Origin of the sequence: Rhizobium sp. Rhizsp82, assembly GCF_047325115.1 — a bacterium.
Lineage (GTDB): Bacteria > Pseudomonadota > Alphaproteobacteria > Rhizobiales > Rhizobiaceae > Rhizobium.
The window spans coordinates 771,750-1,002,435 of sequence record NZ_CP168571.1 but is presented as its reverse complement, the minus strand read 5'-3'; the positions used below and the strand labels follow the sequence as shown (position 1 = coordinate 1,002,435).

Genomic DNA, 230,686 nt, shown 5'->3' with positions numbered 1-230,686 from the left:
ATACAATTCAAACGCAACATAAATCCGGCAGTGCAAAAGCCGGGCAAATAGGGAGGGGCCGGCAGTTTGCGTCCGGCCTTGAGGAAGCATTGTTGTCTAAAATGTCGAACTTCATCACGCCCGATTCCAGTGATCCGCGTCTGCACATTAAATCCCGCTATCAGATGCTTGTCGATGGCAAGTCTGTCGACGCATCGTCGGGCAAGACGATCGATCGCGTCAGCCCCGGGCATGCGGGTGTCGTGGTCGGCACATGGCCGGATGCTTCGGCGGATGACGTGAGACAGGCGATCGCGGCTGCACGCCGCGCCTTCGATACCGGCCCCTGGCCGCGGATGTCGGGCGCCGAGCGCTCCCGGCTGATGTTCAAGGTCGCCGATCTCATCCTGCAGAAGCAGGAAGAGCTGGCATTGGTCGAAAGCCTGGAGGTCGGCAAGCCGATCGCGCAGGCCCGTGGCGAAATCGGCTTCTGCGCCGATCTCTGGTCTTATGCCGCGGGTCAGGCTCGTGCGCTCGAAGGGCAGTCCCACAATAATATCGGCGATGACCGCCTCGGCCTCGTGCTTCGCGAACCGGTCGGCGTCGTCGGCATCATCACGCCGTGGAATTTCCCCTTCATCATCGCCTCCGAGCGCGTTCCCTGGGCGATCGGTGCCGGTTGCACCGTCGTCCTGAAGCCCTCGGAATTCACCTCGGGCACCTCGATCCGCATGGCGGAGCTGGCCCGCGAAGCCGGTATTCCCGACGGCGTCTTCAACGTCGTCACCGGCTACGGCGATCCGGCCGGGCAGGTGCTCGCCGAAAATCCCGGCACCGATATGGTCGCATTCACCGGCTCGGTGCGCGTCGGCACCAAGCTCGGCGAGATCGCAGCGCGCAGCGTCAAGCGTGTCGGCCTGGAGCTTGGCGGCAAGGGTCCGCAGATCGTCTTTGCCGATGCCGATCTGGACGCCGCCGCCGATGGCATCGCCTATGGCGTCTATCACAATGCCGGGCAGTGCTGCATTTCCGGCAGCCGTCTTCTCGTCCAGGAAGGCATTCGCGATGCGCTGATGGAGCGGCTGCTCGATATCTCGCGCAAGGTCACCTTCGGCGATCCGCTGAACGAGCGCACCAAGATCGGTGCAATGATCTCGGAGGCCCACGCCGCCAAGGTCCACTCCTATGTCGAAGCGGGCGTCAGAGAAGGCGCCGAACTGCTGCTCGGCGGCGCGCGGGCAGGCGAGGGGGCCGGTCTCTATTATGCGCCCACGGTCTTTGCAGGCGTCACGCCCGAAATGTCGATCGCCCGCGAAGAAATCTTCGGGCCTGTGCTCTCGACGCTGACCTTCAAGACCGCGGACGAGGCCGTGGCGATGGCGAATGCCAGCGATTACGGGCTCTCGGCCTCCGTCTGGACCAAGGATCTCGAAACCGCGCTGCAGAGCATCCGCCGCATCAGGGCCGGACGCTGCTGGATCAACAGCGTCATCGACGGCACGCCGGAACTTCCGATCGGCGGATACAAGAAAAGCGGCCTCGGCCGCGAGCTCGGCCGCTACGGCTTCGACGAATATTCGCAGTTCAAGGGCATCCACGTGACGCTCGGGCGTCCGGCGCCCTGGTTCGCCTGACGATTAAGCAGGTCCTTTCGCCAAGGCAGGAGAGCGGAAGGGCTTGATGGGGGAAATCTCGGCTGGCGCGATCTTTGGTCGGAGCTCGCCAGCCGAGAATTGGGTCTTTCGACCCGTATTGCACATCCAAAGGGAGGATACGCAAATGAAACTGACCAATCTTAAAGCCGCGGTGCTTGCCGCGGGCTTTGCCGCCATGGCCTCGTCGACGGCGCTTGCCGCAGACGTCAAGGCGACGATGATCATCTATCTTGATCCGAGTGTGCAGTTCTTTAACCCCGTGGTGAAGGGCGCACAAGATGCAGCGGCACAGTTCGGCGTCGATCTCGACGTGCAATATGCCAACAACGATCCGGTTCGCCAGAACGACCTGATCGAGAGCGCAACGGCAAGCGGCGTCGACGGCATCGCCGTGGCGATCTCCTCTTCGGATGCGTTCGACAGCAGCATCTGCGCGGCCGTCAAGGCTGGCATCATCGTCATCGGCTTCAACAATGACGACCTCGAAGGCGCCAAGGGCAATTGCCGCCAGGCCTATGTCGGCATGGATGAGTTCGCATCGGGCTATGAACTCGGAAATCGCATGATCAAGGAGTTCGGCCTGAAGTCCGGCGACGTCGTCTTCAATCCGCGCGAAATTCCCGAGGCGAGCTTCGCGGTCGCCCGCGGCGGCGGTATCGAAAAGTCGATGAAGGAAGCCGGCATCAAGGTCGAGACCGTACGCGCCGGCCTGGACCCGGCCGAGGCGCAGAACATCATCGCCCAGTTCCTGGTCGCCAATCCTAACGTCAAGGCGCTGTTCGGCACCGGCTCGGTTACCTCGACCGTCGGGGCAGGCGCAATCAAGGATGCCGGCGCCAAGATCCCGTTCGGCGGTTTCGACCTGGCGGTCGAGATCGTCAACGCGGTCGAATCGGGTGCGATGTTCGCCACCATGGACCAGCAGCCTTACCTGCAGGGTTACTATCCGATCGCCCAGATCGCGCTCGCCAAGAAATACGGCCTGACGCCGACCGACGTCGACACCGGCCAGGGCGCCTTCCTAGACAAGTCGCGCATCAGCTCGGTCAAACCGCTGATCGGCAGCTACCGCTAAGCGACAGACAAGGGGAACCGCCTTTATGGCCGGTTCCCCGCTCTCCCAAAAATCGAGTACCAGACCGTGACACCTATTCTTGCAGAGAGTGCCGCGCCCCGGTCGCGGACCCAGAAACAATCGATCCTCAAACAGATCATGGGCAAGCCGGCAGGCGCAATATTCCTCGTCTTCATGACGCTGCAGATCGTCTGCATCGTCGGAGCGCTCCTCTATCCCGATGACTTTCGCTACCTGTCGCCGCAGAACCTGACGATCCTGATGAAGGCGATCCCGGTGCTCGGCTGCCTGGCGCTCGGCGCCGGCGTGCTGATGATATCCGGCGAGTTCGATCTGTCGATCGGCTCCGTCTACACCTTTACCGCCATCCTGATGGCAAGCCTCGTCAATCTCGGCATCAGCGCCTTCATCGCCGCGCCGATTGGCATTCTGGCGGGCGTGATGATCGGGCTTCTGAACGGCCAGATCACGCTGCGCTTCGGGCTGCCATCATTCATCGTGACGCTTGGCGGCCTGCTGTTCTGGCGGGGCGCCGTGCTGCTCTATAACGGCGCTGTTCAGGTCCGCTTCGATCCGGAAGCCGCCTTCACGAGCCTTTTCTCGGGCAGCCTTTTCGGCATCAATGCGGCCTTCATCTGGATCATCCTGCTGGTCGCAGCCTTCCATCTGCTGCTGCACAGCCACCGCTTCGGCAACCACGTGTTTGCGACCGGTGGCAATCGCGGCGCAGCGGAAGCGATCGGCATCAATACCGGCCGCGTCAAGCTGATCGGATTTGCGATCGCCGGTGGCATGGCGGCCGTTGCCGGGATCCTGGCAACGACGCGCGTCGGCAGCGTTCAGCCGGGACAGGGCGCCGGTCTTGAACTGCAGGCGATCGCAGCCTGCGTCATCGGCGGCCTGTCGCTGCGCGGCGGCCGGGGATCGATCATCGGAATCTTCCTCGGCGTGCTCCTCATCCACACCATCACCGATGTGCTGCTGCTCCTGAGAGCGCCGGGCTTCTATCTCGACATGTTCATCGCGACGCTCATCGTGCTGGCGGCAATATTCAACCATCTCATCGAGCGGCGGGGGCTTGCGTGATGTCGAAACCCAATCTTCTCGAACTCCACAATATCTCCAAGAGTTTTGGCGCGCTGACGGCGCTCAGCAACCTGAGCTTCCATATCGGCGAAGGCGAAGTGGTGGGCCTGCTCGGCGACAACGGCGCAGGGAAATCGACGACGGTCAACCTGATCTCCGGCATCCACAAGCCGACCGATGGATATCTGACAGTCGACGGCAAGCGGACGCTCTTCACTTGCCGTTCGGATTCCGCCGACGCCGGCATCGAGACGATCTACCAGCATACGGCGCTGGTCGATTCCCTCTCGATCACGCGCAACATCTTCATGGGCCGCGAATTGACCGATCGTTTCGGTTTTCTCAAGCAGGCAGAGATGCGCGAGATTGCCATGGAAGTGCTGAAGAACGCCGTCCATATCGCCGGCATCGACTCGCCCGATACGCTCGTCGGCAATCTTTCCGGCGGCCAGAAGCAGGCGGTGGCAATCGCCCGCGCCGTCTATTTCAAGAAGCGCGTCCTGCTGCTCGACGAGCCGACCTCGGCTCTCTCGGTTCGCGAAACGGAAGCGCTGCTCAACCAGGTGCTGAAGCTGAAGGCCGAGAATGTCTCCAGCGTGCTCGTCACTCACAATCTCTACCATGCCTACCAGGTCTGCGATCGCTTCGTGATCATGAGCCACGGAACGAAGGTATTCGACGTCGAAAAGGCCGACACGACCGTCGGGCAATTGACCGAATATGTCGTGCTGAGCTGACGCAGATGTTCAAGACAAGAGGCAAATGAATGACCCTATCTGTCAAAACCCGCCAGGTCGTCGGGCCTGAGGATGCCGCGCGCCGCAATACGCAGGGGCTGCGTGAAGGCTTCGTCATCGAAAACCTGTTCCGCCCAGGCGAGATCAACCTGACCTACAGCCATCTCGACCGGATGATCGTCGGCGGTGTCTCGCCGACCCGGGAGTCCCTCGAAATCTCCCGCGTTCCCGAGACCGGGACGGATGCCTTTCTCGAACGCCGCGAGGCGGCAATCGTCAATATCGGCGGTGCCGGTAGTGTCACGATTGGCGACAAGACTTATGAACTCGGTTTCCAGGAGGCGCTCTATATCGGCATGGGGGCGTCAGCCCTTCGCTTCGAGAGCCGCGATGCTGACGAGCCGGCGCTCTTCTATCTGCTGAGCGCGCCGGCGCATCGCGCCTGCCCGACGGTCCTCATCACCCGCGATATGGCGCGCAAGGTGGCGCTTGGTTCGGCCGAGGAATCCAATGCGCGCACCATCAACCAGTATGTGCATCCCGATGTCTGCGACAGCTGCCAGCTTCTCGTCGGGCTGACGATGTTCGAGCCGGGTTCGGTCTGGAACACGATGCCGGCGCATGTCCATGACAGGCGGATGGAGGTCTATCTCTATTTCGGCATGCAGGAGCAGACGCGCATCTTCCACTTCATGGGAGAGCCGAGCGAAACCCGGCACGTCGTCCTGAAGAACCACGACGCGGTCCTCTCGCCGGGATGGTCGATCCATTCGGGCGCCGGCACCGGCCGCTACGCCTTCATCTGGGCGATGGCCGGTGACAACATGAGCTTTACCGATATGGACAAGGTTCCGATGGACGCGCTGCGGTGACCGGTTTCGATCTGAGGGGCCGCTGCGCCATCGTCACCGGTGCCAATACCGGCATAGGCCAGGCGATCGCAGCGGGCCTTGCAAGCGTCGGCGCCGACATCATCGGCGTCGGGCGCTCGGCAATGACGCAAACGGAGGCGCTGGTGCGCGGCCACCGCCGCAGCTTTCACGCCATCACTGCCGATCTTTCAAAGACAGAGGCCGCACGCGCCGTTGTCGATCAGGCCGTCGCTGCCGGAGCCTCTCCTGATATCCTCGTCAACAATGCCGGCATCATCCGCCGTGCCGACGCGCTGGATTTCACCGAAGAGGATTGGGATGCCGTCATTGACACCAATCTGAAATCGGCCTTCTTCCTCAGCCAATCCTTTGCGAAGAATGCGATCGCGTCCGGACGCCGCGCCAAGATCATCAACATCGCCTCTCTCCTGTCTTTTCAAGGCGGTATCCGCGTTCCCTCATACACGGCCGCAAAGAGCGGCCTTGCGGGTCTGACGCGACTGATGGCGAATGAATGGGCGAGCCGGGGTATCAACGTCAATGCGATTGCGCCCGGCTATGTCGAGACCAATAATACCGAAGCGCTACGCGCGGATGCCGAGCGCAGCGCCGATATCCTGAAGCGAATTCCGGCGGGCCGCTGGGCGCGGCCGGACGATATGGTGGGTGCGGCGATCTTCCTTTCCGCTCCCGCTTCCGATTATGTGCATGGCGCCATCCTTCCCGTCGACGGCGGATGGCTAGCCCGATGAAAGGATCATGATGTCATTCTTCTCCCTTCCCGAAGACACGGTCTGGACCGAGGTCGCCCCCGGCAATCGCCGCGCCGTTCTGAGCCAGAGACCCGAAATGATGCTGGTCGCCTTCCGCTTCGAGGAAGGTGCAGTCGGCGCGCCGCATTCCCATCCGCATACGCAGGTGAGCTATGTCGCGGAGGGCGCGTTCGACGTCACCGTCGATGGCGAGACGACCCGGCTGGAGCAGGGCAGCAGCTTCATCGTCGCCCCGAACCTCGTCCACGGCGTCGTGGCGCTAGCGCCCGGCCTGTTGATCGACACGTTCACGCCGCGCCGCGACGATTTCTTATAAGCGGTCAGAGACCCCATCAAACACCGACGCGCGTAAGCGCGCCGGCGTCTGCCGATGGTCTCTGCCCTTTTGTCCTGAGTAGCTCGGTTGCCGTGTCGAAGTCGACGGCGCGAGAGAATAGGAAGCCCTGGCCGAGCACGCATCCCATCGCAACGAGATCCGAGACCTGGCTTTCGGTCTCGATGCCTTCGGCAACGACGCGGATGCCGAGCTTGCCGGCGATGCCGACAAGGCCTTCGACGATAGCGGCGCCCGGCTCCTCGTGGATCAGCCGATCGACGAAGGATTTGTCTATCTTGATGATATCGACGGGAACGGTGAGCAGGTGGGTGAGGGAGGCATAGCCCGTGCCGAAGTCGTCGAGCGCGACGCGCAGCCCCTGTTCCCGGAAGGCGCTGATCTCCTCGCCGATCATGTGGTCGCGGGGGTCGAGATAGACGGACTCGGTCACCTCCAGGATCACATGTTCCAGCGGCACGCCCTTTGCGGTGAAATGCTCCTGCAGCTTTGCCTGGAGATTGCCGGTGTGGAAATCCGCGGCTGACAGGTTCAGGCCGACGTGTTGCAGCGGCAGGCCGAGATCGAGCCAGCGGCGCATGTCGGCGGCGACGGTGACGAGCATGAGCTCGGTGATCTGCAATGCGATATCGCCATCCAGCATCGCCTCGTGGAAATGCGCTGCGGCCACGACGTCGCCCGAGGCCGTCCGCATCCGGCAAAGCGCTTCGAAGCCGACGATCTCCTTCGTGTTGAGGCGAACGATCGGCTGGTAATGCGCCTCGATCCGTCCTTCGGCGAGCGCAATGCCGACATCGCGAATTGCGCGGAACCTGCGTGTCAGCGCCGTGCCCATGCCGGGATAATAGGCGGTGAACTGGCCGCGATAGCGCGACTTGCCGTGATAGAGCGCGATATCGGCGTTCTGGCGCGCGTCGCCGTTGCCGGAGATAGCGCCGCCTGCGGTCACCGACGGGAAGACGACGTGCCTGTCGCATTGCGCCGGGCGCTTGATTTCACGGAGTATGGCGTTGCAGTGCTCGGTCAGCTCATCGATGCCGATGCCGTCGAAGATCACGGCAAATTCGTCGCCACCGAGCCGGAAGGTCCGATCCCTGGGGACGGCGGCAGCAATACGCCGCGCCACCGTCTGGATCAGGGCGTCGCCCGCGCCATGGCCGAACGTGTCGTTGACCAGTTTGAGGTTGTCGATATCGGCAAGCAGCAGGCCGAAGTCGCTGTTTGCGGCCTGCAGGCCGTGCAGCACTTCGTTGAAGCGCGCCCGATTGGCCTGTCCCGTCAGCGCATCCGTATAGGTGAGGCGCTCCCTTTCCCGGGTGCGCTCGTCGCGCTCGATCGCAATTGCGCAAAGATGCGTACAGGTCTCGATGACTTCCTTGTCGTGGCTCTCCGGATGGCGGCCGTTGCCGAAATAGAGGGCGAAGGTGGCGATGACCTTGCCGCCGCTGATAACAGGCGTCGACCAGCAGCCTAGGAGCCCGAGCGGCAGGGCAAGCGCCCTGTATTTGGCCCAGCGCGCGTCGCTCGCGATATCCGTGACGATGACGGGGACGCCATAATAGGCGGCGGTGCCACAGGAACCGGCAAGCGGGCCGATCTCCAGATTGTCGAGTGCATCGCTGTAATGCTTCGGCAGGGAAGGGGCTGCGAGCGGGTGCAGCACGCCGTTTTCAACGCGAAGGACCGAACATTGAATGCCCGGCAGGCGGGCTTCCACCAGACGGCACAATGTTTCCAATGTTTCGGTGAGCGGCTCGCCCTTGGCGATCCGTTCGAGAACTTTGTTTTGCAGTTCGAGCATATCGGCGCCAATGAGGTTGGAATACTCAGGGTAGGCGCAGAGACCACAAATCTCGTTTCCGGAACTGCTAAAATACGATCTATCGTTGTTTTTTAATGTAAGCCGACTGTCGGGAGATGCCGATCTTCGCAACCGGCACCTCCCAGTCTCGCAGGTTAGCGCTTCCCGTCGACGAGATGCGGAAGGGCTTCAAGCGTGCCGGGCTGCAACTCGGCGGGAAGGAGCGCCTGCGGCATATCCTGGTAGCAGACCGGCCGCAGGAAGCGGCGGATCGCGAGCGTGCCGACCGAGGTCGTGCTGCTGTCCGACGTCGCCGGGAAGGGGCCGCCGTGAACCATGGCGTGAGAGACTTCGACGCCCGTCGGCCAGCCGTTGGCGAGGATGCGCCCGGCGCGCCGCTCAAGAACCGGAATGAGCGGTCCGGCTGCGGCGACGTCCTCGGGCTCGAGATGCAGCGTTGCCGTCAGCTGTCCCTCGAGCTGTTCGGCGGCATCCCGCATTTCATCGACGCTGTCGCAGACAATCAGCAGCGAGGCCGATCCGAAGATTTCCTGGCTTAGCTCCGGGTTGGCGAGGAAGCTCCTCACATCGGTCTTGAACACCGCCGCGCGGCCGCGGTTCGGCCCTGCGGGCGGCTGGCTTTCGGCAGCCGCCGACACGCCGTCGTGAGCGGCAAGCGCATCACGCCCGGCTTCGTAGGCTGCGTGAATGCCGCTCGTCAGCATCGGTGCGGGCTGGTGGGCGCCGAGCTCGGCCTCAAGCGTCTGAAGGAAAGCCGAAAGCCCGGCACTCTGCTGCACGAACATCAGGCCCGGGCTGGTGCAATATTGGCCGGCGCCGAGCGTCAGCGATGCGGCATAGCCCTTGGCGATCGCTGCAGCGCGCTTCTCGATCGCCTGCGGCATGACGAAGACGGGATTGACGCTGCTCATTTCGGCATAGACGGGGATTGGCTCGGGGCGGGCCGAAGCCAGCGCCACCAGAGCAAGGCCGCCGCGGCGCGAACCGGTGAAACCGACCGCCTTGATCTTCGGGTTCTTGACCAGTGCCGTGCCGCTGGCGATTTCGCCGGGGAGATAGGAGAACACACCTTCCGACATTCCCATCCGTTCTGCGGCGCTGCGGATGGCGCGGGCGACAAGTTCGCCGGTGCCGAGATGTGCGGGATGGCCCTTGACGACGACAGGGCATCCGGCAGCCAGCGCCGACGCGGTGTCTCCGCCCGCAACCGAGAAGGCGAGCGGAAAGTTGCTCGATCCGAAAACCGCCACGGGGCCAAGCGGGATCTGGCGCATGCGCAGATCCGGGCGTGCCAGCGGCTGGCGATCCGGCAGGGCGCTATCGATGCGCAGATCGAGCCATTCGCCATCGCGCACAGTCTGAGCAAAGAGGCGCAACTGGTTCAGTGTGCGTGCAAATTCGCCCTTGAGCCGCCCCTCCGGCAGGCCGCTTTCCGCACCTGCGCGTTCGATGATGGCCGCCTGCGAGGCGTCGATCTCTTCGGCGATTGCGTCCAGGAAAGCGGCGCGTGTTGCGATCGGTAGCTGGCGGTAGCGGTCGAACGCATTCCAGGCGAGGTCGCAGGCGCGGGCGATGTCTTCCTCGGAGGAATTGCGGAATTCGGGTGTAAGGGTTGCCGATGTCGCGGGATTATACGCGATCAGCGTCTTTTGGCCGGGAGCCACGTCGCTATTGCCGATCAAGGCGGCCCCGGTGATGCGATCTGACATGAAATTGTCTCCGTCGATATTCTTCATTCTTGCCGGTAATGCGATCAGGGCTTTTGCGCAATCGCCTGAATGAGGCCGGCCCTGCCTTCGCGCAGATTGCGCCCGAGATTGCGGCCGGCAATGCCGAACTCGCTGCCCATGACGACGTGAAGGCCGAGTGCCGGAGGTTTCGCCGCTGCTGCCAGCGCGCGCTGGCGCGCCTCGAACCAGTCCGCACCCGCTTCCGTGCAATCCGTCCACGACGTGACTCTGAAGCCCTGCGAAACCAGCGCGTCTCGCATCTCATCGGCGGTCACGACAAAACTCATCGCCGGTTGCTCGGCCCATGGTACCGGGAAATGCATGGGAGTGACTTCGCCGGCGACGACGTCATAGATCGCCAGCTTCCCGCCGGGCCGCAGGACACGGAACGCCTCGCGGTAGAAGCCGGCGCGATCCGCGATGTTCATCGCGACATGCTGCGTCCAGGCGAGATCGAACATGCCGTCGTCGAACGGCAGGGCAAGCGCATTTGCCTGCTTGTAGACAACCTTTCCGGAAAGGCCGGTCCGCTCCGCCAGGAAGGTCGCCGCATCGACGAAGGACGGGCTGAGATCGATGCCCTTGACCTTGCAGCCGAACCGCGCCGCGAGATAGCGCGACGGCCCGCCGAGACCCGAACCGATATCGAGTACCGCTGTCGAGCCATCGATATCGAGAGCATCGGCAAGCTCGACCGTTGCCGCTAGGCCGCGCGAATGAAACTGGTCGAGCGGCGCGAGATCCTCCGGCGCCAGCACGCGGCCATCAAGGCCATCGGCCGCGAGCGCTGCTTCCAGACGCTCCCTGAGGCTGCCACGATCGTAATATTGCTGAATGGATTGGTTTTCGGCCATCGCCTGATCTTCCTGTCGCCATCATGCGGCCGTGCTGGCGAGGAGCCAAACATCGGCCAGGATGCCGATTTATAGCCGGGCGTGAGGCCGAGGCCTATCGGCATAAATGCCAATCTTGAGGTCATTTACGCCAGATAAAAGAGCTGCATCCGAAGCGCCGTTGGCGGCAATTGCGGGGAGCGGCCAACGATGGCGCCGGCCGCTCCCTGTCTCCGAGCGACCCGCCGCCTGGCGCTCAAGGAGGAGGACATGATACGCCTCCAAGGCACATGACGGTATCAATCCGATGAAAGTCTGACGGCGCGTGGCCGAAGAGCCGCAGCAAAACGTTCCTGCGGCAACAGAGAATAGCGCTATTTCAAGAGCTTGGCCTGTGGACAAGTGGTGGAAAACCTGTGCAGCCATCAGGCCGGTAAAGCCGAAATGTTCTTCTCTTGTTCCGTTGCGGCTTGCGCTCGGCCTGCGACTCGGGTCACATTGTCCTCAACCAAGCTTCGGCCTCCGCCGCAACTGACGCCGAAGATTTGGTACGGGCGCTCCCTTCTGGTCGAGCGCCCTCTTTTTTTCGAAGAGGCTATTCTCTGCGAGTGATCGCGCTTCGGATCAGTTCGTCGTGCTGTCGCACATCGGCACGGGGCGCGACGGCTGCGGCGGATGATCGGCCTTGTACTGGGCGATGATCGGCTCGAGCTTTTCCTTCGGCCAGAACTTCGGAGAGCCGATGGCTTTCAGGCAGGAGGCGTTCCAGTAGCTGCCGTTGGTGACCGGCGATTGGCCGGCTGCGACGGCTTGCGCGACGGCTTTGATGTCGCTGGAATCCGGGTAGATGTAGAGCGTCGTCGGGTTGCCATCGACCATGGACAGAACCTTTGGCGCATCGGATGGCGACCAGCTGGTGCAGCCGTCGCTGCGACCGCCCGCATAGGTCACGAGTTTGCCGAGCGGCGTATAACCCTGGCTATTGGCATAGGGGCTGTCGGGCTTCTTCTGCATGCAGATGCCGGATACGAGGGCAGCCGCATGGCCACCGATCGCCCGCTGTCTGGCATTGGCGGTCTCACCGATCCCGTCGAACTGCACGAAGGAGCGGATGAAGGCCGCCTGGCGGTCGGCACTGGTGCGGTAATAGCCTTTGAAGGAGGTCTTGATCTCGCTCGTCAGATAGGCGCCGCCGGCGGTCAGGTTGGAATCCAGCGCGTTGCCGAAATTCTTGGCGCATTCCCGGCCATTGGAGAAATTCGCCACACCTTGAAGATTGCGCCCGCCACCGTGACCGGAAGAGATCACGCTGAACGACATGTCGCCCTCGCAGATCACATAGAACCGGCCGCTCGACTGGTCGCCCGGGTCGTTCGGCCGCGTAGCGTCCATCGCGAAATAGCAGCCGTTCCGGACTTTGCCTTCGGCCACCTTCGAGAAATAGAGACTGCGCGCGCGCTGGAGGACGGGCAGGGCGATCTGCCCGTCGTCGACGCCGACATGTTCCATCAGCCAGTTCGGGATCGGCATCGTGGAGCCGGACGGCGCCGCCTGTGCGGAAGCCGCGATCGAGAGAAGCGCCAGACCGGAAAACCCAAGGAGTGAAAACCTTCTGGACACGGCGCATTCTCCTGGCAGTTTCGCGGCACTATTCGTTCGGCGCGGGTTGGTCGATCCCACCTAGCTTATAGATGATGGTTTAATAAGTTTTAACAGCCGGGCAACGATCTGCTGGTTGATTGTTACCGCCCGAGCTTCATGTGCCGGTTCACATCCTTGTAGAGGAGGTAGCGGAACTTACCGGGTCCGCCGGCATAGCAGGCCTGCGGGCAGAAGGCGCGCAGCCACATGAAGTCTCCGGCTTCGACCTCTACCCAGTCCTGATTGAGCCGGTAGACCGCCTTGCCTTCAAGCACATAAAGGCCGTGCTCCATGACATGGGTTTCCATGAAGGGAATGATCGCACCCGGCTCGAATGTGACGATCGTCACGTGCATGTCGTGGCGCAGATCGAGCGGATCGACGAAACGCGTGGTCGCCCACCGTCCCTCGGTGCCCGCCATCGGAGAGGGCGCGATGTCCTGTTCGTTGGTGAAGATGGGTTCGGGAGTGCCGAGACCTTCCACCTTCTCATAGGTTTTGCGGATCCAGTGGAAGCGTGCGGTCTCCTCGCCACGGTTTCGCAGCCGCCAGCCGCAGGAGGGCGGCAGGAAGGCATATCCGCCGGGACGGAGCACATGAGTCGCTCCCGCAAGCTCTACGCTGATCTCCCCCTCGACGACGAACAGCACGCCTTCAGCCATCGGATCGGCCTCCGGCTGGTCGCTGCCGCCGCCGGGGGCGACTTCCATGATATATTGCGAGAAAGTTTCAGCAAAACCGGAAAGCGGGCGCGCAATCACCCAGAGGCGCGTCTTTTCCCAGAAGGGCAGGTAGCTGGTGACGATATCCATCATCACGCCCTTGGGGATGACCGCATAGGCTTCCGTGAAGACGGCGCGGCCGGACAAGAGCTCTGTCTGGGCAGGGTTGCCGCCGCGCGGCGAGAAGTAGGTAGGGTTGGTCACTTTGCACTCCGCGAACTATTGTGCATATATCGATGGGTGCCCGACGATATCGGGGCAGAAACGGGCCGAGCAGCGTTGCAGACGGCCGTTTCAGGCGGTCTGGCCGGCCGCTCTGCGATCTTGAAGAGCAGAATAAAGCGCGCCGAAACAGTTGCTAAAATTTGAAAGTCTTTTGCATTTTTTCGGGGAAATCCTGATCTAGCGCCGCGCTTTCAGGCAAAGCACAATCCCTCTCAGCAGGAAAATTCCGGATTTCGGGTTTCTTGCGCCTGTATCCGGAGGAGATGCAGGCGGCCCCATGACATAGGGCAGCGCCGGGAGCGCTCGCCTCGGGAGGAATTATGTTCGAACGGCTTTTCAAATTGCAGGAGCACGGTACGACCGTGCGCACCGAACTCATCGCGGGCGTCACGACGTTCCTGACGATGTCCTATATCATCTTCGTCAACCCCGACATTCTGTCGAGCACCGGCATGGATCGCGATGCGATCTTCGTCGCCACCTGTCTGGCAGCAGCACTCGGCTCGATCGTCATGGCGCTGGTCGCCAACTGGCCGATCGGCATGGCGCCGGGCATGGGGCTCAACGCCTTCTTCGCCTTCACCGTGGTCGCCGCCCTCGGCTTTACCTGGCAGCAGGCGCTCGGCGCGGTCTTCATCTCGGGCATGATCTTTGTGCTCCTGACCGTCACAGGCGTGCGGCGGTGGCTGATCGATGGCATTCCGCATTCGCTGAGAAGCGCGATCGCCGCCGGTATCGGTCTGTTTCTGGCGATCATCGCGCTGAAGAGCGCCAATATCGTCGTTGACAATCCCGCGACACTCGTTGGTCTCGGCAATCTGCGCGAAACCGGTCCGCTGCTGGCGATCTTCGGCTTCTTCGTGATTGCCGTGCTCGATGCGCTGAAGGTGCGCGGCGCAATCTTGATCGGCATTCTCGCCGTTACCGTGCTCTCCTGGATCTTCGGCGTCAGCGAGTTCAAGGGCATCGTCTCGATGCCGCCGTCGATGCTGCCGACATTCATGCAGCTCGATATCGTCGGTGCGCTGCATGGCGGTCTGGTGCACGTCATCCTCGTCTTCGTGCTCGTAGAGGTGTTCGATGCCACCGGCACGCTGATCGGCGTTGCCAAGCGCGCGAAGCTGATCGAAGAGGGCAGGCCGAACCGCCTGAGCCGGGCGCTGCTCGCCGACAGTGCCGCGATCGTCGCAGGCTCGCTGATGGGCACCAGCAGCACGACCGCCTATGTCGAAAGCGCCTCCGGCGTGCAGGCTGGCGGCCGCACCGGCCTCACGGCGCTGGCTATCGCCGTGTTGTTCCTGGCAGCGCTCTTCATCTCGCCGCTCGCCGCTTCGGTGCCGAGCTACGCCACGGCCCCGGCTCTGCTCTATGTCGCCGGCCTGATGATGCGCGAGCTCACCGAGATCGATTGGGACGACCTGACGGAAGCCGCACCGGCAGCCCTGACGGCGCTCGCCATGCCCTTCACCTACTCGATCGCCAATGGTCTTGCTTTCGGCTTCATCAGCTACGTCGTGCTGAAGATCGGCACCGGCCGCTGGTCGGTTCTGCATCCAGCGACGCAGATCGTCGCGGCGCTCTTCGTGGTGCGCTTCGCCTTCTTCGCTTAGCCGCGAAAGCTACATAAAACCGGGCCGTTCGAGGGGACGGCCCGGCTTTTTGCGTTCCGGTTTACGTGATGGCGGCTTTGTAAAGCCCAATCCTGCCCCCAATTCCCCCTCTAAAACTTGAAAGTCTCGAAGGATCTCGCTGCTTTTCAGGGGAATGGCCCTGTCCGATATTGGAGACAGGAGTGCTACGCTTGGGAGAAATCATGCAGTCTCATGCAACAGGAGCCGGTCGGCTCACGACCCATGTTCTGGATACGGTGCGCGGAAAGCCCGCCGACAGGCTGCGCATCGACCTCTACCGCATCGAGGACGAAACGGCGCATCGCGTAAAATCGGTCAATACCAACGACGATGGGCGCTGCGATCAGCCGCTGCTGTCGGCCGAGGCGATGCGGGCTGGCACCTATGAGCTAAGGTTTCACGCCGGCGATTATTTCCGGAGCACTGCGGGCACAGCCGAATTCCTCGACATCATACCGATCCGCTTTGCCATCGCCGACGAACGCGCCCACTACCACGTGCCGCTGCTTGTCTCGCCCTTCAGCTATTCCACCTACCGCGGGAGCTAGTGATGACTGTCGCCATCCGCCAAGAGTTGCGCTTCATTCTTAATGGGCAGGACATCGCTCTCTCCGATGTCGCGCCGGATCAGACGCTGCTCGACTGGCTGCGCCTTTCGCGCTCGCTGAAGGGCACCAAGGAAGGCTGTGCCGAGGGCGATTGCGGTGCTTGCACCGTGCTCGTCGGGCGGCTGACGCCGGCGGGCGGGCTTGTCTATGAGAGCGTCAATGCCTGCATCCGCTTCCTGGGATCGCTGGATGGTTGCCATGTGGTGACGGTCGAGCATCTCTCCGGCCGCGACGGGCGATTGCATCCGGTGCAGCAGGCGATGGTCGATTATCACGGCTCGCAATGCGGCTTCTGCACGCCGGGCTTCGTCATGTCGCTCTACGGGCTCTGGATGCAGACGCCGGAGCCATCCGACCGGCAGATCGAAATCGCCCTTCAGGGCAATCTCTGTCGCTGCACCGGTTATGAGCCGATCCTCCGCGCCGCCCGCGCCGTCTCCAGCTATGGCCGGACGGCCAGGGATCCGCTGCTCGTCGAGCGCGCAACGATGATCGCGCGATTGCAGGCGCTGCGGGACGGTGCGCGCGTCGAAATCGAGAATGGCGGCGGAAAGCTGATCGTCCCTGCCGATCTCGACGACTTCGCCGCGATTTTCGAAACGTCGCCGGCCGCTACCGTCGCAGCCGGTTCCACCGATGTCGGGCTCTGGGTCACCAAGCATATGCGCCGGATTTCTCCGGTCATCTTCATTGCGGGGCTTCGGGAACTGAAGACGGTCGCGGTGAAGGACGGTCTGATCTCGATCGGCGCCGGGGTCACCTATTCCGAGGCGATCGAGACGCTGTTGCAGCACATTCCGGCGCTTGGTGAATTGGTGAACCGCATCGGCGGCCAGCAGGTGCGCAACATGGGCACGATCGGTGGGAACATCGCCAACGGCTCGCCGATCGGCGACACGCCGCCGCCGCTGATTGCGCTGGGTGCGACGCTCACCCTGCGCAAGGGCGCTGAGCGCCGCACGATCTTGCTGCAGGATTTCTTCATCGCCTACGGCAAGCAGGATCGCCAGCCCGGCGAATTCGTCGAGGCCGTGCATGTGCCGGTGCCTGCGGCCGATGAGACATTCGCGGTCTACAAAGTGACGAAGCGCCGCGACGAGGATATCACGGCGACGCTCGCGGCCTTCTCTCTCAAGCTTTCGAACGATGGCACGGTCGCGGGCATCCGGATCGCCTATGGCGGCATGGCCGCGACGCCGAAACGGGCCTTTGCCGTAGAGGAGGCGCTGCTCGGGCAGCCCTGGACCGAGGCAACCGTTGAACGCGCGATGGAGCGTTATGCGGAGGATTATGCGCCGCTGAGCGACATGCGCGCCACCGCCGAATACCGGGCGTTGGTCGCGAAAAACCTTCTTCTCAGATTCTACCTGGAAACGACATCGGGCGCCGAGCAGGCGCAGGTGTCCAGATACGAGGCTGCGTGAGCCATGAACAAGCACACTGCCGACATCAAGGCCGAAACGATCACCGGCGGCGTCCATACCAGCCCGCGTCATGATTCCGCACACAAGCACGTTGCCGGTACGGCGATCTATATCGACGATATCGCCGAACCCGCGGGTACACTGCATGCCGGGCTCGGCCTGTCGAACGTCGCACACGGCATCCTGAAGGAGCTCGATCTCTCCGCTGTTGTGGCTGCCCCCGGCGTCGTCTCGGTGCTGACCCATGAGGATGTGCCGGGGATCAACGACATCTCGCCGTCCTATATGAACGACGATCCGGTGCTTGCCGTCGGCAAAGTGGAGTTTCACGGCCAGCCGATCTTCTGCGTCATTGCCGAGACGCGCGAGCAGGCGCGCCGCGCAGCACGCCTGGCAAAGATCACCTATGAGGAACTGCCGGCCGAGATCGACATATGGGACCTCGACGTTTCGACCCATCGCCAGGTCGTGACGCCGCTGACGCTGAAACGCGGCGATGCTGCGGCCGGGCTCGAAAGCGCGCCGCGCCGTGTGAAGGGCCGCATGCGCCTTGGCGGCCAGGACCATTTCTATCTCGAGGGACAGGTGTCGCTGGCGCTTCCCGGCGAGGATGACGAGATCATCGTCTATTGCTCCACCCAAGGGCCGAGCGAGACGCAGCACATGGTTGCCCATGCGCTCGGCGTGCCAAGCAATGCCGTGACGATCGAGGTGCGCCGCATGGGCGGCGGCTTCGGCGGCAAGGAAACGCAGGCAAACCAATGTGCGGCGCTTGCCGCGATCGCGGCCAAGAAGCTCGGCCGTCCGGTCAAGCTCCGCCTAGACCGCGACGAGGACATGACCGCGACGGGAAAGCGGCACGACTTCGCGATCGACTACGATGTCGGCTTCGACGACGAAGGCCGGATCCTGGCGATCGATTATACGTTCGCGCTGCGTGCCGGTTTCTCCGCCGATCTCTCCGGCCCCGTCGGCGACCGCGCATTGTTCCACTGCGACAACGCCTATTTCTTTCCGGCGGTGCATGCGAAATCGGCGCCACTCTATACGAATACGGTTTCCAACACCGCCTTCCGCGGCTTCGGCGGACCGCAGGGCATGGTCGGCGCAGAACGCGTTATCGACGAGGTGGCCTTTGCCATCGGCAAGGATCCGCTCGAAATCCGCAAGCTGAATTTCTACGACGCCATGGGCGTCGAGGGGGAGCGCAATCTCACGCCCTATCACCAGAAGGTCGAGGATTGCATCATCCAGCGGATCGTCGCCGAGTTGGAGGAGAGCGCCGACTATGCCGGCCGCCGCCGGGCGATCCAGGAGTTCAATGCCCGGAACCGCGTCGTCAAGCGCGGCATCGCGCTGACGCCCGTCAAGTTCGGCATCTCCTTCACCAAGACGGAATCGAACCAGGCCGGTGCGCTGGTGCACGTCTATACCGATGGCTCCGTGCACATGAATCACGGCGGCACGGAGATGGGGCAGGGGCTTCATCTGAAGGTCGCGCAGGTCGTGGCCGAGGAATTCCAGATCGATCTCGACCGGGTGAAGATCACCGCGACGACGACGGCCAAGGTGCCGAACACCTCGCCGACGGCTGCTTCCTCCGGCGCCGACCTGAACGGCATGGCGGCGCAGAATGCCGCCCGGCAGATCAAGGACCGGCTGATCGCCTTTGCCGCCGAGACCTATCAGGTGCCTGCCGAGCAGGTGATCTTCCTGCCCAACCGTGTCAGGATCGGCGCGAACGAGATCGCCTTCAACGATTTGGTCAAGAAGGCCTATATGGCCCGCGTCCAGCTCTCCGCCGCAGGCTTCTACAAGACCCCGAAAATCCATTGGGACCGCGCCAAGGGCCGCGGCCATGCCTTCTATTACTATGCCTATGGCGCTGCCTGCTCGGAGGTTTCGATCGACACGCTGACCGGCGAATATGTCGTCGAGCGCACCGATGTCCTCCACGATACCGGCCGCTCGCTGAACCCGATCATCGATATCGGCCAGATCGAGGGCGGTTTTGTTCAGGGCATGGGCTGGCTGACGACCGAGGAACTGTGGTGGGACGGCAAGGGGCGGCTTCGCACCCACGCGCCGTCGACCTACAAGATTCCGCTCGCCTCCGACCGGCCAAAGATTTTCAACGTCGCGCTGACGGACTGGTCGCAGGCCTACGAGCCGACCGTCCATCGCTCGAAGGCCGTCGGCGAGCCGCCCCTTCCGCTTGGCCTCTCGGTGCTGCATGCTCTTTCGGACGCGGTTGCCAGCGTTGCGGATCACAGGATCTGCCCGCGCCTCGACGCGCCGGCAACGCCCGAGCGGGTGCTGATGGCGATCGAGCGCCTCAAAGCGGCGAACAAGGAGTGAGCTCATGCCTGCCGCGCGTGAAGACATCCGGGATTTCCTGCGCCGCGAACCGGCATCGATCCTGATCGAGGTCGTGGGTGCGGCCGGTTCGACGCCGCGCGATACCGATGCCTGGATGCTGGTCTCAGAGCGGGCGATCTTCTCGACGATCGGCGGTGGCCAGCTTGAGCATATGGCGATCGATCAGGCGCGCCGGGCGCTAAGGCTGCGGACGGCTGCAGGCACGATGAACGTGCCGCTCGGCCCGGAGATCGGCCAGTGCTGCGGCGGCCGGGTCAACCTTGCGCTGACGGCGGTCGATGCCCGCCTTGCACGGGATCTCGTTGCGCGCAGCGATCGGGAGATTGCTGCGCGCCCGCACGTCTATGTGTTCGGAGCGGGCCATGTCGGTGATGCGCTGGCTATGGCGCTATCGCTCGCGCCCCTGCGCGTCATTCTCGTGGATACACGCGAAGATGAGCTGGCAGCTTCGACCGTGCCCAGGATCGAGACCTGCCTGACGGCGATACCGGAAGCGGTCGTCCACGATGCCCCGGCCGGCAGCAGCTTCGTGATCCTGACCCATGACCATGCGCTGGATTTCCTGATCACTGCCGACGCGCTCAGCCGCCCCGATGCCGCCTATGTCGGCATGATCGGCTCATCGACCAAGCGGGCGACCTTCCGCAACTGGCTGTCGCGCGAGGTCGGTCATCCAGAGCTGTTCGACAAGCTCGTCTGCCCGATCGGCGGAACCGTCGTGAAGGACAAGCGACCGGCCGTCATTGCAACGCTCGCCGCCGCCGAGATTATGACGGCGGCGCTGAGCTGGTCGGCAAGGCGTGCTCAGGCGCCTTCGGTCTCGGCGGGTTCGTCATCCAGCAGCTTGCCGATCAGCCGCTGACAACGGTCGGCCATGAAATCGATCATCAGCCGGACCTTCGGATCCTGGAAGCGCTTGTGCGGATAGAGGGCGGCAAGCTGCACGGAGGCGGGCGGGCTGTCCTTCAGAATCTCCACCAGCCGTCCTTCTTTCAGATAGGCCTTCACCTCGAAGAGCGGCTTGTTGATGATGCCGCGTCCCTCGAGCGCCCATTGCGTAAGCACGTCGCCATCATCGCTGTCATAAGGGCCGCCGACTTCGAACTTGCGCAGGCCTTCGGCCGTCAGGAGCGTCCAGAAGTATTCCTTGGAGCCCGGATAGCGCAGTAGCAGACAGTCGTGCTTGTCCGAGATCAGCGCATCCGCATTCTCCGGCATGCCGCGCCGTTCGATATAGTCCGGCGAGGCACAGAGCACGCGCTGGCAATTGAGGATGCCGCGCATGCGCAGGTTCGAATCCTCGAGCACGCCGAGCTTGAAGGCGACATCGACGCCTTCGGCGAGGATGTCGACATTATGGTCCGAGAGGCGCACCCGCACCTCGATATCGGGATATTTGTCGTGGAACTCGGGGATGCCCGAGGCGATCAGCCGGCGGCCGATGCCGAGCGGCGCGGTGATGCGCAGCGACCCCTTGGGATTGCGCGACAGGTCGGCAATGGCGCCTTCTGCCTCGTTGACGGCTTCGATGATCTTCACCGCCCCGTCATAGAAGACGCGGCCATGCTCCGTCGGCGACAGCTTTCGTGTCGTCCGGTTGAAGAGCCGGACGCCGAGATGGCTTTCCAGCTCCTTGATGCGGTTGCTGGCGACAGCCGGCGTCACGCGCTGGTCGCGCCCCGCGGCGGAAAGCGTACCGAGTTCGATCACGCGAACGAAGACGCGGATGTTGTCGAGATAGGACATAGCGCCTTCTACCACATCATTTCATGGGACAGCGGCCGCGATCTTATAGATTTTTTTGAAAGTGTTCGAGGATTTCACGGGATTTCCGGGGAAGTCGCGCGATGGCAGAACCGTTCCCGATAACTGGGAGGTCTCCATGTACGAATATGCCATCGCCTGGGATTGGGTGACATTCGCCGTCCGCTGGCTGCATGTGATAACGGCAATCGCCTGGATCGGCTCTTCCTTCTATTTCGTGGCGCTCGATCTTGGTCTGAAGAAACGCCCCGACCTGCCGCCCGGCGCCTTCGGCGAGGAATGGCAGGTCCACGGCGGCGGCTTCTACCATATCCAGAAATATCTGGTGGCACCGGCCAACATGCCCGACCACCTCGTCTGGTTCAAATGGGAGAGCTACGTTACCTGGCTTTCCGGCTTCGGCATGCTCTGTCTCGTCTATTATGCCGGGGCGGATCTCTACATGATCGATCCTCACGTGCTCGACGTGTCCAAGCCGGTGGCTATTGCCATCTCGCTCGGAACGATCGCTGGCGGCTGGATCATCTACGACCTGATCTGCAAGTCGCCATTCGGCAACGACAATACGCGGCTGATGGTGGCGCTCTATTTCATCCTGGTTTTCGTCGCCTGGGGCTATACGCATCTCTTCACAGGCCGCGCCGCCTTCCTGCATCTCGGCGCTTTCACGGCGACGATCATGTCGGCCAACGTCTTCTTCATCATCATTCCGAACCAGAAGATCGTCGTCGCCGACCTGCTGGCCGGGCGCACGCCGGATCCCAAATACGGCAAGATCGCCAAGCAGCGCTCGACGCATAACAACTATCTGACGCTACCCGTCTTGTTCCTGATGCTGTCGAACCACTATCCGCTGGCCTTCGGCACCGAGTTCAACTGGATCATCGCCTCGCTGGTGTTCCTGATGGGCGTCACCATCCGCCACTACTTCAACACCCGCCACGCCGATGCCGGCAATCCGACATGGACCTGGATCGTCACCGTCATCATCTTCATCTGCATCATGTGGCTGTCGACGGTGCCGAAAATCCTGACCGGCGATGCGGCGGAGGCGAAGATTTCGGCAGCCCAGCAGCCCTTCGTCACCGCCGAGACCTTTCCGAAGGTGCGCGATACGGTGCTCGGGCGCTGTTCCATGTGCCATGCGCAGGAGCCGGGGTGGGAGGGGATCATTAAGCCGCCAAAGGGCGTGACCCTGGAAACTGACCGCGACATCGCCGCCCATGCCCGCGAGATCTACCTGCAGGCGGGCCGCTCGCATGCCATGCCGCCCGCGAATGTCACCCAGATCACCGACGACGAACGGCGCCTGCTTGTGTCCTGGTACGAGAGCGCCATCAACGGAGAGAAGACCCAATGACCGATATCCTGATCCGCGGCCGCGTGCTGACTTTCATCTCCGAGCCGCAGGGCATCGATGACGATGCCTCCTATCGCTATTTCGAAGATGGTGCGGTTCTGGTGCGCGGCGGCAAGATCGTCACTTCGGGCGTCTATGGCGATGTCAGGAAACTCGCCGCCGCCGATATCAAGGTCGAGGATCACCGCCCGAACCTGATCCTGCCGGGCTTCATCGACACGCATCTGCATTTCCCGCAGACGCAGGCGATCGCCTCCTATGGCGCGCAGCTGCTGGAATGGCTGAACACCTATATTTTCGTGGAGGAGCAGAAGTTTGCCCGCTCCGCGCATGCGGCAGAGGTCGCCGGGCGTTTCATGGACGAGCTGCTTTCGAACGGCACGACGACCGCCGTCGCCTATTGCTCGGTCCATCCGGAGAGCGTCGATGCCTATTTCTCCGCCGCCGAACAGCGCGGCATGGGCGTCATCGGCGGCAAGGTGATGATGGACCGCAATGCGCCGGAAGCGCTGCGCGATACGCCTGAGCGTGGATATGCCGAAACCAAGCGGCTGATCGAGAAATGGCATGGCCGGGGCCGCGCCCGCTACGCGATCAGCCCGCGCTTCGCCATCACCTCGACGCCGGAACAGATGGAGATGAGCAAGGCGCTGGTTTCCGAGCATCCGGATTGCTATGTCCAGACTCATCTCTCCGAGAACCTCGATGAGATCGCCTTCGCCACCTCGCTCTATCCGGCGGCAAAGGACTATACGGATATCTATGCGCGCTACGGCCTGCTCAACGAGCGCACGCTGCTCGGCCACTGCATCCACATGAGCGACAGGGAAATCTCGGTTCTCGCGGAGACCGGTGCGGTCGGCGTCTTCTGCCCGACATCGAACCTCTTCCTCGGATCCGGCCTGTTCGACAGCGCCCGTTTCGACAAGCTCGGCTCCCGCTGGTCGGTCGCGACCGATGTCGGCGCCGGCACCAGCTTCTCGATGCTGGAGACGATGGACGAGGCCTATAAGGTGCTGCATCTGCAGGGCCAGCGGCTGACGCCGCTCAACTCCTTTTACCGGATGACGCGCGGCAATGCCGTGGCGCTTGGTCTCGAGCAGGAGATCGGTTCGCTGGAACCGGGTGTGACGGCCGATATCGTCATCCTCGATTCCCGCGCCAAGTCTGCGATGGAATACCGGATGCGGACAGCGCGGTCGCTGGTCGAGGAACTCTTTATCCTGCAGACGATGGGCGACGACCGCTGCATCGCCGAGGTCTATGTTGCAGGCAAGGCGATGAAGAAGCCCCGGCGCGCGACGGCCGACAGACAGCTCGAAACCGCCTGATCTCTCGATCAGATCAAATCCTGCCGCCGGCCCTCACGAAGGCCGGCGCTTTGCATTTAAGCTCAGGGCCGTTTCGAGCGTCCGCCCATCGCCTTGGTCAGGGTTTCGGCCACGGTCTGTACCAACGGGCCGATGGCCGCGATCTTCTCATCGGGCAGCCGCACGGCCGGACCCGAGATGGATATGCCGGCAACCGCTTCGCCATATTCGTCGAAGATCGGCGCGGCGACGCAGCGCATGCCGAGCGTGTGCTCCTCATCGTCGATGGACCAGCCGCGGGCGCGGATCTCCGCGATATCGCCAAGCAGCTTCGGCAGGCTGTCGCGCGTCTTGCCGGTGAAGTGCTGCAGCGGCCGGCCGGCCAACAGCGTCCCGATCCGCTCATCCGTCCATGTCGAGAGGATGGCCTTGCCTATCCCTGAGGCATGGATCGGCCCGCGCCGTCCCGGCCGGAAGAAGGCGCGCATCGGCGCGTGGCTTTCCACTTGCGAGATGAAGACCACGTCGCCGTCATCCTCGATCGCGATATTGGCGGTCTCGCCGCATTCATCCATCAGCTGCTTGAGGAACGGACGGCTGATCGTGCCGAGCTTGCGGAAGCGGAGATAGGCCGTGCCGATCTCGAAAGCCTTGACGCCGATCGTCCACGCACCGGTCTCGCCATCATGCGTGACCATGCCGTGCTGCGCGAGTGACGTCAGCAGCCGGTGTACGGTAGAGGGCGCCATGCCGGATTGCTCTGCAAGATCGGTGAGGACAGCACCTTCAGCCTCTGCCACCAGTTCCAGAAGCTTAAGGCTTCGGTCGAGCACCTGGACCGAGGAGGGAGCCGCGTTCTCGGACGGCTTTCGCCCCGGCCGGCCTCTCCCTTTTTCCTGATGCTCCGCCATGCCGTCATCTCCTGTCCCTCGGTGGTCATGACATAGCCGGACACGAGCGATTGTTCCAGATTCATTGAAAATGTTTATTTCCACATGATGGTATTGATTTCCACTTTTGAATTGCGCCGTGTGCAGGATGCGTTAGCCTCATCTTCCAGATACGGAGGATTATCCAATGGCAAGAATGCGAGCTGTCGATGCAGCGGTACTGGTTCTGGAGAAGGAAGGCGTCGATTGCGCCTTCGGTGTTCCGGGCGCTGCGATCAACCCATTCTATTCGGCGCTGAAGGCGCGCGGCTCGGTCCGCCACATCCTGGCGCGGCATGTCGAGGGCGCAAGCCATATGGCGGAAGGTTACACCCGCGCCAGCGCCGGCAATATCGGCGTCTGCATCGGCACGTCGGGTCCGGCAGGAACCGACATGATCACCGGCCTCTACTCGGCCTCGGCCGACTCGATCCCGATCCTCTGCATCACCGGTCAGGCGCCGCGCGCCCGCCTCGACAAGGAGGATTTCCAGGCGGTCGATATTTCCAAGATCGCGGCCCCCGTCACCAAATGGGCAGTTACGGTCATGGAACCGGCGCTGGTTCCCTTCGTCTTCCAGAAGGCGTTTCACATCATGCGCTCCGGCCGCCCCGGGCCTGTTCTGATCGATCTGCCGGTTGACGTTCAGTTGGCCGAGATCGAGTTCGACATCGACACCTATGCCTCGCTCGGCGCCTACAAGCCGCAGGCCACCCGCGCCCAGGCCGAGAAGGCCCTGACGATGCTGAACGAGGCCCACCGCCCGCTGATCGTCGCTGGCGGCGGCATCATCAACGCCGATGCCTCCGATCTGCTGATCGAATTCGCCGAAATCACCGGTGTCCCCGTCATCCCGACACTGATGGGCTGGGGCACGATCCCCGACGATCATCCGCTGATGGCCGGCATGTGCGGGCTGCAGACATCGCATCGCTACGGCAATGCCTCGCTGCTCGCCTCCGACTTCGTGCTCGGCATCGGCAACCGCTGGGCCAACCGCCACACCGGCAATGTCGCGACCTATACGAAGGACCGTACCTTCGTGCATGTCGATATCGAGCCGACGCAGATCGGCCGCGTCTTCGCTCCCGATTTCGGTATTGTTTCGGATGCCGGTGCAGCGCTGAAGCTGCTGCTCGATGTTGCCACCGAATGGAAGGCCGCCGGCAAGCTCGCCGATTGGTCGGCATGGGCTGACGAGTGCCGCGACCGGAAGCGCACGATGCTGCGCAAGACGCATTTCGACCAGACGCCGCTGAAGCCGCAGCGCGTCTACGAAGAGATGAACAAGGCTTTCGGCCGCGATACCTGCTATGTCTCGACGATCGGGCTCAGCCAGATCGCCGGCGCCCAGTTCCTGCATGTCTACAAGCCGCGCAACTGGATCAATTGCGGCCAGGCCGGCCCGCTCGGCTGGACGCTGCCGGCAGCGCTTGGCGTACGTGCCGCAGATCCTGACAGGCCGATCGTCGCGCTCTCCGGCGACTACGATTTCCAGTTCATGATCGAGGAACTCGCCGTCGGCGCGCAGCACAAGTTGCCGTATCTGCATGTGGTCGTGAACAATTCTTATCTCGGCCTCATCCGCCAAGCGCAGCGCGGCTTCAACATGGATTTCGAGGTCAGCCTCGCCTTCGAGAATATCAATGCCTCCGGCACGGCCGAACCCGGCTACGGCGTCGACCACGTCGCGGTTGCCGAAGGCCTCGGCTGCAAGGCGATCCGCGTTCGCAGCCCCAACGAATTCCAGGAGGCATTCGCGAACGCCAAGCGGCTGATGGACGAGCATCAGGTGCCTGTCGTCATCGAGTTCATCCTCGAACGCGTCACCAATATTGCCATGGGCGTCGATATCGATGCAGTCATTGAGTTCGAGGACCTTGCCGAGCGCGGCGAGGACGCCCCGACCGCGACGCTGGCGCTGCTGGACTAGGAGGAGAACACAATGCCGAAATTTGCCGCCAATCTGACCATGCTCTTCAACGAGGTGCCCTTCATGGAGCGCTTCGCGCTTGCCGCGAAAGCCGGCTTCCAGGGCGTCGAATACCTCTTCCCCTACGAGTTCGACAAGGCAGCGCTGCGCGCCGCGCTAGACCTTCACGGCCTGACGCAGGTGCTGCACAATCTGCCGGCTGGCAACTGGGCGGGCGGCGAACGTGGCATCGCCATTCTGCCTGACAGGATCGACGAGTTCCGCCGCGGCGTTGCCGAAGCCATCGAATATGCCACGACGCTCGGCTGCCCGCAGGTCAATTGCCTCTCCGGCATCGCGCCCGTCGGCCTGCCGCACGAGGTGCTGCGGACGACCTTCGTCGCCAACCTGAAATACGCCGCCGCAGAACTCGGCAAGCACGGGATCCGGCTGCTCATCGAGCCGATCAACCGCTTCGATATCCCGGGCTTCTATCTCAATACGCCGGATCAGGCTGCGTCGTTGATCGCCGAAGTCGGCAACGACAACCTGTTCATCCAGTACGACCTCTATCACCAGCAGCGGACCCAGGGGGAGCTGATCGGCACCTTCACGAAGCATCAGCCGAAGATCGCCCATATCCAGCTCGCCGATAATCCCGGCCGGCACGAACCGGGCACCGGCGAGATCGCCTATCCCTTCGTTTTCGAACAACTCGACGCCCTCGGCTATGGCGGCTGGATCGGCTGCGAATACAAGCCGCGCACGACGACCGAGGCCGGGCTCGGCTGGTTCGCCGCCGCCTTGCGAGCGCCAGTCAGCGCAGACATTCTCAAGATCAGGAGCTAACACCATGGCAACAATCGGATTTATCGGCCTCGGCATCATGGGCACGCCCATGGCCCGCCACCTGCAGAATGCCGGCCACACCATCGTCACCTCGAAATTCGCCATTCCGCCGCGCCAGGAACTGCTCGACAGCGGCCTGCAATTCGTCGAGACGCCGAAGGCGCTCGCTGAAAGCGTCGACATCATCATCCTGATGCTGCCCGATACGCCTGAGGTGAAGGACGTTCTCTTCGGCGAGAACGGCGTTTCCTACGGCCTATCTGCCGGCAAGCTCGTCATCGACATGAGCTCGATCTCGCCGATCGAGACCAAGGACTTCGCCGCCAGGGTGCGCAAAACAGGTGCCGAATATATCGATGCTCCGGTGTCCGGCGGCGAGGTCGGCGCCAGGAATGCGACGCTGTCGATTATGGCCGGTGGCTCGCAGGAAAGCTTCGACCGCGCGCTGCCGCTCCTGCAGCTGATGGGCAAGAACATCACGCTGGTCGGCGATTGCGGCGACGGCCAGGTCACTAAGGTCGCCAACCAGATCATTGTCGCGCTGACGATCGAGGCGGTCTCCGAAGCGCTGGTCTTCGCGTCGAAGGCCGGTGCCGATCCGGCTCGGGTACGCTCGGCGCTGATGGGCGGCTTTGCCTCCTCGCGCATCCTCGAGGTTCACGGCGAGCGCATGATCAACCGCACCTTCGAGCCGGGTTTCCGCATCTCGCTGCACCAGAAGGACCTGAACCTCGCGCTGCAGGGCGCCAAGACGCTCGGCATCTCGCTGCCCAACACCGCGGCGACGCAGGAACTCTTCAACCAGTGCGCCGCCAATGGCGACAGTGGCCTCGATCATTCCGGTCTGGTCACCGCGCTGGAGCGGATGGCCAACCACGCCGTTGCATGAGAATGGGGCCGGCCGGACGACAATTCCGGCCAGCCCTCCCAACATCAGGAGAGCCCCACATGCCGCCGATCGCTGATCCCCGCGCTTTTCTGGAAGGCCTCTTCCAGGCCGCCGTCGCAGCGGCCGATCCAGACAAGGCGCTGACCGGTTGCCTGCCTGACAAGCCGAAAGGCCGCACTGTGGTCATCGGCGCCGGCAAGGGCGCAGCACAGATGGCCCGCGCCTTCGAACGGCTTTGGGATGGCCCGCTCTCCGGCGTCGTCGTCACCCGCTACGGCTACGCCGCGCCCTGCGAACGCATCGAAATCCTCGAAGCCGCCCATCCAGTACCGGACGAGAACGGCCTTGCCGCTTCCGCCAGACTGATGGCGGCGGTCAGCGGCCTGACCAGGGACGATCTCGTCGTCGCCCTCATCTGCGGCGGCGGCTCGGCGCTGCTTCCGGCGCCTGCCGGAGACCTGACGCTCGCCGACGAGATCGCCGTCAACAAGGCGCTCCTTGCCTCAGGCGCACCCATCGATGCGATGAACGCCGTCCGCAAGCAGGTCTCGCGCATCAAGGGCGGCAGGCTGGCGGCACTTGCCCATCCGGCCCGCGTCGTCTCTCTCGTCGTTTCCGACATTCCAGGCGACAACCTCGCCCTCGTCGCCTCCGGGCCGACCATCCCGGATACGAGCACCGCCGCCGACGCCCTGCGGCTGATCGATCGCTACCGCCTCGATCTCCCCGAAGCGGTGGTGCGCCATATCCGCGCGAGCAGGGACCCGGCGCCACAGCCGGACAGCGCCTGCTTCGCAGGAAACGAAGTGCATCTAGTAGCGTCCGCCTGCGTTTCCCTGGAAGCGGCAGCAAAGGCTGCCCGCAACGCCGGTATCGAAGCGGTGATCCTTTCCGATGCAATCGAGGGAGAGGCGTCCGAAATCGGCCGCATGCATGCGGCCATTGCTGCCGAAATCGCCCGCCGCGACCGGCCGTTTTCGAAGCCCGTCGTGCTGCTCTCGGGCGGCGAGACGACGGTGACGATCAAGGGGACGGGGAGGGGCGGGCGCAATGGGGAATTCCTGCTCTCTTTCGCCCGCGGCATTGCCGGATTGAACGGCATCGCGGCGCTGGCCGCCGATACCGACGGCATCGACGGCTCGGAAGACAATGCGGGTGCCTTCGCCGATGGAACCACCGTCGACCGTCTTCTCAGCCGCCGGATGGATGCCGCCGATCTTTTGGCCAATAACGACAGCTGGTCCGCCTTCAATGCGCTCGGCGATCTCTTCGTCCCCGGACCAACCGGCACCAACGTCAACGACTTCAGGGCGATCCTGATCCAGCCATCCGAATGATCAATATGCGGGAAGGGGAGTGCCATGGCGACCGCTCAAAACTCGGCCCGCCTGATCATCGAAATGCGATCGCTGGCGAAGGACCTCTTCGTCACCGGCATCAACGCATTGAGCCTTGCCGGATCGGGCAACGTCCACTTCCACCCCAGAATGGCGCAGCTCGCCTGCCTCGACGCCGTCCGCAGCGCCGCCTTCCAGTATTTCCAGACCGTGCTGGTAACGCATTCGGCCATAGCTGACGATGCATCATTTTCGGCATCGAAACTGCTCGAACTTGCCGAAGGCGCAGGCACCATCGACGGAGCCGTGGCGATCGTCAACGGGCGCATCCAGAAAGGCCCATGCAACAACCGCCTCGCGCTGAGCTTCGCGCTCGCCGCCGCAAAAGCGCGCCTCCACCGCCCCTGGATTTTTCTCAGCGGCACGACAGGCCACCGCGAACACCGCTATCACTCCGCAGGTGCCCTCGTCGACGCCGGCACATGCCCCTGGATCTGGCCGCTCGGAAAGCAGGCCGATGACCTACCGGTCGATCTTCTGCCACTGCTCGCCGACGCCGGCGGTCTGCTGATGGCGGATGCAGCGGCGTCCTATGCGATGAATATTGATTTGATTCTGCTGGCTTGATGTTTGGCCGACCTATCGGCCTCGCGGCGCCGATCGCTGCTGCCTGAATTTCCGCCATAAAAATGCGATGATAGAGGGCGCTCTTGCATCAACTTTGCAAGGGTTTCACTCCAGCGTTGACTTTTGTCAGCGATGATGACTAATGTCAGGTATCGTTTCCTGAGATGAAAAATGCCAGTTCGATCTACCGATCCAATAATCCATAAGGCCGCTTGGCTCTACTATACGCATGGCCTGCGTCAGGACGAGGTTGCCCAGCGCCTGGAAATCTCCCGCGCATCGATCGCCACCTACCTGAGGCGGGCGCGCGAGATGGGGATTGTCACGATCACCACCTCCTCCGAACTCTTTACAGACGACGTGCTTGCGCGGGAACTGGAAGATGCGGTCGGCCTGAATACGGTCTGGATCGTGCCGGAGGACCGGCAGGCCATGAATGCGGAGGCCGAGATGCCGGTCGTCGCGGCATCCGTATTTCTCGAACTGATCAACAAGGGTGACCGCATCGGCGTTGCCTGGGGCCGCACGGTGTATCATATCGCCGACGTCATGCCGTTTGCCGATCTGCGCGGCGTGACCGTCGTTCAACTCTGCGGCAATCTCGGTGCGCCCTATTCCTACCGGCCCGACCAGTGCACGACGGAAATCGCCCGCAGGCTCAATGCCGAAGGGATCAATCTCTATGCGCCGCTCGTGCTTTCCTCGGAACGGCTTGCCGAGGAGCTTCGTGCTGAGCCGGTCATTCGTGAGCAGCTCGCGACGATTTCCGATTGCGATCTGGCGCTCTATTCGGTGGGTGGCATCGAGAAGGACAGCCATCTCGTCAAATGCGGCGCGCTTTCGGCTGGCGAAATGGATGAGATGGGCGCCAAGGGTGCGGCCGGGGTCATTGCCGGGCAGCTCATCGATCGGGACGGCCGCTGGATGGATTGCTCCCATAACCGGCGCTGCATGTCTGCCGATCTGACATCCATCCGCTCGATCAAGAAGCGCATGCTCGTCGTTCAGGAAGACAACAAGTTTGAATCGCTGGTCGCGGCCCTGAAGGGCGGCTTCGCCTCGCACCTCATCGTCACGACGTCGATGGCGCGGCGCGTGCTGGAGCATTGGAGCCGCGAGGGGCTTGGCAAGGGTGGTTCGGGCACGCCTTGACGCCCACAGGTTCGGGTCCGCCGATGCCGGCTGGGCCGGTTTATCGGGAGGATGACATAATGGAAAATCTCTGGCGCGACGATGACGCCGAAAAGGTCGTTGCAGACTATGCCGCGAAAGGCGTGAACCGCGACCTGGCGCTGCGCACCTATACGACACGGCTGCTCGGCGGCGAGCCGCGGCTGGTTCTGCATGGCGGCGGCAACACCTCCGTGAAAACGGAAATGACCGATCTCGTCGGCGACACCCATGCGGTGCTTTGCGTCAAGGGTAGCGGCTGGGACATGGGTACAATCGAGCCCGCTGGCCTGCCGGCCGTCAAGATCGGCGCGCTGCTGAAGAGCCGCAAGCTCGCCAGTCTCGGCGACGAGGACATGGTGACGCTGCTGCGTGCCAATCTCATCGATCCCGGAGCGCCCAACCCGTCGGTGGAAGCGCTGCTTCATGCCTTCCTGCCGCACAAGTTCGTCGATCACACCCATTCGACTGCCATCCTCGCCATTGCCGACCAGGCAAGGAGCCGGGAGATGAGCGCTGAGCTCTTCGGCAAGAAGATGGGCTTCGTGCCCTATATCATGCCCGGTTTCGCGCTCGCCAAGGCGGCCGTCGAAGTGTTCGAGCGGGACCCGACGGTCGAAGGCCTGATCCTCGACAAGCACGGCATCTTCACCTTCGGCGAGAGCGCGAAGGAAGCCTATGACCGGATGATCCATTACGTCACGGTCGCCGAGGATTACGTGAAGGACAACGGCCGCAACGTCTTCACGCCGGCCGCCCTGCCGTCGTCTCTCGCAAGCCCTGACGACATCGCCCCCATGCTGCGCGGCGCCGTTGCCGTCGACAAAGGCGAGGGGCGTTATGACCGGATGGTGAGCGTCTTCCGCACATCGCCGGCCATTCTCGCTTTCGTGAATGCCGCTGAACTATCGGATATGGCGGCGCGCGGTGTCTCGACCCCCGATCTCTCGATCCGCATCAAGACCGGTCCGATGGTACTGCCGGCGCCTGCCAGGGACGACCTCGCAAGCTATCGCGATGTCATCGACAGCCACGTCGCCGCTTTTGCTGCCGGCTATACGGAATATTTCCGCAGCAACGATGCGCGCGACGACGTCAAGCGCATCATGCTCGACCCGATGCCACGTCTGACGCTGGTGCCAGGCCTAGGCATGTTCGGTCATGGGCGGACCTTCAAGGACGCGACGATCGCTGTTGATGTCGGCGAGATGTGGATCGAGGCTGCGCGCGATGCCGAATCCGTGGGACGCTTCGAACCGGTAAGCCGCCCGGATCTCTTCGATCTCGAATACTGGTCGCTCGAGCAGGCCAAGCTTGCCGGCGCCAAGCCGAAGCCGTTCACGGGACAGGTCGCCATCGTCACCGGCGGGGCGGGAGCTATCGGTGCGGCTGTCGTCAAGGCGTTCGCGGCTGAGGGCGCCCATGTCGTGGCGCTTGATCTCGATGGCGAAAAGGCCGCGGCGGTCGCCAAAGCCGCCGGCAATAATTCGATCGGCATCGCCTGCGATATCACCGATTCCAGTTCCGTGCGGGCAGCCTTCGACAAGGCCGTCGCCACCTTCGGCGGCGTCGATATCGTCGTCTCCAACGCCGGTGCCGCCTGGGAAAGCCCGATTGCCACGATGGACGACGCCGTCCTGCGCAAGAGCTTCGAATTGAACTTCTTCGCCCACCAGACCGTGGCGCAGAATGCGGTGCGGATCATGAAGGAGCAGGGGACAGGAGGCGTGCTGTTGTTCAATGCCTCCAAGCAGGCCGTCAACCCCGGTGCCAAGTTCGGCGCGTACGGACTGCCGAAGGCTGCGACGCTGTTCCTCTCCCGGCAATATGCACTGGAGCACGGCGCCGACAACATCCGCGTCAACGCCGTCAATGCCGACCGTATCCGCTCCGGCCTGCTCAACGATGAGATGATCGCCAACCGGGCTGCAGCACGCGGCGTCTCCGTCAAGGACTACATGGGTGGCAACCTGCTCGGCCTCGAAGTGACGGCGGAAGACGTCGCCCGTGCTTTTGTCCATCAGGCACTCGCCGAGCGCACGACCGCCGATGTGACGACGGTCGACGGTGGCAATATCGCTGCGGCGATGCGCTGATCTTTGATACAAACGGCGGCCCCGCTTTCTCTGCGGGGCAAGAAAAAAGGGGCGGCTCAGCGAGCCGCCCCTTTTCATTCCACCCTTCAAAAAATCAGGGCTTCGGCATCCAGGCCGGCATGGCGACATCGGCATGGGCGAACTGCGGCAGTTTCGTGCCGAGCTCTTCCATGTTCTTAATGTCCTGGTCGTTGAGATCCTTCTGGGTGATCAGCGTCGGCGGCACGATGACCTGCTTGCCCGGATCTTCGCCGGCCAGCAGCATGGCGAGCGAGCGCACCGAGACCTGGCCGACCACGGCCGGGTTGGTTGCGGCTGTCGCCGCCCAGGCGGAGCCCGGCTCGCGCATGGCGGCGATGTCGGAGGTTGAGATGTCGGCCGAATAGATCTTCACGTTGGAAGAGAGGCCGGCTTCATCGACGGCGATCTTCACGCCCTTGGCGAATTCGTCGTAGGGGGCGAACATCACGGTGATGTCAGGATTGGCCGAAATCACCGAGCGTGCCTGGTTGGCGACCGAGTTTGCGATCGGGTTGTCCATCGTGCCGAACTGGGCAGCTTCGTTGATGCCCGAATACTTGCCCTTGAATTCCTTCCAAGTCTCGTCGCGACGGTCGAGCGGCGCGATGCCGGCGACATAGACGTAACCCGCCTTGAAGCTCTCGCCGTTATCCTTGATCGCCTGTTCGAGCGCGAGGCGGGCGAGGTCACGGTCGGACTGTTCGACCTGCGGGATCTTCGGGTTCTCGACGTTGACGTCAAAGGCGACGACCTTGATGCCGGCATCGACGGCACGCTGGGCGGCTTCCTTCATGGATTCCGTCAGGCCGTGCTGAATGATGATGCCCTGCACGCCGAGTGCAATCGCCTGGTCGACCATATCGGCCTGGAGGGCAGCATCCTGGCGGCTGTCGAAGACCTGAAGCTGGACGCCGAGTGCCTTGGCCTGCGCTTCTACGCCGGCGAGATAGGACTGGAAGAAGTCGCCGGTCGAAAGATAGCGCACGAGCGCGATCTTCACGTCGCCCGGCTTGTCGAACGGCTTCGGCATGTCAGCTGCAAAGGACGGCGCGGCAAACGAGGCCGCGGCCATCAGCCCGAGCGTCAGCTTGCCCAGGGTTCTGCGTGTAAAACTCATGTCAGTCTCCTCCACTGGTGAACTTTGGTTATCCGCTGAGGCCTCCCGCCTCAGCGTTTGCCTCTTTTCGAGAGCGCAAAGGTGAAAATCAGGGCGACGACGAGGACGGCGCCCTTGACGAAATCCTGGGTATAATAGGGGGCGTTCATCATCGTCAGGCCCTGCAGCAAGATGCCGACGAAGAGCGCGCCGACGGCAGTGCCGAAGGCATTCGGTTTGGCCGCGCCAAGTACAGCAAAGCCGATCAGGGCTGCAGCGACGGCATCCAGGAGCAGATTGTTGCCCGAGGCGATGTCGCCACGGCCAAGGCGGGCTGCAAGCAAGATGCCGCCGATCGAAGCGAAGACGCCGGAGATGATGTAGGCCCAAATCTTGTAGGCATTGACCGGCGCACCGGCGAGGCTTGCGGCGCGCTCGTTGGAACCGACCGCGTACATCATGCGGCCGAAGCGCGTGTATTGAAGAAAGAACCAGATCACGATCGCGAGTACGATCAGCACCACCACGGAGACCGGCACGAGATTGGGCAGGATCACATCGAAACGGTGGCGGCCGAGCGCCAGGAAGCCGGGGCTGAAAGCGCCGGTCGCCGTCGAGCCGTCCGGCAGCGTCATGCCTGTCGCGATCGAGCGTCCCTCGGTCGGGATTCGCTGGAGGCCGAGCAGCAGGAACATCATGCCGAGCGTCGCGAGAAGATCGGGAACGCGCATGTAGACGATGATGATACCATTGATCAGGCCGACGAGAACGCCGACGGCAAGGCACGCGAGTGTCGCGGTCACAGCATCGCCACCCATGACGACCATCACGTAGGACGACGCCATCATTGCTGTAGTGGCGACCGAGCCGATCGAGAGGTCGAAGCCGCCGACGACAAGCGTCGCGGTAACGCCGAGCGCCAGGATGCCCGTGATCGACACGGATTGCAGGATGAAGACCGCGCTTTGCGGTGAAGCGAAACCGCCGGTCACCAGCGAGAAATAGAGAACCATGCCGGCGAGCAGCACGAGGAAGCCGTATTTGATTGCGGCCTCACGGATGTTCAGGGCTGGCGGAGCAACGGCGCCGGTGGATTTGCTCTCTTCACTCATCATCATGCGCTGACCTGTTGATAGAATTGCCCGGCGAACTCGGAGAGCAGCCGATCGACATCGATGTCGGCATTGCGATGCTCGCCGACGATGGTTTGTTCCGACATCACGAAAATGCGGTCGGCGACTTCGAAGGCTTCGTCGAGCTCTGTCAGAAAAAGAATGGTGGCCCGTCCGGCCGCCGACGCCCTGAGCTTTTCGCCGATATCGCGGCGAGCTGCGATATCGACGCCCTGGAAAGGTTCGTCGAGAATGAGCAGGCGGGAGGCCTCGGAGAGCCAGCGCCCGACCATCACCTTCTGCTGGTTTCCGCCCGACAGGGTGTGCATCTCGTCGCGTTCGCTGCGGCAGACGACACCGAGCGATGAAATCTGCTGGCGTGCCTTCGCCCTTTCCGCCCGCCGGCTGGCGATGCCGAGGAATGAGAGACGGCGCAGGAAGGGCAGGCTGATATTTTCGTAGATGTTGAAATCCGGCACGATACCGCTCATCGCGCGGTCCTTGGCGACGAGGAAGACGCCCCGGGCGATCGCCTGTCCCGTCGTCTTCGGCGCATAGCGCACCCCGTCCAGCGTCATTTCACCGGCTGACGGCGCACGCTCGCCAAACAGCGTTTCGGCGAGCGCCGTCTTGCCGACGCCGACAAGGCCGGTGACCGCGACGATCTCGCCATCACCCAGATCGAAGTCGAACGGCCGCGTCTGGTCTGAAAGCTTGAGGCCGCGAGCGCTGAACACCGGCGCGCCGGCATCGCGCACGGCGACGGCGCCGGCGGAAACCTTGCGGCCAAGCATGGCGTTGACCGCGCTTTCATAATCAAGCTCCGGCCCCTCGAAGCGGCCGGTGATGCGGCCATCGCGCAGCGTCACGATGCTGTCTGCTAGGCGGCGGATATCCGACATGCGATGCGAGATGTAGAGAATAGCGACGCCGCGCGCCTTCAGGCGATCGACGAGATCAAACAGCCGGTTCGCCTCAGCGCTGGAGAGTGACGACGTCGGCTCGTCAAGGATCAGCACTTTTGGCTCGTGCGCCATGGCGCGTGCGATTGCCACCATCTGCCGGTCGGCAAGCGTCAGGTCGTTGATATTGGCGCCCAGATCGATCGCGAGCCCCATGCGGGACGCGACCACGGCAGCCTCGCGCCGCACCCTGCGCGGATTGAAGAACAGCCGCGCCCCGCGTCCGTTCAGCCGGTCGAGCGTGAGGTTGGTCGCCACGTCGAGATCGGCAACGACGCCGTCATTGATGTTCTGGTGAACGGTGACGACACCAGCCCGGATCGCTTCAGCCGGCGTCGCCGGATCGAAAGCGGTCGCAGCCAGCGTGATCGTGCCCGCGTCTCGCATGTAGACCCCGGAGAGGATGCGGACGAGCGTGGATTTGCCGGCGCCATTGGCGCCCATCAATACCGTCACTGCGCCTGCCTTGAGGTCGAAGTCCACACCCTGCAGGACCGGTACCGGACCGAAGGATTTGCGCACGCCCTCAATGCGAAACAATGCCTGTTCGCTCATTTTCTCCTCCCATTGATCCCAAGTTAGGACAGCATCTCGTCAAATGTCAAGACGGTTGACATTTGACAGAATGATGCCTTAGCTGTGGGCAAAGAGGGCATGGCGGCAGGCAGAGGAGGCGGCCCCATGTTCAGGAGGAGAACATATGGATAGCCACGTCTTTGAGGCGTTGAGTATAGAGTCATTGCCGGTACGGCTCGGCGGCAACGCTGCGATCACGCAAAGAATCGGTGACGATTGCGGCCGTTGGCAGGTCCATGAGGTCGGCGACGGCAACCTCAACCTGGTGTTCATCGTCACCGGCGAGAAAGGCACGCTAATCGTCAAGCAGGCGTTGCCCTATGTGCGCCTGGTCGGCGAGAGTTGGCCGCTGCCGCTCAAGCGCTCGTTCTTCGAATATCATGCGCTGAAGCGCCAGGGCGCGCGCGACCCGGGCATGGTCCCGGAAATTCTTCACTTCGACGAGGCGCAGGCCATCATCGTCATGGAGTTCCTGACGCCCCACGTCATCCTGCGCCGCGCGCTGATCGATGGGCGCGAGCTGCCGAAAATCGGCCGCGATCTCGGGCTGTTCGTCGCCCGCACGCTCTTCCGCGGCTCGGATCTTCATATGCCGACGCGTGACAAGAAGGCTGATGTCGCGCTGTTCAGTGACAATGTCGAGCTTTGCGACATCACGGAAAATCTCGTGTTCTCCGATCCTTACTTCGAGGCGGCGCTCAACCGTCACACGACGCCACAGCTCGATCCCCTTGTTGCGGAGCTTCGCGCCGACCGCGACCTGAAGGTGGAGGCGCAACGCCTGAAGCACATCTTCTCGGCCAAGGCGGAAACGCTCTGCCACGGCGACCTGCACACCGGTTCCGTGATGGTGACCGATGACGAGACGCGCGTCATCGATCCGGAATTCGCTTTCTACGGACCGATCAGCTTCGATGTCGGCATGCTGATCGCCAATTTCTGGATGAGCTACTTTTCACAGTCCGGTCACGAGACCGCGCCGGGCGCGCGCGACAGCATGCGCGCCTACCTGCTCGATACGATCGACACGCTCTGGGAAACATTCCGCGCCGAGTTTTCGAACCTGTGGCGCACCGAGCGCAAGGGCATCCTCTATCAGGCGAGCGTCTTCGAGAACCGCAATGATGTACTCGCTGCCGAGCAGGCGTTGAACCTCGTCATCAGCGAAATATGGGGTGAAATGCTGGGCTTCGCCGGCATCGAAATCCACCGCCGCATCCTCGGCCTTGCTCACAACGCCGATTTTGAAACCATCGCCGACCTCGACCGCCGCGCGAATTGCGAAAGCAAGGCACTGACGTTCGGGCGCCACATCGCCGTCAACCGGCAACGTATCCACAGTCTCCGCGACATTCGCGAGACGGTGGAGCGGCTAGAAAAGGAGACTATCGCGTGAAAGTCGGAGAACGCCATTACCACACTATATGGCTCAACGACGACAGCCGCGCTGTCGACATCATCGACCAGCGCTGGCTGCCGCACGAGTTTCGTGTCGTTACGCTGAAGACCGTCGCCGAGGTCGCGGTCGCCATACGCGACATGTGGGTTCGCGGTGCGCCGTTGATCGGCGTGACGGCGGCCTACGGCGTTGCGATCGCCATGGCAGCTGATCCCTCGGACAAGCATCTCGATTCTGTCTGGGAAGATCTCAACGAAACCCGCCCGACCGCCATCAATCTGCGCTGGGCGCTGAATGCGATGCGCGATCACCTGCGGCCATTGCCGGAAAGCGAACGGGCCGAGGCCGCCTACAAGCGCGCTGCCGAAATTGCGGAAGAGGATGTTCAGCTCAACCGCGCGATCGGCGCCAATGGCCTGGATATCATTCGGAAGATCGCTGCCGGCAAGAAGCCCGGCGAGCCGGTGCGCGTCCTCACCCACTGTAATGCTGGCTGGCTTGCGACCGTCGACTACGGTACCGCGACCGCGCCGATCTATATGGCCGTCGAGGAAGGCATTCCGGTTCACGTCTATGTCGACGAAACCCGGCCGCGTAACCAGGGCGCCTATCTCACGGCCTGGGAAATGAATGGCCATGGAGTGCCGCATACGCTGATCGTCGACAATGCCGGCGGCCATCTGATGCAGCACGGCGATATCGACATGGTCATCGTCGGCACCGACCGCACGACGGCGAACGGAGATGTCTGCAACAAGGTCGGAACCTACCTCAAGGCGCTTGCGGCGCGCGACAACGGCGTGCCCTTCTATGTCGCCCTGCCGTCGCCGACGATCGATTGGACGGTGCATGACGGCATCAAGGAAATCCCGATCGAGGAGCGCTCTGCCGACGAAGTCAGCTTCGTTCAGGGAAAGGCGGCAGATGGCTCGATCTCGAGCGTGCGCATTTCACCCGAAGGAAGCCCCGCCGCCAACCCGGCCTTCGACGTTACGCCTGCTCGTCTGATCACCGGCCTGATAACCGAGCGCGGCATCGCAACGCCTTCGCCAGAAGGTCTGAAAGCACTTTTCCCCGAACGGAACTGAGACGATGACCCTATCCAACCATAAATCCACGGAAGACATCGCGCTCGGAATCCGGCGCCGGGTCTTCTTCCATACGATGGCAAACAATGGCGGCTATCTGAGCCAGGCCTGCTCTGCCGCAGAGAGCCTTGCGCTGCTCTATAACGAATTTCTGACGCTCGGCGCGCCCACGCTTCCCAAGGTGCCACTGCCATTCGCAGGCGTACCATCGGCACATAATCCCGACGCGTTCACCGGTGCTGGCTACCACGGCCCGTTCGCGCCCGAGTTCGATCGGCTTTTCATTTCGCCGGCGCATTATGCGCTGGTCATCTACTCGGCCCTGATCGAGACCGGACGCATGGACGAGCATGCGCTCGACCACTTCAACAAGGACGGTGGGTCGGTGGAGATGATCGGCGCCGAACATAGCCCCGGGATGGAAGTAACGACGGGCTCGCTGGCACAGGGGCTTTCGATGGCCTCGGGTGTCGCTTGGGCGCGATCGAAAAAGGGCGAACCCGGTAAGGTCTGGGTCTATATGTCGGACGGGGAATTTCAGGAGGGACAGACCTGGGAGTGCCTCGCGGCCATGTCTTATCACCAGATCGACAATATCCGGGTGATCGTCGACGTGAACCGGCAGCAATGCGACGGTGCGATGTCCTCCGTGCTGGATCTCGGCGATCTTGCCACACGAGTGAGCTCCTTCGGCGTCACATGCCGTTCGGTCGATGGTCACGACCTCAATGCGCTCCGGGAAGCGGCGGCCAGCGCCGAAGCCGGGAAGCCGCTGGTGATCCTCGCCAACACGTCACCCTATCAGGGCATGAACTTCCTGAAAAAGCGCTTCCCGCGCCTGCATTACGTGCGGTTCAAGAGTGCGGACGAGCGGTTGGAAATGCAGACAGCCCTTGCCGCCGAACTCGGCATCGACATGAACGCAGCAGAGAGGGCCTGACCATGGTCGAGATTGTCAATCGTCCCTATGCTAAGGCGTTCGAGGCCTTCGCCGTCACGCGTCCTGAGGTGCTATGCCTTTCGGCGGATCTGACCTCTTCCTGTGAGGTCGATGGTTTCAGAGACCGGCATCCCGAGCAGTTTCTCTCGCTTGGCATGGCCGAGCAGAACATGCTGTCGTTCGCCGCCGGCCTCGCCATGCAGGGTTATCGCCCGTTTCTTCATACGTTTTCGGTGTTTCTCTACCGCCGTCCCTACGACCAGCTGATCAATTCCATCGCCTATTCCAATCGCAAGGTGCGCCTCATGGGCTTCCTTCCGGGGATCACTACGCCCGGCGGTATTACCCACCAAGCGATCGAAGACATTTCGGTGATGCGCGCAGTACCGAATATGACCGTGCTGGAAACTGGCGACGCGACCGAAGTCGAAACCGTCCTCGACGTCGCTGACGCCATCGACGGCCCGGTCTACGTGCGCGTGCTGCGCGGGGAAGTGCCGAGGCTCTTCTCCACGCCGTTCGAATTCAACAAGCTGCGAACGCTTTCCGAGGGAGATGACATTCTCGTGGTGAGCTCCGGTGTCTGCACCGAAGAAGCACTTCGCGCGATTGGACCGCTGACCGATCGCAAGATCGGCGTTCATCATCTGCATGTCTCGACGTTGAAACCTTTCGACAGGGCAGGGCTGCTCAAGGCCGCGCGCGGCAAGAAGGGCATCGTCACGCTGGAAAATCACCTGGTGACAGGCGGCCTCGGCTCACTGGTGGCCGAAATCCTCGCCGAGGAAGGACTTGGCATCCGGCTGAAGCGGCTCGGTCTGAACGACACCTTTGCACATGGCGCCTCCAAGCCATATCTGATGAAGAAATATGGTCTCGACGCCGGCGCCCTCGTCTCCGCCATTGAGGCGCTTCTCGGCAAGACGCTCGATATCGGCGAGGAAGAACTGATGGAGGTGCGCCTCGATCACGTTCATTCGGCGCAGAAGGCCGAGGCGCTTTGATGGCTGAGCGCTTTACCGTCACCTATTTCATCCGCGAGGCAGACGCTGCGGAGGCGAAAGCCCGGGCGCTCGACATCGCGCTTGAGCAAACCGTCGAGATCCCTCGTGCTGCTGTCCCGAAGGGCTACGTAGAGGATGTGATCCTCGGCCGCCTGGAGGGCCTCGAACAGGTGAGAGACGGCCGGTCGGGCTTTCTGGCGACCATCTCCTATTCCGAGGATGATGTCGGCGGCGATTTCCTGCAGTTCCTCAACATCGTCTTCGGCAACAGCTCCATCAAGCCGGGTCTCAAGGTGGAAGATATCGGTCTCTCATCCGGCATTCTCGATCTCTGCAAGGGGCGGCCGCGCCATGGCATTGCCGGTTTACGGGCGCGCGCCGGAATAGGCCAGGCGCCTCTGCTCATGTCGGCGATCAAGCCGGTCGGTTTGTCGACAAAGGAGCTGGCCAGTCTGGCCCACGACTTCGCGATTGGCGGTGTGCATTTCGTCAAGGACGATCACGGTCTTGTCGATCAACGGACCTCTCCATTCAGTGAACGCCTGAGGGCCTGTGTCGCGGCTGTCGGCGAGGCCAACGCCAAAACCGGCGGCAGGACGAGCTTCGTTCCGAATATCACGGGACCCGCGACGGCAATCGTCGAGCGAGCCAAAGAGGCGCAGGAAGCGGGGGCAGGCGGCGTCATGATCGCACCTGCTCTTGCCGGCTACGATATCATCCGCACGCTCGCGGCCGATCAGGATTTCACGCTGCCGATCGTCTCTCATCCGGCTTTCTCGGGCGCCAACGTCGTGTCACCCGATTGCGGCTTCACGCATCGTACCTTCTTCGGAACCCTGCACAGGCTGATGGGGGCAGATGCCGTCATCTATCCGAATTTCGGTGGCCGTTTCGGCTTCAGCCGTGAGGAGTGCCTGTCGATCTCGGGTGCCTGCTCGGCAGAACTGGGTGGCTTGAAAACCATCGCGCCGGCTCCGGGCGGCGGCATGACGCTCGATCGGGTAGGCGAGATGCGCGCAGCCTATGGCAACGACATCATGTATCTTGTCGGCGGTGCGCTGCTTATGGATCCGGACGGTGTCGTTGCTGCGTGCCAACGCCTCGTCAGCAAGATTTATGACTGAACTTGGATCCGTGCGGCGGCTCAGCTGAGCCGCACGTTTTTTGTCTGGCCCGGTAGGCTCCCGCGACCAGAAGAATTTCGGCCGCCACGCTGATGTCGTTGGGGCAGGGGAGCTAGTGCTGCCATCGCCCTAGCCGATGCCACTCCCCGCAATCCCGCAAATTTCTCCAATCTTTCCAATTACCTACGGTGAATCGTTTGATTATCGACAAAAAACACTTGCGACCATCGATTTAGATGATAACGTTTCAACTAAATTGAATGCCGAATGCGACAGTCAACGTTTGGGAGGACGTGACATGACCAGCAGCAGTAGATTTATGCCTGAAATCAGCCGCCGCACCCTGCTCGCAGGGGCAGGGAGTGCGGCCCTAGTAGCGATGACGGGCGGTGCCCGGGCACAGGAGGCCGTCAGCGGGGAGCTTGTCGTGCTCAACTGGCTCGGTGGTTCCGAAGCCGACATGATGAAGACGGTTCAGGCCGGGTTCCTGAAGAAATATCCCGATGTGAAGATCCGCGAAGTGCTGATCACCGGCCAGGGCGATATGCGCGGCGGTATCCGCACGGCGCTGATGGGCGGCGAGGTGGTCGATGTGCTGATCAACACCTGGCCTGCCTTCCGAAAGGAGCTGCTGGATGCCGGCATGCTTCGGCCTGTCGACGACCAGTGGAAGAGCTTCGGCTGGGACAAGGTCATCAGCCAGTCTTGGAAGGATCTCGGCGCCATCGATGGCAAGACCTACGGCTTGACCTACACGTTCGGCGACCGTTCCGGCATCTGGTACAAGAAGGAACATCTCGCCAAGGCCGGCATCGCCGCGCCGCCGAAGACCTGGGACGAATTCGTCGCAACCTTCGCGAAGCTAACGGCCGCCGGCTTCTCGGCACCGGTCGCAATTCCCGGCAAATACTGGGCGCATGCCGAGTGGTTCGAAACACTGCTCCTGAGGACGGCCGGCGTCGAGACGGCGGCGAAGCTTGCCGCGCATCAGATCCCCTGGACCGATCCGGTGGTGAAGACCGCGCTGACGAAATACAGCCAGATGCTGCAGGCAGGCTGCTGCGGCGCCACCAACGGCATGCTCGCCAATGACTGGGATGGTGAAGCCGACCAGATCTTCCAGGCCAATGCCAAGAACTACCTGCTGATCGGCATGTGGATGAACAACCGCGCCAAGAACGACTACAAGCTCGTCGAAGGCAAGGATTACAGTCTCTTCCAGTTCCCGGCACTCGGCATGGGCCATGACGACACCTCGAGTGTCGATGCCAAGGAACTCTTGGTCACGGCAAATGGCACCAACCCGAAGGCTGCGGACGCATTCCTCGACTATTGGACCAGCGCCGAAGCCGCCAATATTCTCGCCAAGGCAGGTTACGCCTCGCCGAGCAGCAATGTCGACAAGTCGCTCTATGGCGAAGCCCAGAAGGTGGCGACGGAAGCGGTCGCGAGCTCGAAGCTGCAATTCGTGCTCGGCGATCTGCTGCCCGGCGACCTCGTCGACGAGTATCGTGTCCAGCTGCAGAAGTTCCTGCAGGATCCGTCGGAAGCGAATATCGACACGGTGCTCGCCGCCATCGAGGCCAAGGCCCAAGGGTCTTACTGATGCTGGGCTCCTCCGCTTCCCCTGTCCGGGGAGCGGCGGGCGTGATGCAGGGTTCTCCGCTGGCTGGCATCCAGGGCCGCCGGCGTCTGCTCAGGGACACGCCCGCCGCACTCATCCTGATCGCACCGGTGATCGTGCTTTTTGCGATCGCCGTCGTCTATCCGCTGGCGGAAACGATCCGGCTGAGCTTCTGGGATATCCAGGGGCTCAGAAAACCGGCTTTCATCGGCTTCGGGAACTACGCCAAGCTGTTCGCTGACGCGGCTTTCCGCCATACGCTGCTGACGACGCTGATCTTCACGATCGGGACGACGGTGATCTCGGTCGGGATCGGCTGGGTGCTGGCGATGATGTGCGCCTTCGCACCGCGCGAAACACTGCCGTTCCGGGTGATGATCTTTGCAGCTTTCGGTATATCGGAGGCGGTTTCAGGCTATATGTGGCTCGGCATCTACCGGCCGGATGCCGGGGGGCTGCTCAATTCGCTGATCCAGCTTCTTGGCTTTCAGGGTTTTGCGCACGCCTGGCTCGGTGACGCCAACACGGCGCTCTGGGCGCTGATCATCGCCGCCTCCTGGAGCGGTGTCGGCCTGCCGCTGATGCTGATCTTTGCCGCCATCCAGGCGATCCCGAAATCGGTTCTGGAGGCGGCCTATATGGATGGCGCCAAGCCGGTCTCGACCATGCGCCACATCATGATGCCGCTGTCGATGCCGGGCGTCCGCGTCGCCATCTTCATCAACCTGCTCGGCGCGCTGCGCGCTTTCGATATCATCTACATCCTGACCGGCGGCGGGCCGGTGCGTTCCACGGAGACGGTCGGCTATTTCATGTACCGCGAGTCCATGACCCAGTTCAAATTGGGCTACGGGGCGGCCGCCACCGTCATCCTGCTGCTCGCCGTTCTCATCGTCTCCATTCCCGCGATCATCCAGCGGACGGCAGGTGCACGATGATTGGCAAAGCACCCCGCTGGATCATTATCGCCGTCGGCATCGTCGCCTGTATCTGGGTGATCCCGATCCTCGGCATCGTCGTCACCTCGCTGCGCCCGCCGCAAGGCGTGTCGCTTGGATGGTGGCATTTCGAGAGCTTCGATTTCACGCTCGATGCCTGGCGCAAGGTCTGGGACAAGTATCCGCTGGCACCCTCTATGTGGGTGACGATGAAGACCGCGGCGATCGCAACGGCGCTGACGATGCTTCTGACGCCGGCCGCCGCCTACGCCTTCCACTTCCTGAATTTCCCGTTCAGGCGCCTGCTGCTGATCCTGATCATCAATGCCTTCGTACTGCCGCAGCAGGTGGTGATCATCCCGCTCTTCACGCTCTGGCGCGATCTCGGGCTGATCGACAGCATCTTCTCGGTGCTGATCCCCTATGTTGGCCTGTCCTTTGCCTGGTCGATCTTCCTCGTCAAAAACTTCTTCGAGGACTTTCCGCGGGAGCTCGTCGAGGCCGCCCGGATCGACGGCTGCGGACCGCTCGCGACCTTCCGCCATGTGGTGCTGCCGAACAGCCTGTCGCCGATCTTTGCGGTCGGCATCCTGCAGTTCCTCTGGACATGGAATGCGCTGCTTTTGCCGATGCTCTTCCTGCGCAGCGATGTTCCACTTCCGGTGCTGCTCGCCCGCATTTCGGGCAGCTACGAAATCAACTGGGACCAGAGATCAGTGGCCGCCATCATCACCACCATCGTCCCGCTTGTCGTCTTCCTCGTCTTCCAACGTCAGTTCGCCGCCGGCTCGCAGACCCGCACCGGCGCAAAGGAATAGAACCATGCCGAAACTCACCAACAAGCCGCTCCGCTACCGCCAGATCCATCTCGATTTCCACACCTCGGAGCATATTCCGGGCATCGGCTCGGATTTCGATCCGGAGGCTTTCGTCTCGACGCTGAAGGCGGCGCATGTGGATTCCATCACGATCTTCGCCAAGTGCCATCACGGCTGGTCTTATTATCCGACCAAGGTCGGCAAGCCGCATCCGCATCTGGCGCGGCCGGATCTGCTCGGCGATATGGTCAAGGCTCTCTCGGCCGCCGATATCGAAAGCCCGATCTATATCTCGGTGCAGTGGGATGAGCTAACGGCGCGCGAGCATCCGGAATGGCGGGCGATGAGCGCCTCCAACCGCTACCAGCACGCTCTGCCCGGCGATCCCTCCGCCGGCAAGCAGCTGAGCCCGGCCTGGCATACCCTCTGCCTCAACCACGAGGGCCTGAGGAAATACATTCTCGATCAGGCACGCGAAGTCGCCCAAATCTATCCGACGCAGGGCCTGTTCTTTGACATCATCCTGACGCCCGATTGCGTCTGCGCCGCCTGTGTCGAGCGCATGCAATGCGAGGGCCTCGATCCCGAAAATCCTGCCGATCGGCTGAAGAATGATGAGGCCGTCAACGAGCAGTTCCGCCGCGAGACCAGCAAGGCGCTGTTCGAAGAATTCCCGGGCCTGCGGGTGTTCTACAATTGCGGCCACATTCACAAGCAGGGGCCGGAGCGCTTCGGAACCTATTCGCATCTCGAGCTCGAAAGCCTGCCGACCGGCGGATGGGGTTACGACCACTTCCCCTCAAGCGCGCGCTATGCCGCGACGCTCGGCATGGACTTTCTCGCCCATACCGGAAAGTTCCACACATCTTGGGGCGAGTTCGGTGGCTTCAAGCATCCAGACGCCCTGGAATATGAATGCGCCCAGATGATCGCGCTCGGTTCCAAATGCCTGGTCGGCGATCAGCTGCATCCGAACGGTGCGATCAATCCCGATACCTATGCCTCGATCGCGCCCGCCTACCGGCGCGTCGAGAAGATGGAGCCTTTCCTGGAAGGCGCCAGGCAGATCTCCGAAATCGCGATCCTTTCGGCCGAGCATATGAACCCTGAGGGCGCTCGTAACCATCCGAGCGACGATGGCACCGCGCAGATGCTGCAGGAGTTGAAGCGCCCCTTCGATGTTATTGATATCTCAGCCCGTTTTGAACAATATCGGCTGCTGATCCTGCCCGACGAAATTACTGTCGATGCCGCCCTCGCGGCCCGGCTCAAAACCTACCTCTCCAACGGCGGCAAGCTCATCGCCTCCTGGCGTTCTGGTCTGGGCGAAGATGGCCGCTTTGCCGTCGATTTCGGCATCGAGCGCCAGCCCGAACCGGTGTCTTTCAAGCCCAGCTACGTAAAGGCCGACAAGGTGCTCGACGCGTCGATGCCCGAGACTGCCTTCGTCTTCTACGACGAGGCGGAGACCGTTCGCTCTACCGGCGCAACGGTGCTTGCCGGCATCTACCCGTCCTATTTCAATCGCTCCTACAAGCACTTCTGCTCGCATCAGCACGCGCCCGACAATCCGGATGCCGATATGCTGGGTGCCGCGGTTACCGAGCATCGCGGTGCGGCCTATATCGCCTATCCGATCTTCCGGCTCTACCGGGCCATGGGTCAGCCGCTCTACAAATATGTCGTGCGCGGTCTTCTTGACCGCCTCGTTCCGAACCCGGCGATGGTCACCGACCTGCCGTCTTCCGGTCGCGCAACGTTGACACGCCAGGTCGAGCACAACCGCCATGTCCTGCACCTTCTCTACGGGCCGCCGCAGATCCGCGGCAAGGCTGTTCGCGGTGACGACGGTTCGACGCGGGTGATGGAGATGATCGAGGACATTCCGGCGATCGGCCCAGTCAATGCGACGGTGCGATTGCCTGAGAAGCCGAAGCGGGTATTCGACGCGATGACCGGCGAGGAACTCGCGTGGCATGCTGGCGCCGATGGCGCCGTCAGCATCACCGTGCCGCGCCTCCACATCCACAGCGCCGTGGTCTTCGAAGGCGCGTGATGGAGGCGGCCGTCGCCGGACGGCCGCTCGGCGCCTCTGCTGCTTGCGCTGGTGGGCGGCAAGGCGCTGGGTTATATGACGAAATGGCGTTATTGGGGCGCCGTTTTGGCGGTAGACGTGCAGGGGTTGGCTTGAAATGGATGAGACGGATCACACAGCTGGGAGAAAGCGCGGAGCGACGATCATCGACGTTGCCAAGGTGGCAGATGTCGCGGTCGGCACCGTGTCGCGTTATCTCAACGGCCAGACGATCCGCCGCTCGAACCGCGAACAGATCGAACGGGCGATCCAGGATCTCGGTTACAAGCGCAATGCCGCCGCTGCGTCGATCCGCACCGACCTGACGCACATGATCGGCTTCCTGGTGCCGACCTTCGACGAGTTCCACGCGCGCATGCTGGAGCATCTGGCAAATTCCGTGCGCCGGACGGGGCGGGCGCTCCTGACCTATTGCCACGGCGGCGATCCGCGCGTCGTGGCCGAAGCGCTCGATTTCTTTGCCGCCCAACGCGTCGATGCGCTCATCATGGACGGCACGGCCGAGGTTTATGACCGCGTCGACGATCTCATCAATCATGATATCCCGATCATCTTTTACAACAACGACGTCCGGGGCCTCGGGGCAGACCGGGTGATGGTCGAGAACCACAAGGCGAGCTACCGGCTGGTCAGCCACCTGATCGACCTCGGCCACCGCCGCATCGGCATCCTGACCGGCGATCCGCGTAATTCATCCGGCATCGAGCGCCTGGCAGGCTACGAGCAGGCGCTGCGCGAACGGGGGATCGCGCCCGATCCGGCGCTTGCCGTACGCGGCAACTGGCGGATGGACGGCGGCTATGAGGCGACCAAGCGGCTGATGTCGGTGGAGACCCCTCCGACCGCGATCTTTTCCGCCAACTACGGCATGGCCGTCGGCGCGCTCAGCTGGCTGAAGGAAAACGGCCGCCATGTGCCGGAGGACGTGTCGCTGGCGAGCTTCGACGACGTCGCCGTTTTCCGGCTCTACGAGGCGGGCATCACCGCCGTGGCGCAGCCGGTCGCCAGCATCGCCGAAACGATTACCGACATTCTCGTCGAGCGCCTGGCGGAGCCGGCGGGCGGGGCGACGCGTAGCGTCGTTCTGGAATGCGACATCATCCTGCGAGGCTCGACGCGCAGGGTGACCTGACGCGCGCTGCCCGCCAAGCGGTTAAAGGGAGGAAGCTTTGGCCAGCGTTGAACTGCAGAATATCGACAAGTCCTATGGCAGTTTCGAAGCCATCGGCGGCCTGAACCTGAGCATCGATGACGGCTCGTTCACCGTTTTCGTCGGCCCGTCCGGATGCGGAAAATCGACGCTGCTGCGGATGATCGCCGGTCTGGAAAAAATCACCGGCGGCGACCTCAAGATCAATGGGCGGCGGATGAACGAGGCCGACCCGATCGAGCGCGGAGTGGCCATGGTCTTCCAGAATTACGCGCTCTATCCGCATATGACCGTTGAGCAGAATATCGGCTTTTCGCTCCGCATGGCCGGCATGGCGAAGGACGAGATTGCGCGCAGCGTCGCCGCCGCGGCCGCAACGCTGCAGATCGAGCCGCTGATGAAACGCAAGCCTGCCCAGCTTTCCGGCGGCCAGCGCCAGCGCGTCGCAATCGGCCGGGCGATCGTCCGCAATCCCGAAGTCTTCCTGTTCGACGAGCCGCTCTCCAACCTCGACGCGGAACTCAGGGTCTCGATGCGCGTCGAGATCGCCAAGCTGCATCGCCGCATCGGCGCAACGATGATCTATGTCACCCACGACCAGACGGAAGCGATGACGCTTGCCGACAAGATCGTCGTCATGCGCTCCGGCAAGATCGAGCAGATGGGGACGCCCGACATGCTCTATGCCGATCCGGACAACCTCTTCGTCGCCGGTTTCATCGGCTCGCCGCGCATGAACTTCCTGGAGGGAACGCTTGGCGCGGACGGGCTCGTCAGGCTCGATTGCGGCGCGAGCTTCCGCCCGGATCTGATGCATGCTGGCGGCCGCGACGTTCCCGTCAAGGTCGGCATCCGGCCGGAACATTTCACAGGGCAGGAGGGTGCCGGCGGGGCGATCGAGGTGAAGGTCGACGTCGTCGAAAATCTCGGCGGGACGCGCTTCATCTACGGCACGCTGTCCTCCGGGCAATCCGTCATCGTCGAGGATCGCTCCGAGACATCGCGCCGTCCCGGCGAGACGGTGACCGCGGCCTTCCCGGCGCGCAAGGCGCTGCTCTTCTGCGCCGACGGACAGCGCATCCGTGACACCCAACCTGCAAACGCCATTCCGGCGGAGTGATCATGAACGACGATATTCTCTGGTACGACAGGCCGGCCAGCCTCTGGACGGACGCCCTGCCGCTCGGCAACGGCAGGCTCGGCGCCATGGTCTTCGGCGATCCGCATCACGAGCGGCTGCAGATCAATGAATCGACCTTCTGGGCCGGCGGTCCCTATCAGCCGGTCAATCCTGGCGCCTACGCATATCTGCAGCAGGTGAGGGAGCTGATCTTTGCAGGGCGCTATGCCGAGGCCGAGGCCATGGCCGAGGCGCATCTGATGGCGCGGCCCATCAAGCAGATGTCCTATCAGCCGGTCGGCGATCTCCGGATCGAGCTTTCCCATGGGCAGGGTGTGTCCGGGTACCGCCGAAGCCTCGATCTCGCAATTGCGACCGCGGTCGCCTCCTACACGGTCGATGGTGTCAGCTTCCGCCACGAGACCTTTGTTTCGCCCATCGATGATATCCTGGTCATGCGGCTTTCCGCCGACAGGAAGGGGGCGATCAACGGAAGGATCTCGATCGACAGCCCGCAGCGCAGCGATCTGAGCAAGATCGAACCGCAGCAGCTGATACTGTCCGGCACCGGCAAGTCGGAGTCCGGCATAGCCTCTGCCTTGCGCTTCATCTTCGGCATCAGGGTGATCAATAGCGGCGGCGAGCTTAAAGCAGCGCCTGGAGGTATCGATGTCGAGGCCGCGGACGAGCTCATTATCCTGCTCGACGCCGCCACCAATTTCAGGCGTTATGACGACGTCTCCGGCAACCCCGATCAGGATCTCGAAGAGAGGCTCGATCGTGCATCCCGCCGCGCCTTCACCGATCTTCATCGCGACCATGTCGCCGAGCATCAACGGCTTTATGGCGACTTCTCCATCGATCTCGGCTCGTCGCCTGCCGCAGGCCTGCCGACCGATCGGCGCGTCGCCGAATTCGCCAATGGGCATGATCCGGCTCTGGCGGCGCTCTATGTCCAGTTCGGCCGTTACCTGATGATCGCGTCGTCGCGGCCGGGCACCCAGCCCGCCAACCTTCAGGGCATCTGGAACGACCAGACCGATCCGCCCTGGGGCAGCAAATACACCGCCAACATCAATCTGCAGATGAATTACTGGCTGGCGGCGCCCGCCAATCTGACCGAATGCATCGAGCCCCTCATTGCGATGGCAGAAGATCTCGCCGAAACCGGGCAGGAGATGGCGAAGGTGCATTACCGCGCCCGCGGCTGGGTGATGCATCACAACACCGATCTCTGGCGTGCCACGGGCCCGATCGACGGCGCGCAATGGGGTCTCTGGCCGACCGGCGGCATCTGGCTGATGGCGCAGCTTCTCGATGCCTGTGATTACCTCGATGATCCCGAGACCACGCGAAAGCGCCTGTTCGCCGCAGCGAAAGGGGCCGCGCAGTTCATTTTCGACGTGCTCGTGCCGCTGCCCGGCACGGACTATCTCGTCACCAACCCATCGCTTTCGCCGGAGAATATCCACCCGCACGGTGCTTCGATCTGCGCCGGTCCGGCAATGGACAACCAGCTGATCCGCGACTTCCTGACGCTCCTGCGTCCGCTCGCCGTCTCTACCGGCGGCGAGGCGGCTCTCGTATCGGAGATCGACGATATCCTGCCGCGCCTGGCACCCGACAGAATCGGCGCCGCCGGCCAGCTGCAGGAATGGCTTGAGGACTGGGATATGGACGTGCCGGAAATCCACCACCGCCATGTCTCGCATCTCTACGGCCTCTATCCGAGCTGGCAGATCGACATGGACAACACACCGGACCTCGCTGCCGCCGCCCGCCGCTCGCTGGAAACCCGCGGCGACGACGCCACCGGCTGGGGCATCGGCTGGCGCATCAATCTCTGGGCGCGGCTGCGCGACGGCAACCACGCCCTCGACGTCGTCAAGCTGCTTTTGAGCCCCGAGCGAACCTACACCAACCTCTTCGACGCCCACCCGCCGTTCCAGATCGACGGCAATTTCGGCGGCGCGGCGGGCATCCTTGAGATGTTGGTTCAATCAAAACCGGGGCAGCTGAAGCTGCTGCCGGCATTGCCCAGCGATTGGCAGAGCGGATCGGTCTCCGGTCTCAGAATCCGCGATGGTATCGTCATCGACTTGTCTTGGGAGAATGGGCAGCCCACGCATGTCAGGCTGGTTGGCAAGCGTGATGCCGAAGTGAGTGTTATCGCAGATGATCGCAGCATCGAGGTATCGCTGTCTGCCTTGGAGCCAAGGGATGTCGATCTCAGGCACTCGCTCGGTGGCTAGGCTGGTGATGCGGCGTCTAGTTGACGCGATCAAATTTCCCGTTGCTATTGCCCCCAGATGACAGCCTCCTCGTGCCGCTTGATCAGGTGGCGAAGCGTCTGGAAGCCGGAGCGGATATAGGTGGCGAATTGTTCGACGGCCGGTGTGCGCGGGGCATCGACGCGCTTGAGGATGGCAAGTGCGCGTTCCGGATGCGGGATGTTGATCGGCAGCGCGGTGATCGATCTTTCCTTGCGCTGGGCGAAGACGACACTGTGCGGCATGACAGTCAGCGCATCCGAGGCTTTGAGATAGTTGATGACGCCCATCAAGGAGCCACCGGAGTAGCGCACCTTGATTTCGGTGCCGCCGAAGGACAGGAGCAGGGCGCGGAGGTCGGCAAGCAGCGGGCTGCCCGGAGGCGGCGCGACCCAAGGATAGCTCAGAAGCTGGCTCGGCTGCAGTTTTCTCTTCAGAAGCAGGGGATGCGTGAGACCGCAGGCGATGACGTTGCGGCCGGGCAGAATCTGCTGGAATTCCAGCCCTGAACCTTCATCGAGAATATCGATCGGGCAGATGGCGATGTCGATCTGGTCGGCCTTCAATCCGGCGCGCAAATCCGGGAAATAGCCGTAGCTCTGATCGATGCGGACATCGGGATGGGTGGCCTGGAACTCGGCGCAAAGCCCGGCGATCAGAGAGTCCATGAAGAAGGGCGTGCCGCCAACCCGAACGACGCCGCTATTGCCGATCCGGAAGCTTTCCACGAGGTCTGAGGCCTTGCGGGATGCGGCAAGCATGACGAAGCCGTGCTCGGCCAGCGCCAGGCCAAAGGCCGTTGGCTGCAACGGGCGCCGGCCCTTGATGAACAGGGGCTCGCCGACGCGCTTTTCGAGCATCGAGAGCGTTCTCGATACCGCCGACTGCGCCAGGCCCAGCAGCGCTGCCCCCTCCGTAACGCCTCCGGTTTTCACGACTGCCGCAAGCTGGATCAGGTGTCTTTCATCTATCTTCATAACGATCTGTTATAATGATCGGCAACAAAATCATCAACCGGCCCAGGAAGCGCTGTTAATGTTCTCTTCACCCACAGGCGATGAGGAGGAAAAGCATGGCGGGCCATATTCCGACGCTGACCTTCAGCGAGGCGACATCGTCAGAGGTGTTTGCCGAGCGGCTGGCCGGTCAGAAAGATGCTGACATCGCGCAGCTGCTCGCCGCCGCCGTTGCCCATGTCCACGACCTCATCAAGCAATTCAGGCCGACGCAGGAAGACTGGCGCAAGGTCATCGCGTTCCTGACGGATGTCGGACACGCCTCCGACGAGCGCCGCCAGGAGTGGGTGCTGCTGTCGGATCTGACGGGCGCTTCGGCGCTTGTCGAAGCAATCAATTCCCGCAGGCCGAAAGGGGCGACGCCCAATACAATTCGCGGCCCCTTTTTCCGCGACGATGCGCCGGAGCGCCGGGCCGGAGCCTCGATATCGCTTGACGGCATCGGCGAGCCCTTGGCCGTCTCGGTTCGTGTCGAGGATCTCGATGGCTTGCCGATCCCAGGCGCGGCGGTCGTCACCTGGCAGGCGAATGACCAAGGTTTTTACGAAAACCAGCAGCCGGACCTGCAGCCCGAACATAACCTTCGCGGACTGTTTCGCACCGGCAGCGACGGACGGGTTGCCTATCGCTCCGTCGTGCCCTCGGGTTACGGCGTGCCGGGAGATGGCCCTGTCGGCCGCTTGCTGTCGGCGGCGGGGTTTCCACTGCATCGGCCTGCCAACCTCCACTTCGTGATCCGCGCCGAAGGCTTCGAGACGATCACGACGCATGTTTATGACGCGAGCGATCCGTTGCTGGCGGAAGATGCGCTTTTCGGTGTTCGTCCCGAGCTCGTTCATAGTTTCGATCCGGCCGATATCGATGGCCGGAGGGGAAAGGCCGTCGCGCTGACATTCGTGATGGTGCGTTCCAAGCCGGGGAGAGCGGCATGAGCACGAGGTTTTCCTATGCAGGCAGCCCCGCCCGCATCGTCTTCGGAGACGGAAGCCGGGACAGCGTGCGGCATTGGATCATGAAGTGGGGCGCGACGCGTGCGCTGGTTCTCTCCACTCCGCATCAGAAGCCGGATGCCGAGGCGCTCGCCCATGATATCGGTGATCTCGCCTGCGGTGTCTTCGCCGGCGCCGTCATGCATACGCCGATCGAGGTGACCGAGGCGGCGATGAAAGTTGTGGCGGAGACGCGCGCTGACTGCGTCGTCTCGCTCGGCGGTGGTTCGACCACCGGTCTCGGCAAGGCAATCGCATATCGGAGCGACCTTCTGCAGATCGTCGTCCCCACGACCTATGCCGGGTCCGAGGTCACATCCATTCTCGGCCAGACCGAAGGCGGCCGGAAGACCACGGTGAAGGACGCGAAAATCCTGCCGGAAGTGGTGATCTACGATCCGCTGCTGACGCATGGATTGCCGGTTGCGATGAGTGTCACGAGCGGCCTGAACGCGATGGCACATGCTGTCGAGGGCCTCTATGCGCAGGATCGCAACCCGATCTCCAGTCTGATGGCGGTCGAGGGATTGCGAGCCTTTGCGCGCAGTCTCCCTGAAATCGTCAAGGCGCCCGGAAATGCGCAGGCGCGCAGCGACGCTCTCTATGGCGCATGGTTGTGCGGAACCGTGCTCGGGGCAGTCGGGATGGCGCTGCATCACAAGATCTGCCACACGCTCGGTGGCTCCTTCGATACGCCGCATGCCGAGACGCATGCGATCATGCTGCCGCATACCGCGGGCTTCAATGCGAAGGCGGCGGCCAATGAGCTTGCCCCCGTTGCCGAGATTTTCGGCGGGTCCGTCGGCGGCGGGCTCTGGGATTTCGCCAAATCCATCGGTGCGCCGCTCTCGCTGCGGGATTTAGGTCTGACGGAGGCCGATCTCGACAAGGCGGCGGGGATCGCGGTCGAGAACCCCTATTGGAACCCGCAGCCAATCGATCGCGGTTCCATCAGACAGCTTTTGCAGAATGCCTGGGAGGGCCGCCGGCCAGCCGAGTGAATTTTATCGCGCAGTGGAGCGCGCTCTTTGGGAGGAGAGGGGACTATGGGAGGTCACATGTTTACGAGACGCGATTTTCTGAAGACGACGGCAGCCGGCGGTGCGATCATCGCGACGTCGGGGCTAGCAGCACCGGCCATCGCTCAGGACAAGGCGATCAAGCTCGGCTATGTCAGCCCACAGACAGGGCCGCTTGCGGCCTTCGGCGAAGCAGACAAGTTCGTCATCGACGCCTTTCTGGCGACGACGAAGAAGCAGGGGCTGAACTACGAGGTCGTCGTCAAGGACAGCCAGTCCAACCCGAACCGTGCAGCCGAGGTTGCCAAGGAGCTGATCGTCAACGACGAGATCAACCTGATGCTGGTCTCGTCGACGCCGGAGACCACCAACCCGGTTTCGACAACCTGCGAAGGCGAGCAGATGCCCTGCATCTCGACCGTCGCGCCCTGGCAGCCATGGTTCATCGGCCAGCAAGGCAATCCAGGCGACCCGGCATCATGGAAGCCGTTCGACTATGCCTATCACTTCTTCTGGGGCCTCGAGGATATCATTGCCGTCTTTACCGGCATGTGGGGACAGATCGAGACAAACAAGAAGATCGGCGGCCTCTTCCCCAATGATGGAGACGGCAACGCCTGGGGCGACAAGGTTGTAGGCTTCCCGCCGGTTCTCGAAAAACTGGGCTACGGCCTGACGGATACCGGCCGCTACCAGAACCTGACCGACGACTTCTCGGCGCAGATCAACGCCTTCAAGCAGGCGAATACCGATATCCTGACCGGCGTCATGATCCCGCCGGATCTGACGACATTCTGGAACCAGGCAAAGCAGCAGGGCCTCAAGCCGAAGATCGCCTCGATCGGCAAGGCGCTGCTTTTCCCGCAGACCGTGGAAGCGCTGGGTGACGCGGGTCACAACCTGTCGACCGAAGTCTGGTGGACGCCGAGCCATCCGTTCAAGTCATCGCTGACGGGCGATAGCGCTGCTGCCGTTGCAGACACCTTTACCAAGGCGACCGGCCGGCCGTGGACGCAGCCGATCGGCTTCGCACATGCGCTGTTCGAGCTCGCAGTCGACGTCATGAAGCGGGCTGAAGATACCGCTGACGGCGATGCCGTTGCCAAGGCGATCGGCGAAACCAAGCTCGATACGATTGTCGGTCCAGTCGCTTGGGGCAGCGACAAGCTTCCGCCCTTTGCGCAGAAGAACGTCGCGAAGACACCGCTTGTCGGCGGCCAGTGGCGTCTCAAATCCGGTGGCGGCTACGAACTGGTCGTCGTCGAGAACAGCCTTTCGCCCAACGTGCCGCTCGGCGGCAAGCTCGAAGCGCTGGCGTAACTGGCTCGACCCACCTGGCCGATCTGCCGGCTGGGGGCGAGTGGAGGTGATCGATGTCCATACTGGAACTCAAAGATGTCTCGAAGTCCTTCGGCGCGCTCGTCGTTGCCGAAGACATCGGATTCTCGGTGAAAGAGGGCGAGGCGCTCGGCGTCATCGGGCCGAACGGCGCCGGGAAATCGACGCTGTTCAACCTGATCAACGGCAACCTTCCGGTAGCCTCAGGGTCGATCGTCTTTGACGGAAAGGATGTGACAACCGTTCCGCCCATGCAGCGTTGCCTTGCAGGCATGGGCCGCACCTTCCAGATCCCGCAGCCTTTCGAGAGGCTCACCGTCTATGAAAATCTGCTCGTCGCTGGCGCCTTCGGCTCGCGGGCCAGCGAGGGCGACGTGGCGGCATTTTGCGCCGATATTCTCGTGGAAACAGGCTTGATCGGAAAGGCCAACGCGCTTGCGGCGTCGCTGACGCTTCTGGAGCGTAAACGTCTTGAGCTTGCCCGGGCGCTTGCCACCAAGCCGAAGCTTCTGTTGCTCGACGAGATTGCCGGTGGCCTGACGGAGGGTGAGTGCCAGCAGCTGGTCGCAACGATCAAGCGGGTCCATGGCCGCGGCGTGACGATCATCTGGATCGAACATGTTCTGCACGCGCTGACGGCAGTCGCCGAGCGTCTGCTGGTCCTCAATTTCGGCCGGGTGATCGGTATCGGTGAACCCGACGCGATTATGGCGTCCCGCGAAGTGCGCGAGATCTATCTCGGAATGGAGGTGTGATGGCGAACCTTCTTGAAACCCGAGGCCTTACCGCTTTCTACGGCGATTTCCAGGCGATCTTCGGCGTCGATCTCGAACTCCAGGCCGGCGAGACCATTGCGGTGATCGGCGCCAATGGTGCCGGAAAATCGACTTTGATGCGCTCGATTGCAGGCGTGATTTCCAATGCGCCGGCGATGATCCATCATCGCGGGCAGCCGATCGGTGCACTCGATGCCGCCGATGTCGTCCGCCGCGGGATCGCCTTGGTGCCCGAGGGCCGCAAGTTGTTTTCATCCCTGAGCGTTGAGGAAAATCTGCAGATCGGCAGCTATTGCAAAAGGGCGCCCGGCTATTGGTCGCTGGAAACGATCTATGCGCTTTTCCCGATCCTGAAGGAGAGAAGGCGTAATCCGGCAACTGCGCTTTCCGGTGGGCAGCAGCAGATGGTGGCGATCGGCCGTGCCTTGATGTCAAATCCGGAAGTGCTGCTTTGCGACGAGCTCAGCCTCGGTCTTGCGCCTGTCGTCATCAAGGACATCTACGGCGCCTTCTCGAAGATCCGCGCATCGGGCGCGGCGATCGTCATCGTCGAGCAGGATATCGCGCAGGCGCTGAAGGTCGCCGACCGTGTCTACTGCATGATGGAGGGCCGCATCACTCTCACCGGACGCCCCGCGGAACTCGACCGGGCCGCTATCCACGCCGCCTATTTTGGAGCTGGTATCCATGAACTGGCTTGATACGCTCCTGCAAGGCGTGCTGCTCGGCGGCCTCTATGCGCTGTTTGCCGCCGGCCTCAGCCTGGTCTTCGGCATTATGCGCCTCGTCAATCTCGCCCATGGCGATCTGATCGTGCTGGCCGCCTTTCTGATCCTGCTGATCGTCTCGACGCTGGGGCTCGATCCGTTCCTGGCGGCGGTCATTGCCGCTCCGCTGATGTTCGGGCTCGGCTGGCTGCTGCAATATCATCTGCTGAACCGTACGCTGGGCAAGGATATCCTGCCGCCGCTGCTCGTCACTTTCGGTCTCTCGATCGTTATCCAAAACGGGCTTCTGGAAACATTCACTGCCGACAGCAAGCGTGTTTCGGCCGGCGCGCTCGAAACCGCGTCGATCCAGCTTGCCGGAATAAACGCCGGCCTCATGCCGCTGCTGACCTTCGCCTCGGCCGTCGCCGTCATCGTGGCGCTCAATCAGCTGATCTACCGCACGGCTCTCGGACGGGCCTTCCGGGCGACCTCCGATGACGTCGTCACCGCACGCCTGATGGGGATCCGGCCGAACTCGATCTTCGCGATCGCCACCGGTCTCGCGATGATGATCGTCACCGTCGCTGCGCTCTATCTCGGCACACGCGCCAATTTCGACCCGACCTCCGGCCCGTCCCGGCTCATCTACGCGTTCGAAGCGGTGATCATCGGCGGTCTCGGATCGCTTTGGGGAACGCTGGCGGGCGGCGTCATCCTCGGCGTGGCGCAGACGGTCGGCGCCTCTATCAATCCCGAATGGCAGATCCTTTCCGGCCATATCGCCTTCCTTCTCGTGCTTCTCTTCCGGCCACGCGGCCTCTTCCCGAGAGCCGTGGATTGAGGCGCGTCATGACGACAGGTTTCAATACGATGACGGATGACATCAACGCAAAGGGTGCATGGAGGATCGAGACGCGGACGAAGCTGTCCGGCCTCTTTTCCATCGCAGCCATCGCCGTGGTCGTGCTAATGGCGGCTGCGCCTTTTGCCGTATCGCGCGGTGTTGTCCAGGACCTCTTCTTCATCCTGACGATGCTGGCGCTTGCGCAGAGCTGGAATTTGCTGGCCGGCTATGCGGGTCTCATTTCGGTCGGGCAACAGCTCTTCGTCGGATGCGGCGCCTACGCCCTGTTCGGCCTAGTCATCCTGGCGGACGTCGATCCCCTGATCGCCATCCCGCTTGCCGGCCTGCTGGCAGCACTCGTTGCCATTCCGACCGCCTTCTTCTCCTTCCGCCTCTACGGTCCCTATTTTGCGATCGGAACCTGGGTGATTGCCGAAGTCGGGCGGTTGCTGCTTGCGCAGTGGAAAGCGCTTGGCGGTGGAACCGGCACCTCGCTGCCGCGCGATGCCACACGCGATATGCTGGGACTTTCCGCCCTCGGCGACTGGTTCGGCATGCGGCCCGCCGCGGCCGCAGATGCGCTCGCCTATTGGCTGGCACTGGCGCTCGCCGTCGCCACCATCACGCTGATCTACAAGCTGTTGCGCAGCAAGCACGGGCTTGGCCTTGCCGCAGTCCGCGACAACGAAACTGCTGCCCGTGCGCTCGGTGTCGATGCGCTCCGGTTGAAGTCGGCGATCTATCTGCTGACCGCATTCGTCACAGGCATGGTCGGCGCTCTGATCTATCTTCAGAAAGCACGGATATCCCCGGACGCGGCCTTCTCGCTGACCGACTGGACGGCCTACGTCGTCTTCATCGTCGTGATCGGCGGCATCGGCACGATCGAGGGGCCGCTTCTCGGCGTTGTCGTCTTCTTTACACTGCAGAATGCCTTCTCGAGCTACGGCTCCTGGTATCTGCTGGCGCTCGGAGCACTGGCGATTGTCACCATGCTTTTCGCACCCCAGGGGCTCTGGGGGCTCATTTCCCGGCGTACCGGCTGGGAGCTATTTCCGGTCCGCCGCCTGCTGAAGGGCGGACCTGCATCATTCGACACAATGGGAGGGCCGAATGGCTGATATAACCACCGACGTCTTGATCATCGGAACCGGGCCTGCGGGTTCTGCAACGGCCGCTTTGCTTGCGACCTACGGTGTCGAGCCGCTCGTCATCAACCGCTATCGCTGGCTGGCGACCACGCCGCGCGCGCATATCACCAACCAGCGGACAATGGAGGTCCTGCGCGATCTCGGCCGTGACTTGGAGGACGAGGCCTATCTCTTTGCGACCGAGCAGGAGCTGATGGGCCAGAACGTCTTCTGTACGGCGGTCGCGGGCGAGGAGATCGGCCGCATGCAGAGCTGGGGCAACCACCCGCTGTCACAGGCCGAGCACATCCTGACCTCGCCAGGGCGCATGAACGACCTGCCGCAGACCTATATGGAGCCGCTGCTCTTCAAGACGGCATGTTCGCGCGGTGCCCAGTCGCGCATGTCGACGGAATATCTGAGCCATGTTCAGGACGGGGAGGGCGTCACGACCACCTGCCTCGACCGCCTGACCGGCAAGGAACTGACGATCCGTTCCAAATTTCTGATCGGCGCCGATGGCGGCAATTCCAAGGTTGCGGAGCATGCCGGCTTGACCTTCGAGGGCAAGATGGGTGTTGCCGGTTCGATGAACATCCTCTTCGAGGCCGACCTTTCGCGCTATGTCGCGCATCGTCCGTCGGTTCTCTACTGGGTGCTGCAGCCGGGCGCCGATGTCGGCGGCATCGGCATGGGCCTCGTGCGCATGGTTCGGCCCTGGAACGAATGGCTGATCGTCTGGGGCTACGACATCAACCAGCCGGCGCCACAGGTCGATGACGCATTCGCAACCAAGGTGGTGCGCGAACTCGTCGGCGTTCCCGATCTCGCCCCGAAGATCAAATCGGTCTCGACCTGGACGGTCAACAACATGTACGCGACGACGCTGTCGAAGGGCAGGGTCTTCTGCATGGGCGATGCCGTGCACCGCCATCCGCCGTCGAACGGGCTAGGGTCCAACACCTCGATCCAGGACGGTTTCAACCTTGCCTGGAAGCTTGCGATGGTGCTCAAGGGGCAGGCGGGAGCAGGGCTGCTCGACAGCTATCAGGCCGAGCGGGCGCCTGTTGCCAAGCAGATCGTCACGCGCGCCAACAAGTCGATCGAGGAATTCGGCCCGATCTTCAAATCCCTCGGCCTTCTGGATTCCGTCGATCCGGTCAAGATGCAGCAGAATATGGACGCACGCTGCAACGACACTGACGACGCCGAGCGCCAGCGCGCCGCCATCCGCGAAGCGATCGCCTCCAAGGTCTATGAATTTGATGCGCATGGCGTCGAAATGAACCACCGCTATGCATCGAATGCCGTCGTCAAGGACGATCAGCCCGAACCGAAATTCGAGAAGGACGCCGAGCTTCATTTCCAGCCGACATCCTGGCCGGGCGCCCGCCTGCCGCATGTCTGGCTGTTCGGCCAGAACGGCGAGAAGATATCGAGCCTCGACCTGACGGGGCATGGGGTGTTTACCATCCTGACCGGCATCGGCGGGGACGGATGGCAGGCTGCGGCAAAGGCCGTTGCCAAAGAATTCGGTATCCAGATCAACCTACACAAGATCGGACCGCGGCAGGTCTGGCAAGATCTGACCGGCGATTGGGCGCGGGCCCGGGAAATCCGTGATGCCGGCGCGCTTCTGGTTCGCCCCGATCACCATGTCGCGTGGCGCGCCGAGGCAGCGGTACCCGATGCCGAAGGCGAATTGCGCCGCGTTCTCAAGACCGTTCTGGACCGGTGAGGCAGAAATGAGCAGCGACGAAAAGGGATATTTCACCGAGGCAAGCTCGGTCGAGGTGGTCACCAGCCGGAACGTCAACGCCAAGAGCGAGCGGCTGAAGCAGGTGATGGAGGTCGTGACGCGCAAGCTGCACGAGGCGGTCAAGGAACTGGAGCCGACGCAGGACGAGTGGATGGAGGCGATCATGTTCCTCACCCGCACTGGCCACACCTGCACCGACTGGCGCCAGGAGTTCATCCTGCTGTCGGACGTGCTCGGCGTTTCGATGCTGGTGGACGCCATCAACAACCGCAAGCCTTCAGGCGCTTCGGAAAGCACCGTGCTCGGGCCTTTCCATGTCGCTGACGCACCGGAACTACCGATGGGCGCCAATATCTGCCTCGATCAGAAGGGCGAGGACATGGTCATCAGCGGCCGTATCCTCGACACCGATGGAAAGCCGATCGAGAATGCCGTGATCGACGTCTGGCAGGCGAATGACGAGGGTTTCTACGACGTCCAGCAGAAGGGCATCCAGCCGGACTTCAATCTCCGGGGCATCTTCCGCACGGGCGCTGATGGTCACTACTGGTTCCGCGCCGTGAAGCCGAAATTCTACCCGATTCCGGATGACGGACCCGTGGGACAGCTGCTCGCTCAACTCGGCCGCCATCCCTACCGTCCGGCGCATCTGCACTACATCATCAAAGCCGATGGCTTCGAAACTCTTACCACTCACATCTTCGACCCTGACGATCCCTACATCCACTCGGACGCAGTGTTCGGAGTCAAGGAAAGCCTGCTGGCGGAGTTTCGGTTGAGGGAGGACGCCGGCAGGGCCAGGGTACTCGAGTTCGCCGACAAATTCTGGGATGTCGAGCACGATTTCGTCTTGGCGCGAGATGCCGGCCGCTAGTGGCTGGGTGGTTGAGGCTGTTCATCTGGCGCAAATTTCAACCATTTGGCCAACAAGTTGCCTCCGGCGATCCTGGTTGACCTTTCTGCGGCCGTGGGTTGATTGCCATCCCTTCACGCATCCGATCAGGACAATCTCCTGCCGCTGCTCGCATCGAAGAGATGAATGTTCCCGCTTGTGCAGCGGAAATGCATCGTGTCGCCGACAGTCAGGTCGCTGTTTCTCGGAAATTCGACGCTCAACATTTTCGAGTGGCCAATTTCGACGTAGCCGTAAGTCTGGCTGCCCAGTCGCTCGGCAACCATAAGCTCGCCGCTGAACCAAGCGGCATCCGCGGAACATTGGGTGAGATCTTCGGGCCGAACGCCGAGCACGATGTCCCGGGTCGAGGCGCCCGACGCAATGGGAGTCTGAAGCGGCAGATGCCGGCCGAGGATCTGGATGCCGGCGCTGTCGGCTGTGAGCGTCGCAGGTATCGTATTCATGGTCGGGCTGCCGATGAAGCGGGCGACGAACAGGCTGGAGGGCTTGTGGTAGAGATCGAGCGGCCGGCCGATCTGCTCGACGACCCCGCCGTTCATGACGACGATGCGATCCGCCAGTGTCATCGCCTCGACCTGGTCATGCGTGACATAGACGGTCGTTGCTTTCATGCGGTTGTGCAGCTTTGCGATTTCGAGCCGCATTTCGACACGAAGCGCTGCGTCGAGGTTGGATAGCGGCTCGTCGAACAGAAACGCGGCGGGCTCCCTGACGATCGCCCGGCCCATGGCAACGCGCTGGCGCTGCCCTCCGGAGAGTTGGCCAGGACGCCGCTCGAGATAATCGGCGATCTTCAGCACATCGGCTGCCTGTCCTACCCGACCCGATATCTGATCGTCCTTTTCGCCCCGCATTTTCAGGCCGAAGGACATGTTTTCGCGGACCGTCATATGCGGATAGAGCGCGTAGTCCTGGAACACCATGGCGATATTCCGCTCGGCCGGCGCCAGCGCGTTCACGCGTGCGCCATCGATGATCAGGTCGCCTCCGGATATCTCCTCCAAGCCGGCGATCATCCGCAGTAGCGTGGATTTCCCGCAGCCGGATGGCCCGACCAGCACAAGGAATTCTCCGCTTCTGATGTCCACGTCGATGTCGTGAATGACCTTCAGTGAGCCGTACGACTTCTGGATTCTTTTCAGTTCGATTCCGGCCACATGTTCCTCCCAGATCGAAATTTCTGACTTGACGCTCATTATCGAGATCAATATCGATAATGATACTTGATTGGATTGGCAACCGTTCGGACCGGCACATGGCATATTTTCCTCCCAGGCAGACAGCGAGCAGGCCCGCAAAGGCGGGGGCGGCCTTCGATGCTCTGAAGCGCGACATCATGCTCGGCGTGCTGGAGCCCGGCACAGGGCTCACCGAACTGGATCTGGCCGCGCACTTCCAATGCAGCCAGGGCACCGTTCGCGAAGCGCTGCTGCAGCTTCAGGAAGAAGGTCTCGTGTTGCGAAAGGGGCGGCGGGGCACGCAGGTCTCGGAATGCACCGAAGACGAGGCGATCGAAATGTTTCGCCTTCGCCAGCAGATCGAAGGAAACGGCATGGCGCGCGTGATGCGGGCGCCAAGCCGGACGTTGATCCGGGATCTGAATGAGCTGTTCGACAAGATGATGTCGGCCGCAAAGGCCGGTGATGAACTGGAGCTTGCCGCCTTCGACAGAGATTTCCATCGCCGTATTTTCGAAGATGCAAACCTTCCGGCCCTCGACCCGATCTTGCATCGCTGCCTCGTTCACAATCACCGCTTCAAGATTTCCCGCAGCCCGGCAGCCAGAGATCTCGAGGCAACGGCAGGGCGCCATCGCAGCATCATCGACTGCATCGAAAGCGGCGATGCGCTTCGCGCCACCAAGGCGATGCAGCATCACATCGCGACGATCGTCGATCTTGGTCCCGAGGTGTTTCCGGAGGCGACGCAGTGAGCGCGTCCGTGGATATGTCGGGAGAACTGTCCGAGGAATCGATCGCCTTGATCGAAGCGGTCTATCGCGAACTCGGTGCTCTGCCCGATCCGACGACGCTGCCGCCCGCTGAAGGGCGCGCTCAATCGCTCGCCGCCAACGCGCGATGCAACACCGAGATGCCTGCAATGGATTTCGCTGGCGATGTCTGGGTGGACGAAGACGCCGCCCTAGGCGCGGCGCGGACCCGTCTCAAGGTGCTGGTGCCGCAAGACGCTCGCCCCGGTGTCATTCTTTTCATCCACGGTGGCGGCTTTGCCTTCTGTTCACCCGAGACGCACGAGCGTTGCGCACGGGTGCTTGCTGTCGAGAGCGGAATGCCTGTTGTTCTGCCGGATTACCGGCTGGCGCCGGAAGATCCGTTTCCTGCCGGGCTCAAGGATGTCGTCTCGGCGCTGCGAAGCGTCTTTGCCGCGACGAAGGAGGCAGGCGTCAGGAGCGGGCCAGTTCTGATCTCGGGTGACTCGGCCGGGGCGAACCTCGCATTGGCCGCGATGCTTCACGAGCAGGCAGCCGGCGGAGCCAAGGCCGATGGCGCCCTGTTGTTCTATGGAAACTACGCCCGGTCGTTCGAGACCCCATCCTATATCCGGTTCGAGAATGGTCCAGGCCTGACGCGGCCGAAAATGCAGCGCTACTGGAGCTTTTATGCCGGCGAGCAGGCGATTGACGGCAATCCCCTGGCTTGCCCGCTGATGGCTGACGATGCCGCCTTGGCGTCTTTGCCTCCGCTTTATCTCATGGCGGCGGCCGTCGATCCGCTGCTCTCCGACACACTTGAGCTTGGCCGGCGCCTTCGGGCGCTCGGCCGTGACGACGAACTGCAAGTCGTCCCGGGCGTCATGCACGGGTTCTTGCAGAACACTCGTGAACTTGCCGCGGCGCGGGAGGCGCTTCATGCGGCGGGCAATGCAGCAAGGCGGCTGACCGGCCGCCTTTAGCGTTAAAATAAGAGGAGGAAGGCATGAAAATTCTGAAGACTTTGGCGCTCGGCGCCGCCCTGGCAGCTTCGGCCGCCTTTAGTCAGGCCATGGCGGCGGAGACCGTCCGCTTCTGGTACCATTTCGACAATCCCGCCAACCCGATGTCGGACCTGGTGAAGAAGTTCGAAACGGCAAACCCGGATATCAAGATCGAAGCGGAAAACGTTCCGTGGAACAGCTATTACGACAATCTCTACACCTCTATCGTGGGCGGCAACGCGCCTGACGCCGCGATGGTGAAGCTGTTCGCACAGCCGCGGCTCGTCGAAATGGGCGCGCTGGAGCCGCTCGGCGATCGGATCGACGCCTGGAAGGGCAAGGCCGATCTGCTCGACAACCTGCTCGAGCTGAACAAGGGACCTGACGGCCAGCAGTATTACCTGCCGATCCAGTATGTCGTTCTCTATCTCTATTATCGCACGGATCTCTTTCAGGCCGCAGGCCTGAAGCCGCCGACCACCTGCGAGGAGTTCAGGGACGACGCGATCAAGCTGACGAAGGCACCGGATACCTACGGCTTCGGGCTGCGTGGCGGTAAGGGTGGATGGGACCAGTGGGGCTCGTTCGTCATGTCGCAGGGCGCCGAGCTGAAGCCGGGCGGTCTGACGACCCCGGAAGCGATCGCTGCCAACCAGTGGCTTGTCGATCTCTTCCAGAAGGACAAGGTCATTCCGCCCTCGGCACCGAACGACGGCTTCCAGGAAATCATCGCCGCCTTCAAATCCGGGAAGACGGCAATGACCATCCATCACATCGGCTCCTCCAAGGATCTCGTGGCGGCGCTGGGTGACAAGGTATCGGCCGTGCCGGTGCCGAAGTGCGGCAAGGGGCAGTGGACATCCTATGGCGACGAATCCCTGGCGATCTTCTCGTCATCGGCCGTGAAGGATGCGGCATGGAAGTGGATCTCCTTCCTCGCCGAGGGCGAAAACAATGTGGCGTTCAACAGTGCGACCGGCCAGATGACCGTGACCAAGAGTGGTTCGGCGAACTGGAAACTGCATGAGCGCCGCTTTGTCGATGCAACGGTGCAGTCGCTGCCCTTCGCCAAGGTACTGCCGCAGACGTCGGCCGTGACCGAGTTCGTCAACACGGCGTGGCAGACGAACATGCAGCAGGCTCTCACCGGACAGATCACTGCAAAGCAGATGATGGAACAGTTGCAGACGCTTTTTGCCGAGTAGTCCATGGGCGACGGCTCCGGTTTATTCCGGGGCCGTCCACCGCAGTTCGTCCCCGGAGCCGATCATGTCTTTATCGACGACCTCTACCCCGATGCGCCGAAGCCGAATTCAATGGCGTTCGGAACGCATCCTTCCCTACATGCTCCTGGCGCCGGCCGTCTTCGTCACGATCGTCATCGTCTTCATGCCGATGATCCAGGCGGTGTGGACGAGCTTCTACGATCTCGTGCTCTTCAGGCCGAATGCCAGCAACTTCGTCGGCTTCGGAAACTATGTGAAGCTGTTCAACGACGCGGTCTTCTGGGCGGCGCTCTGGAACACGATCATCTGGATCGGTCTGACGGTGCCGCTGCAGATGGGGCTCGGCCTGTTGACGGCGCTGCTGCTCAATCGCGAATTTCCGTGGCGTGGTCTCGCGCGCGCTTTGATCATCATTCCCTGGGCTCTGCCGAGTGTCGTCATCGCGCTCATGTGGCGCTGGATCTACGATCCGAATACCGGCGTTCTCAACGACATCCTGATCTATCTCTCGATCGTCAAGGCAGCGGTTCCGTGGCTTGCCGACCCCAATGTTGCGATCTACGCGATCATCGCCACTCTGACCTGGCAGGGATTTCCATTCTTCGCGGTGATGATCCTCGCCGGCCTGCAGGGCATTCCGAAAAGCCAATACGAGGCGGCGTCAATAGACGGTGCGTCGCCCTGGCGTCAGTTCCTGCACATCACCTTGCCCGGTATCGCGCCGGTTCTGGCGACTGCCGGGCTGCTCCGGGTGATCTGGGTTGCCAATTCGATGGACGTGATCTTCGTCATGACCGGCGGCGGCCCGGGCTACGCGACGTATACGCTGCCTCTCTATGCCTTCATCAAGGCGCGCCAGAATCTTGATTTCGGCTACGGAACGTCGATCGCCGTGACCTTCACCATTTTCCTCGGGGCGTTCGTCGCCGTCTATCTGGCCCGGACGATGCGGGAGGTGCAGAAGTGAAAAAGCCCGGAACCCTTCGGCGTATCCTGACGACCGACCTGCCGGTCGCGTTGCTGGTGATCTTCGCGATGGCACCCTTCGCCTGGATGATCCTGACGTCCCTGACACCTACCGCGGCGCTCAACGCCAGCGGAGTGTCGCTTTCGCCGGCCGGATGGAGTGCCGACAACTACGTCAGGCTTTTCGAGCAGACGTCGTTTCTGAAGAACATGATGGACAGCCTGATCATCGCCGGCGGGACCGTCGTCGTCGGCCTGATCGTCTCGGTTACCGCAGCCTATGCCTTTTCGCGGTTTCGCTTTCCGGGCCGGAAACTGTTGATGCTCCAGTTCCTGCTGATCAACATGTTCCCGATCGTGCTCCTCATTCTTCCGCTATTCGTGCTGATGAGAAAGTTCGGAATCCTGGACACGCATCTTGGCCTGATCCTCGCCAACGCGACCGTCGCCATTCCTTTTGCCGTCTGGATGCTGACGAGCTACATCGGGGCGATCCCGAAGAGCCTCGACGAAGCGGCGATGACGGATGGCGCCTCGCGGCTGACCGCGTTGCGGAAGGTGGTGTTGCCGCTGACCATGCCGGGGATCATCTCGACCGGTATCTATATCTTCATCACCGCCTGGAACGAATATCTCTACGCCCTGACGCTCGGCGGCCGCAACGTGCGCCCCGTCACCGTGGCGATCCAGACCCTGATCGGAGAATACCAGATCGAATGGGGTCTGCTCGCGGCGGGTGCCGTCGTCGGCGCCATGCCGGCGACCATCCTCTTCCTTCTCGTGCAACGGCGCCTCATCGGCGGGCTGACCCAGGGGGCGGTCAAAGGCTGACGTCTATCGATTTTCAATCGGGTTCGGCAGTTCGAACCTCGCTCTTAAAAAGGAATGGCAGATGAACCCGATCGGGTTGATTTCGATGCAATATGCGCGGCCCTTTACAGCCGAGCACTTTCCGCTGTTTGCGAAGATGCGGGAACACGGGTTTGATTTCGTTGAGCTTCTCGTTCCTGAGGTCGGTGAGCTCGACATCAAGGAGACACGCAAGGCTCTTGATGATGCCGGGCTCGGCGTGGTGCTCGCAGCCCGCGTCAACCTTCAGCGCAATCTCGCATCGGCCGAGATCCAGGCTCATCGGTCCGGTGTCGAATATCTCAAATACACGGTCGATTGCGCCGCGGGGCTGGGAGCCAAGATCGTCGGCGGCCCGCTGACCGGCAACCCGCTGGTCTTCGCCGGCCGGCCGCCGCAGCCTGTCGACGAAACCGAGCGGCTGGCGCGCAAGGATCGCTGCGTCAGAGGTTTGAAGGAAGCAGGGGAGTATGCCCGAAATGCCGGCGTTACCCTGGCGGTCGAGCCGCTCAACCGGTTCGAAAGCGACGTCCTTTGCACGACGCAGCAGGCGATGGAACTGCTCGACGCTGTCGATCATCCTGCCGTGAAGCTGATGCTGGACACGTTCCACATGCACATGGAGGAGAGCTCTCTGGCCGAGGCTATCCGGCTCGGTGGCGATCGTATCGTGCATTTCCAGGCGAACGAAAATCATCGCGGCTTCCCCGGCACCGGCATGACCGACTGGGTCGAAGTCTGCCGGGCGCTGCACGAGGTTGGCTATACCGGCCCGATATCGCTCGAGCCTTTCCGGCGCACCGACGACCGCTTCGGCGTGCCCTTTGCCCAGTGGCGCGCGCCGCACGAGGACGAGAGCGATCGCCTCTCGGCATCGAGCGCCTTCATGAAATCCCATCTCCTGCTTACGGAATATCGTCGATGACTATGAAAATCGGTTGGATCGGTTGCGGCATCCACGCAACCCAAATGCTTCTCCCGCAGCTCGTCCGTCATGACGTCCAGCTGATCGGACTGTGCGATATCGATGGCGCGCGCCTGAAGAGCGCTGGCCGCCAGTTCGGCGTCACCAATCTCGTGACTGATGTCGAAGATCTGCTGCGCACGCCTGGCCTCGACGCCATCGGCATGGCGGTCGGCCCGGACCAGCATCTGGCCTTCGGCAAGGCGGCGCTTGAGCGGGGCCTGCCGGTCTTCATGGAGAAGCCGCCATCCGGAAGTGCTGCGGGCGCACGCGAACTGCTGGCCGCCTCCGAGAAGGCGAAGAAGCCGCTGCTGCTGGGGTTCATGAAGCGATACTCGATCGGCAACCGGATGGCCGCGAACATCGTCAGGTCCGGCCGTTTCGGCGAGGTTATGGGGCTGACCGGCTATTATATGACGGCGCCCGGATATTTTGCCGGGAACGTCGATTACACCGGCTTCTTCCTGCACCACTGCGTCCACTATATGGACCTCGTGTCATTCCTGGTGTCGCCCGTACGGACGATCTCGGCCCGCAAGGTCGAGAAGACGCCTGGCCGCGTACTCTTCCATGTCGGCTTCGAATTCGAATGCGGCGCGATCGGCAACATCGCGATGGGAACCATTCAGTCCCGCGGAACGCCGGTGGAGCGTATCGAGCTGATGAGCGATCACCAGCGCATCGAGGTCGACGACGTGATCGAGATCAAATGGCACAGAAATCCTCCATTCAAGATCGACGATCTGGCTGCGACGCTCAAGGACGATAGCGACACGCTGACATGGAAGCCGAATTTTACGGCCGCCGCAAATGAGGACCCGAAAGGCTACCACTCACTGCTGGCAGACGTCGTTCCTGCACTCGCCGGTGCATCAACTCCGGCACCCAGCATTACGGACGGAGTGGTCGCGATGGAGCGGCTGGAGACGCTGCGCAGAGAGCTCGATTTGTGAGTTCAGGCCCTCAAAGGAGGATCGAGTTTGCCGGCGTCGGCGTTTGCTGAGGGATCAAACTGATCGGCTGGAGACAAACAGCGCCCGTCGCGGCGCTCATTGCGAGCGCGTTCAGGTGATCGTCAGCCTTCGTGAATAGGTGCGCTGTAGCGCGCATCGGCAGCGCCGAAGTGCAGACGCCGGTCTTCGAGATTACACCAGGCAGAAGTTGAAATGACATCCCTCACAAGCATTGCCTCAACGATCAGTGCTGCATTCCTCGGCTCGCTGGTCGAGGTGGTCGAAGCATTCACGATAATTCTGGCCGTCGGTGTGACGCAGAGTTGGAAACCGGCGTTCATCGGGAGCGGTGCTGCCCTTGTCGTCCTCGGCCTTTTGACGATAACTCTGGGGCCGTTACTCGGCCTCATCCCGATCGAGGCGCTGCAGTTTACCATTGGCACGCTTCTGATCCTTTTCGGCCTGCGCTGGCTCCGCAAAGCTATTCTTCGAGCCTCCGGCTACATTGCGCGTCATGACGAGGAAAAGGCCTTTGCAAAGGAGAGCGAGAGCCTTCGCCGGCACTCGGCCGACCAGCGAGCCAATCTGCTTGCAGGTATTGCCGCCTTCAAGGCTGTCCTGCTTGAAGGCATCGAGGTCGTCTTCATCGTGATCGCCACCGGAGCAGGGCAGGGAATGATGGGGTATGCCAGCATCGGCGCTGCCGCAGCCTGTATTCTGGTCCTGATCGTCGGGCTGTTCGTCCATAAGCCGTTGTCGTCGGTTCCGGAAAACAGCCTGAAGTTTGTCGTTGGCCTGCTTATCAGCGCCTTCGGCATCTTCTGGACCGGAGAGGGGATCGGCGCTCGGTGGCCCGGTGCCGATCTGTCGCTGATCCCGATCTTTGCTGCGCTTGCTGCTTTCTCCTGGCTCGCCGTGAAAGGCCTTCGCCAGCATCGCATCGCGGACGAAAGGGCTGTGCGATGAAGCACCTTTTCAAGATCGCCTTCGAGGAAGTCGCCGGCATGTTCGTCGACGACGGCGCCCTTGCCATCTTGGCGCTCGGTCTCATCCTCATCATCACCGCGGCCGTCAAGTATGCTCATCTCGATGCTCTAGCAGGTGGGGTCATCCTCCTGATCGGCTGCATCCTGATCTTGTTGGAAAGCCTTTGGCGCGCTGCGCGCAAAGCCGGCATGCGATAGGTCTCGAAAGGCAAGTCGGACGAATGGCGCCTCTGCATGCTGAGCGCCGCACGCCTCAAGGGCAATAGCGTCAGCCTCCAAGCTTGTCAGATCGCGCAAAGAGACGACGTGCCAGCTGGCGCAGGAGACCGGTTTGAACAGCTGGCTTCGGAAGACCAAATTGCCTTCTGGCCCGCTCGGTGAGGGATAGCCGGTAGTAATCGGCGACATCGGTCTTGGTATCGCACGCGATGAAACCTTGTTCGATGCCGGTCTGCAGAAGCTCCAACTCAGCCTCGGCGAACGCCGCGTCCAGAACGATCCACTGGTTGTCGGGGCTATCGGCGCATCGATAGTGGATTTCGAGGAGTAGCGGAAACATGGGAAGTGTCATTGCGGGGTCCGGGCAAGCTGATGAGCGGCCACGGTGCCATCGCCCCGCAGCCGCAAGGAGGGGAGTTATTCGACGTCTTCGCCGCCGTTGTCCTGCTGGTCGGGCGCGGCGGTCGCCGCGCCGCTGATGCCATCGACTGCAACGGTCTGAGAGCCGTTGGCCGTCATGAGTTCGACCTCGAAGGCAGCGTTCGCCTGCTCGTTGTCGAGCGCGGCGTTGACGGCCTTACCGCCGAACTTCTTTTCCGCAGCATCAATGGCCTGGGAGAGGCTGATCTTCGCCGTCGACAGTTTGGAATATTCGGCGCGATCGTCCTTGCCGTTCTGCTGGTCGGCTGCCTGGCCGGGCGTCGGGACGGCAAACCCGATGGCGCCAGCAGCAATCATCGCCGCCATGGCGGTTTTGAATGAGCGATAACGGTTCATTTTCTTCTCCTTCTAGTGCCCGTTATTGGGCCGGTGAGGAGGCTGCAACGTTAAGTTTGGGGTTTCCTGTCCCGAACTTTACGGATCGGTAAGACCGAGTGCCCTGACCTTACAAATCCGTATGGCTGCGGTCAGCAGCCGGTGAAATTCGAAGCGCAACGTTCGGGCCTGATCATTGCACTTCGAGGCTTCCCATGAACATGCACACCGCCGCCACGGCAGACCGCGGCGACCTGAGCGCCACACTTAACGCTAGGCTTTCAGTCTATCTGATCAACCTGGATCGCTCGCCGGAGCGGCGTCTGCGGATGGAAGCGCGGATCCACACCAAGGGACTGGAGTTCGAACGCGTCTCTGCAATCGACGGCCGCGACCTTGCGTTTCCGGTGCCAGGTTTCGACGAGGCGGGATATCGCCTGCGTCACGGGCGCATGCCGAATCCCTACGAGATCGGCTGCTTTCTCAGCCACGCCGAATGTGCGCGGCGAATGCTCCAGTCGGACGCCGGACACGCACTGATCCTCGAGGACGACCTGATATTCGAGGAGGATATCGTGGAGGTGCTCGGTGCCGCGCTCGACGAACAGCGGAAATGGGACATCCTCCGGCTGTCGACCGTCAATCAAGGAAAGAAGTTCAAACTTCAGCGCCTCACCCGCTGCCGTAGGCTTGCCGTGTCTTTGACGAGGGAAAAGGGATCCGGTGCCTATCTCATCAATCGCAAGGCGGCGAGATGGATCGTCGACGAACTCGTTCCGATGCGGCTGCCCTATGATCTGGCCTTCGATCTCGAGCATCTTTCTGGCCTGCGGGGCCTGTTCGTCGATCCGCAGCCGATACGCCAGAGCGCGGAACGCGGCTCACTGATCCAGAACGGTCTCAAGCGCTTCAAGCTGCCCGCTCGCCACTACCTGACCGTCTTGCCGTGGCGGGCGTTTTATGAGGTGTCGCGTTTTATCGCGCGCTCGAGCCTTCTTTTCCGCAATCTTTGGCCGGGACGCTGAAAGGGCCGCGCTTTGCTGGCGCTTTCATCCGGAAAGCGATCCGCTGGTCAGCCCTTGCGCTCGAAATGCGCTTCGAGATCTTCCCAGCTTGCATCCATCGGCCAGGCAGCCGAAATCAAGGGGAGCGCGACGTGGCCATAGTAGAAGGATAGTTGCCTCTCGGCTCTGTCCTCACCTTCACCAGCGATCCTGTCGGTATAGATCGCCGAGACGAGCCCGGTGCGGTCGGATCCCGACTGGCAGTGGACAAGGATCGGCTTGGGCGCTGCCGCCATGATCGCCACGATCTCGTCGGCGCGGTCCGGTGTCAGCTTCCGGGAGGCCGACATTGCAAAATCGATATGCTCGACGCCGAGTTCGGCGGCGGTTCTGATTTCCGCCTGGTACCAGGTGGCATTCTGCTTTTCACCACGCAGATTGATGATCGTTTTGATGCCGTGATCTTTGACATAGGCGTCGAGCTGCGCCGGGGTCGGCTGCGCAGAACGGTAAAGCTGCCCCTGGATGACAGTATGGAAATTTCCAACGGCCTGCAGGTATGCAGCATAGCCGCCGAGAGCTCCCCCGATGGAGAGAACGGTTCCGACGGCAATGGATAGCTTGGCGTGGTTCTTCATCGTGTCTCGCAGCATGGCGTGTTGCGAAGCAGATGATGTGATTTCCTGACGGCCACCTGAATGTCAGATTTGTGACTGCCGAGGGGCCAGCAACCTTCTATCCGGCCGATGGCGGCGGATCTGGAAACGACACGGCAACGGCCAGTCCCGGGCGATTGTCGTCAAGCTCGATATGCGCAAAATGTAGATCCGCAATGGCCCTTACGAGGGTGAGGCCAAGTCCGCTTCCTGATGTCGTTCGGCTCTTGTCCATGCGGTAGAGGCGCCTGAACACATTGTCTCGTTCGTCCGAAGGGATACCCGCTCCGTTATCGACCACGCGAAGAACCGTCTCACCGTCGGCTCGGAGCAAAGCCATGCCGATCCGTGTCCCTTCGGGACAATGGGTGATGGCATTCTCGACGAGATTGACCACCATCTGGGTGAGGAGTTCTCTGTCACCCATAATCTCGGCCGAAGGCGAGGGGAGCAACTCGAGCACCTGGCCATTGTCTTCGGCCACGCTGGCATAGACCTCCTCGACGAAGGTCAGGATCCCGGCAAGGTCGACTTTCTGGAAGCGCTGCCGGCGCGCGCCGGCTTCGATCTGCGAGATGCGCAGCAGGGCCTCGAAAGTCGCGTTGATCTGGTCGCTTTCGGCGCGCGCATCGGCCAAAAGCGAGCCGACATCGCGACCGCTGGCGGCACCCTCAATCGCATCGCCGAGCGTCATCTTCAGGCGATTGAGCGGCGTCTTGAGTTCATGGGCGATATCGGCACTGACCTGGCGCATCCCCTCGACCAAGCCCGAAAGGCGGTCGAGAGCGCTGTTGATCTGCATCGCCACGAGATCGAGGTCATCGCTTTTTCCCTTGAGCGGAATCCGGCTCTCGAGCCGTCCGTTGGAAACGTCGAGCATCGTGCGGGCGACCGCATCAAGGCGGTGTTGGGCTCTGGCTGCCAGAAAGATGCCGCCGCCCAGCGCCGCGACGACAACCAGCAGGGCCGCCCAGCCAAGGCTCACCAGCACGATCTTCAAGAGGTCGTCCATGTCGGAGAAACTCTCTCCGACCACCAGGCGGTTCGGTCCAAGTTCGGTGACTTGGATCCTGAACCTGCCGGAACCGGGCAGGCCGATGTCTTCCGGATTGATGGTGTAGACGCCCGGCGGCATCCTGATCGCTGTGAAGTTGCCCGCGAGCCTGTTCCCCCTCGCATCGACAAGCGAATAGAGCCCGTCCTTGGTCGTCTGCAGATTGACGTAGCTGTTCAGCGTCGCGATCAGATCTTCCATGTCATCGGGCGCATAGGTCGACGCAATGACAGAGTTCATCTCCTGAAGAGACGCATCCATCTCATGCGCGAGGCCTGTGCGCAGCATGTGATACATGACAGCGCCGCTGACGACGAACGTCAGGATGAACAGCACCCCAAAGGTCATGGCCAGTCTGAAGGGCGTGCTACGGCGCAGGCTAGCGAGGCGCATGCAGGCTGTATCCGGTGTTCCTCACCGTATGGAGGAGCTGCGTCTGGAACGGCTTGTCGATCTTGGCGCGCAGCCGGCTGACATGGGTCTCGACCACGCTGGTCTTGGGATCGAAATGAAAATCCCAGACGCGTTCGAGCAGCATGGTCTTGGTCAGCACCCGTCCTTCGCCGCGCATCAACACTTCCAGGAGGGTGAATTCCCGCGGCTGAAGCTCAATCGCCTGACCGGCGCGGCGGGCCTCGCGGCGGATCAGATCCAGTTCGAGATCTGCGACCCTCAGAACTGTCTTCTGCTCCTGAACCGGCGGGCGCCGGGCGAGCGCGTTTACCCGCGCAAGCAGCTCGGAGAATGCAAATGGCTTGACCAGATAGTCATCGCCGCCTGCCTCTAGTCCCTCGACGCGATCGTCGACGCCGCCGATGGAGGTCAGGAACAGGGCAGGGGTGCCGACGCGGGCTGCGCGCAGAGACCGGACGAGCGACAGGCCGTCGAGGCCGGGCAGCATCCGGTCGACGACGATCACGTCATAGGCTTCGCGCTGAGCCTGGAAGAGCCCGTCGCGTCCATCGGCGAGGACATCGCAGACATGCCCTGCCTCTGCGAAGCCCTTGGCCACGTATTCCGACGTCTTGCGATCGTCCTCGACCAGGAGAAGGCGCATTTGAGGTTTTCACCAGATTGATGTTCGAGCGAAAATGTAACCGCGATGATGCGCATCCTACAACATACGGTTTCGTAAAGTCGCGGCCTTACCAAATGGTATGGTTCCGGCAAGGCGCTTGTATGTCCCGGTCAATATCGTCCCCCTCGCTGCAATCCTGCTGCATCAAAACCGCTCCAGCGAGAGGACCAAAATCATGAAGACAATTGTAGCCGCCGTCGCTTTGAACTCCGTCGTGGCTCTCGGGCTCATCGCAATCGCCGTGCCCGTTCAGGCTGCCGTACCTTGCGAAGACATGCTGAAGGACATGCGTGCTGCGAAAGCGTCCGCAAAGCTTTCAGGCGCCGACATGAAAAAGGTCGAGGAACTCGAGACCAAGGCGGTCGAAAGGTGCAATACCGACGACGACGCGCGCGCGGACAAGTTCCTCAACGAAGCCATGCAGATCATCGGCAAGTGAGCGGAGGATAGACCATGACCATGGCAAACCAGCAACTTGCCGGGCCGGAAAATCGCGTGCCCGAGGTGACCGTCGATTTCTGGCTCATCAAACTCATGGCGGTCACCATGGGAGAGACCGCAGCCGACTATCTGGCCGTCAATCTCGGCCTCGGCCTGACGCTGACGTCCATCATCATGACCATCGTGCTCGTCGTCGTAGTCGGAGCACAATTTGCACAGAAGCGCTATGTGCCTGCCGCCTACTGGGCCGCCGTGGTTCTTATCAGCGTCGTCGGGACGCTGGTGACCGACAACCTCACGGACAATTTCGGCGTTTCGCTGGAGGCATCGACGATCTTCTTCACGGTCGCGCTCGGCGCTACGTTCCTCGGATGGTATCTGGCGGAGCGAACGCTTTCGATCCACACGATCTTCACCAACCGCCGCGAAGGCTTCTATTGGCTGGCAATCCTGTTCACATTCGCGCTCGGAACGGCCGCGGGCGATCTGGTGGCCGAGAAGTTCGACTTCGGGTATCTGGCGACCGCATTGATCTTTCTGGCACTGATCGTGGCGATTGCTGCGGCGTACTTCATCGTCAAGGTGAACGGCATCGCGGCGTTCTGGCTGGCATATATCTTCACCCGCCCGCTCGGCGCTTCGTTCGGCGATCTGCTATCGCAGCCGAGTGAATATGGTGGCCTTGGTTTCGGGACGATCTACACAAGCTTCGCTTTTCTTGGAGCGATAATCCTGATCGTCATCTACATGACGGCCAACCAGGATCAGCGTGAAACAACCGGGCTTTCCCGCTGAACGAGAGGCAGCCTTCGTACCGGGCGCGATCTCGGCTCCAGGCCGATCCGCTCGGCTTCGAGGAAGTCTTGGCGCAAATGGGAGGTTGGAGCCTGGAAGTGCTTCGGTCCGCGGCATCAACATTGCTACGCTCGGAGCAGGTCCCGCTCGCAGGGTTTGGATTTTTTACGGATCCGTAAAGAATTCAGCGGGATCCGTTCAGGTTCCTGTCAGGCGCAACCGGAATATGGCGGCGACGTCTCATTTCCATGAAGAGCGCCGCGATGACCACCCTACATGCTGTCTCCCGCCAACGGACCTATCTCGATTCCTTCCTCGTTCTGACGGCGTTCTGGTTTCTGTTGCTGGCGATATTCCATGCATGGCCGATGATCGATGTCAGGATTTCGCTGAGTTTCTTCAGTTCTGCGCTCTGTATGGACCGAGCCACGGTGCCGCAATGCGGACATTTCACACTCAGCAAGGTTGCGTGGATCACGACCCTTCGGTGGCTTCTCTATGCGCTGCCCTATCTGGCTGCCGCGGCGGTCGTGATTGCGTTGCTGGTTGCGGGATACTCGCCGAGGCTTCGCTATCGGATGCCGGTACAGCGGCTTTGGATGTCGCTCCTCAGCCTCGGCATCGGAACCGGGTTGATCACCAATCTGTTCCTCAAGGCGCATTCCGGCCGGCCGCGTCCGTTTGATACTGATCTCTTCGGCGGCAAGCTCCAATTCATGCCGGCGGGATCGTTCAATGGAGCCTGCGAACGAAACTGCTCGTTCGTATCGGGAGAAGCATCCGGCGCAGGCTGGCTGATATGCGTTCTCTTCGTGTTGCCACCCCGCTACCGCATCTGGATAGCACCTCCCGTCATCCTGGCGTCGGTTGCCACAGCAGGACTTCGGGTGGCCGTCGGCGCGCATTACGCGTCCGACGCAACGCTTGGCCTGCTGCTTTCGATCACCGTCTTTCTAGGCCTGCTCGCGCTTGAGGAGCGCATCGCGGAGCGTTGAATCAAGTCTCATCTTCCGGAGTAGCCGTATATCGGACTTGGCAGCCGTAGCCGAAGCGCGGCTGCGCCCGGCGGCGCACGCCAATGGCCTGTTCAGGGTTGTGAAGCAGGTCGGAATTGCTACACTCAGCAGGCGAATAATTCCAAAAAGGGAACAGCAATGAAAAAGACCATCCTCCTGGCTGCCGCAGCCTTGCTGGCGGCAACACATCTTGCCTGCGCCGACGACACGATCCGCATTGCAACCGAGGGCGCCTATCCTCCGTTCAACTATGTCAAATCGGATGGCAGCCTCGAAGGTCTCGATGTCGACATGGCGAATGCGCTTTGCCAGGAGATGAAAGCCAAGTGCAAGGTTGTCGCCCAGGACTGGGACGGCATCATCCCGGGGCTGCTCGCGAAAAAATACGACGCCATCATCGCATCGATGAGCATCACCGACGAACGTAAGAAGCAGATCGACTTCACCAACAAATACTATACGACGCCGCTTGCCGTTGCGGTGCCGAAGGATAGCGACCTCAAGGGCGTTTCGATCGAGGACATGAAGGGCAAGATCGTCGGCGCCCAGGCATCGACGACGCAGGCTGATTATCTCAACGACCACTATGCCAAGGGTGGAGCCGAAGCGAAGATGTATCCGACCCAGGACGAAGCGGTCGCCGATCTGCAGAATGGCCGCATGGATGCTTTGATTTCCGACAAATTCGTGGTCGTGGACTGGCTGAACAAGGCCGGCAAGGATTGCTGCAAGCTGCTTGGCGACGTTCCCGGTACCGAAACGCAAGCCGGCATCGGCATTCGCCAGGGCGACACCGAGCTGAAGGAGCGCTTCAACAAGGCGATCGATGCGCTCGTCGCCAACGGCAAGTACCAGGAAATCACCAGAAAGTATTTCCCCTTCGACATCTACTGATCGCCTGGCGATCCAGTCGCGCAGAGGTCCAAAAGCCTCTGCGCCAACCCTGTCAGCTATCCGATGAAAACAGACATCCTCGTTCTCGGTGCCGGCATCGTCGGCGTGAGTGCGGCCATACATCTCCAGGATCGCGGCCGCTCGGTCGTGCTTGCCGACCGCGGTGAGCCGGGGGGCGGGACCAGCTACGGCAATGCGGGGCTGATCGAGCGCTCCTCGGTCATCCCTTACGCCTTTCCGCGGCAATTTACGACGATCGCAAAATACGCGCTGAACCGCGCGTCCGACGTCCGCTACGACCCTTTCTATCTGCCCCGGATCGCGCCCTGGCTGGCACGTTACTGGTGGCATTCCTCACCTGCCAATCTGGAGATATCGACCCGCGCGCTTCTGCCTCTGGTCGAGGCCAGTATCAGCGAACATGACAAGCTGATCGAGCGGGCAGGGGCGTCTCGCCTGATCCGCTCTGACGGCTGGATCTCTTTTTACAAGGACACCCGGCGGTTTGATGCCGCCCGGGCGGAGGCCGCAAGTCTATCGAAATATGGACTGGCGATCAGGATCCTCGATGGTCCGGCGTTTCAGGCGCTCGAACCGGCTTTCGCGGCAACAGACACGGAAATCGCCGGCGCCATTCACTGGCTCGATCCGAAAACCGTGACCGATCCGCAAGCGCTCACGACCGCCTATGCGGGAGCCTTCACTGCCTCGGGCGGCAGGATTGTCCGCGCTGACGCAGCGATGCTGCGCGAGGAAAAGAACGGTTGGTCACTGGTGGCAGAAGACGGCTCGATCCTGGAGGCGAGGGAGGTCGTCGTTGCCCTCGGCCCGCAATCCGGCCTGATCTTTCGAAAGTTCGGCTACGCTCTGCCGATGGCCGTCAAGCGGGGCTATCACCGGCACTACGCCCAGAGCGGCGGCCAGCCACTCGGCCATTCGGTCGTTGACGAAGAAGCCGGCTACGTTCTGGCACCGATGGCCCGGGGCATTCGCTTAACGACCGGTATCGAGTTCGCTGCACCCGATGCGCCGGTCAATACCATACAGCTCGGCCGGGCCGAGACGACGGCACGCGCACTCTTTCCGCTTGGTGATCAGGTGGAGGCAACACCCTGGCTCGGCCTTCGTCCGTGCCTCCCGGACATGCGCCCGGTCATCGGCCCGGCGCCGCGCCATGCGGGCCTCTGGTTCAATTTCGGCCATGCGCATCACGGCCTCACGCTCGGGCCTGCCGGCGGGCGGCTCCTGGCGGAGCGGATGGTTGGTGAAGAAACCTTTGCGGACCCCAAACCATTCCATCCGCAACGCTTCCTTTAGCCGCCGGCAAGTAGCCGAGATTGTCGCATCTTAACCGGCTCAGATGTCCCATCCTTGAACCCACCTGCGGCTACAATATGTGGCGGGAGAGTTGGAATGTCCGGCGGTTTGCAAGGTAGAAATGTCCGCGTGGTCATCACACGGCACAACGGTCAGCCCCGATCTGAGCGGCTGATCCCGGTTGCAAGATCAGATCGGGGCGGGTGGTAAATACACCTCTTCGGCTTTAGCTTTGACACGCCTCACTCCGCAGCCTGCTGTCGCGACAGTGCTTTCTGGCGCCGTGCGATCACTGCCGGATCGTTCATGAAATCCTTCCGCCGGCCAGGTCCGCGAGCCCGTTTGACGTAGCCATTCTTGTCACTGCTGCTCTTCACCTTCGGCTTGTCCTGCTGCTCCTGGCGCTCCTTGATATAGGCCAGAACATCACCCAACCGCTTGTTCTCGGTGATCGCGGCATGCGTCACCCGCTGGTCCTTGTCGAACACCGTGTAGGGCAGGGAGTAGCCTTTCCACCGCACATCCAGACGACCGTCGGCATAGGCATAGGTCTCGACATAGCGCCCCACCAGCCCACGCGTCACATCGGTCTCCTCCAGCATGATCCGCTGGCGCTCGAACGAAAACGTCAGCTGCGATCCAACATAGCGCTGCTCGCGTTTGCACAGGATCTCCGTCAACCGATCTGGCGCCAGATTCAGCGGCCGATGCAGATCATCAGACCGGGCAGGGGTAACCGCAAAACGCGCATTGTAGTCCTCCATGAAGTCCGGCAAAAACGCGTTGCCGGCCTCCATGCTGTCGATGCCGCAAAGCCTGAGCTCCTTGACCAGGCGGTCCTGCAGCGTCCGGTTCATGCGTTCGACACGACCCTTGGCCTGGCTCGAATTTGCGCATAGAATCTCGATGTTTAACTCGCAAAGTGCACGCCCGAACTGGGTCATGCCCTGGCCACCTTTGGCATCCTTCTTCGCCACCCGGAACACCGAATGCTTGTCCGAATAAAAGGCAATCGGCGCGCCGTGACGGTGGAGATAGAGTTCCAGCGCCTCGAAGTAGGTGAAGGCACTTTCCGAGCGCACGAAACGCAGCTGCATCAGCCTGCCGGTCGCATCGTCGACAAACACCAGCAGCGAGCAAGGCGGCCCGCGATCCTCGAACCAGCGATGCTCCGATCCGTCGATCTGCACCAACTCGCCATAAGCCTCGCGTCGAAGCCGCGGCTGGTGAAACGTCCGGCGCTGCTTGCGCGACAGCCACAGTCCGGCCCCGGACATCCAACCGCGCACCGTCTCGCGTGACACCCGCAAGCCATCGCGCTCAGCCAACTTCTCCGTCGCCAACGTCGGGCCGAAATCCGCATAACGTTCGCGAATCAGCGTCACCGCATAATCGCGAACCCCGTCGCTGATCCGATTGTTCGATGGTCGGCCGATCGCCTTGTGTCGGATCGACGCCGCGCCGCCAGTTCGCATCCGCTCCAAAAGCCGACGCACCTGGCGCTCACTCACGGCAAGAACGTGTGCCGCTGACACCGTAGTCATCCGGCCAGCGGCCACCTTCGATAAAATCTCAATCCGCTGCAGATCGCGCTCGCTCATCGCTATCAATCCCATCTGCAATCTCCCACGCATCCTTCAGACCCGGGGAGTGTGACATTCCAACTTTGCAGAAACAGGACATTCTAACTTTGCGGCTACACAATAAGATCGCATAACGTATGTTATGGAACTGCCTGGCGTGCTGGCCGATGTTTAAAAACATCAACTGTAGTATGTGCTTAGAGGCCCACATTCACCTCACTCATCAAATGGCCTTAAACCCTTGAAGCTTCGCTTCTACCAAAGCGGCGCATGCCGGTTGACGTCCTTGTAGAGCAAGTACCTGAACTTGCCCGGGCCGCCGGCGTAGCAGGCTTGCGGGCAGAAGGCGCGCAGCCACATGAAGTCGCCGGCTTCGACTTCGACCCAGTCCTGATTGAGGCGGTAGACGGCGCGGCCTTCGAGGACGTAGAGGCCGTGTTCCATGACGTGGGTTTCCATGAAGGGTATAACGGCGCCCGGCTCGAAGGTCACGATGGTGACATGCATGTCGTAGCGGATGTCGGCGGGGTCGATGAAGCGGGTTGTTGCCCACTTGCCTTCGGTGCCCGGCATCGCCCCCGGCGGGTGTTCGTCTTCGTGGGTGAAGATCGCGGGCGGCGGCTCCAGTCCCTCGACGGGCTGGAAGGCCTTGCGGATCCAGTGGAAGGTCGCGGCATCGGCGCCGTCGTTCTGCAGCGTCCAGGCGCTTCCGGCAGGAAGGAAGGCGAAGGAGCCGGCGTTCAGGTGATGGACGCGTCCTTCATGGCCGATCGCCAGCGTGCCCGCCACGACGAAGATTGCCGTTTCGGCGCGGGGCTCGGATTCCGGCTTTGCGCTGCCGCCGCCGGGTTCCACTTCCATGATATATTGCGAGAAGGTCTCGGAGAAACCGGTCATCGGGCGGGCGATGATCCAGGCGCGGGTCTTCGTCCAGTGCGGCAGATAGCTGGTGACGATATCGGTCATCACGCCCTTCGGGATAACCGCATATGCCGTCGTGAACACGGCCTTGCCGGAGAGCAGATCGGTCTGCGGCGGAAGTCCGCCTTGTGGGGAATAGTAGGAGCGGTTTTCCATGGGAGATTCTCTCTGCGTCTTGAAGGTCTCGAACGGTAGCCTTTGGTTTCCACCTTCTCAAGAAGCGCCGGCACGAAAAGAGAGATCGTCTATGCGGCGCCACTATTTTAGACCAAAAATTTGCGGCTCAGGTGCCAAGCTCTTGTGATCGGGTATGGTGCGCGAGGCAGCGCAACGGCAGGCATAGAGAGGGGCAAGAATGATCCAGCTACCGTTCGAACGGCAGGAATACCAGGAGCGGCTCACAAAGATCCGCGCCGAGATGCGCAGGCGCGAGCTTGAGCTTCTCGTGATCAACGACGTCGCAAACCAGCATTACATAACCGGTTACGACGGCTGGTCTTTTTATACGCCGCAGACGGTGCTGGTGCCGGTCGAAGATGGCGCCGAGCCGGTCTGGCTCGGGCGCGCCATGGATGCGGCGGGCGGCTTGCTGACGGCCTGGATGAAACCGGAGAACGTCGTCGGCTTCCCGGAGCCTTATGTGCAGCGGGCCGATCGTCATCCGATGGACTGGATCGCGCAATGGATCGTCTCGAAAGGCTGGGGTGGACGCCGGATCGGCATCGAGCTGGAGGCCTATTACTATTCGCCGAAGGCGCATGCGCGCCTTGTCGCCGGGTTGCCGAACGCGACGTTCGTCGATGCCGATCTCCTCGTCAACTGGATACGCTCGGTGAAGAGCCCGGCCGAAATTGGCTATCTCAGGAAGGCATCGCGTCTGGCGGAAGCGGCTGTGACGGCGGCCTATGATGCGATTGCGCCGGGTGTGCGTGAATGCGATGCAATCGCCAAGATCCAGGCCGCGCAGGTGGCCGGAAGTGCCGACTATGCAGGCGATATCACTGCCCTGCCCCCGACCATCCTCGGCGGCGAGAATGCCTCGGCGCCGCACATCATGTGGAGCGACCGCCGCTTCGGCAAGGACGAGACGATTGCGCTCGAGCTCGCTGGTGTCTGCCGCCGCTATACGGCGGGTCTGGCGCGCACCGTGCAGCTCGGCAGGGCGTCTCCTCAGGTTACCGAGACGGCAAAGGCAGTGCTCGAGGGCATGGAGGCGGTTCTGTCGTCGATCCGGCCGGGTGTGCTTGCCGAAGATGTCGAGCTCGCCTGGCGCGGGGTCATCGAGCGCTATGGTCTGAAGAAGGAGTCCCGCATCGGCTATTCGATCGGCGTCGCCTACCCGCCTGATTGGGGCGAGCACACGATCAGCCTTCGCCCCGGCGACAAGAGCGTGCTGCAGCCCGGCAATGTCATCCACTCTATTCTGGGCATGTGGATGGACGGATGGGGCATCGAGGTCAGCGAGACCATTCTGGTGACCGCGACCGGCGCCGAGACGCTGACCAACCTGCCGAGAGAAATCCATGCCAAGGCCTGATCAGCTGCCTGCCGAGCTTGTCGCGCGGATGATTGCCGTGCGCCGGCATCTCCACGTCAATCCCGAGCTTTCCAACGAGGAAGCCGAGACGCAGGCCTATCTTCGTGCGCAGCTGGAGGCCGAAGGACTGGCTGATATCCGTGATGTCGCGGGTTACGGCCTTTCGGTCGACATTACAGGTACGGGCGGCTTCTCCAACCGCAAGGTCGCGGTGCGCGCCGATATCGATGCGCTGCCGATCGAGGAGCGCTCGGGCGTTGCGTTCTCTTCGGCGAAACCCGGTGTCATGCATGCCTGCGGGCACGATGCGCATGCGGCGATGGTCTTTGCCGCGGCCACTCACTTGCACCGGCATCGCGAGAGCTTTGCCGGGACGGTCCGTTTCATCCTCCAGCCGGCCGAAGAGGCAGAGCCGCTCGGCGGGCGGCGTGTCGTCGAGGAAGGCCTGCTTGACGATATCGACGCGGCGATCGGCATCCATGTCGACCCCTATACCGAGACCGGCAAAATCTCGGTCTCCGGCGGACCCTACACGCTGGCGAGCGATATTTTCGATGTCATCGTCAAGGGCACCTCCGCCCATGCCGCGAAACCGGCGGAAGGAGTCGACGCGATTGCCGCGGCCTGCGCTATGGTCTCGGAATTGCAGAAGATCGTCGCTCGCGAGACCGATGCCTATGATCCCCTGGTGGTGTCGATCACCGGTATTGAGGGCGGCGGCGCCTATAACGTCATTGCCGATACCGTGCGGCTGAAGGGAACGATCCGCAGCGGCAGCCCGGCTACCCGGCTTCGCGCCCGCGAGCGGGTTCATGAAATCCTGCAGGGGCTTGCCGCAGCCCACCGCGCAACGGTCGAGTTCAAGCTGATCGAGGGAGAGCCGCCTGTCGTCAATGCCGCGGCGCTGGCGCAGCTCGTCTCGTCGGCGGCTGATCAGCTTTTCGGGGCGGGCACGTCGATTGCGGCGCCCGGGTGGACTGCGGCTGATGATTTCGGCTTCTACAGCGAGAAGCGGCCATCGGTCTATTTCAGGCTCGGTATTCGCAACGAGGCCGAGGGCTCGATATACCCGCTGCACCATCCGCAATTCCGGGTCGATGAAGCCGCGCTGAAAATCGGCGCCGAGACGATTGCCAAGGTGGCATGCGAGGCGCTCGGCGTCTGAGTTGGAAGCGGCGCCGGTGGCTTTCCACCGGCGCCATTTCATTTACTTCTGAGCGGCCTTCGGCGACGCCTGCAGCAGATCCGCTTCGTCGGAGACGATGGCGGCAGCTTCGGTCAAGAGCACGTCCTTTGCCTTCTTGCGGGCATTTTCGATCGCGAGATCGGCGCTCAGGCTGCGTTCGTTCGACTGCAGGCCGTCGTCTGCATCGGGATCGTCGCCACCGGTCACCGCTGCGCGGGACTTCAGCCGGGCCTCACGCGCTGCCAGCTCCTTGCGGCGCTCGGCCTCGTTCAGCGAAATGGTGCCCTTCTCGCGCTGCGCCTTCAGGTCGGCAATGTCTTCCAGCAGGCTCTTGTAATCAGGATCGTTCTTCACCCGCGCGTCGTGGCGGCTCAGCAATTCCGGCAGCATCGCCGTGACGTCACCTTCCGGCGAATATTTCGCGGCCTTGATCTGCGTCCAGGGCAGCGCGTTGTCGTAGCTCGTCTCGCCGAATGTCGACGGGTCCGAAAGACCAGGCAGGCTGATATCGGGGGTTACGCCACGCAGCTGCGTTGTGCCGCCATTGATGCGGAAGAACTGCGCGATGGTGACCTTCAGTTCGCCGAATTTCGGCTTGCTGTTATTGGCCATCTCGTCGAGGTCGACGACGGTCTGCACCGTGCCCTTGCCGAAGCTCTGCTCGCCGATGATCACGCCACGGCCGTAATCCTGGATGGCCGCTGCAAAGATTTCGGAAGCCGAAGCCGAGCCGCGATTGATCAGCACGCCAAGCGGACCGCTCCAGACCGGAGCCTTGAAGTCAGCCTTCTGTACGGCCACCTTGCCGTCGCTGCCGCGCTGCTGCACGACCGGGCCGTTGCCGATGAAGAGGCCCGTCAGGTCGATCGCTTCGCTGAGCGAGCCGCCGCCATTGTTGCGGATGTCGAGCAGGACGCTATCGACGCCCTCCTGCTTCAGCTCAAGCAGAAGCTTCGCGACATCGCGGCTGGCGCTCTTGTAATCCTTGTCGCCCTTCCGGCGCGCTTCGAAATCCTCGTAGAAGGCCGGCAGCGTGATTACGCCAACCTTGCGGGTAGCATCGCCGTCCTTGACTGTGAGAATGTCCTTGCGGGCAGCCTGCTTTTCGAGACTGATCTTGTCGCGCACCAGGCTGATGATGTGATGGCTGCCCTCCGCGCCGGCCTCAGCCGGGAGGATATCGAGCCGCACGACGGAATCCTTCTCGCCGCGGATCATCTGCACGACCTCGTCGAGGCGCGTGCCCATCACGTCCTTGATCGGACCCTTTTCCCCCTGCCCTACGCCGACGATACGGTCGCCCACGGCAAGCTTGCCGGACAGTTGCGCCGGACCGCCCGGAACGAGCTCGCGGATCGTCGTATAGTCGTCGCGCTCCTGCAGCACGGCGCCGATGCCGACCAGGGAAAGCTTCATTGAAATATCGAAATCGGCGGAAGCCGCTGCGCCGAAATAATCGGTGTGCGGATCGACCGAGGTCGCATAGGCGTCCATGAACGTCTGGAAGACGTCTTCGCTCTTGTATTTGTAAGCGCGCTCCAGCGTATTCTCGTAGCGCTTGTCGAGCGTATCGCGGATCGCCGCGTCATCCTTGCCGCCGAGCTTCAGGCGCAGCCAGTCGCTCTTGACGCGCTTGCGCCAGAGATCATCGGCCTCCGCCTCGGATTTCGGCCACGGCGCCTTGTCGCGCAGCACGGCGAAATCCTCGTGCGCGTTGAAATCGAAATTCTGCTTGAGGAGGCCGCGCGCATAATTCATGCGGTCGACGACCCGCTTCTCATAGGTATTGAAGATCGAGAACGGGATCTGCAGGTTCTGCTGGGCGATCGCATCATCGATCTTGCCCTTGTCGGCCATGAATTTATCGATGTCCGTCTGCAGGAAAATCGTCCGGTCGGGATCGAGCGCCTTGATGTAGCTATCCATGATCTTGGCCGAGAGATCATCGTCGAGCGGAACCGGACGGTAGCTGTAGCGCGTCAGAAATTGCGCGCTCATCTGGGCTGCCTGGCCCTGCTGCTTCAGCGGCTCAAGGACAGGCGGGGCAGCTTCCAGGGCATACGCGGACGGCGCAACTGCAAGGAAAAGACCGAATAATCCGTAGTGTATGCGCATTCCGCTCTGATCCAACTCTGGGTGCCGCGTTTCGAAACAATGATGTAGGTGGAACAATTATGGCTTTTTCGCAACCGGGCGGGCGCATCTTTGCCGATAAGCATTTCATGATTGTTGAGCTGGGCCCGGCTAATCGTTGCCTTTTCCGGCTCTAATTGCGAACCGCAAACTCAGCGCAGATCGGCCCGGAGTTCACGGACCCCTCGCCCCAACCGGTCTCGCAGCAGTGTACGCAACGTAGCGCCGTCGACATAGCCGACCTCGGTGGCGATGGCTTCCACATCCATACCGCTGCCATGAAGGAGCGCCTGCGCCCGCTCGACCCGGAGATCCTGGAAATAGGCGAGCGGCGACTTGCCGAGCACCGCCTGGCAGCGCCGCTGAAGCGAACGGGTGCTGGTGCCGAGCGCCTTGGCGGCCTCCTGCAGCGAGAAGCCTTCCTGCAGGTGATCGCGCGACCATCGTTCGAAATGCGAAATCAGCGGGTCGGCCTGCGCCAGATGATTGGGAATGATGTAGAAGGCCTGTGACGAGCGGATATCTGCGAGAAGATAACGCGATACCAGCGACGCCAATTCCGGGCTGGCCTTGCGGATCAGCCAAAGGGCGAGATCGAGGTGCCCCATGGCGGCACCGGCCGTGACGCCGATTGCCGAGGGAACGAGCATACGGGTCTCATCGAGCAGAACCTTCGGATAGCGCTGGCGGAAGAACGGCGCGAGCGACCATGATGTCGTCGCTTCCCGCCCGTCGAGAAGACCGGCATCCGCAATCAGGAACGTTCCGATGCAGGACGAGCCGACCTGCGCACCTTGCTGATGCCATTGCAGAAGTTGGGCCTTGGCCTGGCGAACGTCCGGCCGTTGCAGCGATGGCAGCAATGTCTCGGGCGTTGTTGCCCTGAGGGCGGGCACGATGATCCAGTCGGGTTTCAGATCCGGTGTGATCGGCTTCACCGGAATGATCAGCCCCTGCGCCGACGTGACCTTCTTGCGTACGCCGACGACGGTGACATCGAAACGCGGCGTCCCGCCGAGCAGCTTTCCCGACAGCGAGTTTGCGGTGGCAAAGGCGTCGAGCGTAACCGTGAGCCCGGAATCGAACAGCCCTTCCAGGGCGAGGACGGCAATGCGCATGGCGTGAATGACCTCGATATTATCTTTTACGACACTATGCGCTTTCGCGAGAAATGGCTAGAGGCCCCGCAACCCTCCCCTGCCCGTCTCGAGCTGATTTGGCGTGAATCATATCAAAGTTGGCATTTACGCCCATAGCGACGTATTCGCCAGGAGCTAGGTTGGTGCGCAGGCAGACGAGCCGGCATCATTTCACTTACGGAGATCAATTTCATGCAACCCACCATCCTGATCGGCGGCGCTACCGGCGCGACGGGCAGCGCCGCCGCGAAAATCCTCCTGGAGAAAGGCTTCGGCGTCAGGGCCTTGGCGCACAAGGAAGATGGCCGATCTGGGCAGCTCAAGGCTCTTGGCGCTGAGGTCTTCGTCGCTGATCTTCTGGATTTCCGTGCCGTCCGCCGGGCTTTCGACGGGATCAAGCGTGCCTATTTCGTCTATCCGATGCGGCCGGGCCTGGTGCAGGCCACGGCGCATTTCGCACAGGCGGCCTTGGAAGCCAGCGCGGAATTCATCGTCAACATGTCACAGAAGACTGCGCGCTCCGACGCGCCGAGCGACTCGGCGCAGCAGCATTGGCTGGCGGAACGCATCTTCGACCGGGCGGGAACGCCGGTCGCCCATCTGCATCCGACCGCCTTCTGCGAATGGCTGCTCTACATGCGCAAGATGATCCGCGAGGGCCGCTACGCCGTAGCCTTCGAGCCGACTGGCCGCTTCGCACCGATCGCCGCCGAAGATCAGGGCGCCGTCATCGCCGCCATTCTTGCCGATCCCACCGGTCACGCTGGCAAGACCTATCCGCTGACCGGTCCTGTTGAGCTGACGCCGCCCGAGATCGCCGAGACCGTCGGCAATACGCTCGGCAAGACGGTGCGCTACGAGACGATTACCGGCGAGCAATGGGTCCTCGAAGTCGCCGGCCAGGACATCCCGTTCCTGACGCAGCATATCAAGGCGATTGCCGAAATGCATCGTGACGGGCTGATGGCGGGCACCAGCGATTTTGTCGAGCGGATAACCGGCCGGGCGCCGATGACGCTCGCAGAATTCGTCGACAAGCACCGCGCCGTCTGGCTCTGATAGGGGCGCGGCGACTGGAAGTTTCATTAGAAAATGCGCGATAGCGGATGGATAAAATCGGTCCGCACGCTCCAGTCGCCCGCCAGTTGCGTCCGATGGCAAAGTCCGGCCTACGCTAAGCTTTTGCAGAAATTGACGAATCACCTATAGTTGCGTCATCCAAGTGCGTGGATTCATCGCCAGCCGTTGGTAATGCGTGGGCCGGTTGCAATTTTGATCTCCAGTTGATGGAGCTCCCGGAATGCATTCAGGTCGCCGGCCGCTGGCCCTCAGCCTCCTCGCTGCGATTGCCCTTACCCAAGCCTCCTGCGCGCAGAAGCCGCCGGCAACGGACCCGCGTACGACCGGGTCGATCTCGACTGGCAACAGCGCGGCGTCGTTGCCGCCGCCAGCCACGACCGGCCGTTCGCTGGAGCCGGTGACGGATGTGGAATCGGCCGTTCGGCGCGCAATCAACTGGCATCCGGCAATTCGCGAGGCTGCGGGCAAGATCAAGGAACAGGGCGAGCTGATCGCCGATGCGAAGTCCGGCTATCTGCCTTCGGTCGGCGGCGGCGTGAATCTCGGAGCCGAGAACAACGATCGTGGAGACTGGGCGCCGCGCTTCAATCTGACGGCGACGCAGATGATCTACGATTTCGGCAAGGTCTCCGGGCGTGTCGAAGCGGAATCGGCGCTGGAGGATGCGCGCAAGGCCGAGTTCCTGGCGAGCGTCGACGATGTCATCCGGGAGACGGCGCTGGCATCCGTCGAGGTGCTGCGGGCTGAGAAGCTCGCTGTCGTCGCCAACGATCAGATCGGCGACGTCCAGGCGATCGGGAAGCGTGTGGCCGCACGCACCGATCAGGGCGCAAGCACGCGCTCCGACAAGCTGCAGGCCGAGGCCCGTGTGCAATCGGCTGAATCGCGGGCGATCGAGATCGGCGCGCAGAAGCAGCGCTGGACAAGCGCCCTGAATGCACTAGTGGGCGCCACGTCGCCCGTGCAGCTCGGCGCATCGATGCCCGCGAAGCTGCAGACGGCCTGCGCCGGGGCGGCGCCGATCTTCGAGATCGTGCCGGCTGTCGTCGCTGCCAAATCCCGCAAGCGCGAGGCCGATGCCCGCGTCAAGGTCGCCCGTGTCGAGATGCTGCCGACGCTGGCGCTCGAGGCATCCGGCGAATTCAACATGTGGGACAGCAACGAGGATCCCGATTATGTCGTCGGCCTGAAGATCAAGGGCGACCTCTATAACGGCGGCTCGTTCCAGGCCCGCCAGAACGCCGCGAAATATGCGGCGCAGTCATCGGAAGCGGCAGTCGCCGCCGCGCTCTTCGACGTGCAGAAGAGCTGGAATGAATCGAGCGCCCAGGTCATCAGCCTCGAGGCGCTGCAGAAATCGCTGGCGTCGCGCCAGCCGATGATGCGCGAAACACGCGATCTCTATCAGAAGCAGTTTCTCGATCTCGGCACCCGTACCCTACTCGATGTGTTGAATGCCGATCAGGAGCTTCACTCGGCGCGCTTCGATGAAATCAACACGCGTTTCGACCTCTATAAGTTGAATGTAGAATGTGCTTATGCATCAGGCCGACTAAGAGAGGTCTTTGGGCTCACGCCACCGGGAGTGAGTGATGAAAGCGCTAACATTAAGAAAGTCGCTTCCGCCAAGCCGATCTGAGCTGACGTATTGAAATTCCCTGCGAATTTTTTTGAAACAATCCGGCTCCGGACGGCCGATCGCCTTGATATCAAGGGCGAAAGTGGCTCAAAGCGGGTCTTTGCGGCAAGACAGTCGCCGCAGACACGGCTGCAGATTGTACCATTTCGGTACGGAATGCTCTCAAACTGAGCAGCAACTTTCACCGATCCTAAATTTTAAGTGAAATCCGGCACCGACTGGCGGTTGAAGCTTCCGCTGGTTGTGGCAGTTTTTGACCATACGTGGACATCAAAGCGGCGATGGAGCAGCAGGTGTCCGTCGCTGTGGGAGGCGGCTGCAAAACGCTCAAGGGCAACATGTTTGAACGCCATCATCCGCCAAGGCGGTGGTGGACCGGGGCCGCATGACGCGGCGCCAAGCTGTTGAGGAGCCTATCGATGGTCGCAATCGTCTCGGACAAGGTGAGCGGTAAGACAGAAACCGTGGCGGAGGACAAGATCGTCCTCGAAAGGCCGAGCACAGTAAAGCTTGCCCTGTCGCCCAGTGACATCGCCTCCACCGCGCGCGTCGGCGACGACCTGATCATCCATCTGCAGAACGGCCAGGAAGTCGATGTCCAGGGCTTCTATCACAGCCAGGGTGGCGAGCAGAGCGAACTCGTTCTCGAGGATTCCTCCGGAAACGTCTGGATGGGCGACTATGCCGATGCAGCCGGCGATATCACCTTTACGCCAGCAGGCGCGGTCGACCAGCTCGTCGGCGCCGGGGCGGCGGCTGGTGGTGCAGGCGCGGGATCCCTCCTCGGCATCGCGCTGCCTCTTGCTCTTGCCGCGGGCGGTGTCGCGCTCGCCGCCGGCGGGGGTGGTGGCGGCAGCTCGGATGACGACACCGATTCCGACGCGGATTCTGATGCAGATGCAGATGCGGATGCCGACGCGGATGCTGACGCCGATGCTGACGCTGATGCCGATGCGGACGCGGATGCAGATTCCGACTCCGATGCGGATACCGATCCGCCTTCAGCCGCAACCAATCTGACGGTCAACGCATCCGGATTGCTGCTGAGCGGGCTGGGTGAAGCCGGTGCCACCGTCACGGTGAAGGATGCGAATGGCGATGTGGTCGGGACGGGCATAGTCGGCCCGAACGGCGCCTTCTCCATCGCTCTCGATCCGGCGCAGACAGATGGCAGCGCACTCTCCGTCACCCTGGAGGATGCGGCGCATAACGTCTCGGTGGCGGCAAACGTCACGACGCCCGATCTCGCGGCGCCGGAAGCCGCGACCGAGCTTGCCGTCAGCAATGGCGGCGCAACGCTTACCGGCCGCGGCGAAGCCGGCGCTACCGTCACGGTCACCGATGCGAATGGCGTCACGATCGGTACGGCAACGGTCGGAAACAATGGGACATTCACGGTGTCGCTGGCGCCGCCGCAGGCAAATGGTGGCGAGATCGACGTCGTGCTGAAGGATGCGGCCGGCAATTCCTCCACACCGCAGGGCCTGACGATCACCGACACCGAGGCGCCGGGTACGCCGACCAGTCTGCTCGTCAACGATGCCGGAACGGTCGTGACTGGCCACGGCGAGGCTGGGACGACCGTCACGGTCAGCAACGCCGCCGGCACGGTCCTCGGCACCAATACGGTCAATCCCGACGGCACCTTCAGCGTGACCATCGACCCGGCGCAGAGCGACGGCGTGCCCCTGAGCGTCGTGCTGAAGGATGCCGCGGGCAACACCTCCGATCCGGGCTCGGTCCTCGCGCCGGATGCCGATGCCCCGGCAGCTCCGACCGGTCTCGTCATCAACGCGCAAGGGACGGGTTTGACCGGCGAAGGCACTGGAGGCGCTCAGGTCAAGGTGACCAATGCGGCCGGTGATACGGTCGGTACCGGTACCGTTCTTGGAGACGGCACTTTCTCGGTGACGCTCAATCCCGCGCAGACGAATGGCGGGGAGCTGCATGTCGTGCTGACCGATGCCAATGGCACGTCGCAGCCCGGCATCGTGTTCTCCCCCGATCTGATCGCGCCCGATGCTCCGACCAATCTGCATGTCGATGACACCGGCGTCTCCCTGACCGGCCGTGGCGAGCCCGGCGCGACTGTCAGCGTCAAGAATGCTGCCGGTGATGTCGTCGGCACCGGCACTGTGGCGCCGGATGGGTCCTTCAACATAGCGCTGGCACCCGCCCAGGCGGATGGCGGCAATCTGCAGGTCACTCTCTCGGATGCTGCCGGCCATACGTCGGAAGCCGCCTCGACGCCGACGCAGGATCACCTCGCCCCCGATGCGCCGATCGATCTCGTTGTCAATCCCGCCGGCTCCGTGCTCACCGGCCGCGGCGAGGCCGGAACGACGGTCAAGGTCACGACCGCTGACGGCGTCCTCGTCGGCACCGCGCTCGTTGGCGCGGGCGGCACTTTCACCGTTCCGCTGAGCCCGCAGCAGGCCGACGGGCGGCCACTGGAGGTCACCCTTCAGGATACGGCCGGCAACACGTCAGAGCCTGGCACTGCCGCGACGGTGGATGCGACGCCGCCTGCAGCCGTCGCCGGACTTGATGTTAATGATGCCGGCACGGTGCTCACCGGCCAGGGCGAACCCGGAGCAACGGCGACTGTGACCAATGCCGCGGGTGCCGTAATCGGCACCGCGACGGTTGGGCCTGATGGATCCTTCACGATCGGCCTCTCCCCGGCGCAGACCGATGGCGGCGACCTGGAAGTCCGTTTGACGGATACTCAGGGCAATCAATCCGCCGCAGCCACCGTCGCATCGCCCGATCTCCTCGCTCCTGACGCACCGACCGATCTAGCCGTCGCGGCCGATGGCGGCAGTCTCACCGGCAAGGGGGAGCCCGGCTCGACCGTTACGGTCACCAACGCCGGTGGCGATCCCATCGGTACGGCAACGGTTGGCACCGACGGCAATTTCACCGTCGCACTAGCGCCGCCGCAGACGGATGGCGGCAATCTCAATGTCACTCTGACCGACTCCAATGGCAATGCCTCGGCGCCCGAACAGGTGCCGTCGACCGACCTGCTGGAGCCCGACGCGCCGACCAATCTCTCGCTCAATCCCGCCGGCACCGTGCTCACCGGCCGCGGCGAAGCTGGGGCGACGGTGATCGTCACCAATGAAGCCGGCACTCAGGTGGCGACCGGTACGGTCGGTACTGACGGTACCTTCACAATCCCGCTCAATCCGGCTCAGGCCAATGGCGATGACCTCACCGTCAGGCTCGACGACCCCGCCGGCAACCAGTCCGAGACAGCCTCGATAACGACACCTGATCTCGCGGCTCCCGATGCTCCTCTCGACGTCGCGATCAACGGCGCCCGGACGGTGCTGACCGGCGACGGCGAGGCCGGCGCGACCATCACCGTCAAGGATGCCGATGGGGTCACTGTCGGCACCGGCCTTGTCGGTCCCGACGGAAGCTTTTCGATCAATCTCAGCCCGGCGCAAACCGCGGGCGGCATCCTGCAGATCGTCCAGGCGGATGCGGCGGGCAATGCCTCGCAGGCAACGGCCTTGCCCTTGACGGATATTCAGCCGCCGGAGCCGCCGACCAGTCTGCTGGTCAGCGCCAGTGGGCTGCAGCTCACCGGTGTCGGCGAGGTTGGTGCCACGGTCACAGTGACCAATAGTTCCGGCACCGTGCTTGGCACTGCCCTCGTCGGTGCCAACGGCGCCTTCAGCGTCGCGCTCTCGCAGGCACAGCTCGACGGGCAGACGCTCAGCGTCACGCAGGAGGATGCCGCAGGGAATGATTCCACGGCGGCTACGGTGCTCGCGCCCGATCCTGATGCCCCGCCCGCACCGGACAATCTGATCGTCAATGCCGAGGGAACGGCCTTGATCGGCGACGGCCTCGCCGGCAGCACGGTCACGGTTTCGCGCGCCGACGGGACGGTCATCGCCACGGGCACGGTCGGCGGCAATGGCACCTTCACTATCCCGCTTGATCCGGCACAGGTCGATGGCAGCGACCTGAAGGTGGTGCTGACCGGAGCCGGCGGAACATCGCAGCCGGGCTTCGCCGAGACGCCCGACCTGACGCCGCCCGATGCGGCGACCAATCTCTCCGTTGACGATGGCGGGGCAACGCTGATGGGCAGAGGCGAGCCCGGCGCGCTCGTCACCGTCACCAATGCTGCCGGTATCGAAGTCGGCACCGGCACGGTCGGCGCCAACGGCGTCTTTAATGTGGCGCTCTCGCCCGCGCAGGCCGATGGCGGCAACCTTTCCGTCGTGCTTTCTGATGCGGCTGGAAACGACTCCGATCCGGCAAGCACAGCCACCACTGATACCACTGCCCCGGACGCGCCGACTGAGCTCGGCGTCAACGGAACCGGGACGTCGCTGACCGGCGAAGGCGAAGTCGGTGCAACGGTTACCGTGACCAATGCCGCCGGCACTGTCGTTGGCACCGGCGTTGTCGGCGCCAATGGCGCCTTCACGATCGGCCTCTCCCCGGCGCAGATCGATGGCGGTGACCTGCAGGTGGTGCAGAAGGATATCGCTGGAAACATCTCCGATCCCGGCACCGCGGCTACCCCCGATCTCGTCGATCCGGCCGCGCCCACCGGGCTTACGGTCAACGCTACCGGCACCCTGCTCACCGGCCAGGGTGAGGCAGGCGCGACGGCGACGGTCTATAACGCCCTCGGCGTCGCCGTCGGCACGGCGATCGTGGCCGCAGGCGGTGCCTTCAGCGTCACTCTGTTCCCGGCACAAGCCAATGGCGGCGCGCTGACGGTGGTGCTCGAAGATGCCGCACACAATATCTCCGATCCCGGATCGATCCTGACACCGGACCTGCTGCCACCGGATGCGCCGACAGGTCTTTCCGTCAATGCATCGGGCACGGAGCTGACGGGCACGGGCGAGGCTGGAACCACGGTCACCGTCGTTGATACCGATGGCAATGTCGTCGGTACCGGCGTGGTTCACGCCGACGGCACCTTTAGCATCGGCCTGTCGCCGGCGCAGGTCGATGGCGGCGCTCTGGAGATCGAGCTCAGGGATACCGCCGGCAACATCTCGCTTCCCGGCAGCATTCTCGCGCCAGGGCTCGACTTCCAGCTCACCGATGCCAGCGCCACAGCGACGCTCGATCGCACCGTGACGGATATCCCGGAAGCGAAGCCCTCCACCGCATCGGATACGCAGTTCGATCTGCTCGGGCTCAACATCGGAAATCTTGCAAGCGTCAACCTCGGCTCTGCAAACCAGCCGGTGGTGAACTTCAATCTCGGTGGGGCAAACAACCACGTCGCCCTCGATCTCGGGATATCGGGCGCGCTGCAGATCGGCCTGCTGAGCAGCTACACAGTCATCATCGAGCGCTTCCAGAATGGCGCTTGGGTGCGTCCGGGCGATCTCGGCAATCAGGTGCACAACGGCATCCTCGATCTCGATCTGCTCGGTCTGGGCAGCACCCATGCCGGGATCAGCCTCGACGACATACCGGCCGGCACCTACCGCGCAACGCTGGTTCCCGACGCCGGGGTCAATATCGGCGTTGCCCTGACACGCGACATATCCGTGGTGGCAACGGATCTCACGGAACAGGTCAATGTCAGCGTCGGAGAAAAGGCGACCGGCAATTTCATCGCCAGTTCAGCGACCGGCAGCGTCGATGACCTCCAGGTCGGCTCGGTCAATTTCGACGGCCATGCGCACGCGATGGTCAATGGCAGCGTCAGCGTCACCGGTGATTTCGGCACGCTGCTGATCCATGCCGACGGCAGCTACACCTACACGCCGGATACCGGCATCACGGCGGGCGGTACGGATCATTTCGCGGTGACGGTCTTCGACCCCGATACCGGCAATGCGCTGACCGCCGATCTGAGCATCGATGTCGATATCCATGACGCCTCGTCCGCCACGGCTGCGGCATCCAGCATCTCGACCCTTGCTTTTGCCGAGACCGATGCGGTGGACGCAAGCAGCGCGACGACGCATGCGACGGCCGAACGCACCGACAGCTCCACCCATGATACCGGCGATTCAGCCAATCACGCCACCGGCGACGAGACGGCGGGGCTGGTGCCGGATCAGGGTGGTCAGGAGATCGACCTCAGCGGCCTCTCGGCGATCTCGCACGATGCCGCGGCAACAGACACGGGATCGGCGGCCCCGGTAGCTGTGGAGACGCACGAGGTCGCGGCCCCCGTCGAGACCGCGGCGACTGTCACGATCGATCCGTTCGAGCCGATCAAGCCGGATGACGATCTGACCACGCATAAGCTTCCTGTCGTGTGACGGTTAGGAGATTGCCGATGGCTCTTGCAGACGACACTCCCGCAGCATTCGAACAGCGAAGCGGGGCCACGGCCGCAGTCGCATCGAACACTGCAGATGATCCGCGTGGCCTGCGCTGGATCGAGATCGTCGGCAGGCTTGCGCAGCATTACGGCATCACGCATTCCCGGTCTGCCAACAGCTACTTGCCGATCATGCAGGAGACGGCGTCGCCGTTGCGCCGCATCGAGAAGCTCGCTCGCCGCTTCGGCCTGGATGTGAAGCCGGTTGAACCGGTGGTCAGCGGCATCACCGGCCGGCGCCTGCCGCTGCTTTTGGAATTGAAGGACGGCGCGGTTGGCCTGATCACCGAGATCAGGGATGGCGAAGCCAAGATCACCTTTGCCGAGGATAACGGCCAGTGGACTTGGATCGAGACATCCTATCTGAAGGATGGCATTGCCCATCTGCTGATCGCGCGCGACGCCCGTACACGGACCGACGAACGGGTGGATGCCTATATCGCGCCCGATACGCACGGCTGGTTCCGCAAGCTGGCGCTCAATGATCTTCGCCCCTACGGCTATGTGCTGCTTGCCTCGCTGATCGCCAACGCCTTGTCGGTGACCGGCGTGATCTTCTCGATGCAGGTCTATGACCGCGTCGTGCCCGCCAATTCGATGAGCACGCTGGTCGTGCTGTTCATCGGCGTCATGCTCGCCGTGGTCTTCGATTTCATCATGCGGAAGATCAGGACGCTGATCATCGACGTGCTCGGAAAACGCGCCGATATCAAGATTTCGGACGTGGTCTTCGGTCATGCCTTGCGGGTGCGCAACCAGAACCGGCCGAAGGCGACCGGAACCTTCATCGCGCAGCTGCGCGATCTCGAGCAGGTCCGTGATCTCTTCACCTCGACGACCGTCGCGGCGATCGCCGATCTCCCCTTCTTCTTCCTCTTCCTGGCGCTGATGGCGCTGATCGGCGGATGGCTTGCGGTCATCCCCGCGGTGGCGCTGCTGCTGATGATCGCTCCCGGATTGCTCGCCCAGCGCCGCCTGCGGGCATGCGCAGGCCAGGCGATGCGCGAGGCGTCGCTGCGCAATGCCATGCTGGTCGAGGCTGTTCAGGGCATCGAGGATATCAAGGCCCTGCAGGCCGAAAGCGTGTTTCAGGAAAAGTGGAACACGTTCAATACGGCGAGTGCCGATGCCCAGGTCCGGCTGCGCTACATCACCAGCATCCTCACGGGCTGGGGGCACAGCATTCAGACCAGCGTCTTTGCCGTTATCGTCTTCTGCGGGGCGCCGATCGTTATGAAGGGCGACATGAGCACCGGTTCTCTGGTCGCCTGCTCGATCCTCGGCTCGCGGATGATGGCGCCGATGGCGCAGCTGACGCAGGTCTTGAGCCGGTTTCAGCATGCCAAGCTCGGTCTGCAGAGCCTCAATACGATCATGAAGATGCCGGTCGATCATCCGCCGGCGGAAACGCGGCTCTCGGTCGGCTCGCTGCTCGGGCAGTACCAGCTCAGCAATACGCTCTATTATTACGGCCAGCCCGTCGGCAAGCCGGCGCTTTCGGTGGCGGAACTGAAGATCGATGCCGGCGAGACGATTGCCCTGCTCGGCAAGAATGGCGCGGGAAAATCGACCCTGCTTCAGGCCTTGTCAGGGCAGATCGAACCTGCCTCCGGCGAGGTGCTGATAGACAATCTCGCCATGGAGCAGATCGATCCCAACGATCTCCGCCGCGAAGTCGGTTTGCTGACGCAGAACTCGCGGCTGTTTCACGGCACCATACGCGAAAACATCCTGCTCGGTGCGCAGAGCGCCTCCCAGCAGGCGCTGCTCGACGCCCTGCAGATGACCGGCGCCGACGACTTCATCCGCATGATGCCGAAAGGCCTTGATCACTTGATCGATGAAGGCGGGCGAGGTCTTTCCGGCGGCCAGCAACAGGCGCTGCTCCTGTCACGGCTGCTGATCCGCAACCCATCCGTCGTTCTCCTCGACGAGCCGACGGCCTCGATGGACGAGGCAACCGAGCGGCTCTTTATCCGGCGGTTTTCCGCCTGGTGCCGCGGCAAGACGGTGGTGATCGCCACGCACCGGATGCGGGTTCTCGACCTGATCGAGCGTGTCGTGGCGCTCGATCAGGGCCGGATCGTGCTCGACGCGCCGAAGGAGCACGCGTTGCGGGCTCTCAGAGGCGAACCGGCGCCGCAGACACCGGAGACGGCGATCGCCCAGCGCGAGCGCCTCGAGCGAGCCTTCGAGCAACGTCCTGTTCAGGAGCGGAGCAGCCCATGAGCACCTCTTTTTCCCGCGCCATCGACGATAGCTGGCATTTCGGCGGCGAAGATGCCGTCCGCCTCTCCAAGGCAACGCGCGTCGTCAAGCTCTTCCTGCTGCTCCTCATCGTGGCGATCGGCTGGGCGAATTTCGCTGTTCTCGACGAGGTCTCGACCGGGGACGGCAAGGTTGTACCGATCCGCCGCGAACAGGTCATCCAATCGCTGGAGGGCGGTATCGTCTCGACGTTGAAGGTTCAGGAGAACCAGATCGTCGAGGCCGGACAGCTGCTGGCGCAGCTCGACCCGACGCTCACCGAATCCGATGTCGGTGAATCGACGGCCAAATATCGTGCAGCGCTGGCAAGCTCGGCGCGGCTGACGGCAGAGGTCAATCAGACCCCGCTTGTCTTTCCCGATGAGCTGAAAAGCGATCCCGATCTGATTGCCACCGAAACCAAGCTCTACGATGCGCGGCTTGGAAACCTGAAACAGACGCTGAAATGGCTGGACGAGTCCCTGGCGCTCAGCCGCCAGGAGCTCAGCGTCAACGAAGGCCTGAGCCAGATGGGGGCGGCAAGCAGCGTCGAGATCATCCGGCTGAAGCGCGAACAAGCGGAACTCGAGCTCAAGAAGGTCGAGGCGACGACGCAATATGTCGTCGAGGCCCGCGAGCAGCTTTCAAAGGCCAATGCCGACGTCGCCTCGCTGCGCTCGGTGATCAAGGGCCGTTCCGACAGCCTTGCGCGCCTGACGCTGCGCTCGCCGGTGCGTGGCATCGTCAAGAATATCGAGGTCTCGACAATCGGCGGCGTCGTGCCGCCAAACGGCAAGCTGATGGATATCATACCGCTGGGCGATCAGTTGATGATCGAAGCGCGCATGTCACCGCGCGATATCGCCTTCGTCCATCCGGATCAGCGGGCGACGGTGAAGATTACCGCCTATGACTACGCGATCTATGGCGGCCTGGAGGGCAAGGTCGTGACGATCTCGCCGGATACGATCCAGGACGAGGTGGATCCCGAGATTTATTATTACCGCGTCTTCGTTAAGACCGAGAAGGATGCGCTGAGCAACGCGGCCGGCAAGCAATTCCCGATTTCGCCGGGCATGATCGCAACCGTCGACATCCATACAGGCGAGAAGAGCGTGCTCGACTATCTGATCAAGCCCTTCAACAAGGCGCGTGAAGCGATGAGAGAGCGTTGAGGCATGATAGGGTTTATCTCCGACGCCGATCTCGCGGCGCTACGCGAGCAGGTGCGGCGAGGCTGCCAAGAGCTTCAACACCCCTACCCTGCCTTCGTGCTGTTCATCTCCTTCTCCTCCGGCAAGCAGCGCGCGGCGGTCCGGATTGTGCGTGGCGCAACGTTCGACGCCGTTTGGAAGGCCGGGGACGCGGCGATACGCGACCTTGCGGAGCAGCAAACGGGTGAGAACTTCTGGCTCCGCATCGATTGGCCGATGGCCGTCGACGCGACGACTTTCGCTGAGCTTCGGCGCATGCTCGCGGGCACCAAGCGGAACTACTTCCGGCTCGGCATCAGTTTCGATGAGAATTTCGAGCGTGCCCTCCTTGAGCAGGAGCTGAACGCCAATGCGATGCTCTATGGCGGCAATCATAATCCGACGGCCGAATTCAACGAGGGCAACGTCCGCAACTACTTTCAACGTCGCTTTCCCCGCACTCCCCTGCCAGCCTTTGGTGATGACACACCAGTGCATCTCTTCGCCAGCAAGGGCGCGTTCTTCGATGGCGATACCTTGCACGATCTCTATACGACTGGCCGCAATGCCGGCCGGCGTGTTGTAGATGCGCTGAGCATCCCGTTGCTCAATTCGCTGATTGCGGCCGGATCTGATTTTCTCGCCGATCAGGTCGGTGCGGACGGGCGTTTCGTCTACGGCCTGTATCCATGCTTCGACCGGACCATCGATAGCTACAATACGCTCAGACACGCCAGCGCGACCTACGCGATGATCGAGGCCTACGAAGTCACGCGCAGCCAGTCGTTGCGCAACGCGATCGAGCGTTCATTGACCCGCATGAGGGACGACTACATCGTGCACACGGATATGCCGGATGGGCGCCCTGCCGCGTTTCTGGTCGAGGCGAATTCCGAGATCAAGCTTGGTGGCAATGCGCTGGCGATCCTTGCGCTCGCCAAGATGGCTGAGGTGGAAGGCGGCGGTGCTGATCTCGCGCTGATGTCGCGGCTCGCAGCTGGGATATCGTTCATGCAGGACGCGGAGAGCGGCGCATTCCGTCACGTTCTAGATTTCCCATCGCTCGCTACCAAGGATGCGTTCCGGACGATCTATTACGAGGGCGAGGCCGCCTTTGCGCTGATGCGCCTTTATGATCTCACCGGAGACAGGGCGTTGCTGAAAGCGGCCCAGCGGGCTTTCTCGCATTTCATCGCGGACGGCTATGAGAGGCATCACGATCACTGGCTGGCCTATGCCGCCAACGAACTCACCCGCCATTGCCCGCGGGAGGATTATTACCGCTTCGCGATTGCCAATGTCGCCAGTCACTTGGATTTCGTCGCCAACCGGATCACCACGTTCCCCACCCTGCTGGAGCTGATGATGGCGTCTCGGCAGGTGCTGACCCGGCTGGAAGGTGACCGAGAACATGCGCATCTGCTCGGAGACATCGACCGGAGGCGTTTCGGCGCGGCCCTTGAACGCCGGGCCCTCTATCTGCTGAACGGTCACTTCTGGCCGGAGCTCGCAATGTTCACGAAGAACCCTGCACGGATCGCAGGCTCATTCTTCATCCGCCATCACGCCTTCCGGGTGCGCATCGACGATGTCGAGCATTACCTGTCCGGACTGATCGCCTATCGCCGGCAGGCCTTGGAAGCCGCGGCAATCGTGGGCCTCGGCCAGCGCAATCTGGCAGGAGATCACGACGCTCCCGAAGATTGCCCGCAGGCACAGCCTGCCGGGTAAGTGCGTACGCCGTTGCTGATGCGTAAATCATTTCAAAAACAGCTGCTTAACGGCCGTTTCCGATAAAATGATTTAAGGTTTTTCGCTTTGGGCTGGCCAGTTTTGTTGAAATATATTCAATGGCTTAGGCGGGTATATTGAACTTATTTTCTAGAAATCTTCCGGCCGCCGCATCGATCTGCGGCGGCCGAGCCTTGGGAGGCTAGTCTTTCTTAGATAATGCCGCCACCACCTGCGGCCGAAGCCGGGCGCTCAGCGGCGACCTTCTTGCGGTAGCCGCTGGCGCGGTAGGTTGCGACCGGGTCGATAGCGCCGCCGGCGCGGCGGCGGGCTTCGGCGAGGATCGGCTCGACATCGGCGCGATAGGCGCGCTTCAGCGTTTCGGTCGCCATCAGCGCGTCGTTTTCGTCTTGATAACCGGCGAGCGCCTTGCGGTCGACGAGCAGCGCCTGCGCATAGGCGCGGCGGATTTCGTTGGCGCTGTTGATCAGGCTCTCGATCGGATCGGTGACGTTATGCGACTGGTCGATCATATGGGCCGGATTGAAGTCGTTGACGCCGCGCTGTTCGGCATCGACAAGCTCGTTGAAGACTAGGAACAGGCGGTAGGGCTCGATCGAACCGGCATCCAGGTCGTCGTCGCCGTACTTCGAGTCGTTGAAATGGAAGCCGCCGAGCTTGCCGAACTGGATCAGCCGGGCGACGATCATCTCGATATTGGTGTTCGGCGCGTGGTGGCCGAGGTCGACGAGGCACTGCGCCTTGGGGCCGAGCGTCTGGGCGATCAGGTAGTTGGTGCCCCAATCCTGCACGATGGTCGAGTAGAAGGCCGGCTCGTACATCTTGTGCTCGGAGAACAGCTTCCAGTCGTCGGGCAGCGCCTTGTAGATGTCGCCCATCGAAGCGAGATAGCGCTCGAAAGCCTTGGTGAAATTGCTCTGGCCCGGGAAGTTCGAGCCGTCGCCGATCCAGACGGTCAGCGCCTTGGAGCCGATCGACTTGCCGATCTCGATGCATTCGAGATTGTGGTCGACGGCCTGGGCGCGGGTTGCCGCGTCCGTATGGCTGAGCGAGCCGTATTTGTAGGAATGCTTCTGGCCGGGCGCATCCGAGAAGGTGTTGGAGTTCATGGCATCGAAACCGAGGCCGAGCGCATCCCCCTTGGCGCGCAGCTCCTTGGCATCGGCCTTGTCCCACGGAATATGCAGCGAGACATTCGGCGTCGCCCGCGTTAGCTCGTTGATGACGGAGCAATCGTCGAGCTTGTCGAAGATGCCGCGCGGCTCACCGGTTCCCGGGAAGCGCGCAAAGCGCGTGCCGCCGGTGCCGACGCCCCAGGAGGGAACGGCGACGAAGAATTCGGACACCTTGCGGGTGACGTTTTCGATATCGATGCCGCGGCGCGAAAGCGTGGCGCCGAGCGCGTCGTAGTCTTCTTTGAGCGCTTTTGCGCGCTTTTCATTTTCCTGCGCAATGACATCCTGCGCGATTTTCTGTTCGGTCATGATTTCCTCCCGGCTTCGCTGCGGTTTTGGACGCGCGCTATAACATTCCTCATTCCTGTGCTTGTCACAGGAATCCAGCCACGGCGCGTCCGCGCCGTGAATGACTCAATTCTTGCCGGGGCCTCAGTCTCCCGCGCCCAAGGACTTGGGCGCACTGGATTCCTGTGACAAGCACAGGAATGAGGGAGGAGAGAAAGGCCCCCGCGTTATTCCGAAACGACCCTTATCGCGGGAAGCTCTGTGCGTTGCCTGCGTCGACGTTGATGATGTTGCCCGTAGACTTGGCCGACAGATCGGACGCCAGGAAGTAGATAGCTTCGGCGATATCTTCCGGGAAGACGTTGAGCTTCAGCATCGAACGCTTGCGGTAATGTTCCTCAAGATCGTCCACCTCGATCTTCGAGGAGGCCGCGCGCTGTTCGCGCCACTCGCCGTTCCAGATCTTCGAGCCGCGCAGAACGGCATCCGGGTTGACCGTGTTGACGCGAATGCCGGCTTCCGCGCCTTCGAGCGCAAGGCAGCGTGCGAGATGGATCTCGGCGGCCTTGGCGGTGCAATAGGCAGCCGCGTTCGGCGACGAGGCAAGGCCGTTCTTCGAAGCGACGAAGACAACGTTGCCGCCGAGATTCTGCTTGCGGAACAGGCGGAAGGCCTCGCGCGAAACGAGGAAGTAGCCGGTCGCGAGAATATCGATATTCTTGTTCCACATCGACAGCTCGGTGCTTTCGATCGGCGCCGAGGATGCGATACCGGCGTTGGAGACGAGGATATCGACGCCGCCGAACTCGACGCAGGATTCGGCGAAGGCTGAGATGACCGCATCTTCCCGGGTGACATCGAGCTTGACGCTGCGAACCGCATCGGCGCTGTACTTCTTGGCGAAATCGGCTTCGGCGGCAGAGAGCGCTTCGGCATCGATATCGGCGAGCACCACGCAGGCGCCCTCGCCCATCAGGCGGGCGGCCGTAGCGCGGCCGATACCACCGGCGCCGCCGGTGACGAAGGCAACCTTGCCGGCGAGGCTCTTCGGCTTCGGCATGCGCTGCAGCTTGGCTTCTTCAAGCAGCCAGTATTCGATATCGAAGGCTTCCTGCTCCGGCAGGCCCTGATATTCGGAAACCGTCGAAGCGCCGCGCATGACGTTGATGGCGTTGACGTAGAACTCGCTGGCGATGCGGGCCGTTGCCTTGTCGCGGGCAAAGGAGAGCATGCCGACGCCGGGCACCAGGAAGATGACCGGGTTCGCATCGCGCATGGCGGGCGAATTGTCGTGCTTGCAGTCATTGTAATAGCGGGCGTAGTCGGCGCGGTAGGCTTCCAGCGCCGCATCGAGACCGGCGATGATGGCATCAACATCTGGCTTGGCCGGATCAAGTTCGACGATCAGCGGGCGGATCTTGGTGCGCAGGAAATGGTCGGGGCAGCTGGTGCCGAGCGCGCCGAGCGGGCGCAGGTTCTTCGAATTGACGAACTCGAGCACGGCGTCCTGATCGTCGAAATGGCCGAGCTTGCGCTCCTGCTTGCCGATGCGGCCGCGGATTTCCGGCATCAGTCGGGCGGCAATGGCGCGGCGCTCGGCAACCGGCAGGCTCTCGGTCGCAGCACCGCCGAAGATTGTCTTGCCTTCGGTCTGCTGCGCGAACCACTCGATCGCCTTGTTGATGATATCGAGCGTCAGTTCGTAGCAGGCCTTGGCATCGTTCGCCCAGGTGAACAGGCCGTGGCTTTCGAGCACGACGCCCTTGGCATTCGGGTTGGCCTTGACGAAGGCTTCGAGATCGAGGCCGAGCTGGAAGCCCGGGCGGCGCCAGGGCAGCCAGCCGATGTCGGCACCGAAGATCTGCTGCGTCAATTCCTTGGAATTCTTGGAAGCGGCAATGGCGATGATCGCGTCCGGATGCATATGGTCGACATGCGTGAACGGCACGAAGCCGTGCAGCGGCGTATCGATCGAGGCAGCGCGGGAGTTCAGGTTGAAGGTGCAATGCGGCAGGAAGCCGACCATGCGGTCTTCGTCTTCGACACCCTTGTAGATACTCTTCAGCGAGTCGAGCTTGTCCTGATAGAGCGTCGCGAAGCCATCGAGCTTGATGGTGCCGACGTCGCCGCCGGAGCCCTTCACCCAGAGAACCTTGACCTTTTCGCCATTCAGCGGATCGGTTTCCATCACCTTCGCAGAGGTGTTGCCGCCGCCGTAATTGGTGATGCGCTTGTCGGCGCCGAGGAGGTTCGAGCGGTATAGCAGCTTGCCGGGCTCGTCGAGTTTTGCCGCGTAGCTGTCATCCCAACGGTTATCAAGAAGCCGGACGTTGGCCGCCATGTCATCCTCCCATATGAGTTCTTCTGCGCGGAGAAATCCACGCTGTTGTCGTGACCGATATCGCTCATGAAAATGCGCGTTGTCAATCGAAAACGATCAAAAACAATTATTGTGCAGCGCAATATGAAAATTCTTGATCGTTTTTGATTGACAGCTTTTAACCGATACGAAATAAATATGACACGGAGGACCCAATGCACGAACGCGAACGCCATCGCATCATCATGAGCGCGGTACAGGAAAAGTCTGTCGTCACGATACAGGATATCGCTGAACTGACCGAGGCTTCCGAGGCCACGATCCGTCGTGACATTGCGGCCCTTCATGTGCAGGGCAAGATCCGCCGCGTGCGCGGTGGCGCCGAGGCCGTTCACCCGCCGCAGCTGGGCAATCTGGCAGGCCGCCCGTTCCGCGTGTCAGAATCAGTCAATATCGATAAGAAGCGCGCAATTGCCCGCGCAGCCGTCGATCTCTGCGATCCCGGCGATGCCATCATCATCAATGGTGGCACCACGACATTCCAGATGGTTCACTTCATGTCCGGTCACCGGATGCAGGTGATGACCAATTCCTTCGCGATCGCTGAGCATCTGGTGAAGCACTCGAAGAATACGGTGACGGTCCCGGGCGGCGTGATCTATCGCGAGCAGAGCCTGATCCTGTCGCCCTTCGACAATGACGCGATCCGTCATTTCTATGCGCGCCGCTTTTTCTTCGGTGCCCAGGGTGTCGGCCCGCACGGCATCATGGAAGCCGATGCGCAGATCATTCAAAGCGAACAGAAGCTGATGCATCAGGCAGACGAGCTCGTCGTCATGGTCGACTCAAGCAAGTTCCGCCGCCGCTCGAGCCTCATTCTGTGCCCGCTCGAGCGCGTTTCGACGATCATCACGGACGATGGCATCCCGGAGGAGGCCGTCCGCATGATCGAGGATGCAGGTATCAAGCTCGTGATCGCGAGCGCAGCCGCACAGGCGGCAAGGGAGGATTCCTCGTCGGTCGCCTGAGGGGCGCCGGCCGGATGTCGTTAGACTTAATCAACGTGGGAGGATGAAAGCATGAAATTCGCAAAGAAACTTGCAATCGGCGTGGCATTTGCCGTCGCTGTGATGGCCGGCTCGGCCAGCGCCAAGGACATCAAGATCGGTCTCGTCGTGAAGTCGCTGGGCAACGGCTTCTTCGACGCCGCCAACAAGGGCGCGCAGGAAGCAGCCAAGGAACTCGGCGGCGTGGAAGTGATCTACACCGGCCCGACCTCGACGACGGCAGAAGGCCAGATCGAAGTCATCAACTCGCTGATCGCCCAGGGCGTCGATGCGATCGCCATCTCGGCAAACGATCCGGACGCTGTCGTTCCGGCCCTCAAGAAGGCCGCACAGCGCGGCATCAAGGTCATCTCCTGGGACTCCGGCGTTGCACCTGAAGGCCGTATCCTCCAGCTGAACCCGTCGTCCAACGAGCTGATCGGCAAGATGTGCCTGACGCTCGTCAAGGATCACCTCGAAGGCGGCAAGGGCGATTTCGCCATCCTGTCGGCAACGACGACCTCGACGAACCAGAACATCTGGATCGACCAGATGAAGAAGCAGCTGAAGGACTTCGCTGGCCTGAACCTTGTCACCACGGTGTACGGCGATGACCTCTCGGACAAGTCCTACCGCGAAGCTGAAGGCCTCCTGAAGTCCAACCCGAACGTCAAGGTCATCGTCGCTCCGACGACGGTCGGCGTTCTCGCCGCTTCCAAGGTTGTCGAAGACAAGGGCCTCGTCGGCAAGGTTTACGTGACGGGTCTCGGCCTGCCGTCCGAAATGGCCGGCGCGATCAAGTCTGGCGCGACGAAGGAATTCGCAATCTGGAACCCGATCGACCTCGGCTATTCCGCAACGCAGATCGCCTATCACCTCGTCAAGGGTGATGCCGACGGCAAGCCGGGCACGGAAATCGAAGCCGGCCGCATGGGCAAGATCAAGATCGACGACAAGGGCGAAGCCGCCATGTCCGATCCGTTCGTCTACAACGCTTCGAACATCGACCAGTTCTCCAAGGTCTTCTGATCCTACGAAAACATCCGGACACCCGGCGGCTCCAAGCCGCCGGGCTTCTCTTTCTTCATGGTTTTGCTGATGACGACTGCCCTTCAAGAACCAGTCCAGGCCACACGGCCCGATGACGCGCCCGCCATTCTCGAAATGCGCGGCATTTCGCAGATATTTCCGGGCGTGAAGGCGCTCGATAATGTCAGCATTGCGCTCTATCCGGGCAAGGTTACCGCGCTGATCGGCGAAAACGGCGCCGGCAAGTCGACGCTCGTCAAGATCCTCACCGGCATCTACCGCCCGAACGAAGGCGAGATCATCGTCGATGGGCAGACTGTCAGCTTTACGAGCGCGCAGGCCGCGATCGATGCAGGCGTCACCGCCATCCATCAGGAAACCGTGCTCTTCGACGAGCTGACGGTTGCAGAAAACATCTTTCTCGGCCATGCGCCGAAAACCCGCTTCCGCACCATCGACTGGAAGGCGATGAACGAGCGCTCGAAGGAGCTGCTGATCTCGCTGGAAAGCAATATCGATCCGACGATCCGCCTGAAGGATCTCTCGATTGCGCAGCGCCATCTGGTGGCGATCGCCCGCGCGCTGTCGATCGAGGCCCGGATCGTCATCATGGACGAGCCGACGGCTGCCCTTTCGCGCAAGGAGATCGACGATCTCTTCCGCATCGTCCAGGGCCTGAAGGCCAAGGGCAAGGCGATCCTCTTCATCAGCCACAAATTCGACGAGCTCTACGAGATCGCCGACAATTTCGCCGTCTTCCGCGACGGCAAGGCGGTCGGTGCCGGGCGTCTCAAGGAGACGCCGCAGGATACGATCGTCAAGATGATGGTCGGCCGCGATGTCGAGAACGCCTTCCCGAAGATCGACGTGGCGATCGGCGCTCCGGTGATGAGCGTCGAGAAATACTGTCACCGCACCGAATTCCGCGACATTTCCTTCACGCTCCGCAAGGGCGAAATCCTCGGAGTCTACGGCCTGATCGGCGCCGGCCGCTCCGAGCTCAGCCAGTCGCTGTTCGGTATCACCAAGCCACTCTCCGGCCGCCTGACGCTCGAAGGCAGGGAGCTTTCGATCAATTCGCCGCTCGATGCGATCCGCGCCGGTATCGTCTATGTGCCCGAAGAGCGCGGCCGCCATGGCCTGGCGCTGCCGATGCCGATCTACCAGAACATGACCCTGCCGTCGCTGACGCGCACCTCGCGCAAGGGCTTCCTGAAGGCTGCGGAAGAATTCGCCCTCGCCCGCAAATATGCCGAGCGGCTGGATCTGCGCGCTGCAGCGCTCTCCGTGCCCGTCGGGACGCTTTCAGGCGGCAACCAGCAGAAGGTCGTCATCGGCAAGTGGCTCGCCACCATGCCGAAAGTCATCATTCTCGACGAGCCGACCAAGGGCATCGATATCGGCTCCAAGGCCGCCGTCCACGGCTTCATCAGCGAGCTCGCGGCCGAGGGCCTGTCGATCATCATGATTTCTTCGGAACTGCCTGAAATCATCGGCATGTCGGACCGCGTGCTGGTGATGAAGGAAGGCCTTTCGGCCGGTCTCTACGACCGCGACAAACTCTCGCCGGAAGTGCTGGTGCGCGCGGCGACCGGAAATGCGTGAGGTAAAAGCATGGCAAGACTGATCAAAAAACGCGAAACCCTGCTTTTCCTCATCATCGTCGTGATGATCGGCATCTTCTCGACGCGCGCGTCCGATTTCGCGACGCCGTCGAACCTCGCCGGCATCTTCAACGATACTTCGATCCTGATCATCCTGGCGCTGGCGCAGATGACCGTCATCCTGACGAAATCCATCGACCTGTCGGTCGCCGCCAACCTTGCCTTTACCGGCATGGCGATCGCCATGCTGAACGCCGCCTATCCCGGTATCCCCTTGATCGTGCTGATCGTCGCGGCGATCGCGATCGGCGCCGCACTTGGCGCCATCAATGGCTTTCTTGTCTGGGCACTGGAAATACCGCCGATCGTCGTGACCTTGGGCACGCTGACGATCTACCGCGGCATGGCCTTCGTTCTCTCCGGCGGCGCCTGGGTCAACGCCCATCAGATGACGCCGACTTTCCTCTCCGTACCGCGCGAGCCGATCCTCGGCCTGCCGGTCTTGAGCTGGGTCGGCATCATCATCGTGCTTCTGATGTACATGCTTCTGAAATACACGCAGTTCGGCCGCTCGGCCTATGCGGCCGGCGGCAATCCGACCGCCGCCGTCTATGCCGGGATCGATACCGGCTGGACGAAGTTCCTCGCCTTCGTGCTCTCGGGCGCACTCGCTGGCCTTTCCAGCTATCTCTGGGTCTCGCGCTATGCCGTAGCCTATGTCGATATCGCCAACGGCTTCGAGCTCGACAGCGTCGCGGCCTGCGTCATCGGCGGCATCTCGATTGCCGGCGGCGTCGGCTCGGTCATCGGCACCGTGCTCGGCGCGCTGTTCCTCGGCGTCATCAAGAACGCGCTTCCCGTCATCGGCATTTCGCCCTTCACGCAGATGGCGATTTCAGGAACCGTGATCATCCTCGCCGTCGTCTTCAACGCCCGGCGTGAACGCAATCGCGGCCGCATCATCCTGCGGGACAAGGCAGCAGCAGAGGTGGCAGCATGAGCACCGTTTCGTCAGCCGCGCCTGAAAAGCGCGTCATTCCCGATCGGCTCGGCACGCCTTTCCGCCGCGTCATGTCGAGCTGGGAAGTCCTGCTCTTCGGCGTCGCCGTGCTGATCTTCATCTTCAATTCCGTGGCGTCGCCCTACTTCCTCGACGCCTGGAACCTCTCGGACGCGACCTTCAACTTCACCGAAAAGGCGATGATCGCCTTTGCCATGGCGCTGCTCGTCATAGCCGGTGAAATCGACCTCTCGGTCGCCGCCATCATCGCGCTTGCCTCGACGGCGATGGGTGCTGCCGTTCAGGCAGGCTTCGGGACGCCTGTCATCGTCCTGATCGGCATCGGAACCGGCCTCCTCTGTGGCATCTTCAATGGCTTCCTGGTTTCGGTAATGAAACTGCCGTCGATCGTCGTGACCATCGGCACGATGAGCCTGTTCCGCGGCATTTCCTATATCGTGCTCGGCGACCAGGCCTACGGCAAGTATCCGGCCGATTTCGCCTATTTCGGCCAGGGCTATGTCTTCTGGGTGTTCTCCTTCGAATTCGTGCTGTTCATCGTGCTGGCGATTGCCTTCGCGATCCTGCTTCATGCCACGAATTTCGGCCGCCAGATCTACACGATCGGCAATAACGAATTCGCCGCCCGCTTCTCCGGCATTCCGGTCGAGCGCATCAAGTTCATCCTTTTCGTGCTGACAGGCGTGATGAGCGGCATCGCAGCCGTCTGCCTGACCTCGCGTCTCGGCTCGACGCGCCCGTCGATTGCCCAGGGCTGGGAGCTTGAAGTGGTGACCATGGTCGTGCTCGGCGGCGTATCGATCCTCGGCGGCTCCGGCACGATCGGCGGCGTCGTCATCGCTGCCTTCGTCATGGGTCTGGTGACCTTCGGCCTCGGCCTGCTCAACGTGCCCGGCATCGTCATGTCGATCTTCATCGGCCTGCTCCTGATCGTCACCATCGCCATCCCGATCATCGCCCGCCGCATCAAGCTGATGAGTTCCAAATGACCTTGCAGAAACACGCCTTCAAGATGAAGCTTAATCCGGGCATGGAAGCCGAATACATCAACCGGCATGACGAGATCTGGCCGGAACTGATTGATCTTCTTCACAAATCCGGCGCCAGCGATTACTCGATCCATCTCGACCGTGAGACCAACACGCTGTTCGGCGTGCTGACGCGCCCGGCCGATCACACGATGGCCAGCCTGCCGGAGCATCCGGTGATGAAGAAGTGGTGGGCGCATATGGCCGACATCATGGCGACGAACCCCGACAATTCGCCCGTCCAAAGCGATCTCGTCACCGTCTTCCATATGCCATGAACCGCTACCGCCGCATCGCCGTTCTCGATATCGGCAAGACCAATGCCAAGGTCGTCGTGCTCGACGCCGAAACCGGCGCCGAGATCGCTGCCGCCAAGATGGCGAATACCGTTCTCAAAGACGGCATCTATCCGCATTACGATGTCGAAGCGCTCTGGTCCTTCATGCTCGACGCCTTCCGGCGCTTTGCGAAGGAGCCGGGTTTCGAGGCAATCTCGATCACCACCCATGGTGCATCGGCCGCTCTGCTTGGGGCCGGTGGCACGCTCGCCATGCCTGTCATCGATTACGAGCACGAGTACCCGCAGGCGATCCGCGATGCCTATACCGCGCTTCGCCCGCCCTTCGCCGAGACCTATTCGCCGCGTCAGACGATGGGCCTGAATATCGGCGCCCAGCTGCATTATCAGAAGACGGCTTTTCCGGACAACTTCGCGAAGGTCGCCGCGATCGTCACCTACCCGCAATATTGGTCGGCGCGGCTGACCGGCGTTGCTGCCAACGAGGCGACGTCGCTTGGCTGCCATACCGATCTGTGGAACCCGAAGACCGGGCAATATTCGACGCTTGTCGATACACTCGGTATTCGCGGCCTAATGGCACCGATCCGCTCGGCCTTCGATGCGCTCGGCCCACTGCTGCCTGATATTGCCGAGAAGATCGGCATATCCGTCCCGGTCTATTGCGGCATCCACGATTCAAACGCCTCGCTGCTGCCGCATCTGGTTGCCCGTGCAGCGCCCTTCGCCGTCGTCTCGACCGGCACCTGGGTCGTCAATTTCGGCGTCGGCGGTGATCTGGAACATCTCGATGCGAAGCGCGATGCGCTCGCCAATGTCGATGCCTATGGCCGCGCTGTCCCCTCCTCGCGCTTCATGGGCGGGCGTGAGTTCGAGATACTTTCGGCCGAGATCGGCAAGGTTTCCGAGGAGGATGCGATCGCTGCCCTGCCATCCGTCATTTCCGAAAAGATCATGCTGCTGCCCAATGTGGCGCCGGGTTCCGGACCCTTCCCCGGACGGGAAAGACAATGGATCAATGCCGATGCGGCGAGCCCTGCCGAGTGCTATGCGGCCGCATGCGTCTATCTCGCGCTGATGAGCCAAGCCTGCTTCGATCTGATTGGTGCCAAGGGGCCTGTGATCGTCGAGGGCCCCTTCTCGACGAACGGTCTTTACCTCCGGCTCGTGGCGGCCCTGACGCAGCGCGAAGTCATCGCGCTTCCCGGCTCGACCGGCACCAGTCAGGGCGCTTCGCTGCTGACCGGCGTCAAGCCGGCGCCGACCAAGGAGACGCGTTTCGCGCCGTCCGATATCGCCGGGCTCGTGGCCTATCGCGCCGCTTGGTATGCGCTGACGGAATAACAGTCTTTCCAAGGCCGCGCTTTACCCCATCTATCTCAGGCGTTTAGTTTGCGCGCACACATCAGGTGGAGGAAATACCATGACAGATTCAGCCTTCGATCCGCGCGCCCTTGCGGCCAAGCTTCGCAGCCTTCGCAACGCCGGCAAGCAGGCCTCCACCGCGGAGTTCCCGCTGCCCGGCGACCATCGCCAGGCCATGGATGCGCAGAATTTCCTTTCGGCCGAGGAAGGCATTCGCAGCAATGCCTGGAAGGTCGCGATGCCGGCGGACAATCAGCCGGTAACGGCGCCGCTGCATCCCTATGTCGAAGCCGTATCGGGCGCGAAGCTCCCCTGGGTCGCGGGCATGAAGTACGAAGCGGAGATCGCGGTGCGCCTCGGCAAGGATCTGCCGATCCGCAGCGGCGGCAAATACACCCGCGCCGAGATCGCGGATGCCGTTGCTGATGCCTATCTCGGCGTCGAGCTGTCGTGGACCGCGGTCGCCGAGGGCAACAAGATTTCTCCGCTGCTCTTCCTCGCAGACCGCCTTGCCAATCTCGGCTATGTGCTCGGTCCGGCGCTGCCGCGGTCGATCCTCGATACCTGCACCGGCACGCCGCTGAAGGTGACGCTGAACGGCCAGCCGATCTATGATGCGACGGCCCAGCATGTGAAGGTTGATGTGCTCACCTGGCTGGTCGACTATGCCAACGACTCGTTCCGGCCGGACAGCTCGTTGCGCTCCGGCGCAGTCATCACCACCGGCTCGCTCTGCGGCGCGATCGAGCTTGCCTCGGGCGGCGAGCTCGACACGACGCTCGGCGATGCCAGGATGCACCTGTCGCTGACGCAGTAATCAGTCCCTGTTGCGGAACATCTCGATGATGGCGGAAAAGTCCTTTCCGCCATTGCCGAGTTTTTCGAACAACGCATAGAGCTGCGCCGCCTCGGCGCCGAGCGGTGTTGATGCGCCGCTCGACAGTGCCGCTTCCTGCGACAGCCGCAAGTCTTTCAGCATCAAGGCCGCAGCAAAGCCCGGCTTATAGTCATTGTTGGCGGGCGACGTCGGGACCGGCCCGGGAACCGGGCAATAGGTATTGATCGACCAGCATTGGCCCGACGAGGTCGAGGCGACATCGAACAGCGCCTGATGCGAGAGACCGAGCTTTTCGGCGAGCACGAAGGCCTCGCAGACGCCGATCATCGAAATACCCAGGATCATGTTGTTGCAGATCTTGGCGGCCTGCCCGGCTCCCGCCTCGCCGCAATGGACGATCTTCTTGCCCATCGCCTCGAGGATCGGCTTCGCCTTGGCGAAGCTCTCCTCCGATCCGCCGGCCATGAACGTCAGCGTGCCCGCCGCCGCCCCGCCGGTGCCGCCGGAGACCGGCGCATCGAGCGACAGGCAGCCGGCTGCCTTGGCGAGATCATGCGCCTTGCGCGAACTCTCTACATCGATGGTCGAGCAGTCGATGACCAGCGAACCCTCCGCCGCCGATTGCAGGATATCGGCCCAGGCGGTCAGCACATGCTTGCCCTGCGGCAGCATGGTGACGATGATCTCGGCATCCTTGAAAGCCTGGCTGGCATGGCTGGCGGGCTTCACGCCGCTCTCTTCCGCCGCCTTTAATACCGTTGCGGCGAGGTCGAAGCCGGTCACCTGATGGCCCGCCTTGACGAGATTGGCAGCCATCGGGCCGCCCATATTGCCGAGGCCGATGAACGCGATCCGTGCCATTGGTGTCTCCTATCTGTTGTCTTCGAGGATCATGGCCGCCGCCTTTTCGGCGATCATGATCACAGGCGAATTGGTGTTTCCCGACGTGATCGACGGCATGATCGAGGCATCGGCGATCCGGAGCCGTCCGAGCGCCCGCATCTTCAGCCGCGGATCGACGACGCTCTCGCGATCGCCGCCCATCCGGCAGGTGCCGACCGGATGGAAGATCGTCGTGCCGATATCACCCGCCGCCTGTGCCAGTTCCTCATCGCTCCGGTAGGACGGGCCGGGCTTGAACTCCTCCGGGCTGAAGCGGGAGAAGGAGGGCTGCGCCACGATCCGCCGCGTCAGCTTTATTGATCTGACAGCTATGTCGCGATCGCGTTCCGTCGAGAGGTATCTTGGCGCGATCGTCGGCTGCATGGCGAAATCCGGGCTCGACAGATGCACCGAACCGCGGCTTTCAGGCCGCAAATTGCAGACGCTCGCCGTAATCGCCGGGAAGGCGTGTACGGGGTCGCCGAACTTGTCGAGTGAGACCGGCTGCACGTGATATTGCAGGTCGGGCGTCTCCTTGTCCGGTCCCGAGCGGGTGAAGATGCCGAGCTGGCTCGGCGCCATCGCCATCGGGCCGGAGCGGCGCACCAGATATTCGAGCCCGATCGCCGCCTTGCCGATCAGCTTCGTCGCTTTCTCGTTCAGCGTCGGAACGCCGGTTACCTTGTAGGCCAGCCGCAGCTGCAGGTGATCCTGCAGGTTCTCGCCGACGCCTCGCACCTCGCTCACGACATCGATGCCTGCATTCTGCAGCACGTCGCCCCGGCCGATACCCGACAGCTCGAGGATATGCGGGGTGCCGATCGATCCGGCCGAAAGGATCGTCTCCTTCGACGCATAGGCCTGCTTTGCCGTGCCACCATGCTGGAACTCGACGCCGGTGACCACACCCTCCTCGATCAGCAATCGGCGCACCTGCGCCTTGGTCATCACCTTGAGATTGCCGCGCTTCATCGCCGGGCGGAGGAACGCCTTGGTGGCATTCCAGCGGATACCCGAGCGCTGATTGACGTCGAAGTAACCGGAGCCCTCGTTGGTTCCGCGATTGAAATCCTCGGTGACGGGAATGCCCGCTTCCTTCGCCGCCTGCTGGAAGGCGTCGAGCACCGCCCATTTGACGCGCGCCTTCTCCACCCGCCATTCACCACCGGCGCCGTGCATCTCGTCCTTGCCGCGATAGTGATCCTCCGACTTGCGGAAGAAGGGCAGCACGTCGTCCCAGCTCCAGCCGGGGCATCCCATCTGCCGCCAGAGATCGTAGTCGCGGGCCTGGCCGCGCATATAGATCATGCCGTTGATCGACGAGCAGCCGCCGAGCACCTTGCCGCGCGGGTAGTTGAGCGCGCGGCCGTTGAGCCCGTCCTCGGGCGCCGTCGTGAAGCACCAGTCGGTGCGCGGGTTGTTGATGCAGTAGAGATAGCCGACTGGAATGTGGATCCAGTGATAGTTGTCGTTGCCACCGGCTTCCAACAGCAGGACGCGGTTGTTCCGGTCCTCAGACAGGCGGTTGGCCAGCACGCAGCCCGCGCTGCCGGCGCCGATGATGATATAGTCGTAGCGATCCATCTTCAGCACCGGCCGCTCAGCGGCGATAGACAAAGCCCAGCTTGCGGCCGATCCGCGACGCGTAGAACTCGCCGATGATACCACGGCGGAAAATCAGCACGCAGACCATGAAGACGACGCCGGTGATGATCGTGACAGGAAATTCCGAGGTCGCGAGATAGTTCTGCAGCGTCACCACGAGCCCGGCGCCGAAGATCGGCCCGATCAGCGTGCCGATGCCGCCGAGCAGCGTCATCAGGATCACCTCGCCCGACATCTGCCAGGCAACATCGGTCAGCGTCGCGAACTGGAAGACCAGCGATTTGACCGCGCCCGCAAGTCCGGCAAGGGCCGCCGACATCACGAAGGCACCGAGCTTGTATCGCGCCACGGAATAGCCGAGCGATATGGCGCGCTGCTCGTTCTCGCGGATCGATTTCAGGATCATGCCGAAGGGCGAGTTGATGAAGCGCCAGATGATGAGGAGACCGATGATGAAGACGGCGAGGACGAAGAAATACATGTTCGTGGAGTCGTTCAGGTCGATGAAGCCGAGAAGATGGCCGCGCGGCACGGACTGGATGCCGTCCTCGCCCTCGGTGAACTCCGCCTGCAGGCAGAAGAAGAAGAACATCTGCGACAGCGCCAGCGTGATCATTGCGAAATAGATGCCCTGCCGGCGGATCGCGATATAGCCCATGATCAGCCCGAGGAACGCCGCGCCCGCGACGCCGACGAGAATGCCGAGCTCCGGCGGCAGGCCCCACTCCTTCACCGTATAGGCGGTGAAATAGGCCGCGCCGCCGAAGAAGGTCGCGTGGCCGAAGGAGAGCAGCCCGGTATAGCCGAGCAGCAGGTTGAAGGCGCAGGCAAAGAGCGCGAAGCACAGCAGCTTCATCAGGAAGATCGGGTAGAAAAAGAACGGCGCGAGCAGCAGAAGCAGCAGGCCGATGACCAGGAACCCGGCCTGCACCGACAGCGCGGTCCGGCTCTTTTCCGTGCGGATGGTTTCGGTGATGTCAGTCATGTCACGCATCCCGGCCGAAGAGGCCCGCAGGCCGGATGAGAAGGACGATCGCCATGATCACGAAGATCACGATGTTCGACGCCTCAGGATAGAAAACCTTGGTCAGGCCCTCGGCAATGCCGAGCACGTAGCCTGTGACGATTGCCCCCATGATCGAGCCCATGCCGCCGACGACCACGACGGCGAAGACGACGATGATGATGTTCGATCCCATCAGCGGCGAGACCTGATAGATCGGCGCCGCCAAGACGCCCGCGAAAGCCGCCAGACCTGCGCCGAGCGCGTAGGTCAGCGTCAGGAGCAGCGGAACGTTGACGCCGAAGACCTGCACAAGCGTCGTGTTCTCAGTGGCGGCGCGCAGATAGGCGCCGAGCTTGGTCTTCTCGATCAAGAGCCATGTGCCGATGCAGATGACCAGCGAGACGATGACCACCCAGCCGCGATAGATCGGCAGGAACATGAAGCCGAGATTGGTGCCGCCGGCGAGTGCCGAGGGCGTCGCATAGGGCTGTCCGGAGGAGCCGTAGAGATAGCGGAACGTCCCCTCGATCGCCAGCGCCATGCCGAAGGTGAAGAGCAGGCCATAGAGCGGATCGAGATCATAGAGCCGCCGCAGGAACAACCGCTCGATAACGGCCCCGAACAGGCCGACGACGACGGGCGCCAGGATCAGCGCCGGCCAATAGCCGATCCCGCCATAGGCAAGCATCAGATAGGCAACGAAAGCGCCGAGCATATATTGCGCGCCATGAGCGAAGTTGATGACCCGCAACAGGCCGAAGATGATGGCGAGGCCGAGGCTCAGCAGAGCGTAGAAGGAGCCGTTGATCAGGCCGATCAGCAGCTGGCCGAGGAATGCCTGGAGGGGGATGCCGAAGATCATGGTCATGGGGCGATCTCCTCATTTCTGTGGGATGAAATGCCCTCTCTGGCCTGCCGGCCATCTCCCCCACGAGGGGGGAGAAGACTCGCGGCGCACGCTCGCGTCAATCGGATGTCGGCGGTGCGGCGAAGTAAGCCCCTCCCCCTTGTGGGGAGGGGTTGGGGAGGGGTCTTGATCAGGAACGCAACCATAACCTAAACCCCCAAAACCTTGTGCAGCGTATCCATCCGCTGCGGCAGTTCGCCGACCGGGAATTCCGACACCACCTGCCCATGATCCATCAGATAGAAGCGGTCGGCGATGCGGCTGGCGAAGCGGAAGTTCTGCTCGACGAGCAGGATCGTCATGCCGCGCTGTTTCAGCGTCTTCAGCACCTCGCCGATGCGCTGGACGATGACGGGCGCCAATCCTTCCGTCGGTTCATCGAGCAGAAGCATCTTCACGCCGGTGCGCAACACGCGGGCGATCGCCAGCATCTGCTGTTCGCCGCCCGAAAGCTTGGTGCCGGAGCTTGCCCGCCGCTCGTAGAGGTTCGGGAAGAGCTCGTAGATCTCGTCAACAGTCATCCCGCCTTCGGCGACGACGGGCGGCAGCAGCAGGTTTTCGGAGACGGTCAACGTCGAGAAGATGCCACGCTCCTCGGGAACGAAGCCGATGCCCTTATGCGTTGTCTTGTGCAGCGGCACCTGCATCATGTCGGTTCCGGCAAAGCTGATCTTTCCCTTTCGGGCGCGCACGATGCCGGTGATGGTGCGCAGCGTCGTCGTCTTGCCGACGCCGTTGCGGCCGAGGATGGTGATCGTCTCGCCCTCACCGACCGTCATGTCGATGCCATGCAGGATGTGGCTTTCGCCGTACCAGGCGTTCAGCCCCTGAATTTCGAGCAGCGCCGCCATCAGCCCTCCTCCGAGCCCATATAGGCCTGGCGCACACGCGGATCCTGGCTGACCGTCGCGTAATCGCCCTCGGCCAGGATTTCGCCCCGCTGCAGCACGGTGACATGCTGGCAGATATTGGCGACCACGGAGAGATTGTGCTCGACCATCAGCACGGCCCGGTCACGGGCGACATCGCGGATGATGGCGGAAACGACGCTGACATCCTCCTGCCCCATGCCGGCCATCGGCTCGTCGAGCAGCAGCACCTTGGGATCGAGCGCCAGCGTCGTGGCGATCTCCAGCACGCGCTTGCGGCCATAGGAAAGATCGGCGGCGATCGCATCGCGCTCCTTGGAGAGGCCGACGCTCGCCAAGAGCTGCTCGGCCCGTCCGGTCAGCTGATCGAGGGCCGAGAGCGGCCGCCAGAACTGCGTCGACAGATTGTTCGGCCGCTGCAGCGCGACCCGCACATTGTCGAGCACGGAAAGATGCGGAAAGACCGCTGAAATCTGGAAGGACCGCACGAGCCCCATGCGCGCCACCCGGTCGGGCGGCGTCTTGGTGATATCGGTGCCCATCAGCGTGATCGTACCCGCCGTCGGCTGCAGGAACTTGGTGAGCAGGTTGAAGACGGTCGTCTTGCCCGCCCCGTTCGGGCCGATCAGCGCATGGACGCTGGCATCATGGATATCGAGATCGACATTCTTCACCGCAGTGAAGCCGCCGAAATCACGTCTCAGGCCGCGGGCGGAAAGAACCACCCGCGGCTTCGTGTCAGTCACTGGTGCGGAAACCGCCATGGATCACTTCACCAGATCACAGCCGCTCTTGGCGGGATCGATATAGGCTTCCTTGCCGGGAATGGTGGCGAGCACGTTGAAGTAGTCCCACGGCTCCTTGCTCTCGTCAGGCTTCTTGACCTGCAGGAGATACATGTCGTGGATCATGCGGCCGTTGGCGCCGACTGTGCCGCCGCGGCCGAAGACGTCGTCAACGGGCATTTCATGCAGCTGCTTGGCGACCGCTTCCGTCTCGTCGGTGCCGGCCTTCTGCACGGCCTTCAGATATTGCAGCACGGCCGAATAGGTGCCGGCATGGATCATGTTCGGCATCTTGCCGGTGCGGTCGAAGAACTTCTTGCCGAATTCGCGGCTCTTGTCGTCGAGGTTCCAGTAATAGCCTTCGGTCAGCGTCAGGCCCTGCGCTGCTTCGAGGCCAAGGCCGTGGACTTCGGCGAGGGTGAAGAGCAGAGCCGCAAGGCGCTGGCCGCCCTGGACGATGCCGAACTCGGCCGCCTGTTTGATGGCGTTTGCGGTATCGAGGCCGGCATTGGCAAGGCCGATGACCTTGGCGCCCGAAGACTGCGCCTGCAGCAGGAAGGACGAGAAATCCTGGCTCGAAAGCGGGTGGCGCACCGAACCGACGATCGTGCCGCCATTCGCCTTGACGAAATCGCCGGTCTGCTGCTCCAGCGAATAGCCGAAGGCATAGTCGGCCGTCAGGAAGAACCAGCTGTCGCCGCCCTGCTTGACGAGCGCGCCGCCGGTGCCGACTGCGAGAGCATGCGTGTCATAGGCCCAATGGAAACCATAGGGGCTGCAGGCCTTGCCGGTGAGGTCGGTGGTCGCCGCGCCGGTGACGATATCGATCTTCTTCTTTTCCTTGGCGACGGCCTGGACGGCGAGTGCCACCGAAGATGTCGTCAGCTCCATGATCGCATCCACCTGCTCGGTGTCATACCACTGGCGGGCAATATTCGAGGCGACGTCGGGCTTGTTCTGGTGGTCGGCATCGACGATCTCGATCGGCATGTCGAGAACCTTGCCGCCGAAATCCTCGACCGCCATCTTGGCCGCCTCGACCGAAGACTTGCCGCCGAAATCCGCATAGACGCCGGACTGATCGTTCAGGATGCCGATCTTGACTTTGCCGTCGGAAACCGTCGCGCTCTGCGCGAAGACGGCCGTGCTGCTTGCCAGCAGAAATGCAACGGATGCAATGAAGCTCTTTCGCATATGTCTCTCCTCCCAGAGATTGGCAGATTGCGAGTCTGTTCAAATTTGACGAGCCGTCCTCCTCAAGACAGCCACTCAACGCCCACGATCACGGAATTTTTCCGATGAGGCAACCAAGCGTTTACAAATAATTCCAAACAGTATCTGTTCATTTTTGCACAGAACCGTACCAAAAGCGCTGAATCCGGCCTCGCGGTGGCACGCCGCAGCAACCGGCATTAGACCAAAGGCTAAGACCGACACGGAGCCGAATGACCAATTCCTCGCAGTTTACTTGGGACGACCTGCAGTTTTTTCTAGCGGTGGCCAGAACCGGGCAGCTGTCGACGGCGGCGCGGCAGTTGCGGACCAGCCATGCGACGGTGTCGCGGCGGATCGACCGGCTGGAATTTGCGCTGAAGGTGAAGCTCTTCGAGCGTAATCCGCGCGGCTATGTGCTGACGGCGATGGGTAACCGGTTCGTCGAGACCGCCGAGAAGATGGAGCAGGAGACGGAGCGGCTGCGCGCCGATCTCGCCACCGGCGCGATGGCGCAGCGCGGCGTCGTGCGGCTCAGCGCACCGGAGGGGTTTGCGAATTTCTTCTTTGCGACCGTGCTGCCGCAATTTGCCGAGCGGCATCCGCATCTGTCGCTCGAGCTGGTGACGATCCAGCAGATCATGTCACTGTCTCGCAAGGAGGCGGATATCAGCGTCGTTCTCGATGAACCGAAGGGCGGCCCCTACTATGCCGAGAAGCTCACCGACTATCATCTGCAGGTCTATGGGTCGCGCGATTATCTCGCCGCGAGCGCCCCGGTCTTGAGCCGCGAGGATCTGCTGTCGCATCCGTTCATCAGCTATATCGAGGAGATGATCTTTGCCCCGGGGCTCGATTATCTCGGCGACGTCCATCCGCGCATCCGGCCGCAATTCCAGAGCTCCAGCATTTTCGCGCAGCTGACGGCGACGCGTAACGGGCTGGGGCTGTGCGTGCTGCCCTATTTCTTCGCCAGCCGCTATCCGGAGCTCGAGCGCGTGTTGCCCGAGGAGGTGGATCTGACCCGCAGTTACTGGATCACCTGCCATCAGGACCTGAAGCAGGCGCCGCGCGTGCGCGCCGTGATCGATTTCCTGCGCGAAGCCGTCACCTGGCCGGATGCCCGGTTCATTCCGCCCTTTGCCGTGCAGGCCGGGCGCAAGAGCGGCTGATAGTATGGCGTACCGGCGAGGCCGTCAGACGGCTTGCCTGCTGCCTGACAGAAGGCGCATGATGCGACATCGTTCGAGTCTATTTGCCCCATGAATTCAGAACCGGATATTGCCATCATCGGAGCGGGCGCCGCGGGCGTCGGCGCAGCAAGAAGGCTTGTGGCAAGCGGCCTCTCGGTTTCCGTCTTCGAAGCCCTGCCCCGCATCGGCGGCCGTGCCTGGACGTTGCAGACGCCTGTCGGAGCGCTCGATCTCGGCTGCGGCTGGCTGCATTCCGGCGACCGCAATCCCTGGACGCGGATTGCCGAAGACGCCGGGATTTCAGTCGATCGCAAGCCAAGCGCCTGGCAGCGCCAGGATCGCGACCTCGGCTTTCCGCAGGCCGAACGTGAGGCTGCCCGCGCCGCCTTTGCCCGCTGGAGCGAGCGCGTCGCCGATGCGCCGCCGCCAAGCGATTGCGCCATCGACGCTGTGGAGCCCGGCGAACCCTGGCTCGCCTATCTGCAGGCGCTGAGCGGCTATATCAGTGGCGACGAGCTGGAGCGCATCTCCGCGAAAGACTATGCCGCCTATGACGAGGCCTCGACGGAATATAACTGGCGGGTCGAGACCGGCTACGGCGCGCTTGTCGCAGCGACCATGCCGGTTTCGGTGCAGCTGCATGTCGGAACGCCGGTGCAATCGATCTCCCTTGAAGGAAGCCGAGTGACACTGCAGACAGCGCAGGGCACTGTGAGGCCGAAGGCTGTCATCATCGCGGTATCGACCAATGTGCTTGCGGGCGGGTTTATTCGGATGCCCTCGCCGCTCGATCGCTGGTGCGAAGCCGCGGCCAGGCTGCCGCTCGGCAATAACGAGAAGCTCTATTTCGAGATAACCGGGGGCAAAAGCTTCGAAGCCGAGAGCCATGTCCTAGGCAATCCGCGCGATCCGAAGACCGGCACCTATTATATCCGCCCCTTCGGCAAGCCTGTGATCGAGGTCTTTCTCGGCGGAGCCGGAGCCCGCGCCGTCGCAACCGATCCGGACGGTGCCTTCCCGCATGCGATGGATGAACTGGCGGCGATCTTCGGCTCCGGTATCCGCAACGAGCTGCGCCCGCTTGCCGCTTCGGAATGGACGAACACGCCCTCGATCCGAGGCGGCTATAGCCACGCCCTGCCCGGCCAGGCCGATGCCCGCCTTGAGCTGGCAAAGCCCTATGACGGCAGGGTATTCTTCGCCGGCGAAGCGACGCACCAGACGGATTTTTCGACGGCCCACGGCGCCTATCAAAGCGGGCTTCGCGCCGCCGAAGAGGCGCTGCAGGCACTCGGCCGATAGAGCCGTCTACCCCCAATTGCAACCCGTAGAGCTTTGTGCCACGCTGACTTTGCCGTTTCGGCAGTCGCAGAGGAAGGGGACCCTCGCATGCTTCTATTTCTTGCATTTTTGATTGGGATCATTGCCGGCCTTCGGGCCATGACTGCACCCGCCGCCGTTGCCTGGGGCGCGGCTCTCGGCTGGTTTGACGTATCGCAGACCCCGCTTGCCTTCATGGGCTACAAGTGGACGCCGTGGATCTTCACGGTGCTCGCCGCCGTCGAGCTGATCACCGACCAGCTGCCGACGACGCCGAGCCGCAAGGTGCCGATGCAGTTCGGCGCCCGTATCATCATGGGTGCGCTGACCGGCGCCACGATCGGCGCTTCCGGCGGTTCGCTCGTAGGCGGCCTGATTGCCGGTGTGGTCGGCGCGGTCGTTGGAACGCTGGGCGGTGCCGCTGCCCGCGGCAAGCTCGCGGCCATTTTCGGCAGGGATACACCGGCGGCCCTCATCGAAGACGCAGTCGCCATCGTCGGCGCCGTCCTCATCGTATCGGCCGTCGCATGAAGACCTACGACGCCATCTTCATCGGGGCCGGCCAGGCCGGCCCCTTCCTCGCTGCCCGCATGGCCGAGAAGGGCATGAAGGTGGCGCTGATCGAGCGCAAATATCTCGGCGGCACCTGCGTCAATGCGGGCTGCATGCCGACGAAGACGCTGGTTGCCAGCGCCCGCGCCGCACATGTGGCGCGCACCGGCGGCGACTATGGCGTCAAGATTTCGGGTCCGATCGGGATCGACATGAAGGTGGTGCGCAAGCGCGCCGAAACCGTGACGATGAACGCCCGCAACGGGCTGACCGGCTGGTTCTCCGGCATGAAGAGCATGGAGGTGATCTATGGCCACGCGACATTCACCGGCGCCAGGACCGTCGAGGTCAATGGCGAGGTGCTGACTGCGCCGCAGATCTTCCTGAATGTCGGCGCCCGGCCGACCATTCCGGATTTTCCGGGCCTCGCCGATGTCGACTATCTGACAAGCACCTCGATCATCCAGCTCGATACCCTGCCCCGCCATCTCGTGGTGATCGGCGGCAGCTATATCGGCCTCGAATTCGCACAGATGTATCGCCGCTTCGGGGCCGAGGTGACGGTCATCGAGCGCGGCCCGAAACTCGCCTCGCGCGAGGACGAGGATGTCTCCGATGCGATCGAGGAGATCATCGCTTCCGAAGGCATCGCCGTTCATACCGGAGCGGAGAACATCGCTTTCGCCAAGGCGGGTGACGGCATCACCGTCTCGATTTCCGGCAAGCCGGATATCAAGGCAAGCCATGTGCTCGTCGCCACCGGCCGCACGCCGAATACCGGTGATCTCGGTCTCGACAAGGCAGGTGTCGCGACCGACAAACGCGGCTTCATCACTGTCGATGAGCGGCTGATGACCAATGTCGAGGGCATCTATGCGCTCGGCGACTGCAACGGCCACGGCGCCTTCACGCATACGTCCTATAACGACTTCGAGATCGCAGCCGCCAATCTGCTTGATGGCGGCGACCGCAAGGTGTCGAGCCGCATTCCCGCCTACGCGCTCTATATCGATCCGCCGCTCGGCCGCGCCGGGATGACGGAGAAGCAGGCGCGCGCGTCCGGCCGCGAGGTCGCCGTCTCGAAACGGCCGATGAGCCGTGTCGGCCGCGCCAATGAACGCGGCGAGACCAAGGGCTTCATGAAGATCGTTGCGGATGCGGAAACCCAGGAAATCCTCGGCGCCGCCTTCCTCGGCATCGAGGGCGACGAGGCGATCCACGGGATCATCGACGCCATGAATGCCGGGACCACCTATCCGGTCCTGCAATGGTCGGTGCCGATTCATCCGACCGTATCGGAGCTCATTCCGACGATCATCGGCGATCTCAAGCCTGTTTGACCAAACAGGTCATCTGACGCCGTTTCCGGACTTGCATCCTTGCTGAAATTGGATTTATCTCGCGCTGTTCTCAGGGCGGGGTGCAATTCCCCACCGGCGGTATCGGGGCAACCCGGAGCCCGCGAGCGCTTCCGCAAATGGAAGGTCAGCAGATCCGGTGAGAGGCCGGAGCCGACGGTATAGTCCGGATGGAAGAGAGCATGCAGGCAGCACCTTTCCGCGCGAGAGGTGTGCAGTGCTGTTCGCCCAAGGGAGAATTGGGCCGCTTCGCGGCTCGACGCAACCGCCAGAAATGGCACCCTTGAAAGGCAGAGACATGACTATCGCAACCAAACCCCAGGGCATCAAGATCGCCGTCGTGCGCGCCCGCTGGCATGCCGGTATCGTCGACCAGTGCGTGAATTCCTTCGTTTCGACGTGGCAGGCCCAGGGCGGCAATGCCGCCGATGTCGAGATATTCGACGTTCCCGGCGCCCTTGAAATCCCGCTTCACGCACAGACACTCGCCCGCACCGGCAAATATGCCGCGGTCCTCGGCTGCGCCTTCGTGGTCGATGGCGGCATCTACCGGCACGATTTCGTGGCGGGCACCGTTCTCGACGGCCTGATGCGCGTGCAGCTGGATACCAGCATCCCGGTTCTCTCCGCAGTTCTGACGCCGCATCACTTCCAGGAGAGCGAGGCCCATATCGAGTTCTTCATGAACCACTTCGTGATCAAGGGCCAGGAGGCTGCCAATGCCTGCCGGGCAATCCTCGAGGCACGTAGCAACCTGGCGGTCGCCGCTCTCTGATTGGACGAAACAAGCGCGCGCCGGAAATGGCGCGTCTGCCATTAGGCGGCTTCAGCCCGAAGCCGGGCGCGGGGTTTTCTCGCGGCCGGCAGCCGGCGCGGTGCTCGTCAGCGTCTGGCCGTGGAAACGGCTCAGCTGACCGGTGACGTCGGCGATCTCGCTTTCCGTCCGCGCCGCATCCCAGCCGAGAGCCGCGGCGGCAATACCGGCGATTTCTCTCAGTCCCTCGATCGTCAGCCGCCCCTCGATCGCCAGCGTCGTGCGGCGAAGCACGATATCGGCGAGGTGGACGACAAGCTCGTTTCTGGCAATCCAGTCGATCTCTCTGAAACTGTGGCGCGGCGCGCCCGTCAGTCTCGTCTCGTCAGACTGAACCGAAGCGAATGTGAGGATCGGCGCAGCCGTCGTGCCGTAGCGGCTCAGCAATTCGTCGGCGCGTTCGATCGTCACGCCGCCCATCGCTGCCAGATCCTTGATCCAGTGCCCGCGCTTCTCGCCATCGGCAGGAAAGCCCTTGCCGCCGCCGATCGCCAGATAGCGCGTCGATTCCCGGCGGTCGCGCTGCAGGCGGGAGAGAACGGTATCGGCGACTTCTTCGGCAAAGCCGCGGAACGTCGTCCACTTGCCGCCGACCAGCGAGACGATCGGGAACGGGCGGTTGCCTTCCGGCTCCTTCACCGGCGCGGAATGATCGCGGCTGATCAGGCCCGGTGCCGTCGCATCGGAGGCGGGCAGCGGGCGGATGCCGCTATAGCTGTAAACGATCTGGTCGCGGTCGAAGCGCAGCGTCGGCAGCAGCGAGCGGACGCTTTCGAGGAAATAATCCGTCTCCGGCTCCTCGCAGAGGACATTGTCAGGGTCATCGGCCGGGATATCGGTCGAGCCGACCAGCGCCAGACCGAGATAGCTGTAGACGAGGCAGATGCGGCCGTCGTCGGCCTCGAAATAGATCATGTGGCCGTTCAGGCTGCGTACCAGTTCGGGGTGATCGAGCAGGATATGCGAGCCCTTGGTGCCGCCGATCAGGTGTGACGGCGCCCCGAGCGCGGTATTGACGTGATCGATCCAGGGGCCAGCCGCATTGACCACAAGCTTCGTCTCCACGGCGAAGCTCGACCCGTCAGCCTGCCGGAATGTCAGCCGGCCCTCCTCGACGGAGGTAAGCGCCGCGAAATTGGCGGCCAGGCTCTTCGGATTGGCATCGCAGCCATCCTTGACCAGCTCATAGACAAGCCGCTCCGGGCGGCTGATCTTGGCGTCGTAATAGATGCCGCCGGCGACGATCGCTGGCGTGACATGTGGCATTTCCTTGCGCGCCTGCCGTTTCAGGATCAGCCGGTGCCTGGGCATGACGCGGTCACGCGAGCCGAAGAAATCGTAGAGCCCGAGGCCGATCTTGATCAGCACGGCCCCGCGGCTGCGCGGTGCCGTCTTCGAGCCGAACAGTGTGCGCAAGGCCGCCCAGATGCCGCGCGTCCAGGAGAAGACCGGGATGAAGGTCGGCAGCGGCTCGACGCAATGCGGCGCGTTCTTGAGAAGCAGATTGCGCTCCAGCGTCGATTGCGCCACGAGGCCGAATTCGCCGGTCTCGAGATATTTCAGGCCGCCGTGGATAAGGCGCGAGGGCGCGGCGCTGGTGCCGGATCCGAAATCGCCCTTGTCGACGATGAGGCAGTTGATGCCCTGCGCCGAGAGATCGCGGAAAAGTCCGGCGCCATTGATACCCGCCCCGATGATCAGGACGTCGATATCGCCCTCTCCAAGATTCGAGAAGCGCTGCTGCATGTCGGCTGTCATGGTCGTATCCTAAATCGCCGGTTGGGAGCACCGGCATTCGTCTTGTCAGTTTGCCGCGTTGACGGGTGCGAGGCCGGCAATCTTCGGCCAGAGCGGTGTCATCGCCTCGGCGATTTCGCGGAACACCTGGTAGCGCTTCTCGTAATCGGCGCTGCGCGCGGCATCGGGTTCGCAGGTCCTGGCGATGCTTGCTATGTCACGGGGATCGGCTTGCGGATCGGCATAGATTCCAGCGCCTGATCCGGCGCAGAGGGCGGCTCCCCAGGCCGCCGCCTCATCCGTCTCGGTCACCGTTACGGGCATGCCGAGCACATCGGCAAACATCTGCACCACCGTCGGATTGCGCGACACGCCGCCTGCAAGCCGCGCCCGATCGAAGGAAAAGCCATCGCGCAGCGCATCGACATGAATGCGGTGATTGAAGGCGATACCTTCGAGGACGGCGCGCAGCATGTCGCCGCGATCGTGCCAGCCGCCGAGACCGAAGAAGCTGGCGCTAGCAGCCGCGCCATAGGGCGAACCGAAGAGATAGGGGTGGAAGAGTGCGGTCGACGGGCGCTCGAAGGCCGCGTCGATCTCCGGCGCCAGCAGCGCATGGATGGCGCCGCCCTGTGCCCGTTCGCTGGCGCAGAGCGTATCGAGGAACCAGTCGTAATTTGCGGTCGAGGCCGGCGAGATCGACATGCTGTTCCAGATGCCGGGTGCAATGCCGTTGCGGCAGAACCAGCGCCGGTCGACGCGCGGCTCGGAAGACAGCGTCTCGTTGATCGAATAGGTCCCGGCGATGACGGCGACGACGCCCGGCCCGTATCCCCCAGCGCCCAACGCCGAGGCGGTGACATCATGCAATCCGGCGACGACGGGCGTGCATTCGGCAAGGCCGGTCCGTAGCGCCGCCTCGCGCGTCACCCGTCCGACGATCTGGTCGGAGCGCGAGGCCGGCGGCAAGGCGTGAACGAGCGCTTCGAGACCGAACAGCTTGAGCGCGTCCTGGCTATAGTCCTGCGTGCGCACATTGGTGAAGGAAGTGCTGGCCTCGGTGCGGTCCGTGCCGATGATCTCGGTGAGGCAGAAGCGCAGCCAGTCCTTGCAGCTGATGAAATGGCCGATTTGCTGAAAACGCTCCGGCTCGTTCTCGCGGATCCAGGCCAGCAGCGCCGAGGGTGCCGAGACATGCGGGATCTGGCCGGTGAGCTCGATCGAGGCATCCGCCACCTCGCCCTCCCAGCGGTCGACGATCTCCCCTGCCCGGCTGTCGAGCGAGAGGATGGCGCGGCCGAGCGGCTTCTGGTCGTGATCGAGGAGATAGATCCCGTCGCCATGCGCGGTGGCGGAAATCGCCTGGATGTCGTTCGCCGGCCGGCCGCTCAGCGCGATCGCCTCGCGGATGGCATCGGCGGTCGCTGTCCAGAGCTCGTCCATATCGCGCTCGATATGGCGCGGCTTCGGCATGAACTGCGTGACGCGGCGCCTGCTGACTGCGAGCGGCGTGCCGTCGATATCGAAAATGACGGCCTTGGTGACCGTCAGGCCACTATCGATCCCGAGCAGACTCGGCATTCGCCCTTACCTCGTTTGTGCAACGGGCAAGCCACCTTACGAGCGCCCCTGGGCACCCCGGGCAACCACCACGTTGATATCCTTGGACCGCATGCGGTCGATATGCACCGGGTTGGTCTTGTCGTCGACAATGACGACATCGAACTCGTCCAGTGCTGCGAAACTGTGAAGTGCCCGCCGTTCGAACTTGGTGTGATCGGCAAGCAGGATGCGTTTGACGGAACAGTCGAACATGGCGCGCTTGGTATCGACGGTCTCGGGCGACTGATGCAGCACCGTGCCGTCGCTGATCGCCGACATCGAAATGAAGGCAACGTCCGCACGCAAGCCTTTGATTTCGCTTATCGTCATCCGGCCCATGAAGGCGTTGCACCAGTTGTAATATTGCCCGCCTAGCGCCAGCAGCGTCACGTCGTGCATGCCGGTCAGCGCATTCATCAGCGTCAGCGAATTGGTGATCGCGGTGACGGGAACCCTGGACGGCAGATGCGTTGCCATCTGAAGGACGGTCGTGGAATCGTCGAAAAAGATCGCCTGGCCGGGCTCGACGAACTGCATCGCCGCCTCGGCGATCAGCTTCTTCTCGCTCGCCTGGCGGTTGGAGCGATAGACGTCGCTGGATTCGATAAGATTGGTGGCGGCGGCCGTCACGATGCCGCGCGTCTTGCGGAACAGCCCGCGGCTGACCAGCTCATCGACATCGCGATGCGCCGTCATCAGGCTGATGCCGAAACGGTCGGTCAGGTCTTCAATCCGCATCGAGCCTTCACTCATCACGGCCTCTGCGATCATGCGGCGGCGCGCGATCTGGCGCGTCTGCCGGCTGTCGCTCGTAAGCTGCTCCAACAGATCTTCGCCCTGGCTGGTCTTCTGTGTCACGGGTCACCCCTGTCGCTGAATTCTGGATACCAGCTTCGTACAGTGATTGCCGTGCCAAGGCAAAATGGCGAAACGGAACGGGCGGCTCATGCCGCGGGCAACCGTTTCAGGCATGCAGGGAGCCGGGCGGGTGGATGCCGCCCGGCCTGGAGAGCGCCCTTGCGGGCGCCTCGACCGATTACTGCTCGAGAACGAACGGACCGGTGTACTTGTCGACATTGTCCTTGGTGATCAGCAGGCAATCGAAGAGCTGCTTTTCGCTCTTGGCGCCAGTGCTGCCATTCTTGATGACGTTGTCGGCCTGCTTGACGGCTTCTTCGGAGAAGATCGCCACCGGCTGGAGGACGGTGTACTGCAGTTCGCCCGCCTTGATCGCGGCAACAGCATCCGGCGAACCGTCGAAGCCGCCGACCTTGATGTTGGCGAGCTTGCCGGCTTCCTTCAGCGCTGCGATGGCGCCGAGGGCCATTTCGTCGTTGCCGGAGATGACGCCGACGATGTCAGGATTTGCCTGCAGCATGGACTGCATCTTGTTGTGGCCCTTGGTGCGGTCCCAATCGGCAACTTCCTTGGCAACCTTCTTCAGGTCCGGGTACTGCGACAGCACGGTTTCGTAACCGTTCGAGCGCGTTGCGGCGTTGTTGTCGGAGGGAGCGCCGAACAGTTCGGCATAGTTGCCCTTGTCGCCGACAGCTTCGACCCACTGCTGCGCACCGAGGGCGGCACCCTGGGCGTTGTTGGAAACGAGCTGCGCCTTCGCCAGGCCTTCCTGGTTGATTTCAGCGTTGACGAGGATGACCGGGATACCGGCGGCAACGGCCTTCTTCACCGCGCCAACGGAGCCGTCAGCGTTTGCCGGGTCGAGAATGATCGCGACCGACTTGTTGGTGATGGCCGTGTCGATCAGGTTGCTCTCGGTGTTGGTGTCACCCTTGTGGGCGCTGACCGAAGCCGTGTAGCCGAGCTTCTCAGCGGTTGCCTTGGCAACGTTGCCTTCCGTCAGCCAGTAGGGGTTGGACGGGTCGTTGACGATGATCGTCATCTGGCCTGCTGCCCAGGCGCTGCTGACGAGGATCGGTGCGACAGCCGCGGCGGCCAGAAGAATGCGCATGCCTTTCTTAAACATAGTCTCTCTCCCATTAGTGAGCTCAGTTGTTGCCGATGATCCGGCGGTGCTTTCCCCAATCGGCCTTTGCGCCAGAGGCCTGCCGTCGTGGATAAGTTCGGTTTCAGCCGTCAGGACGATTTGACCCGGCGGCCGTATTGGATGCTGTTCATCAGGACGGCGAGAACGATCACCGCGCCGGTAAAGACGGTCTGCCAGTATGCGGAGACGCCGATGATCACGAGGCCGTCCGACAGGAAGCCGATGACGAAGGCGCCGAGCATGGTGCCGCGCACGGTGCCGCGGCCACCCGTCAGCGCCGCGCCGCCGATGACGACGGCTGCGATCGCCGTCAGTTCGTAGGTCGTGCCCGCCGTCGGACCGGCGGAGGTGAGCTGCGAGGACAGTACGAGACCGGCAATCGCTGCGCAGACGCCCGAGAGCACATAGACGATGATCTTCACACGCTTGACCGGAACGCCCGAAAGGTCGGCGGCTCGCTCGTTGCCACCCGATGCATAGAGCCAGCGGCCAAAGGCAGTGCGGCTGAGCACGATGCCGCAGACGATGGCGAGGACCGCAAGAACGATGACGCCGATCGGCACGCCGCCGAGGCGGTTGAAGCCGAGCCAGTCGAAGCCGGTATTGCCGAGTTCCGGACGGCCGCCGAGGTTGTTGTAGGTCAGGCCGTTGGTCATCAGGAGCGCGATACCGCGGGCGACATAGAGGACGCCGAGCGAGGCAACGAAGGCAGGCACCTTGAGATAGGCGACAAGCACGCCGTTGACCGCGCCGACCACGGCGCCGAGCGCGCAGGTCAGCACCACGACGGCCCAGACCGGCGGATAGAGGATGATGCCGAAATAGCTGAGCGTAACGCCCTGCATCAGGAAGCCGGCGATACAGCCTGCAAGGCCGAGCGTCGAGCCGACCGAAAGGTCGATGCCGCCGTTGAGGATGACCAGCAGCATGCCGATCGCCAGGATCCCGAAGATTGCCACATGCGAGGCCATGATCAGGAAGTTGTTGAGGCTGAAATAGTAGGGCGACAGGAAGGAGAAGACCGCGATGATGACGATCAGCGCGAAGAACGCGCGTCCTTCCAGGATCAGGCGCACGATATTGGTGTTCCGCTTCTGCCCGTTCGAAACTGACTTCTTCTCGGTGACGTTTGTGACTGACATAATCAGCGCTCCATAATTCCGGGCTAGTGCGCGACCATGGATTCGCCGGAGGCGGCCATGATCTTTTCCTTGGTGACGTCAGAGCCGAACTCTGCCGAAATGCGGCCGCGGTGCATGACGATGATGCGATGCGCGATGCTCAGGCATTCGTTGACTTCCGACGTCGAGTAGATGACCGCGAGGCCCTGCTTGGCGCGCTCGGCGAGCAGCTTGAAGACTTCGGCCTTGGCGCCGATATCGATGCCGCGGCTCGGTTCGTCGAGCAGGATGACCTTCGGTTCCGTCGCCAGCATCTTGCCGATGACGACCTTCTGCTGGTTACCGCCTGAGAGCGAGCCGATTGCCGCTTCGCCGCCATCGGTCTTAACGTGGACGCGGCGGATCGACTCGGTGACGAGATCGCGTTCGCGGCGGCCGGATGTGAAAAGGCCCTTGGTGAAGGCGCCGATGCTGGCAAGCGACAGATTGGAGCCGACGGTCATCGTCTGCACCAGGCCGTCACGCTGTCGGTCTTCGGGAACGAGGACGAGGCCGCTTTCGATGCGCCCGGCAATGCTGAGAGCACCGACATCCTGTCCTTCGAGCAGAACCCGTCCGCCGCTGGAGCGTAGCCGGCCGGCGACGCATTCCAGAAGCTCGGTGCGCCCCGCCCCCATCAGTCCGTAGATGCAGACGACCTCGCCGGCCCGCACTTTCAGCGACATGCGGTCGACGGCGTTATAGGCGGCGCCCGAAGGACCGGGAACGGTCAGACCTTCGATCGACAGCGCCACTTCGCCGAACTGGTGTCCTTCAGGCGGGCTGCCGAGATCGAAGTTCTCGCCGACCATGTTGCGGACGATCCATTCGAGGTCGATATCCTTGCGCTCGGCATAGGCAGTCATCGTGCCGTCGCGCAGGACGACGGCGTGATTGGTGATCTGCAGCGCCTCTTCGAGGTGGTGCGAGATATAGACGATCGAGACGCCACGGCCTGTCAGGTCGTGGATGACCTTGAAGAGAACTTCGACTTCGGTGGCGCTCAGCGCCGAGGTCGGCTCGTCCATGATCAGGATGCGGGAATTGACCGAGAGAGCGCGGGCGATCTCGACGATCTGCTGTTGGCCGAGGCGAAGGTCCTCCACGCGCGTCAGCGGATCGATGTCCTCTTCGAGCTCTTCCATCAGCGCCCGGGTCTGGCGCTCTTCCTCGGCGAAATCGACGACACCGCCCTTGATGATCTCGCGGCCCATGAAGATATTGTCGCGAACGCTGAGATTGGGGGCGAGACTCAGTTCCTGGTGGATGATCGAGATGCCGCATTCGCGGGCATGGGTCGAGGACGCGAAGCTGATCGGCGAACCGTCGAGAACGATCTCGCCGGAGGTCGGCTGTACCACGCCCGAGAGGATCTTCATCAGCGTCGACTTGCCGGCGCCGTTCTCACCGAACAGCGTCGTCACCTGGCCGCGATGGATATCGAAGTTCACGCCCTTGAGCGCGTGAACATTGCCATAGGACTTGGCGATGTTTCGGGCGGCGAGCACGACCTCGCCCTGGGTTCCGGGATTGCGCAGCGGCTGGCTCATTTGACCTCGACCTTCACCGGCGTGATCAGCCAGTTCTTCGGGTTGATGAGCTTGAAGACGCCGACGACGGTCGCGGTTTTACCGTCCAGCTGATCCGGATCGAGACCGGAAAGCACGGTCTTCTTCATCTCGTTGTTGATGGCCGATCCGGCATCCTGATACTGGATCTGGTTGGTGAACTGGCCGAATTCGATCTCGCCGGTGGCATCGCGGAGGTCCGTGCCGTTGACCGCGGGACCGGTCTGGACACGGACCACCGTCTCGGGAGGCAATCCGTCGATCTTCATTTCATTGGTGTTCGACTTGCGGGCACCGAAGGTGCCGCTCAGCGTCACCGGAATGACCGGACCTGTGCTCGTCGCCGTGCCGTATTTCTCGCTCGCGGCCTTCTTGTCCGCGGCGATCGCGGTTGCCAGTTCGGCGGCTGCGACGGCGCGCTGCTCGACATTGGCCTGAATCTTCGGGAACTGCTCGGCGCCGAAGGTCTCAGGCGAAAAGGCCTGCTGCCGGACATCGTTTGCCGACCCGATCTTCACGACCGTGGTGTCGAGTGCCATGGCACCGATGACGACGACAGCGAATGCGGCGCTGACGATGAGCTTCAGATTGCCGCTGCCGGGCTTGGGGGCTGCATAATCGGGCTGTGTACTCATGTCGTGACGGCCTTTGTCCAGGAGATGGTGAAGCGGAGGGGCTGGGTGCGATTACGATCGGAGCCGTGCCGTGGCAGGACGGCTGGCCGGCTGAAGAACCGGCGGGCAGTCCGCGACGACGCAGGGCGCGATGAAAATCAGCATTGGAAGCCTCCTCAACAGAGAGCCGGCGCCTGTCTCCTCCAACCGCCGGAACCTGCAATCTCCATCCGGAAGTGAGCTTCCGTGATAGAACTGTGTTATTTATGCCGGAAACAATGTTATGAATTTTAACAGATGTCAACGGCCCTTTTATCAGTACATGCTTGCCTAATCAGACTCTCACATGGTTTTTATCGCGCTGCATCGCAGCAAACTGATGTGGCAGGCGCACAAAAAGCCCAAAGTCGTGACGGTCAGTAAGTATCTGTATATAAATGAAAAATAAGAATTTCCATCAGCTGTATGCTGGCTGATCGTGCGCTCATCGAGACTTGGCCGGAGCCGACGCTCTAAATTCCTATGCCATCCATTTTATCTGAAAAATTTTTCATGACCAGAAAAATCTTGCTGGCAATGTGATATCTTTATGTTATGTTTTGCGATGAGGCCTATGGGAGGTTTCGGCAAATATTCGATCCGGCATTTGCAGAGGCCGCGGCTTGCCGCTGGCGGCATGCGGATCAAATGATGCGGCTGGGGGATTGTTCCCTCGTGAAAGGCCGATCGGGAGGACTTGAGATGAATTGGACGCGCGTATTGCCCGTCGCGGCGTTCGCAGCATTGGCGAGATAGTCTGCAATGACATCGACCCAGAACATCATCATCGGGATCGACGCCGGAACATCCGTCATCAAGGCGGTGGCGTTCGATCTCGCAGGCCAGCAGATCGCAACCGCTTCCGTGCGCAACAAATACGCGACCGGCGACGATGGTTCGGCGACGCAATCCCTCGCCCAGACCTGGACGGACTGCGCCAGCGCATTGCGCGGCCTCGGCGAAAAGGTCGCCGATCTTGCCGCGCGCACTGCCGCGATCGCAGTAACCGGACAGGGCGACGGCACGTGGCTCGTCGGCCGCGGCAATGCGCCCGTCACAGACGCGTGGCTGTGGCTCGATGCCCGTGCCGCCTCGACGGTCACCAGACTGGCGGGAGGGACAAGCAACCGCGCCCGCTTCGAGGCGACCGGCACCGGTCTCAATACCTGCCAGCAGGGCGCGCAGCTCGCCCATATGGACAAGGTCGCGCCTGACTTGCTCGACCGAGCCGAGACCGCCCTGCATTGCAAGGACTGGCTCTATCTCAATCTCACCGGCATCCGCGCGACCGATCCCTCCGAGGCAAGCTTCACCTTCGGCAATTTCCGCACGCGCCAATACGACAGCGTCGTCATCGACGCGCTCGGCCTTGAGCGGCGCCGCAATCTTCTGCCCGAGATCATCGACGGTACCGAAGTGAGCCATCCCCTGACGGCGGAAGCCGCCAAGGCCTGCGGTCTGCTTGCGGGAACGCCCGTCTGCCTCGGCTATGTCGACATGGTGATGACGGCGCTCGGCGCCGGCGTGCGCAGCAGCGGCCGAAATGCCGCCTGCTCAACGATCGGCTCCACCGGCGTCCACATGCGCGCCAAGGCGGTCGCCGACGTTCATCTCAACAGCGAAGGCACCGGCTATGTCATCGCCCTGCCGATTCCCGGCATCGTCACGCAGGTCCAGACCAACATGGGATCGACGATCAACATCGACTGGATCCTGGAAATTGCCTCCTACCTGATGGCGGACGCCGGGAAGACCGTTTCGCATGCCGATCTGATCGCCCGGATCGACGGCTGGTTTGCCGAGAGCAAGCCGGGATCGGTGCTCTATCACCCCTATATTTCGGAGGCCGGCGAGCGCGGGCCTTTCGTCAACGCCAATGCCCGGGCCGGCTTCACAGGCCTCTCCACCCGTCACGGCTTTCCGGATCTCGTCCGCTCCGTCGTCGAGGGCCTCGGCCTTGCGACCCGCGATTGCTACGCGGCGATGGGGGCGATGCCTGAAGAGTTGCGCATCACCGGCGGGGCGACTCGCTCGCTCGGTCTGCGCCGCTCGCTGTCATCAGCCGTCAACGCGCCGATCCGTCAGTCCCGGCGCGAAGAGACCGGCGCTGCCGGTGTGGCGATGATGGCTGCGGTCGCCGTCGGCGTCTATGCCACGATGGACGACTGCATTGCCGACTGGGTGACGCCGCTGCTCGGCGAGCCCGAAGTGCCCGACACCGCCGAAGCCGCGCGCTTCGATCGCCTTTTCTCCGCCTACACGGACGTGCGCCAGGCCATGGCGCCCGCCTGGGACAAGCTCGCCACTGCTGCGACGCCAGGCGCGTAACTCAAGTTCTGATGCAGAAGCATCGAAGGAGCATGACATGACCGAACCGGAAACCCTCGACCTCTTCGTCATCGGCGGCGGCATCAATGGCGCGGGTATCGCCCGCGATGCGGCCGGCCGCGGACTGAAGGTGGCGCTCTGCGAAAAGGACGACCTGGCGCAGGGCACGTCGTCGCGTTCCGGCAAGCTCGTGCATGGCGGCCTTCGCTATCTCGAATATTACGAGTTCCGCCTGGTGCGTGAAGCGCTGATCGAGCGCGAAGTGCTCTTGAACGCCGCTCCCCACATCATCTGGCCGATGCGTTTCGTCCTGCCCCACAGCCCGCAGGATCGCCCCGCCTGGCTCGTGCGGCTCGGCCTCTTTCTCTACGACCACCTCGGTGGCCGCAAGAAGCTGCCGGGCACGCGCACCCTCAATCTGCTGCGCGACCCCGAAGGCACGCCGATCCTCGACCAATATACCCGCGGTTTCGAATATTCCGATTGCTGGGTGGATGACGCCCGCCTCGTCGTGCTCAACGCCGTCAGCGCCGCCGAAAAGGGCGCGCTCGTGCTGACCCGCTCGCCCGCCGTCTCGGCCCGGCGAGAAAACGGCGCCTGGACCATCACCACGAAGAACAGCACCAGCGGCGAGACGCGCACCTTCCGCGCCAAATGTCTCGTCAACTGCGCCGGCCCCTGGGTTAGCGACATCATCAACCGTGTCGCCGGCTCCAACTCCTCGCGCAACGTCCGCCTCGTCAAGGGCAGCCACATCATCGTTCCGAAATTCTGGGCGGGCTCGAATGCCTATCTCGTGCAGAACCACGACAAGCGCGTCATCTTCATCAACCCCTACGAGGGCGACAAGGCGCTGATCGGCACGACCGATATCGCCTATGAGGGCCGCGCCGAGGACGTCTCCGCCGACGAAGCCGAGATCGATTACCTGCTGAAGGCCGTGAACCGCTACTTCAAGGAGAAGCTCCGCCGCCAGGATGTATTGCACAGCTTCTCCGGCGTGCGCCCGCTTTTCGACGACGGCAAGGGCAACCCGTCCGCCGTCACCCGCGATTACGTCTTCGATCTCGACGAGACGGGCGGCGCACCGCTGCTCAATGTCTTCGGCGGCAAGATCACCACCTTCCGCGAGCTGGCCGAGCGCGGCCTGCATCGCCTCAAGCACATTTTCCCGGCGATGGGCGGCGACTGGACGCAGTCGGCGCCGCTCCCAGGCGGGGAAATCCCCAATGCCGACTACGAAACCTTCGCCAACAGCCTGCGCGATGCCTATCCCTGGATGCCGCGCAAGCTCGTCCATCACTACGGCCGCCTGTACGGCGCCCGTACGAAGAATGTCGTCGCAGGCGCCACCGGTCTCGAAGGCCTGGGCCGCCATTTCGGCGGGCAGTTCTACGAGGCGGAAGCCCGTTATCTCGTGGCGACGGAATGGGCGGAGACGGCCGAGGACATCCTCTATCGCCGCACCAAGCACTACCTGCACATGAGCGAAGCCGAACGCGCCGCCTTTGCCGACTGGTTCGCTTCCTCCCGCCTCGCTGCCGCCTGAGGGAGAAACCGATGCCGCTGACGCTTTCGCTGAACACCAATCCGCTGGTCAACCGCTTTGCCGATCCCGACGACCTGATCGATACGGTGGCGCGCGACCTGAAGATCCGCGACCTGCAGCTGACCCATGAGTTCATCAATCCGAGCTGGCAAGCGCCCGTGATCCGCCGCCTCACCCGCAGCATGAATTCGGCGCTGCGGCGCACGGGCGTTCGCGTTACCTCCGGCATGACCGGCCCCTACGGCCGCCTCAACCATTTCGGCCATCCGGACGCCGATGTGCGCCGCTACTATATCGACTGGTTCAAGACCTTCGCCGATATTACCGCCGATCTCGGCGGCGATTCCGTCGGCACGCAGTTCGCGATCTTCACCTACCGGGACTTCGACGATCCGGCGAAGCGCGAGGAACTGATCAAGATCGCAATCGATTGCTGGGCCGAAGTGGCGGAGCATGGCCGCGCCGCTGGTCTTTCCTATGTGTTCTGGGAGCCGATGAGCATCGGCCGCGAATTCGGCGAGACGATTGCCGCCTGCCTGTCGCTGCAGGAGCGGCTGACGGCCGCCAATATGGCGATCCCGATGTGGATGATGGCCGATATCGACCACGGCGACGTCACCTCCGCCAACCCTGACGATTTTGACCCCTTTGCCTGGGCGCGCGCCGTTCCCCCGGTATCGCCGATCATCCACATCAAGCAGAGCTTGATGGACAAGGGCGGCCACCGGCCGTTCACCGCCGAATTCAACGCCAAGGGCCGAATCCAGCCGGCGCCGCTTCTCAAGGCGTTGGCCGAAGGCGGGGCTGTCAATAACGAGATCTGCCTCGAGCTTTCCTTCAAGGAGCGCGAGCCGAACGACCGCGAGGTGATCCCGCAGATCGCCGAGAGCGTCGCCTTCTGGGCGCCCTATATCGACACCGGCATCGACGACTTGAACATCTGAGGCGGAGATCCTTAAAAGGCTGCAGATATCGCAACGGAATCGTTGCAGGACTTATTTTGAAAGGGAGCGGCGATGACGGACGCCGATGATACGCTTGCGGTACGCGCTGCCTGGCTTCACTACGCCGGAGGCCTGACGCAATCCGATGTCGCCCGCCGTCTCGGCGTGCCCTCGGTCAAGGCGCACCGGCTGATTGCCCGCGCCGTCGCCGATGGCGTCGTCAAAGTGACGATCGACGGCGATATCGTCGAATGCGTCGAGCTCGAGTCCCGCCTTTCCGAGCGCTACGGCCTGCAATATTGCGAGGTCGCCCCCGATCTCGGCGAGGAAGGCCTGCCGCTTCGCGCCCTCGGCCATGCCGGCGCCGGCTACCTGAAGCGTGAGATCGAGCGCGGCGACAACAAGGTCATCGGCCTTGGCCATGGCCGGACGCTGTCAGCCGCCGTCCAGTACATGCCGCGCGTCGGCGCCAAGAACCTGCGCTTCGTCTCGCTGCTCGGCGGCCTGACGCGCAACTATGGCGCCAACCCCTATGACGTGATGCATCGCATCGCCGAAAAGACGGGAACGCAGGCCTATGTGATGCCCGTCCCGTTCTTCGCCAACACAGGCGACGACCGCGAGGTGCTGAAAGCGCAGCGCGCCGTCAAGGAGGTCTTCGACCTCGCCAACAATGCCGACCTGAAGCTCGTTGGCCTCGGCACTGTCGATGCCGATGCACAGCTGGTGCTCTCGGGTATGGTCGAACCGAGCGAGATCGACGATATCGCGACTGCCGGCGGCGTCGGCGAAATCCTCGGGCATTTCTTCAATGCAGATGGCGACATGCTGGATACGGCGCTGACGGCGCGGACACTCTCGGCCTCCTTCCCGAAAACGAAGAATGAGCGGCTCGTGGCGCTTGCCGGCGGGCAGTCGAAGGTTCCGGCCATCCGCGCCATTCTGAAAAGCCACCGCCTCTACGGCCTGATCACCGATGAACGCACGGCGCAGACACTGTTGAAATGATGTGATCGGCAACAAGAGTTGATCGCAAAATAACACGAATAATGTTGATTATCACGATTTATCCGTTATCTTAACATCAGGAGATGGGTGGAGACCGGAATGAAGCGCGAGGAACGGCAGCAGCTGATTGTCAATCTGCTCGTCGAGAACAAGACCGTCGATCTCGACGATCTTGCCGATCGCTTCACCGTGTCGAAGATGACCGTCCACCGCGATCTCGACGATCTCGAGCAGGCGGGCGTGCTTCGAAAGGTGCGAGGCGGCGCGACGATCGATGCCGGAACGCAGTTCGAAAGCGATTTCCGCATCCGCGAGCGCCAGGGTCACGAGGCCAAGGTTGCGATGGCCAGGAGCGCGCTGGAGCTCGTCGAGCCCGGCATGACCGTGATGGTCAATGACGGATCGATGGCTGCGGTGCTCGGCGAAATGCTGCTGCAGAAGCGGCCTTTGACCGTGATCACCAACAATGCGGCGATCATGGAGCGCCTGAAGACAGAAACAGGCATCGCGCTGATCGCGCTCGGCGGCATCTATTCGGCGAAGTTCAACGCCTATCTCGGCGTCGTCACCGAAGAGGCGCTGTCGAAGCTCAGCGCGGATATCGCCTTCATCTCGACGCCCGCCGTCAGCGGCAGGCGCGCCTATCACATGGACGACAACGTGGTCCGCACCAAGCGGGCGATGATGACGTCCTCGGCAAGATCCTGCCTGCTGGTCAACCACCAGCGCATCGGCCACACGGCGCTGCATGTCATGGCCGATCTGGCCGATTTCGACGCCGTGATCACCGACAGCGCGCCGGACACTGCTGTCATCGACGAATTCGCACAGGCGGGCATCACGCTCACCATTGCATCGGAACAGGACCCGACATGACCGACAAGCCGCGTTTCTGGATTGGCACCAGCTGGAAGATGAACAAGACGCTCGCCGAGGCGCAGCAGTTTGCCCGCGGCCTGGAAGCTGCCGATGCCGCCCGCGATCCGCGCATTCAGCGCTTCGTCATTCCGCCCTTCACCGCCGTTCGCGAGGTCAAGGCGATGCTTGCCAAGACCTCCGTCAAGGTCGGCGCCCAGAACATGCATTGGGCCGATCAGGGTGCATGGACCGGCGAGGTCTCGCCGGTGATGCTGAAGGATTGCAACCTCGATATCGTCGAACTCGGCCATTCCGAGCGCCGCGAGCATTTCGGCGAGACCGACGAAACCGTCGGTCTGAAGACCGAAGCCGCCGTCCGCCACGGCCTGATCCCGCTGATCTGCATCGGCGAGACGCTGGCCGACCGCGAAAGCGGCAAGGCCGCCGACATTCTCGCCACCCAGGTGCGCGGCGCGCTTTCGAAGCTCTCGGGCGACCAGAAATCCGCCGAAATCCTGCTCGCCTACGAGCCCGTCTGGGCGATCGGCGAAAAGGGCATCCCGGCATCAGCCGACTATGCCGACGCCCGTCAGGCCGAGATCATCGCGGTCGCCGAAGAGGCCCTCGGCCGCAAGATCCCCTGCCTCTATGGCGGATCGGTTAATCCTGGAAACTGCGAAGAACTGATTTCGAGCCCGCATATCGACGGGCTCTTCATCGGCCGTTCGGCCTGGAATGTCGAAGGCTACCTCGACATTCTCGCAAAATGCGCCGCCAAACTCTAAGGAGAACGACAATGAAGCTTGCCATTGCAGGAGACAGCGCCGGCGAGGGTCTCGCCAAGGTTCTGGCCGATCATCTGAAGGACCGTTTCGAGGTGCACGAAGTATCGCGCACCAACGGCGGCGCCGATCCCTTCTACGCCAATCTCTCCGACCGCGTTGCATCGGGCGTGCTCGACGGCACCTACGACAAGGCGATTCTCGTCTGCGGCACCGGCATCGGCGTCTGCATCTCGGCCAACAAGGTGCCGGGCATCCGCGCCGCGCTGACCCACGACACCTATTCCGCCGAACGCGCCGCGCTTTCCAACAACGCCCAGATCATCACCATGGGCGCCCGCGTTATCGGTACGGAACTGGCGAAGTCGATCGCCGATGCGTTTCTGGCGCAGACGTTCGATGAGAACGGCCGGTCTGCCGGGAATGTGAAGGCGATGGACGAGCTGGACGCAAAGTATAACGCTCGGTGAGTTTTTGGGTGGGCGGGCAGGCTAAGGTTCTTGGCCTGATCCGATGGAACTGTTGTACCCGTAGCCCCCTCACCCTGCCCACCCGGCGTGGCGCGAGCCGCCCCCTCGTCTTCCCTTCTCCCCAGCGGGGAGAGGTGCCCGAAGAGCGGATGAGGGGGCTCCGGGCGCAGTTCTTTCTTCATCCCTGTGGCAAGCACAGTAAGTGAGGAGATGTGGGCTTGGTGCATAAAGCGGCCGGAACGCCGTGTAGTGCATGGCGCCTTTACGGTCCCTACCCCAAACTCTCCGCCATCGTCGCAACAACCAGCGCCGCCGAAACCGCGCCCGGGTCGGCATGCCCAAGCACCCGCTCGCCCAGTCGCGAAGCACGGCCCTTGGTCGCCAGCATCGACTTCGTCGCCTCCGCTCCGGCAGTCGCCGCATCCGCTGCAGCCTTGAGGCAAACCGCCAGCGCCGCTCCCTTCGCAAACTCGGCTTCCGCCGCATCTGCCGCAGGCCGCCAGGCGTCGACCATGGTTTTCTCGCCCGGCACCGCCTTGCCGCGGTCCTCGATGCCCTTGGCCATCGCCGCGAAGGCCTTGACCATGTCCTCGTCGCCAGCCGCCGTCTTGCCCTTCAGCACGGCTCCCGCGCGCATGAAGGCGGTCGCGTAGAGTGGGCCGGAGGAGGCGCCGACGGCGTTGAGGAAGGATTTGGCGGCGAGGTTGAAGATGGCGCCGAGATCGGCTTCGGCCTCGTTGGCGGCGAGGGCCGTCTCCACGGTGGAGAAGCCGAGTTCCATGGTGATGCCGTGGTCGGCATCGCCGATGACGCCGTCGAGTTCGCTGAGGCGGTCGCGGTTTTCGGCAATGGTCGCGGCGATCGCCGAGAACATGGCGCGCAGGTCCTGTGCGGTGATTTCAGCCATCAGCGGCCGCTCCGGAACATGGCGCAATCGCAGGGATGGTCGAGAAGGGTCTGCAGCTCGTCGTCGAGATGCATCAGCGTCACCGAGGCACCCATCATGTCGAGCGAGCTGCAATAGTTGCCGACAAGCGTCGAGTGGATCACCAGACCTTCGCCATCCAGCCGCTCCTTGACGCGCGCCATCATGATGTAAAGCTCCATCAGCGGCGTTGCGCCGAGACCGTTGACCAGCACGGCAACGCGATCGCCACGCGCGGCATTCATTTCCGGCAGGATCTTGTCGAGCAGCTGGTCGGTGATCTCGTTGGCGCTTTTCAGCGGACCGCGCTCGACGCCGGGTTCGCCATGGATGCCCATGCCGATTTCCATCTCGTTTTCGCCGAGTTCGAAATTCGGCTTACGCGTCTGCGGCAGGGAGCAAGGGCCGAGCGCCACGCCCATGGTGAAAGTGCGGTCGTTCGCCTTGCGGGCCGCAGCCTCGCAGGCATCGATATCCATCATCCGGTCGGCGGCAGCGCCGGCGATCTTGAAGACGAAGACATTGCCGGCAACGCCACGGCGATCGGCTCTCCGGTCGCGCGGAGCAGAGGCAACGTCGTCGGTCGTCAGGATGGTGCGGACTTCGATGTCTTCCATCGCCGCCATTTCGGCCGCCATGTCGAAATTCATCACGTCGCCGGCATAGTTGCCGTACATGAAGAGCACACCGGCGCCGCCATTGACGGCCTTGGCGCATTCGAGGACCGGATCCGGCGGCGGCGAGGCAAATACATTGCCGATCGCCGCACCATCGGCGAGACCGCGGCCGACAAAGCCGACGAAGCTCGGCTCGTGGCCCGAGCCGCCGCCGATCACCAGGCCGACCTTGCCCTGGCGCGGGCCATCGACGGCGACGACCGAACGGGCCGTGCCTTCGACGCGCTTCAGGTGATTGGGATGGGCGGCGAGAATGCCCGCCAGCATTTCGTCAACGGCATCGGCGCCGTTGTTGATGATCTTCTTGACCGTCATCGATCCTCCTTCGATGCATGCCGCCGCCCCTCTTCCCAGGCGGACGGCCTGCCTATTTCGTGTAGAGCGCCCGTGAGCGTTCGAGATGTTTCAGCACCGCCGATTCTGCACCGTCGGCATCGTGGGCCGCAAGCCGTTCGACGATCTCTTCGTGCTCGACCAGCGTGAATTTCTCCTTGCCGGTCCAGATCAGCATTTCCGTGTGATATTCGCGCAGCCACGCAAGCATCGCCTCGCTGACGGCGGCGAAGATCGGGTTGCCCGATATCTGCGCGATGCGGGTGTGGAACTGCATGTCGGCGGAGATGAAATCCTCCGCATTTCCAAGCGATTCGCGCTGGCGCTCGATAATCCGCTTCAATTCGGCGATATCAGCCTCGGTCGCCCGCTGCGCCGCCTCTCGCGCCATGCCGCGCTCGAAGAAAATGCGGGCGCTCTTCAGGTTCTCGAGGCTGTCTGCCGATTGCGACAGCATGATCTTCGCCGTCAGATCGACCTGCTGGAAGATCGATTTCGCCGTCAGTTTCAGAACCTTGGCGCGCTCGCCGTGGGAAATGTTGACGAGGCCCATGCCCGCCAGCGACTGCATGGCCTCGCGGATCGCCGGACGGCCGACGCCGAAACGCTCCATCAGCACGCGCTCGGAGGGCATTTCGTCACCGGGCTTCAGTTCGCCCGAGGTGATCATGCGCTCGAGCCTGTCGAAAACCTCGTCGGAAAGCTTCCGGCGAACGATCTGCTCGATTGGTTGGGTCATGATGTCTCGCTGGCTCAAACTCCCCTCCCTTTAGCATTTTGCGCCGCCGCGACAAAGGCCGCGATGGGCTCATTTGCGCTCGGATCGAAACTTTCCGATTGCGCAAATTGGAATACTCATTATACCAGTTAATGAGTGGCGCCAAGATGCTGGTCTTGGCCGGAGGAGCATTACTGACGTGAGCATGATCACCCTGACCTACCGTATCGAAACCCCTGGCAGCATCGAGGCCATGGCGGAGAAGATCGCCAGCGACCAGTCGACGGGCACCTTCGTTCCGGTTCCCGGCGAGACCGAGGAGCTGAAGGCGCGGGTCGCGGCCCGGGTGCTGGCGATTCGCCCGCTTGAGGATGCGAAGGCGCCGGGCTGGCCCGAGGTTGCCGAAGGCCACGGGCCGCTCAAGCGCGCCGATGTCGATATCGCCTTCCCGCTCGATGCGATCGGCACCGATCTCTCGGCGCTGATGACGATCGCGATCGGCGGCGTCTATTCGATCAAGGGCATGACCGGCATCCGCATCGTCGATCTGAAGCTTCCCCCAGAATTCAAGGGCGCGCATCCCGGCCCGCAATTCGGCATTCCCGGCAGCCGCAGGCTGACCGGCGTCGAGGGCCGGCCGATCATCGGCACGATCGTCAAGCCGGCGCTCGGGCTGCGGCCGCATGAAACGGCGGAACTCGTCGGCGAACTGATCCAGTCGGGCGTCGATTTCATCAAGGACGACGAGAAGCTGATGAGCCCGGCCTATTCGCCGCTCAAGGATCGCGTCGAGGCGATCATGCCGCTGATCCTCGATCATGAGCAGAAGACCGGCAAGAAGGTCATGTATGCCTTCGGCATCTCGCATGCCGATCCAGACGAGATGATGCGCAACCACGACCTCGTGCTGAAGGCCGGCGGCAATTGCGCCGTCGTCAACATCAACTCGATCGGCTTTGGCGGCATGAGCTTCCTGCGCAAGCGCTCCGGCCTGGTGCTGCATGCGCATCGCAACGGCTGGGATATCCTGACCCGCAACCCGGCGACCGGCATGGATTTCAGGGTTTACCAGCAGTTCTGGCGCCTACTCGGCGTCGACCAGTTCCAGATCAACGGCATCCGCGTGAAATATTGGGAGCCGGACGAGAGCTTCGTCGCCTCCTTCAAAGCCGTCAGCACGCCACTTTTCGACGCCGCCGATTGCCCGCTTCCTGTCGCCGGTTCCGGCCAGTGGGGCGGCCAGGCACCGGAAACCTACCAGCGGACGGGCCGCACGACCGACCTTCTCTATCTCTGCGGCGGCGGCATCGTCAGCCACCCGGGCGGACCGGCAGCCGGCGTGCGCGCCGTGCAGCAGGCCTGGCAGGCGGCGGTCGCCGATATCCCGCTCGATGTCTACGCCAAGGACCATCCGGAACTCGCCGCATCGATTGCCAAATTCGCCGATGGCAAGGGCGCGTGAGAGCCATGAGCAAGCTGCTCCTCAGCTATTACGGCGACGATTTCACCGGCTCCACCGATGTCATGGAGGCGCTGGCCTCGAACGGGGTGAAGACGGCCCTGTTCCTGGGTATTCCGAGTGCGGAAGCGCTTGCCAAGTTTTCCGATTGCCGCGCAATCGGCATCGCCGGGACCAGCCGCAGCCAGACACCGCAATGGATGTCCGATAATCTCGGCCCCGCCTTTGCCTGGCTGAAAAGCCTCGACGCCGCGATCTGCCACTACAAGGTCTGCTCGACCTTCGATTCCAGCCCTGCAATCGGCAATATCGGCAAGGCGATCGAGATCGGCCGTGAGACTTTTGCGCAGGACTGCGTGCCCGTCATCGTCGGCGCGCCGCAGCTGAAGCGCTATACAGCCTTCGGGCATCTCTTCGCCGCCTATCAGGGCAAGGTCTACCGCATCGACCGCCACCCGGTGATGAGCCGTCACCCGGTCACGCCGATGGCCGAGGCGGATCTGACGATCCATCTTGCGGCGCAGACCGGTTTGCCGATCCGGCTCGCCGATCTGGCCATGACGGCCGGGGACGCCGCCGCCGGTATCGATGCGCTGCTCGCCGACAAACCCGGCATCCTGCTTGTCGATGTCGATGGGCCGGCTTCGCAGGCGATTGCCGGAGAGCAGGTCTGGCGCCTGCGCGGCGATCGCGGCCTCTTCGTTGCGGGATCGTCGGGCATTCAATACGCCCTGCTCCATGCCTGGGAACGCGAAGGGCTGACATCGGGCAAGGTCGAGTTTCCCCTCCCCGGTGCGGTGAAGCGTCTTGCCGTCGTCTCCGGCAGTGTCTCGCCGACGACGGAACGGCAGATCCGCAACGCGACGGAGAACGGCTTCGACGCCATTCCCGTCGACCCGCTGGCTCTGGTTGGCGAAAGCGGCGATGCGGCGATCGAAAGTGCTGTTGCTTCCGGCCTATCGGCGCTGAAATCCGGCCACAGCGTCATCCTGCACACCGCTCTTGGCCCCTCGGCCGATCGCGGCACCGAGATCGACCGTATCCCCGAAGCGCGCCATCGCCTGGGCATCCGCCTCGGCATCATCCTGCGCCGTCTCGTGGAGGCCGAAAAGCTGACGCGCGCCGTCATCGCCGGTGGCGATACGTCGAGCCATGCGCTGAGCGAACTACGCGTCGAGGCGCTGACGACGCTGCTGCCCTTGCCGCAGACGCCGGGCTCGCCACTCTGCACGGCGCACGGTTCCTATGCCCCGACCAACGGCCTGCAGATCGCCCTCAAGGGCGGCCAGGTCGGCTCGGACGGTTATTTCGCACAGATTCGCGATGGACGCAGGGCCTGACGGCCAGGGAAATATTGATATCAACTGCTATAGTGATTGACTCATCATACCAGTTGCGTTAGCTGATAGAAAAATCGAAAGGCGAGGAAACATGACTGCAATTGCCCTCTTCGGCGCTGGTGGCAAAATGGGCTACCGGCTCGCCAAAAATCTCAAAGGTTCCCGCTTCGATGTCCGCCATGTGGAGGTCAGCGACGCCGGCAAGGCACGCCTCAAGAACGATCTCGGTATCGATTGCGTCGGTGCCGATGAAGGTCTTGCCGGTGCCGAGGTCGTCATCCTCGCGGTTCCCGATACGGCGATCGGCAAGGTCGCAGCCGGTATCGTCGACAAGCTGAAGCCGGGCACGATGGTCATCGCTCTCGACGCCGCCGCCCCCTTCGCCGGACATCTGCCGGAGCGCGCCGATCTCACCTATTTCGTCACCCATCCCTGCCATCCGCCGATCTTCAACGACGAGACGGATATGCAGGCGAAGAAGGACCACTTCGGCGGCCTGTTCGCCAAGCAGCACATCGTCTCGGCGCTGATGCAGGGGCCGGAAAGCGCCTATGCGCTCGGCGAAGAAATCGCCAAGGTCATCTGGGCGCCGGTCATGCGCTCGCACCGCGTCACCGTCGATCAGATGGCGATGCTGGAGCCGGGCCTTTCGGAAACCGTCTGCGCCTCGCTGCTCGTCGTCATGCGCCAGGCCATGGATGAGTGCGTTGCCCGCGGCGTACCGGCGGAAGCCGCCCGCGACTTCCTGCTCGGCCACATGAACGTGCTCGGCGCCGTCATCTTCAAGGAAGTCGACGGCGTGTTCTCGGATGCCTGCAACAAGGCGATCGAGTTCGGCATCCCCGCGCTGATGCGCGACGACTGGAAGAAGGTCTTCGAACCTCAGGAGATCGCCGAAAGCATCCGGCGCATCACCTGACAATGCTGTGGCAAGGCGCAGGTCTTGCCGCATCGCCGGCCCGGTGGGGAGTCCAAGAGACGGTCCGGCAATGGAATATCGCATGAATTCTGGTCGGGCCGGGGTGGTCCGGCCCATGCGTCAAACTCGGGAGGAGAAACCATGACTTTTACACGTAGACTGACCCTTGCTGCCTTCGCCGGCGCCCTTTCGCTCGGCGTTGCCATGCCGGCATTTTCGGCAGACCTGATCGCCATCATCACGCCGGCCCATGACAACCCGTTCTTCAAGGCTGAAGCAGTCGGCGCCGAAGCCAAGGCCAAGGAACTCGGCTACGAAGCCCTCGTCATGACCCATGACGACGATGCCAACAAGCAGTCGGAAATGATCGACACGGCGATCGGCCGCGGCGCGAAGGCCATCATCCTCGACAACGCCGGTGCCGACGCGTCCGTTGCTGCCGTCAAGAAGGCCAAGGACGCCGGTATCCCGTCCTTCCTCATCGACCGCGAAATCAACGCCACCGGCGTTGCCGTCGCCCAGATCGTGTCAAACAACTACCAGGGCGCCCAGCTCGGCGCGCAGGAATTCGTCAAGCTGATGGGCGAGAAGGGCAACTATGTCGAGCTCGTCGGCAAGGAATCCGACACCAATGCCGGCATCCGCTCGCAGGGCTATCATGACGTAATCGACGACTATCCGGATCTGAAGTCGGTTGCCAAGCAGTCGGCCAACTGGAGCCAGACGGAAGCCTATGCCAAGATGGAAACCATCCTCCAGGCCAACCCCGATATCAAGGGCGTCATCTCCGGCAACGACACGATGGCCATGGGCGCGATTGCCGCTCTGCAGGCTGCCGGCCGCAAGGACGTGATCGTCGTCGGCTTCGACGGCTCGAACGACGTTCGCGACTCCATCAAGGCAGGCGGCATCAAGGCGACCGTTCTGCAGCCGGCATACGCTCAGGCACAGATGGCCGTCGAGCAGGCTGACGCCTACATCAAGAACAAGACGACGCCGAAGGAAGAAAAGCAGCTGATGGATTGCGTTCTCATCAACGCTGACAACGCTTCCAAGCTCGAAACCTTCGCGATCTCGAAGTAACCGGTATAGAGCACACCGCAGAGGGTCCGGGAAACCGCACCCTCTGCAAGCTATTTCAAGAAATTCGAGGTTCACAGCATGTTGAGGATCAGGGGCGCCCTGATCGCCGCTCTCGTGGCGGCGGCTTTGCCTGGCTGCAAGATCATCAAGACGCCGACTGCCGAGGAAAAGGCCGCGGCGGCTGCAAAGGATGCATTCGATCCGAATGCCAAGGTCGACGCGATCTGGCAGTCGCAGGCGGTGCCCTATTTCGAAAAGCGCGCCGGTGAGCTGAAGGATGTCGTGGCGGCTGTCGCTGCCGGTGCCGATCAGGCCGGCGAGAAATACGGTAATCCGAAGAAGCAGGCGAGCTCGCCGTGGACCTATGCTGTTAAATTCACCGGCAAGGTCGTGGCTGCCGATACGCAGTCGCGCGCCGCAACGCTCGACGTCGACGTCGATGGCGACGGCAAGCCCGATGCAAAAGTGCAGATCGGCCCGGCACTGCGCGGCACTGCGCTGCGCGACACGCTGGACTTCGTCAATTTCAACGAATTCAAGAACCAGATCGAATGGGCCCAGTTCGGCAAGGCCTTCAACGAGAAGGCCAATACCGCCTTCCTCTCGGCCATTCCGCGTGACGGCATCACCGGCAAGACCGTAACAGTCGTCGGTGCCTTCCCGCTGCCATCCGGTAGTGACCTGCCGCTGGTCACTCCCTCGGAACTGACGGTGGCGCCATGACGGATGAGGCCTCCAAGAACGATATCATCCTGCGCCTCGACGACGTCTCGAAGGTCTATTCGGGTATCGTCGCCGTCAAGCGCGCCAATCTCGAATTGCGCCGTGGCGCGGTCAATGTGCTCGTCGGTGAAAACGGCGCCGGCAAGTCGACGCTGATGAAGATCATCGCCGGTGTCGAGCGCCCGACGCTCGGCAAGATCATCCTCGATGGCGAACAGGTCTCCTTCGACAGCCCGGCCGATGCGCAGGCGCATGGCATCGGCATGATCTTCCAGGAGCTCAACCTCTTCGCCAACATGACGGTCGCCGAAAACATCTTCGCGACCCGCGAGATCACCCGCGGTGTGCTCGGCATCGATCACAAGGCGCAGGTGGAGAAGGCCAACGGCTTCCTGAAGCGCCTCGACGCCGGGATCGACGCCGAGACCATGGTCGAAGATCTGCCGATCGGCCAGCAACAGCTGGTCGAGATCGCCAAGGCGATGTCGCTCGACGCCCGCATCCTGATCATGGACGAGCCGACCTCGGCGCTTTCGGCGGCCGAAGTCGAGATTCTCTTCAAGGTCATCGCCGAGCTGAAGGCACAGGGTGTGGCGATCGTCTACATCTCCCACCGCCTCGAAGAGCTGATGCGGATCGGCGACTACATCACCGTTCTGCGCGACGGCCAGATCACCGGCCAGGCGATGGTCAAGGATATCGACACCCGCTGGATCGTCCGCTCGATGATCGGGTCTGACGCCAAGGATTTTGCCAAGTCGGTCAATCACACCGTCGGCAAGGAGATGTTCCGCGCCGAGGACATCTCGCTACCGCGCCCGACAGGCGGGCTCGCGGTCGATCACGTCTCGCTCTCGGTCAAATCGGGCGAAATTCTCGGTATCTACGGCCTGATGGGTGCCGGACGCAGCGAATTCTTCGAATGCGTCATCGGCCGCCACATGCATTCCACCGGTAAGATCTTTATCGACGGCGAGGAAGTGCGTGCCCGCGATACGACGCGCCGCATCCGCCGCGGCCTGGCGCTGATCCCTGAGGATCGCCAGCGCGAGGGGCTCGTCCAGGTTCTGTCGATCGCCAGCAATCTGACGCTTGCGAGTTTGGGCCGCTTCGCCCGCTTCTTCCATATCAGCGCGGCTGCCGAGAGGAATGCCATCGCCGAGGCGATCAAGGATCTCTCGATCAAGGCGCCGAATCCGGATTTCGAGGTCACCTCGATGTCGGGCGGCAACCAGCAGAAGGTCGTCATCGGCAAGGCGCTGATGACCAATCCGAAAGTGCTGCTGATGGACGAACCAAGCCGCGGTATCGATGTCGGCGCCAAGGCCGATGTCTTCAGAACCATGCGGCGGCTGGCAGCCAACGGGCTCGCCATCCTGTTTTCGACTTCTGACCTCGAAGAGGTCATGGCGCTTTCCGATCGCATCGCCGTCTTGAGCAACGGCCGGCTGATCGCGGTCTTCGACCGCGACGAAGCGACGGAAGATGCCATTATCGCGGCTTCGGCCAAGGGACACGGACACCAGGGGAAAATCGCGTCATGACGGCGGCAACAACGACACTCGCGCCAAAGGGCGCCAACGGCTCCGCACTTCTGACGCTGATGAAGCTCAGAACCTTCATCGCGCTCTTTGCCGTCATCATCTTCTTTGCAATCTTCGCGCCGAACTTCACCTCGACTGCGAACATGATCCTGATGTCGAAGCACGTGGCGCTGAACGCCTTCCTCGCCATGGGCATGACCTTCGTCATCATCACCGGTGGCATCGACCTTTCGGTCGGCTCGATCGTCGGCCTCTGCGGCATGGTCGCCGGTGGCCTGATCCTCTATGGCATCGAACTGCCGATCGGTTACACGATCTTCTTCAACCTCTTCGAAATCGTGCTGATCACGCTCGCCGTCGGCCTCATCATCGGCCTGATCAACGGCCTGCTGATCACCAAGCTCAATGTCGCGCCCTTCATTGCGACGCTCGGCACGCTCTATATCGCCCGCGGCCTGGCGCTGCTCTCCTCCGACGGCCAGACCTTCCCGAACCTCGTCGGCCGTCCCGAATATGCGACGACGGGATTCGATTTCTTCGGCGCCGGCCGCATTCTCGGCCTGCCGGTATCGATCTGGATCCTGATCGTCCTGGCGCTCGTGGCATCCTACGTCGCACGCTCCACGCCCATCGGCCGCCACATCTTCGCGGTCGGCGGCAATGAACGGGCAGCGCGCATGTCGGGCATCCGGGTCGATCTCGTGAAGATCTTCGTCTACATGTTCTCCGGCCTGTGCGCCGCGATCGTCGGGGTCGTCATCTCCTCCGAACTGATGGCAGCGCATCCGGCGACCGGCGAAAGCTTCGAACTGAACGCCATTGCGGCAGCTGTTCTCGGCGGCACCTCGATGTCGGGCGGGCGCGGCACGATCGGCGGCACAATCATCGGCGCCTTCGTCATCGGCATCCTGTCGGACGGACTTGTGATGATGGGCGTGTCGTCCTTCTGGCAGATGGTCATCAAGGGCCTCGTCATCATCATCGCCGTCGTCGTCGACCAGGCACAGCGCCGCCTGCAGCAGCGTGTTACCCTCATGCAGATGGCAAAGGCAGGTTGATATGACCGGATTGAAGGGTGCCCTGATCGGCTGCGGCTTTTTCGCAGTCAACCAGATGCATGCATGGCGCGATGTCGAGGGCGCCGCGATCGTGGCGATCTGCGACCGCGATCCGGCCCGGCTGAAGGCGGTCGGCGACCAGTTTGGCATCGAGCGCCGCTATGCCGATGCGGCCGAACTCTTCGCCGCCGGCGGCTTCGATTTCGTCGATATCGCAACGACCGTTCCGAGCCACCGGCCGCTGGTCGAGATGGCAGCAAGGCACAAGGTACCCGTCATCTGCCAGAAGCCTTTCGCGCTGTCGCTGGCGGACGCCAAGGCGATGGTAGCGGCCTGCCGCGAGGCCGGTATCCCGCTGATGGTGCACGAGAATTTCCGCTGGCAGACGCCTATCCAGGCGGTGCGCCGCCTTCTCGACAGCAAGGCGATCGGCACGCCGTTCTGGGGTCGCTTCTCCTTCCGCTCCGGCTATGACGTCTTCTCCGGCCAACCCTATCTCGCCGAGGGCGAACGCTTCATCATCGAGGATCTCGGCATCCATACGCTGGATATCGCCCGCTTCATCCTCGGCGACGTCAGGACGTTGACGGCGCGGACCAAGCGGGTCAACCCGAAGATCAAGGGCGAGGACGTCGCGACGATCCTTCTCGATCACGAGAGCGGCGCGACCTCCGTTGTCGATGTCAGCTACGCCACCAAGCTCGGCACCGAACCCTTTCCCGAGACGCTGATCGAGCTCGACGGCAGCGAGGGTACGATCCGGCTTTCCGCCGGCTATCGGCTTGAGGTCACCAATGCAGCAGGCACGGTCGTCTCCGACGCTTCACCGCAGCTGCTTTCCTGGGCCTCGCGTCCCTGGCACAACATTCAGGAAAGCGTCTACGCGATCCAGGATCATTGGGTCGAGCGGCTGAAGAACGGCGGCGAGCCCGCGACATCGGGGGCCGACAATCTCAAGACCTTCGCGCTTGTCGAGGCCGCCTATGAAAGTGCTGCGACCGGCAAGACCGTCGATGTGGAGGCCATGCTGAAATGACGACCGACGCCTTCGCCCTCTATGGAACGCATGAGGCCGAAGAGCGTCCCGTCACGCTGACGGCCGGGCGGCTCACCGCCGACCTGGCAAATGGCAACCTTCGCACCATCCGCTATGATGGGATCGAGGTGCTCCGGGCGATCTCCTATCTGGTGCGTGACCGCGACTGGGGCACCTACAGCCCGCGGATCGACAATCTAGCCGCCAAGCAGGATGGCGAGAGTTTCTCGATCGGCTACACCGCCCATTGCGACGGCCCCGATGCCAGCAGGTTGGCGATTGCCGTGCAGATCGAGGCAAGGGAGAGCGAGCTGACCTTTGCTGCCGAAGCCTTGTCACCAAGCGGCTTTGAAACCAACCGCTGCGGCTTCTGCATCCTGCACCCGATCGTCGGTATCGCGGGCACGCCGGCAAGTGTCGAGCATGTCGATGGCCGTATTGTCGAGACCCGCTTCCCGGATCAGATCGACCCCTGGCAGCCGTTCATGGACATGCGGGCGATCAGCCATACGGTCATGCCCGGCGTCAGCGCCAAGTGCCTGATGGAAGGCGATACATTCGAGATGGAGGACCAGCGCAACTGGTCCGACGCCTCCTACAAGACTTACGTGCGTCCGCTCGCCTTGCCCTGGCCCTACCAGATCCCCGCAAACGAGCGGCAGACACAACGGATTGTCCTGTCGATCAGCGACAGCAGGCCGCGTGTCGCGGCACAGATCGCCGAGGCGAAATCGGTGACCATTGCCCAGGGCACGAAGACCGGAGTGATGCCCTCGATCGGCCTGATCGTGACACCCGTAGAGGCTAAATCAACACTCGCGGCAGCATCGCGCCTCGCCGAAATCGGCCCGCAGGAACTGCTATTTCATTTCGATCCGCTCGCGGGCCACGGCGCCGCGGCTTTCGCCGATTTCGCGGCGCTGACAAAGATCCATCGCGGCAGCACGGCGCTGGAAATCGCCCTGCCCTGCAAGGCGTCACCGGCAGAAGAAGCTGCCGCGATCGCGGCTGAGATGGCGGCGGCCGGTTTCTCCCCCGATGCCGTCGTCGTCTCGCCAGCCGTGGATCGCCAGTCGACCCCGCCCGGCAGCAAGTGGCCGGAATGCCCGCCGCTGGAAGAGGTCTATGCCGCGGCACTCGCTGCCTTCCCGAAAGCCCGGCTCGGCGGCGGCATGCTCAGCTATTTCACCGAGCTGAACCGCAAGCGCGTGCCGCCCGAAAATCTCGATTTCATTACCCATTGTACCAACCCGATCGTCCATGCGGCCGACGATCTGAGCGTCATGCAGACGCTGGAAGCGCTGCCCTTCATCACCCGCTCGGTGCGTGCGATCTATGACGACAAACCCTATCGCATCGGCCCCTCGACCATCCCGATGCGCCAGAACCCCTATGGCAGCCGGACGATGGACAATCCCGGCGGCAAGCGCATTCCAATGGCCAATACCGATCCGCGCCACAATGGCCGCTTCGCCGAAGCCTTTGCGCTCGCCTATGCGGCGCAGGTGATTGATGCGGATCTCGAATGCCTGACGCTTTCGGCGCTAACAGGACCATTCGGCCTGATCGCCGGCGAGAACGAGCCTTCGGAACCGGGCGCCGTTCGTCCGCTGTTTCACACGGTCAAGGCACTTGCCGGCATGGCCGGGCTTCGCTGGCATGAATGCCAGTCATCAGCACCATCACAGGTTCTCGGCTTCACCGTCGAGAAGGCCGCGGGCAACGCCCTTTGCCTCGTGAACATCACGCCTCAGGAATTGAGCGTCGATATCTCCGCGACCGTCGCCGAAGGCGTCGCTGTTGTGCTCGCGCCTTATGGCACCGCGATCGTGGAGTTTCCGGCGAACGGCTGAGCAATCCGCCGGCTTCACGTTCAGCCGAGAACGATCTGCAGCTTCACATCGTCAGGGCGCGCCTCGACGGCGCGGTCGAAGGCCTTGATGGAATCTTCGAAGGTGAAGGTTTCCGAGATCAGCGGCTTCAGGTCGACACGGCCGGAGCCGAGCAGCGCGATCGAGCGCTCATACTGATGCGCATAGCGGAAGACTGTCTCGATGCGGATTTCCTTGGTCGAGGCGGTCGAAATGTCGAAACCCACTGGATTGACCGGCAGGCCGACGGCGACGATGACGCCGCCCGGGCGTGGCAGGTCCATGATCGTTTCCCAGGCCTTCGGCGAGCCGGAGCATTCGAAGATCACATCGGCACCCCAGCCATCCGTCAGCCGCGCGACTTCCTCGGCAAGGTTCTTCTCGCGGATATTGACCGGAATGACGCCCTGATACTGCGCGGCGATATCGAGTTTCGGCTGCGCCAGATCGGCGACGATGGCGCGCGAGCAACCGCCAGCAAGTGCCGCAATCGCCACCATCGTGCCGATCGGTCCGGCGCCGAGGACGACAGCGGTGTCGCCCGGCGCAATCTTCGCCTTCGAAGCCGCCTGCATGCCGACGGCGAAGGGCTCGACCATCGCGCCCTCCGCGAAGCTGACATTGTCAGGCAGCTTGAACGTATAGTTTGCGGGGTGGACGACTTCGGGCGTCAGGACGCCATGAACCGGCGGCGTCGCCCAGAAGGTCACGGCCGGATCGACATTATACATGCCGAGGCGGCTCGCCTTGGAGTTCGGATCGGGAATGCCGGGCTCCATGCATACGCGGTCTCCGACCTTCAGATGCGTGACGCCTTCACCGACCTCGATGACCGTCCCCGCCGCCTCATGGCCAAGCACCATCGGCTCGTTGACAACGAAGGGGCCGATCTTGCCATGCGTGTAATAGTGGACGTCGGAACCGCAGACGCCGACCGTATGGATCTTGATCTTCACCTGACCGCGCCCGGTGTCCATCGGCAGATCGATATCGCGAAGCGCGAGCTCATGCTGGCGCTCCAGAACGAGAGCACGGACTTTGGTCATGGCAGTTTCCTTCCCTGTGGCGCTTACGATTCAACCGCGCCGTTGGTGCAGACTATAAGACTGCGGCCGCGCGGATTTCAATCGCCGCAATTCAGCTTTTGCTCATCAATCGATGAAATGCTCACGTCTCACCGTATAAAGGCATTTATAAGATTTTTATATCGGCGCCTTCACGCGCGTCTCGAACCTTTATGCGCATCGGCAGATATTCAGGCCCGAGAGATCGCAAGATCGTCTCCATGCCAGAAAGTCTAAAGGTGCCGATCCCCCGGATTGGCGCCCTTGTCTTGTCTGACTCCAACCAGAACATCAGGAGTCAACATCGATGATGGATCTCATTTTGCTCGGCACTGCGATCGTCTTTTTCGGACTGTGCTTTGCCTATACGCGCGCCTGCGACCGGCTGTGACAGGGGAGAGATGGCTATGACCCTCGACTATATCCTGAGCGGCGCCGTGACCGTGTTCCTCACCGTCTATCTCACCTACGCCCTTATCCGACCCGAGCGCTTCTGATCAGCTGCCGGGTACTCGAAAGTTCCTCCCATGACACTCAACGGATGGCTACAGATCCTCGTCTTCTGCGGGATCCTCATTGCGCTCGTCAAACCGCTCGGCGGCTACATGACGCGCGTCTTCTCGGGCGAGCGCACACTCCTCTCACCCGTCCTCGTTCCGGTGGAACGGGGACTTTACGCGCTTGCCGGCACCAGCGACCGTGAGGAACAGCATTGGACCTCCTATACATTCGCGATGCTGCTCTTCAACCTCTTCGGCGTTCTCGTCCTCTATGCACTGATGCGGCTGCAGGCGGTCCTGCCTTATAATCCCGCGGGGATGGCGGCCGTCGGGCCGGAGCTGTCCTTCAACAGCGCCGTCAGCTTCGTCACCAACACCAACTGGCAGAACTACGGCGGCGAAAGCACCATGTCCTATCTCACGCAGATGATGGGCTTCACGGTGCAGAACTTCGTGTCCGCGGCAACCGGCATGGCGATTGCCATGGGCCTGATCCGCGCCTTCTCGCGCGCTTCGGGCAAAGCGATCGGCAATTTCTGGGTCGATATGATCCGCGCCACGCTCTACATCCTGCTGCCCTTCTGCATCGTGCTGACGTTCATCTATGTCTGGCTCGGCGTTCCCCAGACGCTTGGCCCCTATGTCGATGCGGCGACGCTCGAAGGCGCCAAGCAGACGATCGCGCTCGGCCCGGTCGCCTCGCAGCTTGCCATCAAAATGCTCGGCACCAATGGCGGCGGCTTCTTCAATGCCAATTCCGCCCATCCCTTCGAGAACCCCGACAACATCTCGAACATGATCCAGATGCTGTCGATCTTCGCGATCGGCGCGGCCTTCACCAACGTCTTCGGCCGGATGGTCGGCAACCAGCGCCAGGGCTGGGCGATCCTTGCCTCGATGGGCCTGCTGTTCATCGTCGGCGTTGCCATCACCTATTGGGCGGAAGCTGCGGGCAATCCGCTGATGCACGCCTTCGGTCTTGGCGGCGGCAACATGGAAGGCAAGGAAGTCCGCTTCGGCATCGCCATGTCATCGCTCTTCGCCGTCATCACCACGGCGGCCTCCTGCGGTGCGGTCAATGCCATGCATGGCTCCTTCACGGCGCTCGGCGGCCTGATCCCGCTGATCAACATGCAGCTCGGCGAAGTCATCGTCGGCGGTGTCGGCGCAGGCTTCTACGGCATCATCCTCTTCATCATCATCGCCATCTTCGTGGCGGGCCTGATGGTTGGCCGCACGCCTGAATATCTCGGCAAGAAGATCGAGGCAAAGGAGATGAAGATGGCCGTGCTTGCCATTCTCTGCCTGCCGCTCGCCATGCTGGTCTTCGTCGCCATCGCCAGCGTGCTGCCCTCGGCGGTCGCTTCTGTCGGCACGGCGGGTCCACATGGCTTCTCGGAGATCCTCTATGCCTATACCTCGGCTGCGGCCAATAACGGCTCCGCCTTCGGCGGCCTGACCGGCAACACGCCCTGGTACAATGTGACACTCGGCATCGGCATGCTGATGGGCCGCTTCCTGGTCATCATCCCTGCCCTTGCGATCGCTGGCTCGCTGGTCGCCAAGAAGACCGTTCCGGCCTCCGCCGGCACCTTCCCGACCGATGGCCTGCTGTTCGTCGGCCTGCTCGTCGGCACGATCCTGATCGTCGGCGGCCTCACCTTCATGCCGGCGCTGGCTCTCGGCCCTGTCGTCGAGCATCTGGTGATGACCGCGGGCCAGACCTTCTGAGGCGCGCCGATGATCATCCGTCACGCCTTCCGCAAGTCGATCCACCCACGCTTCGGGCAACCGGAGCGTGGGGCACGCAAGACCCTACGCGCGACCGACGCGATCCTTGTGCTGCTGGCGGCCATCCTCGTCGTGGCCGCCGTTCTCAGACTGTTTCATGGCTGACCGGACAGACCGGTTCCGCCTTACTCTTTCAAGCTGGAGTCTCTTATGAGCCAGGCAAAATCCGCGAGTATCCTCGATAGTCGCATTCTCATCCCGGCGATCGGCGCCGCCTTTACCAAGCTCAACCCGCGCACCCTGGCCAAGAACCCGGTGATGTTCGTGGTGGCGACGGTTTCAGCGCTGACCACCGTCCTCTTCCTCCGCGACGTCGCGACCGGCGGCGGCAATCTCGGCTTCTCGTTCCAGATCAATCTCTGGCTCTGGTTCACCGTGCTTTTCGCCAACTTCGCCGAAGCCGTCGCCGAAGGCCGCGGCAAGGCGCAGGCGGATTCTCTTCGCAAGGCCCGCACCGAAACCCAGGCCAAGCTTCTGACCGCCAATAACGGCTCCGGCTACCGCATGGTGCCGGGCACCAGCCTCAAGGTCGGAGATCTCGTTCTCGTCGAAGCCGGCGACATCGTCCCGTCGGATGGCGAAGTCGTTGAAGGGGTCGCCTCGGTCAACGAAGCCGCAATCACCGGCGAATCCGCCCCGGTCATCCGCGAATCCGGCGGCGACCGCTCGGCCGTCACCGGCGGCACGCAGGTTCTCTCGGATATGATCCGCGTCCGCATCACCGCGGCTGCCGGCTCCACCTTCATCGACCGGATGATCGCGCTGGTCGAAGGTGCCGAGCGCCAGAAGACGCCGAACGAGATCGCCCTCAACATCCTGCTCGCAGGCATGACGCTGATCTTCGTTCTCGCGACCGCGACGATCCCGAGCTTTGCGGCCTATGCCGGTGGCTCGATCCCGATCATCGTGCTGGTCGCGCTCTTCGTCACGCTGATCCCGACCACGATCGGCGCCCTGCTCTCGGCGATCGGCATTGCCGGTATGGACCGCCTCGTGCGCTTCAACGTGCTCGCCATGTCCGGCCGCGCCGTCGAAGCTGCCGGTGACGTCGATACACTGCTGCTCGACAAGACGGGCACGATCACGCTCGGCAACCGCCAGGCTACCAGCTTCCGCCCGGTCCGCGGCATTACCGAGCAGGAACTGGCCGACGCGGCGCAGCTCGCCTCGCTCGCCGACGAGACGCCGGAAGGCCGCTCCATCGTCGTTCTCGCCAAGGAGAAATATGCGATCCGCGGCCGCGACATGGGCAGCCTGCAGGCGACCTTCGTCCCCTTCACAGCGCAGACCCGCATGAGCGGCGTCGATGTCGGCGGTTCCTCGATCCGCAAGGGTGCCGTCGAAGCCGTGCTCGCCTATGTCGGCGCCAACAACGCGCCGTCGAACGGCAATGCCGCGATCGCGCTGCGTCCTGAGACGGATGTGATCCGCGAGCTGCAATCGATTGCCGACGAGATCGCCAAGGCCGGCGGCACGCCGCTTGCAGTCGCCCGCGACGGCAAGCTGCTCGGCGTCATCCAGCTGAAGGATATCGTCAAGGGCGGCATCCGCGAGCGCTTTGCAGAACTGCGCCGCATGGGCATCCGCACAGTCATGATCACCGGCGACAACCCGATGACCGCCGCCGCGATCGCCGCCGAAGCGGGTGTCGACGACTTCCTGGCGCAGGCGACGCCGGAGAACAAGCTGTCGCTGATCCGCGAGGAGCAGGCCAAGGGCAAGCTCGTCGCCATGTGCGGCGACGGCACCAACGACGCCCCGGCGCTGGCCCAGGCCGATGTCGGTGTCGCCATGAATACCGGTACGGTCGCCGCCCGCGAGGCCGGCAACATGGTCGACCTCGACTCGGACCCGACGAAGCTCATCGAGATCGTCGAGATCGGCAAGCAGCTGCTGATGACCCGCGGCGCGCTGACGACCTTCTCTATCGCCAACGACATCGCGAAGTATTTCGCCATCATCCCGGCGATGTTCCTGACCTTCTACCCGCAGCTCGGCGTCCTGAACATCATGGGCCTTGCAACCCCGCAGAGCGCCATTCTCTCGGCGATCATCTTCAACGCGCTGATCATCGTCGCGCTGATCCCGCTGTCGCTGAAGGGCGTCAAATACCGGGCGATCGGCGCCGGCGCGCTGCTCTCCCGCAATCTCTTGATCTACGGCCTCGGCGGCATCGTCGTCCCGTTCATCGGCATCAAGGCGATCGACATGGTCATCACGGCCATCGGTCTCGCTTAAGGAGTACAATCCATGTTGAAAGAACTTCGCCCTGCAATCGTCATGATCGTCGCCACCACGGCAATCACCGGCCTTCTCTACCCGATCGCCATGACGGGGGCCGCCCAGGCGCTTTTCCCGAAACAGGCCAACGGCAGCCTGATCGAGAAGGACGGCACCGTCATTGGCTCCTCGCTGATCGGCCAGGCCTTCACCAGCGACAAATATTTCCACGGCCGCCCCTCGGCCGCCGGCGACGGCTACAACGCCGCCGCCTCCTCCGGCTCGAACCTCGGCCCGACCAGCCAGAAGCTGATCGACCGCGTCAAGACCGACTACGAGGCCGCCAAGGCCAGCAATCCCGGCGCCGATGTCCCGATTGACCTTGTGACGGCTTCGGGCAGCGGTCTCGATCCGCATATCTCGCCGGACGCCGCCTATTTCCAGGTGGCACGCGTTGCCAAGGCGCGCGGGATGGATGAGGTCAAGGTCAAGGCGCTGGTGGATGCGGCCGTCGAGGCGCGTGAGCTCGGGTTCCTGGGTGAGCCTGTCGTCAATGTGCTTGCGTTGAATATGGCGCTTGATGCACCTATGACACGATGAATGTCGGCGCGAGCAGCCCCCTCACCCGGCCTCCGCTGCGCTCGGCCACCCACCGGGGACGGGCCACGGGTCCCGTCCCGTCCTCCGGACCCCCGAGGGGAGAGGAGGAGCGGCAACGGCGCGGACTTCCCTTCTCCCCCACGGGGAGAAGGTGGCCCGAAGGGTCGGATGAGGGGGCCGCTTGCGCGGACAGCAAAGAAAGACCGCCCGCATGCCCGACAACAGTCGTGACACCAATGCCAGACCATCCCCGGACGCTCTCCTCGAGCGCGCCGAGCGGGAAACGCGCGGCCGTCTGAAAATCTTCCTCGGCGCCGCCCCCGGCGTCGGCAAGACCTACGAAATGCTCATCTCCGGCCGCGCCAAGATCGCCGACGGCATGGATGTGGTGATCGGCGTCGTCGAGACGCATGGGCGCAAGGAAACCCAGGCGCTGCTGGCCGGTTTCGAAATCATCCCCCGCGTCAAGGTCGCCTATCGCGGTCAGGAACTGGAGGAGATGGATCTTGACGGCATCCTGGCGCGCAAACCCGATCTCGTTCTCGTGGACGAGCTGGCGCATACCAATGCCCAGGGCAGCCGCCATCCGAAGCGTTACCTCGACGTCAAGGAGCTGCTCGACCGCGGCGTCGATGTCTATACGACGCTCAATATCCAGCATGTCGAAAGCCTGAACGATGTCGTCTCGCAGATCACCCGTATCCGGGTGCGCGAGACAGTACCGGATTCGGTCATCGACATGGCCGACGATATCGAGATCATCGACCTGACCCCTGACGACCTGATCAAGCGGCTGCATGACGGCAAGGTCTATGTGGCACGCACCGCCGAGCGGGCGCTCACCAACTATTTCACGCCGGGCAACCTGACGGCGCTCCGCGAGCTCGCCTTGCGCAAGACCGCGCAGCGCGTCGACGACCAACTGCTGACCCACATGCAGGCGCATGCCATCCCCGGCCCGTGGGCGGCGGGCGAGCGGGTGCTCGTCTCGATCGACCATCATCCGCGGTCCGCCTCGCTGGTGCGCTATGCCGCCCGCATGGCCTCGCGGCTGCGCGCGCCCTGGTCGGCCGTCTATATCGAGACGAACCGCTCGATCAGCCTTTCGGAAGAGCAGCGCGACACGATTGCCGCGACGCTCCGGCTTGCCGGCCAGCTCGGCGGCGAGGCACTGACGCTTCCCGGGCGCGAAGTCACCGAAGAGCTGCTGCGGCATGCCAGCGCCAACAATGTCACCCACATCGTCATCGGCTCACCGAAGAAGCCGACATGGCGCGAATGGCTGCAGCCCTCGGCGACCGACCAGCTGATCCGCCAGGCGGGCGATATCAGCGTCCATGTCATATCGGGCAACGAGAAGGACCAGACCGCCCAGCGCGGCATCAAGGCCGCCTCGACGGCACCGCTGTTCGACCTGCGCGCCTATGTGCTGGCGACCGGCTATGTAGCGATCGCGCTTGGCGTTGGCGTCGTGCTCGATCAGGTGCTTGACGTGCGCAACCTCGCCCTCGTCTTCCTGATGGCGGTACTGACCTCGGCGGTTCTCCATGGCCTGCGCCCGGCGCTCTACACCTGCATCATCAGCGCCCTCGCCTTCAATTTCTTCTTCCTGCCGCCGCGCTATACGCTGACGATCAGCGACCCCGAGAGCGTGCTGGCGCTGTTCTTCTTCCTCGGTGTCGCCATCATCGCCTCGAACCTGACGGCAACAGTGCAGCGCCAGGCAGCCGCTGCCCGCCAGAGAGCGCGCACGACAGAGGACCTATATCTCTTCTCCAAGAAGCTTGCCGGAACCGGCACGCTTGACGACGTGCTCTGGGCGACCGCCTTCCAGATCGCATCGATGCTGAAGGTTCGCGTCGTGCTGCTGCTGCCGGAAGACGGAGGCATTGCCGTCAAGGCCGGCTATCCGCCCGACGATACGCTCGATGACGCCGATATCGCGGCTGCGCGCTGGGCCTGGGAGCACAATCACGCGGCCGGGCGCGGCGCCGATACCCTGCCCGGCGCCAAGCGTCTCTACGTGCCGTTGCGGACCGGCCGCACCGCCGTCGGCGTCATCGGCCTCGACAGCGACCGGCGCGACGGCCCGCTGCTGACGCCGGAGCAGCAGCGGCTGCTCGATGCGCTCGCCGATCAGGCGGCACTCGCCATCGAACGCGTGCAGCTCGTCGCCGATGTCGACCGCGCCAAGCTGGCGGCAGAAGCCGACCGGCTGCGCTCGGCGCTGCTGACCTCGATCTCGCACGACCTGAAGACGCCGCTCGCGGCCATTCTCGGCGCGGCAGGAACGCTGCGCGACTATCTGAGCTCCATGCCGGAGGAAGACCGCAACGATCTCCTCTCGACCGTGGTCGACGAATCCGAGCGGCTCAACCGCTTCATCGCCAACCTGCTCGACATGACCAAGATCGAATCCGGCGCCATGGAGCCGAATTATGCATTGCACTATGCCGGCGATATCGCCGGAAGCGCGCTGCGCCGTGCCGCCAAGATCCTCGAACGCCACCGGACGGAGATGAACATCCCCGGCGATCTTCCCATGGTGAAGGTCGATCCCGTACTTTTCGAGCAGGTGCTCTTCAATCTGCTCGACAACGCCGCCAAATATGCCCCCGAGGGTTCGACGATCCGCATCCGCGGCTCTGCCGATGCCTTCAGCGTTGCGCTCGAAATCTCCGACGAAGGCCCCGGCATTCCCGAAGGCGATCTCAACCGCATCTTCGATACGTTCTACCGTGTCCGCAAAGGCGACCAGGTGCGCGCCGGAACCGGGCTCGGGCTTTCCATCTGCCGTGGTTTCATCGAGGCGATGGGCGGCACAATCACCGCCGGAAACGGGACGGACCGCTCCGGCGCCGTCTTCACCATCCGGCTTCCGGGAACCAACGACATTCCGAAACTGGATGAACTCAAATGAGCGGTTCGCCCATCAAGATCCTCGTCGTCGATGACGAGCCTCCTATCCGCAAGCTGCTGCGCGTCGGTCTGACGGCGCAAGGATATGAAGTGCATGAAGCGGCCAATGCGCTGGCCGCGCGCGAATCCGTGGTCGACGACCTGCCGGATCTCGTCGTTCTCGATCTCGGCCTGCCGGATACGCCGGGTCACGATCTGCTGCAGGAGTGGCGGGACGATGGGCTGACCATGCCCGTCGTCATCCTCTCCAGCCGCACGGATGAGGCCGGGATCGTCAAGGCGCTCGAAACCGGCGCCGACGACTATGTGACGAAACCCTTCGGCATTGCCGAACTCGGCGCCCGCATTCGCGTCGCACTCCGCCACCGGCTGCAGCAGCAGGGCGAAAAGGCGATCTTCCAGACCGGCGGCCTGTCGATCGATATCGTCAAGCGCATCGTCAAGGTCGATGGCAAGGAGATCAAGCTGTCGCCGAAGGAGTATGACATCCTGCGCGTGCTCGCCCAGCATGCCGGCAAGGTGCTGACCCACCAGTTCCTGCTGAAGCAGGTCTGGGGACCGGCGGCCGATGTGCAGTATCTGCGCGTCTATGTGCGGCAGCTGCGGCAAAAGGTCGAGCAGGTTCCGGACCAGCCGCACTATATTACGACGGAGACCGGGGTCGGCTACCGGCTTCGGGAACCGGACTGAGTGGTCCCGCCGCTTCTGCGAACATCTATGGAAATGACATGAATCTCGCTGATATCATCCTGCCGGAACACACCTTCATCGGCGTTTCCGCAGCAACCAAGTGGCGCGCCCTGCAGGCCATGGCGGAAAAGGCCGGCAAGGCCTTCGCGATCGAGGAGCAGCCGATCATCCGCGCGCTCGAAAGCCGCGAAAGCCTCGGCTCGACGGGGATCGGTAACGGCATCGCCGTTCCGCATGCGGCGATCCCCGGCATGACGAGCCCGCGCGGATTGCTCATCCGCTTCGCCCATCCCCTCGATTTCGAGGCGATCGACGACATCAAGACCGATATCGCCTTCATGCTGCTCTTCGGCGAAAACAATCGCGGCGAGTATCTCAATGTGCTCGCCGCCATCGCCCGGCGCCTGCAAGCGCCTGGCGTGCTGGAATCGATGCGCAAGGCGCGCAGCGCCGACGAGCTCTATTCCGACTTCATCGCCGACTCTCGGCCCTAGTTAGAAGTCCCGCTGCAGACGCATAAAGCCGAAGATGCCGTCATCGCCGTCGTCTTCGTCGCGATATTGCAGGCTGAGCTTGGCCTTCAGGTCCTCGACGACCTTGTAATCGACGGTTACGCCGGCCGCCCAGGCATCGCGGTTGCTGTAGCCGCCGCCATCGGCAACGCCGTCGTCATCGGCATCGGCAATCACATTGCCGAAATACTGGAAGCCCGGCGTCACCGCCCATTTGTCGGTCAGCTTGTATTCGTACTGGGCGCCGACGGTCCATTCGGATGCCTCGTAGTAATAGTTGATGCCGCTCGTCCAGACGCCATAGAGGCCGAGCGTGCCGGGGCCAAGATCGGCATAGACGATGGCGCGGATCGCGACGTTGTTCTCATCGGTGTCATAGCCTGCGAGCAGGTAGCCGGTCACGGCGCCGAACTTGCCGGAGACCTGGCTGGCGATGCCGAGATCGTTGCCGCCGAAAGAACCGGGTTCCGAGTGGATGTAGTTGGTACCGATCTCGTCGAGCGAGATGCCGGCGGCAAAGTCGCCGCTCTCATACTGATAGCGGATCGAGTTCATCGTCGTCTCGTTGCTGGCGAGAATGTCGGTCTCGCCGGTCGCATCGTCATCCCACCAGCTATATTGCTTGCCGAAGCGGAAGCCGGCGAGCTCGATATAGCCTTCATCGAGCGTCGGATCGCTTTCGCCGCCCTGATACTCGATGCGGTAGGTGATGACGCCCGTCAGCGTGCCATATTCCGTGTCGCTCTTCGAGCTGAAGGTCACCTGGGCGCGGTTGAAGAAGCTCCAGTCCTCGTCATTGTTGGCCGCATCGCCGAAGCGGACTTCGCTTCTGAGGTAACCGCCGATCGCGAGGCAGGTCTCAGTACCCGGAATGTAGAAATACCCGCTGCCATAGGCATCGCAGACGCGGACATATTCCACGGGCTCAGGTTCGGCCGCGACGATGGCGTCGGCAGCGTGGGCGCCGGAAACGGCAGCAAGGGCCGCGGCGGAGGCAAACAGGACGGTCTTGATATGCATGTCGATCGATCCCTTCGACAGGGTGGGGCAATGCCGCAGTTGCAGTCGGCAAGGCCTCATGTAGGAAGCGATCGGGCGAATGACCGTATTTGTTTCATTTCCCTGACACCTATCTCATACCGTGTGCCATTATTGGCACACCGCGGGGTATGGCCGGTCTGCAGGTCAAGCCCGGTACGTCCGTTTCAGAAACTGAATGTAAATGAAACGACATTCCAGAAAGCAGCTCTTTAAACAGAAGAACTTTCGTTTCATTATACGACCAAGTTGATAGAGTTTACGCAGAAACGAAGGAGGTTTTCATGCAGTCAACTCGGATCACACGGCTTCTCGCCGCCGCGGTCTTCGCCGGCAGCGTAGCAATCGGCGCCGTTGCGCCGGCATTTGCCGACCAGCAGCTTCTCAATGTGTCCTACGACCCGACGCGTGAATTTTATAAGGATTTCAACGCCGCCTTCGCTGCCAAGTGGCAGAAGGATACCGGTGAAGCGGTCACCATCCAGGCCTCCCACGGCGGCTCCGGCGCCCAGGCCCGCTCGGTTATCGACGGTCTCGAAGCCGATGTCGTGACGCTCGCTCTCGAAGGCGATATCGATGCCATCGCCAAGGCGACCGGCAAGATCCCGACAGACTGGAAGACCAAGTTCCCGAACAACTCGACGCCCTACACCTCGACGATCGTCTTCCTGGTGCGCAAGGGCAATCCGAAGGGCATCAAGGACTGGGGCGATCTCGTCAAGGACGACGTCCAGGTCATCACCCCGAACCCGAAGACCTCGGGCGGCGCCCGCTGGAATTTCCTGGCGGCCTGGGCCTGGGCCAAGCAGGCGAATGGCGGCGATGAAGGCAAGGCACAGGAATATGTGACCCAGCTTCTGCAGCACGTTCCGGTTCTCGATACCGGTGCGCGCGGCGCGACCACCACCTTCGTCCAGCGCGGTCTCGGCGACGTTCTGCTGGCATGGGAAAACGAAGCCTATCTCTCGCTCGAAGAACTCGGCCCCGACCAGTTCGAGATCGTCACCCCGAGCTTCTCCATCCGCGCCGATCCGCCGGTTGCGATCGTTGACGGCAACGTCGACAAGAAGGGCACCCGCAAGGTTGCCGAGGCTTACCTCAATTATCTCTATTCGGACGAAGGCCAGAAAATTGCTGCCAAGCACTACTACCGTCCGATCAAGCCGGAAGCCGCCGACAAGGCAGATATCGCCCGCTTCCCCAATCTGAAGCTCGCCACCATTGACGACTTCGGCGGCTGGAAGGAAGCTCAGCCCAAGTTCTTCGCCGACGGCGGGGTATTTGACCAGATCTACAAGCCGGCCCAATAATAGAGTTCATGAACGCACATAGCCACGCGCGGTGGCGGTTCAAGCGGCCGAGTGTCATTCCGGGTTTCGGAATGGCGCTCGGCTTAACCTTGACCTGGCTCACCCTTCTGATCCTTATCCCGCTATCGGGCCTTGCATGGCGCTCGAGCGAGCTCGGCTGGCAGAAATTCCTGTCGATCGCGCTCGATCCGCGTACGGTCAATGCGCTTCGCATCAGCTTCGGCGGCGCCTTTGTCGCCGCCTGCATCAATGCCGTCTTCGGCGTCATCCTCGCCTGGGTTCTGGTACGCTACCGCTTTCCCGGCAAGCGCATCATCGACGCCATGGTCGATCTTCCCTTCGCGCTGCCGACGGCAGTGGCCGGTATCGCGCTGACGACGCTCTATGCACCGAACGGCTGGATCGGCCAATTCCTGACGCCGCTCGGTATCAAGATCGCCTTCACTCCCGCCGGTATCGTGGTCGCCCTCATCTTCGTCGGCCTGCCCTTCGTGGTGCGCACGGTTCAGCCGGTCATGGAAGAGATCGACAGGGAAGTGGAGGAAGCCGCGGCGACGCTCGGCGCCAACCGTTTCCAGACGATCACCCGCGTCCTGCTGCCCGGCCTTGCGCCGGCGGTGCTGACGGGCTTTGCGCTCGCCTTTGCGCGCGGCGTCGGCGAATACGGTTCGGTCATCTTCATTGCCGGCAACCTGCCGTTCAAGTCCGAGATCGCGCCGCTTCTGATCGTCATCAAGCTCGAAGAGTATAATTACGCGGCCGCCACGGCGATCGCCGCCGTCATGCTCATCATCTCGTTCACCATGCTGCTCGTCATAAACTTGATCCAGAGCTGGCGCAGACGGAGGTACGGACATGGCGCTTGATACGGCCACCGCCGCCCCCAAAGTCCGCTCCGTCGTCACCGAAAGCCGGTTGGCGCGCTGGAGCCTGATCTTCCTGTCGCTGCTCTTCCTGCTGCTGATGGTCTTCCTGCCGCTGGCGGCAGTCTTCGTCGAAGCCTTCCGCAAGGGCGTCGTCGCCTTTTTTGAAGCGCTGCAGGATGCGGAAACCTTCTCGGCGATCCGGCTGACGCTGATCGTCGCCGGTATCAGCGTGCCGCTGAACCTGGTCTTCGGCGTCGCCGCCGCCTGGGCGATCGCCAAATTCGAGTTCAAGGGCAAGGCGTTCCTGACGACACTGATCGACCTGCCCTTCTCGGTCTCGCCGGTTATTTCGGGCCTGGTCTTCGTGCTGCTGTTCGGCGCCAATACTTATCTCGGCAAATGGCTCGATGCCCACAGCATCAAGATCCTCTTCGCCGTTCCGGGTCTGGTGCTCGCCACCATGTTTGTCACCTTTCCCTTCGTTGCCCGCGAATTGATCCCGCTGATGCAGGAACAGGGGACAGCGGATGAAGAGGCGGCGCTGTCGCTCGGCGCCAGCGGCTGGCAGACCTTCTGGCATGTCACGCTGCCGAACATCAAATGGGGTCTGCTCTACGGCGTGCTGCTCTGCAACGCGCGCGCCATGGGCGAATTCGGCGCCGTCTCGGTCGTCTCCGGCCATATCCGCGGCCAGACCAACACCATGCCGCTGCAGGTGGAAATCCTCTACAACGAGTATAATTTCACCGGCGCATTTGCCGTCGCGACCTTGCTTGCCCTGCTTGCCCTTGTGACCCTTGTTTTGAAGACGCTGCTCGAAATGCGATACAGCGCGGAAATCGCCGCCAGCCGGCGGCACTGAAGGATTGAGAATGGAAGTTCGCGTTCAAAACATACGCAAGGAATTCGACCGATTTCCGGCGCTCCACGACGTTTCGCTCGATATCCGCTCGGGCGAGCTGATCGCGCTGCTCGGTCCTTCCGGTTCCGGCAAGACGACGCTGCTGCGTTTGATTGCAGGTCTCGAAAGCCCGACTGACGGCAAGGTGTTCTTCGGCGACGAGGATGCCTCGAAGAAGACGGTACAGCAGCGCAATATCGGCTTCGTCTTCCAGCATTACGCGCTGTTCCGCCACATGACGGTGCTCGACAATGTCGCCTTCGGCCTCAAGGTCCGCAGCGGCGCGCGCCGTCCGCCGAAGGCCGAGATCCGCAAGCGGGCGCTCGAGCTGCTCGACCTCGTGCAGCTCTCCGGCCTTGAGAAGCGTTATCCGGCGCAGCTATCCGGCGGCCAGCGCCAGCGCGTGGCGCTCGCCCGCGCCATGGCGGTCGAGCCGAACGTGCTGCTGCTCGACGAGCCCTTCGGCGCGCTCGACGCCCAGGTTCGCAAGGACCTGCGCAAATGGCTTCGCGAAATCCATGACCGCACCGGCCATACGACCGTCTTCGTCACCCACGACCAGGACGAAGCGATGGAACTCGCCGACCGCGTCGTCGTCATGAGCCAGGGCGCGATCGAGCAGGTCGGCACGCCGGATGAAGTCTACGACCGGCCAAACTCACCCTTCGTCTTCGGCTTCGTCGGCCAGTCCAACTGTCTGAACGTAAAGATCGCCAATGGCGACATTCTGTTCGAGGGCCGCACGCTCGGCCTGAAGGCGGATGGGGAGCCTGATGGCGAGGCCCAGCTCTACTTCCGCCCGCACGACATCGAACTGCTGGACGCAAACCGCGGCGGCATTCCCGGCAAGCTGGCCTCCAGCCGCCGCGTTGCCGGGACACGGCATATCGAAATCGATATCGGTACCGCGCATCAGCATATCGAGCTGGAAGTTCCGCCCTCGCACACCGAAGTTCTCGACAGCAAGCATATCGCTTTCCGGCCGACGCGCTGGAAGCTATTCAGGAAGGGCTGAACACTCTACGCCGTCATGCTTGGGCCTGTCCCGAGCATCCGCAACGGCTGCGGGCGGCGAGGCCGCCCGCTCTCACATTCAGTAGACTTCCGGAACATACATGTCCGGCGGAACCGGAACGCGCGAGTAATCGTCGTGACGCACGCGCGGCGGCAGGACGACGTGATCTTTCGGCACGTCCTCATAGGGGATCTGCTTCAAGAGGTGGTTGATCATGTTGAGGCGGGCGCGCTTCTTGTCGACCGCCTGAACGACCCACCACGGCGCCTCGGGGATGTGGGTATATTCCAGCATCTCTTCCTTGGCCTTGGTGTATTCTTCCCAATGCACGCGGCTTTCGAGGTCCATCGGCGACAGCTTCCACTGCTTCAGCGGATCCTGGATGCGCATGCGGAAGCGGAATTCCTGCTCCTCGTCGGTGATCGAGAACCAGTATTTGACGAGGATGATGCCGGAGCGCACGAGCATGCGCTCGAATTCGGGAACCGAACGGAAGAACTCGTCGAGTTCATCCTTGGTGCAGAAACCCATCACACGCTCGACGCCGGCGCGGTTGTACCAGCTGCGGTCGAAGAGCGCCATTTCGCCTGCCGACGGCAGATGCGGGACGTAGCGCTGGAAATACCACTGGTTCCGCTCACGCTCGGTCGGCGCCGGAAGTGCGACGACGCGGCAGACGCGCGGGTTCAGACGCTGCGTGACACGCTTGATGGCACCGCCCTTGCCGGCTGAATCGCGGCCTTCGAAAAGCACGACGACCTTCAGCTTCTTGTGCTGCACCCAGTCCTGCAGCTTCACCAGCTCGTGCTGGAGACGGAAGAGTTCGCGGAAATAGGTCTTGCGGTCGAGCACATCCTCAAGGCCGCCAGGCATGTTCTCGGCGACCAGCTCGTCCAGCCGGTCCTCCTCCATCTGCATTTCCAGTTCCTCGTCGAAACTGTCTGCAATCTCATCCTTGATGCGGCGGAGCTGGTCGATTTCTTCCTGAGTCATGGTCCTGTCCCTCTGATCGGCGCCACATCAACAGGGTTTGACGACAGTAATGTGACAATGCGAGCCGCGCGAGGAAGGCCGCCGGAGATACCGCAAAGTTGTGTCACGCAAGGTTCACGGGGCGGACGTAGTTTTGGTTGCTTTTCCATGAAAGGACAAGGACATGGCTGATATTGCCCCCGATCACCTGTTGCCTGAGTCCGGTAAGCACCCGCTGCATTCGTCGAGTGCAGGCAAGTGGTTCGTGCCGGTCTTTCTCGTCATTCTTCTCTGCGGCCTTGGATATGTCGCCTATGCGCTCGGCCGCGATCTGACCGAAGCCTCCGCGGTTCCGTGGATCCTGCTTGGCCTTGCGCTGCTGATTGCGCTCGGCTTCGAGTTCGTCAACGGCTTCCATGACACGGCGAATGCCGTCGCCACCGTCATCTACACGCGCTCGATGCCCGCCGAGCTTGCCGTCATCTGGTCCGGCTTCTTCAACTTCTTGGGCGTGCTGACATCGACGGGCGCCGTCGCCTTCGGCATTCTGGCACTTCTGCCGGTGGAGCTCATCCTGCAGGTCGGCTCGGGATCGGGCCTCGCCATGGTATTTGCGCTTCTGATTGCGGCGATCTTCTGGAACCTCGGCACCTGGTATCTCGGCCTGCCCTCCTCCAGCTCGCACACGCTCGTCGGCTCGATCATCGGCGTCGGCCTCGCCAACCAGTTTCTCGCCCCGGCGGGAAGCGCCACCAGCGGTGTCGACTGGTCGCAGGCGACCAATATCGGCCTGTCGCTGCTGATTTCTCCGCTGATCGGCTTCGCTCTCTCGGCCGTGCTTCTCCTCGTCATGAAGTTCCTTGTACGCAAGAAGGAGCTCTATGAGGAGCCGAAAGGCAACCAGCCACCGCCGCTCTGGATCCGGGCAATCCTGATCTTCACCTGCACCGGCGTCAGCTTCGCCCATGGCTCCAACGACGGCCAGAAGGGCATGGGCCTGATCATGCTGATCCTCATCGGTCTGGTTCCGACGGCCTTCGCGCTGAACCGCACGCCTGACGTCAACTATCTCGAAGCCTACAAGCAGGCCTCGGCGCAGGTCGAAACCGCGCTCGGCAAATACGTCAAGCCCGGCGTCACCGTCACCGATTACAAAGCCGAAGTCAGCAATGCGGTGAAGACCAAGACCTGGACGGACGCCACGACGCCTGCCCTGCAGCAGTTCATTCATCAGACGAGCGCCGAAATCGCCGGTTTCCCGACGGTCGAGGCCGTTCCGACCAACATCGTCGGCAACGTTCGCAACGACATCTATCTTATCGGTGAATCGCTGAAGCTGATCGACAAGCAGAAGCTGCTGCCAATGGATGCAGCCGATCTGCAGGCTGTCACCAACTACCATAATGCTGTCGACAACGCGACGAAGTTCATCCCGCTCTGGGTCAAGGTCGCCGTGGCACTCGCCCTCGGCCTCGGCACCATGGTCGGCTGGAAGCGCATTGTCGTCACCGTCGGCGAGAAGATCGGCAAGACGCACCTGACCTATGGCCAGGGCGCCGCCGCCGAAGTCGTCGCCATGGTCACGATCGGCGCGGCAGACCATCTCGGCCTGCCGGTCTCGACGACGCACGTGCTCTCATCCGGCGTTGCCGGGACGATGGCGGCGAACGGTTCCGGCCTGCAATGGTCGACCGTCCGCAACATGCTGATGGCATGGGTGCTGACGCTGCCGGCCTCGATCGCCATCGCCTTCGTGCTCTTCATCATCCTTCGCCAGGTCTTCTAAGGCTCCTGACGAAGGAAAACCGCGACAAATGCTGCGGCGCATGATAAGCGCGCCGCAGCTTCTTATCAGGTACCCGCTTTCCCATGATCCGCATCGAAAATATCAGCAAGCAGAACAGCCACCGCATTCTCTATCTCGAGGCATCCGCCGCGCTCAACAAGGGCGAGAAGATCGGCCTCGTCGGCCCGAACGGCGCCGGCAAGACGACGCTGTTTCGCATGATCACCGGCGACGAGACGCCGGACGAAGGTCAGATCTCCGTCGAGAAGGGCATGACCGTCGGCTATTTCAACCAGGATGTCGGCGAGATGTCCGGCCGCAGCGCCGTTGCCGAAGTCATGGAGGGCGCCGGCCCCGTCAGCGAAGTCGCCGCCGAACTGCGCGATCTCGAAGCCGCCATGTCCGACCCCGATCGCATGGACGAGATGGACGCGATCATCGAGCGCTACGGCGAAGTGCAGGCCCGCTACGAAGAGCTCGACGGCTACGCGCTGGAAGGCCGCGCCCGCGAAGTGCTCGACGGTCTGAGCTTCACGCAGGAAATGATGGACGGCGATGTCGGCAAGTTGTCCGGCGGCTGGAAGATGCGCGTGGCGCTCGCCCGCATCCTGCTGATGCGTCCGGACGTGATGCTGCTCGACGAACCGTCGAACCATCTCGATCTCGAAAGCCTGATCTGGCTCGAAGACTTCCTGAAGAATTTCGACGGCGCGCTGCTGATGACCTCGCACGACCGCGAATTCCTCAACCGCATCGTCACCAAGATCATCGAGATCGACGCCGGTTCGCTCAACAGCTACTCGGGCGACTACGCCTTCTACGAAAACCAGCGGGCGCAGAACGAGAAGCAGCAGCAGGCGCAGTTCGAGCGCCAGCAGGCGATGCTCGCCAAGGAAATCAAGTTCATCGAGCGCTTCAAGGCCCGCGCCTCGCATGCCGCCCAGGTGCAGAGCCGCGTCAAGAAGCTCGACAAGATCGAACGCGTCGAGCCGCCGCGCCGCCGCCAGACGGTCGCTTTCGAATTCCTGCCCGCACCGCGCTCGGGCGAAGACGTCATCAACATCAAGAACGTTCACAAGAAATACGGCAGCCGCAGTATCTATGAAGGCCTGGACTTTATGGTCCGCCGCAAGGAGCGCTGGTGCATCATGGGCGTCAACGGCGCCGGCAAGTCGACGCTCCTGAAGCTCGTCGCCGGTTCGACTGACCCCGATCAGGGCAGCGTCGCGCTCGGCGCCAGCGTCAAGATGGGCTATTTCGCCCAGCACGCCATGGACCTGCTCGATGGCGAGCGTACGGTCCTCGAATGGCTGGAGGATTCCTTCCCGCTCGCCGGTCAGGCGCCGCTTCGTGCGCTGGCAGGCTGCTTCGGCTTCTCCGGCGACGATGTCGAAAAGAAGTGCCGCGTCCTCTCGGGCGGCGAAAAGGCCCGCCTGGTGATGGCCAAGATGCTGTTCGACCCGCCGAACCTGCTGGTTCTCGACGAGCCGACCAACCATCTCGACCTCGACACCAAGGAAATGCTGATCAAGGCGCTCGCCGATTACGAAGGCACGATGCTCTTCGTCTCGCACGACCGCCACTTCCTGGCAGCACTCTCCAACCGCGTCCTGGAACTGACGCCTGATGGCATCCACCAGTATGGCGGCGGCTATACGGAATATGTCGAGCGCACCGGCCAGGAAGCGCCGGGTCTGCGGAGCTAATTTCGCGCTCGGAGCGAGATCGTGTGGTGACGCAAATGCCCGCGCTCGATCTCACAGATCGCGAAAGAGGGAGCGTCGGTCAACGCAGGCGTTGGCCGGCCCTCAAGCAGAAGCGGATTGGGCTCGCAGAGCGAGCCGCAGATGTGAACTGGCGTGGTGCCTAGCCTGCCGGAAACAGGGCGGTGAACGTGTCCGCATAATATTGCCAGCACGGCGCTGTTCGCACCTCCCAAAACCTCGGCAAGCGCATCCGCTTTTCTGCACATCATCGCGTCCAGCAGCGCGATACCCGTCTCGACCGGCGGCTGATGCATGAAGATCATGGAAGGTGCGTTCGCGGCCGCTAGCGCGTTTTGCAGCCAGGCAAGATGGGGAGCCGCGTCTCCATGGCTGGCACCGGATACGGTGACATCGAGACCGAGGAATGTGAGGCCTGCCTGGGCACAGCTGAAATGCATCGGCTGGCCCACTGCACAGAACTCCGGCAATTCGCGAGACATCGTCTCCTGGCAATCACCGTTTCCGGGTAGGATATGGACCGCGCAATCGAGGCCTCGCAGCATATCGCCCACCGCCCGGTAGCCTTCCCGCCATCCATCATCGACGAGATCGCCGGTTATGACGACGAGATCGGGGCGCAGGCCACGGACCCACTCCACAGCCTCGCCAAGCCGGTCGAGACCCATTGAACGCGGGCTTGCATGGATGTCGGATATCTGTGCCAAAAGCATTTCGCTCTCCGGTCGACTGAAGCCGGAGAGTGCAACATGTGTTTCAAAGCTGCAACCGCGTGCGTCAGCTCGCCCGGTTGCCCGCCTCGTCGAAGACATGCAGGTGCTGCGCCGGGAAGGTGACGTTCACCTTCGGGCCGGCCGAGAGCGCTTCGCGGTTCAGCGTGAAGACCTTGAACGGCAGGCCGTGCAGCGACAGGTGCAGGATGATGCCGAAGCCGGTCGGTTCGATGAGTTCGACATCGGCACTCATGCCGTTGCCATCGGATGACATGACGACATGCTCGGGACGGATGCCGAGCGTGACCGTCGCGCCGTTGGCGACGGATAGCGGTGCGGAAAGCGGAACGATCGTGCCGTCCTTCAGCTTTACGCCGCCATTCTCATAGGTCGCGTCGAGGAAATTCATGCCCGGAGAGCCGATGAAGCCGGCGACGAACAGGTTTGCTGGGCGGTCGTAAAGTTCCAGCGGGCTGCCGACCTGCTGCACCACGCCGCCATGCATGGCGACGATGCGGTCGGCTAGCGTCATGGCTTCGATCTGGTCGTGAGTGACGTAGATCGAGGTTGCCTTCAGGTCGCCATGCAGCTTCTTGATTTCGGCGCGCATCTGTTCGCGGAGGCGCGCGTCGAGGTTCGACAGCGGCTCGTCGAACAGGAACGCCTTCGGTTGGCGCACGATGGCGCGGCCCATGGCGACGCGCTGGCGCTGGCCGCCGGACAATGCCTTCGGGCGGCGCTCCAGCAGCGGATCGAGGCCGAGCTTGGAGGCTGCGGAGCCTACAGCGCTGGCGATCTTTTCCTTGGCCGTCTTCCGGAGCTTCAGGCTGTAGCTCATGTTGCCCGCGACATTCATGTGCGGGTAGAGCGCGTAGGACTGGAACACCATGGCGATGTCGCGGTCCTTCGGGTGCAGATCGTTGACGCGGTTGCCGCCGATGCGGATTTCGCCGCCGGAAATATCCTCGAGGCCGGCGATCATGCGCAACAGCGTGGACTTGCCGCAGCCGGACGGGCCGACGAGGACGACGAATTCGCCGTCGCCAATCTTGAGGTCGACATCGTGCAGCACCTGCACGTGGCCATAGGCCTTCTTGACGTTCTGCATATCGATCGATGCCATGTGTTTAACCCTTGACCGCGCCGGCCGTCAGGCCCTGCACAAGATAACGTTGGATGAGCAGGAAGAAGAGACCGGCCGGAATGAGCGCCATGACGCCCGCCGCCATCATCTGCCCGAAATCCACGGAGAATTTCGAAACGAAGGTGAGAAGCCCGACCGGGAAAGTCGCCGCATCATTGCCGTTGATCAGCATCAGCGCGAAGAGCAGCTCGCTCCATGCCGCGGTGAAGACGAAGCCGAGCGTCGCCGCGATCCCCGGTAGCGTCAGCGGCAGGATGATCTGCCGGAACGCCGTGAACTGCGTCGCGCCGTCGATCATCGCCGCCTCTTCCAGATCCTTCGGAATGCCGTCGAAGAAGGACTGCATCAGGAAGGTTGCGAAGGGAACGTTGAAAGCCGTGTAGACGATCACCAGACCCGTCAGGCTGTTCGTCAGATGCAGCGGCGTCAGGATCTTGAAGATCGGCGCGACGAGCATGACGAGTGGGAACATCTGGGTCAGCAGCATCAGCGCCACGATCCAGTATTTTGCCCGGAAGTTGAAGCGCGACAGCGCATAGCCGGAGAGCGAGGCGCAGATCGTAACCGTGATCGCGGTAGAGGCCGAGACGATCAGGCTGTTCTTGAAGAAGGTCGGAAAGGCGCTGTGCTGCAGGACGAAGGAATAGTGCTCCCAGGTCGTGCGCGACGGCCACATGCGAACGCCTTCGGAATAGAGAAGATCGTTCGGCGTCACCGAAACCTTCAGGAGCCAGAAGAGCGGGAAGAGCGCAAAGAGGATGTAGCAAAGGATTGCCAGACGATGCGCGATAGTGGGGATGACGGATCGCTTCATGGTCTCAATCCTTGTTCAGCAGGGTCTGCCGCAGCAGGATGATCAGCATCGAATAGGCGAGCAGCAGCGCGAGCAGGACGAGAGCGATCGCCGAGGCATAGCCGAAATCCAACCGCTTGAAGGCCTGGGTGAAGATGTAGCTCGCAACGATCTGCGTGCGGTCCGCCGGGCCGCCGCCGGTCATGACGACGATCAGGTCGGCGAAATTCGAGATCCAGACGGTGCGCAGCAGCACGGTGATGGCGATCGTCGGCGCCAGGAACGGCAGGGTGATCGAGCCGAAGCGCTGAAACCAGCCTGCGCCGTCGATGGAGGCCGCCTCGTAGAGATCGCGCGGGATCGCCTGCAGGGCGGCAAGCAGCGTGATCGCGAAGAACGGAATGCCCCACCAGACATTGGCGATGATCGGTCCCCACATCGCATACTGAGGGTCGGACAGAATGTTGCCCGGCTCGCTCATCAGGCCCATCGCATAGAGCCAGTGCGGGATCGGGCCGATGACCGGATTGAAGAGCCAGGCCCAGTTGAGGCCGGCGAGGAAGGACGGCACGGCCCAGGGCAGGAAGACCAACGCCTGAACGATGCCCCTGCCCCAGAACGGCTTGTCGAGCAACAGCGCGAGGATCAGGCCGAAGACGAACTGCAGGATGACGGAAGCACCGGTCCACCACAGCGTATTCTTGAGCGCGCCGTAGAAGGCGGCGTCCTTGGAAAGGTCGCGGAAATGCTCGAGCCCGATGAAGCCGCCGGAGAAAGGATTGAGGAGCTGGATGTCGCGGAACGCATAGGAGATCCCGATCACCAGCGGCACCATCATCACGCCGATGATGAGGATCAGCGAAGGGGCGCTATAGAGATAGGGTTCCGAGGCATCGGCGAGACGCTTCAGCCACGGCCTGCGGTCGCGGCGTCTATCGAGCGTATCGGCGGTCATAGTCATCGGTGGTCGGCTTTCCGTGTGTTTACACCATTAACCTGCTGCGCGCACGGCCCCCCTCATCCGGCCCGATGGGCCACCTTCTCCCCGAGGGGAAAAGGGAACGGAAAGGTTGCCGCAAAACCCCTTCTCCCCAATGGGGAGAAGGTGCTGGCAGGCGGATGAGGGGGCTCCTGGTTCGGAGCCCACCCGATTTATTTCGCCAGATGCTTCTGCTGAGCCTTGGTCAGGTAATCAGCCCACTGGTCGGCAAGGTCCTTCGGCGAGATGTCGCCGAGAAGAGCCTGCTGCGAGGTCTTGATCGCCAGCGAGTCCTTGAAGAAGGCGAATTCTTCGAGGTAGGTCGGCATGACGGTCGGGACGGTGTCCTTGTCGGCGAGTTCCTGGAACCAGCCCTTGAACTGGTCACCGGCGTAGAACGGATCCTTCTCGGCTGCCGTATAGGCCGGCAGAGCGCCGATCTTCTTGTTCCACTCGATGTTGCCATCCGGGCTTTCGAGAGTTTCGATCAGCTTCCAGGAGAGGTCCTTGTTCTGGCTCGTCGTGAACATCGACCAGCCGGCATAGCCGATGGTCGGGAAGGACTTGCCATCCGGGCCCTTCGGCAGCGGGATGACGCCGAAGTCTTCGGCCTTCATGCGCTCGGCAATGGCGATGAGGGCGTCCGGATCCTGGTCGAGGAAGGCGCAGGTGCCGGAGTAGAAGCCAGCCACGACTTCGTTGAAGCCCCAGTTGACGCTATCCTTCGGCGCGTAGCCCTTCTTGTAGAGATCGACCATCCATTCCAGACCCTTGGCCCAGCCTTCGCTGTTCATGGTCGAGGTGCCGTCGTCGTTGAAATACTTGTTGGAGCCGGCCATAGAGGCGGCGAAGATCATCCAGCCGTTCAGGCCGCCCGGACCGCCGCGCATGCAGTAGCCGTACTTGCCCGAGATCTTGGAGACGGCTTCGGAAGCCTTGGTGAACTCCTCCATCGTCTTCGGCGGTTCCTTGACGCCGGCTTCGGCGAGCAGCTTCTTGTTGTAGAACATGGCGCGCAGATAGAAGCCGTAGGGCAGCATGTATGCGGTGTTCTTGACGTCGCGGCCGAGCTCGAGAGCGCGCGGCGTCAGGTCCTTGGTGTGTTCCCACTTGGCGAGATAGGGCTCGAGGCTTTCGAGCATGCCGTTATTGCCGTAGAGCGACAGCCAGGTGTCCGGCATTTCCATGACATCGGGCGTATCGCCGGCCGAAACCATGGTTGCGAACTTCTGGAAGGCTTCGTTCCAGGGCAGCGAGATGATCTCGACCTTGGTGCCTGGATTGGCGGCTTCGAACTTGCCGACGATCGACTTCAGCGTCTCGGTGCGCTCCGGGCTGGTGATGACTTCGACGAGTTTCAGCGTCGTGTCGGCGAAGGCTGTTCCTGCCATCATGGTGGCGAAGAGCGTAGCGGTTATCAGTCTTTTCATGCTCAGTTCCCCTTTTGTTGAAGGTGTTTCTCTCACTATTGTCGTCACGAAGCGGCGGCGATCGCCTCTTCGATATCCGTCCACAGGGCCTCGGTTCCTTCGAGGCCGACATGGAGGCGTACGGACCGCGGATGAATGCCAAAGGCATGCGCGGAATTCGGCTGTGCCTTCTGCTGAAGCACGACCTCGCCCGGTACGATCAGGCTTTCATGTCCACCCCAGCTCACGCCCAGTTTGAAGAGCTTAAGGTGATCGGCGAAGGTGCGGATATCCACGCCTTCGTGGAAGATGAAGGAGAAGAGGCCCGACGTGCCGTTCAGGCCCGCAGGCAGGCGGTTGGCGAGACCCGGATGGCAGACCTGCTCGACGCAATCGAGCGCCTGCAGGCGCTGGGCAACAGTCACCGCCGCCGTCTGGTGGGCCTTCATGCGGATCGGCAGGGTGCGCAGGCCGCGGATCAAAAGCCAGGCATCGAAAGGCGAAAGCTTGCCGCCGAGATAGGGATAGGCCTCGGCCTTGATGCGAGCGATCATCTCCTTCGAACCGGCAACGACGCCGGCGACGACATCGCTATGGCCGCCGAGATATTTCGAGGCCGAATGGATGACGATATCGACGCCCAGCGTGATCGGCCGCTGGAAGATCGGGCTTGCCCAGCTGTTGTCGATCATGGTGACGACGCCATGCTTCTTCGCAAGAGCCGCCAGTGCGCCGACATCATGGGCTTCCATCACCCAGCTCGTCGGGCTTTCCATGTAGAAGACCTTGGCGCCCGGAAGCGCCTTGGCGACCTCTTCCTCGTCGCGGCCGTCGACATACGTGACCTCGACCTTCATGCGCTTCAGGATGGTGCCGAACAGGCGGAAGGCATCGGGATAGACATGCTTGACGGCGACGATGCGGTCGCCCGGCTCGACAAAGCTCAGGACGGCGGACGAGATCGCCGCCATGCCGCTTGCAAAACCGAGCGCGTCTTCGGCGCCTTCGAGCTTTGCCAGCATCTCCTCGAACATGCGCACCGTCGGGTTGAGGCCGCGCGTATAGATCGGCCGCACCTTTTCGCCGCGATAGGAGGCGATCATGTCGTCGTAGCCGGAGAAGGTGAACAGCGACGTCTGGAAGATCGGCGGTACCACGGCCTCGGCGAAATTGCCGTCGTCATGGGCGGTGATCAGCGAAGCGAAATCGAACGGTTCGGAGCCGTCAGTCATTTGGACATTTCCTTGATGTCTTCCTCGACGACGTCGAGGATTTTCAATGTTTCGCAGCGCGCCGCTTCGGGGTCCTGAGCGGCAATCGCGTTGAAAAGCGTGCGGTGAAAGGGAAACGAGCGGCGGGCAAAGTCCTGCCGGTCGAAAGGATGCGACCAGAAGCGCACGAAGGTCTCGCGCATCTGCTCCAGAAGCTGGCCGAACATCGGATTGTGCGTGGCGTCGTAGACCGCCATGTGGAAGGCAAGGTCCTCGGGGCCTGACGTGCCCTTGGCGATATGGACGCGCTCCATCTCGTTGAGCTTCGTCTCGATGTTGACGACATCCTCGGCCGTGCGCTTGCGAGCCGCGACCATTGCCGCCTCGCACTCGATGCCGCGGCGCACTTCCAGCGTCTGCAACAATGCATCGCGCAGATTGGCGCCCTCGAACGAGAGCGGAACGTGAATGGTAGCCTTCGAAACCGGTTTCAGCAGATAGGTTCCGCTGCCCTTCCGGGTCTCGATGACGCCGAGTGCCTGGAAGTGGCGGATGGCTTCGCGAATGGTAGAACGTCCGACAGCAAGGGCGGACATCAGCTCGCGCTCGGCCGGAAGCCGGTCGCCCGCCTTCAGCTTCGCATCCTCGACGTAATGCGCCAGCGCCTCAGTCACCTGACGCGCACGATCGATCGCCGGAAGCGGCCGGATTACCGGCCTGTCGCCCACATTTGCCTTCATGGTTCCCCATTTTTCTTTATCAGGCAGCCGACCTTAAATTGGTCTGACATCTTAGCATTCCGTAAGAATCTTTCGCCGTCAAGGGCGGTGACGAAAGAATTGGTTCATGAATTGGGGATGGCGCGCCGACCCATATGGTGGCGCGAAAAAGCGTTCAGCCCTGCAGGCTGGCGGCGACGTTGAGAAGCATGCGGCGGCAGTCTTCGAGTTCCGACGTCAGAATGAATTCGTCGGCCTTATGAGCGCGGGCGATGTCGCCGGGGCCGCAGATGATTGCGGGAATGCCGGCGCGCTCGAAGAGGCCGGCCTCGGTTCCGTAGCTCACCGCCGGGACGGCTGCCACGCCTGAGCCATCGCCGACCAACGCGGCGAGCGGGCTATCTACCGGGAGCGCCATGCCCGGATAATCGGAGATCGTTTCCGTTGCTACCTCGAAGCCCGTCGCCTCGATCTCGCGTGCCGCGGCCAGCACAGGCTGTAGAAGCGCGGAGGGCTCGATGCCCGGTACGGCGCGAACCTCGATGTCGAGCCGCGCATGTTCCGGGATGACATTCAGCGCCACGCCGCCGCTGACGATTCCAGCTTGAAGTGTCGAATAGGGCGGCGCGAAGAGCATGTTCTGCTCGGCCTGTTCCAGCCGCTCCGATTGCCGGACGGCTTCCGACAGCACGCTGGCGAGCGCGTGGATCGCATTACGGCCGAGATCGGGGCGCGAGGAATGGCCTGCCGTTCCCCTGATCGAGATGCGCACCGCCGCCTTGCCCTTGTGTGAAAGGATCGGCGCCATACCGCTCGGTTCGCCGACGATGCAGCCGGACGGCAAGGCGCAGAGCGACGGTATCGCAGTGATCATATGCGGCACCCCGCGGCAGCCCGCTTCCTCGTCGTAGGAGAAGGCGAAATGCAGGGGGCGGTCGAGGCGCATGGCGGCTATTTCGGGAACGAGCGACATCGCTGCCGCGAGAAATCCCTTCATGTCGCTCGTTCCCCGTCCGTATAGACGGTTTCGCTCGGCGCGGAGCGTGAAGGGATCGGACGACCATGTCTGACCTTCCGCCGGAACGACGTCCATATGGCCCGACAGGATCAGTCCCGGCCGCTCCACAGGGCCGAAACTGGCGAACAAGTTGGACCGGTCGCCTTCCGGGCCGGGAAGGATATGCACGCTCGCACCGAAGGACTGAAGATAGTCCCTGACATAGGAAACGATTGCCGCATTGGGTGTGCCGACGACCGACGGAAAACCGATCAGCCGGGCCAATATCTCCTGCACATCCGCCGTCATCCTCGCCCCTCCCCTAAAGCTCGATCAGCACGCTCTTCTGGCGGCGGTTCGACTTGTAGGCCTCCTTGCCGAGATCCTTGCCGATGCCGGAGCTCTTGTAGCCGCCGGTCGGCAGGATGTGGTCGCGCGAGCGGCCGTAGCGGTTGACCCAGATGGTGCCCGCCTCGATCCGCTTCGCCGCCCTCAACCCCTGCGAGAGGTCCGTCGTGTAGATACCGGCGGCAAGGCCGTAGGAGGGATGATCGCTGAGCACGAAGGCTTCCTCTTCGTCGTCGAAAGTCTGCAGCGTCAGCACCGGCCCGAAGATCTCCTCGGCGAGCGCCGGCGAATTCGCGGCGAGGTTCGCTAGGATCGTCGGCTCGTAGAAATAGCCCTGCCGTTCCATTCGCCTGCCGCCGATGACGCACTCCGCGCCACCTGCAATCGAGGCATCGACGATGGTTTCGATGCGCTGCAGCTGGCGTTCGGAAATGACCGGCGAATAGTCGCTTTCGGCGTCCCAAGTCGGCCCGGCGCGGTGCGTGGACATCGCCTCCGTGAGCGCTGCCAGCAGTGGCTCCGCGATACGCCGGTCGGCGATCACCCGCGTACCGGCGACGCAGGTCTGCCCGGCGTTCAGGAGAATGCTGCGGGCGATGCAGCCGGCGGCTTTCTTGAGATCGGCCGACGCGAAGACCACTTGCGGGCTCTTGCCGCCAAGCTCCAGCGTCACCGGCTTGATCTGCGACGAGGCGATCGTCTTCATGATCGCGCCACCCGCAACGGTCGATCCGGTGAAGCTCACCTTGGCGATATCGGGATGCGCGACGATGCTGGCGCCGGTCGTCGGACCGTCCCCGAGCACGACATTGACGATACCGGCTGGGATACCGGCGCGCACGGCGAGTTCCGCGAGATAGAGTGTCGAGAACGGCGTCAGTTCGGACGGTTTTAGCACGATTGCGTTGCCTGCCGCGAGCGCCGGTCCCATCTTCCAGCCGGCCATCGAGAGCGGCACGTTCCACGGGGTAATGGCGCCGACCACGCCAAAGGGCTCGCTGAGGATCATGCCGAGATGGTTGCCGTCCGTCGGCACGACGTCTCCGCCCTCCTTGTCGGCCATTTCGGCGAAGAAGCGGATCTGCTCGGCGGTCACCGCGACATCGATCGATACGGACTGCGCGATCGGACGCGCCGAGGAAAGGGATTCCAGCCGCCCGAGCTTTTCGCCCTCGGCGATAATCAGATCGGCCCAGCGATGCAGCGCCTCGGCGCGCAGGCGCGGACGCCATGTAGCCCAGCCGCTCGATCTCAGTGCGCTCGTTGCCGTCGAGACGGCCTGATCGACGATATCGGCACTGGCGATCGGGCAGCGCGCATAGCTGACGGCGTCGGACGGGCGCAGCAGTTCGATCTCCGGTGCGCCAGAGACAAGCCTGTCGCCGATCCAGTGGCCGAGGGGAAGTTCGATGTGATCGGGATCGAAGGAAATCGTCATGGCAAAACCGTCAGGAAATGGAATTGAAAAGAGACGGCGGCGCATGGCCGCCGGAAAGGCAAATGACCGCGGGGCGCAAACCCCGCGGCCGTTCGATCAGGCCTGTTTGACGCGCGGCGTCTGGCTGCCTTGCAGATTGCGGGTCAGGAGCGTGACGACGACGAGCGTGACGACGTTCAGGACGAGCGCGACGATGCCGACATTGAGATCGGCCAGCGGCGCCGGCAGGAAGGGGAAGAGCGCCGCAACAGTGCTCTTCGTCAGCGTGACCCAAGCAACGGTCGCCTCACCGACGATGACGCTGGCGAAGGCAGCCGTGCGCGTCACCGGGTTGTTGCGCATCAGGCTCGCCAGCAGGACCGGGAAGAGCTGCGTGACGAAGGCATAAGCCATCAGCAGCAGCGCAACGATCGTATCGCCGCCGCCAAGCGTGAAATAGACCGCAACCAGCATGACGCAGGGCGCCATCAGCTTGGCGACGAAGCCGACATGGGCGTCGTTCGCCTGCGGACGCAGCGGGCGATAGATGTTGTTGGCGACCAGCGTCGCCGCCGTCACCAGGATCATCGATCCCGGCACCAGGGCCGTCAGGACGCCGGCAGCACCGATGACGCCGACGAACCAGGGGTCGAAGGTCTGCAGCGAGATCTTGAACAGCGCCAGGTCGATATCGCCGCCCTGCAGGCCGGGGACCTGAAGCACGGTGGCAAAGCCGACGAAGAAGATGAACAGCAGCATCAACTGATAGATCGGCAGGACATAGGCGTTCTTGCGCAGCGCATCTTCCCGCTTCGCAGCGAAGGTTGCGGTGAACATATGCGGCCACATGTAGAAGCCAAGGGTCGAAAGCAGCACGGTGGAGACCAGCCAGGTCGAGCTCTGGCCGCTTTCCGGCAGCGCCAGGAAGCCGGGTTTTGCCTGATCGATCGCCTCGAACATCGCGCCGATACCGCCATAATAGTGGTACGGCAGGTAGAGGCCGAGGAACACCGCGACCGACATCACCAGGATATCCTTGACGACGGAGGTCCAGGCCGAGCCATGGATGCCGGAGACGAAGACATAGGCGGCAACGATGACGGCGCCGATCCAGATGCCCTGCGTCGACGAGATCGCCGAATACGAGGCGACGTTGATGATGATGCCGAGACCCTTGAGCTGCAGGATGAGATAGGGGATCAGCGCCACGACGCCGACGACGGCGACGAGAACACCGAAGGACCGGCTCTCATACTTGGCCGCGAAGAAATCCGGCTGCGAGATGAGCTTGCGCTCCTTGGCATAGCGCCAGATCGGCGGCAGCAGCCAGTAGGAAAGCACGAAGCACAGGCTGCCATAGCCCAGCATGTAATAGGCCGGCGCGCCCTTGCCATAGGCATAGCCACTGCCGCCCAGGAATACGAAGGTGGTGTAGATCTCGCCTGCCATCAGCAGGAAGATGATCATGGCGCCGAAGCCGCGGCCACCGACGGTCCACTGCTCGAGGTTCATGTCCTTGCCGCGGCGGGCACGAAGGCCGAGTGCCAGGGCGACGATGAGGATGCCGAAAATGAAGAAAAGGGCGCTGTTCACTTCCGCTCTCCTTCAGCTGCATCGCTGGCATGGGCGCCGGATGCCTTGTCGGAGAAATAGATGCAGGCCATGATGATCGAAGTCGCCACCAGCATCAGCGAATACCATCCGAGCATGAAGGGCATGCCCAAGATGAACGGCTTGACCTGGTTCAGAAAGAACGGGGCAACGAGAACCCCGCAGATCGGTATCAGACTAAGTAAATGTATAGGTCGCATATGTTCCATCCTCTATGAAGCGACTGGTCGATTATCCCGCTCTTCCGGCGGATTGCTCCCGCACCCCTCTCCTCCTGAGAGATGGTTCGGTAATTCCTGTGATGTCGTGTTTGGCGCTCTAGCGCCGCCCGCCGGCGAGCAGCCTGGCCTCCGGATCCCGCCGCAATCGCCACATGGCGATACAGCCGGCGAAGGGGCCGATTGCCAGCATGGTGAAGGCTCCGGGCCAGCCGAAGAGATCCCGCACTTCGGGCACCAGATGAATGCTGGCCATGGTCAGCAAAAACCCCGCGCAGGTCTGCGCCGTCAGCAGCGTTCCGACCGAACTCGGCTCGGCAAGCTCGGCGATCGATGCCGAAAACTGCGCGGAATCGGCGATCACGGTGATGCCCCAGATGATCGCGACCGGGATCAGCACGGCGAGTGGCGCGGCATAGAGCCAGCCGATCAGCGCTGCGCAGGTGCCGCTTGCGGCCATGGCCGTGATCGTCACGAAGGTACGCCCCCGGCGATCCGCAAGCATGCCGCCGAACCAGGATCCGACTGCGCCGACCGCGACGGCCGCGAAGGTCAGCCACGCCGCCTTCGCATCCGAGTTTTCCATGCCGCGATCCACGAAGGACTGGTGCAGGAAGACCGGCAGCCAAGCCCACATGGCGTAGAGCTCCCACATGTGGCCGAGATAGCCGAGATTGACCCGCCTCAGCGACGTGCGGCGCCAGCTCTGGGCGATCTTGCTCATATCGACCGCGCTGGCGCGGCGGATGTTCGGGCCGAGCTTGACGAAGCCGATCAGCACCGCTGCTGCCAGAGCAGAAGCCGAGGCAACGCCATAGATTGCCCGCCACTCGACATCGCCGGTCGCAGCCAAGAGATGCGGGCTTGCCGAACCCAGCGTCAGCGCCCCGACCAGCAGGCCGATGAGCAGGCCGAGATCGCGATTGGCCCAGGTCGCCGCCATCCGCATGCCGACGGGATAAACGCCCGCCATGCAGACGCCGGTCAGAAAGCGCAGCAGGATTACCGCGCCGCCGGTCGGTGGCAGGAAGATCAGGCAGCCGGTCGCAACCGCGGCGATCGCGGCGCAGAGCGCAAACAGCCGCCTTGGGTCGAAACGGTCGGCGAGCGACAGCAGGGCCGAAACGATGGTGCCGGCGACAAAGCCGATCTGAACCGCCGTCGTCAGCAGCGCCTCCTGCGAGGCGCCGATCGTATAATGCTGCTTGATGCCGGCGATCGCCGCGCTCGAAGAGAACCAGACGCTCATCGCCGCCACCTGCGCGGCGAGGATCAGTGCCAGCGATAGAGCCTTGCCAGTGCCAGGCGCGGCGAGCGGGTTGGCGCCGGGGGGTATCGTTCGCCCGCTCATCGGATCAGGCCCTCGCCTCGGCGGCCGGGGCAGGCTTGCCGACCCGGTGGAAGTCGCGGCCGAAATAGATCAGCCCGTCACGGTCGAGCTGGTTGCGGACCGCCTTCACGCGGCAGTAGAAAACGGTGTGCGTGCCGACTTCGGAGACGGAATCGACCTCGCAATCGATGGCGCAAACGGCGCCGTCCAGCGCCGGAGCGCCGGTTTCGAGAGTGCCCCAGCTGGCGCAGGCCAGCCGCTCGCTGATCGACAGACCCTTGGTCGCAAACTGCATGGCGACCGTCTTCTGCTCGGCCGAGAGCACGTTGACGCAGAGATTGCCGTTCCTGCGGATGATCTCGTTGTTGGCGCTCGAACGGTTGATGCAGACGAGCAGCGTCGGCGGCTCATCGGTCACCGAGCAGACGGCCGAAACCGTGCAACCCGCGAGACCGGCTTCGCCATTCGACGTGATGATGTTGACGGCGGCCGCCAGGCCGGCCATGGCATCGCGATACGCGGATTTGTCGACCACGTTCAATCCTCCTCCAGATCCCTGCAAGCCTTAGCGGGCGGCTGCGCCGCCGCGATATTGCGCGGCCGAATGTGTCGATGGCAGGCGCGCATGGCCAAACAGCTTGTCGCGATAGGTGCCGTCGGCATAGCTGGTCTTGTAGGCGCCCTTCTCCTGCAGCACCGGGATCAGCAGATTGACGACATCGTCGATGCTTTCGGGGGCGACCGTGCGTGACAGGTTGAAGCCTGCCACGCCGGTTTCCTCGCTCCAGCCGATAAGGGTGTCCGCCACTTCCTCAGCCGAGCCAACCCAGGGCGCCTGGCGGCTGCCGAGCACCATCTGCTCCAGGAGCTTGCGGCGCGTCCATTTCGGACCCGCAGCCTTGTTCATGATCTCGACATTCGAGGTGATCGCCTGGCTCTTGCCGGTCTCGATCGGCTCATCGATGTCATATTTCGAGAAGTCGATGCCGAGCGAGGCGGCGGCATGCACCAGTGCCGCTTCGGAGCTGACATAGCGCTTGTATTCCTCGAATTTCTCCTGCGCTTCGGCTGAAGTGTTGCCGAGCACCAGCGTGGCGCCGAGGAATACCTTGAGATCATCGGCCGAGCGGCCCTTGGCGACGGCGCGCGACTTGATGTCGTCGGTGATGCCGCGAACATCTTCCTTCTTCTGGCCGTTGACGAAGACGCATTCTGCATGGGTCGCGGCAAACTCGCGGCCACGCGGCGAAGAACCTGCTTGATAGAGAACCGGCGTACGCTGCGGCGATGGCGTGCAGAGATGCATCGCATCGACCTTGTATTGCGGGCCCTCATGATGGATGACGCGCACCTTGCTCGGATCGGCAAAGACCGCGTTGGCGCGATCCATGACGACGGCGTCGTCATCCCAGGAGCCTTCCCACAGCTTGTAGACCAGCGACATATATTCGTCGGCGAGATCGTAGCGGTCGTCATGGGCGACCTGGCCCTGCAGGCCGATGGCGCGCGCCGCGCTGTCGAGGTAGCCGGTGACGATGTTCCAGCCGATACGGCCGCCGGTCAGATGGTCGAGCGTCGACATGCGCCGGGCAAATAGGAAGGGCTGCTCGTAGGTCAGGTTGCAGGTGACGCCGAAGCCGAGATTCTTGGTGACCGCGGCCATTGCCGGGATGACGATGGTCGGATCGTTGGCCGGCAGTTGCACACCGCCGCGCACCGCCGCGTCTGGGCTGCCGCCATAGACGTCATAGACGCCGACCACATCGGCGAAGAAGATGCCGTCGAACAGGCCGGCCTCGAGCTTGCGGGCGTATTCCGTCCAATATTGTAGATCATTGACGCGCACCGACTGATCCCGCGGATGCGTCCACATCCCCTGCTGGATGTGACCCGGGCAAAACATATCGAATGCGTTGAGATGGATTTGGCGAGGCATTTATTGGCTCCCCCTCGTAAATGTTCGCTCTATCTGTCCACCATATTGGACTTTATGTGTCACTATGATGAGCGATTGATCTATGTCAAGGAATTTTCTGAAAGTGTGATCACGCCGCAGAACGCCCGCAGCACTGCACAAGCACGCCAGAACGCGGGCAGAAAGGCTTCGCATGGCAACGCAAAGCCGTCACTATAAGAGTACGGAACACACAAGAAAGTTGCGGATAGACATGCTCCGCCTTCAGGCAGCCCAGAGAATCAGGACCGCTCGATCAGGAATCGCGTAGCACGATCACCGCGTAGCGGCAGGGCCGGTCGCTCTCGTTGCGGAAAGTGCAGTCGTTCGGCGGCCCGAGTTCCAGGCAGTCGCCTTCCTTCATCTCATGGCGCGCCTCGCCTTCGAGGAAGACCAGTTCGCCATCGAGCACCCAGATGATGTGCTTGCGATTGATGTAGGACGCCGCAGGGAAGGACGATTCCTTGCCGGGCGGGAAATCGATATTGATGACATCGATCGGCGTCGCCGACCGCGGCGAGACATGGCGGCGCGCATAGCCGGTCACCGGATCGATCCAGACGGGCTGCTCGCCCTTGCGCAGCAGCATCCCCTCCTGCATCTCTGCACGCACCATCAGCGTCGACATGCTCATCTCGAACGCACCCGCAAGCCGCGCCAGAAGCATCGCCGTCGGGCTCGCCTCGCCACGCTCGACCTTATGGATCATCGCCCGCGACACGCTCGACCGCTTCGCCAGCTCCGTCAGCGACCAGCCGCGCAGTTCCCGCTCAATTCTCACCCGTGCGCCGAGACGCTCATCGATATTATCCAACATGCGGATATCATTAGCGTCTCACGCCCCTCCCCGGCAACTGCCGCAGCGAAACTGTCAGATACTTTAAAAAGCCTGAGAAAGCTGCCTACAGCAGCTTGTCCAGGGTGATCGGCAGATCGCGGATGCGTTTTCCGGTAGCGTTGTAGACGGCATTTGCGACGGCGGCGCCGACGCCGGTGATGCCGATTTCGCCGATGCCGCGGGCGCCCATCGGCGCCTGCGGGTCGGGCTCGTTCGTGTAGATGATGTCGATCTCGGGGACGTCCATCTGCACCGGCAAGTGATATTCGGCGAGCGATGCGTTGACGACGCGGCCGTAGCGTTCGTCGAAATTGGTCTCTTCGGTCAGCGCCAGTCCAATCCCCATGATGATGCCGCCCTTGAACTGGCTGATCGCCGTCTTGGCGTTGAGGATCACTCCGGCGTCGAAGGAGCCCAGGAAGCGCGATATGCGCGTCTCGCCGGTGATTTCGCTGACCCTGACTTCGCAGAATTGCGCGCCGTAGGAGTGCATGGAGAAGGCCTCCATTTCCGCCGGTGGCGGCGCTTCACCCTGAACGACAAGCTCGTCCCTCCCCGCGCGGCGCAGGATCGACTGATAGGATTCGAAGCGTGCTTTCGCGTCGCGATGGCCGATCCCGCCGTCTCTCGGCTCGACCTCGGCAAGCGACAGCCCGGCAAGCGGAGAGTCGTTTCCGGCGAGCTTCAGCAGTTCGTCGACGAAGATCTCCGTGGCCGCGATCACCGCACCTGCGATGGACGCCGTCTGCGTCGAGCCGCCAGCGATCACGCCGCGCGGCAGGGTGCTGTCGCCATAGTCAAAGGTCACGTCCTCGAATGGGATGCCGAGGCGGAGCGCGATATGCTCGGCCTGGGCGGTTGCCGTGCCCATGCCCATATCGTGGACAGCAGTGGAAACCGTTACTTTGCCCTCGGCCGTCAGCCGCATCCTCACGGCGCCGCCAGGGAAGCGGTGATAGGGATAGGTCGCGGTTGCGCATCCCATGCCGATCAGCCATTCGCCGTCGCGCTTCTGGCGCGGCACCATGCTGCGCGCGCTCCAGCCGAATTTCACGGCACCCTTCTCATAGCATTCAATGAGGCGGCGCGATGAAAAGGGCTTGCCGCTGGTCGGGTCCTTCTTTGGCTCGATGCGGCGGCGGAGTTCGATCGGGTCGAGCTTCAGCTTTTCCGCCAACTCGTCGATTGCCGATTCCAGCGCGAAGGTGCCGACGGATTCGCCGGGTGCGCGCATGAAGGTGTTGGCGAGCATATCCATATCGGCCACTTCTTGCGCGAGCCGGAAGGATCCGGCCGCATACATATGACGGGCCGGGAAGGTGAACTGCTCGGGGCAAGAATTATGCAGCGTCATCGCGACGATGCCGGTGTGGATCAGGGCGTCGAGCGTCCCATCCGCCTTGGCGGCGAGCGCGACATGCTGCTCGGTGACGGTGCGCCCGCCGACAAGACGGAAGACGCCTTCGCGGGAGAGCATGATGCGCACCGGCCGCCCGGCGAGTTTCGCTGCGGCACAGGCAAGGATCTGGTGGTCCCACAGGCATTTTCCGCCAAACCCGCCGCCGACATAGGGCGATGTGACGTGCACATTCTGCGGGTCGATCCCGAAGATGTCGGCGAGCTGCCCGGCAGTCAGATCCAGCAACTGGCTGGCATCGTGCATTCGTAGATGCTCGCCATCCCAGGCGACGGTCGCTGCATGCAGCTCGATGGCGTTGTGATTATGCCTGGGCGTCCGGTAGATCTGGTCGACGCTGACTTCAGCACGTTTCAGAGCGGCCTCGGCGTCACCGATCTCCAGGATCGGCGGCTGGCCGAGCAGTGTTTCAAGCTGCCTCGGTGTCTTCTTCGCCTCCTCGAATGAGGTGACAGCCGGCAAGGCCGCGTATTCGGTCTTGATCAGGCTTGCCGCATAATCCGCCTGCTCCTGCGTCTCGGCAAGCACACAGGCAACCGGCTGGCCGTTCCAGTGTATCTCGTCGTTCTGCATCACCGGCAGGTCGCTGGCGCCTGCGGCCGTCGGCGATGACATCATCAGCGACGGCGCCTTCATCCGTGGGGCGTTATGATAAGTCATGACGAGAATGACGCCAGGTGCCTTTTCTGCTGCCGCGGTCTCGATCGACAGAATGCGCCCACGGGCAATCGTGCTGAAACTCAAGGCCGCATAGGAGATGTTCTCATAGGGGTATTCGGCCGCATAACGGGCGCCGCCCTGAACCTTCAGCGGTCCGTCTATTCGCGAAACCGGGCGCCCGAGCGCTCCATGCCGGCGCAACATCGGATCCGATGTCACGGCGGGCTGCCAGCGGCCGGATTTTGCGGTGGTGGTTTCCGGCTGGGTGCTCATGCGCCCTCTCCCTTCAATTCGTTGAGGACGGCAACGATCGTTCGCTTGGCGAGCTCGATCTTGAAGCCGTTGTCGCGAAGTGCCTTTGCGGATGAGAGCTCGGCCTCTGCCGCGGCCCGGAAGGTCTTTTCCGTGGCCGGTTGCCCTCTCAGCGCCGCCTCCGCTTTCGAAGCACGCCACGGCTTGGGCGCGACGCCGCCAAGCGCCAGCCTGACATCGCGGATGTTGCCGGCATCATCGATGTCGAGCGCTGCCGCCACTGAGACGAGCGCGAAGGCATAGCTGGCCCGGTCGCGCACCTTGCGATAGGCGGAACGCCGGCCGAAGGATAGCTGCGGGATCTCGACCGCGGTGATCAGCTCCCGGGGCTGCAATTCGGTTTCGAGATCGGGACGATCGCCGGGTAGCCGGTGAAGTTCCGCAAGCCGGATTGAGCGCCGGCCCGACGGGCCCTCGACATGAACCACGGCATCTAGCGCCACAAGCGCCACGCACATATCGGACGGATGTGTCGCCACGCAGGACGAGGAGGCCCCGAGAACGGCATGATAGCGATCGAAGCCGCCGATCGCGTCGCAACCGGCACCCGGTTCGCGTTTGTTGCAATGAGAGGCGTTGTCGTAGAAATAACGGCAGCGCGTTCTCTGCAGGATATTGCCAGCGACGGTCGCCATGTTGCGGATCTGCGCGCTGGCGCCGGAGAGAAGCGCACGCGACAGCACCGGATAGGCAGATCGCACCCGCATATCGGCCGCAAGCGCCGTGTTCTTGACCGCTCCACCGATCATCAGCGTGCCATCGCCGGTCTGATCGATGCCATCGGCGAGTGCGGTGACATCGATCAGTGTCTGCGGACATTCGACTGTCTCCCGCATCAGGTCGACGAGATTGGTGCCGCCGCCGAGATATCTGGCGGCGCTGCTCTTTCCGGAGAGCTCGATCGCGGCGGATGGGGTGGATGCCTTCTCATAGGTGAAGAGGTTCATGCGCGTGCCCTCTCCTTCGTCTCGGCGGCGGTCTGGCCGGAATAGGTCTCGGCGATTGCCTCGATGATGCCGTTATAGGCTCCGCATCGACAGAGATTGCCGCTCATGCGCTCGCGCAATTCAGTTTCCGTCTGAGCGATCTGCTCAGCAGCCAGATCCCGGGTGATGGCGCTCGGCACGCCGCGGGCGATTTCCGCGGCCATGCCGATGGCGGAACAGAGCTGTCCCGGCGTGCAATAGCCGCATTGAAAGCCGTCATGCTCGATGAACGCCTTCTGCAGCGGGTGAAGATCGCCATTTTTGGCCAGGCCCTCGACCGTAGTGATGCTGCGCCCCTGATATTGGACCGCGAGCGCCAGACAGGAGTTGATGCGCTCCCCGTCGACAAGCACGGTGCAGGCGCCGCACGCCCCCTGGTCGCAGCCCTTCTTGGTGCCCATGAGGCCGGCATAGTTTCGCAAGAGATCGAGCACCGACGTGCGGATATCCGCAGTGACATCGATCGGCTCGCCATTGATGGTGAATTGCATAAGCGTTCTCCTTATGCGCTGACGGTTTTTTGAAACTTCACCCCAAGGGACCTAGAAAGCGGCGCCGAAGTTTCAAACGATTTGTGATGAGGATTTCGCTGCGTATCGGCGGCAAAGATCAACTCTTTGAATATTCGAGTCGATCCGATGCAATCGACCGTAGAAATGCGCTCGCGCGGCAAGTGTCAGAACGTCGCACCAAGCAACGCCCAAGTGCAGGCTTCAGCCTTTACTAAGGAGTCCCCGGCATAATGCTCGCCAAAGAGGGGCGGGCACGCGTCAGTGGGCAATAAATTAACGTGGACGAATAACGAGCTTGAAGACCTGGTCAGGCAGCTCGGCATTGCGCTTGAGGCATCCGGCATCGGGATCTGGCAGCACAATATCGCCAAGAACCAGACCCGGTGGGACGATCAGCTGCAGCGCATTTACGGCGTTGCCAAGGGCGAACACGACGTCATCTGGCTGGAGAGCGTGCATCCCGACGACTGTCCGGGTGCCAGCACGATCTTCAAGGCGGCCATTGCCAACAAGAGCGACTATGCCTCGGAGTTTCGCATCATCCGCCCGGATGGCGAGATCCGCCATATCCGATCACGGGCACAGTATTTCGTCGACGGGCAAGGCGAGCCCTGCTTCATCGGCGCCGAATGGGATGTGACCGAGGACGCATTGCGCAACCAGCAGCTCGCCAAGCAGCGCGAGGCGGCCGAGCAGAGCCGGGCGGAAGCGCGCTATGCAGCCGATCACGATTCTCTCACGAGCCTATTGAATCGCCGCGCCTTCGACGATGCCTTTGCGCGCCTGCTGCAAGCGTCCGAACCCGTTGCCTCGCTCTGTCATATCGATATCGACCGGTTCAAGGAGATCAACGACCGCTTCGGCCATGGCGGCGGCGATACGGTGTTGCGGCATGTCGGTTCCGTGCTTGCTTCGGGGATCGCCGGTGGAGAGATTGCAGCGCGCCTTGGCGGTGACGAATTTGCGGTTCTGTCGCTTTCGCCCGAGCCGGATCGAATGCGCGAGATCGTCGCGAGAATCCGCCAAGACCTGCATAAGCCGGTCTTTATCGATGGCGAGCCTTTCACCGTCGAATGCTCGATCGGCTACGCTCACGCGAGCGGCGCCGATGTTGCCGCGCTGCTGACGTCTTCCGACATCGCGCTCTACGAGGCGAAGAAGAACGGCCGCAATCGCGACCAGCTGTTTACGCCGGCACTTGCCGAGAAGCGCAACGCTGAAAAGCAGATGCTGCAGGAGTTGCGCAGCGGCCTGCACATCGGCGAAATCGTGCCCTTCTATCAGGTAAAGGTCCGCGCCAGCGACTATGCGATCTGCGGTCTCGAAGCGCTTGCCCGCTGGGAGAGCCCGAAGGGCTTGCGCATGCCGGGCGATTTCCTTGAGCTTGCTGCCGCCAACGGCCTGATGGACGCCGTCGATGACGCTGTCTTCCGCCGCGTGCTCTTCGATATAAATCGCTGGTCGATGGCGGGGATCAAGGTTCCGACGGTGTCGGTCAACCTCTCGGCCGCCCGCCTCGGCGATCCGTTGCTGCCCGGCAAGGTCAGCGCGCTCGGCATTGCGCCCGGCCAGATCAGCTTCGAATTCATCGAGACCATCTTCCTGGATACGCTGAGCGAGCAGGTGAAGCGCAATATCGAGCGCATCCGCCAGCTCGGCATCGATATCGAGATCGACGATCTTGGTTCCGGCCATGCCTCGCTGCTCGGCCTGCTTGAGCTCAGGCCCAATCGCGTCAAGATCGACCGCCACCTCGTGCTGCCGATCCTGAAGAGCGAGACACAGCGGCGGCTGATCGGCTCGCTGATCGACATTGCCCGCACGCTCGAGATCGAGGTCGTCGCCGAGGGTGTCGAGACGCTGGATCATGCCCGCCTGCTGGCCGGGCTTGGCGCCGATACGCTGCAGGGATACGCCTTCGGCCGGCCGCAGCCGGCGCAGGTGACACAGGCAATTCTGGAGACGGCCGCTGCCCGCAGGATGGAGATTGCCGGCTGAGATGGTTCAGAACTGTCCGACGCCGTGCGCCTTCAGCGCATCGAGAAACGGTTTTGGCCGCAGGTCGGTATCGAGCGGCAGGCCACGGTTGAAGCCGGGCGAGGTTCCGTCGCGCCAGTAGCCATGCTGCTTGTAGGCCTCGACCTCTTCAGGCGGTAGCCCAAGCCAGGAATAGCGATCCGTCAGCCCCCAGGTGGCGACGCCGCGCAGATCCTCGAAATCGCAGACCACATCGAGATAGCGCGCCACTTCGGCCCCGACCATCGCATCACGCTCGGCTGCCGGCCTGACATAGTCGGCTTCGGTGACATCGAGTTCAGTGACGAAGACGAAGAGACCGAGATTGCGGATTTCCTTCAGAAAGCTCGAAATGGCAGCCTGCGACACCGGCCCCTTGCGCAGATCGAGATGCGCCTGCAGCCCGATACCACCGATCGGGGCACCACCCTTCTTCAGCCGCTCGAGCAGCCGCAGGAAGTGATAGCGCCGGTCATGCTCCACGGTCAGATCATATTCGAGCCCATATTCGTTGATCAGCAACTCGGCACCCGGTGATGCCGCCCACGCCGCCTGAAGTGCCATCGCGATGTAATCGGCACCAAAACAGTCCAGAAAGACAGATGGCCTGAGACCGTCGCCCCGGAAGCCGGTATCGACCGGCTCGTTGACGACGTCCCAATAGCGGACACCCGCGTAGCGGCCGACCATCCGGCCGATATGACCCGTGACGGTGCTCCAGTCGCGGGTCTCGCGGAGATGGTCAGGCAGCCAGGGCGGCATGCTGCGGTGCCAGAGCAGCGTATGGCCATAGATTTCCTTGCCGTGATCCCTGGCGAAATTCGCCACCGTATCTGCTGCTTCGAACGAGAACTGCCCTTGCCGCGGCTCGATCTGGTCCCATTTGAACTCGATCTCCGGCGTCAGGCGGCTGCAATATTGCAGGAGAGAATCCCGGTATTGCCCGTCCGCTTCGATGAATTGGGTACGGGCGGCTGACCCGAAAGGGATAGGCCTACTCCTTTGGGATGAGTACGCTGGCTTTAAGGATGAAGCGGCTGCAATTGCGCCCATAGCTCCGGTTGCAATATTCCTTAAGAAGCCCCGCCTCGACAACTCTGGCATTGTATTTCCTCAGGTAACGGCTTCTGCTTTTCACAGAAATAAGGCCTTCAGAAGATTAGAACCGCAATTTCCGGTTATCATATGTAATTGTATTTTCGGAAAAGCTATATTAATGGACCGTTAACAACAAGAAATAGGGGGGGAGCCTCAAGGACATTCTATCAACTGCTTGCTGAAGAGCCTTGTTCTTCGGAGCGCTATTGTATGGAGTCCTAAGGTGATAGAGTTTAATCATGCGACCGGGTCGCTGCGTCCCGCTCTTGAGGGCGCGAATATCCTGATAACCGGCGGCGCCGGTTTCCTCGGATCTCATCTTGCAGATCGGCTCGTTTCCCGTGGCAATCACGTTTATTGCCTCGACAATTTTCACACCGGCCGTGCGTCCAATCTCTCCAGACTCCAATTCAGCAACCGCCTGAGCGTCGTGCAGCATGACGTCACCGACGAACTGCCCGATACGCTGCCGAAATTCGCCGAGATCTACAATCTCGCCTGCCCGGCCTCCCCGGTTCACTATCAGGCCGATCCTGTCTCGACGGCGATGATCAACTGCAAGGGCGCCTGGAACGTGCTGCGCCGCGCCGAACGCGACGGCGCCCGCGTCTTCCACGCCTCCACCTCGGAGATCTACGGCGATCCCGAAATCCACCCGCAGCCGGAACACTACTGGGGCAACGTCAACACCGTCGGGCCGCGCTCCTGCTACGATGAGGGCAAGCGCTTCGCCGAGACGCTGTTTACCGATTTCGGCAAGACCCGCGGCGTCACTGTCCGCATGGTCCGCATCTTCAACACCTACGGGCCGCGCATGCAGCCGGACGATGGCCGCGTCGTCTCGAACTTCGTCATCCAGGCGCTGCTCGGCCAGCCGCTGACCGTCTATGGCGACGGCAGCCAGACGCGCTCCTTCTGCTATGTCGACGACCTGATCCGCGGTTTCGACCTCCTGATGCGCAGCGAACTCGCCGACAGCCCGGTCAATATCGGCAATCCCGGCGAATTCACTATGGAAGAGCTCGCGCATCTCGTCCTCGAGATCACCGGCTCGCGCTCGCCGATCGTCCGCCTGCCGCTGCCGGTCGACGATCCCAAGCGCCGCAAGCCCGATATCAGCAAGGCGAGCGAGCTTCTCGGCTGGCGCCCTGAAGTGAGCCTCCGCGAGGGCCTGCTCAAGACCATCGAATATTTCGACGGCGAACTCAGACGGCAACCCGCCGCTGTCATCAGCGCTGCTGAATAACCATCAGATCATAGGTGAAACATGAAAGTCGTAATTGTTGGCTCCGGCTACGTGGGCCTGGTTTCCGGTGCGTGCTTTTCCGCCCTCGGTCACTCCGTCGTCTGCGTCGATAGCAACGCGCAGAAGATCAACCTCCTGAACTCCGGCGGCGTGCCGATCTTCGAGCCCGGTCTCGACGCGCTGATCAAGACCAATATCGATGAGAGCAGGCTGACCTTCTCGACCGATCTCAAGTCATCGCTCAAAGGCGCCGATTTCGCCTTCATCGCCGTCGGCACGCCGACCCGCCAGGGTGGCAGCGAAGCGGATCTGACGAGCGTCTATGCCGTCGCCTCCGAAATCGCGCTCAGCGCCGAGGACGGTCTCGTCGTCGTCACCAAGTCGACCGTACCGGTCGGCACCGGCGATGCCGTCGAGGCGATCATCCGCACCTCGCGGCCGGATCTCGTGTTCGCCGCCGTGTCCAATCCGGAATTCCTGAAGGAAGGCAGCGCCATCGATGACTTCATGAGCCCGGATCGCGTCGTCGTCGGTTGCGACGTTCCCTGGGCGACCGAAAAGATGAAGGCGCTCTACGAGCCGCTGCGCGCCACGGGTGCTCCGATCCTCTATACCGGCCGCAATGCCGCTGAAGTCATCAAGTATGCAGCAAACGCCTTCCTCGCCATCAAGATCTCCTTCATCAACGAGATCGCCGACTTCTGCGAAGCGGTTTCCGCCGATGTCTCGGAAGTCGCAAACGGGATCGGCCAGGACACCCGCATCGGCCGCGCCTTCCTGAACCCGGGTCCGGGCTATGGCGGCTCCTGCTTCCCGAAGGACTCTCTCGCGCTTCTCGCCACGGCGCAGAGCCATTCCGTCAGCCTGCGCGTCGTCGAGAGCTCGATTGCCGCCAACGATGCCAGAAAGCGTGGCATCGGTCGGCGAGTCATCACGGCGCTCGGCAATCAGGTGCGCGGCAAGACGATCGCCATCCTTGGCCTGACCTTCAAGGCCAATACCGACGACATGCGCGAGGCGCCGTCGCTCAACATCATCGCCGCCCTGCAGAAGATGGGTGCCCGTGTCCGCGCCTACGATCCGGAGGGCATGGAGCAGGCGCGTCACTATCTGCAGAACGTCGATTATGCCGAGAACGCCTATGACTGCGTCGCCGGCGCCGATGGCATCGTTGTCGCGACCGAGTGGAAGGAATTCCAGGGACTCGATTTCGCCCGCCTCAGTTCGCTGGTCAGCCACCCTGTCATCGTCGACCTGCGCAACATCCTCGATAGCCGCAAGGTCGAGGCTGCCGGTTTCGAGCTTCACCGGATCGGCTCGCCGCGCCGCGCCGAGACCGCTTCGATCCAGGTCACCCCGCGCCTCTTGAAGCCCAAGAATACAGGCCGCGTCGAGCGGGAGCATCCGGCGGCCAATGGTTCGGTGCGCCCGGCGCCACAGCCTGCTGCAGTGTAATATCTATATCCAATCAAAGGTTTAGCGTACGATGGATATGATCTTGATTTCAGGCCAGTATGCCCTGCTCACGCTCTTCTTCGTGGTGCAGATCGCCTACAGCCTCAGCCTCGGGCTGAACTTCTTCTTCGCCAGCCTGCCGACGAACATGGTGACGCAGGCAGACATCGATGCGGTGACGGAGGAGGAATGCCCCTTCATCGTGCTCTTCTATCCGGTTCTGCGCGAGCTGGAAGGAACGATGCGGACGACCTTCACCTCGCTCTCGCAGCTTCGCTACCCGAAGCATCGCTACAAGGTCGTGGCGATCCCCAACGAGAACGACTACGAGACGGTCGCTTCGCTCCGCCGTCTCAAGCAGGAATTCTCCTTCCTCGAAATCGTCGAGGTGCCGCCGACCACGCATCCGAGCTGGCAGGCGGTCTGGGACGGCTGGGACTCCACGCGGAAGGCCTATTGGTGGCATGAGGGGCACCGCGCCTACAATCGCGACCTGCCGCCAAAAAAGACGCGCCAGCTGGTCTATGCCTTCTACAACGTCGCCAAGAAGTTCGAGGGCCGCGAGGACTTCCTGGTCAACTATATCGATGCCGACAGCTGCCCACCCGCCGATCACTTCCTGGCCGGTGCTGCCGGCATGAAGAAATACGATGTTCTGCAGGCGCAGAACATCGCCGGCAATCTCAACGAGAGCATGGCGGCGACCTGGCATGCAGCCGACCACATGTCCTGGGACGGGCTCACCTATCCGCATCTGACAGCCAACGGCCGGCAGCCCTATTGGGTGTTGGGCAAGGGTCTGTTCTTCCGCGCCTCGGACCTGATCGAACTCGGCGGCTTCCACCCGTGGATCACCATCGAGGATCCCGAGGTCGGCATGCGGTTCTGGACCAACGGCCGCAAGCTCGGCGTCATCGAAAACCCGTTGATCGAGGAAGTGCCCTCGACGCTGATGCACGGCATTACGCAGCGCAAGCGCTGGGTCTGCGGCTTCTTCCAGAGCCTGACCTCGCCGCTGACGTCGATGGGCATGACCCGCTGGCAGAAGTTCCGCGCCTGGCTCAATTTCCTGCCGTGCCTGTCGATGTCGATCAACACGATCGGCATCCCGATCGGGATATGGGCGATGTGGCAGTATTTCAGCGGACAGGGCAATCTGCCGGCCGCGGCCGCGATCTTCCCGATCCTCAATCTCAGCATGTTCTCGCTGCTTCTGCTGCGTCTCTACATCAGCGTCTGGACGCGCAGCAAACTCGTCGCCGAGAGCGTCTGGACGAGGGTCTGGTACCTCGCGCGCATCAATCCGGTGTCGCTGATGGTCTGGTGGCTGATCTGGCTCATCCCGCTCTACATCGGGCTGCGCATGTACATCAAGGATCAGGGCCTCGTCTGGGAGCGCACGGTCAAGACCAATGCAAATGAAGACCTGATCATGACGCAAATCGCGGCTGAATGACCCGCAATCAACCTCAATGTAAGGAGTAGGGAAAATGACGAAAGGGCATGTACTGGTAACAGGTGGCGCCGGCTTCATCGGATCGCACCTTGTCGATTATCTCCTCGGGCGCGGCTTCGAAGTCACCGTTCTCGATTGCCTGCTGGATCAGGTCCACGGCGATGCCGAAAAGGACGCGCAGGGCTGGCCGGTTTACCTCAACAAGAAGGCCAAGCGCATCAAGGGCAACATCCTCGATGACGGCGTCTTCGAGGCGAGCCTGACGGGCATCACCCACCTCGCCCACCTTGCGGCCTCGGTCGGCGTCGGTCAGAGCATGACCAACATCGTCGAATATACCCGCAACAACACCATGGCGGCCGCCGTCATTCTCGAAGTGCTGTCGCGCATGCCGCTCGACGCCGATGGCAACCATCCGATCAAGCGCATGGTCGTCGCCTCCTCGATGTCGATCTATGGCGAAGGCGAATACGAGATCGAAGGCACCGGTGACAGCACAGCGCCCGAGCTGCGCAGCCATGAGCAGCTGGCCGAACGCAGCTGGGAGCTCTTTACCGGCGATGGCGCCAAGCTCATCCCGATCCCGACGACAGAGAAGAAGCTGCTTCAGCCGGCCTCTATCTATGCCGTCAACAAGCGCGACCACGAGGAGATGTTCCTCTCCGTCGGCCGTGCGCTGAACATCCCGACCTCGGCGCTGCGCCTGTTCAACGCCTACGGCTCGCGCCAGGCGCTCAGCAACCCCTATACCGGCGTCGCTGCGATCTTTATCTCCCGCCTGCTGAACGACCAGCCGCCGATGGTTTTCGAAGACGGCGAGCAGAAGCGCGACTTCGTCCATGTCATGGACGTCGCCAATGCATTTGCAACGATCCTGGAAAGCGACAAGCGCGTCTGGGACGTGTTCAACGTCGGCAGCGGCAAGTCGATCACCGTCAATGACATTGCCCGGACGCTCGCCCGCCTGCTGCAGAAGAATATCGCTCCCGATATCCTCCAGAAGTACCGCGTCGGCGACATCCGTCACTGCTTCGCAGACATCAGCAAGATCCGCGATGTCTTCGGGGTAACGCCGCAGCGCGACTTCGAGGAGGGGATGGCCGAATTGATCGAATGGGTCAAGACAGCCAAGAAGCCGGTAGACAAGACGGCGGTCAGCATGGCCGAACTCAGCAGCAGCAAGCTGATGGTCTGACGCCTGCGGGAGCCGGTCCGCCGGCTCCCCTTTCAGCCGATGCGCGCCTCGGAGAACGCGGTGTTCATCGCGTAATAGAGCTCCTTCGGCCGCATGTCGTTATCGAAGGGCAGACCGCGATTGCTCGACGTCGCGGCACCCTTGACGTCACGGCGCCTGTATTCGTCCGAATTGAGCCAGGAGAGACCGTCCGACAGCCCCCAGGAGGTGATGCCTTTGACCGCGGGGACTTCGAGCACGATGTCCAAATAGCGGCGGACCTCGTCCGACACCTTCCGGTCACGCACCGCCTTGGGCACGCTGAGATCGGCTTCCTGAATATCCAGCTCCGAGACGAAAATCTCCAGCCCCAGATCGGCCGCCGCCTCCAGGAACGGCTTGATCGTGCTGCGCTTCACCCTGCCCTTGGTGAGATCGAGATGCGCCTGAACGCCGAGGCCGTCAAAAGGCAGCCCTGCCCGCTTCAGCCGCTCCAGGAGCCGCAGCACCGCGACGCGGCGCGCGGCATCGACAGGATTGTCGTATTCGAGACTGTATTCATTGATCAGGAATTTGGCCTGCGGCGCATGTTGCCGGGCCTCGGCCAGCGCACGCTCGACATAGTCAGGGCCGAAAGTCTTGTAGAAGATGTTGCGGCGAAGACTGTCGCTTTCGGCAGTGTCGACGACCTCGTTCAGCAGATCCCAACGACCGATCCTGCCGCCGAAATGCGAGAGCACAGCCTGCATGTAAGCCGAGATGATGGACCAGTCGCCCGGGTTGGCGGCCATATGTTCCATCGCCCAGGGCGGTACGCTTTGGCCCCAGAGCAGCGTGTGGCCGTGCACCGCGATGCCGCTTTCGCTTGCCATGCCGATCAGCTCGTCGACCGGCTGGAAATTATAGGCGCCCCGGTTCCATTCGAGCGCTGCCCATTTCAGATCGATCTCCGGCGTCACCGCGCCGCAATTCTGCAGCACCGCGTTGCGTAAAGCCGAACGCTCGCGCAGCTGGTCTATCCTGACTGCGGTGCCGAAGTACCGGCCCTGCGGCGCGAGATGGGCGTTCAAACCGGACATAGCAGGGCTCCATGCCGTGGCTGCCGCACGCGGAAAGGCAGCGGCTGCGGCTACCGCCGCCAGCCCCGTCAGCATCGATCGCCTGCCAAACTGCCGTGTCATCGCAAGATGCTCCACCTGATCGCGGAGCATCTTCGGTTTTTTCCGTTATTTATTCGCTAATTTAGGCGCGCCTTTATTCGCGGTATTCGGCGAAATACTTGCCATCAATACTGCCGAAGCTTGCTGGCCACGCTCTGCAGTGTCTTGAACCCTTCATAGCGAGCCGTATGCGTGGCGGCATGGGCGCCACCGGCGGGAGCAAAAGCCGTATCGACGGCCGTCAGTCCGGTCATTGCCTCGCGGACATCGCTAAACAGCCCTGCCGCGACAGAACCCAGGATCGCCGCGCCCAGCAGCACCGGCTCGTCCGCCTTGGTGGCGATGACGGGCTTGCCGCTGGCATCGGCGAGCAGCTGGCGCACGAAGTCATGCTGGCCCGCTCCGCCGCTGATGACGATGTTTTCGACGCTGACGCCTGTGGCCGCCTGCGTATCGACAATCTGCCTGAGGCCGTAGCCGATGCCGCAGAGGCCGGCGATGTAGAGCGAGACGAGATTGTCGAGATCCCGTTCCATGCCGAGACCGGTGATGACCGCCCGCGCATGCGGATCGGCGAAGGGCGCGCGGTTGCCGAGGAATTCCGGCACGACGTGCAGCCCCTTGGCGAGCGCTACGGCGTCCGATGCGGAAGAAACCTTTCCGGCCGCCTGATCCGCCAGGAAGACGGGGAGCGGCACACCGGCGCTCCTGGCGCATTCCTTCGCTTCGGCCGCGGCCGGGTGGAAGGAGAGAAGCTGGTCGATCGCAGCACCGGCAGCACTCTGGCCACCTTCGTTGAGCCAGAGCCCCGGCACCATGGCGGAATAATACGGCCCCCAGACGCCTGGCACGAAAGCCGGCTCCGAGGTCGATGTCATCGTGCAGGAGGAGGTGCCGAAGACATAGGCGAGATTGGCCTGCGGGCCGCTGCCGATCCCGACGGTGCCGATGCCGCCGGCATGGGCGTCGATCAGGCCGGCGGCGACAGCCGTACCGACAGGCAATCCAAGTTCTTCTGCCGCTGCGGCCGTCAATCCATGGCCGAGCGGCGAACCGGGTTCGACGATCGACTGGCCGATGCGGAGAAAGTTCTCGCCAGCCAGAGCACCGAGGCCGATCTCTTCGAAATAGCCGGCATCCCAGCGCTTCTCATGCGCCAGATAAGTCCATTTGCAGGTGACGGTGCAGGTCGAGCGCGACAGATCGCCGGTCGCCCGCCATGTCAGGAAGTCGGCGAGGTCGAAGAACTGCCAGGCCCTGTCGAAAATTTCGGGCCGGTTTTCCCTCAACCAGAGCAGCTTCGGCGTTTCCATTTCCGGCGAAATCTTGCCGCCGACATAGCGCAGCACGTCATGGCCGAGTGCGTTGATCCGCTCCGCCTGCGGGACGGCGCGGTGGTCCATCCAGACGATGATGTCCCTATCGGGATTTTCGGAGGGCCCGACGGCGAGCGGCTTGCCGCCCTCGCCCAGCACGACGAGCGAACAAGTGGCATCGAAGCCGAGACCGACGACGGAAGCCGGATCGACAGCGGCCAGCGACACGGCTTCGCGCACGGAGGCACAGACCGCCGCCCAGATCTCCGTGCTCGACTGCTCGACCATCGAGCCCGGCTCATGGAATAGCGTGATATCCCGCTTGGCGGAAGCCAGCATCCGGCCGGTGAGGTCGAACAGTCCGGCGCGGGCACTGCCGGTGCCGACATCGACGCCGATGACGTGTTTGGCACCCGCTTGTGGCGTGTGAGATGTGTCGCTCATGGTCTCTCGTTTCGGTCAGGCGGAACAGGGTCGATCGCGGCCCTTGAGCGGGCCTTGCGATGTTCAGAGATCGACGCTGTTCGGCAAAATCACCAGATCGCGGATCGTCACGTTGCGCGGACGCGACAGCATGAAGAGCACGGCGTCGGCCACTTCCTTCGGCTGCATCAGGCTGCCATTGGCAAGCGCCTCGTCGAGCTTGGCCTTCGGCCAGTCGTCGAGCAGAGCCGTCACCACCGGACCCGGCAGAACCGCGCCGACGCGCACGCCATGCGGCGCCACCTGGCGGCGGGTGGAATGAACGAAGGCCTGTACCGCGAATTTCGAGGCCGTGTAGATCGGCTCCCAGACGACGGGCACCATGCCGGCGATCGAGCTCGTAAACAGGATGTCGCCCGACTTCTGCTCGATCATGTGCGGCAGGACCGCATGAACCGAACGGAAGGCAGCGTTGATGTTGAGGTTCAGCATCCGGTCCCAGGCATCAGGGTCGCCTTCTGCCACCTGTCCGCCGATATAGGCGCCGGCATTGGCGTGGAAGATATCGAGCCGTCCGGCAATCTCCAGGATGCGAGGCAGCATGCCGGAAACCTGCTTGCCGTCGAGCAGATCGACGACCAGCGGCAGGGCGTCATCACCGATCTCCTTGCAGAGCGCTTCGAGCTTGTCCTTGGCGCGATCGACGAGCACGACGGTGGCACCTTCTGCATGCAGGGTGCGGGCGCATTCCAGCCCGATACCCGATGCGGCACCCGTGATGGCGGCAACCTTGCCCTTCATCAATCCAGTCATGGCAAATACTCCTTCATAAAATGCGGATCAGGCGCGGCCGTGGCTGACACGCGAGCGGCGGGCAAGCGAGTCGACGATGACGGCGATCGCAAGAACGGCGCCGGTGATCATGTAGCGCAGCGACGAGCTGAGATTGAGAAGCGTCAGGCCGTTGGAAATGGCCTGGATGACGATGATGCCGAGCAGCGCGGAATAGGCACTGCCGCGGCCGCCGAAGAGGCTCGTACCGCCGATGACGGCCGCCGCGATGGCGTTGAGGTTCACGTCGCCGGTGCCGGCCTGCTGGCTGGACGAGGCAAGACGCGACGCAGACAGGATGCCGCCGATCGTTGCCAGTGTCGAGCAGAGCACGAAGGCGCTTAGATAGATCCGGCGGACGTTGATGCCGGCACGGCGCGCCGCCTCACGATTGCCGCCGACGGCAAACATCGACCGGCCCCATTGCGTCCGCGTCAGCGCATAGTTGAGGACGACGGCGATCGCGACGAACAGGCCGAACATCCACGGCACGCCGCGGCCGAGATTGAGATAGTAGGCGGCAAATTCGAGCGCTGCGGTCAGGACCACAGCCTTGACGACCAGTGCGCCAAGCGGCGCCTGCGAAAGGTTGACGGACTGGCGCTGCTGGCGCTTGCGCAGACCGTTGACGATCAAGATCAGACCGGGCAGCAGCGCGAGCAGATGCGAAAGCCAGGCCGGCATCACAAGGATCTGGCCGAAGCGGACGAGCGACGACGCGAAGGGCAGATTGATGCTGCCTGTCGGGCCGAGGATATAGAGCTGCATGCCGAGCAGTGCCAGCAGGCCGGCCAGCGTCGCAACGAAGCTCGGCATTCCCAGCCTGTTATAGAGCATGGCGTAAAGCGAACCGACGACGATGCCGGCGACAACAGCGACGGCGATCGCCAGCGGCAGCGGCCAGCCGGTATTGACCCAGAGGACGCCGAGAATTGCCGAGGAAAGACCGCTCATCGACCCGACCGAGAGGTCGATTTCGCCGAGCATCAGCACGCAGACGATGCCAAGCGAGATGACGCCGACCGTCGCACAGTCGAATAGCAGGTTGACGAGATTGTTCGGGGCAAGGAAGACCGGATTGAGGATCGAGAAGACCGTCGAGATGACGATCAGGCCGACAACGACCGGCAGCATGCCGAGATCGCCCGAACGGACACGATCGAAAAAGGCCTTGATCATGGCGCCGATGCTGTCGTCGTGACGGACGCGCTCGTCACTGCGGTCGAGTGCGGCAGCCGGTGCTGCCGTGGATGGTTTCTGGCTCATGACGGGCTCCCGCTGTTTTCCTGGGCCGTGCTGCTCTTGCGCTCGAGGCGCCGGGATACGGAGTTTTCCGTCGCGCCGGTGATGGAGGCGACGAGTTCCTGGTTGGACGCATCGGGCGTGAAGACGCCGTTGTTACGGCCGAGGCGGAGAACGACGATGCGGTCCGCGACGGCGCGCACGTCTTCCATATTGTGGCTGATGATGATGACGCCGAGACCACGCTCGCGCACCCGCTCGATCAGGTTCAGCACTTCGGCCGTCTGCGCCACGCCGAGTGCGGCGGTCGGCTCGTCGAGCATGATGATCTTCGGGTCGAGCAGCAGCGAGCGGGCAATCGCCACCGTCTGGCGCTGGCCGCCGGAGAGCGAGGCGATCGGCTCACGTACCGAGGGGATGCGGGCGGCGAGTTCGCGAAGCAGCGTCCAGGCGCGCACTTCCATCGCCACCTCGTCGAGGCTCCAGGGCGACAGTTCGTGGCCGAGGAAAAGATTGGCGACGACATCGAGATTTTCGCAGAGCGCCAGATCCTGGAAGACCGTGGCGATGCCGAGCTCGAGCGCCTTGCCGGGACTGTCGAGCGTGACGTTCTGGCCGCAGAATTCGATACTGCCCGACGACGGCTGGTGCACACCGGCGAGAACCTTGACGAGCGTCGACTTGCCGGCGCCGTTGTCGCCGACCAGCGCCACGACCTCGCCCGCCTTGACCTCGAGGTCGATATCGGTCAGCGCCGAAACCGCGCCGAAATTCTTGGAAACATTGCTGAGCCGGAGGATCGTCTGTCCCTTCTCCGGCATACCCTTAACGGTAACCATTGGCTGAAGCCCTTCTTGCCCGGGAAACGTCCGGCCGCGGCGATCGCGGCCGGATACTATAGGCAGATTTAGTTGGTGATGCCGAGCTTCTTGCAGCCGTCGGCATATTCGCCGGTGCAGATCTGATCAGCCGTCTGGATCTTCTTGTCGAAGATTTCAGCCTTGATGTTCTCCTGCGTCACGACGGCAGGAATGAACAGCTCGGACGGCGTCTTGTAGAGCGTCGTCTTGGGTTCCGGCGTTTCACCCTTCAGCATCTGCACGGCCACCTTGGCAGCCGCTGCCGCAACGATTTCGGAAGGCTTCGAGATCGTGTTGTACTGATCGCCTGAAATGATCAGCTGCAGCGCAGCGATCGTTGCGTCATTGCCGGTGATCGGCGGAACCGGCTTGACGCCAGCAGCCTTGAATGCGGCAATCGCGCCACCGCCGGTGCCGTCATTGGCGGCAACGACGCCCTTGATATCGGCGCCGAAGCGGGTGATCTGGCCGGCAGCCCATTCCTGAGCCTTCGGCGGCGCCCATTCCGGCGTGTCATATTCGGCGAGCGTCTTGTAGGCGGATTCCTTCAGGCCGCGATGAATGCCGTCGCGGATGAGGCCGGCAGCGGCATCGGTCGGCGAGCCGTTGATCTGCAGAACGCCTGCGCCATCGGCAACGCCTTGCTTCTTCAGGTGCTCGACCAGCGACTTGGCGATCGCGTAGCCGATACCTTCGTTATCGAAGGAAACATAGAAGTCGGCCGGCTTGTCCGGGATCGGGCGGTCATAGGCGATGACCTTGACGCCCTGTGACTGGGCAATCTCGACGAGACCGGCCGCTGCAGCGGAATCGACCGGGTCAAGGACGATCACCTTGGCGCCCTGGGCGATCACTGAATTGAACTGCTGCTGCTGAAGCGAGGCATCGGCATTGGCGTTTTGATAGACAACGGTGCACTTGGCGCAGAGCTTTTCCATTTCGGCCTTGAAGCCCGGGAAGTCGTGCTGCTCGTAGCGGGTGGATGCCTGGTCAGGCATCAGGAAGGCAACAGTCGATGCTTCCTGGGCAAAGGCAGCGCCGGCAAATCCCATCGCGATGGTCGCCGAGGCCATAAGCAAATTGCGATACTTCATTCTCTCCTCCTTGGTGTGTTCAAAGACAGGCCCAGGCATTGCCGCCGGTCACCACGGCCGTCGCTCCGCCAGCACCGCTGCCGATAGACGGCAAACGACGCGCCCCGCAAAGAACGAGCTCGCAGTGTCTTAGAAAATACCTCCCTGCGCTGGCGGTGAGGCCAGCTTGTAACATCGATTGCGCAAGCTTGCTCAATCGATGAAGCAAGAATTGCCACTTCTTCAGTTTGATGTCAAGTTAGCGAAAATGGAGAAGCGAATTTTGAATCACGTAAAGCAGGCCAAGAGGACGACGATCTACGATCTGGCGGAGCTCGCAGGGACCTCCGCCAGCGCCGTCAGCGCCGTCCTCAATGGCAATTGGAAGAAGCGCCGGATCAGCACGCAGCTTGCCGAAAAGATCATGAAGATCGCCGAGGAACAGGGCTATGCGCTGAACATGCAGGCAAGCCTTCTAAGGCGCGAAAAGTCCCATATCATCGGCATGCTCGTGCCGAAATATGATAACCGCTATTTCGGCTCGATCGTCGAACTGTTCGAAGACATGGCGCGCGCTCGCGGCCTTTTCCCGATCATCACCTGCACGCGGCGCGATCCCGAACTGGAGATCGAGGCGGCGCGCACCATGCTCTCCTATCAGGTCGAATGCCTGATCGCGACGGGTGCGACGGACCCCGATAAAATCACGGAAATGTGCGCCGCCGCCGGTGTACGCAGCCTCAATCTCGACCTTCCGGGCGCCCTTGCTCCATCTGTCATCTCCGACAATTTCGCCGGCGCGCGCGAACTGACGCGCCGCATCCTGATGAATTGCGAGGAACGGCTCGGCAAGAAGGAGCCGCTGCTCTTCATCGGCGGCCGCGGCAGCGATCACAATACCGCCGAGCGTATCCGCGGCTTCCGCCAGGCGCATGCCGATCTTGGCGTCGCGGTCGAGGAGGATCACATCCTCGCCTGCGGCTATGCCCCTGAGAAAGCTGAGAAAGCGTTGGATGATCTCGCCATGAAGGGCAATGCGCTGGCCCGCGGCATGTTCGTCAATTCGACCATCTCGCTTGAAGGCGTCATCCGCTGGATCCGCCGCTCCGGCCATCTCGACGACCGCAATCTCGTGCTCGGCTGCTTCGACTGGGATCCCTTCGTCACCCTGCTCGGCAACGGCATCGAGATGGTACGCCAGGATGTGCCGGGTATGCTGACCAAGGTCTTCGAGCTCATCGAATCAGGCTCGAACAAGCCGGGAATCATCCAGGTTCCGCCGCTGATCCCCGAACGGGCCTAGCGTCCCGCTACACCACCGTCTCGCCGCCATCGACGACAAGGATCTGGCCGGTCATGTAGGATGACCGGTCGGAGACGAGGAAGAGGATCGGTTCGGCGATCTCCGAGACATCGGCCCAGCGGCCGAGCGGCACCTTGTCGGCAATGTAGCTCTCGATGGCGCCGCGTCCGCCCATCTGCGCGATGAAGGGTTCGTTGAACGGCGTATCGACCCAACCCGGGCAGAGCGCATTCACGCGGATGCCGAATTTGGCGTAGTCGCCGGCCATCTGCCGGGTCATGGCGATGACCGCGTGTTTCGTTGTCGTATAGGCGATCATCTCCCGATCGTAGAGCACGCCCGACGACGAAGAGGTGTTGAGGATGACACCCTTGCCGGCCTTCTTCATGATCGGCATGACGAGCCGCGAGGCCATGAAATGCGCCCGCACATTCAGCCCCCAGGATCTGTCGAACCCGTCGATGGTCACCTGCTCCAGATCGCCAGCCACCTGGGCGCCGGCATGATTGTGGAGAATGTCGATACGGCCGTGGCGCAGGACGACGGCGGCAATGCCGCTTTCCAGCGCCTTGTCATCCGTCACGTCGACCACCAGGCTTTCGGCGCTGCCGCCCGCCTCGGTTATCTGGCTCACCGTTTCCTCGGCATTCATGAAATCGATGTCGGCGGCGATCACATGGGCGCCCTCGCGCGCCATGATCAGCGCGCCTGCCCGGCCGATGCCGGAGCCTGCCCCGGTGACGATTGCAACGCGATCCCTAAGTATCATGGCATTTCCCCGGTCAGTTTGTCGTTGTCTTTTCGCGCATCAGGAAGCGCGCGATGAGAATGAGGGCGAGCGAGGCGATCAGCACCATCGTCGCGATCGCATTGATCTCCGGCGTGACGCCGCGGCGGATCGAGGCGAAGACATAGATCGGCAATGTCGTGTTCGACCCGGCGACGAAGAAGGCGATGATGAAATCGTCGAAGGAGAAGGTGAAGGCGAGCAGGAAGCCGGCAAGGATCGACGGCATGATCTGCGGCAGCACGATTTGCCGGAACGTTGTGAGCGGCGTCGCATAAAGATCGCTCGACGCCTCGACGATATCCCGGCCAAGGCTGGCGATCCGGGCTTTGACGATCATCGTCACCAGCGCCATCGTGAAGAGGCCATGCGCGGCGATGATCGAGCCGTAGCCGAGCGCCAGCTTCGGCGGCTGATCGCCAGGCCAGATCGCGGCGATGACGGGATTGATGAAACCGAAGACCTCGACGAGGGCCACCAGCGTCGCGATGCCGATGACGACGCCGGGTACGACGATAGCTGCGGCAAACAGACCATCGAACAGGGCCCGCATCCGGGTGCCCAGCCGCTCCATGCCGATCGCCGCCATGGTTCCGAAGATTGCGGCGAGCGCCGCACTGGTGAAGGCGATGATCAGGCTGTTCTGCAGCGCTTCCATCAGGAAGGTGTTCGAGAGCGCCCGCCCATACCACTCCGTCGAGAAGCCGACGAACTCGCTGGCATTGCGGCCGGAGTTGAACGAGAACAGCACGACGAGCGCGATCGGCGTGTAGAGGAAGAGATAGACGAAGGTTACCAGCGCGCGCATCAGACGAGATCCACCTGACGGGTACCGGCGACACGCCAGGCAATACGCATCGCAACCAGCAGAATGACGACGACGACGGCCACGAGGGTCACTGCAATCGCCGACCCGAACGGCCAGTTGCGCGACTGCAGGAAGAGATCGACGAGCGCATTGCCGATGAAGAACACCTTGCCGCCGCCGAGAAGCTGCGGGATCAGATATTCGCCAAGCAGCAGGATCGTCACCAGCGCCACGCCGGTCATGACACCTGGCAGCGACAGCGGCAGGGTGATGCCGAAGAAGGTCGAGACCGGCTTGGCGCCGAGATCGGCCGAGGCCTCCAGCAGGCGCCGGTCGAGCTTTTCAAGGGAAACATAGATCGGCATGATCATCAGCGGCAGATAGCCATAGACGATGCCGAGCAGCACCGCGCCGGGCGTGTTGATCAGCCGGACATTCTCGATGCCGACGAATTCAAGGAGATGCGGAATGCCGCGGGCGCCGAGCAGGTACATCCACGCATAGGTGCGCACGAGAAGGCTGGTCCAGAACGGCACGACGACCAGCGATACCAGCAGCAGGCGCCGCTTCGGGCTTGCCTTGACGGCAAGATAATAGGCGACGGGATAGGCAACCAGCAGGCAGGCGGCAGCCCCGATCGGCGCCAGGATCAGCGTGTTGACGAATGCCGCAGAGCGCGAGCCGAGATTGGCGAACTGCGCGAAGGTGAACGCCGCCTGATACCCGCCCTCCGGCGCCCGCTCGCCGAAGGCGAAGACGATGATGGCGATGAAGGGCAGGACGAGAAAGACGAACAGCCAGATGCTGGCCGGTCCGACAAGGGCGGCAGTGACAAGGCGCCGTTTCGTGGCAAGGGTCAGGGGCATACGTCTGTTTCCGCAGCGTCGGATTCCGGTCCCCGCGAAGAGACCGGAGCTCTCAACGGAGATTAGGCCGACTTGAAGCGTGCCATCAGCTCGGCACGGCCGGGGTCTGTGAGCGTCACGGCGGCGCCGAATTCCAGCGGCGTCAGCGCTGCTTCGTCCGGATAGACGATCTTGTTCGAGGTGATGTCCTTCGGCAGCAGTTCGATGACGCGGCTGTCCGTCGTCGGCGCGCCGTTGGCGATATGCTCCTTCACGGCGTTCTGCGGATCCATGAGATAGTTGAGCAGCGCATAGCCGGCCGCCTTATTCGGCGCATCCTTGGGGATCGCGTAATAGTCGGTCCAGATCTCGCCGCCATCGGTGCCGAGCACATAGGCGAGCTCCGGCATGTCGCGGTTCAGCTGCGCGCCGTCATTGGTCCAGCACATGGTCAGCCACGCATCGGTGGAGCGCATCGACGGCTGGTAGTCGGAATTGATGGCGAAGAGATGCGGCTTCACCTTGATCAGCAGCTCCTCGGCCTTGGCAAGCTCGTCAGCCTTGATCGAATTGAAATCGTAACCCAGCGAAACCAGCGCGCTGCCGATCGTCGTCAGCTGGTAGTCATGCACCATCGTGCGGCCGTCGCCTTCGGTCTGGGCGATCTCGAAGAAGTCCTTCCAGCTCGAAAGCTTGGTCTTGATCTTCGAAGTGTTCACCGAGAAGCCCGTCGTGCCCCAGTTCTTCGGCACGGCATAGGTCTTGCCGTCGATCTGGCCTTCCTTGGTGAAGCGAGGGCTTTCGGTCGCCTGGCTGAAATTCGGGATCTTGGAAAGATCCAGCTCGTCGATCAGGCCGAGCTTGTGATGGGTCGAGATCGTGTAGTTGGTCGGCACGAAAAGCGACCAGCCGGAGGCACCGGCCTGCAGCTTCGCCAGCATTTCCTCATTGGAACCGAAGACGTTGACTTCGACCGCAACGCCAGTGGCAGCCTTGAAGTTCTCGAAGGTTGCCGGGTCGTGGTAGTTCGGCCATGTGGCGATCGACATCTGCGTGCCGAGCTCGCCGGCGGCATAGGCAGGCGTCGACAGTGCGCCCGGGAAGCGCGACATGACCGCGGTGGCGAGACCGAGGCCGGTGATGCCGAGGAAATGACGGCGGCTGACGGAGCCACGCTTCAGGCGCATGAACTCGTCCATGAAGCCTTCGGCGGAGATCGGGAGATTGTCCTTATAATCCTTGCTCATGATGCTGTTCCCTTGTTTTGGTTTATGCATTCGATGCTGGAAAGACATGGATGGCGGATGGGTCGAAGCCGAGGAATACCTCCTCGCCCGGCTCCACGAGATCGCTCTCGTTCATGCTGCGGCGGTCGGCGGTGATCAGGAAATCGCCGAGGCCCGGAACGCTGACGGCATATTCCGCCGACGAGCCAAGGAAGATCCGGTGCGTGACCGTGCCCTTGAACGCGGCGCCGCCGATAGCCTGCCCGCGCGTCAGCCGGATCGCCTCAGGACGAAGGGCGGCGATCGTCTGGCCCGGCGCAAGCTGCTTGCCGGATGCGATCGCCGAGCCGTCGGCGAGCCGCAGCGTCGTGCCATCGGCCTCCATCGTCGCGGCGATGCGGTTGGTCTTGCCGACGAAATCGGCAACGAAGAGGTCGGCCGGGCGATCGTAGACCTCCTGCGGCGAGCCGAGCTGGCGGATTTGCCCGGCGCTCATGACGCAGACGATATCGGCCATCGACAACGCTTCTTCCTGATCGTGGGTGACGAGCACGAAGGTGATGCCGAGCTCTCGCTGCAACGTCTGCAGCTCGATCTGCATCGCCGAGCGCAGCTTCTTGTCGAGGGCGGCAAGCGGCTCGTCGAGCAGCAGAACGGACGGGCGGTTGACGATGGCGCGCGCCAGCGCCACGCGCTGCTGCTGACCACCCGACATTTCGTGAATGCGGCGCTTGGCGAAGCCGCCGAGCCGAACCATTTCCAGCGCCTCGGCGACGCGGCGGTCGATCTCGCGCGCCTCGATCTTCGGGCGCATCTGCTTCAGCCCGTAGGCGACATTCTGCTCGACATTGAAATGCGGAAACAGCGCGTAGTGCTGGAACACCATGTTGACAGGGCGGCGATAGGCGGGAACGCCGTTCATCTCCCGCCCGTCGATCAGCACCGTGCCTTCGCTCGGCTGCTCGAAGCCGCCGATCATGCGCAGGCAAGTGGTCTTGCCGCAGCCGGAAGGGCCAAGCAGCGCCAGGAAGGCGCCCTTGGGCACATTGAGATTGATGTCCGTCACGGCGGTCACGGCGCCATAGTTCTTGGTGACCGAACGGAATTCGATATCGTTCGTCGAAGCGGATGCCACGTCTGTTCCCTGCGGTTGGTTTGGAATTGGCAGTCTTTGCTGCCTTATTGCCACCGTCGTTAAGGAAAGAGTAAGCCTGAGCTTCCGGCGCGGTATATACCCCGAGAGAGGTATTTAAGCGGATTAAGCTTCGTGGAAGGTGTATATGGGGACGCGCAGAATTTCGCGCCGGCGGCAGAGGGAGACCGTCACATGAGCACCGATCTGGAAGCCTTGTTCGGCGCCTTCAACGCGACGGTCGGCCGGCCTGCCATGGGTGACGCCGAGTTTGGCGAGACCTTCCGGCAGATGATGGCGGCGCTGGTGCGCTTCGATTACGTCGTGGTCTTCGCCTATCGTGGCAAGGAACGGCCGATCGATCTCTACTCCACCTTCGATGCCGAAGAGCATGTCGTCTTCGTCACTCTCTACCAGGCCGGTCCGTACCTGCTCGACCCCTTCTACCATACGGCCCGGGAACGGCGCGAAGGCGTGCTCAGGATGCGCGAACTGGCGCCGGACCGATTCTTCTCCAGCGAATATTACCGCACCTATTACGTTCAGACCGGGCTCGCCGAAGAGATCGGTTTTTTCATCAATGCCGACAAGGACATAACCATCGTCCTGTCGCTGATGCGGCGCGAGAAGACCGGCGCCTTTCCGCCGGCCGATTTCGCGACGCTGAAGAAAGCCGAACCGCTGATCGCCAATATGGTGCGGCACTACTGGGCGGGCCTCGCCCCGCGCTTCGACGCGCAACTCGCAGCCGGCGGAAAGAAACACCGCAAGACCGGCGGCAACCCGAACCTTGCCCCGGCCGATACCGTATGGCGGGACCTCAATCTGACGAGCCGCGAAACCGCGATCGTCGATCTTGTGCTGCAGGGCCATTCATCCGAGTCGATCGGACTGAAGCTCAATATCTCGACAGGCACGGTGAAGGTCCACCGCCGCAACGTCTACCGCAAGCTCGGGATTTCCTCGCAGACGCAGCTTCTGTCGATCTATTTCAAGAACCTGCTGCCCTCCGGCTGAGGCGCAATCGTCTGTGCGACGGCGACGAGTCCCGCGACCGGCGAAGGCTCGTCGGAGGCCGCGTCGTAGATGCAGGATGCGGCGAGAACATTGGCTGTCAGGATGCCGATGATGATGAATTTCATGGGATGCTCCAGGGACGAGGCAAAAGCCTCGTCCCGTTTGTTCGTACTGGCGATCAGACGATATTCAGCTCGACATTAATGTTGCCGCGCGTCGCCTTCGAATAGGGGCAGGTCTGGTGCGCTTCCTCGACAAGTTCGCGTGCCAGCTCGGCGTCGATACCGGGAAGGCTGATATTCAGGCGAGCCTGGAGGAAATAGGCGCCGTCGGTCTGGCCGAGATCGACTTCGGCGTCGACGGCAGTCTCCGCCGGAAGACGGATCTTGCGCTTGCCGGCGGCAAGGCCGATCGCGCCGATGAAGCAGGCGGACCAGCCGGCGGCGAAAAGCTGCTCCGGATTGGTGCCAGGACGGCCGCGGCCAGGAGGCGAGAGCTTGACATCCAGTGCGCGGTCGCTGCTCTGCGCAGCACCCTCGCGGCCGCCAGTGGTGTGGGTCTTGCCGGTATAGAGAACCTTCTCGATCGTGGTCATGTGACACTCCTTGGTTTCTGCCGCGCGACGCGGCTTCAGTTGACGGGGAGTGTTTTGACCCGGCGACGTGTCCGGCATGTTTCCCGGATGTACGGGATTTGTAACGAAGCTTAGCAAGCGCCAGCAGTGATACGAGCCGCTACAACAGGCGGCCCGCTTCTTAGTGGATCACCAGCTCGGCCGCGAGGCCACCGCCGTCGCGGTTATAGAGGCGCATCGTCCCGCCGATTGCCGCCGTCAGCTGCTGCGCGATCGCAAGCCCGAGACCGGAGCCACCGGTCTCGCGGTTTCGCGATTGCTCCAGGCGGAAGAAGGGCTGCATGGCCGCCTCGATCTGATCGCCGGGAATGCCCGGGCCGCGATCCATGACGGTGATGGCGATCGCCCCCTCTTCTCGGCGTTCGACGCTCACCTCGGCCGTTCCGCCGAATTTAAGGGCGTTGTCGATGAAGTTCGACAGGATGCGGCGCAGCGCATGCGGCTTGGTCGATGCGGTGCCGCTGACAAGCCCCAAGATAGACACGGGCTTTCCGGTATCCTGGTAGTCATAGCAAAGACTCTCGATGAAGGACGCGAGGTCGATGCGGGAGAACTTCTCGCCATTTCCATGCGAGCTGCGGGCATAGGCGATCCCGTCCTGAACCAGCCGCTCGATCTCGCCGATATCGTGCAGCAGCTTGGTCCGTTCCGGAGATTCTTCCGCCATATCGGCGCGCAGCCGCATGCGGGTGATCGGCGTCTGCAGATCGTGGGAAATCGCTGCGAGGATCTGCACGCGCTCTTCGAGATAGTGGGCAATGCGGTCTCGCATTGCGTTGAAGGCCCGCGCGGCATGCGCCACCTCGCTCGGGCCGCTGTCGCTCATCACCTCGCCCTTCTTGTTCGGATCAAGAGCATCGGCGGCGGCAGCCAGATCGGCAAGCGGACGCGTCGCCTGGCGAACGGCAAGCCAGGTCAGAAGGACGATGAGCAGCATCTGTACGACGAAGACATAAGGCAGCCAGCCGGCAAGCGGCATGATGCCCCTCGGCGTGATGTCGATCGTCAGCGGCGTGCCGTCGGTCAGCGTCAGATGCGCCTGCAGGCGCGTGACGTCACCGGGGATCGCTTCCATGCGGATCGGAAAGCGATGGCCGATAGCATCGCTGATGGTCGCCGCAATCTCGCCGCCGCGTGTTGAATGATCGGGAACACCCGGCAGGCCCGGGCCGAGCACGAAACGATAGTTGCCGCGGCTCATGGGATCGGTCAGATCCGCCCGCTGATCCGCCGGCAACCGGTCGAGCACGGCGATCGATGTAGCAACGTCACTCTCCAGCGTGCCGAGCATGACGGCCTTTGCCGACATCATGCGCTCGGCATAGAGCACGCTGAACGACAGGCCATAGGCGATCGCGAGGCCGAGAAGCAGGATGATGGCAATGCGCGAGCGCAGCGTACTCGGCCAGACGCGCCCGAACGTTGCAAGGGCGGCCACGCTCATTGCCGCAACTCCGAAATCTCGATCGGCACGGAGAAAACGTAGCCCTCGCTGCGGACGGTCTTGATATAGATCGGCTCACGCGCATCGTCGCCGAGCCGCTGCCGCAGGCGGCTGACGAGCAGGTCGATCGAACGGTCGAAGAGCTCGGCATCGCGCCCCTGAGTGAGGTTCAGCAACTGATCGCGATTGAGAACCCGCTGCGGGTGATCGATGAAAACGCGCAAAAGCCGGTACTCGGCGCCGCTGAGCGCGATCGTCGTGCCCTCCTTGTCGAGCAGGTGGCGCGCGACCGTGTCCAGACGCCACTCGCCGAAGCTCAGCATCTGGCCGGCCTCGCTCACCTGGAAATTCGGCGGCAGCATGCGCGTGCGGCGCAGAACGGCCTTGATGCGCGCCAGCAATTCGCGTGCTGCGAAAGGCTTCGGCAGATAGTCGTCGGCGCCCATTTCGAGCCCGAGAATGCGGTCCATCTCGTCGCTGCGCGCCGTCAGCATCAGGATCGGCGTCGCCTTGTGCTTGCCGGCGCGCAGTTCGCGGCACAACACGAGGCCGTCGTCCCCCGGCATCATCACGTCGAGGATGATCAGATCGACCGCATTGGCTTCGAGAAAGCTCCGCATCTGGCGCCCGTCGGCAACGGCGGTGGCGCGCAGCCCGTTCTTCTTCAGATAGCTCGAAACGAGCTCGCGGATTTCCCTGTCGTCATCGACGATCAGGATATGGTCGACATGCTCCATGGCGCTTTCAGCAACCTCCAATGCGGGCAATCCGCACCGTCCGACTGACATCTCGGGCAGCAGGATGGTGCGGGATTCGTGACACCCTACATTCGATCTAGAAACGATCAACATCCAGGATCGCCTGCGCGAAGGCTTCCGGCGCTTCCTGCGGCAGATTGTGACCGATACCGCCCGAGATCGTGCGGTGCTCATAGCGTCCCGAGAACTTCGCGGCATAGGCCGAGGGTTCCGGATGCGGCGCACCATTGGCGTCGCCTTCCATGGTGATGGTCGGGATCGAGATGACCGGACCCTTGGCGAGCACGGCCTCATAGGCATCGTACTTTGCCTCGCCCTTCACCAGTCCGAGGCGCCAGCGGTAATTGTGGATAACGATAGCCACATGATCGGGATTGTCGAAAGCGTCGGCCGAGAGGTTGAAGGTTTCGTCGTCGAAATTCCAGGTCGGCGATGCGGTATGCCAGATCAGCTTCGAGAACTCGCGGCGATTGGCATCGTAACCCTGACGGCCACGCTCGGTGGCGAAATAGAACTGATACCACCAGGCAAGCTCGGCCTTCGGCGGAAGCGGCTTCTTGTTGGCTTCCTGGCTGCCGATCAGATAGCCGCTGACCGAGACCATCGCCTTGCAGCGCTCCGGCCAGAGGGCCGCCATGATATTGACGGTGCGGCCGCCCCAATCATAACCGCCAACGATCGCCTTCTCGATATGAAGCGCATCCATCAGCGCGATCATGTCGGCGGCGAGTGCGGCCTGCTGGCCGTTACGCTTGGTCTTTTCCGAAACGAAACGGGTGGTGCCGTAGCCGCGCAGATAGGGAATGATCACCCGGTAGCCCTTGGCGGCAAGACGGGGCGCCACATCGGCGAAACTGTAGATGTCATAGGGCCAGCCATGCAGCAGGAGGACGGCCGGACCATCGGCGGGACCTTCCTCGGCATAGCCGATATCAAGCACGCCGGCGCGGATCTGCTTCAAGGCTGAAAAACCGTTGCCGCCTGCCTTGACGGCGGGCGAAGCCGGCGCTGCAGCCTGCGCAGCACTTGCGACGCTGCCGATACCGAACTCGACGGCTGCTACGGTCATGGCGGCCACGCCGAAGAAGCGGCGGCGCTGGTGGTTGATTTCTTCGGACATTGTTTTCTCTCCGTTTCCTGAACTGTTGATGATGGGCAAAAGACAGTCCGGATGTATCCCCGATGTGTCGCGAACGACGGTTTTGTGCATGCCTTTGTAGCCTGGAGGCCTGCAGATACATTCCGATACAATTCGCTGCAGCCCGCTACATTGCGGTACATTTCTGCCGGATATCAGACACACCCGGGATACGTCGCCCCTTCAGTTTCGCGGCATCGCTGGCAAAGGCCACGAGCAACCAAGCGGAAGGAACCGACCATGACGCTTCTCATCATTGCCTATCTCGGAGGCGCGCTGACGATCCTCAGCCCCTGCATCCTCCCCATCCTGCCCTTCGTCTTCGCCCGCGCCGGCCAGCCCTTCTTCAGAAGCACGCTGCCGATGCTGGCAGGCATGGCCGGCACCTTCGCGCTGGTCGCCACACTCGCCGCCGTCGGCGGCAGCTGGGCGATCAACGCCAATGAATATGGACGGCTTGCCGCTCTATTGCTGCTCGCCATCTTCGGCATCAGCCTGCTCTCGCCGCGCGTTGCGGGCGGCATCACCCAGCCCGTCGTCGATTTCGGCAACAGGCTGCTCAATGCCTCGGGCAATGGCGCCACCGCCTCTCCGGCAAGCTCACTGCTTCTCGGTGTTGCGACAGGCCTGCTCTGGGCGCCCTGCGCCGGGCCGATCCTCGGCCTGGTACTGACGGGTGCTGCCCTCCAGGGCGCCAATCTGCAGACGACCTTTCTGTTGCTTGCCTATGCCGCCGGTGCGGCCAGCTCGCTTGCGACAGCACTTCTCGTCGGTGGCCGTGTCTTTGCTGCCATGAAGCGGTCGCTCGGCGTCAGCGAGCGGATCCGCCAGGCGCTGGGTGCTGCCGTTCTCGCCGGTGTCACCGTCATTGCGCTCGGTCTCGATACCAGCCTGCTGTCGCGCTTCTCCTATGCCAGCACCACCACTCTGGAACAGGCCGTCCTCGACCGTCTGCACGTCAAGCCGCAGTCTGGTCCCGAAGTTGCCAGCAACGGCGCGATGATCGATACCGTCGCCGACACAGGGCAACCGTTCAAGAGCGATCTGCCGGTCGAAGGCCCTGCCCCGTCGCTCGATGGCGCCGTGCAGTGGCTGAATTCCGGGCCGCTCACTAAGGAAGCACTTCGCGGCAAGGTCGTGCTCGTCGATTTCTGGACCTATTCCTGCATCAACTGCATCCGCACCACGCCTTATGTCCGCGCCTGGGCCGAGAAGTACGCAGACAAGGGCCTCGTCGTCATCGGCGTCCACGCTCCGGAATTCGCCTTCGAGAAGAACATCGACAATGTCCGCAAGGCGGTTGGCGATTTCGGCATCAGGTATCCCGTCGCCATCGACAACGACTACAAGATCTGGCGCGCCTTCCAGAATAACTACTGGCCGGCCCACTACCTGATCGATGCCAACGGCCAGATCCGCTACACCCATTTCGGCGAGGGCAACTACCGCCAGACCGAAAAGGCAATCCAGGACCTGCTGCACGAGGCCGGAAGCCAGATGGCTTCGAGCGCCGCCGTCACACCCGATGCCAAGGGCGCCGAGGCAAGCCCGGACCTGCGTCATGTCCGCTCCGGCGAGACCTATATCGGTTACCAGCAGGCCTCGAATTTCGCTTCCCCCGGCGGTCTCGCAGCGGACGCCCCGCACGACTACAGCGCAGGCTCCCTCGGCCTGAACGAATGGAGCCTTTCAGGGCGCTGGACCGTGGGTCCGGAAGCCGCCAGCCTCGATGCCGCCGATGGCGGCATCAGCTACCGCTTCAGCGCCCGCGACCTGCATCTTGTGCTCGGACCCGGAGCTGACGGCAAGCCGGTTCGTTTCCAGGTGACCGTCGACGGCAAGGCGCCGGGCGCCAATCATGGCACCGATATCGACGAGAGCGGCAACGGCATCGTCACGTCGACAAAGCTCTACCAGCTCATCCGGCAGAGCGGCGAGGTCGAGGCTCGCAACTTCGAAATCCGCTTCCTCGATCCCGGCGTCGCCGCCTACGCCTTCACCTTCGGCTGACCATCAATCCGCATTTCCCAACCCAAAAAAGGAGTTTCTTCCATGACCAACCGCACGCTTTCCACCGTCGCTCTCGCCTTCGCAATCAGCGCCGCCGCCTTCACCGCCCAGGCGGCCGAGATCAAGAATATCGTCATCGTCCACGGCGCTCTCGCTGACGGATCGGGCTGGCAGAAGGCCACCGAGATCCTCGAAAAGCGCGGCTTCAACGTCACCATCGTCCAGGAGCCGATCACCTCGCTCGCCGACGACGTCGCCGCCACCAACCGCGTCCTCGACCTGCAGAGCGGTCCATCCCTCCTCGTCGGCCACAGCTATGGCGGCATGGTCATCACCGAAGCAGGAAACCGGTCCGATGTCGCGGGCCTCGTCTATGTCGCCGCTTTCCAGCCGGACAAGGGCGAAAGTCTGATCGGCCTCGCAAGCTCGAAACCGGCGGGCGGCATGAACATCAGGGAGACCAAGGACGGCAAGTATCTCTACCTCGATCCCGCGGCCTTCGCCGCCGACTTTGCCGCCGACCTGCCGAAGGACGAGGCAGCCTTCATGGCAAAGTCCCAGGTCTTCGCCGCCAAGGAAGCCTTTACCGCCAAGATCGCCGATCCCGCCTGGCGCGCGAAGAAGAGCTGGACCGTCGTCGCGACAGAAGATCGCTCCATCAATCCCGACCTGGAGCGGGATATGGCGAAGCGCGCCGGGAGCAAGGTGACGGAGATCAAGGCGAGCCACGCCGTCTTCGCATCGCAAGCGCAGAAAGTCGCGGAAGTGATTGAAGAGGCTGCGAAAGAGGCAGGTAAGTAAATGGTGGGGCGGCGGGTGAACAGCCCGCCACTTCTCATTTCACTGGAGGATGGGCGAGCATCTCACCGGCCTCGCGAGCGGCGCGTATGCCGCTTTCCCATGCGCCATGCGCCGTGGAGAAATCGGTTCGGTGCGTCGCCTCGCCGGCAAAAAACAGCCGGTCGCCGACCGGCCGCGCCAGCACCTGCCTTTGGCTCGCCTGCCCGGGCAGGGCGTGGCTATAGGAGCCGCCGATCCAATCCGTCCGGCACCAGGACGATGCCGCAAGCGGCAGCAGGTGTTTACGGATGCCGCCTCCGAGCAGTGACGAGAGTTGCTCCAGCGCGAAGGCGAAGGCATCGAGGAGACCGGCGCGCTCGATGACCACAGCACCCGTTCCGCCGAAGAACCCTTCGAGCAGCGGCCGCCCCAGCGGACGGATATAGTAGCTGCCGGTCTCCGGGTTCTGGGGATCGCCAAGCAGATGCGTTTCCGCCTCAAAACCGTGATTTCCCTTGAGTTCGAAAAACAGCTTGTCGGCGAGACCAAGCGGCAGCTGGCTTGCGGCATGGAGGTGGTCGTCAGCTCCGGCGCCAAAGGCGATCGCCCCGCCCGCGAGCACATTGGTCGAGACCGTGACGATTGCCGCACGGGCTGCGATCGCACCTCTATCCGTTTCCAGCCTGATACCCTGTCCATCGAGGAGAATGCGGCGGACGGGCGTCGAGAGCCGAAGCTCGGCCTTCGGCATGGCTGCCGCAATCAGGCTTCCATAGCCTTCATGCACCCGCCAGTTCGCATTGGAGGCGGCATTGTCATAGGCGAGGAAATCGGTGATCGACAGCCGGTCGAGCGCCGCGCCGTTCATATAGCCGCTGAGCGAGTTGCAATAGGCATTCCATCGCCCGCCCGGCTCCAGGGCGTCTGAAGCCCGGTCACTCGCCGGAGGATCCGACTTCAAGCGCTCGTCCAGAGCATTCCAGGCGGCCTCCGCCGCCGTCTGGTCGGCGGGCGGAAAACCGAGATCGCGCCACTGCGTCTTCCAGGCCGTCGGCCCCTGCTCGATGGTGAAATTGGCTTGCTTGCCGATCGTCACCATCGGATTGCGCTCGGCGGAGTGCAGCCAGCCACAGCCCATGTCGAGCGGCATGCCGGCAAGCTCGATCGTCCAGGCACGGCCTCCGGCGCGGTCGCTCGCCTCCAGCAGCACGACGGAATGGCCGGCGGCCACGAGCGTCCGCGCGGCAGCGATCCCCGCAGCCCCTGCACCGACAATCGCCACATCGTAATCCATCACCGCTCCGCTTCTGCGAGATGCCATCGCCTTGATATGGTGCAAACTTTACATAGGAAGGCGACCGGCTTCAACGCAGCCAAAACGCTGCTACTATGCGCCATGACCTTCTTCGAAACGCTCGTCGCCCTGCTTGCGGTTGCGATCCTGCTCTTGCAGGTCACGCGGCGCATGCGCCTGCCCTATCCGGGCATCCTGGCCGCTGCCGGCGTCGGCGTCGCGATGCTGCCGGGCGCCCCGACGATCCCGATCGATCCGCCGACGGCGCTGGCATTGTTCATCGCCCCCGTGCTGATCGATTCCGCCTATGATTTCCCGCTGGGCGCGGCCAAGCGCATGCTGCTGCCGCTGTTTTTCTATGCCGTCGTCGCGATCCTGGTCACGACAGGCGTCGTCGTCACCATCAATGCCTTCACGATCGGCCTGCCGCTTGCAGTCGCCGTGACGCTCGGCGCCATCGTGGCACCGCCGGATGCGGCCGCCGCGACCGCCGTGCTCTCCAACCTGCCGGTGGCGCGGCGCGTCGATGCGCTGCTGAAGGGCGAGAGCCTGTTCAACGATGCGACGGCGCTCTTGCTGTTCGGCGCGGCGCTGACGGTTCAAGCGCGCGGCGGGCTCGATACGGAAACTGCCTTGCGGATCGGCTTTGCGGCGCCGGGCGGCATCCTCTTCGGCATTGCCTTCGGCTTTCTCGTCTCGCGCCTCAGGCCGGTCACCGAAAACACAGTCGGCGGCACGCTTCTGCAATTCGTCTATGCCTTCGCCACTTGGCTGATTGCCGAGCACCTTCATCTCTCTGCCGTGCTCGCGACAGTCGCCAGCGCCATGACGATCGCGACGCTGGCGACGGTCGAGGACTCGCCACGCATGCGCGTCCATTCCTTCGCTGTCTGGACGACGGTCGTCTTTCTGCTCAACGTCGTCGCCTTCCTACTGATGGGCCTTCAGGCGCGCCGGATCGTTGCCGCGATGTCGGCGGCTGATCTGGAGCGTGCAGTCAGCTTCGCCGCAATCGTCGTCGTGGCGATCATCGCAACGCGGCTGGTGATGGCATTCCTGTTTCATGCGCTCGTCGCCCACCGCCACCGGCGCGGCCATGTGCTGGCGCCCTTCAATCGCGGCGAGACGCTGCTGGTCGGCTGGGCCGGCATGCGCGGTCTGGTGACGCTCGCGACCGCCTTTGCCCTGCCCGCCGATTTTCCGGATCGCGATCTCGTCGTCCTCACCGCCTTCTCGGTAGTGCTGGCGACGCTCGTGATCCAGGGTGCAACGCTGGCGCCAATGATCCACTTCCTGAAGCTCGGCCGTCAGGGCGAGGTGCAGGAAGAGCTGGAGGCCGCCCGCAAATCGCTAGCCGAGGCAGCACTTTCCCGGCT

The 230,686-nt window shown here is 62.6% G+C and carries 197 protein-coding genes and 1 riboswitch (1 of these 198 running past the window's edge); of the genes, 118 read left to right on the top strand and 79 right to left on the bottom strand.

Features of this window, described 5'->3' with window-relative positions:
• Positions 1–101 precede the first annotated feature (101 nt).
• The 7 genes from ACEN84_RS28780 (at position 102) to ACEN84_RS28750 (ending at position 6,493) form a co-directional block, all read left to right on the top strand.
• Positions 102–1,613, top strand: a complete 1,512-nt coding sequence (locus ACEN84_RS28780) for an aldehyde dehydrogenase family protein (RefSeq protein WP_413712512.1) — start codon at positions 102–104, stop codon at positions 1,611–1,613.
• A 145-nt stretch (positions 1,614–1,758) separates the two neighbouring features.
• Positions 1,759–2,709 carry a substrate-binding domain-containing protein gene (locus tag ACEN84_RS28775; RefSeq protein WP_112717750.1) on the top strand — a complete coding sequence of 317 codons (951 nt, stop codon included), beginning with the start codon at positions 1,759–1,761 and terminating at the stop codon, positions 2,707–2,709.
• A 66-nt stretch (positions 2,710–2,775) separates the two neighbouring features.
• The gene (locus ACEN84_RS28770) at positions 2,776–3,795 is read left to right on the top strand and encodes an ABC transporter permease (RefSeq protein WP_199625224.1); all 1,020 of its coding nucleotides are present in this window, start codon (positions 2,776–2,778) and stop codon (positions 3,793–3,795) included.
• Entirely contained in the window at positions 3,795–4,532 is a 738-nt protein-coding gene (locus ACEN84_RS28765; RefSeq protein ID WP_413711450.1) for an ATP-binding cassette domain-containing protein, read from the top strand. The genes ACEN84_RS28770 and ACEN84_RS28765 overlap by 1 nt, the downstream gene beginning before the upstream one ends.
• 29 nt (positions 4,533–4,561) lie before the next feature.
• Positions 4,562–5,404, top strand: a complete 843-nt coding sequence (gene kduI, locus ACEN84_RS28760) for a 5-dehydro-4-deoxy-D-glucuronate isomerase (RefSeq protein ID WP_413711449.1) — start codon at positions 4,562–4,564, stop codon at positions 5,402–5,404.
• Positions 5,401–6,156, top strand: coding sequence for a 2-dehydro-3-deoxy-D-gluconate 5-dehydrogenase KduD (gene kduD, locus ACEN84_RS28755; RefSeq protein ID WP_413711448.1), 756 nt, complete (start codon positions 5,401–5,403; stop codon positions 6,154–6,156). Before kduI ends, kduD begins: the two co-directional genes overlap by 4 nt.
• Before the next feature lie 7 nt (positions 6,157–6,163).
• Positions 6,164–6,493 (top strand): cupin domain-containing protein, encoded by a 330-nt coding sequence (locus ACEN84_RS28750; protein WP_413711447.1) that lies wholly within the window; start codon positions 6,164–6,166, stop codon positions 6,491–6,493.
• A 16-nt stretch (positions 6,494–6,509) separates the two neighbouring features.
• Here the strand turns inward: ACEN84_RS28750 and ACEN84_RS28745 are convergent, their stop codons facing one another.
• The 5 genes from ACEN84_RS28745 to ACEN84_RS28725 form a co-directional block, all read right to left on the bottom strand.
• On the bottom strand, positions 6,510–8,312 hold the full coding sequence (locus ACEN84_RS28745; protein WP_413711446.1) for an EAL domain-containing protein: 1,803 nt from the start codon (positions 8,310–8,312) through the stop codon (positions 6,510–6,512).
• 155 nt (positions 8,313–8,467) lie between these two features.
• Positions 8,468–10,042, bottom strand: a complete 1,575-nt coding sequence (locus tag ACEN84_RS28740; protein WP_413711445.1) for an aldehyde dehydrogenase (NADP(+)) — start codon at positions 10,040–10,042, stop codon at positions 8,468–8,470.
• 44 nt (positions 10,043–10,086) lie between these two features.
• Positions 10,087–10,917 carry a methyltransferase domain-containing protein gene (locus ACEN84_RS28735; RefSeq protein WP_413711444.1) on the bottom strand — a complete coding sequence of 277 codons (831 nt, stop codon included), beginning with the start codon at positions 10,915–10,917 and terminating at the stop codon, positions 10,087–10,089.
• A gap of 603 nt (positions 10,918–11,520) precedes the next feature.
• Complete coding sequence (locus ACEN84_RS28730) at positions 11,521–12,516, bottom strand: hypothetical protein (protein WP_130281083.1); 996 nt, start codon at positions 12,514–12,516, stop codon at positions 11,521–11,523.
• A gap of 122 nt (positions 12,517–12,638) precedes the next feature.
• On the bottom strand, positions 12,639–13,463 hold the full coding sequence (locus ACEN84_RS28725; protein WP_413711443.1) for a bifunctional allantoicase/(S)-ureidoglycine aminohydrolase: 825 nt from the start codon (positions 13,461–13,463) through the stop codon (positions 12,639–12,641).
• Between the two features lie 341 nt (positions 13,464–13,804).
• On the opposite strand from ACEN84_RS28725, the gene ACEN84_RS28720 reads away from it, so the two are divergent.
• The 5 genes from ACEN84_RS28720 (at position 13,805) to xdhC (ending at position 20,388) form a co-directional block, all read left to right on the top strand.
• Positions 13,805–15,094 (top strand): NCS2 family permease, encoded by a 1,290-nt coding sequence (locus ACEN84_RS28720; RefSeq protein WP_413711442.1) that lies wholly within the window; start codon positions 13,805–13,807, stop codon positions 15,092–15,094.
• A 203-nt stretch (positions 15,095–15,297) separates the two neighbouring features.
• Positions 15,298–15,663: a hydroxyisourate hydrolase gene (uraH, locus tag ACEN84_RS28715; protein WP_413711441.1), complete on the top strand. Its 366-nt coding sequence runs from the start codon at positions 15,298–15,300 to the stop codon at positions 15,661–15,663.
• 2 nt (positions 15,664–15,665) lie between these two features.
• Positions 15,666–17,147, top strand: coding sequence for a xanthine dehydrogenase small subunit (gene xdhA / locus ACEN84_RS28710; RefSeq protein ID WP_413711440.1), 1,482 nt, complete (start codon positions 15,666–15,668; stop codon positions 17,145–17,147).
• A 3-nt stretch (positions 17,148–17,150) separates the two neighbouring features.
• Positions 17,151–19,505 (top strand): xanthine dehydrogenase molybdopterin binding subunit, encoded by a 2,355-nt coding sequence (xdhB, locus tag ACEN84_RS28705; protein ID WP_413711439.1) that lies wholly within the window; start codon positions 17,151–17,153, stop codon positions 19,503–19,505.
• 4 nt (positions 19,506–19,509) lie between these two features.
• Positions 19,510–20,388, top strand: coding sequence for a xanthine dehydrogenase accessory protein XdhC (gene xdhC, locus ACEN84_RS28700; RefSeq protein WP_413711438.1), 879 nt, complete (start codon positions 19,510–19,512; stop codon positions 20,386–20,388).
• On the opposite strand, the gene ACEN84_RS28695 is transcribed toward xdhC, so the two are convergent.
• Positions 20,331–21,272, bottom strand: a complete 942-nt coding sequence (locus tag ACEN84_RS28695) for a LysR family transcriptional regulator (protein WP_413711437.1) — start codon at positions 21,270–21,272, stop codon at positions 20,331–20,333. The genes xdhC and ACEN84_RS28695 overlap by 58 nt on opposite strands.
• Positions 21,273–21,408: 136 nt before the next feature.
• Here ACEN84_RS28695 and ACEN84_RS28690 point away from each other — a divergent pair, with 136 nt between their 5' ends.
• Both ACEN84_RS28690 and guaD read left to right on the top strand, forming a co-directional pair.
• Positions 21,409–22,650 carry a urate hydroxylase PuuD gene (locus tag ACEN84_RS28690; RefSeq protein WP_413711436.1) on the top strand — a complete coding sequence of 414 codons (1,242 nt, stop codon included), beginning with the start codon at positions 21,409–21,411 and terminating at the stop codon, positions 22,648–22,650.
• Complete coding sequence (guaD, locus tag ACEN84_RS28685) at positions 22,647–23,981, top strand: guanine deaminase (RefSeq protein ID WP_413711435.1); 1,335 nt, start codon at positions 22,647–22,649, stop codon at positions 23,979–23,981. Before ACEN84_RS28690 ends, guaD begins: the two co-directional genes overlap by 4 nt.
• A gap of 62 nt (positions 23,982–24,043) precedes the next feature.
• Here guaD and bhcR read toward each other — a convergent pair whose 3' ends face one another.
• Entirely contained in the window at positions 24,044–24,871 is an 828-nt protein-coding gene (gene bhcR / locus ACEN84_RS28680) for an HTH-type transcriptional regulator BhcR (protein ID WP_413711434.1), read from the bottom strand.
• Positions 24,872–25,037: 166 nt separating this feature from the next.
• On the opposite strand from bhcR, the gene gcl reads away from it, so the two are divergent.
• The 7 genes from gcl (at position 25,038) to ACEN84_RS28645 (ending at position 33,769) form a co-directional block, all read left to right on the top strand.
• The gene (gcl, locus tag ACEN84_RS28675; RefSeq protein ID WP_413711433.1) at positions 25,038–26,822 is read left to right on the top strand and encodes a glyoxylate carboligase; all 1,785 of its coding nucleotides are present in this window, start codon (positions 25,038–25,040) and stop codon (positions 26,820–26,822) included.
• A 12-nt stretch (positions 26,823–26,834) separates the two neighbouring features.
• Positions 26,835–27,650: a hydroxypyruvate isomerase gene (hyi, locus tag ACEN84_RS28670; RefSeq protein WP_413711432.1), complete on the top strand. Its 816-nt coding sequence runs from the start codon at positions 26,835–26,837 to the stop codon at positions 27,648–27,650.
• A gap of 4 nt (positions 27,651–27,654) precedes the next feature.
• Entirely contained in the window at positions 27,655–28,539 is an 885-nt protein-coding gene (locus ACEN84_RS28665; RefSeq protein WP_413711431.1) for a 2-hydroxy-3-oxopropionate reductase, read from the top strand.
• 59 nt (positions 28,540–28,598) lie between these two features.
• Entirely contained in the window at positions 28,599–29,876 is a 1,278-nt protein-coding gene (locus ACEN84_RS28660; RefSeq protein ID WP_413711430.1) for a glycerate kinase, read from the top strand.
• A gap of 24 nt (positions 29,877–29,900) precedes the next feature.
• The gene (locus ACEN84_RS28655; RefSeq protein ID WP_413711429.1) at positions 29,901–30,503 is read left to right on the top strand and encodes a hypothetical protein; all 603 of its coding nucleotides are present in this window, start codon (positions 29,901–29,903) and stop codon (positions 30,501–30,503) included.
• A gap of 171 nt (positions 30,504–30,674) precedes the next feature.
• Positions 30,675–31,655: a sugar-binding transcriptional regulator gene (locus ACEN84_RS28650; RefSeq protein ID WP_130281113.1), complete on the top strand. Its 981-nt coding sequence runs from the start codon at positions 30,675–30,677 to the stop codon at positions 31,653–31,655.
• 59 nt (positions 31,656–31,714) lie between these two features.
• Positions 31,715–33,769, top strand: a complete 2,055-nt coding sequence (locus ACEN84_RS28645) for a bifunctional aldolase/short-chain dehydrogenase (protein WP_413711428.1) — start codon at positions 31,715–31,717, stop codon at positions 33,767–33,769.
• Between the two features lie 94 nt (positions 33,770–33,863).
• Here ACEN84_RS28645 and ACEN84_RS28640 read toward each other — a convergent pair whose 3' ends face one another.
• From ACEN84_RS28640 to ACEN84_RS28630, 3 genes are read right to left on the bottom strand one after another with little or no spacing between them, the layout of a single operon-like run.
• On the bottom strand, positions 33,864–34,907 hold the full coding sequence (locus tag ACEN84_RS28640; RefSeq protein ID WP_413711427.1) for a substrate-binding domain-containing protein: 1,044 nt from the start codon (positions 34,905–34,907) through the stop codon (positions 33,864–33,866).
• Between the two features lie 50 nt (positions 34,908–34,957).
• Entirely contained in the window at positions 34,958–36,001 is a 1,044-nt protein-coding gene (locus ACEN84_RS28635; protein WP_413712511.1) for an ABC transporter permease, read from the bottom strand.
• Positions 36,001–37,515, bottom strand: coding sequence for a sugar ABC transporter ATP-binding protein (locus ACEN84_RS28630; protein WP_413711426.1), 1,515 nt, complete (start codon positions 37,513–37,515; stop codon positions 36,001–36,003). The genes ACEN84_RS28635 and ACEN84_RS28630 overlap by 1 nt, the downstream gene beginning before the upstream one ends.
• A gap of 145 nt (positions 37,516–37,660) precedes the next feature.
• Here ACEN84_RS28630 and mtnK point away from each other — a divergent pair, with 145 nt between their 5' ends.
• The 12 genes from mtnK (at position 37,661) to ACEN84_RS28570 (ending at position 53,088) form a co-directional block, all read left to right on the top strand.
• Positions 37,661–38,932, top strand: a complete 1,272-nt coding sequence (mtnK, locus tag ACEN84_RS28625; protein ID WP_413711425.1) for an S-methyl-5-thioribose kinase — start codon at positions 37,661–37,663, stop codon at positions 38,930–38,932.
• The gene (mtnA, locus tag ACEN84_RS28620) at positions 38,929–40,023 is read left to right on the top strand and encodes an S-methyl-5-thioribose-1-phosphate isomerase (RefSeq protein ID WP_413711424.1); all 1,095 of its coding nucleotides are present in this window, start codon (positions 38,929–38,931) and stop codon (positions 40,021–40,023) included. Before mtnK ends, mtnA begins: the two co-directional genes overlap by 4 nt.
• A 4-nt stretch (positions 40,024–40,027) precedes the next feature.
• Positions 40,028–40,963 carry a transketolase gene (locus ACEN84_RS28615; RefSeq protein WP_413711423.1) on the top strand — a complete coding sequence of 312 codons (936 nt, stop codon included), beginning with the start codon at positions 40,028–40,030 and terminating at the stop codon, positions 40,961–40,963.
• A 2-nt stretch (positions 40,964–40,965) separates the two neighbouring features.
• Entirely contained in the window at positions 40,966–41,967 is a 1,002-nt protein-coding gene (locus ACEN84_RS28610; protein WP_413711422.1) for a transketolase family protein, read from the top strand.
• Positions 41,967–43,091, top strand: coding sequence for a RuBisCO large subunit C-terminal-like domain-containing protein (locus tag ACEN84_RS28605; protein ID WP_413711421.1), 1,125 nt, complete (start codon positions 41,967–41,969; stop codon positions 43,089–43,091). The genes ACEN84_RS28610 and ACEN84_RS28605 overlap by 1 nt, the downstream gene beginning before the upstream one ends.
• Positions 43,092–43,389: 298 nt before the next feature.
• Positions 43,390–44,697, top strand: coding sequence for an extracellular solute-binding protein (locus tag ACEN84_RS28600; protein ID WP_413711420.1), 1,308 nt, complete (start codon positions 43,390–43,392; stop codon positions 44,695–44,697).
• The gene (locus tag ACEN84_RS28595; RefSeq protein ID WP_203430878.1) at positions 44,697–45,653 is read left to right on the top strand and encodes a carbohydrate ABC transporter permease; all 957 of its coding nucleotides are present in this window, start codon (positions 44,697–44,699) and stop codon (positions 45,651–45,653) included. Before ACEN84_RS28600 ends, ACEN84_RS28595 begins: the two co-directional genes overlap by 1 nt.
• Complete coding sequence (locus ACEN84_RS28590; RefSeq protein WP_112717818.1) at positions 45,650–46,471, top strand: carbohydrate ABC transporter permease; 822 nt, start codon at positions 45,650–45,652, stop codon at positions 46,469–46,471. The genes ACEN84_RS28595 and ACEN84_RS28590 overlap by 4 nt, the downstream gene beginning before the upstream one ends.
• A gap of 4 nt (positions 46,472–46,475) precedes the next feature.
• Complete coding sequence (locus ACEN84_RS28585) at positions 46,476–48,527, top strand: beta-galactosidase trimerization domain-containing protein (RefSeq protein WP_413711419.1); 2,052 nt, start codon at positions 46,476–46,478, stop codon at positions 48,525–48,527.
• 136 nt (positions 48,528–48,663) lie between these two features.
• Entirely contained in the window at positions 48,664–49,698 is a 1,035-nt protein-coding gene (locus ACEN84_RS28580; protein ID WP_413711418.1) for a LacI family DNA-binding transcriptional regulator, read from the top strand.
• Between the two features lie 37 nt (positions 49,699–49,735).
• The gene (locus ACEN84_RS28575; protein WP_413711417.1) at positions 49,736–50,836 is read left to right on the top strand and encodes an ABC transporter ATP-binding protein; all 1,101 of its coding nucleotides are present in this window, start codon (positions 49,736–49,738) and stop codon (positions 50,834–50,836) included.
• Positions 50,837–50,838: 2 nt separating this feature from the next.
• Positions 50,839–53,088, top strand: a complete 2,250-nt coding sequence (locus tag ACEN84_RS28570; RefSeq protein ID WP_413711416.1) for a glycosyl hydrolase family 95 catalytic domain-containing protein — start codon at positions 50,839–50,841, stop codon at positions 53,086–53,088.
• 44 nt (positions 53,089–53,132) lie between these two features.
• Here ACEN84_RS28570 and ACEN84_RS28565 read toward each other — a convergent pair whose 3' ends face one another.
• Complete coding sequence (locus ACEN84_RS28565) at positions 53,133–54,083, bottom strand: LysR family transcriptional regulator (RefSeq protein ID WP_112717827.1); 951 nt, start codon at positions 54,081–54,083, stop codon at positions 53,133–53,135.
• Positions 54,084–54,178: 95 nt separating this feature from the next.
• Here ACEN84_RS28565 and ACEN84_RS28560 point away from each other — a divergent pair, with 95 nt between their 5' ends.
• Genes ACEN84_RS28560 through ACEN84_RS28520 form a run of 9 tightly spaced genes read left to right on the top strand, consistent with a single transcriptional unit; the run spans position 54,179 to position 63,561 of the window.
• A complete protein-coding gene (locus ACEN84_RS28560; RefSeq protein ID WP_130281141.1) occupies positions 54,179–55,054 on the top strand; it encodes a dioxygenase in 876 nt (291 codons plus the stop codon).
• On the top strand, positions 55,051–56,112 hold the full coding sequence (locus ACEN84_RS28555; protein WP_413711415.1) for a maleylacetate reductase: 1,062 nt from the start codon (positions 55,051–55,053) through the stop codon (positions 56,110–56,112). The genes ACEN84_RS28560 and ACEN84_RS28555 overlap by 4 nt, the downstream gene beginning before the upstream one ends.
• A 57-nt stretch (positions 56,113–56,169) precedes the next feature.
• Positions 56,170–57,450 (top strand): ABC transporter substrate-binding protein, encoded by a 1,281-nt coding sequence (locus ACEN84_RS28550; RefSeq protein ID WP_413711414.1) that lies wholly within the window; start codon positions 56,170–56,172, stop codon positions 57,448–57,450.
• A 53-nt stretch (positions 57,451–57,503) separates the two neighbouring features.
• Complete coding sequence (locus ACEN84_RS28545) at positions 57,504–58,223, top strand: ABC transporter ATP-binding protein (protein ID WP_413711413.1); 720 nt, start codon at positions 57,504–57,506, stop codon at positions 58,221–58,223.
• On the top strand, positions 58,223–58,945 hold the full coding sequence (locus ACEN84_RS28540; protein WP_413711412.1) for an ABC transporter ATP-binding protein: 723 nt from the start codon (positions 58,223–58,225) through the stop codon (positions 58,943–58,945). The genes ACEN84_RS28545 and ACEN84_RS28540 overlap by 1 nt, the downstream gene beginning before the upstream one ends.
• On the top strand, positions 58,932–59,795 hold the full coding sequence (locus tag ACEN84_RS28535; protein WP_413711411.1) for a branched-chain amino acid ABC transporter permease: 864 nt from the start codon (positions 58,932–58,934) through the stop codon (positions 59,793–59,795). Before ACEN84_RS28540 ends, ACEN84_RS28535 begins: the two co-directional genes overlap by 14 nt.
• Before the next feature lie 8 nt (positions 59,796–59,803).
• Positions 59,804–60,919, top strand: a complete 1,116-nt coding sequence (locus ACEN84_RS28530; RefSeq protein ID WP_413711410.1) for a branched-chain amino acid ABC transporter permease — start codon at positions 59,804–59,806, stop codon at positions 60,917–60,919.
• Complete coding sequence (locus ACEN84_RS28525) at positions 60,912–62,666, top strand: FAD-dependent oxidoreductase (RefSeq protein ID WP_413711409.1); 1,755 nt, start codon at positions 60,912–60,914, stop codon at positions 62,664–62,666. The genes ACEN84_RS28530 and ACEN84_RS28525 overlap by 8 nt, the downstream gene beginning before the upstream one ends.
• 7 nt (positions 62,667–62,673) lie before the next feature.
• On the top strand, positions 62,674–63,561 hold the full coding sequence (locus tag ACEN84_RS28520; RefSeq protein ID WP_413711408.1) for an intradiol ring-cleavage dioxygenase: 888 nt from the start codon (positions 62,674–62,676) through the stop codon (positions 63,559–63,561).
• Positions 63,562–63,686: 125 nt separating this feature from the next.
• Here ACEN84_RS28520 and ACEN84_RS28515 read toward each other — a convergent pair whose 3' ends face one another.
• Entirely contained in the window at positions 63,687–64,799 is a 1,113-nt protein-coding gene (locus tag ACEN84_RS28515) for an ABC transporter ATP-binding protein (RefSeq protein ID WP_413712510.1), read from the bottom strand.
• A gap of 59 nt (positions 64,800–64,858) precedes the next feature.
• Here ACEN84_RS28515 and ACEN84_RS28510 point away from each other — a divergent pair, with 59 nt between their 5' ends.
• The 9 genes from ACEN84_RS28510 (at position 64,859) to ACEN84_RS28470 (ending at position 72,679) form a co-directional block, all read left to right on the top strand.
• Complete coding sequence (locus ACEN84_RS28510) at positions 64,859–65,536, top strand: GntR family transcriptional regulator (protein WP_112717847.1); 678 nt, start codon at positions 64,859–64,861, stop codon at positions 65,534–65,536.
• On the top strand, positions 65,533–66,516 hold the full coding sequence (locus ACEN84_RS28505) for an alpha/beta hydrolase (RefSeq protein WP_413711407.1): 984 nt from the start codon (positions 65,533–65,535) through the stop codon (positions 66,514–66,516). The genes ACEN84_RS28510 and ACEN84_RS28505 overlap by 4 nt, the downstream gene beginning before the upstream one ends.
• Positions 66,517–66,539: 23 nt before the next feature.
• Complete coding sequence (locus tag ACEN84_RS28500) at positions 66,540–67,742, top strand: ABC transporter substrate-binding protein (protein ID WP_413711406.1); 1,203 nt, start codon at positions 66,540–66,542, stop codon at positions 67,740–67,742.
• Positions 67,743–67,806: 64 nt separating this feature from the next.
• Positions 67,807–68,730, top strand: coding sequence for a carbohydrate ABC transporter permease (locus ACEN84_RS28495; protein WP_413711405.1), 924 nt, complete (start codon positions 67,807–67,809; stop codon positions 68,728–68,730).
• On the top strand, positions 68,727–69,560 hold the full coding sequence (locus tag ACEN84_RS28490) for a carbohydrate ABC transporter permease (protein WP_413711404.1): 834 nt from the start codon (positions 68,727–68,729) through the stop codon (positions 69,558–69,560). Before ACEN84_RS28495 ends, ACEN84_RS28490 begins: the two co-directional genes overlap by 4 nt.
• A 61-nt stretch (positions 69,561–69,621) precedes the next feature.
• Complete coding sequence (locus ACEN84_RS28485) at positions 69,622–70,503, top strand: sugar phosphate isomerase/epimerase family protein (protein ID WP_112717857.1); 882 nt, start codon at positions 69,622–69,624, stop codon at positions 70,501–70,503.
• Positions 70,500–71,495: a Gfo/Idh/MocA family protein gene (locus ACEN84_RS28480; RefSeq protein WP_413711403.1), complete on the top strand. Its 996-nt coding sequence runs from the start codon at positions 70,500–70,502 to the stop codon at positions 71,493–71,495. Before ACEN84_RS28485 ends, ACEN84_RS28480 begins: the two co-directional genes overlap by 4 nt.
• Before the next feature lie 213 nt (positions 71,496–71,708).
• Positions 71,709–72,461 (top strand): COG4280 domain-containing protein, encoded by a 753-nt coding sequence (locus ACEN84_RS28475; protein WP_413711402.1) that lies wholly within the window; start codon positions 71,709–71,711, stop codon positions 72,459–72,461.
• The gene (locus ACEN84_RS28470) at positions 72,458–72,679 is read left to right on the top strand and encodes a hypothetical protein (protein WP_203430863.1); all 222 of its coding nucleotides are present in this window, start codon (positions 72,458–72,460) and stop codon (positions 72,677–72,679) included. Before ACEN84_RS28475 ends, ACEN84_RS28470 begins: the two co-directional genes overlap by 4 nt.
• 70 nt (positions 72,680–72,749) lie before the next feature.
• Here ACEN84_RS28470 and ACEN84_RS28465 read toward each other — a convergent pair whose 3' ends face one another.
• Together ACEN84_RS28465 and ACEN84_RS28460 are read right to left on the bottom strand one after the other, a co-directional pair.
• On the bottom strand, positions 72,750–73,052 hold the full coding sequence (locus ACEN84_RS28465) for a hypothetical protein (RefSeq protein WP_203430862.1): 303 nt from the start codon (positions 73,050–73,052) through the stop codon (positions 72,750–72,752).
• Between the two features lie 65 nt (positions 73,053–73,117).
• Positions 73,118–73,477: a PepSY domain-containing protein gene (locus ACEN84_RS28460; protein WP_413711401.1), complete on the bottom strand. Its 360-nt coding sequence runs from the start codon at positions 73,475–73,477 to the stop codon at positions 73,118–73,120.
• A gap of 194 nt (positions 73,478–73,671) precedes the next feature.
• On the opposite strand from ACEN84_RS28460, the gene ACEN84_RS28455 reads away from it, so the two are divergent.
• The gene (locus tag ACEN84_RS28455; protein WP_413711400.1) at positions 73,672–74,481 is read left to right on the top strand and encodes a glycosyltransferase family 25 protein; all 810 of its coding nucleotides are present in this window, start codon (positions 73,672–73,674) and stop codon (positions 74,479–74,481) included.
• 47 nt (positions 74,482–74,528) lie between these two features.
• On the opposite strand, the gene ACEN84_RS28450 is transcribed toward ACEN84_RS28455, so the two are convergent.
• From ACEN84_RS28450 to ACEN84_RS28440, 3 genes are all read right to left on the bottom strand, one after another.
• Positions 74,529–75,098 carry a dual specificity protein phosphatase family protein gene (locus tag ACEN84_RS28450; protein WP_413712509.1) on the bottom strand — a complete coding sequence of 190 codons (570 nt, stop codon included), beginning with the start codon at positions 75,096–75,098 and terminating at the stop codon, positions 74,529–74,531.
• Between the two features lie 97 nt (positions 75,099–75,195).
• On the bottom strand, positions 75,196–76,563 hold the full coding sequence (locus ACEN84_RS28445) for an ATP-binding protein (protein ID WP_413711399.1): 1,368 nt from the start codon (positions 76,561–76,563) through the stop codon (positions 75,196–75,198).
• Entirely contained in the window at positions 76,550–77,227 is a 678-nt protein-coding gene (locus tag ACEN84_RS28440) for a winged helix-turn-helix domain-containing protein (protein WP_130281187.1), read from the bottom strand. Before ACEN84_RS28440 ends, ACEN84_RS28445 begins: the two co-directional genes overlap by 14 nt.
• A gap of 196 nt (positions 77,228–77,423) precedes the next feature.
• Between ACEN84_RS28440 and ACEN84_RS28435 the strand changes: the two genes are divergently transcribed.
• The 5 genes from ACEN84_RS28435 (at position 77,424) to ACEN84_RS28415 (ending at position 81,711) form a co-directional block, all read left to right on the top strand.
• Positions 77,424–77,687 (top strand): hypothetical protein, encoded by a 264-nt coding sequence (locus ACEN84_RS28435; RefSeq protein ID WP_413711398.1) that lies wholly within the window; start codon positions 77,424–77,426, stop codon positions 77,685–77,687.
• Positions 77,688–77,701: 14 nt separating this feature from the next.
• The gene (locus tag ACEN84_RS28430; RefSeq protein ID WP_413711397.1) at positions 77,702–78,484 is read left to right on the top strand and encodes a hypothetical protein; all 783 of its coding nucleotides are present in this window, start codon (positions 77,702–77,704) and stop codon (positions 78,482–78,484) included.
• 248 nt (positions 78,485–78,732) lie between these two features.
• Positions 78,733–79,479 (top strand): phosphatase PAP2 family protein, encoded by a 747-nt coding sequence (locus ACEN84_RS28425; RefSeq protein ID WP_413711396.1) that lies wholly within the window; start codon positions 78,733–78,735, stop codon positions 79,477–79,479.
• A 159-nt stretch (positions 79,480–79,638) separates the two neighbouring features.
• On the top strand, positions 79,639–80,394 hold the full coding sequence (locus tag ACEN84_RS28420) for an ABC transporter substrate-binding protein (RefSeq protein ID WP_413711395.1): 756 nt from the start codon (positions 79,639–79,641) through the stop codon (positions 80,392–80,394).
• A 63-nt stretch (positions 80,395–80,457) separates the two neighbouring features.
• Complete coding sequence (locus tag ACEN84_RS28415; protein WP_413711394.1) at positions 80,458–81,711, top strand: NAD(P)/FAD-dependent oxidoreductase; 1,254 nt, start codon at positions 80,458–80,460, stop codon at positions 81,709–81,711.
• 242 nt (positions 81,712–81,953) lie between these two features.
• Here the strand turns inward: ACEN84_RS28415 and ACEN84_RS28410 are convergent, their stop codons facing one another.
• Positions 81,954–83,327: an ISNCY family transposase gene (locus tag ACEN84_RS28410; protein ID WP_413709495.1), complete on the bottom strand. Its 1,374-nt coding sequence runs from the start codon at positions 83,325–83,327 to the stop codon at positions 81,954–81,956.
• Positions 83,328–83,549: 222 nt separating this feature from the next.
• Positions 83,550–84,371 carry a bifunctional allantoicase/(S)-ureidoglycine aminohydrolase gene (locus ACEN84_RS28405; RefSeq protein ID WP_130281195.1) on the bottom strand — a complete coding sequence of 274 codons (822 nt, stop codon included), beginning with the start codon at positions 84,369–84,371 and terminating at the stop codon, positions 83,550–83,552.
• A gap of 199 nt (positions 84,372–84,570) precedes the next feature.
• Between ACEN84_RS28405 and ACEN84_RS28400 the strand changes: the two genes are divergently transcribed.
• Positions 84,571–85,752, top strand: coding sequence for a M24 family metallopeptidase (locus tag ACEN84_RS28400; protein WP_413711393.1), 1,182 nt, complete (start codon positions 84,571–84,573; stop codon positions 85,750–85,752).
• Entirely contained in the window at positions 85,739–86,917 is a 1,179-nt protein-coding gene (locus ACEN84_RS28395; RefSeq protein ID WP_413711392.1) for a M20 metallopeptidase family protein, read from the top strand. The genes ACEN84_RS28400 and ACEN84_RS28395 overlap by 14 nt, the downstream gene beginning before the upstream one ends.
• Positions 86,918–86,959: 42 nt before the next feature.
• Here ACEN84_RS28395 and ACEN84_RS28390 read toward each other — a convergent pair whose 3' ends face one another.
• Positions 86,960–89,053: a carboxy terminal-processing peptidase gene (locus ACEN84_RS28390; RefSeq protein ID WP_199628076.1), complete on the bottom strand. Its 2,094-nt coding sequence runs from the start codon at positions 89,051–89,053 to the stop codon at positions 86,960–86,962.
• 170 nt (positions 89,054–89,223) lie between these two features.
• Positions 89,224–90,189 (bottom strand): helix-turn-helix domain-containing protein, encoded by a 966-nt coding sequence (locus ACEN84_RS28385; RefSeq protein ID WP_112720550.1) that lies wholly within the window; start codon positions 90,187–90,189, stop codon positions 89,224–89,226.
• A 213-nt stretch (positions 90,190–90,402) separates the two neighbouring features.
• On the opposite strand from ACEN84_RS28385, the gene ACEN84_RS28380 reads away from it, so the two are divergent.
• From ACEN84_RS28380 to ACEN84_RS28355, 6 genes are all read left to right on the top strand, one after another.
• On the top strand, positions 90,403–91,269 hold the full coding sequence (locus tag ACEN84_RS28380; protein ID WP_413711391.1) for an NmrA family NAD(P)-binding protein: 867 nt from the start codon (positions 90,403–90,405) through the stop codon (positions 91,267–91,269).
• A gap of 241 nt (positions 91,270–91,510) precedes the next feature.
• The gene (locus tag ACEN84_RS28375; protein ID WP_413711390.1) at positions 91,511–92,929 is read left to right on the top strand and encodes a TolC family outer membrane protein; all 1,419 of its coding nucleotides are present in this window, start codon (positions 91,511–91,513) and stop codon (positions 92,927–92,929) included.
• Between the two features lie 419 nt (positions 92,930–93,348).
• Positions 93,349–99,189 carry an Ig-like domain-containing protein gene (locus ACEN84_RS28370; RefSeq protein WP_413711389.1) on the top strand — a complete coding sequence of 1,947 codons (5,841 nt, stop codon included), beginning with the start codon at positions 93,349–93,351 and terminating at the stop codon, positions 99,187–99,189.
• A 17-nt stretch (positions 99,190–99,206) separates the two neighbouring features.
• On the top strand, positions 99,207–101,480 hold the full coding sequence (locus tag ACEN84_RS28365; RefSeq protein WP_413711388.1) for a type I secretion system permease/ATPase: 2,274 nt from the start codon (positions 99,207–99,209) through the stop codon (positions 101,478–101,480).
• Positions 101,477–102,673, top strand: a complete 1,197-nt coding sequence (locus ACEN84_RS28360) for an HlyD family type I secretion periplasmic adaptor subunit (protein ID WP_413711387.1) — start codon at positions 101,477–101,479, stop codon at positions 102,671–102,673. The genes ACEN84_RS28365 and ACEN84_RS28360 overlap by 4 nt, the downstream gene beginning before the upstream one ends.
• 3 nt (positions 102,674–102,676) lie before the next feature.
• Positions 102,677–104,422, top strand: coding sequence for a hypothetical protein (locus ACEN84_RS28355; protein WP_413711386.1), 1,746 nt, complete (start codon positions 102,677–102,679; stop codon positions 104,420–104,422).
• 212 nt (positions 104,423–104,634) lie between these two features.
• On the opposite strand, the gene rhaI is transcribed toward ACEN84_RS28355, so the two are convergent.
• Together rhaI and ACEN84_RS28345 are read right to left on the bottom strand one after the other, a co-directional pair.
• A complete protein-coding gene (gene rhaI, locus ACEN84_RS28350) occupies positions 104,635–105,927 on the bottom strand; it encodes an L-rhamnose catabolism isomerase (protein WP_413711385.1) in 1,293 nt (430 codons plus the stop codon).
• A gap of 223 nt (positions 105,928–106,150) precedes the next feature.
• Complete coding sequence (locus ACEN84_RS28345) at positions 106,151–108,247, bottom strand: bifunctional rhamnulose-1-phosphate aldolase/short-chain dehydrogenase (protein WP_413711384.1); 2,097 nt, start codon at positions 108,245–108,247, stop codon at positions 106,151–106,153.
• Between the two features lie 194 nt (positions 108,248–108,441).
• Between ACEN84_RS28345 and ACEN84_RS28340 the strand changes: the two genes are divergently transcribed.
• The 8 genes from ACEN84_RS28340 to ACEN84_RS28305 all read left to right on the top strand — a co-directional run bounded on the left by ACEN84_RS28340 (position 108,442) and on the right by ACEN84_RS28305 (position 116,434).
• Entirely contained in the window at positions 108,442–109,254 is an 813-nt protein-coding gene (locus tag ACEN84_RS28340) for a DeoR/GlpR family DNA-binding transcription regulator (RefSeq protein ID WP_112720559.1), read from the top strand.
• A 51-nt stretch (positions 109,255–109,305) separates the two neighbouring features.
• The gene (gene rhaS / locus ACEN84_RS28335; RefSeq protein ID WP_413711383.1) at positions 109,306–110,301 is read left to right on the top strand and encodes a rhamnose ABC transporter substrate-binding protein; all 996 of its coding nucleotides are present in this window, start codon (positions 109,306–109,308) and stop codon (positions 110,299–110,301) included.
• A 69-nt stretch (positions 110,302–110,370) separates the two neighbouring features.
• A complete protein-coding gene (locus tag ACEN84_RS28330; RefSeq protein ID WP_413711382.1) occupies positions 110,371–111,906 on the top strand; it encodes a sugar ABC transporter ATP-binding protein in 1,536 nt (511 codons plus the stop codon).
• A 9-nt stretch (positions 111,907–111,915) separates the two neighbouring features.
• Positions 111,916–112,905, top strand: coding sequence for an ABC transporter permease (locus tag ACEN84_RS28325; protein ID WP_413711381.1), 990 nt, complete (start codon positions 111,916–111,918; stop codon positions 112,903–112,905).
• The gene (locus ACEN84_RS28320) at positions 112,902–113,915 is read left to right on the top strand and encodes an ABC transporter permease (protein ID WP_413711380.1); all 1,014 of its coding nucleotides are present in this window, start codon (positions 112,902–112,904) and stop codon (positions 113,913–113,915) included. The genes ACEN84_RS28325 and ACEN84_RS28320 overlap by 4 nt, the downstream gene beginning before the upstream one ends.
• On the top strand, positions 113,912–114,232 hold the full coding sequence (rhaM, locus tag ACEN84_RS28315) for an L-rhamnose mutarotase (RefSeq protein ID WP_413711379.1): 321 nt from the start codon (positions 113,912–113,914) through the stop codon (positions 114,230–114,232). The genes ACEN84_RS28320 and rhaM overlap by 4 nt, the downstream gene beginning before the upstream one ends.
• Positions 114,229–115,596 carry an FGGY-family carbohydrate kinase gene (locus tag ACEN84_RS28310; RefSeq protein WP_413711378.1) on the top strand — a complete coding sequence of 456 codons (1,368 nt, stop codon included), beginning with the start codon at positions 114,229–114,231 and terminating at the stop codon, positions 115,594–115,596. The genes rhaM and ACEN84_RS28310 overlap by 4 nt, the downstream gene beginning before the upstream one ends.
• 79 nt (positions 115,597–115,675) lie before the next feature.
• Positions 115,676–116,434, top strand: a complete 759-nt coding sequence (locus ACEN84_RS28305; protein ID WP_413711377.1) for a fumarylacetoacetate hydrolase family protein — start codon at positions 115,676–115,678, stop codon at positions 116,432–116,434.
• Here ACEN84_RS28305 and mmsB read toward each other — a convergent pair whose 3' ends face one another.
• The 7 genes from mmsB to ACEN84_RS28270 form a co-directional block, all read right to left on the bottom strand.
• The gene (gene mmsB, locus ACEN84_RS28300; RefSeq protein ID WP_413711376.1) at positions 116,435–117,316 is read right to left on the bottom strand and encodes a 3-hydroxyisobutyrate dehydrogenase; all 882 of its coding nucleotides are present in this window, start codon (positions 117,314–117,316) and stop codon (positions 116,435–116,437) included.
• A gap of 9 nt (positions 117,317–117,325) precedes the next feature.
• Entirely contained in the window at positions 117,326–118,921 is a 1,596-nt protein-coding gene (locus tag ACEN84_RS28295; RefSeq protein ID WP_413712508.1) for a GMC family oxidoreductase, read from the bottom strand.
• Between the two features lie 16 nt (positions 118,922–118,937).
• Positions 118,938–119,927: a branched-chain amino acid ABC transporter permease gene (locus ACEN84_RS28290; protein WP_413711375.1), complete on the bottom strand. Its 990-nt coding sequence runs from the start codon at positions 119,925–119,927 to the stop codon at positions 118,938–118,940.
• A 1-nt stretch (position 119,928) separates the two neighbouring features.
• Positions 119,929–120,816 carry a branched-chain amino acid ABC transporter permease gene (locus ACEN84_RS28285; RefSeq protein ID WP_413711374.1) on the bottom strand — a complete coding sequence of 296 codons (888 nt, stop codon included), beginning with the start codon at positions 120,814–120,816 and terminating at the stop codon, positions 119,929–119,931.
• Positions 120,817–121,004: 188 nt separating this feature from the next.
• Positions 121,005–121,706 carry an ABC transporter ATP-binding protein gene (locus tag ACEN84_RS28280; RefSeq protein ID WP_413711373.1) on the bottom strand — a complete coding sequence of 234 codons (702 nt, stop codon included), beginning with the start codon at positions 121,704–121,706 and terminating at the stop codon, positions 121,005–121,007.
• On the bottom strand, positions 121,706–122,488 hold the full coding sequence (locus ACEN84_RS28275) for an ABC transporter ATP-binding protein (RefSeq protein WP_112720571.1): 783 nt from the start codon (positions 122,486–122,488) through the stop codon (positions 121,706–121,708). Before ACEN84_RS28275 ends, ACEN84_RS28280 begins: the two co-directional genes overlap by 1 nt.
• Positions 122,489–122,491: 3 nt before the next feature.
• Positions 122,492–123,703, bottom strand: a complete 1,212-nt coding sequence (locus ACEN84_RS28270; RefSeq protein WP_413711372.1) for an ABC transporter substrate-binding protein — start codon at positions 123,701–123,703, stop codon at positions 122,492–122,494.
• A gap of 251 nt (positions 123,704–123,954) precedes the next feature.
• Here ACEN84_RS28270 and ACEN84_RS28265 point away from each other — a divergent pair, with 251 nt between their 5' ends.
• From ACEN84_RS28265 to ACEN84_RS28245, 5 genes are all read left to right on the top strand, one after another.
• On the top strand, positions 123,955–124,893 hold the full coding sequence (locus tag ACEN84_RS28265) for a LysR family transcriptional regulator (RefSeq protein ID WP_413711371.1): 939 nt from the start codon (positions 123,955–123,957) through the stop codon (positions 124,891–124,893).
• Between the two features lie 90 nt (positions 124,894–124,983).
• The gene (locus ACEN84_RS28260; RefSeq protein ID WP_413711370.1) at positions 124,984–126,216 is read left to right on the top strand and encodes a flavin monoamine oxidase family protein; all 1,233 of its coding nucleotides are present in this window, start codon (positions 124,984–124,986) and stop codon (positions 126,214–126,216) included.
• 87 nt (positions 126,217–126,303) lie between these two features.
• On the top strand, positions 126,304–126,765 hold the full coding sequence (locus tag ACEN84_RS28255) for a DUF4126 domain-containing protein (RefSeq protein WP_413711369.1): 462 nt from the start codon (positions 126,304–126,306) through the stop codon (positions 126,763–126,765).
• Positions 126,762–128,126: an FAD-containing oxidoreductase gene (locus ACEN84_RS28250; RefSeq protein WP_413711368.1), complete on the top strand. Its 1,365-nt coding sequence runs from the start codon at positions 126,762–126,764 to the stop codon at positions 128,124–128,126. Before ACEN84_RS28255 ends, ACEN84_RS28250 begins: the two co-directional genes overlap by 4 nt.
• 62 nt (positions 128,127–128,188) lie before the next feature.
• Positions 128,189–128,330, top strand: a riboswitch (FMN riboswitch).
• A 112-nt stretch (positions 128,331–128,442) separates the two neighbouring features.
• Positions 128,443–128,919, top strand: coding sequence for a 6,7-dimethyl-8-ribityllumazine synthase (locus ACEN84_RS28245; RefSeq protein WP_112710987.1), 477 nt, complete (start codon positions 128,443–128,445; stop codon positions 128,917–128,919).
• Positions 128,920–128,970: 51 nt separating this feature from the next.
• Here ACEN84_RS28245 and ACEN84_RS28240 read toward each other — a convergent pair whose 3' ends face one another.
• From ACEN84_RS28240 to ACEN84_RS28210, 7 genes are all read right to left on the bottom strand, one after another.
• The gene (locus tag ACEN84_RS28240; protein ID WP_413711367.1) at positions 128,971–130,716 is read right to left on the bottom strand and encodes a glycerol-3-phosphate dehydrogenase/oxidase; all 1,746 of its coding nucleotides are present in this window, start codon (positions 130,714–130,716) and stop codon (positions 128,971–128,973) included.
• Between the two features lie 45 nt (positions 130,717–130,761).
• A complete protein-coding gene (locus ACEN84_RS28235) occupies positions 130,762–132,276 on the bottom strand; it encodes an FGGY-family carbohydrate kinase (RefSeq protein ID WP_413711366.1) in 1,515 nt (504 codons plus the stop codon).
• Between the two features lie 36 nt (positions 132,277–132,312).
• Complete coding sequence (locus ACEN84_RS28230) at positions 132,313–133,155, bottom strand: DeoR/GlpR family DNA-binding transcription regulator (RefSeq protein ID WP_130281252.1); 843 nt, start codon at positions 133,153–133,155, stop codon at positions 132,313–132,315.
• Positions 133,156–133,333: 178 nt separating this feature from the next.
• Positions 133,334–134,281, bottom strand: a complete 948-nt coding sequence (locus ACEN84_RS28225; RefSeq protein ID WP_413711365.1) for a D-ribose ABC transporter substrate-binding protein — start codon at positions 134,279–134,281, stop codon at positions 133,334–133,336.
• A gap of 110 nt (positions 134,282–134,391) precedes the next feature.
• On the bottom strand, positions 134,392–135,444 hold the full coding sequence (locus ACEN84_RS28220) for an ABC transporter permease (RefSeq protein ID WP_413711364.1): 1,053 nt from the start codon (positions 135,442–135,444) through the stop codon (positions 134,392–134,394).
• A gap of 23 nt (positions 135,445–135,467) precedes the next feature.
• Positions 135,468–137,012 (bottom strand): sugar ABC transporter ATP-binding protein, encoded by a 1,545-nt coding sequence (locus tag ACEN84_RS28215; RefSeq protein WP_112710993.1) that lies wholly within the window; start codon positions 137,010–137,012, stop codon positions 135,468–135,470.
• Complete coding sequence (locus ACEN84_RS28210; RefSeq protein WP_413711363.1) at positions 137,009–137,665, bottom strand: DUF2291 family protein; 657 nt, start codon at positions 137,663–137,665, stop codon at positions 137,009–137,011. The genes ACEN84_RS28215 and ACEN84_RS28210 overlap by 4 nt, the downstream gene beginning before the upstream one ends.
• Before the next feature lie 780 nt (positions 137,666–138,445).
• Between ACEN84_RS28210 and ACEN84_RS28205 the strand changes: the two genes are divergently transcribed.
• The 7 genes from ACEN84_RS28205 (at position 138,446) to ACEN84_RS28175 (ending at position 145,622) form a co-directional block, all read left to right on the top strand.
• Positions 138,446–140,011, top strand: a complete 1,566-nt coding sequence (locus tag ACEN84_RS28205; protein WP_413711362.1) for an FGGY-family carbohydrate kinase — start codon at positions 138,446–138,448, stop codon at positions 140,009–140,011.
• 37 nt (positions 140,012–140,048) lie between these two features.
• The gene (locus ACEN84_RS28200) at positions 140,049–141,560 is read left to right on the top strand and encodes a glycerol-3-phosphate dehydrogenase (protein ID WP_413711361.1); all 1,512 of its coding nucleotides are present in this window, start codon (positions 140,049–140,051) and stop codon (positions 141,558–141,560) included.
• An 11-nt stretch (positions 141,561–141,571) separates the two neighbouring features.
• The gene (locus ACEN84_RS28195) at positions 141,572–142,504 is read left to right on the top strand and encodes a sugar phosphate isomerase/epimerase family protein (RefSeq protein WP_413711360.1); all 933 of its coding nucleotides are present in this window, start codon (positions 141,572–141,574) and stop codon (positions 142,502–142,504) included.
• A gap of 72 nt (positions 142,505–142,576) precedes the next feature.
• Complete coding sequence (locus ACEN84_RS28190) at positions 142,577–143,512, top strand: sugar-binding transcriptional regulator (RefSeq protein WP_199628107.1); 936 nt, start codon at positions 142,577–142,579, stop codon at positions 143,510–143,512.
• A 99-nt stretch (positions 143,513–143,611) separates the two neighbouring features.
• Positions 143,612–144,388 (top strand): DeoR/GlpR family DNA-binding transcription regulator, encoded by a 777-nt coding sequence (locus ACEN84_RS28185; RefSeq protein WP_413711359.1) that lies wholly within the window; start codon positions 143,612–143,614, stop codon positions 144,386–144,388.
• A complete protein-coding gene (locus ACEN84_RS28180; protein WP_413711358.1) occupies positions 144,385–145,155 on the top strand; it encodes a triose-phosphate isomerase in 771 nt (256 codons plus the stop codon). Before ACEN84_RS28185 ends, ACEN84_RS28180 begins: the two co-directional genes overlap by 4 nt.
• 11 nt (positions 145,156–145,166) lie before the next feature.
• Positions 145,167–145,622, top strand: coding sequence for an RpiB/LacA/LacB family sugar-phosphate isomerase (locus tag ACEN84_RS28175; protein ID WP_130281270.1), 456 nt, complete (start codon positions 145,167–145,169; stop codon positions 145,620–145,622).
• 271 nt (positions 145,623–145,893) lie between these two features.
• Here the strand turns inward: ACEN84_RS28175 and dhaL are convergent, their stop codons facing one another.
• Genes dhaL through ACEN84_RS28160 form a run of 3 tightly spaced genes read right to left on the bottom strand, consistent with a single transcriptional unit; the run spans position 145,894 to position 148,296 of the window.
• Positions 145,894–146,529: a dihydroxyacetone kinase subunit DhaL gene (dhaL, locus tag ACEN84_RS28170; protein ID WP_413711357.1), complete on the bottom strand. Its 636-nt coding sequence runs from the start codon at positions 146,527–146,529 to the stop codon at positions 145,894–145,896.
• Positions 146,529–147,539 (bottom strand): dihydroxyacetone kinase subunit DhaK, encoded by a 1,011-nt coding sequence (dhaK, locus tag ACEN84_RS28165; RefSeq protein WP_413711356.1) that lies wholly within the window; start codon positions 147,537–147,539, stop codon positions 146,529–146,531. The genes dhaL and dhaK overlap by 1 nt, the downstream gene beginning before the upstream one ends.
• Before the next feature lie 52 nt (positions 147,540–147,591).
• Positions 147,592–148,296: a transcriptional regulator NanR gene (locus tag ACEN84_RS28160; protein ID WP_413711355.1), complete on the bottom strand. Its 705-nt coding sequence runs from the start codon at positions 148,294–148,296 to the stop codon at positions 147,592–147,594.
• Positions 148,297–148,480: 184 nt separating this feature from the next.
• Here ACEN84_RS28160 and oiaX point away from each other — a divergent pair, with 184 nt between their 5' ends.
• The 9 genes from oiaX (at position 148,481) to ACEN84_RS28115 (ending at position 159,290) form a co-directional block, all read left to right on the top strand.
• Positions 148,481–149,737 (top strand): 3-oxo-isoapionate-4-phosphate decarboxylase OiaX, encoded by a 1,257-nt coding sequence (gene oiaX, locus ACEN84_RS28155; RefSeq protein WP_413712507.1) that lies wholly within the window; start codon positions 148,481–148,483, stop codon positions 149,735–149,737.
• Positions 149,738–149,742: 5 nt separating this feature from the next.
• Positions 149,743–151,074 carry a four-carbon acid sugar kinase family protein gene (locus ACEN84_RS28150; RefSeq protein WP_413712493.1) on the top strand — a complete coding sequence of 444 codons (1,332 nt, stop codon included), beginning with the start codon at positions 149,743–149,745 and terminating at the stop codon, positions 151,072–151,074.
• A 91-nt stretch (positions 151,075–151,165) separates the two neighbouring features.
• The gene (locus ACEN84_RS28145) at positions 151,166–151,993 is read left to right on the top strand and encodes a phosphogluconate dehydrogenase C-terminal domain-containing protein (RefSeq protein ID WP_413712492.1); all 828 of its coding nucleotides are present in this window, start codon (positions 151,166–151,168) and stop codon (positions 151,991–151,993) included.
• 141 nt (positions 151,994–152,134) lie between these two features.
• On the top strand, positions 152,135–153,076 hold the full coding sequence (locus ACEN84_RS28140; protein WP_130281280.1) for a D-ribose ABC transporter substrate-binding protein: 942 nt from the start codon (positions 152,135–152,137) through the stop codon (positions 153,074–153,076).
• A 78-nt stretch (positions 153,077–153,154) separates the two neighbouring features.
• A complete protein-coding gene (locus tag ACEN84_RS28135) occupies positions 153,155–153,799 on the top strand; it encodes a DUF2291 family protein (protein ID WP_413712491.1) in 645 nt (214 codons plus the stop codon).
• Entirely contained in the window at positions 153,796–155,343 is a 1,548-nt protein-coding gene (locus ACEN84_RS28130; RefSeq protein WP_413712490.1) for a sugar ABC transporter ATP-binding protein, read from the top strand. The genes ACEN84_RS28135 and ACEN84_RS28130 overlap by 4 nt, the downstream gene beginning before the upstream one ends.
• Positions 155,340–156,401 carry an ABC transporter permease gene (locus tag ACEN84_RS28125; protein WP_112711011.1) on the top strand — a complete coding sequence of 354 codons (1,062 nt, stop codon included), beginning with the start codon at positions 155,340–155,342 and terminating at the stop codon, positions 156,399–156,401. The genes ACEN84_RS28130 and ACEN84_RS28125 overlap by 4 nt, the downstream gene beginning before the upstream one ends.
• Position 156,402: 1 nt before the next feature.
• Complete coding sequence (locus tag ACEN84_RS28120) at positions 156,403–157,437, top strand: Gfo/Idh/MocA family protein (protein WP_413712489.1); 1,035 nt, start codon at positions 156,403–156,405, stop codon at positions 157,435–157,437.
• The gene (locus ACEN84_RS28115; RefSeq protein WP_413712488.1) at positions 157,434–159,290 is read left to right on the top strand and encodes a hypothetical protein; all 1,857 of its coding nucleotides are present in this window, start codon (positions 157,434–157,436) and stop codon (positions 159,288–159,290) included. Before ACEN84_RS28120 ends, ACEN84_RS28115 begins: the two co-directional genes overlap by 4 nt.
• Positions 159,291–159,310: 20 nt before the next feature.
• Here ACEN84_RS28115 and ACEN84_RS28110 read toward each other — a convergent pair whose 3' ends face one another.
• Positions 159,311–160,354: an NAD(P)-dependent alcohol dehydrogenase gene (locus ACEN84_RS28110; protein WP_413712487.1), complete on the bottom strand. Its 1,044-nt coding sequence runs from the start codon at positions 160,352–160,354 to the stop codon at positions 159,311–159,313.
• A 425-nt stretch (positions 160,355–160,779) separates the two neighbouring features.
• On the opposite strand from ACEN84_RS28110, the gene ACEN84_RS28105 reads away from it, so the two are divergent.
• The 8 genes from ACEN84_RS28105 (at position 160,780) to ACEN84_RS28070 (ending at position 169,586) form a co-directional block, all read left to right on the top strand.
• On the top strand, positions 160,780–160,869 hold the full coding sequence (locus ACEN84_RS28105) for a K(+)-transporting ATPase subunit F (protein ID WP_016556800.1): 90 nt from the start codon (positions 160,780–160,782) through the stop codon (positions 160,867–160,869).
• Between the two features lie 30 nt (positions 160,870–160,899).
• The gene (gene kdpA / locus ACEN84_RS28100; protein WP_413712486.1) at positions 160,900–162,603 is read left to right on the top strand and encodes a potassium-transporting ATPase subunit KdpA; all 1,704 of its coding nucleotides are present in this window, start codon (positions 160,900–160,902) and stop codon (positions 162,601–162,603) included.
• A gap of 9 nt (positions 162,604–162,612) precedes the next feature.
• The gene (locus ACEN84_RS28095; protein ID WP_165402700.1) at positions 162,613–162,768 is read left to right on the top strand and encodes a hypothetical protein; all 156 of its coding nucleotides are present in this window, start codon (positions 162,613–162,615) and stop codon (positions 162,766–162,768) included.
• Positions 162,769–162,813: 45 nt separating this feature from the next.
• Positions 162,814–164,901, top strand: coding sequence for a potassium-transporting ATPase subunit KdpB (gene kdpB, locus ACEN84_RS28090; protein WP_413712485.1), 2,088 nt, complete (start codon positions 162,814–162,816; stop codon positions 164,899–164,901).
• 12 nt (positions 164,902–164,913) lie between these two features.
• Entirely contained in the window at positions 164,914–165,483 is a 570-nt protein-coding gene (gene kdpC, locus ACEN84_RS28085) for a potassium-transporting ATPase subunit KdpC (protein WP_413712484.1), read from the top strand.
• Positions 165,484–165,694: 211 nt separating this feature from the next.
• Positions 165,695–168,403 carry a DUF4118 domain-containing protein gene (locus tag ACEN84_RS28080; protein ID WP_413712483.1) on the top strand — a complete coding sequence of 903 codons (2,709 nt, stop codon included), beginning with the start codon at positions 165,695–165,697 and terminating at the stop codon, positions 168,401–168,403.
• Positions 168,400–169,092, top strand: a complete 693-nt coding sequence (locus ACEN84_RS28075) for a response regulator transcription factor (protein WP_112711018.1) — start codon at positions 168,400–168,402, stop codon at positions 169,090–169,092. The genes ACEN84_RS28080 and ACEN84_RS28075 overlap by 4 nt, the downstream gene beginning before the upstream one ends.
• A 38-nt stretch (positions 169,093–169,130) precedes the next feature.
• A complete protein-coding gene (locus ACEN84_RS28070; RefSeq protein ID WP_130281300.1) occupies positions 169,131–169,586 on the top strand; it encodes a PTS sugar transporter subunit IIA in 456 nt (151 codons plus the stop codon).
• Here ACEN84_RS28070 and ACEN84_RS28065 read toward each other — a convergent pair whose 3' ends face one another.
• Positions 169,587–170,624, bottom strand: a complete 1,038-nt coding sequence (locus ACEN84_RS28065; RefSeq protein WP_413712482.1) for a porin — start codon at positions 170,622–170,624, stop codon at positions 169,587–169,589.
• Positions 170,625–170,926: 302 nt separating this feature from the next.
• Here ACEN84_RS28065 and ACEN84_RS28060 point away from each other — a divergent pair, with 302 nt between their 5' ends.
• From ACEN84_RS28060 to ACEN84_RS28045, 4 genes are read left to right on the top strand one after another with little or no spacing between them, the layout of a single operon-like run.
• Complete coding sequence (locus tag ACEN84_RS28060; RefSeq protein ID WP_413712481.1) at positions 170,927–171,952, top strand: sulfate ABC transporter substrate-binding protein; 1,026 nt, start codon at positions 170,927–170,929, stop codon at positions 171,950–171,952.
• Between the two features lie 8 nt (positions 171,953–171,960).
• Positions 171,961–172,818, top strand: coding sequence for a sulfate ABC transporter permease subunit CysT (gene cysT / locus ACEN84_RS28055; protein ID WP_112711022.1), 858 nt, complete (start codon positions 171,961–171,963; stop codon positions 172,816–172,818).
• Positions 172,808–173,680, top strand: a complete 873-nt coding sequence (cysW, locus tag ACEN84_RS28050) for a sulfate ABC transporter permease subunit CysW (protein ID WP_112711023.1) — start codon at positions 172,808–172,810, stop codon at positions 173,678–173,680. Before cysT ends, cysW begins: the two co-directional genes overlap by 11 nt.
• A gap of 10 nt (positions 173,681–173,690) precedes the next feature.
• Entirely contained in the window at positions 173,691–174,734 is a 1,044-nt protein-coding gene (locus ACEN84_RS28045; RefSeq protein WP_130281308.1) for a sulfate/molybdate ABC transporter ATP-binding protein, read from the top strand.
• Positions 174,735–174,812: 78 nt separating this feature from the next.
• On the opposite strand, the gene ppk2 is transcribed toward ACEN84_RS28045, so the two are convergent.
• Positions 174,813–175,727 carry a polyphosphate kinase 2 gene (ppk2, locus tag ACEN84_RS28040; protein ID WP_112711025.1) on the bottom strand — a complete coding sequence of 305 codons (915 nt, stop codon included), beginning with the start codon at positions 175,725–175,727 and terminating at the stop codon, positions 174,813–174,815.
• 163 nt (positions 175,728–175,890) lie between these two features.
• Here ppk2 and ACEN84_RS28035 point away from each other — a divergent pair, with 163 nt between their 5' ends.
• Together ACEN84_RS28035 and ACEN84_RS28030 are read left to right on the top strand one after the other, a co-directional pair.
• On the top strand, positions 175,891–177,492 hold the full coding sequence (locus ACEN84_RS28035; protein ID WP_413712480.1) for an inorganic phosphate transporter: 1,602 nt from the start codon (positions 175,891–175,893) through the stop codon (positions 177,490–177,492).
• Positions 177,493–177,575: 83 nt separating this feature from the next.
• On the top strand, positions 177,576–179,198 hold the full coding sequence (locus ACEN84_RS28030; RefSeq protein WP_112711314.1) for an ABC-F family ATP-binding cassette domain-containing protein: 1,623 nt from the start codon (positions 177,576–177,578) through the stop codon (positions 179,196–179,198).
• Here ACEN84_RS28030 and ACEN84_RS28025 read toward each other — a convergent pair.
• From ACEN84_RS28025 to ACEN84_RS27940, 18 genes are all read right to left on the bottom strand, one after another.
• Positions 179,195–179,884, bottom strand: coding sequence for a metallophosphoesterase (locus ACEN84_RS28025; protein WP_413712506.1), 690 nt, complete (start codon positions 179,882–179,884; stop codon positions 179,195–179,197). The genes ACEN84_RS28030 and ACEN84_RS28025 overlap by 4 nt on opposite strands.
• 109 nt (positions 179,885–179,993) lie before the next feature.
• Entirely contained in the window at positions 179,994–181,052 is a 1,059-nt protein-coding gene (locus tag ACEN84_RS28020; protein ID WP_413712479.1) for an ABC transporter ATP-binding protein, read from the bottom strand.
• A gap of 4 nt (positions 181,053–181,056) precedes the next feature.
• Entirely contained in the window at positions 181,057–181,887 is an 831-nt protein-coding gene (locus ACEN84_RS28015; RefSeq protein WP_112711028.1) for a carbohydrate ABC transporter permease, read from the bottom strand.
• 4 nt (positions 181,888–181,891) lie between these two features.
• Positions 181,892–182,827 (bottom strand): carbohydrate ABC transporter permease, encoded by a 936-nt coding sequence (locus ACEN84_RS28010; RefSeq protein WP_130281315.1) that lies wholly within the window; start codon positions 182,825–182,827, stop codon positions 181,892–181,894.
• 191 nt (positions 182,828–183,018) lie between these two features.
• Complete coding sequence (locus ACEN84_RS28005; protein ID WP_130281319.1) at positions 183,019–184,275, bottom strand: ABC transporter substrate-binding protein; 1,257 nt, start codon at positions 184,273–184,275, stop codon at positions 183,019–183,021.
• Positions 184,276–184,319: 44 nt separating this feature from the next.
• Positions 184,320–185,486, bottom strand: coding sequence for a PLP-dependent transferase (locus ACEN84_RS28000; RefSeq protein WP_413712478.1), 1,167 nt, complete (start codon positions 185,484–185,486; stop codon positions 184,320–184,322).
• The gene (locus ACEN84_RS27995; protein WP_199628131.1) at positions 185,483–186,205 is read right to left on the bottom strand and encodes a FadR/GntR family transcriptional regulator; all 723 of its coding nucleotides are present in this window, start codon (positions 186,203–186,205) and stop codon (positions 185,483–185,485) included. The genes ACEN84_RS28000 and ACEN84_RS27995 overlap by 4 nt, the downstream gene beginning before the upstream one ends.
• A 154-nt stretch (positions 186,206–186,359) precedes the next feature.
• Positions 186,360–187,490 (bottom strand): acetylornithine deacetylase, encoded by a 1,131-nt coding sequence (gene argE / locus ACEN84_RS27990; RefSeq protein WP_413712477.1) that lies wholly within the window; start codon positions 187,488–187,490, stop codon positions 186,360–186,362.
• A 13-nt stretch (positions 187,491–187,503) separates the two neighbouring features.
• Positions 187,504–188,967 carry an aldehyde dehydrogenase family protein gene (locus tag ACEN84_RS27985; RefSeq protein WP_413712476.1) on the bottom strand — a complete coding sequence of 488 codons (1,464 nt, stop codon included), beginning with the start codon at positions 188,965–188,967 and terminating at the stop codon, positions 187,504–187,506.
• Positions 188,968–189,063: 96 nt separating this feature from the next.
• Positions 189,064–190,539: a sodium:solute symporter family protein gene (locus tag ACEN84_RS27980; protein ID WP_130281327.1), complete on the bottom strand. Its 1,476-nt coding sequence runs from the start codon at positions 190,537–190,539 to the stop codon at positions 189,064–189,066.
• Positions 190,536–190,757 carry a DUF3311 domain-containing protein gene (locus tag ACEN84_RS27975; protein WP_413712475.1) on the bottom strand — a complete coding sequence of 74 codons (222 nt, stop codon included), beginning with the start codon at positions 190,755–190,757 and terminating at the stop codon, positions 190,536–190,538. The genes ACEN84_RS27980 and ACEN84_RS27975 overlap by 4 nt, the downstream gene beginning before the upstream one ends.
• Before the next feature lie 118 nt (positions 190,758–190,875).
• Positions 190,876–192,126, bottom strand: a complete 1,251-nt coding sequence (locus tag ACEN84_RS27970) for an MFS transporter (RefSeq protein ID WP_413712474.1) — start codon at positions 192,124–192,126, stop codon at positions 190,876–190,878.
• Between the two features lie 4 nt (positions 192,127–192,130).
• On the bottom strand, positions 192,131–192,640 hold the full coding sequence (locus tag ACEN84_RS27965) for a flavin reductase (RefSeq protein WP_413712473.1): 510 nt from the start codon (positions 192,638–192,640) through the stop codon (positions 192,131–192,133).
• A gap of 30 nt (positions 192,641–192,670) precedes the next feature.
• A complete protein-coding gene (locus tag ACEN84_RS27960) occupies positions 192,671–194,041 on the bottom strand; it encodes an LLM class flavin-dependent oxidoreductase (protein WP_413712472.1) in 1,371 nt (456 codons plus the stop codon).
• Between the two features lie 274 nt (positions 194,042–194,315).
• Complete coding sequence (locus tag ACEN84_RS27955) at positions 194,316–194,876, bottom strand: helix-turn-helix domain-containing protein (protein WP_112711037.1); 561 nt, start codon at positions 194,874–194,876, stop codon at positions 194,316–194,318.
• Positions 194,877–194,961: 85 nt separating this feature from the next.
• Positions 194,962–197,247 (bottom strand): xanthine dehydrogenase family protein molybdopterin-binding subunit, encoded by a 2,286-nt coding sequence (locus ACEN84_RS27950; protein WP_413712471.1) that lies wholly within the window; start codon positions 197,245–197,247, stop codon positions 194,962–194,964.
• Positions 197,244–198,233, bottom strand: a complete 990-nt coding sequence (locus tag ACEN84_RS27945; RefSeq protein ID WP_413712470.1) for an FAD binding domain-containing protein — start codon at positions 198,231–198,233, stop codon at positions 197,244–197,246. The genes ACEN84_RS27950 and ACEN84_RS27945 overlap by 4 nt, the downstream gene beginning before the upstream one ends.
• Entirely contained in the window at positions 198,230–198,763 is a 534-nt protein-coding gene (locus ACEN84_RS27940) for a 2Fe-2S iron-sulfur cluster-binding protein (RefSeq protein WP_413712469.1), read from the bottom strand. Before ACEN84_RS27940 ends, ACEN84_RS27945 begins: the two co-directional genes overlap by 4 nt.
• 282 nt (positions 198,764–199,045) lie before the next feature.
• Here ACEN84_RS27940 and ACEN84_RS27935 point away from each other — a divergent pair, with 282 nt between their 5' ends.
• Positions 199,046–200,782 (top strand): EAL domain-containing protein, encoded by a 1,737-nt coding sequence (locus ACEN84_RS27935; protein WP_413712468.1) that lies wholly within the window; start codon positions 199,046–199,048, stop codon positions 200,780–200,782.
• A 6-nt stretch (positions 200,783–200,788) separates the two neighbouring features.
• On the opposite strand, the gene ACEN84_RS27930 is transcribed toward ACEN84_RS27935, so the two are convergent.
• Complete coding sequence (locus tag ACEN84_RS27930; protein WP_413712467.1) at positions 200,789–201,853, bottom strand: endo-1,4-beta-xylanase; 1,065 nt, start codon at positions 201,851–201,853, stop codon at positions 200,789–200,791.
• A 268-nt stretch (positions 201,854–202,121) separates the two neighbouring features.
• Between ACEN84_RS27930 and ACEN84_RS27925 the strand changes: the two genes are divergently transcribed.
• The 4 genes from ACEN84_RS27925 to ACEN84_RS27910 are packed head-to-tail and all read left to right on the top strand — an operon-like array spanning position 202,122 to position 207,250.
• Positions 202,122–203,144 (top strand): UDP-glucuronic acid decarboxylase family protein, encoded by a 1,023-nt coding sequence (locus ACEN84_RS27925; RefSeq protein WP_413712466.1) that lies wholly within the window; start codon positions 202,122–202,124, stop codon positions 203,142–203,144.
• A 21-nt stretch (positions 203,145–203,165) separates the two neighbouring features.
• Positions 203,166–204,599, top strand: a complete 1,434-nt coding sequence (locus tag ACEN84_RS27920; protein ID WP_413712465.1) for a UDP-glucose dehydrogenase family protein — start codon at positions 203,166–203,168, stop codon at positions 204,597–204,599.
• 31 nt (positions 204,600–204,630) lie between these two features.
• A complete protein-coding gene (locus tag ACEN84_RS27915; protein WP_413712464.1) occupies positions 204,631–206,055 on the top strand; it encodes a glycosyltransferase family 2 protein in 1,425 nt (474 codons plus the stop codon).
• A 34-nt stretch (positions 206,056–206,089) separates the two neighbouring features.
• Entirely contained in the window at positions 206,090–207,250 is a 1,161-nt protein-coding gene (locus tag ACEN84_RS27910; RefSeq protein WP_413712463.1) for an NAD-dependent epimerase/dehydratase family protein, read from the top strand.
• A gap of 32 nt (positions 207,251–207,282) precedes the next feature.
• On the opposite strand, the gene ACEN84_RS27905 is transcribed toward ACEN84_RS27910, so the two are convergent.
• The 6 genes from ACEN84_RS27905 to ACEN84_RS27880 form a co-directional block, all read right to left on the bottom strand.
• Positions 207,283–208,308, bottom strand: coding sequence for an endo-1,4-beta-xylanase (locus ACEN84_RS27905; RefSeq protein WP_413712462.1), 1,026 nt, complete (start codon positions 208,306–208,308; stop codon positions 207,283–207,285).
• Positions 208,309–208,514: 206 nt separating this feature from the next.
• Positions 208,515–210,149 carry an FGGY-family carbohydrate kinase gene (locus tag ACEN84_RS27900; protein ID WP_413712461.1) on the bottom strand — a complete coding sequence of 545 codons (1,635 nt, stop codon included), beginning with the start codon at positions 210,147–210,149 and terminating at the stop codon, positions 208,515–208,517.
• A gap of 63 nt (positions 210,150–210,212) precedes the next feature.
• Entirely contained in the window at positions 210,213–210,941 is a 729-nt protein-coding gene (locus ACEN84_RS27895; protein WP_413712460.1) for an SDR family oxidoreductase, read from the bottom strand.
• A gap of 27 nt (positions 210,942–210,968) precedes the next feature.
• Positions 210,969–212,225 carry a sugar ABC transporter permease gene (locus ACEN84_RS27890; RefSeq protein WP_413712459.1) on the bottom strand — a complete coding sequence of 419 codons (1,257 nt, stop codon included), beginning with the start codon at positions 212,223–212,225 and terminating at the stop codon, positions 210,969–210,971.
• On the bottom strand, positions 212,222–213,040 hold the full coding sequence (locus ACEN84_RS27885; protein ID WP_413712458.1) for an ATP-binding cassette domain-containing protein: 819 nt from the start codon (positions 213,038–213,040) through the stop codon (positions 212,222–212,224). The genes ACEN84_RS27890 and ACEN84_RS27885 overlap by 4 nt, the downstream gene beginning before the upstream one ends.
• Before the next feature lie 68 nt (positions 213,041–213,108).
• Positions 213,109–214,155, bottom strand: a complete 1,047-nt coding sequence (locus ACEN84_RS27880; protein WP_413712457.1) for a sugar ABC transporter substrate-binding protein — start codon at positions 214,153–214,155, stop codon at positions 213,109–213,111.
• 262 nt (positions 214,156–214,417) lie between these two features.
• Between ACEN84_RS27880 and ACEN84_RS27875 the strand changes: the two genes are divergently transcribed.
• Positions 214,418–215,437, top strand: coding sequence for a substrate-binding domain-containing protein (locus ACEN84_RS27875; RefSeq protein ID WP_203430776.1), 1,020 nt, complete (start codon positions 214,418–214,420; stop codon positions 215,435–215,437).
• A 7-nt stretch (positions 215,438–215,444) separates the two neighbouring features.
• Here the strand turns inward: ACEN84_RS27875 and ACEN84_RS27870 are convergent, their stop codons facing one another.
• The 5 genes from ACEN84_RS27870 to ACEN84_RS27850 form a co-directional block, all read right to left on the bottom strand.
• Positions 215,445–216,206: an SDR family NAD(P)-dependent oxidoreductase gene (locus ACEN84_RS27870; RefSeq protein ID WP_203430775.1), complete on the bottom strand. Its 762-nt coding sequence runs from the start codon at positions 216,204–216,206 to the stop codon at positions 215,445–215,447.
• A 13-nt stretch (positions 216,207–216,219) separates the two neighbouring features.
• Positions 216,220–217,032: an ABC transporter permease gene (locus ACEN84_RS27865; RefSeq protein WP_413712456.1), complete on the bottom strand. Its 813-nt coding sequence runs from the start codon at positions 217,030–217,032 to the stop codon at positions 216,220–216,222.
• A complete protein-coding gene (locus tag ACEN84_RS27860; RefSeq protein ID WP_112711054.1) occupies positions 217,032–217,898 on the bottom strand; it encodes an ABC transporter permease in 867 nt (288 codons plus the stop codon). The genes ACEN84_RS27865 and ACEN84_RS27860 overlap by 1 nt, the downstream gene beginning before the upstream one ends.
• A 62-nt stretch (positions 217,899–217,960) precedes the next feature.
• Entirely contained in the window at positions 217,961–219,124 is a 1,164-nt protein-coding gene (locus tag ACEN84_RS27855) for a spermidine/putrescine ABC transporter substrate-binding protein (RefSeq protein WP_413712455.1), read from the bottom strand.
• Positions 219,125–219,146: 22 nt separating this feature from the next.
• Positions 219,147–220,238, bottom strand: a complete 1,092-nt coding sequence (locus ACEN84_RS27850; RefSeq protein WP_413712454.1) for an ABC transporter ATP-binding protein — start codon at positions 220,236–220,238, stop codon at positions 219,147–219,149.
• 192 nt (positions 220,239–220,430) lie between these two features.
• Between ACEN84_RS27850 and ACEN84_RS27845 the strand changes: the two genes are divergently transcribed.
• Positions 220,431–221,252 (top strand): LuxR C-terminal-related transcriptional regulator, encoded by an 822-nt coding sequence (locus tag ACEN84_RS27845; protein WP_413712453.1) that lies wholly within the window; start codon positions 220,431–220,433, stop codon positions 221,250–221,252.
• On the opposite strand, the gene ACEN84_RS27840 is transcribed toward ACEN84_RS27845, so the two are convergent.
• From ACEN84_RS27840 to ACEN84_RS27820, 5 genes are all read right to left on the bottom strand, one after another.
• Complete coding sequence (locus ACEN84_RS27840; protein WP_413712452.1) at positions 221,222–221,377, bottom strand: hypothetical protein; 156 nt, start codon at positions 221,375–221,377, stop codon at positions 221,222–221,224. The genes ACEN84_RS27845 and ACEN84_RS27840 overlap by 31 nt on opposite strands.
• Before the next feature lie 53 nt (positions 221,378–221,430).
• Positions 221,431–221,847 (bottom strand): organic hydroperoxide resistance protein, encoded by a 417-nt coding sequence (locus ACEN84_RS27835; protein ID WP_413712451.1) that lies wholly within the window; start codon positions 221,845–221,847, stop codon positions 221,431–221,433.
• A 160-nt stretch (positions 221,848–222,007) separates the two neighbouring features.
• Positions 222,008–223,330, bottom strand: coding sequence for an ATP-binding protein (locus ACEN84_RS27830; RefSeq protein WP_413712450.1), 1,323 nt, complete (start codon positions 223,328–223,330; stop codon positions 222,008–222,010).
• The gene (locus tag ACEN84_RS27825) at positions 223,327–224,067 is read right to left on the bottom strand and encodes a response regulator (RefSeq protein ID WP_199628374.1); all 741 of its coding nucleotides are present in this window, start codon (positions 224,065–224,067) and stop codon (positions 223,327–223,329) included. The genes ACEN84_RS27830 and ACEN84_RS27825 overlap by 4 nt, the downstream gene beginning before the upstream one ends.
• 97 nt (positions 224,068–224,164) lie before the next feature.
• Complete coding sequence (locus ACEN84_RS27820) at positions 224,165–225,208, bottom strand: alpha/beta fold hydrolase (protein WP_413712449.1); 1,044 nt, start codon at positions 225,206–225,208, stop codon at positions 224,165–224,167.
• Positions 225,209–225,466: 258 nt separating this feature from the next.
• Here ACEN84_RS27820 and ACEN84_RS27815 point away from each other — a divergent pair, with 258 nt between their 5' ends.
• Together ACEN84_RS27815 and ACEN84_RS27810 are read left to right on the top strand one after the other, a co-directional pair.
• Positions 225,467–227,236 carry a cytochrome c biogenesis protein DipZ gene (locus ACEN84_RS27815; protein ID WP_413712448.1) on the top strand — a complete coding sequence of 590 codons (1,770 nt, stop codon included), beginning with the start codon at positions 225,467–225,469 and terminating at the stop codon, positions 227,234–227,236.
• A gap of 42 nt (positions 227,237–227,278) precedes the next feature.
• Positions 227,279–228,037 carry an alpha/beta hydrolase gene (locus tag ACEN84_RS27810; RefSeq protein WP_413712447.1) on the top strand — a complete coding sequence of 253 codons (759 nt, stop codon included), beginning with the start codon at positions 227,279–227,281 and terminating at the stop codon, positions 228,035–228,037.
• A 34-nt stretch (positions 228,038–228,071) separates the two neighbouring features.
• Here ACEN84_RS27810 and ACEN84_RS27805 read toward each other — a convergent pair whose 3' ends face one another.
• Positions 228,072–229,310, bottom strand: coding sequence for a flavin monoamine oxidase family protein (locus ACEN84_RS27805; protein ID WP_413712446.1), 1,239 nt, complete (start codon positions 229,308–229,310; stop codon positions 228,072–228,074).
• A 102-nt stretch (positions 229,311–229,412) separates the two neighbouring features.
• Between ACEN84_RS27805 and ACEN84_RS27800 the strand changes: the two genes are divergently transcribed.
• Positions 229,413–230,686, top strand: the 5' portion of a protein-coding gene (locus ACEN84_RS27800) for a cation:proton antiporter (protein WP_413712445.1). Its footprint extends 268 nt past the window's final position; only the first 1,274 of its 1,542 coding nucleotides appear in the window; the start codon lies at positions 229,413–229,415; the stop codon falls past the right edge of the window.

What these genes read in the sequence shown, in the direction of transcription:
- ACEN84_RS28780 (WP_413712512.1), top strand. Translation starts at nt 102, where the DNA reads ATGTCGAACTTCATCACGCCCGATTCCAGTGATCCGCGTCTGCACATT.
- ACEN84_RS28775 (WP_112717750.1), top strand. Translation starts at nt 1,759, where the DNA reads ATGAAACTGACCAATCTTAAAGCCGCGGTGCTTGCCGCGGGCTTTGCC.
- ACEN84_RS28765 (WP_413711450.1), top strand. Translation starts at nt 3,795, where the DNA reads ATGTCGAAACCCAATCTTCTCGAACTCCACAATATCTCCAAGAGTTTT.
- kduI (WP_413711449.1), top strand. Translation starts at nt 4,562, where the DNA reads ATGACCCTATCTGTCAAAACCCGCCAGGTCGTCGGGCCTGAGGATGCC.
- ACEN84_RS28750 (WP_413711447.1), top strand. Translation starts at nt 6,164, where the DNA reads ATGATGTCATTCTTCTCCCTTCCCGAAGACACGGTCTGGACCGAGGTC.
- ACEN84_RS28745 (WP_413711446.1), bottom strand. Translation starts at nt 8,312, where the DNA reads ATGCTCGAACTGCAAAACAAAGTTCTCGAACGGATCGCCAAGGGCGAG.
- ACEN84_RS28740 (WP_413711445.1), bottom strand. Translation starts at nt 10,042, where the DNA reads ATGTCAGATCGCATCACCGGGGCCGCCTTGATCGGCAATAGCGACGTG.
- ACEN84_RS28735 (WP_413711444.1), bottom strand. Translation starts at nt 10,917, where the DNA reads ATGGCCGAAAACCAATCCATTCAGCAATATTACGATCGTGGCAGCCTC.
- ACEN84_RS28720 (WP_413711442.1), top strand. Translation starts at nt 13,805, where the DNA reads ATGTTCGAACGGCTTTTCAAATTGCAGGAGCACGGTACGACCGTGCGC.
- uraH (WP_413711441.1), top strand. Translation starts at nt 15,298, where the DNA reads ATGCAGTCTCATGCAACAGGAGCCGGTCGGCTCACGACCCATGTTCTG.
- xdhA (WP_413711440.1), top strand. Translation starts at nt 15,666, where the DNA reads ATGACTGTCGCCATCCGCCAAGAGTTGCGCTTCATTCTTAATGGGCAG.
- xdhB (WP_413711439.1), top strand. Translation starts at nt 17,151, where the DNA reads ATGAACAAGCACACTGCCGACATCAAGGCCGAAACGATCACCGGCGGC.
- xdhC (WP_413711438.1), top strand. Translation starts at nt 19,510, where the DNA reads ATGCCTGCCGCGCGTGAAGACATCCGGGATTTCCTGCGCCGCGAACCG.
- ACEN84_RS28695 (WP_413711437.1), bottom strand. Translation starts at nt 21,272, where the DNA reads ATGTCCTATCTCGACAACATCCGCGTCTTCGTTCGCGTGATCGAACTC.
- ACEN84_RS28690 (WP_413711436.1), top strand. Translation starts at nt 21,409, where the DNA reads ATGTACGAATATGCCATCGCCTGGGATTGGGTGACATTCGCCGTCCGC.
- guaD (WP_413711435.1), top strand. Translation starts at nt 22,647, where the DNA reads ATGACCGATATCCTGATCCGCGGCCGCGTGCTGACTTTCATCTCCGAG.
- bhcR (WP_413711434.1), bottom strand. Translation starts at nt 24,871, where the DNA reads ATGGCGGAGCATCAGGAAAAAGGGAGAGGCCGGCCGGGGCGAAAGCCG.
- gcl (WP_413711433.1), top strand. Translation starts at nt 25,038, where the DNA reads ATGGCAAGAATGCGAGCTGTCGATGCAGCGGTACTGGTTCTGGAGAAG.
- hyi (WP_413711432.1), top strand. Translation starts at nt 26,835, where the DNA reads ATGCCGAAATTTGCCGCCAATCTGACCATGCTCTTCAACGAGGTGCCC.
- ACEN84_RS28665 (WP_413711431.1), top strand. Translation starts at nt 27,655, where the DNA reads ATGGCAACAATCGGATTTATCGGCCTCGGCATCATGGGCACGCCCATG.
- ACEN84_RS28660 (WP_413711430.1), top strand. Translation starts at nt 28,599, where the DNA reads ATGCCGCCGATCGCTGATCCCCGCGCTTTTCTGGAAGGCCTCTTCCAG.
- ACEN84_RS28655 (WP_413711429.1), top strand. Translation starts at nt 29,901, where the DNA reads ATGGCGACCGCTCAAAACTCGGCCCGCCTGATCATCGAAATGCGATCG.
- ACEN84_RS28650 (WP_130281113.1), top strand. Translation starts at nt 30,675, where the DNA reads ATGCCAGTTCGATCTACCGATCCAATAATCCATAAGGCCGCTTGGCTC.
- ACEN84_RS28645 (WP_413711428.1), top strand. Translation starts at nt 31,715, where the DNA reads ATGGAAAATCTCTGGCGCGACGATGACGCCGAAAAGGTCGTTGCAGAC.
- ACEN84_RS28640 (WP_413711427.1), bottom strand. Translation starts at nt 34,907, where the DNA reads ATGAGTTTTACACGCAGAACCCTGGGCAAGCTGACGCTCGGGCTGATG.
- ACEN84_RS28635 (WP_413712511.1), bottom strand. Translation starts at nt 36,001, where the DNA reads ATGATGAGTGAAGAGAGCAAATCCACCGGCGCCGTTGCTCCGCCAGCC.
- ACEN84_RS28630 (WP_413711426.1), bottom strand. Translation starts at nt 37,515, where the DNA reads ATGAGCGAACAGGCATTGTTTCGCATTGAGGGCGTGCGCAAATCCTTC.
- mtnK (WP_413711425.1), top strand. Translation starts at nt 37,661, where the DNA reads ATGGATAGCCACGTCTTTGAGGCGTTGAGTATAGAGTCATTGCCGGTA.
- ACEN84_RS28615 (WP_413711423.1), top strand. Translation starts at nt 40,028, where the DNA reads ATGACCCTATCCAACCATAAATCCACGGAAGACATCGCGCTCGGAATC.
- ACEN84_RS28610 (WP_413711422.1), top strand. Translation starts at nt 40,966, where the DNA reads ATGGTCGAGATTGTCAATCGTCCCTATGCTAAGGCGTTCGAGGCCTTC.
- ACEN84_RS28605 (WP_413711421.1), top strand. Translation starts at nt 41,967, where the DNA reads ATGGCTGAGCGCTTTACCGTCACCTATTTCATCCGCGAGGCAGACGCT.
- ACEN84_RS28600 (WP_413711420.1), top strand. Translation starts at nt 43,390, where the DNA reads ATGACCAGCAGCAGTAGATTTATGCCTGAAATCAGCCGCCGCACCCTG.
- ACEN84_RS28595 (WP_203430878.1), top strand. Translation starts at nt 44,697, where the DNA reads ATGCTGGGCTCCTCCGCTTCCCCTGTCCGGGGAGCGGCGGGCGTGATG.
- ACEN84_RS28590 (WP_112717818.1), top strand. Translation starts at nt 45,650, where the DNA reads ATGATTGGCAAAGCACCCCGCTGGATCATTATCGCCGTCGGCATCGTC.
- ACEN84_RS28585 (WP_413711419.1), top strand. Translation starts at nt 46,476, where the DNA reads ATGCCGAAACTCACCAACAAGCCGCTCCGCTACCGCCAGATCCATCTC.
- ACEN84_RS28580 (WP_413711418.1), top strand. Translation starts at nt 48,664, where the DNA reads ATGGATGAGACGGATCACACAGCTGGGAGAAAGCGCGGAGCGACGATC.
- ACEN84_RS28570 (WP_413711416.1), top strand. Translation starts at nt 50,839, where the DNA reads ATGAACGACGATATTCTCTGGTACGACAGGCCGGCCAGCCTCTGGACG.
- ACEN84_RS28565 (WP_112717827.1), bottom strand. Translation starts at nt 54,083, where the DNA reads ATGAAGATAGATGAAAGACACCTGATCCAGCTTGCGGCAGTCGTGAAA.
- ACEN84_RS28560 (WP_130281141.1), top strand. Translation starts at nt 54,179, where the DNA reads ATGGCGGGCCATATTCCGACGCTGACCTTCAGCGAGGCGACATCGTCA.
- ACEN84_RS28555 (WP_413711415.1), top strand. Translation starts at nt 55,051, where the DNA reads ATGAGCACGAGGTTTTCCTATGCAGGCAGCCCCGCCCGCATCGTCTTC.
- ACEN84_RS28550 (WP_413711414.1), top strand. Translation starts at nt 56,170, where the DNA reads ATGTTTACGAGACGCGATTTTCTGAAGACGACGGCAGCCGGCGGTGCG.
- ACEN84_RS28545 (WP_413711413.1), top strand. Translation starts at nt 57,504, where the DNA reads ATGTCCATACTGGAACTCAAAGATGTCTCGAAGTCCTTCGGCGCGCTC.
- ACEN84_RS28540 (WP_413711412.1), top strand. Translation starts at nt 58,223, where the DNA reads ATGGCGAACCTTCTTGAAACCCGAGGCCTTACCGCTTTCTACGGCGAT.
- ACEN84_RS28535 (WP_413711411.1), top strand. Translation starts at nt 58,932, where the DNA reads ATGAACTGGCTTGATACGCTCCTGCAAGGCGTGCTGCTCGGCGGCCTC.
- ACEN84_RS28530 (WP_413711410.1), top strand. Translation starts at nt 59,804, where the DNA reads ATGACGACAGGTTTCAATACGATGACGGATGACATCAACGCAAAGGGT.
- ACEN84_RS28525 (WP_413711409.1), top strand. Translation starts at nt 60,912, where the DNA reads ATGGCTGATATAACCACCGACGTCTTGATCATCGGAACCGGGCCTGCG.
- ACEN84_RS28520 (WP_413711408.1), top strand. Translation starts at nt 62,674, where the DNA reads ATGAGCAGCGACGAAAAGGGATATTTCACCGAGGCAAGCTCGGTCGAG.
- ACEN84_RS28515 (WP_413712510.1), bottom strand. Translation starts at nt 64,799, where the DNA reads ATGAGCGTCAAGTCAGAAATTTCGATCTGGGAGGAACATGTGGCCGGA.
- ACEN84_RS28510 (WP_112717847.1), top strand. Translation starts at nt 64,859, where the DNA reads ATGGCATATTTTCCTCCCAGGCAGACAGCGAGCAGGCCCGCAAAGGCG.
- ACEN84_RS28500 (WP_413711406.1), top strand. Translation starts at nt 66,540, where the DNA reads ATGAAAATTCTGAAGACTTTGGCGCTCGGCGCCGCCCTGGCAGCTTCG.
- ACEN84_RS28495 (WP_413711405.1), top strand. Translation starts at nt 67,807, where the DNA reads ATGTCTTTATCGACGACCTCTACCCCGATGCGCCGAAGCCGAATTCAA.
- ACEN84_RS28485 (WP_112717857.1), top strand. Translation starts at nt 69,622, where the DNA reads ATGAACCCGATCGGGTTGATTTCGATGCAATATGCGCGGCCCTTTACA.
- ACEN84_RS28480 (WP_413711403.1), top strand. Translation starts at nt 70,500, where the DNA reads ATGACTATGAAAATCGGTTGGATCGGTTGCGGCATCCACGCAACCCAA.
- ACEN84_RS28475 (WP_413711402.1), top strand. Translation starts at nt 71,709, where the DNA reads ATGACATCCCTCACAAGCATTGCCTCAACGATCAGTGCTGCATTCCTC.
- ACEN84_RS28470 (WP_203430863.1), top strand. Translation starts at nt 72,458, where the DNA reads ATGAAGCACCTTTTCAAGATCGCCTTCGAGGAAGTCGCCGGCATGTTC.
- ACEN84_RS28465 (WP_203430862.1), bottom strand. Translation starts at nt 73,052, where the DNA reads ATGACACTTCCCATGTTTCCGCTACTCCTCGAAATCCACTATCGATGC.
- ACEN84_RS28460 (WP_413711401.1), bottom strand. Translation starts at nt 73,477, where the DNA reads ATGAACCGTTATCGCTCATTCAAAACCGCCATGGCGGCGATGATTGCT.
- ACEN84_RS28455 (WP_413711400.1), top strand. Translation starts at nt 73,672, where the DNA reads ATGAACATGCACACCGCCGCCACGGCAGACCGCGGCGACCTGAGCGCC.
- ACEN84_RS28450 (WP_413712509.1), bottom strand. Translation starts at nt 75,098, where the DNA reads ATGAAGAACCACGCCAAGCTATCCATTGCCGTCGGAACCGTTCTCTCC.
- ACEN84_RS28445 (WP_413711399.1), bottom strand. Translation starts at nt 76,563, where the DNA reads ATGCGCCTCGCTAGCCTGCGCCGTAGCACGCCCTTCAGACTGGCCATG.
- ACEN84_RS28440 (WP_130281187.1), bottom strand. Translation starts at nt 77,227, where the DNA reads ATGCGCCTTCTCCTGGTCGAGGACGATCGCAAGACGTCGGAATACGTG.
- ACEN84_RS28435 (WP_413711398.1), top strand. Translation starts at nt 77,424, where the DNA reads ATGAAGACAATTGTAGCCGCCGTCGCTTTGAACTCCGTCGTGGCTCTC.
- ACEN84_RS28430 (WP_413711397.1), top strand. Translation starts at nt 77,702, where the DNA reads ATGACCATGGCAAACCAGCAACTTGCCGGGCCGGAAAATCGCGTGCCC.
- ACEN84_RS28425 (WP_413711396.1), top strand. Translation starts at nt 78,733, where the DNA reads ATGAAGAGCGCCGCGATGACCACCCTACATGCTGTCTCCCGCCAACGG.
- ACEN84_RS28420 (WP_413711395.1), top strand. Translation starts at nt 79,639, where the DNA reads ATGAAAAAGACCATCCTCCTGGCTGCCGCAGCCTTGCTGGCGGCAACA.
- ACEN84_RS28415 (WP_413711394.1), top strand. Translation starts at nt 80,458, where the DNA reads ATGAAAACAGACATCCTCGTTCTCGGTGCCGGCATCGTCGGCGTGAGT.
- ACEN84_RS28410 (WP_413709495.1), bottom strand. Translation starts at nt 83,327, where the DNA reads ATGGGATTGATAGCGATGAGCGAGCGCGATCTGCAGCGGATTGAGATT.
- ACEN84_RS28405 (WP_130281195.1), bottom strand. Translation starts at nt 84,371, where the DNA reads ATGGAAAACCGCTCCTACTATTCCCCACAAGGCGGACTTCCGCCGCAG.
- ACEN84_RS28400 (WP_413711393.1), top strand. Translation starts at nt 84,571, where the DNA reads ATGATCCAGCTACCGTTCGAACGGCAGGAATACCAGGAGCGGCTCACA.
- ACEN84_RS28395 (WP_413711392.1), top strand. Translation starts at nt 85,739, where the DNA reads ATGCCAAGGCCTGATCAGCTGCCTGCCGAGCTTGTCGCGCGGATGATT.
- ACEN84_RS28390 (WP_199628076.1), bottom strand. Translation starts at nt 89,053, where the DNA reads ATGCGCATACACTACGGATTATTCGGTCTTTTCCTTGCAGTTGCGCCG.
- ACEN84_RS28385 (WP_112720550.1), bottom strand. Translation starts at nt 90,189, where the DNA reads ATGCGCATTGCCGTCCTCGCCCTGGAAGGGCTGTTCGATTCCGGGCTC.
- ACEN84_RS28380 (WP_413711391.1), top strand. Translation starts at nt 90,403, where the DNA reads ATGCAACCCACCATCCTGATCGGCGGCGCTACCGGCGCGACGGGCAGC.
- ACEN84_RS28375 (WP_413711390.1), top strand. Translation starts at nt 91,511, where the DNA reads ATGCATTCAGGTCGCCGGCCGCTGGCCCTCAGCCTCCTCGCTGCGATT.
- ACEN84_RS28370 (WP_413711389.1), top strand. Translation starts at nt 93,349, where the DNA reads ATGGTCGCAATCGTCTCGGACAAGGTGAGCGGTAAGACAGAAACCGTG.
- ACEN84_RS28365 (WP_413711388.1), top strand. Translation starts at nt 99,207, where the DNA reads ATGGCTCTTGCAGACGACACTCCCGCAGCATTCGAACAGCGAAGCGGG.
- ACEN84_RS28360 (WP_413711387.1), top strand. Translation starts at nt 101,477, where the DNA reads ATGAGCACCTCTTTTTCCCGCGCCATCGACGATAGCTGGCATTTCGGC.
- ACEN84_RS28355 (WP_413711386.1), top strand. Translation starts at nt 102,677, where the DNA reads ATGATAGGGTTTATCTCCGACGCCGATCTCGCGGCGCTACGCGAGCAG.
- rhaI (WP_413711385.1), bottom strand. Translation starts at nt 105,927, where the DNA reads ATGACCGAACAGAAAATCGCGCAGGATGTCATTGCGCAGGAAAATGAA.
- ACEN84_RS28345 (WP_413711384.1), bottom strand. Translation starts at nt 108,247, where the DNA reads ATGGCGGCCAACGTCCGGCTTCTTGATAACCGTTGGGATGACAGCTAC.
- ACEN84_RS28340 (WP_112720559.1), top strand. Translation starts at nt 108,442, where the DNA reads ATGCACGAACGCGAACGCCATCGCATCATCATGAGCGCGGTACAGGAA.
- rhaS (WP_413711383.1), top strand. Translation starts at nt 109,306, where the DNA reads ATGAAATTCGCAAAGAAACTTGCAATCGGCGTGGCATTTGCCGTCGCT.
- ACEN84_RS28330 (WP_413711382.1), top strand. Translation starts at nt 110,371, where the DNA reads ATGACGACTGCCCTTCAAGAACCAGTCCAGGCCACACGGCCCGATGAC.
- ACEN84_RS28325 (WP_413711381.1), top strand. Translation starts at nt 111,916, where the DNA reads ATGGCAAGACTGATCAAAAAACGCGAAACCCTGCTTTTCCTCATCATC.
- ACEN84_RS28320 (WP_413711380.1), top strand. Translation starts at nt 112,902, where the DNA reads ATGAGCACCGTTTCGTCAGCCGCGCCTGAAAAGCGCGTCATTCCCGAT.
- rhaM (WP_413711379.1), top strand. Translation starts at nt 113,912, where the DNA reads ATGACCTTGCAGAAACACGCCTTCAAGATGAAGCTTAATCCGGGCATG.
- ACEN84_RS28310 (WP_413711378.1), top strand. Translation starts at nt 114,229, where the DNA reads ATGAACCGCTACCGCCGCATCGCCGTTCTCGATATCGGCAAGACCAAT.
- ACEN84_RS28305 (WP_413711377.1), top strand. Translation starts at nt 115,676, where the DNA reads ATGACAGATTCAGCCTTCGATCCGCGCGCCCTTGCGGCCAAGCTTCGC.
- mmsB (WP_413711376.1), bottom strand. Translation starts at nt 117,316, where the DNA reads ATGGCACGGATCGCGTTCATCGGCCTCGGCAATATGGGCGGCCCGATG.
- ACEN84_RS28295 (WP_413712508.1), bottom strand. Translation starts at nt 118,921, where the DNA reads ATGGATCGCTACGACTATATCATCATCGGCGCCGGCAGCGCGGGCTGC.
- ACEN84_RS28290 (WP_413711375.1), bottom strand. Translation starts at nt 119,927, where the DNA reads ATGACTGACATCACCGAAACCATCCGCACGGAAAAGAGCCGGACCGCG.
- ACEN84_RS28285 (WP_413711374.1), bottom strand. Translation starts at nt 120,816, where the DNA reads ATGACCATGATCTTCGGCATCCCCCTCCAGGCATTCCTCGGCCAGCTG.
- ACEN84_RS28280 (WP_413711373.1), bottom strand. Translation starts at nt 121,706, where the DNA reads ATGGCGGCGCTGCTCGAAATTCAGGGGCTGAACGCCTGGTACGGCGAA.
- ACEN84_RS28275 (WP_112720571.1), bottom strand. Translation starts at nt 122,488, where the DNA reads ATGGCGGTTTCCGCACCAGTGACTGACACGAAGCCGCGGGTGGTTCTT.
- ACEN84_RS28270 (WP_413711372.1), bottom strand. Translation starts at nt 123,703, where the DNA reads ATGCGAAAGAGCTTCATTGCATCCGTTGCATTTCTGCTGGCAAGCAGC.
- ACEN84_RS28265 (WP_413711371.1), top strand. Translation starts at nt 123,955, where the DNA reads ATGACCAATTCCTCGCAGTTTACTTGGGACGACCTGCAGTTTTTTCTA.
- ACEN84_RS28260 (WP_413711370.1), top strand. Translation starts at nt 124,984, where the DNA reads ATGAATTCAGAACCGGATATTGCCATCATCGGAGCGGGCGCCGCGGGC.
- ACEN84_RS28255 (WP_413711369.1), top strand. Translation starts at nt 126,304, where the DNA reads ATGCTTCTATTTCTTGCATTTTTGATTGGGATCATTGCCGGCCTTCGG.
- ACEN84_RS28250 (WP_413711368.1), top strand. Translation starts at nt 126,762, where the DNA reads ATGAAGACCTACGACGCCATCTTCATCGGGGCCGGCCAGGCCGGCCCC.
- ACEN84_RS28245 (WP_112710987.1), top strand. Translation starts at nt 128,443, where the DNA reads ATGACTATCGCAACCAAACCCCAGGGCATCAAGATCGCCGTCGTGCGC.
- ACEN84_RS28240 (WP_413711367.1), bottom strand. Translation starts at nt 130,716, where the DNA reads ATGACAGCCGACATGCAGCAGCGCTTCTCGAATCTTGGAGAGGGCGAT.
- ACEN84_RS28235 (WP_413711366.1), bottom strand. Translation starts at nt 132,276, where the DNA reads ATGCCGAGTCTGCTCGGGATCGATAGTGGCCTGACGGTCACCAAGGCC.
- ACEN84_RS28225 (WP_413711365.1), bottom strand. Translation starts at nt 134,281, where the DNA reads ATGTTTAAGAAAGGCATGCGCATTCTTCTGGCCGCCGCGGCTGTCGCA.
- ACEN84_RS28220 (WP_413711364.1), bottom strand. Translation starts at nt 135,444, where the DNA reads ATGTCAGTCACAAACGTCACCGAGAAGAAGTCAGTTTCGAACGGGCAG.
- ACEN84_RS28215 (WP_112710993.1), bottom strand. Translation starts at nt 137,012, where the DNA reads ATGAGCCAGCCGCTGCGCAATCCCGGAACCCAGGGCGAGGTCGTGCTC.
- ACEN84_RS28210 (WP_413711363.1), bottom strand. Translation starts at nt 137,665, where the DNA reads ATGAGTACACAGCCCGATTATGCAGCCCCCAAGCCCGGCAGCGGCAAT.
- ACEN84_RS28205 (WP_413711362.1), top strand. Translation starts at nt 138,446, where the DNA reads ATGACATCGACCCAGAACATCATCATCGGGATCGACGCCGGAACATCC.
- ACEN84_RS28200 (WP_413711361.1), top strand. Translation starts at nt 140,049, where the DNA reads ATGACCGAACCGGAAACCCTCGACCTCTTCGTCATCGGCGGCGGCATC.
- ACEN84_RS28195 (WP_413711360.1), top strand. Translation starts at nt 141,572, where the DNA reads ATGCCGCTGACGCTTTCGCTGAACACCAATCCGCTGGTCAACCGCTTT.
- ACEN84_RS28190 (WP_199628107.1), top strand. Translation starts at nt 142,577, where the DNA reads ATGACGGACGCCGATGATACGCTTGCGGTACGCGCTGCCTGGCTTCAC.
- ACEN84_RS28185 (WP_413711359.1), top strand. Translation starts at nt 143,612, where the DNA reads ATGAAGCGCGAGGAACGGCAGCAGCTGATTGTCAATCTGCTCGTCGAG.
- ACEN84_RS28180 (WP_413711358.1), top strand. Translation starts at nt 144,385, where the DNA reads ATGACCGACAAGCCGCGTTTCTGGATTGGCACCAGCTGGAAGATGAAC.
- ACEN84_RS28175 (WP_130281270.1), top strand. Translation starts at nt 145,167, where the DNA reads ATGAAGCTTGCCATTGCAGGAGACAGCGCCGGCGAGGGTCTCGCCAAG.
- dhaL (WP_413711357.1), bottom strand. Translation starts at nt 146,529, where the DNA reads ATGGCTGAAATCACCGCACAGGACCTGCGCGCCATGTTCTCGGCGATC.
- dhaK (WP_413711356.1), bottom strand. Translation starts at nt 147,539, where the DNA reads ATGACGGTCAAGAAGATCATCAACAACGGCGCCGATGCCGTTGACGAA.
- ACEN84_RS28160 (WP_413711355.1), bottom strand. Translation starts at nt 148,296, where the DNA reads ATGACCCAACCAATCGAGCAGATCGTTCGCCGGAAGCTTTCCGACGAG.
- oiaX (WP_413712507.1), top strand. Translation starts at nt 148,481, where the DNA reads ATGATCACCCTGACCTACCGTATCGAAACCCCTGGCAGCATCGAGGCC.
- ACEN84_RS28150 (WP_413712493.1), top strand. Translation starts at nt 149,743, where the DNA reads ATGAGCAAGCTGCTCCTCAGCTATTACGGCGACGATTTCACCGGCTCC.
- ACEN84_RS28145 (WP_413712492.1), top strand. Translation starts at nt 151,166, where the DNA reads ATGACTGCAATTGCCCTCTTCGGCGCTGGTGGCAAAATGGGCTACCGG.
- ACEN84_RS28140 (WP_130281280.1), top strand. Translation starts at nt 152,135, where the DNA reads ATGACTTTTACACGTAGACTGACCCTTGCTGCCTTCGCCGGCGCCCTT.
- ACEN84_RS28135 (WP_413712491.1), top strand. Translation starts at nt 153,155, where the DNA reads ATGTTGAGGATCAGGGGCGCCCTGATCGCCGCTCTCGTGGCGGCGGCT.
- ACEN84_RS28130 (WP_413712490.1), top strand. Translation starts at nt 153,796, where the DNA reads ATGACGGATGAGGCCTCCAAGAACGATATCATCCTGCGCCTCGACGAC.
- ACEN84_RS28125 (WP_112711011.1), top strand. Translation starts at nt 155,340, where the DNA reads ATGACGGCGGCAACAACGACACTCGCGCCAAAGGGCGCCAACGGCTCC.
- ACEN84_RS28120 (WP_413712489.1), top strand. Translation starts at nt 156,403, where the DNA reads ATGACCGGATTGAAGGGTGCCCTGATCGGCTGCGGCTTTTTCGCAGTC.
- ACEN84_RS28115 (WP_413712488.1), top strand. Translation starts at nt 157,434, where the DNA reads ATGACGACCGACGCCTTCGCCCTCTATGGAACGCATGAGGCCGAAGAG.
- ACEN84_RS28110 (WP_413712487.1), bottom strand. Translation starts at nt 160,354, where the DNA reads ATGACCAAAGTCCGTGCTCTCGTTCTGGAGCGCCAGCATGAGCTCGCG.
- ACEN84_RS28105 (WP_016556800.1), top strand. Translation starts at nt 160,780, where the DNA reads ATGACCCTCGACTATATCCTGAGCGGCGCCGTGACCGTGTTCCTCACC.
- kdpA (WP_413712486.1), top strand. Translation starts at nt 160,900, where the DNA reads ATGACACTCAACGGATGGCTACAGATCCTCGTCTTCTGCGGGATCCTC.
- ACEN84_RS28095 (WP_165402700.1), top strand. Translation starts at nt 162,613, where the DNA reads ATGATCATCCGTCACGCCTTCCGCAAGTCGATCCACCCACGCTTCGGG.
- kdpB (WP_413712485.1), top strand. Translation starts at nt 162,814, where the DNA reads ATGAGCCAGGCAAAATCCGCGAGTATCCTCGATAGTCGCATTCTCATC.
- kdpC (WP_413712484.1), top strand. Translation starts at nt 164,914, where the DNA reads ATGTTGAAAGAACTTCGCCCTGCAATCGTCATGATCGTCGCCACCACG.
- ACEN84_RS28080 (WP_413712483.1), top strand. Translation starts at nt 165,695, where the DNA reads ATGCCCGACAACAGTCGTGACACCAATGCCAGACCATCCCCGGACGCT.
- ACEN84_RS28075 (WP_112711018.1), top strand. Translation starts at nt 168,400, where the DNA reads ATGAGCGGTTCGCCCATCAAGATCCTCGTCGTCGATGACGAGCCTCCT.
- ACEN84_RS28070 (WP_130281300.1), top strand. Translation starts at nt 169,131, where the DNA reads ATGAATCTCGCTGATATCATCCTGCCGGAACACACCTTCATCGGCGTT.
- ACEN84_RS28065 (WP_413712482.1), bottom strand. Translation starts at nt 170,624, where the DNA reads ATGCATATCAAGACCGTCCTGTTTGCCTCCGCCGCGGCCCTTGCTGCC.
- ACEN84_RS28060 (WP_413712481.1), top strand. Translation starts at nt 170,927, where the DNA reads ATGCAGTCAACTCGGATCACACGGCTTCTCGCCGCCGCGGTCTTCGCC.
- cysT (WP_112711022.1), top strand. Translation starts at nt 171,961, where the DNA reads ATGAACGCACATAGCCACGCGCGGTGGCGGTTCAAGCGGCCGAGTGTC.
- cysW (WP_112711023.1), top strand. Translation starts at nt 172,808, where the DNA reads ATGGCGCTTGATACGGCCACCGCCGCCCCCAAAGTCCGCTCCGTCGTC.
- ACEN84_RS28045 (WP_130281308.1), top strand. Translation starts at nt 173,691, where the DNA reads ATGGAAGTTCGCGTTCAAAACATACGCAAGGAATTCGACCGATTTCCG.
- ppk2 (WP_112711025.1), bottom strand. Translation starts at nt 175,727, where the DNA reads ATGACTCAGGAAGAAATCGACCAGCTCCGCCGCATCAAGGATGAGATT.
- ACEN84_RS28035 (WP_413712480.1), top strand. Translation starts at nt 175,891, where the DNA reads ATGGCTGATATTGCCCCCGATCACCTGTTGCCTGAGTCCGGTAAGCAC.
- ACEN84_RS28030 (WP_112711314.1), top strand. Translation starts at nt 177,576, where the DNA reads ATGATCCGCATCGAAAATATCAGCAAGCAGAACAGCCACCGCATTCTC.
- ACEN84_RS28025 (WP_413712506.1), bottom strand. Translation starts at nt 179,884, where the DNA reads ATGGGTCTCGACCGGCTTGGCGAGGCTGTGGAGTGGGTCCGTGGCCTG.
- ACEN84_RS28020 (WP_413712479.1), bottom strand. Translation starts at nt 181,052, where the DNA reads ATGGCATCGATCGATATGCAGAACGTCAAGAAGGCCTATGGCCACGTG.
- ACEN84_RS28015 (WP_112711028.1), bottom strand. Translation starts at nt 181,887, where the DNA reads ATGAAGCGATCCGTCATCCCCACTATCGCGCATCGTCTGGCAATCCTT.
- ACEN84_RS28010 (WP_130281315.1), bottom strand. Translation starts at nt 182,827, where the DNA reads ATGACTATGACCGCCGATACGCTCGATAGACGCCGCGACCGCAGGCCG.
- ACEN84_RS28005 (WP_130281319.1), bottom strand. Translation starts at nt 184,275, where the DNA reads ATGAAAAGACTGATAACCGCTACGCTCTTCGCCACCATGATGGCAGGA.
- ACEN84_RS28000 (WP_413712478.1), bottom strand. Translation starts at nt 185,486, where the DNA reads ATGACTGACGGCTCCGAACCGTTCGATTTCGCTTCGCTGATCACCGCC.
- ACEN84_RS27995 (WP_199628131.1), bottom strand. Translation starts at nt 186,205, where the DNA reads ATGAAGGCAAATGTGGGCGACAGGCCGGTAATCCGGCCGCTTCCGGCG.
- argE (WP_413712477.1), bottom strand. Translation starts at nt 187,490, where the DNA reads ATGACGGCGGATGTGCAGGAGATATTGGCCCGGCTGATCGGTTTTCCG.
- ACEN84_RS27985 (WP_413712476.1), bottom strand. Translation starts at nt 188,967, where the DNA reads ATGACGATTTCCTTCGATCCCGATCACATCGAACTTCCCCTCGGCCAC.
- ACEN84_RS27975 (WP_413712475.1), bottom strand. Translation starts at nt 190,757, where the DNA reads ATGCGACCTATACATTTACTTAGTCTGATACCGATCTGCGGGGTTCTC.
- ACEN84_RS27970 (WP_413712474.1), bottom strand. Translation starts at nt 192,126, where the DNA reads ATGAGCGGGCGAACGATACCCCCCGGCGCCAACCCGCTCGCCGCGCCT.
- ACEN84_RS27960 (WP_413712472.1), bottom strand. Translation starts at nt 194,041, where the DNA reads ATGCCTCGCCAAATCCATCTCAACGCATTCGATATGTTTTGCCCGGGT.
- ACEN84_RS27955 (WP_112711037.1), bottom strand. Translation starts at nt 194,876, where the DNA reads ATGTTGGATAATATCGATGAGCGTCTCGGCGCACGGGTGAGAATTGAG.
- ACEN84_RS27950 (WP_413712471.1), bottom strand. Translation starts at nt 197,247, where the DNA reads ATGAGCACCCAGCCGGAAACCACCACCGCAAAATCCGGCCGCTGGCAG.
- ACEN84_RS27945 (WP_413712470.1), bottom strand. Translation starts at nt 198,233, where the DNA reads ATGAACCTCTTCACCTATGAGAAGGCATCCACCCCATCCGCCGCGATC.
- ACEN84_RS27940 (WP_413712469.1), bottom strand. Translation starts at nt 198,763, where the DNA reads ATGCAATTCACCATCAATGGCGAGCCGATCGATGTCACTGCGGATATC.
- ACEN84_RS27930 (WP_413712467.1), bottom strand. Translation starts at nt 201,853, where the DNA reads ATGGGCGCAATTGCAGCCGCTTCATCCTTAAAGCCAGCGTACTCATCC.
- ACEN84_RS27920 (WP_413712465.1), top strand. Translation starts at nt 203,166, where the DNA reads ATGAAAGTCGTAATTGTTGGCTCCGGCTACGTGGGCCTGGTTTCCGGT.
- ACEN84_RS27915 (WP_413712464.1), top strand. Translation starts at nt 204,631, where the DNA reads ATGGATATGATCTTGATTTCAGGCCAGTATGCCCTGCTCACGCTCTTC.
- ACEN84_RS27910 (WP_413712463.1), top strand. Translation starts at nt 206,090, where the DNA reads ATGACGAAAGGGCATGTACTGGTAACAGGTGGCGCCGGCTTCATCGGA.
- ACEN84_RS27905 (WP_413712462.1), bottom strand. Translation starts at nt 208,308, where the DNA reads ATGTCCGGTTTGAACGCCCATCTCGCGCCGCAGGGCCGGTACTTCGGC.
- ACEN84_RS27900 (WP_413712461.1), bottom strand. Translation starts at nt 210,149, where the DNA reads ATGAGCGACACATCTCACACGCCACAAGCGGGTGCCAAACACGTCATC.
- ACEN84_RS27895 (WP_413712460.1), bottom strand. Translation starts at nt 210,941, where the DNA reads ATGACTGGATTGATGAAGGGCAAGGTTGCCGCCATCACGGGTGCCGCA.
- ACEN84_RS27890 (WP_413712459.1), bottom strand. Translation starts at nt 212,225, where the DNA reads ATGAGCCAGAAACCATCCACGGCAGCACCGGCTGCCGCACTCGACCGC.
- ACEN84_RS27885 (WP_413712458.1), bottom strand. Translation starts at nt 213,040, where the DNA reads ATGGTTACCGTTAAGGGTATGCCGGAGAAGGGACAGACGATCCTCCGG.
- ACEN84_RS27880 (WP_413712457.1), bottom strand. Translation starts at nt 214,155, where the DNA reads ATGAAGTATCGCAATTTGCTTATGGCCTCGGCGACCATCGCGATGGGA.
- ACEN84_RS27870 (WP_203430775.1), bottom strand. Translation starts at nt 216,206, where the DNA reads ATGATACTTAGGGATCGCGTTGCAATCGTCACCGGGGCAGGCTCCGGC.
- ACEN84_RS27865 (WP_413712456.1), bottom strand. Translation starts at nt 217,032, where the DNA reads ATGCGCGCGCTGGTAACCTTCGTCTATCTCTTCCTCTACACGCCGATC.
- ACEN84_RS27860 (WP_112711054.1), bottom strand. Translation starts at nt 217,898, where the DNA reads ATGCCCCTGACCCTTGCCACGAAACGGCGCCTTGTCACTGCCGCCCTT.
- ACEN84_RS27855 (WP_413712455.1), bottom strand. Translation starts at nt 219,124, where the DNA reads ATGAGCAAGGATTATAAGGACAATCTCCCGATCTCCGCCGAAGGCTTC.
- ACEN84_RS27845 (WP_413712453.1), top strand. Translation starts at nt 220,431, where the DNA reads ATGAGCACCGATCTGGAAGCCTTGTTCGGCGCCTTCAACGCGACGGTC.
- ACEN84_RS27840 (WP_413712452.1), bottom strand. Translation starts at nt 221,377, where the DNA reads ATGAAATTCATCATCATCGGCATCCTGACAGCCAATGTTCTCGCCGCA.
- ACEN84_RS27835 (WP_413712451.1), bottom strand. Translation starts at nt 221,847, where the DNA reads ATGACCACGATCGAGAAGGTTCTCTATACCGGCAAGACCCACACCACT.
- ACEN84_RS27830 (WP_413712450.1), bottom strand. Translation starts at nt 223,330, where the DNA reads ATGAGCGTGGCCGCCCTTGCAACGTTCGGGCGCGTCTGGCCGAGTACG.
- ACEN84_RS27825 (WP_199628374.1), bottom strand. Translation starts at nt 224,067, where the DNA reads ATGGAGCATGTCGACCATATCCTGATCGTCGATGACGACAGGGAAATC.
- ACEN84_RS27820 (WP_413712449.1), bottom strand. Translation starts at nt 225,208, where the DNA reads ATGTCCGAAGAAATCAACCACCAGCGCCGCCGCTTCTTCGGCGTGGCC.
- ACEN84_RS27815 (WP_413712448.1), top strand. Translation starts at nt 225,467, where the DNA reads ATGACGCTTCTCATCATTGCCTATCTCGGAGGCGCGCTGACGATCCTC.
- ACEN84_RS27810 (WP_413712447.1), top strand. Translation starts at nt 227,279, where the DNA reads ATGACCAACCGCACGCTTTCCACCGTCGCTCTCGCCTTCGCAATCAGC.
- ACEN84_RS27805 (WP_413712446.1), bottom strand. Translation starts at nt 229,310, where the DNA reads ATGGATTACGATGTGGCGATTGTCGGTGCAGGGGCTGCGGGGATCGCT.